This is a genomic window from Sphingomonas aquatilis, assembly GCF_014196115.1.
In the GTDB taxonomy this organism is placed as follows: Bacteria; Pseudomonadota; Alphaproteobacteria; order Sphingomonadales; family Sphingomonadaceae; genus Sphingomonas; species Sphingomonas aquatilis.
In genome coordinates, this window is sequence record NZ_JACIDB010000002.1 from 387935 (window position 1) to 563838 (window position 175904).

Genomic DNA, 175904 nt, shown 5'->3' on the forward strand with positions numbered 1-175904 from the left:
CAACAGTTCCAACCTTTTGTCGGCTTGCGTGGAAACCAACCCTCCGATAGTGAGTTTGCGCTGTCCGTAGTGACACTCAAGAAAGGGGACTTCTATGCGGAAGCTTGCCGTCGTTCTGGCACTGGCCTCCACCGCACTCGCCACTCCCGCCCTCGCCCGCGACAAGTCGTGGTACGTCGGCGTCGAAGGCGGTGCGATGATCGTCGAAGACATCAACTATGACATCGGCGCGTCGCGCAATGCGGCCACCGTCGATCACAACTATGGCTATGACGTCGATGGCGTGATCGGCTACGATTTCGGCGGGTTCCGCGTCGAAACCGAAGTCGGCTATCGCAGCGCGACCGTCGATGGCTACACCTCGACGCTGACCACCCCGGCGTACACGTCGACGGGCGCTCTCGTGAACGCTCCGGCCGGTTCGTACAGCTATGCTGGCGGCCGCACCTCGGCGCTCAGCTTCATGCTGAACGGCCTGCTCGACTTCGGTGACGATGACGGCATCCAGGGCTTCGTCGGCGGCGGTGTCGGTGTCGCTCGCGTCAAGGCGAACTACCAGCTGAACCAGCGCGGTAACTTCGTCGACGATTCGGACACCGTGTTCGCATGGCAGGGCCTGGCGGGCGTTCGCGCTCCGCTGACCGACCACATCGACGCGACGCTGAAGTATCGCTTCTTCAACGCCGACAACGTCAAGCTGGTCGACGTGACCAACCGCACGTTCGACGGTCGCTTCCGTTCGCACAGCATCCTCGGCGGCATCACCTACAACTTCGGTTCGCCGACCCCGCCGCCGCCGCCGCCGCCGCCCGCTCCCGAGCCGGCTCCTGCGCCTGCTCCGGCTCCGGTTCCGGAACAGCCGGTCTGCTCGCCTGGTCCGTTCATCGTGTTCTTCGAATGGAACAAGTCGGACATCACGCCGGAAGCAGCGTCGATCCTCGACAACGCGGTCAGCCAGTACCAGAGCTGCAACAACGCGCAGGTCATGGTTGCGGGTTACACCGACACGTCGGGTACGCCGAAGTACAACCTGGGTCTGTCGCAGCGTCGCGCCGACTCGGTCAAGGCGTACATGACCTCGCACGCCGTCCCGGCGGCGCAGATTTCGACCGAAGCGTTCGGCGAAACCCGTCTGCGCGTTCAGACCGCCGATGGCGTTCGCGAAGTGCAGAACCGTCGCGTCGAGATCACCTACGGCCCGGGCGCTGGTCAGTAAGACCAGTCCCACCGTTGGGATACGATTGGGGAGGTCGGCGCCAGCCGGCCTCCCTTTTCGTTTGGGGTTGGTAGTCAAGCCATGCGAATCGGCCGCGACGTTCGCTTCGCACGGTCCACTCTCGTGTCGTAATGCGCTGACGATGAGGCGTTTCCGGCCCTTCCGGTTGGGAGGGTGGCAATCGCGGTCTGTTTCGCTAGAGAGCGCGTGACCGGGGATCACCCCTCCACGACGAGGTATCGATGCGCATTACGATGATCGGTTCGGGCTATGTCGGCCTGGTGTCGGGCGCCTGCTTTGCCGATTTCGGGCATGAGGTGATCTGCGTCGACAAGGACGAGGGCAAGATCGCCGCGCTGAAGGCGGGGCGGATGCCGATCTACGAGCCTGGTCTCGATACGCTGGTCGCGAGCAACGTGGCGGCAGGCCGACTGACCTTCACCACCGATCTGGCTTCGTCCGTGGCGGGCGCCGATGCGATCTTCATCGCGGTCGGCACGCCCTCGCGCCGCGGCGACGGCCATGCCGACCTCAGCTACGTCTTTGCCGCGACCGAAGAGATCGCCGCGGCGGTGACCGGCCCGACCGTCGTCGTCACCAAGTCGACCGTCCCCGTCGGCACCGGCGACAAGGTAGAGGCGATCCTGCGGGAGGAGCGCCCCGAGGTCGACGTTCAGGTCGTCTCCAACCCCGAATTCCTGCGCGAAGGCGCAGCGATCGGCGACTTCAAACGTCCCGACCGCATCGTCATCGGCACCGATGACGAGGGCGCGCAGCGGGTGATGCGCGGCGTGTACCGCCCGCTCTATCTCAACGAATCGCCGATCCTGTTCGTCAGCCGCCGGACCAGCGAGCTGATCAAATATGCGGCCAACGCCTTCCTCGCGACCAAGATCACCTTCATCAACGAGATCGCCGACCTGTGCGAGGCGGTGGGGGCGGACGTGCAGGACGTCAGCCGCGGCATCGGGCTCGACAACCGCATCGGCAAGAAATTCCTGCATGCCGGCCCGGGCTATGGCGGATCGTGCTTCCCCAAGGACACGCTGGCGCTGCTCAAGACCGCCGAGGATTTCGAAAGCCCGATCCACATCGTCGAGGCGGTGGTGAAGGTGAACGACAGCCGCAAGCGCGCGATGGGCCGCAAGGTGCTGCACGCGCTGGGCGATGCGCCCAAGGGCAAGATGGTCGCGCTGCTGGGGCTTACCTTCAAGCCCAACACTGACGACATGCGCGACGCGCCGTCGATCGCGATCGCGCAGGCGCTGCTCGACGAGGGCGTGACGGTGCGGGCCTATGATCCCGAAGGCGTCGAGCCGGCGCGGCGGATGATGCCCGACCTCACCTATTGCAGCGACGCCTATGATGCGGCCGAGGGTGCCGATGCGGTGGTGATCGTCACCGAATGGGACGCCTTCCGCGCGCTCGACCTGACGCGGCTCAAAACGCTGATGACCGCGCCGGTGCTGGTCGACCTGCGCAACGTCTACCGCCGCGACGAGGTGGAGGGCGCGGGCTTCGCTTATACCGCCGTCGGGCGGTGAGCGTCAGGCGATCGCCGGGGCGAGCCAGTCGGGGATCAGCGCATTGCCGAGCGCCTCGACCCGGCGGTGTTCGATCATGAGGCCGAGGTCGGGATAGGTCGCCCGCGTGCGATCGCCCGGCTCGTTGAGCGGCGCGACGACCAGGCGCCGGTTGACCTTGGCGCGATGGTGCATGCGCGCGGTGTTTTCCTGGCCGATGTAGCAGCCCTTGGTGAAGCTGACGCCATTGAGTTCGCGCGCGTTGCATTCGAGCCAGAGCGTCTCGCCATTGCCGAGTTCGTCGACACCTTCGGCCACGCCGAGCGACAGGCGGTGGGCCTGCCACCCGTCGACGGGTTGCGAGGGGGGCGCGATCCAGCGCTGTCCAAGCGCGGGCAGGCGGGGGTCGGCGACCCCTTCCGTCCCAGCGCGCGACCAATGCACCGCCAGCCCCGTGTCGATCGCAATCCGGATCGGCCGGCGCAGACGATAGAGCGTCAGCCGTCGGACGAGCGCCTCCGCCTGGGTCGCTTCGGCATCAAGGAGCAGATCGTCGCCATCGGCCCAGACGAGAAAATCGAACAGCGCCTTGCCCTGCGGTGTCAGCAGCGCCGCCCAGACCGGCAAGGCGCCGGCGACGTCGTTGGTGACGAGGCCTTGCAGGAAGCCGCGCACATCCTCTCCGGACAGGCGGATGACGGCGCGATCGGTGAGCGTGGTGGCGTTCATGCCACTGCACCTAGGCTGTCGCCGCCATTTTCCAAGGTGGCGACACGGCGCCGACGACGATAGGAGGGTGCATGACCGATCGCCTGACCATCCGCCGCCCCGACGACTGGCACGTTCACCTGCGCGATGGCGCGATGCTGACGCAGGTCGCACGGCATACCGCGCGGCAGTTCGGCCGGGCGATCGTGATGCCGAACCTGACCCCGCCGGTGACGAGCGTCGCGGCGGCGGAGGCGTATCGGCAGCGGATCCTGACGGAGGTCGGTGAGGGCGGGGGCTTCACGCCGCTTATGACTTGTTACCTGACCGACGGTATCGAGGCTGCGGAGATTGCGGCGGGACATGCGGCCGGCGTCTTCACCGCCTGCAAATTGTATCCGGCCCATGCGACGACCAATTCGGCGCATGGCGTCACCGATATCCGGGCGCTGACCGATGTGCTGGAGACGATGCAGCGGATCGGTATGCCGCTGCTGATCCACGGCGAGGTAACGGACAAGTCGGTCGATATCTTCGATCGCGAGGCGGTGTTCATCGAGCGCGTGCTGATGCCGCTGATCCGCGACTATCCAGCGTTGAAGGTCGTGCTGGAGCATATCACGACCGCGGAAGCGGCTGCCTTCGTCGGCGAGGTCGATCATCCGATCGCCGCGACGATCACGCCGCAGCATATCCTGATCAACCGCAACGCGATGTTCGACGGCGGTCTGCGGCCCCATGCCTATTGCCTGCCGGTGCTGAAGCGCGAGGCGCATCGGCTGGCCGTGCGGCGCGCGGCGACGTCGGGCAGTCCGCGATTCTTCCTGGGAACCGACAGCGCGCCGCACGTCGTTGGCGCAAAAGAGTCGAGCTGCGGTTGCGCAGGTATCTTCAATGCGCCCTTTGCGCTCGAGGCGTATCTGCAAGCCTTTGACGAGGATGGGGCAATCGACCGGTTCGAGGGCTTCGCATCCGAACATGGCCCGCGCTTCTACGGCCTGCCGCTGAACGAGGGCACGGTGACGCTGGTGCGCGAGACGGTGACGGTGCCCGAGCGGATCGGCGAGGGCGAGACGTCGGTCGTGCCGTTCCTGGCCGGCGATACGGTGGGATGGCGGTTCGAGGGGTAAGTCCCCGAACCCCACCCATCCGTCAGAAGGCGTCGTTGATCGAACAGGCCGCCGGGCCGAGGATGACGATGAACAGCGTCGGCAGGATGAAGAGGATCAGCGGGATCGTCATGATCGCGGGCAGGCGCGCGGCCTTTTCCTCGGCGCGCATCATGCGTTCGTTGCGAAATTCCGCCGACAGGACGCGCAAGGCCGAGGCGAGCGGCGTGCCGTATTTCTCGGTCTGGATCATCGTCGTGACCACGCCCTTGATCGCATCGAGCTCGACGCGCGTGGCGAGATTTTCGAACGCCTGACGCCGTTCGGTGAGGAAGCCCAGCTCGATCGCGGTCAGCGTGAATTCGTCGCCCAATTCGGGATAGGCGCGGCCCAGTTCCTTCGCGACGCGATGGAAGGCGGCGTCGACCGTCAGGCCGGCTTCGGCGCAGATCACCAGCAGGTCGAGCGCATCGGGCAGTCCCTTGCGGATCGCATCGGTGCGCTTGGTGATGGCGTTCTTGAGATAGATGTCGGGCGCCTTGTACGACAGCACCAGCGTCCCCGCGACCAAAGCATAGCGCTTCAACGCGGACCAATCGTCGAAGGTCGAGGTGCCGTAGACGATGAACGCCATGATCCCGCCGAATACGATCGGCAGCACCATTCGCCCGAAGATGACGCCGACCGCCCAATCCTTTGACCGGATGCCGGCGCGCATCAGCTTGAGCTGCGCTTCCTTGACTTGGCTGTCCTGCAGCACCTTCAGCGACGACAGCATCGTGCGCATCAGGTCGGTGGTGTCGTTGCGCTGGATCAGCTTGGCGCGCCGCTTGGTAGAGGCGGTGATGCCGGCCTTCAGCTGTTCGCGCCGGTCGTTCAGCGACTTGACGCGCTTGCTCATCGGGTCGCTGACCGTCGTCGCCGCGTAGATCGCGATCATCACCGCGAAAGCGGCGACGCCCGACAGGATCGTCGCGACCCACAGCACGTCGATACCCATCAGTGTCGGACCGGAAGCCTGCATGTCTCTACCCGTTCCCGCCGTCAGATTTCGAAGCTGACCATCTTGGCCATGATGAATACGCCGATGCCCATCCACAGCAGGCCGCCGAGGCCGGTGATGATGAGACGCGGGTCGACGAAGAAGTTCTGCATATAGCTCGTGTTGATGAACCAGATCATCGTGAAGACGATGAAGGGTAGCGAACCGACGATATAGGCCGACGCCTTCGATTCCGACGACATTGCGCGGATCTTGAGCTTCATCTGGCCACGCTGGCGCAGCACCGTCGCGAGGTTGGCGAGCGTTTCGGCAAGGTTGCCGCCGGTTTCGCGCTGTATCGCGATGGTGATGACGAAGAACTGGAATTCAGGCGTGCCGAGCCGATCGGCGGTGTCCTGCAACGCCGCGTCCATCGACTTGCCGATCTTCATCTTGTCGGCGACCATGCGGAATTCCTCGCCGACGGGGCCTTCCACTTCGTTGCCGACGACCTGGATCGTCTCGCTGACGGGCAGGCCGGAGCGCAGGCCGCGGACGAGCAATTCGATCGCGTCAGGGAATTTGGCGGTGAATTTGGCGATTCGGCGCTTGATGAACTGGCCGACGAGCCAATGCGGTATCCCTGCGCCGACCGCGAGGCCGAACAGGAGTGCGAGCAGCAATGGCGCGCCCTTCAGCCACAGCAGGCCGGTCATGACGGCGACCAGTCCGGCGCTGACCATGCCATATTGGCCGACCGTCCAGTCATGACCGGTCATCGCCAGTCGCTTGGCGAGCTGTTCGGGGTTGGGCAGCAGGCGGCCGAAGGCGATGTCGGACCGCGTCTGTTCACGCCCCGCCGCGATCCGCCGCATCTGCGCATCGGCGACGACGCCGCTGTCGCCGTGCCGTTCGCGCATCGCGGCGATGCGCCGCGTCTGTGCGCGCTGCGGCGAAGGGCCGGCGAACACGAACAGCACCATGCCCAGCGAGATCGTCGCGCCGAGACCCAGCATCAGAAGGGAGAACAGATCCATCGCGGCGCCCTTGCCCGACGTTATTTCTTGCTGCGCTTCGACAGCATCGCCGACATGCCGCCGAGCAAGGACTTGCTCTTGGGCTTGCCGGTGCCGCCGTCATCGTCGCCCACGACCATGTCGTCGGCGGCGTTGAGCACATGGCGGGTCAGCGCGATGATCGGCGCGATGGTGCGCGAATTCTTGCCGGCCTCGGCCAGCGGCTTGCCGAGCTTGGCCGCCTGCGCCGCGAGTTTCTGGTCGAAGGGGATCAGGAAATCGATCTTGCGTTCAATCGACCCTTCGAAATCCTTGCGGCTGATTTCGAGCTGACCGGCGGCGTGGACGCGATTGGCGACGACGGTCACCTGCGTCTGCGGCGCATTGGCCTTCAGCCAGGACAGCAGCCGGATCGTGTCGCGCGCGGCGGCGAGCGTCAGCTCGGTCACCACGACCATCGACTGCGTGTCGCGGATGAGGTGCGGGTAGAGGATCAGCATGCTGCGCGGCAGATCGACCACGGTCGCTTCGAACGCGGCGCGCATCTCTTCCTGCAATTGGAGGAAGGCGGTGCCGTCGGTCATCAGCGGCGTGTTGATCGGCGCTTCGGCGGAGAGGACGGCGAGCTTTTCGCTGGCCTTCACCATCGCGCGTTCGATGAACAGGCCGTCGATGCGGCTGGGATTTTCGATCGCGTCGGTGAGGCCGCGGCCGGGCTCCAGGTCGAGCGTCAGCGCGCCGGTGCCGAAATGCACGTCGAGGTCGAGCAGCGCGGTCGTGCGCTTTTCCTTGTCGCTGACCAGCCAGGCGAGCGAGGTCGCGATCGTCGATGCGCCGACGCCGCCGCGCGTGCCGATCACGGCAATCGCGCTATGCGGCCGGTCGAGGCTGGCCTCGATCGGCTTGGGCGCGTTGAGCATCGCATGCGCGTGGCCCAGCGATTCGCGCAGCGCGTCGGGCTGCAAGGGCTTGAGCAGATAGTCCTGGATGCCGCTCGCGATGAGGTCGCGATACAGGCGCACGTCATTCACCTGACCGGCGGCGATCACCACCGTGCCCGGCTCGCACACTTCGGCCAGCGCGTTGATATCGTTGAGCGGATCGCCCGATTCGGCGAGATCGACGAACAGGATCTGCGGGCTTGCCGAGACCGACAGCGACTGCACCGCGTTGCGCAGGCCACCCTTGTAGACCTTGTCGATCGACCAGCCCATGTCGCCGGCGATCGGGCGCAGCGCTTCGGCGCTGGCCTCGTCGCAGACATAGGCGGCGAAGGGATCGCGGCTGACGATGCCGGCCGGTTTCCACGGCGCGTTCATATCAACGGCCCCCCTTGGCGCTGACCTGTTCCAGCGCGCCTGCGCCGGTCGCCGGTTTCTTGCGATAGGCGTCGATCGCCTTGGCGGTAAGCACCGGATCGCTGATCGGATCGTGATCGACGCCGCGCACCAGATCGCCCGGACGAGCGACCATGGCGGCCAGATTGGTGTTCACCGCACAGCCGAAGTTCGACGAGGTATTGGCGTCGAATTCGTGCGAGGCGTCGCGGCTCCAGTCGGGGCAGCCGGGAACGCGGGCGTGCATGCGGCTGACCACGACGCGGACCGTGCCCGGCGTCACCGGGGCGGCGGTGACGGGGTGATCGTCCGACAGGAGCAGGCCATAACTGGCGACCACGGCGGCAACCTCGTCGCGCGCCGCGACCGGGATCGGGCCGCCGGCATCGACGCCGACGCGATCGCCGAAGCCCAGATGCATGGTGTTCATCCAGTCCGACAGGCGGCGCGCCTCGCTGGGGGCGAGCCGCCCGCCCGCGGTGGCGACGTCGAGCGCATAGTCCTGACGGGAGACGACGGGCTGATGCACCGAGGTGATCCCCGGATTCTGCGTGCCCATGCAGCCGCCGAGCAACAAGGCCGGCGCAGCGAGCGTCGCACGCAGCGTGGCAGGAAGGATCGAACGCTTGGTCATCGCAGCCATGTCCTTGGAGCAAGCCATCAGTTGGAAAAGCCGGGGACGGGCGCCGCTCCGGCCCGGCGCACGGTCGCGCGCGGATCGGCGCTGGTGCGCGGCGAGGCGGGAACGGGCGCGCGGCCGACCGGCACCGCGGCGGTGGCTCCGATCGTCGGCGAGACCGCCATCGGCGAACCCGGCACCATCACCGGTCCCGGTCGCGGGCCACCCGGCGTGCCGGATATTTGCCCGAGCAGCAGGCGTTCGGCGTCGGTCGGCGCGCGATAGCCATCGGTCGGCATCGCGATCTGCGACAGGCTGTTCACCGGCTTCACCAGATAGGGGGTGATGATGATGACCAGTTCCGTCTCGTTGCGCTGAAAGCCGTTCGAGCGGAACAGCGAGCCGATGATCGGCAGGTCGCCGAGGAACGGCGTTTTCTGGATCGTGTTGTTGTGGCCGTTCTGCAGCAGGCCGCCGATCATCATGCTCTGGCCCGATCCCAGTTCCAGCGTCGTTTCGACGCGGCGGGTGGTGAGGCCGGGCACGCGCGTGCCGTTGAGCTGGACGGCATTGGCGTAATCGAGCTGCGACACTTCCGGGCGGACGCGCAGGGAGATGCGCCCGTCCGACAGCACCGTCGGCGTATAGGCCAGGCTGACGCCATATTGCTTGTATTCGACCGAGGTCGTGCCGAAGCCGCCCGCGATCGGCACCGGCACTTCGCCGCCGGCGAGGAAGGTGGCGGTCTCACCCGACAAAGCGGTGAGATTGGGGTTGGCGAGCGTCGTCACCTGACCCGTCGTCTCGCCCAGGTCGAGCGCGCCGATCACGTCGACGCCGAACAGCTTGCTGGCGAGGCCCAAAGTCGCGCTGTTCGCGGCCTGGGTGATGATGCTGCCGTTGGTGGCGGGGGTGGTGAACCCCGTGCTCAACGGGCCGGGTCCAAAATTGGTGCTGGCGCCGCGGCCCTGCGCAAGGCCGAATTTGAAGCCGCTGGTGGCGTCGTTGGTCTGCCAGTTGACGCCGACGTTCTTGATGAAGTTGCGGCTGACCTCCGCCACGCGAACCTGCAAATTGATCTGCAGCGGCGTCGCGGTGCGCAGGCGCGATAGGACCTTGGTCGTATCGCCGACATAGGCCTGAACCAGGCGCTCGGCTTCCGCCGCATCGCCGGGGCCGGCAACCGTGCCGGTGAGCAGGACCAGGCCATTCATCGGCGTCGCGGTCAGCTGCGCATCGGGCATCGCCAGACGCAGCATCGTGCTGATCGAATCGAGGTTTTGGCCGACGCGGACCGTGGTCGCATAGACGACCGCGCCGCCCTTTGCGGTAGCGGAGATCGTCGTCTCGCCGGTCTTCTTGCCGTAGATATAAAGCTGGGTCGGCGAGCGGACCTGCACATCGGCGATGGTTTCGTCGGCGACGAACACGTCGCTCATCGCGCGCGGCAGCGTCACCAGCCGGCCGCGGCCGGTGTTGACCTGCACGATCGACGATCCCGCCACGCTGGCGCCGCCGGCGGGCAGGCGCGCATCGGCGCTGCCGCCGAGGCTGCCGGCCGCGAGCACGAGGCCCAGCGCCAGTCCGAGCGATGCCGTGCGCGGCGGCGCGGTGCGCCGGCGTGCGTCGGCAGATACGGTGGTGCGCATCTTAATTCTTCCCCCCGACCGGAACGACGGTCACGTTGTTGCCGCGCGCGACGCGCACGACGGGTCCCATGGCGACGGCGGTGCTTCCCGCTGCCGCACCCGGCGTATTCGCACCCGGCAGGGGCACGCCCTGGACCGAGGCGGGGCCATTGCCCTTGCCGGTCGGCACCGTGCTGCGCTGGTAGCGCGACACGTCGGCGCCGGTGGCGAAGCTGGAGCTGCCGCTTTGCGGCTGGGCGGCGACGCGCAGCATCATCGCCTTTTCGCCCTTGGCATCGCCCGGCACCTTCACCGCGCCATTGGCGATCGCCTCTTCGAGTTCGCTGGGATTGTCGGCGAGTGCGCGCAGCGACAGCGACAGTTCGCCGATCGTGCGGGCGACGGCGACCTGTTCCGCCATCTTGGGCGTCGCCTCCAGCGTCACGGTGGAATAGGTGCTGACCTTGGTCTTGCCGTCCTCGCCGACGACATTGTCGGTGCGCTGGTCGGTGGCGAGCACGCGGACGTTGCGCATGATCGTTTCGGACACCTTCAGCGGCGGACCGTCGCCACCGCCGGCAACCGTCTGCGTCAGGACCAAGTCGATCCGGTCGCCCGGAAAGACGAAGCCCGCGACCGCGGCCTGATTCGACACGGCGACGGTGACCGCGCGCATGCCCGGGCCGAGCGCCGCGGCCAGGAAGCCGCGATCCCCCGGCGACACGAGCGCGCCCTTGGTGAGCGGCTGGCCGGCGGTGATCGCGTTGCGCACCACCGTGCCCTGCAGCTTGGTGATGTCCGTCGTCGGTTTCAGATAATACGCGCCGTCGACCAGTTCCTTGGGCCAGGGCTGAAACTTCAGCGCGGTCGCGTCCAGGATGGTGCCGACGGGCAGCGCGCGCGTCGCGACCAGTACTTCGGGGCCGGTGACGGGCGGCGGTGGCGGCGGCGTGCCCATCGCAGCCGCCTGCGGTGCCGCGGACCCGGCGATGAGCGTGCGAGCGAAGAATGCCGTAATGCCGGCCACGAACAGCGCGCCCACCAGCAAAACGATCTTGCGACTATCCATGTCTCATCGGGCCTTTCAGGTCGCCGGTGGTTGATCCGACGGTAATCATTGCAGCGGAGTGGTTAAGATCGGGTTTGCGCCACTTGGGCGGCAGCCGGCACAGGACCGTCGATCGGCAGGATCGCCGGCAGCACCAGCAGCGCGGCGGCCGCGATGGCGACGCCATAGGGCACCTCGATCGTGCCGAAGGCGCGGCGGCGGCGCTGGTCGATCATCATCAGCACGGTGATCGCGCCGCCCAGCACCGCCATCACCATCAGCATGTCGACGAGGCTGCCGAGCGGCAGCCACAGCGAGATCGCGGCGATCATCTTGACGTCGCCGCCGCCCATCCAGCCGGCGGCAAAGGCGCCGACGAACACCCCGAAGACGATGGCGGCGACGAGCAGTTGCACGCCGACGTCGGTCCAACCCAATCCCAGGGCCCACCACCACAGTGGCGCGAGCAGCGCGATCGCCGCATTCTTGGCATTGGCGATCTCGCGGGTGCGCGCATCCTCGATCCCCGCCGCCAGCAGCAGTGCGGCCAGAACCACGGCGAGTCCGACGATCGCGAAAGCGTTCCATCCCATCACGCGATCACTGGTAGACGGCATGGCTTGCCAAACCGTAACCATGATGGCGATGACCCTGATTTGCATGACTCCATCGCCATGACCGCCGCCAGCACGACCGTATCCAGCGATTCCGACGCGCTGCGCCGCGACTGGCCTGCGGGGTCGCGCCTGTCCGAATGGGTGGCGCCCGACGGCTGGCGCCATCGCCGGTTCGACTGGACGCATCCCGCCCCGCGCGGGCGCATCCTGGTGCAGGGCGGGCGCGCCGATATCATCGAGAAATTCGTCGAGACGATGGGGTGGTTGCACGATCGCGGCTGGTCGGTGACCGCGTTCGACTGGCGCGGGCAGGGCGGGTCGGGCCGGCTGTGCGCCGATCCCCACGTCGGCCACGCGGCGAGCTTTACGCCCTGGGTCGAGGACCTCGGCCATTTCTGGCGCGCGTGGCGGGCGGAGGCGGACACGCCGGTGGCGCTGCTCGGCCATTCGATGGGCGGGCATCTGGTGCTGCGGGCGCTGATCGAGGGGCGGGTCGATCCCGATGCTGCGGTGCTGGTCGCGCCGATGATCGGCATCCGCTCGCCGATCGGCAACCGGCTGGGCGCGCTGCTGGCGCGCGCGCTGGCGCGGCTCGATCCGACGCGGGCGGCGTGGAAGGTCCGCGGCGATGCGGCCTCCGCCGGGCATCGCGAGCGGCTGCTGACGCATTCGCACGAACGCTATGCGGACGAAGCCTATTGGTATGCGCGCGATCCGGCGCTGCGGCTGGGACCGCCGAGCTGGGGATGGGTGGCCGAGGCGTTCGCGTCGGGCGCGCGGTTGCAGGCCGATCCACGGCTCGCCACGCTAACGACGCCGATCCTGATGCTGGTCGCCGACGAAGACGGTCTGGTCGATCCCGCCGCCGCGGTGCGGCTCGCCGGGCGGTTGCCCGATGTCGAGCTGGTGCGGTTCGGGCCCGAATCGGCGCATGAGATCCTGCGCGAGGCGGATGGGGTGCGGCTGCGGGCCTATCGGCTGATCGATGCCTTTCTCGCCAAGCGGCTGGCGGCATGATCCATGACATCGCCATCGTCGGCGCAGGAATCGCCGGCGCGAGCCTTGCCGCGGCGATCGGGCGCGATGCCCGCGTGCTGCTGCTCGAGGCGGAGGATCAGCCTGGATACCATGCGACGGGTCGGTCGGCGGCGTTCTGGTCGGAAACCTATGGCGGGCCGGGCATCCAGCCGCTGACCAGCGCGTCGGAGGCGGGCTTGCGCGCGCATGACGTGCTGACGCCGCTGGGGTCGCTGCATATCGGGCGCGCCGAGGATGCGGGCGCGATCGACGCGCTGCTCGCCGCCTTCGCCGACACGCCGGTCGCGCTGGCGCGGGTCGATCCACGCGATTTCGTACCGGGGCTGCGTGCCGACTGGACGCTGGGCGTGATCGAACCGAGCTGCGCCTATATCGACGTCGCCGCTTTGCACCTCGCGTACCTCGGCATCGTCCGGCGGATGGGCGGCGCAATCGTGACGCGGGCAGGCCTGATCGCGGCCCAGCGCGCCGACGGCGTATGGACGATCGAGACGGAGGCCGGCCCCTATCGGGCCCGCGTATTGGTGAATGCCGCGGGGGCGTGGGCGGATGCGGTGGCGGCGCGGGCGGGCGCTCGGCCCCTCGGCATCGCCCCCTATCGGCGGACGATGGTGCAACTGCGCACCGACCCTGCCTCACCGCCGGCGATGCCGCACGTCAAGGATATCGGCGGGCGCTTCTACTTCAAGCCGGAGGCGGGCGGGCGGCTGTGGCTGACCCCGCATGACGAGACGCCGGTCGAACCAGGCGATGCCGCTGCCGACGAAATGGACGTTGCCATCGCGATCGAACGGTTCGAGGGCGTCGTCGACTGGCGCGTCGATGCGGTCGAGCGGCGCTGGGCGGGGCTGCGCAGCTTCGCGCCGGACCGTTTGCCGGTGTACGGCTTCGACCGCGACGTGCCCGGCTTGTTCTGGTGCGCCGGCCAGGGTGGCTTCGGCATCCAGACCGCGCCCGCCGCGGCCGCGCTGGCGGCGAGCCTGTTGCTGGGGCGCAGCCTGCCCGACTGGCTGGCGGGCGTCGACCCGGAGCGGTACGCGCCGACGCGCTTCTAGCGCGCCCGTTTCTTTGCTATGGCGCTGCGCATCGTATCAGCGGGAGTGTCGTCGTGGCGCACAGGTTCGTGATCGAGAAGAACAAGGCGGGCGAGTTCGTCGCCAAGTTCAAGTTCAACAACGAATTGATCTGGTGGACCGAGGGCTATGAGAGCCGTGCCTCGGCGCGCAACGCGATCGCTTCGATCCTGAAGAATGGGCCGACCGCCGAGGTGCAGGAGGACTGACGGTCAGCCTCTTGCCGCCGCCCCGGCTCTGCGGCCGGGGTAGCGGGCGGGATGGCGTCAGCTCGCCGGGCGGCTTGCCGCCAGCGCCGCATCGCTGGCGAGCTTGTCGACGCGTTCGTTGTCGGGGTGGCCGGCGTGGCCCTTCACCCAGACCCACTCGATCTCATGCTTCTGCGTTTCGGCGAATAGCGCCTGCCACAGTTCGGCATTCTTCACCGGCTTCTTGTCGGCGGTGCGCCAGCCGTTCTTGCGCCAGCCGTGGATCCAGCGGGTCAGCCCGTCCATCACATATTTGCTGTCGGTCGACAGGCGGATGCGGCACGGGCGTGTGAGGACGCGGAGCGCCTCGATCGCGGCGGTCAGCTCCATGCGATTGTTGGTGGTGAGCGTCTCGCCGCCCGACAATTCCTTTTCGTGGGTGCCGAAGCGCAGCAGCGCGCCCCAGCCGCCGGGGCCCGGATTGCCCTTGCACGCGCCGTCGGTGGCGATTTCGACGAGTTGCGGTTCGGTCATGCGAAAGCCTCCGGATGCGCGTCATACCAGTCGAGGCGGCGCAGATAGGCGAGTGGGTCCTTGCGCGTCACCAGCGCATCGGCCGGGGTGTTGAGCCAATCCCACGCGCGGGTCAGCAGGAACCGGATGCACGCGCCCTTGGCCAGCACGGGCAGCGCCGCGCGCTCCTCGGCGGACAAGCCGAACGCCGCGTCATAACCGGCAAGTACCGCGGAGCCGACGCCATCGAGCGGCGCGCCGATGGAATCGAAGGCCCAGGAGGTGTGCATCACCGCGACGTCATAGGCGCGGATGTCGTTGCAGGCGAAGTAGAAATCGATGAGTCCCGTCACCTGGTCGCCCAGCATCAGCACATTGTCGGGAAACAGATCGGCATGGATGACGCTGGTGGCGAGATCGCGCGGCCAAGCGGCCTCGACCGCGGCCAGCGCGGCGTCGATACGGCCGTAGAGGCCGGGTGCGATGCCATCGAGGTCGTGACCGCAGCGGTCGAGCAGCGGGCGCCAGTCGGCCACCCCCAGCGTGTTGGGCCGCTGCCCGGCGAAGTCGGCGACCGCGCCGTGCATCCGGCCGAGCGCGGCGCCCGCGGTAACCGCCTGTTGCGGCGTGGGGCGCGAGAGCGAGATGCCGGTCAGGAAGCGGATCAGGCAGGCGGGACGCCCTTCCAGCGTCTGGATCGCGACGCCTTCGCGATCGGCGAGCGCCGGCGGCACCGGCAATCCGCGCGCGGCGAGGTGATCGAGCAGGGCGAGGAAGAAGGGCAGGTCGCCTGCATCCACGCGCTTTTCATACAGCGTCAGGATGAAGCGCGAGGTGGTGGTGTCGACGAGGTAATTGCTGTTCTCCACCCCCTCGGCGATGCCCTTGGCCGAGACGAGATCACCGACATCGTCGTAGCGGCGCAGGAAGGCGTCGAGGGATTCGGCGGACACCTGCGTGTAGACGGCCATGACGGTCTCTCTTTCTCCCTTCCCTCTCAGGGAGGGGCTGGGGGTGGGTGGCGTGCTCGTGGTGCGGCGGCGTCGGGCGTTTGGTGGCCGTATCGCCCGGACGCCACCCACCCCCTACCCCTCCCTGTGAGGGAGGGGAGAAGCGCTTATGCCGCTTCCAGCCCGCGCGGCAGCTTGAAGGCGATCGTCTCGCGCGTCGTCTCTTCCTCGCGCTCGGTGACGTCGTAGCGGGTGGCGAGCAGGTCGACGAGTTCGCGCACCAGCTGTTCGGGCGCCGACGCGCCGGCGGTAATGCCAAGCGTGCCGACGCCGTCGAGGAAAGACCAGTCGAGATCGGCGGCGCGCTGGATCAGGCGCGCGGGGATGCCCTCGCGCTCTGCCACCTCGACGAGGCGGACGGAGTTGGACGAATTGGGCGCGCCGATCACCAGCATCGCATCGCACTGGCCGGCGATGGCCTTGACCGCGGCCTGCCGGTTCGAGGTCGCATAGCAGATGTCCTCGCCGCGCGGCGCCTGCATCAGCGGGAAGCGGCGCTGCAGCGTCGCGACGACCGCGGCGGTATCGTCGACCGACAGCGTTGTCTGCGTCAGGAAGGCGAGATTGGCGGGATCGGGTGGGGTGAAGGCCTCGGCGTCTTCGACCGTCTCGATCAGCGACATCGCGCCTGTCGGCACCTGGCCGAACGTGCCGATGACCTCCGGATGGCCGGCATGGCCGATGAAGACGATATGGCGGCCGGCATCGACCAGCCGTTCGGCCTGGCGATGCACCTTGGACACCAGAGGGCAGGTCGCGTCGAGATAGGACAGCCCGCGATCCTCGGCGGCGGCGGGCACGGACTTGGGCACGCCGTGGGCGGAGAAGACGACGGGCACACCGTCGGGCACCTGGTCCAGTTCCTCGACGAAGATCGCGCCTTTCGCCTTCAGCGTATCGACAACGAACTTGTTGTGGACGATCTCGTGCCGGACATAGACGGGCGCGCCGTGCTTTTCGATCGCGAGTTCGACGATGCGGATCGCGCGGTCGACCCCGGCGCAAAAGCCGCGCGGCGCGGCGATCAGCAGGTCGAGCGGAAGCCGGGCGGTGCCGGCGGCGGCGTCTGCGGGGATGGAGGCCATGTCCTGCCGCTTACGCGATTGCTTGCGCGCGCGAAAGGCGGTTCCTATGGTGCGCGCCGCAACGCCGGCCCCGTGCCGGCGCTGGTCCTGCTCGTTCGACAAAGGTACGCGTCCTCGTGAAAACCCCGGCAATCGGCCTTTGCGCCCTCGCGTTGATCCTGTCCGGTTGCGCGGGCAAGGGCGAGATCGTGGAAGGCGGCATCACCGCCGTGCGTTCTGCCTGCCCGACGGTGGGCGTCGCGGCGGGCACCGGCGACATCACGCTGTTCGACCCGGCGACCAGCCGCGACGAGAATGCGATCGACGTGGTCGCGAACATGACGCACGTCCGCGGCACCTGCGCCGACGTGGGCGACGACATCACGACGTCGATCACCTTCGACGTGCTCGCCCGCCGTGCCCGCGCGGATGCGGCGCGCGACGTGACGCTGCCCTATTATATCGCGATCGTGCGCGGCGGCACGGCGGTGACCGCGAAGCGCAAGGGCACGGTGACGGTGCATTTCGATGCCGGCCAGACCCGCGCGCAGGCGAGCGGTACTGCATCGACCACGATCGGCCGTGCCGCGGCGACGCTGCCGGAGTCGGTGCGCGAGGAATTGACCAAGAAGCGCAAGGCCGGCGACGAGGATGCCGCGGTCGATCCGCTGACCAAGCCCGAGGTGCGCAGCGCCGTGCTGCGCGCGACGTTCGAAGCGCTCGTCGGCTTCCAGCTCACCGACGACCAGCTGAAGTATAACGCGCAGCGGTAAGGGCGGGCGGTCACCGCCTTCCCGTCGTCACCCCGGACGCGTTCCGGGGTCCACTCCGCGGCGAGGGGGGTGTTTCGAGGCTCTTGCCGTTCCCCCGCGGCCCGGTGGCCCCCGGAACACGTCCGGGGTGACGGGGGATATGGGGCGGTCGTCTCGTTTACCCATCTTGGCCCGATCGGCCGCTTTCTCAATTGACTAAACCGGCCTCGCTCGCCAGAGCGGCGCTTGTCGATGGCGGTGCGAACCGTCATGGGCATGCGCGGGAGAGAGCCCCTCATGAAAGGGGCCGCCGAAGGAGCAACCACCCCGGAATCTCTCAGGCAAACGGACCGCGCAGGCCTTATCGATACTCTGGAAAGCGCCCCTTCTAGGGGCCACCGAAGGGGTAAGCCGGCGGTGCCGGCGAAAGCTCTCAGGTTCCCGTGACAGAGGGGGTTCGACGGATCGTGACGGCGGGTACGCCCCCGCGGGAACGGTCGCGTGGCCTTGATCTGGAGACGGTTGATGAGCGAGACGCTGACGGAAACCCTGCCCGACCCGCTCGATGGGATCGACGAGGGCGACGAGCCCGCCATCCTGCACCTGCCGCTCGACGCCTGGCACCGCGCCCGCGGCGGCCGCATGGTGCCGTTTGCCGGCTATGAAATGCCCGTCCAGTATGAAGGCATCATGGCCGAGCATCTGTGGGTGCGCGACTCGGCCGGGCTGTTCGACGTCAGCCACATGGGGCAGGTGACGCTGACCGGGGACGGCCTGGATGCGGCGGCGATCGCCAAGGCGCTGGAAGCGGTGCTGCCGGGCGACATCGCCGGTCTGGCGCCGACCAAGATCCGCTATTCGCTGCTGCTGAACGACGAAGGCGGCATCCTCGACGATCTGATGGTGACGACGCTGCCGGCAGACGGCGCGCATCCGTTCGGCGAGGCGAGCTATTATGTCGTCGTCAACGGTGCGACCAAATATGACGATCTCGCCTATCTGCTCGACGTGCTGCCCGACGATGTGACGCTGAACCTGATGGACGAGCAGGCGCTGCTCGCGGTGCAGGGGCCGAAGGCGGTCGAAGCGGTCGCGCGGCTGGTGCCGGGTGTCGAGAGCCTCGTGTTCATGACGGCGGGTGCGTTCGAATGGAACGGCCATGCGCTGTGGATCAGCCGCTCGGGCTATACCGGGGAAGATGGCGTCGAGATTTCGATCCCGGCCGAGGCAGCCGCAGCCTTCGCCGATGCGCTGTGCGAGCAGCCCGAGGTGAAGCCGATCGGCCTGGGCGCGCGCGATTCGCTGCGGCTCGAGGCTGGGTTGCCGCTGTATGGCCACGACCTCGATCCCGAAACGACGCCGGTCATGGCGGACCTGGGCTTCGCCCTGTCGAAGCGCCGTCGCGAGGCGGCCGACTTCGCCGGTGCCGGCCGCATCCTCGCCGAGCGCGAGAGCGGCGCGGCGGTGAAGCGCGTCGGCCTGTCGGTCGCCGGGCGCCAGCCGGTGCGCGAGGGCGCGAGCGTCGTCGACGCGGACGGCGCGGTGATCGGCCGCGTCACCAGCGGCGGCTTTGCCCCCAGCGTCGGCGCGCCGATCGCGATGGCCTATATCCCCGCCGATCTGGCGAGCGCCGGCACCGCCGTCCGCCTCGTCCAGCGCGGCAAGATCCATGAGGGCATCGTCACTCCGATGCCGTTCGTTCCCCACCGCTACGTCCGCAAGGCGTAGGCTTTCTGGAGCCAGTCAAGATGAGCCGTTACTTCACCGAAGATCACGAATGGGTCGACGTCGATGGTGACATCGGCACGGTCGGCATTTCGGAATATGCGCAGAGCCAGCTGGGCGACATCGTGTTCGTCGACGTTCCCGAAGACGGCAAGGCGCTGTCGAAGGGCGACGAGGCGGCGGTGGTCGAATCGGTGAAGGCGGCGTCGGACGTCTATTCGCCGGTGTCGGGCAACGTGCTGGAGGGCAACAGCCAGCTCGCCGACGATCCCAGCCTCGTCAACTCGGACGCCGAGGGCGAGGGCTGGTTCTTCAAGATCACGCTGAGCGATCCGTCCGAGCTGGAAACGCTCATGGACGAGACCGCCTACGAAGCGTTCGTCGCGAAGCTGTAAGACCTGCTCCCCTCCCTGGAAGGGAGGGGCTGGGGGTGGGTGGAGTGCTTGCGATACGGCCGTCGCGCCGGGCAAGCCTTGCCGTACCACCAGGACGCTACCCACCCCCGACCCCTCCCTTCCAGGGAGGGGAGGAGCTTATGATGCGCTATCTGCCGCTTACCCAAACCGACCGTGAGGCGATGCTGTCCGTCATCGGCGCCGCCAGCATCGACGACCTGTTCGTCGACGTGCCCGAGGCTGCCCGGCTCGACGGCCCCGTCCATGGCCTGCCCAATCACGCCACCGAACTCGCGGTCGAGCGGCATATGGCCAAGCTCGCGCGGGCGAACACGGTTGCGGGCGAAGTGCCCTTCTTCCTCGGTGCGGGCGCGTATCGGCATCATGTGCCCGCGACGGTCGATCATCTGATCCAGCGCGGTGAGTTCCTGACCGCCTATACGCCGTACCAGCCCGAGATCGCGCAGGGCACGCTGCAGATGCTGTTCGAGTTCCAGACGCAGGTCGCGCGCCTGCTCGGCACCGACGTGGCGAACGCGTCGATGTACGACGGTTCGACCGCCTGCTGGGAAGCGATCGGCATGGCGCGGCGCATCACCAAGCGCGGCAAGGCAATCCTGTCGGCAGGCCTGCACCCGCATTACGTCAGCGTCGCCAAGACGATGGCGAAATATACCGGCGATACGCTGGACACGACGACGCCCTGGCTGACCGGCGAGATGGACATCGACCGGCTGATCGAGAAGATCGACGGCGATACGTCGTGCGTCGTCGTCCAGTACCCGGACATCCTCGGCCGCATCGCCGACCTGACGCCGCTGGCCGACGCCTGCCACAAGAACAAGGCACTGCTGATCGCGGTCGTCACCGAGCCGGTGGCGATGGGTGCGATCCGTAGCCCAGGCGAAATGGACGCCGATATCGTCGTCGGCGAAGGCCAGTCGCTGGGCGTCGGCCTGCAGTTCGGTGGCCCGTACGTTGGGCTGATGGGCTGCAAGGAGAAGTATATCCGCCAGATGCCGGGTCGCTTCTGCGGCGAGACGGTGGACGCCGACGGCAAGCGCGGCTTCGTGCTGACGCTGTCGACGCGCGAACAGCATATCCGTCGCGAAAAAGCGACGTCGAACATCTGCACCAATTCGGGCTTGTGCGCGCTCGCCTTCTCGATCCACATGACGCTGCTCGGTGAGGAAGGCCTGCGCCGGCTCGCCGCAATCAACCACGCCGGTGCGTGCCGCGCGGCGGATCGGCTGAGCAAGGTGCCGGGCGTCGAGCTGGTGACGCAGAGCTTCTTCAACGAATTCACGCTGAAGCTGCCCAAGGAAGCGCGTCCCGTCGTCCGCACGCTGGCGGATCGTGACATTCTGGCGGGCGTGTCGCTTGGCCGGCTGTATCCGGGCGAGGATGCCCTCGCCAACGGGCTGATCGTCGCGGTCACCGAAACGACGACCGCGGAGGACGTCGAAACCCTTGCCGCCGCACTCGAGGAGGTTTTGGCATGAGCATCAACCAGAGCGGCTGGCGCCCCGAGATGACCGCGCGTGACGGTGCGGCGGGCCAGACCTTCACCGGCAATCGCGCTCTGATGCTGGAAGAGCCGTTGATCTTCGAGATCGGCTCGACCGAGACGACCGGCGTCGACTTTCCGGACGGCGACGTCGCGGGATCGCGGTTGGGCGACCTGACGCGCAAGCAGCCGATCGGCCTGCCGGGCCTCGCCGAGCCGGAGACGATCCGTCATTATACGCGGCTCAGCCGGCAGAATTACGCGATCGACCTGGGGCTGTTCCCGCTCGGCTCGTGCACGATGAAGCACAATCCGCGCCTCAACGAACGCGTCGCGCGGATGCCGGGCTTTGCCGACGTCCATCCCTTGCAGCCGGTCGATACCGTGCAGGGCGCGCTGGGCGTCATCAACGAGTTGGCGGTATGGCTGATCAAGCTGACCGGCATGTACGGCGTCGCGATGAGCCCCAAGGCGGGCGCGCATGGCGAGCTGTGCGGTATCCTGTGCATCAAGGCGGCGCTGGAGAAGCGTGGCGAGGGCCATCGCAAGGTCGTGCTGGTGCCGGAATCGGCGCACGGCACCAATCCGGCGACCGCCGCCTTCGCGGGCTTCACCGTCGAGGATATCCCCGCCACGCCCGACGGCCGTATCGACACCGCGGCATTGGAAGCGCGGCTGGGGCCGGACGTGGCGGCGGTGATGATCACCAACCCCAACACCTGCGGTCTGTTCGAACGCGATCTGAAGCGCATTTCGGACGCGGTGCATGCGGCGGGCGGCTACGTCTATTGCGACGGCGCGAACTTCAACGCGATCGTCGGGCGGGTGCGTCCGGGCGATCTGGGCGTCGATGCGATGCACATCAACCTGCACAAGACCTTCTCGACACCGCACGGCGGCGGCGGGCCGGGGTCTGGGCCGGTGGTGCTGTCCGAGGCGCTGGCGCCGTTCGGGCCGCTGCCGTTCACCGCACGGATGGCGGACGGTCACATCCAGCTGATCGAGGAAGAGACGGCGGGCGACGACCATCCCGACACGTTCGGCCGGATGACCGCGTTCCACGGCCAGATGGGCATGTTCACCCGGGCGCTGACCTATATCCTCAGCCATGGCGCCGACGGCCTGCGCCAGGTCGCCGAGGATGCGGTGCTCAACGCCAATTACGTGCTGCGCAGCCTGGAAGGCACGCTCGACGCGCCGTTCGCGAAGGCGGGGCCGTGCATGCACGAGGCGATCTTCAGCGACGCCAACCTAGCCGAGGGCTTCTCGACGCTCGACGTCGCCAAGGGGCTGATCGACGAGGGGTTCCACCCGATGACGGTCTACTTCCCGCTCGTCGTCCATGGCGCGATGCTGGTGGAGCCGACCGAGACCGAATCGAAGGCGGCGCTCGACCAGTTTATCGGCGCGCTGCGCAGCGTGGCGGAGCGGGCAAAGGCGGGCGATGTCAGCCTGAAGACCGCGCCGCACTTCGCCCCCCGGGCCCGGCTCGACGAAACGCTGGCGGCGCGCAAGCCGGTGCTGGTGTGGAAGGAGCAGCCGCTGGCCGCGGCGGCGGAGTAACGGCGTCTCCCCTTCCGTCGGGTCCCTGCCCTCGCTACCCTTCGCCCGAACAGGGCAGGGGTAGCGTATGCAAGTACATCAGGCGGGCGGCTGGATCAGCTATGCGATCCCGTTCGTCGTCATCGCGATCGTCGTGGCGATCCGGTGGAAGCGAATGAGCCGCGTGACGCCGCTGAAGCTGGAGCGGCTGTGGATGCTGCCCGCTGCCTATGCCGCACTCGTCGTCTTCGCCTTTGCGATGCACCCGCCCAAGGGGCTGGCGTGGCTTTTCTGCCTGCTGGCGCTGGGGCTTGGCGCGGCGCTGGGCTGGCAGCGGGGGAAGATGATGCGGATCGTGTTCGATCCCGAAACGCATCGGCTGAACCAGACGTCGTCGCCCGCCGCGCTGCTGTTCATCGTCGTCCTCATCGTCGTGCGCAGCGGGGCGCGGGGGGCGATGAGCTATAGCGGCGGCGCGTTCGATCCAATGGCGGCGACCGACGTGCTGATGGCGCTGGCGCTCGGCCTGTTCGCGGCGCAGCGGCTGGAGATGTACCTGCGCGGCAAGCGCATGCTGGAGGCGGCGCGCTAACCCGCGCGCCGTTGTGCCGTGGGCGTGCGGCCGATGCGCTTGCGCTTTTCGGCGTAGAGCATCGCGTCGGCGCGGCGGGCGAAGTCGCGCAGCGAGTGGCAGTCGGTATCGAACATCGCATGGCCGATCGACCCCGCGCTCGTCATCGTGATGCCGTCGGCGGTGACGGGGACGCGCAGCGCGGCTTCCAGGCCGCGGCACAGCCGTTCCGGATCGGCGATCAGCGCGGGTGCGGTGACGATCAGGGCAAATTCGTCGCCGCCGATCCGCGCCGCGAAACAGTCGCGCAACCACGGCTGGGTCAGCGCCGCGCCGGTCAGGCGCAGCACGTCGTCGCCCGCATCATGGCCCAGCGCATCGTTGATCGCCTTGAACCCGTCGAGATCGATCAGCATCAGCATCAGCGGACTGCCGTCGGTGCGGGCACGGGTCATCGCCGCATCGAGCTCACGGTCGAAGGCGGCACGGTTGGCGATGCCGGTCAGCGCGTCGGTGTCGGCCGAGCGGCGCAGCTGTGTTTCGAGGCGATGGCGTTCGGTGATGTCCTGGAACACGCCGACCAGCGCCTGGACGCTGCCGTCCTCGCCGCGCTCCGCCTCGCCCGCTGCGCGGACCTGCAACAGCCGCCCGTCAGCGGTGTGCAGCGCGGATTCGAAGTCGAAGGGTTCGCCGGTCCGCACCGTGCGGCTGATTGTTTCCGAAATCTGGTCGCGCATATACGGCGGGTAAAATTCTAGCGCCTTGCTGAGCGGCGGCTGGTCGCCGGACGGCACGCCGTGGATGCGAAAGACGTTTTCGGACCATTCGAGCTGCGAATCGCCGAGCGACAGGCGCCACGATCCGATCCGCGCGATGCGTTCGGCCTGGCGGAAGATCTTGTCCTGCCGCGCAAGGTCGCGGACCAGCTGTTCGCCCGTCGTCGCGATGCGGATCGCCTCCAGCGCATTCCGCCGTGCGGCGATCAGCACCTCGGCCAGCGTCCCGAGGTGGCGCAGCGCCGCTTCGCCCGCCGCGTTGAGCGAGCGTGGCGCGACATCGAGCACGCACAACGTTCCGATCGGCTGCGTCACGCCCTGGCCATCGACGACATGGATCGGCACGCCGGCGTAGAAGCGGTTGCCCGCGTCCGTCACGACCGGGCTGGTGCGATAGTGCGCATCCAGCGTCATGTCGGTAATGACCATCAGCTCATTCTGTCGCACGGTGCGGTCGCACATCGCGACGTTGCGCCCAAGTTCGTTCGGACCCGGCGCGTTCATCGCCTTGACCCAGATTCGCTCGCGATCGACGAGGCTGATCAGCGCGGTGGGACAGCCGAGCAGCTCTGCGGCCAGTGCGACCACCGCATCGAATTCGCGTTCGGGCTCGCTGTCGAGCAGGTTGAGCGCGTGCAGCGCCGCCAGGCGACCGGCTTCGTCATAGGCCGCCTGTGGGGGAAGGACAGCATCGTTCATGACATTTCCCATGCCATCCAAGGTCTTAAAATGTCCTTCCCCCACGGGGCGGTCCGAGCCACAACCGCGACGGAATGAGCGAGACCGATTCCTCCGAAATCATGCCCCTGACGATGCAATGGGCGGCGCATCTGGCGCGCGACCGGCGTCGGTCGGCCCATACCGTACGCGCCTATCGCGCCAGTGCGGAGCGGCTGGTCGCGTTTCTGCAGGCGCATTGGGGCGAGCGGCCGACGGCGGCGACGCTGGCACGGGTAAGCGCGGCGGACCTGCGCGCCTTTATGGCGGCGCGCCGCGGTAAGGGGCTTGGCAATGCCTCTGCCGCGCGCGAGCTGTCGGCGGTGCGCGGGTTCCTGGCGTTCGTGGCGCCCGATGCAGCGATGCCCCGGCTGCGCGGCCCCCGCGTCAAACCCGGCGTGCCGCGGCCGATCGCGCCGGACGAGGTGATGGCGCTGGCCGGCGAGGTGGCGGACGAGGCGGCGGAACCCTGGGTGGGCGCGCGCGACTGGGCGGTGCTGCTGCTGCTGTATGGCGCAGGGCTGCGCATCGGTGAAGCAATCGCGCTGCCGGCGCGCGTCCTGCCGCTGGGCGAGACGCTAACGGTGACCGGCAAGCGCGACAAGACGCGGATCGTGCCGCTGCTGCCGCAGGTGCGCGTCGCGGTGGAGGCCTATGCGGCGCAGATGCCCTGGGCGCCCGCGCCGGACGAGCCGCTGTTCCGCGGCGTGAAGGGCGGGCCGCTGTCGCCGGGGATGATCCGGCGATCGGTGCGCGCGGCGCGGGCCCGGCTGGGGCTTGGCGAGCGGACGACGCCGCATGCGCTGCGCCACAGCTTCGCGACGCATCTGCTGGGCCGCGGCGCCGACCTGCGCGCGTTGCAGGAGCTGTTGGGGCATGCGAGCCTCAGTTCGACGCAAATCTACACCGCCGTCGATGCGGCGCATCTGCTGGACGTCTATCGGAATGCGCATCCGCGGGCGTGATGGCCGGCGAAGAGGGGTAACAGGAACACCTTGGGCGAAACGATCGGGCTGATCGTTTCCGTAGTTGCACCCATTGAAAGAGCTGTTCCGTCGCGATGACGCGGGAATGTCGGATGACTGGCGTTAGCGGATTGGGTGAATGTAGGACAGCGGTCATGGAATTTCTGAGCGCCTGCAGGTCCTTACCGGCTCGCCGATCCTATCGTGCGCGGGGTTTCCAGGTGACGACGCGATAGAGGTAGGCCAGGACGATCGCGACGCTGAGCGCGACGGCGGCGGGGCCGACATAGCGGTCGATCGCCTCGAAATTCGACCCGAGATAGACACCGGCGGCGGCGAGCATGCTGTTCCAGATCAGGCTGCCGGCAAAGGTCCAGACGAGGAAGCGCCACAGCGGCATGCAGGTCATGCCCGCAGGGAGCGACACGAGCGTGCGGAAGGTGGGCATGAAGCGGAACACGAACACCACGCCGCCGCCGCGCTTGCAGAAGAAGCGGTGCAGCTTTTCGACATCCTCCCACTCCATCGTCAGCCAGCGGCCGTGGCGTTCGATGAAGGGGCGGAAGCGCTGGTAGCCGATGTGGCGGCCGATGAAATACCAGAAGTAATTGCCCGCGGTGGTGCCGGCGGTGCCCCACAGCACGAGCGGCACGATCGCCATGTCGCCGCGCGCCACCGCCATGCCGCCGAGGCCCATGATCACCTCCGACGGGATGGGCGGGACGATATTCTCCAGCGCCATCAGCAGGAAGATGCCGATATAGCCGCCCTGGGCGATGGCGTTGAGGATGAACTCGGTCATGGCCCAGGGTAACGGCGCGGGGGTCAGCCGCGTTCCGCTGCGGCGCCATCCGATGCGCGCTGCGCGACGCGGCGCTCGATAGCATCCCAGATCAGGCCGGCGACGTCGGTGCCGTCGAAGGTCTGGATCGCGACGATGCCGGTCGGGCTGGTGACGTTGATTTCGGTTAGCCATTCGCCGCCGATCACGTCGATGCCGACGAACAGTAGCCCGCGGCGCTTCAATTCCGGCCCAAGCACGGCGCAGATCTCGCGCTCGCGGTCCGTCAGTTCGGTCTTCACCGCCGAGCCCCCGACCGCGAGGTTCGATCGAATTTCGCCTTCGCCGGGCAGGCGGTTGATCGCGCCGGCGACCTCGCCATCGATCAGGACGATCCGCTTGTCGCCCTTCGCCACCGCGGGCAGGAACGCCTGGATCATATGCGGTTCGCGCCAGGTCTGGTTGAACACCTCGATCAGCGCGGACAGGTTCGCACCGTCGCTGCCGACGCGGAAGATCGCCTTGCCGCCGTTGCCGTGCAACGGCTTGACGACGATCTCGCCATGCTGCGCGAGGAAGGCGCGTGCTTCGTCGAGGCTGCGGGTGATGAGCGTCGGCGGCATGAACTGCGCATAGTCGAGCACGAACACCTTTTCGGGCGCGTTGCGGACGCTGTGCGGATCGTTCACCACTAGCGTCCGATCGGCGATGCGTTCGAGCAAATGCGTCGCGGTGATATAGCCGAGATCAAAGGGCGGGTCCTGCCGCATCAGCACGACGTCGGCCTGCCCGCCGAGATCGAGGCTGACGGGGGCATCGAAGCGGAAATGGTCGCCCGCGCCCGGTGCCGCCGGGCGCTGCACCGTCACCGGATGCGCCTTCGCCCAGACGCGGCCGTCGGCATAATTCAGGTCCTCGGCGAGGTAATGGAACAGCCGGTGCCCGCGCGCCTGGCCTGCCAGCATCAGCGCGAAGCTCGAATCGCCGGCGATATTGATCTGATCGAGCGGGTCCATCTGGACGGCGACGGTGAGGGTCATGGGCACACTCGCGAGTGGGTTGGTTCGGGGTGGGACTTAGGGGCCGGGCGGTGGAATGTCACCCGGAGCGCGCGCGGAAGTGGACGAAGTGGACGGTACGTCGTTGTCGGGAGGCGGGGGACGGAACGTCTTTTTTGTGAGGAAGGCCAAGGGGTTTGCGCGCAGAGGCGCGGAGGGCGCGGAGGTGGTTCGTGCGACGCAGCGTTCCGCTTTATAGCCGACGGGGGTGAGGGATCGCACCGATACGGCGGACGCGACCCCTCTGCGGTCTCCGCGCCTCTGCGCGAGCATCGTCCTGCCTTTCGACCTGTGGTCCCGCTGCCGCAAATCGTCACCCCAGCGCAGGCTAGCGTCTCTCGCGGCGCTTGCTGCGCGCGATAACTGGAAGATCCCAGCCAGCGCTGGGATGACGATTGGGGCGGTGGGGATGGATTGGGGCCCGTGCGCGGGACGCGGTGAGGGGCGGGGCGACGGGACGGGCATGGGTGGAGGCTATCGGCGCCGGGGCGCGTAGGACAGCAGGGCCGGTTTTTCGTCGCCCGATCCGTCACTTGCGGTGCCGGCGATCCAACATGTTCAGCCGATCCAGGCATTCTCGATGTGCCGCGGCCGCGTGCCGGGGGCGAGCAGGATGACATCGACGCGGATGTCGTCGCCCGGCCCCGCATAGCGCGGCATCAACACCTCCGCCGCCGCGGCGACGCGGGCGAGGCGACGTTCGTCGATCGCGAAATCGAGCTCGGCGGCGGTGGCGCGGGTCTTCACCTCGACGAAGGCGATCAACGCACCGCGGCGGGCGATGATGTCCACCTCACCGGCCGGCGTACGCACGCGGCGATCAAGGATGCGCCAGCCCTTCAGCCGCAACCACCATGCCGCAAGGCGCTCACCACGCCGACCCGCTGCTTCGGCTTCGCGTCGCTGCCCGATACTTTTGGTGGGTGTTCGTTGCATCGGTCAGTCGAATTGTCGGGCATGTAGATAAAGGGAGAGCTCCCGCGCGTGCCGACCCCAATGGAAGAACATAAGCCTGAAATACCAATTCGCATCGCTGGCTCCGAGATGCGCCTCTCTCCATATCACCTCGCGCAGATCCCTTGTTATGTCGGCAATGTCATCAATGGCATCTGCCATCATTTTCTCATCATCGAGCGGGGCGAGCGGATCGGCTACAGGATACAAGCCAAGGTCAGGGAATCGCACGGCAACCTCTTGGTAGAGGGCAGGGACATCGATCTTAGGAGGATCCCGATCCTCATCGGAGCAATCGGCGAAAGGAATATCGTGAGAACGAGCGAGTAGCCTATCGAGTGATTGGCTAAGCGCCTTGATAGAAGGCGTTTCATTGTCCCACACGGCCAACAAAAACTCTTGGGCGATCTCGGCAGCGGATGGCGTCATGTAAATTGAATCTCATCTTCAACGCCATGCCGCAAGTTGATAACGCCGCGGGGTGTAATTCACGCCTTCACGAAGGCGATCAGCGCACCGCGGCGGGCGATGATGTCCACCTCACCGGCCGGCGTACGCACGCGGCGATCGAGGATGCGCCAGCCCTTCAGCCGCAGCCACCTGCCTGCGATCCGTTCAGCCCGTCGGCCAGCGGCTTCGGCGGACTGGCGCGCCTGGGTGGTGCGGCGACGGGGCGGGCGGAGCATGGGGGGAGGGTGGCGCAGTACGCCGACGGTCGCAAGGTTTTGGATGGTTCGTGTCGCCCAATCCACGCCGTTCGCGAAGGCATTTCGCGATCTTGGAACCGGACGTTGAAAATGCTTTTTGGGTGCATGAATAGGGCATCAAGGATCATTCTCGCTGCGCTCGTGATTGGGGGCACGTTCACGGTAGGCTATGAAACTGGCGAGTGGCGCACGCTGGAGCGCGAGAGACGTTTACCCGATTGGAACGGGTCGATCGCACAGGCACGGGATGCCGCCAAGCGGTGGGCGACGAAGGTGCATGAGACGCCGTCGGCGGCTATGTCGAACCGATACGCCCGTTACATCTCTTTCCCCAACAAAACCTGCATTCAGTTGCGGCTTAAGGACGGCGTCGGAGGGGTGCCAATTTACTGCTATCGAGCAGACACCCTGCATCTTGTGGAGGAATACAGCGACGTAGAGTAGGGTCTCGCGTCCGCTTATCGATCGATTGCTCCAAAAGCCGCCGTTCCGCCTTCCTCCCAATTTACAGGCATTCGCGCTTCGTGGGACAGTGCAATGCGTTGGCGTCGGCCGGCCACGGGGAGGATACGTGGGTCATGTCTTGGATCGCACGGGTAGACTGGAGGTGGGTGCGACGGCTGGCACCGTTGCCCGTGGTGATCGCTGCCGCGCCCTTTTTTCGGCATTCGGATCGGATGCATTGGGTGGCGTGGGGCTTGGGTGTGGCGGGTGGTGCCTTGCTGTTGATCGCTGCAGAGATCGGTGAACGACGCGCTGGTCAGTGACGCATGCGATCGGCTGGCGCGCCTTCGGCCGTTCTGAAGTCTAACCTTCCCCCTTCATCGCCAGCGCGCGGGCGTACAGTTCCTTGCGGTCCAGGCCGAAGGCCTTGGCGACTTCGCCGGCGGCTTTTGCGACCGGTAGGCGGGTGAGGGCGTCGGCCAGAGCGGCGTCGGCGTCTTCGATCGCGGCGGGCGGGGCTTCGCCGGGTGGGGCGATGACGATGGCGATCTCGCCCTTGGGGGCTGCGTCGGCGTAGCGGGTGGCGAGGGTCGATAGCGTGCCGGTTACCGCTTCCTCGAAGCGTTTGGTGATCTCGCGCGTCACCGCGGCCTCGCGGTCGCCGAGGCCGTCTGCCAAGGCGGTGAGGCAGGCGGAGAGGCGCGGGCCGGATTCGTAGAGGACGAGCGTCGCGCGGATCGGGGCGATTTCGGCGATGGCGTCGGCGCGGGCCTTGGCCTTGCTCGGCAGAAAGCCGGCGAACAGGAAACGATCGGTCGGCAGGCCCGCCAGCGTCAGCGCGGCGATCGCGGCGCAAGGGCCGGGGATCGTCACCACCGTATGGCCGGCGGCGCGGGCGTCGCGGACGAGCTTGTAGCCGGGATCCGAGATCAATGGCGTGCCGGCGTCGGAGACGAGTGCGATCGCTTCGGTGCCCATGCGCGCGATCAGGCCGGGGCGGACTCCTTCGGCATTATGGTCGTGATAGGGAACCATCGGGCGCTTTGCACCGATATGGCGGAGCAGGCCGGCGGTGACTCGGCTGTCCTCGACCGCTACGACGTCGGCGCGCGACAGGATGTCGGCGGCGCGGGGCGATAGGTCAGCAAGATTGCCGATCGGGGTCGCAACGATATAAAGACCGGGCTGTAGGGGATTTTCGACGATGGTCACGGGGAACGTCATGACAGAGGCGAGCGCGGTTGGACAGCCTGCGAAGGGCGGCGGCGTCAAGCGCTGGCTGGCGATCCTGGGGGCGGGGCTGCTCGCGGCCTGTTCCACCGTGGTGCCGCGCGGACCGGTGGAGGCGCCGACGCGGCCGGGCCGCCCGCAGGCGCAGCGGCCCGATGCGCCGGTCGAGGCCGGGCTGCCGCGCGACACGCAGCGCAACCGCGTGGCGCTACTGGTGCCGCTGTCGGGCGCCAATTCGGGCGTCGGCCGATCGATCGCCAATGCGACGATGCTGGCGGTGCTCGACACCGGCACCGACAAGGTGCGCATCACCAATTACGATACCGCGACCGGCGCGGGTGCCGCGGCACAGCGTGCGATCGCTGAGGGCGCGCAGCTGATCCTGGGGCCGCTGCTGGCCGACGACGTGCGCGCCGTCGCGCCGATCGCCAAGGCGGCGGGCGTGCCCGTGCTGAGCTTTTCCAACGACGTGTCGGTGGCGGGCAATGGCGTGTATCTGATGGGCTATGTGCCCGGCCAGTCGATCGACCGCGTCGTGCAATATGCGCGCAGCCGCGGGGTTTCGACCTTTGCCGGCCTGATCCCCAACGGCCTGTACGGCGAGCGCGCATCGACCGCGTTCCTGCGATCGGTGGAGGGCGCGGGCGGATCGGTGGTGTCGCTGCAAACCTATGGCCGCACCGCGGGCGGCGTGACGGGCGCGGTGACGCGGCTGAATGCGAAGGCGCCGTATGACGCGGTGCTGGTCGCCGATGCGGGTACGACCGCGGCAGTCGCGGCGCCGCTGATCAAGCGCGGCAGCGGCGCGTCGACGCGCATCCTGGGCACCGAATTGTGGAATTCGGAGAACGGGTTGGCAGCCAAGCCGACGCTCAGCGGGGCGTGGTTCGCGAGCGTGTCCAACACGCTGTACCGGCAATATGCGGCCAAGTATCGCGCGCGCTACAACGCCGGACCGTACCGGCTGTCGAGCCTGGGCTATGACGCGGTGCTGCTGACGGTGCGGATCGCGCGCGACTGGCCGGTGGGGCGCGCGTTCCCCGAGGGCAAGCTGCGCGATGGCGACGGCTTTGCGGGCATCGACGGCGCGTTCCGCTTCGGCCGCGATGGCGTGGCGGAGCGGGCGCTGGAGGTGCAGGAGATCCAGGCGGGCGGGCTGGTGACGGTGTCGCCGGCGCCTTCGGGGTTTGGGAAGTAAGGGGTTTTCGCGCGAAGACGCGAAGACGCTAAGAGTTTGGTTCACGCGGAGACGCGGAGACGCGGAGGTGTCGCGCCCGCGGCGAAGCCGGCTTTCTAAAGCTCGGTCGCGAAAGGCGGCGAGGATGGGAAGGGAGATGGCCTGCGGCAGCAAGCGCTACACCTCCGCGTCTCCGCGTGACGACAGTCCTCCCCCGCCAGGGGGAGGTGGCAGCCGTCAGGCTGACGGAGGGGGCGGATAGGAAACGCCTGCTCCGTGTCCTCCCCCTCCGTCACGGCTTCGCCGCGCCACCTCCCCCTGGCGGGGGAGGATTGGGGTTAGGCGTCCGTTACAATTAGCGGCAGGATCGAATCGAGGAGGAGCGCGCCGGCTTCGGTGACACGGAGGCGGTGGCCTTCGTGGGCGATCATGCCCTGGCGGGACAGGCGCTCGACCGCGGGCCAGTCGATCGGGGCGGTGCCGCCCGCCAAAGCCGCGACATAGTCCAGGTCGACGCCTTCGCGCAGGCGGAGGCCCATCACGAGCGCTTCGCTGGCGCGGTCGTGGGGGGCGAGCGGCTCTTCCACCTCGAGGCCGTGGCCGTTGCGCGCGACGGCGGACAGCCAGTTTTCTGGCTTGCGGCGGCGCTGCGTGGCGAGGCCGTCGCGGCGGCCGTGCGCGCCGGGACCGACACCGGCATAATCGCCGTAGCGCCAATAGGTGAGGTTGTGGCGGCTCTCCGCGCCGAGACGCGCGTGGTTCGAGGTTTCGTAGGCGGGGAGGCCGGCGGCGGCGGTCATCGCGCGGGTCATCTCGAACAGGTCGGCGGCGCTATCACCATCGGGGATGGTGAGGCGTCCCTGCGCGGCTTCGGTAGCGAAGCGGGTGCCGGGTTCGATCGTCAATTGGTAGAGCGAGAGATGTTCGGTGCCGAAGCCGAGCGCGCGGGTGAGTTCGCGCTCCCACGCGACGAGGCTCTGGTCGGGCAAAGCATAGATCAGGTCGACGCTGACGCGAGCGAAATGCGCCTGCGCGGTGTCGAGCGCGCGCAGGCTTTCGGCGACGCTGTGCGCGCGGCCGAGGAAGGCGAGCGCGCTGTCGTCGAGCGATTGCAGGCCGAGCGAGACGCGGTTGATGCCGGCGGCGGCGAGATCGGCGAAGCGCGCGGCCTCGACCGACGAGGGGTTCGCCTCCAGCGTGATCTCGATATCGGGGGCGGGCGTCCAATGCGTCTGCGCGGCGTCGAGGATTGCTGCGACGGTCGAAGGCGGCATCAGCGACGGCGTGCCGCCGCCGAAGAAGATCGAGCCGAGCGTGCGGCCGGGGAGCGCGGCGGCTTCATGCGCGAGGTCGGCGAGCAAAGCGTCGCGCCACGCCTGCTGGTCGACGCTCTCGCGGACGTGGCTGTTGAAGTCGCAATAGGGGCATTTGGAAACGCAGAACGGCCAGTGGACGTAGAGCGCCAGGGGCCGGGCTGCCGGCGTCTTGTCGGGGATCATGATGGTGCCGATATGGCGGCGATGATCGCGAAACGCTACCGCGCGCTTGCGCTGCCGCTCTTGTTATTGGCCTGTGCGCAGGCGCCCGAGGGGCCGGAGCGGGTGGTCGAGCCGCGGGTGAGTGCGTCCGCTGCGCCGCGCGGATCGGTGCTGCTGAAGTCGGTGATGCTTGCCGCGCACAATCGCGCGCGGGGCGAGGTGGGCGTGGCGCCGTTGGTGTGGAGCGATACGCTGGCCAGCTCGGCGCGCGGCTATGCCGAGGAGATGGCGCGGACCGGGCGGTTCGAACATGCCGCGCAGCCGATGGGGCCGGGGCGGCAGGGCGAAAATCTGTGGACGGGCACGCGGGGCGCGTATCAGTTCGACGAGATGGCGGGGCATTGGATCGCGGAGAAGCGCGACTTCGTGAACCTGCCGACGCCCAACTTCAGCCGGACCGGGCGGTGGCAGGACGTGGGGCATTATACGCAGATGGTGTGGCGCGGATCGACCGCGGTCGGCTGCGCGATCGCGAGTAATCGGAGCGACGACTATCTGGTGTGCCGCTATGCGCCGCCGGGGAATGTGTTCGGGCAGGTGGCGTTCTGATATCATCGCGCGAAGACGCGAAGACGCAAAGATGTGATCGCTCGCTGCGACAGCGGCGTCTCATCGAAAGCGACACGCAGGGCGGGAGCGCTGCCGCGCTCGACCCATCTTGGCGGCTTCGCGTCTTCGCGTGAACTCAAACGATCGCGGCGCTCGTGTACGGGCAATATTCGCGCCAGCCGAGGCTTGCGTAGAGCGCCGCGCCCATGTCGGTGGCGGTGAGGATCTGTTGCGCGCGGGGGGAGCGGCGGGTGGTGGCGAGCGTCGTCATCAGCGCGTGGCCGAGACCGCGGCGGCGGTGGGCTTCGGCGGTGACGATGCGGTCGTAGACGAAGACGTCGTCCAGTTCGGCGGCATAGCCGCTCGCGGCGAGGTCGCCCGCCGGGCCGGTGATCGCGACATGGGCGACGCCGGCGGTGTGCGTGGTGGTGGCGATATAGCCGGCGGGGAGCGGGCGGCGGGGCGGCGGCGGGCCGTCGGTCACCATCATGCGGTTGGTGTCGGTGATCGTCCAGCGCGGCGGCAGGATCGCGCGCAAGGTGGCGGCGTCGGCGCAGAGTTTGAGGAAGATGGCGGGTTCGGTGATCGTCGCGGCGAGATGGTCGAGGCCGGGGCCGGCTGTGGCGAAGACGTAGCGCTGGCGTTCGGGCTCGGTGCCGGTGTCAACGCGCCAGCCGCCATGGTCCGCGACGGGTGCGGGGAGGCCGCGGGCGAGGGAGCGGGCGGCGAGCCAGCCGCGGACGAGGGCGGGGTCGGGCGTCATGGGGTGGGGTGGCCTTGCCCGCTCCGCCCCGTCACCCCGGACTTGGTCCGGGGTCCACTCCGCGGCGAGGGGGGAGGCTGGAGGCTCCGGCCACTCCCCTGCGGCCCGGTGGACCCCGGAGCAGGGAACCCATCAAAGTAATACTTTGATGGGAACCCAAGTCCGGGGTGACGGAGGGGGTGGGGCGGGGTCTCGCGTCCCAGCATGCCCCACCCTTGCCTCAGAACACCGCGGCGACGAGTTGGCGGAAGGCGTCGGCGCGGTGGCTGATCGCGTGCTTGGCGGCCGCGTCCATCTCGCCGAACGTCTCGGTGCCGTTGTCGGGCAGGAACATCGCGTCATAGCCGAAGCCGTTGCCCCCGCGCGGCGGCCAGACGAGCGTGCCGTCGACGCGGCCTTCGAACCATTCGACATGGCCGTCGGGCCAGGCGAGCGCGAGCGCGCAGACGAAATGCGCCGAGCGCGCCATGTCGGGCTCTTCGTTCAGGCGGTCCTCGACCAGCCGCATCGCGAGGTTGAAGTCCTTCGATTCGCCCGCCCAGCGTGCCGAGAAGATGCCCGGATCGCCGCCCAGCGCATCGACGCACAGGCCGCTGTCGTCGGCAAGCGCGGGCAGGCCGCTGAGGTCGGCGGCGATGCGCGCCTTCAGCTCGGCATTGGCGACGAAGGTGGTGCCCGTCTCTTCCGGCTCGGGCAGGTCGAGTTCGCCCGCCGAGATCGGCTCGATGCCATAGGGGCCGAGCAGCTCGGCGATCTCACGCACCTTGCCGGGATTGTGGCTGGCGATGACCAGCTGTCCGGGGCGCAGTTTGCGGATCGCCTGGGGGATGTCGCCCTCGCCGCTCACTTCACGGCCCGGTCTTGGGCGGCGAAGATCTCTGCGCAGCCGATGCGGGCGAGGCGGAGCAGGCGGAGCAGCGCCTCTTCGTCATAGGTCGCGTGTTCGGCGGTCGCCTGCGCTTCGGCGATGTTGCCGTTTTCGAGCAGGACGAAATTGCCGTCCGCATCCGCCGCGGAATCCTCGAGATAGTCGAGGTCGAGGACGGGCGTGCCCTGATGGATGCCGCAGCTGACCGCGGCGACCTTTTGCAGAATCGGGTCCGCGGTCAGCTTGCCGCTGGCGAGCAAAGTGTTGACCGCGAGGCGCAGCGCCACCCACGCGCCAGAGATCGCCGCGGTGCGCGTGCCGCCGTCGGCCTGGAGGACGTCGCAATCGAGCGTGATCTGGCGTTCGCCGAGCAGCTTCATGTCGACGACCGAGCGCAAGCTGCGGCCGATCAGGCGCTGGATTTCCTGCGTGCGGCCCGACTGCTTGCCCTTGGCGGCTTCGCGGTTGCCGCGGGTGTGCGTGGCGCGGGGCAGCATGCCATATTCGGCCGTCACCCAGCCTTCGCCCTTGCCGCGGAGGAACGGCGGCACGCGCTCTTCGACGCTGGCGGTGACGAGCACCTTGGTGTCGCCGAACGCGACCAGCACCGATCCTTCGGCATGGCGGGTGAAGTTCGGGGTGATGGTGATGTCGCGCATCTGGTCTGGCGCGCGGCCGCTGGGGCGCATGGAGGTCTCCTTGGGATGTGGCGTGGCGATAGACCGGACGGCGGGGGGATGCCAGCGGTGTTGCTATTGGTGCCTTTTCCTTCGTCACCCCGGACGTGATCCGGGGTCCCGCTTTATCGTGGACGAGGGGAAGAAGCGGGACCCCGGCTCTTCGGCCGGGGTGACGAAGAGGAGACGAAGAAGGGGCAGTTGCCCGCCCCGCAAACTGCCCTAGATTGCACCTATGGCTCCGCCCGTCACCGAATTGACCGACCGCGCGCGCGATATCTTTCGTGCCGTCGTCGATGGTTATGTCGAGAGCGGCATGCCGGTCGGGTCGAAGACGATCGCCGCGGCCTCCGGGCTGAACCTGTCGCCCGCGTCCATTCGCGGCGTGATGCAGGAGTTGGAGGAGCTTGGCCTGCTCGCCAGCCCGCATACCAGCGCGGGGCGCATCCCGACCGAGCGCGGCCTGCGATTGTTCGTCGACGGGATGATGCAGGCGCTCGAACCCTCCGCGGAGGAGCGGGCTGCGATCGAGGCGCGTGCCGGGCACCATGGCCCGGTGGAGGAGGCGCTGGCGGCGACGACGGCGGCCTTGTCCGGCCTGTCGGCCTGTGCCGGCCTGGTGATGGTGCCCAAGCGCGAGGTGCCGTTGCGCTCGATCGGTTTCATCGGCCTGTCGGCGACGCAGGCGATGGCGGTGCTGGTCAGCGAGGACGGCAGCGTCGAGAACCGCGTCATCGCGTTGCCCGCGGGCATGACCCCGTCCGCGCTGATCGAGGCGGGCAATTACATGACCGCGACGCTCGCCGGGCTGACGCTGGGCGAGGCGCGGGCGCGGATCGAGCGGCAGCTGGCCGCCGATCGCCACGCGCTGGACGGCGCGGCGCGCGCGCTGGTCGAGGCGGGGCTGGTTGTGTGGAGCGAGGACGATGCGCGCCGCCCGGTGCTGATCGTGCGCGGGCAGGGGCGGCTGATCGATGCCGCCGCCGCCGCCGACCTGGAACGCCTGCGCGACCTGCTCGACGATCTGGAGGGCAAGCAGGAGATCGCGCAGCTGCTCGACAGTGCGCGCGCGGGCGATGCGACGCGCATCTTCATCGGCGCGGAGAACAAATTGTTCGCGCTGTCGGGCAGCTCCGTCATCGCGCGGCCGTTCCGCGGACCCGGTGGGCGGGTGGTCGGCGTGGTCGGCGTGATCGGCCCCACGCGGTTGAACTATGCGCGCGTCGTGCCCATGGTGGATTTCACGGCGGCAACGCTTGCCCGTTTGATGGGCTGACGACGACAAACAGGGATGTACATGACCGAAGAGACGAAGACCGACGCCGAGGCGCTGCGCCAGGATACGGCGGCGGCGGCGCCCGAAGTGGCGGAGCATGACCGCGTGGCCGAGCTGGAGAACCAGCTGGCCGACGCGAAGCAGCAGGTGCTGTACGCGCAGGCCGAAATCCAGAACGTGCGCCGTCGCGCGGAGAAGGAAATCGCCGATGCCCGCGCCTATTCGACCACGTCGTTCGCGCGCGACATCCTGTCGGTGGCGGACAATCTGGCGCGCGGGCTGTCGGCGATTCCGGCCGAGCTGCGGGCGGACGAGAAGCTGAAGGGCCTCGTCACCGGGCTGGAAGCGACCGGCCGCGAACTCGACAGCGTGTTCGCGCGCAACGGCATCGTGAAGGTCGAGGCGATGGGCGCGACGCTCGATCCCAACAAGCATCAGGCGATGATGGAAGTGCCGAGCGACGCCGCGCCGGGCACGATCGTGCAGGAAATGCAGGCGGGCTATATGATCAAGGACCGCCTGCTGCGCCCGGCGCTGGTCGGCGTGGCGAAGAAGCCGGATTGATCCGATGAGGCCGCGCCATGATCCGCCCAGTGGCCGGCCCGTCGAACTGTCGCTGGCCGAGGCGCTGGATACGTTCGCACGATCATGGGCATCGCGCCGCAGGCGACACACGCCGCGGCGGCGCGGCGAGCCGGGTGGCGAGCCTTGCCCAGTCGAACCGAACCGCCCGCTCGACCTGTCGGGCGGCGCCGCGGCGGCACTGGAGTTTGGCGACTAGGTCGGGCTAAGAGATTGGCATGAACTCCAATCTCACCGCCGATCGCCAGACGTTCGTCACCCACCTGGAATGCTCGCTGACCGGCGAGCGCTATGAGGCGGACCAGCTGCATGGCCTGTCGCGCGCCGGACGGCCGTTGCTGGTGCGCTATGACCTCGACGGCGTGCGGGCTGCGTTGGCGAAGGACGCGCTTACGGCGCGGCCGACCGATCTGTGGCGGTGGCGCGAGCTGTTGCCCGTCCGGCGCACGGAGAACGTCGTCAGCCTGGGCGAGATCGAGACGCCGCTGATCCCGCTGCTGAAGAGCGGTGGCGGCGGCAACGTCCTCGTCAAGGACGAAGGCCGCTTACCAACGGGCAGCTTCAAGGCGCGCGGGCTGGTGATGGCGGTCGCGATGGCGAAGGAGCTGGGCGTCACGCGGATCGCAATGCCGACCAACGGCAATGCCGGCGCGGCGCTGGCGGCCTATGCCAGCCGCGTGGGGATCGAGACGATCGTCTTCTGCCCCGAGGACACGCCCGAGGTGAACGTCCGCGAGATCGCGATGCAGGGCGCGCGCGTCTATCGCGTCAACGGGCTGATCGACGATTGCGGCGCGATCGTGGGGAAAGGCGCGGCCGAGGGGCGCTGGTTCGATTTCTCGACGCTGAAGGAGCCCTATCGCATCGAGGGCAAGAAGACGATGGGCTTGGAACTGGCCGCGCAGATGGGTTGGGAATTGCCGGATGCGATCTTCTACCCCACCGGCGGCGGCACCGGGCTGATCGGCATGTGGAAGGCGTTTGACGAGCTGGAGCGGCTCGGCTGGATCGGGTCCAAGCGGCCGCGCATGTATGCGGTGCAGGCGAGTGGCTGCGCGCCGATCGTGCGCGCGTTCGAGGCGGGCGAGGAGCATGCCGAAAGGTGGGAGGACGCGCATACCGTCGCCGCGGGCATCCGCGTGCCGCGCGCGGTCGGCGACTTCCTGATCCTGCGCGCGGTGCGCGAGAGCGGCGGCAAGGCGGTGGGCGTCGGCGACCCCGCGATCCTGGCGGCGGTGGACGATTGCGCGAAGAAGGACGGGTTGCTGCTGTGTCCCGAGGGCGGCGCGACGCTGGCGGCGTATCGTCAGGCGTTGCGCGATGGCGAGGTCGATGAGGACGAGCGCGTCGTGCTGTTCAACTGCGCGACCGGGCTGAAATATCCGATGCCGGAGGCGCCGGCGTGGCTCGATCGGCATGGGGCGATCGACCTCGGCGAGCTATGATCGTCACCCCGGCTGGGGTGACAGGGGAGTTAGCCGAACGGCAATAGCGTTTCGTATTGGGCGAGCGGCGGTGCGCCGGGGATGCGGGCGCCGTGGCGGAGCAGGAAGGCGTGGCGGACGATCTCGCCCTGCTGTTCGATGCCGTAGCGGTGGAGCGGCTGGCCGGGCTTCAACGCATAATCGTAGCGGCAGAAGGGGTGGCGGGCGAGCGGCAGGCAGATGCCCCGCTGGTGCTGCCAAATATGCACCATCTCATGGATGAAGAGCCCCTGGTCGGTCAGTGCGGCGGCGGCGAAGTCGTCGCGCCAGCCCTGGCCCTTGGGGTGGAAATGGATGCAGCCGCGTGGCGCCATCACCGTGTCGCGTGGCTGGAAGAAGGCCCATTTGCTGCGGGATAACGTCACCCGGTCATAGTCGATCGTGTCGTGGAAGACCGATGCGGCGAGGGCGCGTTCGCCGTCGGTGAGCGGGCGGGTGGGGTGGGCCATCGGGGGCGAGATAGGGGGCGGGGTGGGGGTGTGCCAGTGGTTGGGGGGGTGTGGGTGCCGCCTTCCGTCCGTCACCCCGGACTTGGTCCGGGGTCCACTCTGCGGCGAGGGGGGTGGCTTGAGCCTCTTGCCACCCCCTTGCGGCCCGGTGGACCCCGGACCAAGTCCGGGGTGACGGGGGTGGTGGGCGGTCGTTGTGGCTGTTTCAGCACGAGCCCGTTCGGGCACTAGACTTGCCCATTCGTCATTCCCGCGAAGGCGGGAATCCATAGCCTCTGACCTTGCGGCTGGAGGCGCGACGGTAGCGTGTCTGGATTCCCGCCTTCGCGGGAATGACGGGGTGGGTGTGGGCGGGCCCTCTTCCGCGATCGCGTACCGGCCTGCATACGAAAAGGGCCGCCGGATCGCTCCGGCGGCCCCTCTCATCGATCGGTCAGGATCAGGACTGACCCTGGCTCAGGAAGCCGATCAGTTCGGGCTTGGACACCGACTTGCTCTTGTCCTTGTCGGCCTGGGCGAAGGCGGAGTTCACCCACGACTTGGTCTTGGCGTCGGTGGCGGTCGCCTTGGGGTCGCTCGCCTGCTTCAGCTTGACCATCCAGCTGGCGAATTCGGCCTTTTCGAGCTTGCCGTCCTTGTTCGCGTCATAGGTCGGGAACTCGGTTTCGACGACGCTCGCCACCTGGTCCGCTCCGGTCGCCGGCTGCGTGGTGGCCGGCTGGGCTGCCGCGGTCTGCGTCGCATCGGCGGGCGCTGCTGCTGCCGTTGCCGAATCCATCGGTGTGGCCGCGGGCTGCGCGTCGGTTACCGGCGATCCGGCGGGTGCCTGACTTTGTGGCGCGGTCTGCGTCGTGGCTTGGGTCGGCGCAGTATTGGTCGTTTGCTGCGCCAGTGCCGGCGAAGCAATCGTCATCACTCCGGCGAGAAGAGCATATTTCAGCATTGCTGGTCTCCCATCGTTATTCAAACCGAGCGGCGCACATCACTTTACCGTGCGCCGCGTCGTCTCAAAATGAGGAATTATGATTTGAACGCAAGCCTGACGGGTTTACGGCTTGTGACCCTCGCTGCTAGGAACCCGCGGAAATCCGCGAGTCGCGGCCGATGCGGCCACGACGAACCGTGCAGCCGTCAGGACGAAGGAACACCATGGTCCCCCGCTATTCCCGCCCCGAAATGACCGCGATCTGGACGCCCGAGAACCGGTTCCGCATCTGGTTCGAGATCGAGGCGCACGCCACCGACGCGCTCGCCGAGCTGGGCGTGGTGCCCAAGGATGCCGCCGCGGCGCTGTGGGCGTGGTGGAACACCAACCCCGCGATCGACGTCGCTGCGATCGACGCGATCGAGGCGGTGACCAAGCACGATGTCATCGCCTTCCTGACCTGGGTCGCGGACAATGTCGGCGATCAGGCGCGCTTCATGCATCAGGGCATGACGTCGTCCGACGTGCTCGACACCGCGCTGGCGGTGCAGCTGGCGCAGGCGGCGGACATCCTGATCGCCGATCTCGATAAGCTGCTGGCCGTGCTGAAGACGCGCGCGATCGAGCATAAGATGACGCCGACGATCGGCCGCAGCCACGGCATCCATGCCGAGCCGGTCACGTTCGGGCTGAAGCTGGCGCAGGCCTATGCCGAGTTCGACCGCTGCCGCACGCGGCTGATCGCGGCGCGCGCCGACATCGCGACCTGTGCGATCAGCGGCGCGGTCGGCACCTTCGCCAACATCGATCCGTCGGTGGAAGAGCATGTCGCCGCCAAGCTGGGCCTATCGGTCGAGCCCGTCTCGACGCAAGTCATCCCGCGCGACCGGCATGCGATGTTCTTTGCGACGCTGGGCGTGATCGCGAGCTCGATCGAGCGGCTGGCGACCGAGGTGCGCCACCTGCAGCGCACCGAGGTGCTGGAGGCGGAGGAATATTTCTCGCCCGGCCAGAAGGGCTCGTCGGCGATGCCGCACAAGCGCAACCCGGTGCTGACCGAGAACCTTACCGGCCTCGCCCGCATGGTGCGGGGCTATGTGACGCCGGCGCTGGAGAATGTCGCGCTGTGGCATGAGCGGGACATCAGCCATTCGTCGGTCGAGCGGTATATCGGGCCGGATGCGACGATCACGCTCGATTTCGCGCTGGCGCGGCTGACGGGCGTGATCGAGAAATTGCTCGTCTATCCGGAGCGGATGGACAAGAACCTCAACAAGATGGGCGGACTGGTCCATTCGCAGCGCGTGCTGCTGGCGCTGACGCAGGCGGGGGTGAGCCGCGAGGACGCATACCGGCTGGTGCAGCGCAACGCGATGAAGGTGTGGGAATCGGACGGGCAGCTGTCGCTGCTCGAGCTGCTGAAGGGCGATGCCGAGGTGACGGCGGCGCTGTCACCGGCGGAGATCGAGGACAAGTTCGACCTGGGCTATCACCTGAAGCACGTCGATACGATCTTCGCGCGGGTGTTTGGCTAACGCCAAGTCCTCCCCCGCCAGGGGGAGGGGGGACCATTCGGCGTCAGCCGAATGGTGGAGGGGGCGGTCAGAGATGCGCTTCTACACGGAGGATACCCTGTCCTCCCCCTCCGTCAGCGCTAGTGCGCTGCCACCTCCCCCTGGCGGGGGAGGATTTGGATTACACCCATTGCGCCAGCCAGTCGGCGAGGCCCTGCGGGGAGAGGGAGCGGGCGTCGGCGAGTGCGGTTTCGCGGCCGGCGTTGACGACGCGGTTGGTCTTTGGATCGACGATCAGCAGCGCGGGCACGCCGGCGAGGCGACCCTTGATGCCGTAGCTCGCGGGAATGTCGAGGTTCTTGTCGAAGCGGCCGATGTCCACCGTCACGACCTCATAATGCTTCGCCATGAAGCCACGCATCGCCGGCAGCTCCATGACGCCGGCGAGCAGGCGGCAGTCGAGGCACCAATTGCCGCCCATGTCGATCAGCAGCTTCTTGTGGCCCTTCAGCGCGCGCGCCTTGGCGGCGGCGACCTGCGCCTTGGCGTCGGCGGCGCCGTCATAGGGCAGGGGCAGCGGCTGCGGCAGCTGGTTGAGCGTCGCGATGGCGACGCGCGGCGCGGCGACGCGGGCGTCGGCGACCGCCGGCAGGGTAGCGGCGAGCGCAAGGGCGAGCATGAGCGGGCGGGACATCGACACCTCCGACAAGGAAAAGGCCGATCTCAGCCGCTGGCGTCGGCCTTGGCAAGGTGGCGCGTGCTGCACCGGCGGAAAGCGCGGCTTTCTCGACCCTAGCCGTCATAGCGCCCTAGGATTGTTACAGTTGCGTGAAACGCATCCGCCATTGCAAGCAACAATATTGCGCGATCGTGTAACGATCTACATATCGCGCGGGCCGGCCATTTCGCCGGAACGGAGACCTTCCATGCGCATGTTCGAAACCGCGGCCAGCTCGGTGCTGGCGATCGCGGCCCAGGCGCTGGTGGTCGGGGTGATCATTTCCGCCCTGTGACCCATCGGCCCGTCCGCCCGCTTTTCGCCTGATGGCGTCGAGGGGGCGGCTAGGGCCGGCGGGGTTTCTGTTTGCCGCCGGAACCAGCGCTGCGCCTGCGCGTCGTCGCGCCATGTTCGTCGACTTTCGCGATGTGCCGCCGCCACCGCCGTGGCAGCCGCCCAAGCGGCCCGATCCGCGGCCGCAGCTGACGCCGCGCCAGCAGAACGCGCTGGCGGCGATTATCGGCGTCAACGTGCTGCTGCTCTTGGTCGCGCCGATCGGCGGCGCGACGGTGATCCAGGCGATCGGCGCGCTGTTCCGCTAGCGCTTGCGTTCGTAACGCGCGGCGAATTCGTCGTCGGACATGATCAGATAGCGGATCATGTCGACGAACGCCCAAGGCGCGGTGACGAGCAGGCCGATGACGGTGATGCTGAGGACCAGCATCACGATCCCCGATCCCGTCCGCCCCGTGTAGAAGCGATGGATGCCGAGCGTGCCGAGCAGGAAGGCGAGGATCGCGGCGACATATTTGTTGCGATCGTTCACCGGTGCGCGGGGCGGCGGGGGTGCCAGGACGTGGCGGCTGCCCGCTTCGGCGGGCATCGGGAAGACGCTGAGCGCGCGGTCGCCCTCCGCTTCGAAATCGACCTTCACGCCGATCTTGGGCTCGCCGCGCTGCGCCCAGTCTTCGGGGGTGAAGCGATAGCGCTTGCCGTCATCGCCCGCGACCAGCCCCTCGCCGCTTCGCGTATCCACACCCAACACCTGTCCGCGCATGCCCACTCCCCGGCTCGTTCGCGGTGTATTGTGGCGATCAGGCGCCGCCGCGCAAGAGGCTACTCGGCGGCGAGGCGTTCGGTCAGGCGAGCGAGCGTGGTGAGCGCGGCGACATGGGCGGCAAAGGCCTTGCGTCCGGCGCGTGTGGCTGCGGCCCAGGTGCGCGAGCGGCCATCGCTGCTCGCCTTGCGCAGGCTGACGTAGCCCGCGTCGACCAGCGCCGACAGATGTTTCGACAGCACCGAATCGCTGACCTGCGTCGTCGTGCGCAGCAGGGCGAATTCGGCATCCTGCACCTCCGTCAGCACCGCCATGATCTGCAGGCGGGCGGGCGGGTGGATGACCGGATCGAAGCCGCTCATGCGAGGCTGCCGAGCAGTTCGCGGCGGAAGACGCGGCACCACCACAGGCTGCCGGCATAAGCGATGGCGGCGGCGACGAGCGCGAGGGGGAGCGGGGCCCAGGTCACGCCCCGTTCGGTTGCGAGCCAGACGCCGAGCACGTGGATCGGCAGGATGACGAGCAGCATCACCGCGGTGACCCACCGCGTCTTGCCCGCGCGATAGCCGTTGATGAACATGCCCATCCGCCGCCGGTCCCAGCGGACGATCCAGGCGATGGCCGCGAACAGGCCGGCGATCATCGCGAAGCGGAGCGGGAAGGGCACGGCGGTGCTCGCGACCATCCCGCCCATCAGCGCGGCGAAGGCGGCATGGCGGATCGGCGGCACGTTCGATGCCGCGGCGAGGCGCAGGCGCGACTGTTCGATGAAGGCCAGCGCCTCTGCGGCGTTCGCGCTGTTATGGTTCATGACGTTCCCTTTCCAAGTTGGAAAGAGAGTGGCGGAGACTTTCCGATTCGGCAAGTGGTAATTTTCCGGATTGGAAAGTGGTTTCGCGGTGGCTGGCGGGGGCGCTGCGTGGCGATTGTTCCCTTTGTCCGTCCTCCCGGCCTTGAGTTGGGATCCCGCTTCTTCGTCTACTGCGGGGGAGAAGCGGGACCCCGGCTCAAGGCCGGGGTGACGGGATGGGGGAGCATGCGCCCCGCCGCCCCCCATCCCGGCTTATTCGCCCGCGAAGACGCTCTTCAGTTTGGCGAAGAAGCCCTGGCTTTCGGGGCATTCGTCGCCGGTTTCGGTTTCGCGGAACAGTTCGAGCAGTTCGCGCTGGCGGGTCGAGAGCTTGGTCGGGGTTTCGACCTCGATCTGGATGACGAGATCGCCCTGGCCGCGGCCTTGCAGCACGGGCATGCCGGCGCCGCGCTGGCGCAGCTGCTTGCCCGACTGGATGCCGGCGGGGATCTTGATGTCGTGCCGGGCGCCATCGAGGCCGGGGATCGACAAGGTGCCGCCCAGCGCCGCGGTGGTGAAGCTGATCGGCGCGCGCGCGAACAGCGTCGTGCCTTCGCGTTCGAAGATCGGATGCCGCGCGACGTGGAGGAAGATGTAGAGGTCGCCCGGAGGCGCGCCACGCGGACCGGCCTCGCCTTCGCCGCTGAGGCGGATGCGCGTGCCTTCGTCGACGCCTGGGGGGACGTTGACGCTGAGCGTCTTGGTCTTTTCGATCCGGCCCTCGCCGCGGCAATCGGGGCATGGATCGGCGATGATCTCGCCCGAGCCCTGGCAGACCGGACAGGCGCGTTCGACGACGAAGAAGCCCTGCTGCGCGCGCACCTTGCCATGGCCATTACAATGGCGGCAGGTGGAGGCGTGCGTGCCGGGCTTGGCGCCCGAGCCGTGGCAGGTATCGCATTGCGCCGAGACGTCGACGGTGATCTCGGTCGCCTTGCCATGGTAGGCCTCTTCGAGGGTCACTTCCATGTCGTAGCGCAGGTCGGCACCGCGACGCTGCTGCTGACGCCCGCCGCCGCGGCCGCCATTCATGAATTCGCCGAAGACGGATTCGAAGATGTCGGAGAAGCCGCCGAAGTCCTGCGCCCCGCCGCCACCGCCGCCGCCGTTCTGGAAGGCGGCATGGCCGAAGCGATCATAAGCGGCGCGCTTCTGCGGGTCCTTCAGGACGTCATAAGCCTCGCTGATCGCCTTGAAGCGCGCTTCGCTGTCCTTGCACCCGGCGTTCTTGTCCGGATGGTATTTCATCGCGAGCTTGCGGTACGACGATTTGATCGTCGCGCCGTCGGCATTCCGCTCGCATTCGAGCAGCTCGTAATAGTCGACTGTGGTGCTCATGCCCGTCCTCTAGCGCGAGACGATCGGCCGGCCATACCAGTATTCCGTTCACGCTGAGCCTGTCGAAGCGCGGCTCTTCGCGAGCGCCGCGCCTGGGGCACACGCCCTTCGACAGGCTCAGGGCGAACGGGTTGGGGGTAGGCTGCCGTCATATCACCCCACGTTCCACCCCGTTGTCCCCCTGTCGGAAAGTCACAAAAGTCACGCCGAAGCATGTGTTGTGCGGGCAGGGGGACGGGGTGGCTTTTACGCCTTGTGGTCGTCGACTTCCGAGAATTCGGCGTCGACCACGTCGTCCTTGGGCGCTTCGGCACCGGCGTCGCCCTGCGGAGACGCCTCTGCCGCCTGCGACTTTTCGTAGATCGCCTGGCCGAGCTTCATGGCAACCTGCGCGAGCGCCTGCGCCTTTTCGTTCATCTGGTCGGCATCGCCGCCCTCGACCGCCGCCTTGGCCGCGTCGATCGCCGACTGAATTTCCGACTTCAGCGAATCATCGACCTTGTCGCCATTGTCCGCGAGCTGACGCTCGGTGGTGTGGATCAGCGATTCGGCGTTGTTCTTCGCCTCGGCGCCGGCACGACGCTTCTTGTCCTCTTCGGCGAAGCGCTCGGCATCCTTGACCATCTGGTCGATGTCGGCGTCCGACAGACCGCCCGAGGCCTGGATGCGGATCTGCTGCTCCTTGCCCGTGCCCTTGTCCTTGGCGGACACGTTGACGATGCCGTTGGCGTCGATGTCGAACGTGACCTCGATCTGCGGCACGCCGCGCGGCGCCGGCGGGATGCCGACCAGGTCGAACTGACCCAGCAGCTTGTTGTCCGCCGCCATCTCGCGCTCGCCCTGGAACACGCGGATCGTCACCGCGCCCTGGTTGTCGTCGGCGGTCGAATAGGTCTGCGACTTCTTCGTCGGGATCGTCGTGTTGCGGTCGATCATCCGGGTGAACACGCCACCCAGCGTCTCGATGCCCAGCGACAGCGGCGTCACGTCGAGCAGCAGCACGTCCTTGACGTCGCCCTGCAGCACGCCCGCCTGGATGGCGGCGCCCATCGCGACGACCTCATCCGGGTTGACGCCCGTGTGCGGCTCCTTGCCGAAGAACTGCTTCACCGCCTCGCGCACCTTCGGCATGCGGGTCATGCCGCCGACGAGGACGACTTCGCTGATGTCGCCGGTGCTGACGCCGGCATCGGCGAGCGCCTTCTTCATCGGCTCGATCGTGCGCTTGATCAGGTCGTCGACCAGACGCTCCAGATCGGCGCGGCTGATCGTCTTGACGAGGTGCTTCGGGCCGTTCTGGTCGGCGGTGATGAAGGGCAGGTTGACCTCGGTCGACGCGGCCGAGCTCAATTCGATCTTCGCCTTTTCCGCGGCTTCCTTCAGGCGCTGCAGCGCGAGCTTGTCCTTGGTGAGGTCGATGCCCTCATCCTTCTTGAAGCCCTCGGCCAGATAATCGACCAGCTTGTTGTCGAAGTCTTCGCCGCCCAGGAAGGTGTCGCCGTTGGTCGCCTTCACCTCGAACACGCCGTCGCCGATCTCGAGGATCGAGACGTCGAACGTACCGCCGCCAAGGTCATAGACCGCGATCGTCTTGCCGTCCTGCTTCTCGAGGCCATAGGCCAGCGCCGCCGCGGTCGGCTCATTGATGATGCGCAGCACTTCGAGGCCTGCGATCTGGCCGGCGTCCTTGGTCGCCTGGCGCTGCGCGTCGTTGAAGTAGGCCGGTACGGTGATGACCGCCTGCGTGACCGTCTCGCCGAGATACGATTCGGCGGTTTCCTTCATCTTCTGCAGCGTGAAGGCCGAAATCTGCGACGGGCTGTAATCCTTGCCGCCGGCCGAGACCCACGCGTCGCCGTTCGGGCCGCGTGCGATCTTGTACGGAACCAGCTCAGTGTCCTTCTTGGTGATCGGATCGTCGAAGCGACGGCCGATCAGGCGCTTCACCGCGAAGATGGTGTTGTCGCCATTGGTGACGGCCTGGCGCTTCGCCGGCTGGCCGACCAGACGCTCGCCGTCCTTGGCGAAGGCGACGATCGACGGCGTGGTACGCGCGCCTTCCGCATTCTCGATCACCTTGGGCTTGCCGCCTTCCATCACTGCGACGCAGCTGTTGGTGGTGCCGAGATCGATGCCGATTACTTTAGCCATGTGTGCTTGCTGAGCCCCTCACGAACAAAAAAATACAAACGAGAAGGGAACCTTTTGCCCCGTTGCGGCGACGAAAGGTGCCCGTTGATGGGCGCGATATAGGTGGGGTTGCGCTTGCCGCAAGACGGGGCGGGCCATAGGAACTGCGGGTGAAACGATCCCGTTTCGGGAAGGGATATGGACATGCGACGGCGCGAGGCTTTGCGGGCGATGGTTCTGGCGGGCGTGATGGCCGCGGGTCTGTCGGGCTGTGGCGGACCGGATCGCGTGACCGCGGACGATGCGTGGATCCGCCTGCCCGCCGCGCCGGGGCGGCCGGGGGCGGCCTATTTCACGCTGCATGGCGGGCGCAGCGATGCGACGCTGATCGACGTCAGCGCCGATGTCGCGGTGCGCGCCGAGATTCACGAAAGCATGAGCGGCGCGGGCGGCATGGCGGGGATGAAGCCGCTGGCCAGCGTGGCGGTGCCGGCGGGGGCGAAGGTGGTGTTCGCGCCGGGGGGCAAGCATGTGATGCTGTTCGACATCAACCCGCGCGCGAAGCCGGGCAAGATCTTCAACCTGACGCTGAACTTCGCCAATGGTGGGCGGATGTACGTGCCTGCGACGATCGTGGGGCCGGCCGATCCGGCGCCGGATTTTTGAGGCGGGCGGGCGGCTTTTCCTTTCGTCACCGTAAATACCTCGTCACCCCGGACGTGTTCCGGGGTCCACTCCTCCGCAAGGGGATGGCTTGAGCCTCATAGCGGCCCCTCGCCGCACGGTGGACCCCGGAACACGTCCGGGGTGACGGAGTGGGTGGGGTGAGCGGGGGGCACGAGCAGACCCCCTCAGATCAGTCCCTGCGCCTTCAGGCTGACGTGGCCGCTGACCCCCATGATGATGTGATCGTGGACGACGATTCCCATCGGCGCGCCGGCGTCGGCGATGGCGCGGGTGATAGCCACATCGGCGCGGCTGGGGGAGGGATCGCCAGAGGGGTGATTGTGGACGAGGATGATCGCCGCCGACCCCAGGTCCATCGCGCGGCGGATCACTTCGCGAACGTGGACGGCGGCCTGATCGATCGAGCCTTCGCTCATCACCTCGTCGCGGATCAGCATGTTGCGCGTGTTGAGGTGGAGCACGCGGAAGCGTTCGATGACGTGATGCGCCATGTCGGCGCGCAGATAATCGAGCAGCGCCTGCCAGTTGCCTAGCACGGGGCGCTCGGCGACCTCCGCCTTCAGCAGCCGGATCGCGATGGCGTGCGCGATCTTGATCGCGGCCGCGGCGCTGTCGCCGACGCCGGGCACGCGGGCGAGCGCTTCCGGATCGGCGGTCAGCAGCCCGCCGATGCCGCCAAATTCGCGCAACAAGGCCTTGGCGATCGGCTTAGTATCGATGCGCGGCAGCGCTAGCGTGAGCAGATATTCGATCAGCTCATGGTCGAGAAGCGCGTCGCCGCCCCCCGCCAGCAGCCGCCCGCGCAGGCGCTTGCGGTGACCGGCGGTATCGTCAGGTGGCGGGGCGGGGGCCATGGTCTGCGATCCTATGGCGCGGCCGGAGCGGGTGCAACGATTGCGCCCGCGCTTGGCCCAAGCCTATGAAGGCGGTGATGGACGATGCCGCCCACCCGCCGCGCGAGACGCTGCCCCGCCGGCGAAGGGGCTTCGGTGCGTTCAGCCGGCGCCGCAGCATCGCGCTCGGCGTGGCGCTGGTGGTGCTGGCGGCGCTGATCGCGCTGTGGAGCGTGCGACGGCCGATCGCGGCGCGCGTCATCGACCGCGAACTGGCGAAGCTGGGCGTGCCGGCGCGCTATACGATCGACACCTTCGGGACGGGGCGGCAGCGGCTTAAGAATGTGGTGCTCGGCGATCCGGCCGACCCTGACCTCGTCGCCGACTGGCTGGAGGCGGAGACGCGGATCGGGCTCGACGGCGCCAAGGTGGTCGGCGTGCGGGCGGGGCATGTCCGGCTGCGCACGCGCTGGGTGGGCGGCAAGCTTTCGTTCGGGGCGATCGACCGGCTGCTGCCGACGCCGTCGGGCCAGGCGACGCCCTTCGCGCTGCCGGCGTTGTTCGTCGATGCCGAGGATGCGCGGCTGCGGGTCGAGACGCCGGCGGGCGTGCTGGGGCTGAAGGTCAGCGGGCGCGGGCGGCTGGACGATGGCTTTGCGGGGAATGTCGCGCTGGTCGGTGATACGCTGCGGCTGAACGATTGCGTTGCGCGCGGCGTGCAGGCGGCGCTGAGGGTGACGGTCGCCAAGGGCGCGCCGACGGTGGCCGGGCCGGTGCGGCTGGCGCGCGGTGCGTGCGGGACGAACAGCATCGCTAGCGTGGCGGCCGACATCGACGCGCGATTGTCGCCAGCGTTCGATGCGTGGCGTGGCTCGGCGCGGCTGGCGAGCGGGGCGGTGGCGGGGGCGGGTGCATCCGCCAAGGCGCTGAAGGGATCGGCGACGTTCGACGGCAATGCGACGGCGACCGAGGGGCGGGCGGACCTTGCCGCATCGGCGGTGCGTGCGCCGGGTGGTGCGGCGCGCACATTGGCGGTGCAGGGGCGTTACCGAATCGGGGCGGAACAGCTGTTTGCGGGTACGGTGACGGTGGCCGGCGGGCAGATCGCGCCGCGGATGCTGGCGGTGCTCGACGCCCGGACGGGCGCGGGATCGCCGGTCGCGCCGCTGGTGCGGCAGCTCAGCCTGGCGCTGCGCCAAGCGGGGCAGGCGATCGACGGCAGCGCCGATCTGGCGGTGCGGCAAGCGGGTGGCAGCGGCCAGCTGCGCGTGACGCGCGCGGCGCTGGCGGCGGCGAGCGGCGCGCGACTGCGGCTGGGGGGCGGCAGCGGCATCGCATACGGCTGGCCGCAGGCGCGCGTGCATATCGATACCGCGGTGCAGATCGCCGGCGGTGGCCTGCCGCAGGCGGACGTGCAGCTGGCGCAGGCGCGCGCGGGGGCGCCGATCCGCGGACGGGCGATCGTCGCGCCTTATGCCGCGGGTGGGGCGAGGCTGGCGCTGGCCCCGGTGACGTTCAGCGCGGGCAGTGGCGGCGTGACGCGGATCACGACGCGGATCGACCTTAGCGGGCCGCTGGGCGACGGGCGGATCGACGGGTTGCAGGCGCCGCTCGATCTCGACTGGGACGGGCGCGGGCGGCTGCGCGTCGACCCGGGGTGCGTGGCCGTCGCGATCCAGCGGCTCGCGGTGGCGGGGCTGGTGCTCGATCCTGTGCGGACGCGCGTGTGCCCGCGCCGTGGTGCGGCGGCGGTGGTGACGGTGGAACGCGGGCGGATCGGCGGCGGCGTGCGCCTGCCCGCGACGCGGCTGACCGGGCGGCTGGGCGGCACGCCGCTGACGCTGGCGGCGAGCGGCAGCGAGTTGCGGCTGGAGGATAACGGGTTCGCCCTGAGCGGCGTCGCGGCGCGGCTGGGCAGTCCGGAGCGTGTGACGCGGATCGATCTGGGGCAGCTGACCGGCCGGATCGCGGGTGGCGGTGTCGCCGGTCAGTTCGCCGGCGGATCGGGCCAGATCGGCAACGTGCCGCTGCTGCTGGGCGCGGCGGCGGGCGACTGGAACCTGCGCGGCGGCGTGCTGGCGCTGACCGGCGCGATGACGGTCGACGATGCCGCGCCCGATCCGCGCTTCAAGACGCTCGCGGCGCGCGATGTCACGCTGCGCCTCGCCGATGGCACGATCACCGCGGGGGGCACGTTGTACGAGCCGACGAAGGCGGTGAAGGTCGCCGACGTGCGCATCGTCCATCGTCTGTCGGCGGGGGCGGGCACCGCCGATCTCACGGTGCCGGGCATCGTCTTCACCAAGGATTTTCAGCCCGACCTGCTGACCCGGCTGACCTTCGGCGTCGTCGCCGAAGTGCGTGCGACCGTCACCGGCGATGCGCATATCGGCTGGACGCCCGACGGCGTCACCTCCACCGGCACCTTCGCGACGAAGGATGCGGCGCTGGCCGCGGCGTTCGGCCCGGTGTCGGGGCTGAGCACGACGATCCATTTCAGCGACCTGCTCAGCCTGGCGAGCGCGCCGGCGCAGGTGGCGACGGTGAAGACGATCAACCCCGGCATCGCCGTGACCGACGGCACGATCGTCTACCAATTGCTGCCCGAACAGCGCGTGCAGATCGACAGCGGCGTCTGGCCGTTCGCGGGCGGCACGATGACGCTGTTGCCGACGACGCTCGATTTCGCGCAGGCGGGCCAGCGGCGGCTGACCTTCCGTCTGGACGGGGTGGCGGCGGACCAGTTCCTCCAGCAGTTCGATTTCAAGAACCTCGACGCCACCGGCATCTTCGACGGCGAGCTGCCGATGATCTTCGATGACAACGGCGGGCGGATCGAGGGCGGGCGGCTGACGGTGCGGCCGGGCGGGGGCAGCATCGCCTATGTCGGCGACCTGACGCAGAAGGATCTGGGCATCTGGGGCAATATCGCGTTCCAGGCGCTCAAATCGCTGCGCTATCGCAACCTCACCATATCCATGAACGGCCCCCTGGCGGGCGAGATGGTGACCGCGGTGCGCTTTGCCGGAGTGACGCAGGGCGAAGGCGCGAAGAGCAATTTCATCGTCCGCCGGCTGCAAAAGCTGCCCTTCGTGTTCAACATCACGATCAAGGCGCCGTTCCGCGGGCTGCTGGACAGTGCGCAAAGCTTCTACGACCCGAGTCGCCTGCTGCCCCAGCTGATCGACCGCGAACGGCGCAAGGCGGTCATTCAGCCTCCCGCAAGCGCACCCGTGCCACAACCGAAACAGGATTGAAGATGGTGAAGCGAATCACGACATTGCGGATCGCGATGGGGATGGCCGGGATCGGTATGGCGGCGACGCTGGGCGGCTGCATCAACGTGTCCGCACCCGAAAAGCCGATCCAGATCAACCTCAACATCAGCGTCACGCAGCAGGTGGTGTACCGCCTGGACGGCGAGGCGAAGGCGCTGATCGACAAGCAACCGGGGATTTTCTGATGACCAAGACCATGATGATGATCGGAGCCGCCGCCGTGGCGCTGGCGGGCCTGTCGGGCGCGGCGTTCGCGCAGCGCGACCCCGCCTATGCGGCGGCGCGCGAGGCAAAGGAAGTCGGCGAACAGCCCGACGGCTATCTCGGCGTGGTGAAGGGCGGCCCTGCGATCCAGGCGCTGGTCCGCGACATCAACATCAAGCGCAAGGCGGCCTATACGCAGAGCGCGCAGGCCAATGGTTCGACGGTCGAGCAATTCGCCTTCACCACCGGCTGCAACCTCGTCGCGCGCGTGCCGGTGGGCGAGATGTACAAGACGCCGTCGGGCCAGTGGAAGGAAAATACCGGCACGCCGGAGCTGGACGGGCGGTGTAAGTGACGCGGTAGAGCCGCTGTCGACCCTCACCCTTCCCACCCGGCTGCGCCGGGCGGGCCCCTTCCCTCTCCCGCCGGGAGAGGGAGGGAGCGCCAAAGGCGCGGAAGGGTGAGGGCGGCGCAAGTGATCGCCCGAGGCGCGGACGAATCTGTGTTCCGTTCGCCCTGAGCCTGTCGAAGGGCGGCTCTCCGCAAGCGTGACGCTCGTGGCAACGCGCCCTTCGACAGGTTCAGGGCGAACGGTGGTTTGAGGACGCCCCTCCCCCTGGCGGGGGAGGAATTGCTTGTGGGTTACTCACCGGTTGACACCCTCGGCACCCCCACCTAAACGGACCACGCCTTGGCGGGATCGGTCGCCCTGCGCGCTTTCTCCCCCGGTTGAACGATACAGGCGAGGGGATGCGCGTGGCGGATGACGATACCGGACGAGACTTCACCAGCGCGGAGGATCCGCGGCTTTCCGCGCTCGACGAGCGGTTGAGGGAAGCCCGGCACGCCGAAGCGCTGCGGACGGGGCAGGGGGCGCCGACGGCCGATGCGGGATATTCGCTCGGCAATCGCGTGCTCGCCGCTTTGATCGGAAGCCTCGTCGGCAGTGCCCTGATCGGCTGGTGTATCGACCGTTGGTTCGGCACGACCCCATGGGCGCTGATCGTGATGCTGTTCCTCGGAATTGCGGTCGCGTTCAGGCAGATCTTACGGATTGCAGGCGAGCGCCCGGAGTAAACCGGGCGTTTGTCGTATCAGGGAGCGAAAGGCCACACGTGGCGGCAGAATCGGGCAGCAGAATCGATCCGATGCACCAGTTCCTGATCGAACCCCTGTTCGGTCGGCATTGGGTCGTCGCGGGATACGACATCTCGTTCACCAACTCCGCGTTGTGGATGGTCGTGACGCTGGTCAGCCTGTGGCTGTTCATGCTGGGCGGGATGAAGCGCGAGCTCGTCCCTGGCCGCTGGCAGGCCGCGGTCGAAGGCTTCACCGGCTTCGTGTCGAACATGCTGACGTCGAACGTCGGGCCGGCGGGCAAGCGTTTCGTGCCCTACGTCTTCTCGCTGTTCATGTTCATCCTGTTCGCCAACCTGTGGGGCCTGTCGCCGGTCGGCGTCGTGCCGGGCTGGCATCCGTTCACCGTCACCAGCCACCTGACCGTCACCGGCGTGCTGGCGATCATCAGCTTCTCGATCGTGCTGATCGTGGGCTTCGGCAAGCATGGCTTCCACTTCTTCAGCCTGTTCGTGCCGCACGGCACGCCGCCGCTGATGATCCCGCTGATCTTCATCGTCGAGCTGATGAGCTTCCTGGTGCGCCCCTTCTCGCTGGGTCTGCGACTGTTCGTCGCGATGACCGCGGGGCACATCCTGCTGAAGGTGCTGGCCGCCTTCGTGATCACCGGCATGAACCTGGGCGTCGGCTATGGCCTGCTCGTGTCGCTGCCCAGCTTCGTGCTGATGATCGGCATCACGCTGCTCGAGCTGCTGGTCGCCGCGATCCAGGCCTATGTCTTTGCGCTGCTGACGAGCGTGTATCTGAACGACGCCGTCAACCTGCACTGAGTTTCGTTTTTAGTTTCAACCCAACTGTTTGATACGGGAGTTTTGACATGGACGCAGAAGCCGCCAAGATGATCGGCGCCGGCCTGGCCGCGATCGGCATGGGCCTTGCCTCGCTGGGCGTGGGCAACGTGTTCGCCAAGTTCCTCGAAGGCGCGCTGCGCAATCCGGGTGCGGCGGACAGCCAGCAGGGCCGTCTGTTCATCGGTTTCGCGGGCGCCGAGCTGCTCGGCCTGCTCGCCTTCGTGACGATGATCATCCTGCTGTTCGTCGCCTAACATCGGATGCGTTCGCCGGGCGCATATTCGCGTCCGGCGGATCGTTCGAGGTCGCGCTAAAGGGTTTCGATGCCTCAGATTTCGCAGATCGCCGCCACCTACGCTTCGCAGATCTTCTGGCTGCTCATCACCTTCGGCATCCTGTATTTCGGGATCGGCAAGATGATGGTCCCTAAGGTCATGGCGACCGTGGACGCGCGTGAAGGCCAGATCGCGGGCGACCTTGCCGCGGCCGAACAGGCCCGCCTCGCCGCCGACCAGGTCGAAGCGGCCTGGCGCGCCAAGATGGACGAGGCGCGCGCTGCGGCGCATGCCGAGACCACCGCCGCCAAGGCGCAGGCGGTCAAGGCGACCGAAAGCCAGATCAAATCGATCGACGTCGAACTCGCCGAACGTCTCGCGCATCACGACCTCGCGGTCGGCAATGCCAAGGCGCAGGCGATGCTGAACCTGCAGGCGGTTGCCGCCGAGGTGACGCAGGATCTGGTGGCCAAGGTGTCGGGCCTGACCGTCGGCATCGATGCCGCCGCGGACGCGGTGCGTAGGAGCAACGCGCATGGCTGAGGCCGCCCCCCAGAACACGCCGGCCGGTGATGCGGGCGATGCCGCCGTCGCCGCCAATCTTGCCGATGCCGCGACCGCGCAAGGGTTGCAGACGCAGAACGTGCGGGACGGCAGCCAGCTGACCGCCAACGTCTCCGAACCCGCGGCGCATCACGTCGAGGAGCCGAAAGCGCTTGGCCTGAACACCACCGGCTGGGTCGGGATCGCCGCGCTGGTCGTGCTGATCGGCATGCTGTTCGTGAAGGTGCCGGCAAAGATCGCCGCAAGCCTCGACAAGCAGATCGCCGGCGTGCGCGCCCAGCTCGACGAAGCCAAGGCGCTGCGCGCCGAGGCCGAGCGGCTGCGCGGCGAATATGAGGCGAAGGCCAAGGCCGCCGAAGCCGACGCCGCGACGATGCGCGCGCATGCCCAGGCCGAGGCGAACCAGATCATCGCCAAGGCCAAGCACGATGCGGAGGAGCTGATGGCCCGCCGCACCAAGCGCGCCGAGGACAAGATCGCCGCCGCCGAACGCGCCGCGATTGCCGAAGTCCGCGCGCTGGCGGCGGAGACCGCGTCCAAGGCGGCAGCGCTGGTGATCGCCGAAACGCTCGACGCCGATGCCGATCGCGCGATGATCGATCGCTCGATCGCCGGATTGGGCCGGCCGAACTGACCTCTCGATCCTCCCTCGCGTCAGCGGGGGGAGGGGGACCGCGGCCGACAGGCCGTGGTGGAGGGGGCGTTTCCGCCGGCGCGGCGCCTGGATTGGGCACGGCGGGCCTCACCGTATCCTCCCCCTCCGTCAGCGCTGACGCGCTGCCACCTGCCCCTGGCAGGGGAGGACTGTCTTTTCCGACGTGCGTCTCTTCACGGGTTTCCGGCGCCGTCCCATCTGTCCGAGCCCGCACAGGAGCAATCCGATGTCGTGGCTTATCCTCGCAATCGCCGTCTTTACCGAAATCTGCTGGGCGCTCAGTCTGAAATGGGCGGCGACGCTGGCGACGTGGCAGGCGTCGGCGGTGCCGATCGTGCTGTCGTTCGTGAATATGGGGCTGCTCGCGCTGGCGATGCGCGGCTTGCCCGCCGGCACCGCTTATGCGGTGTGGACCGGTTGCGGCGCGGTGGGTGTGATCATCGGCGGCGTGCTGCTGTTCGGCGACAAGGTGAGCCTGGTGCAGGCGTGCTTCATGGCGGTGACCGTGGTGGGAATCGTGGGGACGAAGCTGTTCGCGCAGGCGTGAGGGGCGATGGCCCCACCCCTGCCGTCACCCCGGACTTGGTCCGGGGTCCACCCCGCGGCGAGGGGATGGCTGGAGCCGCTTGCCGCCCCCTTATGGCCCGGTGGACCCCGGGCCAAGTCCGGGGTGACGCGGGGAGTGTGGCGCGGTACACATCTCGCATGCGCCACGGCGCGAGGTGAGGTGTAGCCATGTCGATCCTGCTGTCGTTGCTGTTGATCGGAACCCAGACGCAGGCGGCGGACCGTGCGGGGAAATTCTCGCTCGACATCCCGGCGGACGAGACGGTCACCGCCCCGGCCGAATCCAAAGCCGCAACCGAAGACGCGCCGAAGCCCGAGGCGCAACCGGTCGAGGCCAAGCCCGATACCGCGAATGAATCGCCGCCGGCGCCGACGGACGCGCTAACCCCGGCGGCAGCCGCACCGGCATCCCGCGCGCATTTCTCGCTCGACACGCCGATCGTCGACCTGCTCGCCGACCCCCGCGCGAAGGCGGTGCTCGATACAGATATGCCGGGCCTGAGCGACGATGAGAATCTGTCGAAGTTCCAGGCGCTGTCGCTGCGCCGGCTCGCGCCATTGAGCGGCGGGCAGATGACGGCGGAGCTGATGGGTAAGCTCGCCTATGATCTCGCCGCGCTGGGCGGTGGCGCGCCGCCACCGGTGTCGCGCAAGGGACTGCCGAGCGGGCGTTAACCTCTAGCCCCGACCCCGGCCGACTCCTACATGGGCCGGCATGTCGTCCTACGGTCCGCCCGATCGATTCAACGAAGAACGCGCCACCTACGCCGTCCGCGGATCGGATATCCCCGATATTGAGGCGGGGGTCGCCGCGATCCGTAACGTGTTGCAAACGCTGCCGACGCGCTCCGGCGTCTATCGCATGCACGATGCCAAGGGCGACGTGCTGTACGTCGGCAAGGCGCGCTCGCTGAAGCAGCGCGTGGCGAATTACACGCAGGTGAAGGGCCTCACCAAGCGGCTGCAGCGGATGATCGCGCAGACGCGGTCGATGACGATCGTCACGACGAACAACGAGGCGGAGGCGCTGCTGCTCGAGGCGCAGCTCATCAAGCGCTATCGCCCTGCCTACAACGTGCTGCTGCGCGACGATAAAAGCTTCCCGTTCATTCTGCTGCGTGGCGACCATGATTTCCCGCGCGTGCAGAAGCATCGCGGGGCGCGGCGGGCGCCGGGCAATTACTATGGGCCGTTCGCCAGTGCGGGCAGCGTCAACAACACGCTGAATGCGCTCCAGAAGCTGTTCCTGCTGCGCAGTTGTACCGATGGCTTCTTCAAGACGCGCGACCGGCCGTGCCTGCTGTACCAGATCAAGCGCTGCTCGGCACCGTGCGTCGGGCGGATCGACAAGGACGGGTACAAGGAGCTGGTCGACGACTGCCGCGACTTCTTGGCCGGCAAGTCGACCAAGGTGCAGGCCAAGCTCGGCGCGCAGATGCAGGCGGCGGCGGAGAATATGGACTTCGAACTGGCCGCGCTGCTGCGCGACCGGTTGAAGGCGCTGACGTTCGTGCAGGGCACGCAGGCGATCAATGCGGAGGGCGTGGGCGATGCCGACGTCTTCGCGCTGGCGTGCAAGGACGGGGTGATCGGCATCCAGGCGTTTTTCATCCGCGGCGGCCAGAATTGGGGGCATCGCAGCTTCTTCCCGCAGCACACCAACGACGTGCCAGAGGATGAGGTGCTGGCGAGCTTCCTCACCCAATTCTACGAAGAGGTGCCGCCGCCCAAGACGATCCTGCTCGACCGCGAGCTGGGCGAGGGCGCGCTGCTGGGCGAGGCGCTGGGCGAGCGCGCAGGCTATAAGGTCGCGCTGTCGGTGCCCCAGCGCGGCGACCGGCGCCGGCTGATGGATCAGGCCAAGCGCAATGCGATCGAGGCGCTGGAGCGGCGGCTGGCGGAGAGCACGACGCAGGCGAAATTGCTGCGCGAGGTGGCGGAGCTGTTCGACCTGGGCGACCCGCCCGACCGCATCGAAATCTACGACAACAGCCACATCCAGGGCAGCAACGCCGTGGGTGCGATGATCGTCGCGGGGCCGGAGGGGTTCCGCAAGGGCCAGTATCGCAAATGGAACATCAAGGGGAATGAGGCGGCGACCGACAGCGACGTCGGCATGATGCGCGAGGTCTTCCGCCGCCGCTTCGCCCGCCAGCTGGAGGAAGCGCCCGACCGTGACGACGGGACATGGCCCGACCTCGTCCTGATTGACGGCGGCAAGCCGCAGCTGGGCGCGGCGAAGGCGGTGCTGGAGGATCTGGGCATCGAGGACGTGTGCCTGGTCGGCATCGCCAAGGGCCCGCACCACGGCCGCGAGGGGCGCGAGGTGTTCCACCTGCTCGACGGGCGCGAATTCCAGCTGCCGGTCAATGCGCCGGTGCTGTTCTACCTCCAGCGGCTGCGCGACGAGGTCCACCGCTTCGTCATCGGCGCGCATCGCGACAAGCGCGCGAAGGCGATCGGCGCAAGCCCGCTGGACGAGGTGCCCGGCATCGGCCCCGCACGCAAGAAGGCGCTGCTGATGCACTTCGGCACCGGCCGCGCGGTGCGCAACGCGAGCCTGGAGGATTTGAAGAAGGCGCCGGGCGTGTCGGCGGGCGTCGCGCAGCAGGTGTACGACTTCTACCACGCGCGGTGATGTAACTCCCCCCGTCACCCCGGACTCGGTCCGGGGTCCACTAGGCCGCTAGGGGGCGGTAGAGCCTCTAGCCATCCCCCTCGCCGCAGAGTGGACCCCGGACCAAGTCCGGGGTGACGAAGAAGAGCGATACGTGCTCTTCCACCGCATCCTCATCTTTTCTGCGTTGCCGCTGCACCGTGGGTCGCTAGACTGATCGATATCGGGGGCGGGGGTCATCCGGGGGTGATCGCTTGCACCGTTCGCCCTGAGCCTGTCGAAGGGCCCGTCGCCGCGAGCGTCATGCTTGGGGAGGGGCGTGCTTCGACAGGCTCAGCACGAACGCGTGTGGTGTGACGTCATCTGCTTTTGGGATGGCAGGGGGGATTATGATGAAGATGCGGCGACTGGCGCTGGTGGCGCTGTTCGGGTCGACCAGTTGGGCGGCGCAGGCGGCCGACAAGGTGCTGTACCAGCCGGTGCCGGCCTGGGTGAAGCCGGCGCCGGCGGTCGATCCCGCCAGCGTCACGCCAGATTCGCCGGTGCTGATGGTGCTCGACAACCAGCAGCGGCTGGAGGGCGGCACGGTGTGGCAATATACCGATACCGCGACGCGGATCGCGACGGCCGAGATGCTGGGGCAGGCGGGGACGGTCAGCCTGCAATGGCAGCCGGCGGCGGGCGACCTGATCGTCCACCGCGCCGAGATCATCCGCGGGCCCGAGCGTATCGACCTGCTGAAGGCGAACGCGGCTGGCGCCAAGGCGGGGTTCGACGTGCTGCGTCGCGAACAGAAGCTGGAACAGCGCCAGCTGGACGGCATGCTGACCGCGACGATGGCGGTGGAGGGCCTGCGCGTCGGCGATATCCTGCACGTCGTCGTCTCGATCACGCGCAAGGACGCGGTCTTGCAGGGCGCGATGCAGGGCTTCCAGCCGCTGCCGTCGGCGCCGCTGAAGATCGGCTATGCGCGGGCCCGCGTGCTGTGGCCGGCGACGGATCAGGTGCGCTGGAAACTCTATGCCGAGGCGCCCAAGCCGGTGGAGAGCGTTGCCGGCGGCTATCGCGAGATCAGCGTGCCGCTGCCGCTCGCCAAGCAGCCCGACCTGCCCAATGACGCGCCGGTGCGGTTCCAGCGGCTGGGGCTGCTGGAGGCGACGAGCTTTGCCGACTGGGCGGCGGTGTCGAAGGTGATGGCGCCGCTCTATACGACCGATGGGCTGATCGCCGCCGATCCGGCGCTGTCCGCGGAGGTCGCGAAGATCAAGGCGGCGAGCAGCGACCCGATGCAGCGCACCGCGGCGGCGCTGCAACTGGTGCAGGAACAGGTCCGCTATCTGTTCAACGGCATGGACCAAGGCAATTACAAGCCGCAGAGCCCGGCGCAGACGTGGCAGCTGCGCTACGGCGACTGCAAGGCGAAGACCCTTCTGCTGCTGTCGATCCTGCGGGCGCTGGATATTGAGGCGGAGCCGGTACTGGCGAGCAGCAAGCTGGGCGATCTGCTACCCGATCGCCTGCCGACGCCCGGCGCGTTCGACCATATCCTGGTGCGCGCGAGCGTGAACGGCGAAACCTTGTGGCTGGATGGCACCGATGCCGGCGCCCGGCTGGCCGACTTGCGCGATACGCCGCCGTTCCGCTGGACGCTGCCGGTGCGTGCGGCGGGGGCGCCGCTGCTCGCGCTGCCGATGCGCACGCCGGCGCGGCCGCATATCGAGGCGACGATCGATCTGGATGAGAGTGCGGGTGTCGATCTGCCGGCGGTGCTGACCGCGACGGTCAACCTGCGCGGTCGCATTGGCCAGATGCTGCAGGCGGCACAAGCGCAGGCGAGCCGCGAGGATATCCGCAAGATGGCGGACAAGATGACGCAGGGGATCATTGGCTCCGCGACCGTGGTCGATCGCACGCTGAAATATGACGCCGCGACGGGCCTGGCCACCGTGACCGTCACCGGCATCGCCTATCCCGACTGGAATCGCGTCGATCAACGCTATCGCAGCGTGATCGACCGGACGGTGGCGGGCATGACCTTCGAACCCGATCGTGCGCGCGCGGCCTGGGCGGCGATGCCGGTCGCGACGGGCGACGGGGCCTATTATCGCAGCCTGACCCGTATCCGCCTGCCCGATAGCGGCAAGGGTTATACGTTGGAGGGCGATCGCAGCTTCGCCAAGCCGATGGCGGGGGTGACGGTGACGCGGACCGTCGCGGAGGCGAATGGCGTGGTGACGATCGACGACCGCTCGGTCCTGTCGGGCGCCGAAGTGCCCGCGAACGAGATCGCCGCCAATCGGGCCGCGATCAGCGCCGCCAAGAACCGGTTGCTGAGCGTCGTCGCGCCCGCCGATCTGCCCAACCTGCCCGCCCGGGTGGAGGCGACGAAACGCGCCGGTGGGTTCGCCAAGCTTGCCGCGCTGTACGATCGCGGCGTTGCCGACCAGCCCGACGAGGCGGAGGTCTATACCAATCGCGCCTGGTTCTATGAGCAGACGTACGACCGGCCCAAGGCGATCGCCGATCTGACGCGCGCGATCGCGATCACGCCCGATGCCAGCACCTATACCCGGCGCGCCGCGCTGTATCGGCAGACCGGCGACCTCAGCAAAGCGTTCGCCGATCTGACCGCCGCGCGCGGCATCGACCCGTCGGACGACGATACCGTCGAGGCGCTGGCGACGCTGCGCGCCGATCGCGGCGAAAAGGACGCGGCGATCGAGCTGGTGCAGGAACGGATCGATGCGGGCGGCAAGAGCAAGCCGGGCATGATCGCGCTGAAGGCCGACGTGCTCGCGCGCACCGGCGACATGGACGGCGCGATTGCGGCGATCGACCAGGCGGTGGCGGCAGGGCCGGGTAATCCACGGCTGCTCAACAGCCGATGCTGGATCAAGGGCACGCTGAACGTCGCGCTCGATACCGCATTAAAGGATTGCACGCGCTCGATCGAGCTGAGCGATTCGACCACCGCGGCGCTCGACAGCCGGGCAATGGTGTTCTTTCGCATGAACCGCTTCGACGATGCGCTCGCCGACCTCAACGCCGCGCTCGACAATGCGCCGGGGCTGGCGGCGAGCCTGTACATGCGCGGGCTGATCCTGGGGCGGCAGGGCAAGGCCGAAGGCAAGGCGGACCTCGCCGCCGCGCGCCTGATCAACCCGCGGATCGACGAGGATTACAAGCGCTACGGCATCCAGCCGTGATGGCCCTTGCCGCCACGCGGGAGGGTGACCGTTCCGAGTCGCCCTCCGCGATCAAGCGGGTCCATGATGGTGGTTTTGCGTGATCGGCGCATGGCAAGCCGATGGTGGGGCGACGCAAGAGCGGCCGAGACATAATTTGTTACGGCCATTTTGGTCTGAAATATGATCCGGCCTAGGCATTTGTTCATCGGCGGCGGATAGGGCGGAGGGGATGACGACCTCCGTCTTCCTGACCGTCGATGTCGAATTCGCGTGGCGCCATTATGCCGCGGGATATGACGTCGATACGATCTATGCCCGTTCGATCGAGCCGGCGGGGGTGGGGCTGTCCTTTCAACTGGCGCAATTGGCCCGCCACGGGCTGAAGGCGTGTTTCTTCGTCGATCCGATGCCGGCGCTGGTCTTCGGCATCGATCCGGTGCGGCGGATGGTGGAGACGATTCTGGCGGCGGGGCAGGAGGTGCAACTGCACATCCACCCCAATTGGCGCGGGGCCGACGAGAGCGATCGCAAGACCCGTTACGGCCGGTTCCAGCTGCACGAATATGGCGCCGACGAACAGCGCGCCCTGCTCGTCACCGCGACCGAGCTGCTGGTCGCGGCCGGCGCACCGCCGCCGATCGCGTTTCGCGCGGGCAGCTATTCCGCGAACGACGACACGCTGCGGGCGCTCGCCGATCTGGGCTTCGTCTATGACAGCAGCCACAATGGCGGCGAGGCGCAGGTGAGCCGCATCCGGCTGGCGCCGACGCAGATCGCGCCGGTGATGCGCGAGCTGGTCGAGGTGCCGGTGACGGTGATCGAGGAATTGCCGGGGCGGCTGCGCACATTCCAGCTGTGCGCGCTGTCGCGGCATGAGGCGGCGGCGGCGCTGGATCATGCGATGGCCGAGGCACATCAGGCGGTGACGATCGTCAGCCATGGCTTCGAACTCGCCAATCGGGCGGGCACGCATGCCAATGCCGTGCATGTCCGGCGCTTCGATGCGCTGTGCCGGCGGCTGGCCGAATGCGCGGCGGCGTTGCCGACGCGGCATTTCGCCGACAGGCCGGTATTGGCCCTGGATGCGGACGACCGGCCGCTGGGCCCCGCCTTGTGGCGGCGCCGGGCGCGGCAGGCGGAGCAGGCCTGGTCGAACTGGGTGTCGGAACGGCGCCGGTGAGCGCAATTCGCTTGCGCTTTCAGGTGGGTGCGCGGACGCTCGCCACGGTGCGGCGCGATCTGGTGCGCGTGCCGCTGGCGCTGGATGACGTGCTGGCCGGAGCGCTGCCGGCGTTGCCGCCGGCGCAGGGCGATGGCTATCTGGTGACCTCGCTGCCCGCGGCCCTCGCCGCTGCGCTTCCCGCGAGCGGACGGATCGTGCGGGAGCGCCAGCGCTACACGCGCTATTATACCGACCTGTCGATCGGGCATGCGGCGTGGCTGGCGAGCCTGTCGGGATCAGCGCGCGCGACGCTGCGGCGTAAGACCAAGAAGGTGGCGGCGACGGGGATGGCGGTGCATACCTATCGCGACGCGGCGGACTTCGATGCCTTTCACCCGATCGCGCGCGGCATTTCGGCGCGAACCTATCAGGAGCGGTTGCTCGATTCGGGCCTGCCCGCCGCGCCCGAGGCGGTCGCGCGGCTGCGCGCCCTGGCGGCGGCGGATGGCCTACGCGCATGGCTGCTGCTCATCGGTGGAGCGCCGGTGGCCTATCTGTGCTGCACGGTCGAGGGGCATGCGCTGCGCTACGATTATGTCGGTCATGATCCGGCCTTTGGCGATCTGTCGCCGGGCACGGTGCTACAGGCGGCGGCGTTCGAGGACCTGTTCCACGATCGGTTCGCGCGATTCGATTTCACCGAAGGGGAGGGGCAGCACAAACGGCTGTTCGCGACCGGCGGGGTGGAATGCGTCGACCTGTTGGTACTGACGCCCACGCTGTCCAATCGCGCGACGCTGGCGGCGCTGGCGGGGTTCGATGGTGCGGTGGCGGTGGCGAAGCGGGCGATGGGCCATCCGCGGCTGCTCGCGCTGGCGAAAGCGGTGCGGCGGTAAAGGAGAATTGCCACGCCCTCACCCTTCGGCGCTGCGCGCCTCTTCCCTCTCCCGGTGGGAGAGGGAGGGAGCGGCGAAGCCGCGGAAGGGTGAGGGTCGGTACGGCCCCCCGGTTGACCCCCGCCGTGCCACGCCCCATCTCGCGGACATGCAACATTCCACTACCGATCTCGATCGCGCGCTCGGCTTCGCGATCCCCAGCCGCTCGGCGCGCGGCCGCGTCGTGCGGCTCGGGCCGGCGCTCGACAGCGTGCTTGCCGCCCACGCCTATCCCCCCGCGATCGAGGCGCTGCTCGCCGAGGCGCTGACGCTCGCCGCGCTGATCGGCTCGACGCTGAAGGACCCGAGCGGCCAGCTGACGATGCAGACGCGCACCGAAAACGGCGTCGTCCGCCTGCTGGTGTGCGACTATCGCGGTGGCGAGGTGCGCGGCTATATCGATTACGACGCGGACAAGTTCGCCGAAATGCCGGAAAAGCCGACGCTGTTCGCGCTGTTCGGCCAGGGCTATCTCGCCATCACCTTCGATCTTGCCACCACCGGCGAGCGCTATCAGGGCATCGTGCCGCTGGACGGTGATACGCTGGCGCAGGCGGCCGAAAGCTATTTCGTTCAGTCCGAGCAGATCCCGAGCCTGGTCAGCGTCGGCATCGCCCGCGACGGCGAGGGGCATACGGTTGCCGGCGGCCTGTTCCTCCAGCACCTGCCCGAGGGCGAGGTGGGGCGCGAGCGGCTGCACACGCGGCTCGATCACCCCGAATGGGAGCATGTCGAGGCGCTGGGCCGCACGATGGGGGTCGACGAACTCGCCGATCCGGCGCTGCCGCTCGAGACATTGGTCTGGCGCCTGTTCAATGAGGAGGAAGAGGTGCGCGCACTCGCCTCGACACCGCTGTCGCGCGGCTGCCGCTGCACCGGCGACTATATCGCCAGCGTGCTCGCGAAATTCACGCCCGAGGAACGGCGCGAGATGGCGGACGAGAATGGGCTGATCCAGGTCGATTGCGCGTTCTGCGCGACCAAATTCCCCATTCCGGCGGATGCGGCCGCGGTGGCGTGAGCCATGGGGCGAATCTGCACCGGATGGTAAGGATTTCCCGCTAATACAGGCGTGTGGATGCTTCAGCGTCGCACGCTTTTCTCCCTAAAAGGGCGCTTGCGCCCTTCCCTTTGAGGCCCGCGCCCCCCGTGCGGGCCTTTTCTTTTGGCCGCGATTCGCCTAGCGGGCGGCGGATCATGATGAACCAGAACCAGGCCGCACCGTTGGCCGTCGTGCTCGTCTCCGGCGGGCTCGACTCGATGATCTCCGCCGCCAGCGCGCGCGAGCAGGGGTATCGCGTGCTCGCGCTGTCGGTGGATTATAACCAGCGCCACCGTGTCGAGCTGGCGGCCGCGCGCCGCGTCGCCAATATGCTCGGCGCCGAACGCCACATCATCCTGCCGCTCGACCTGTCGGCCTTCGGCGGATCGGCGCTGACCGACGATATCGCCGTGCCCAAGGACGGCGTCGGCACCGAAGAGGGCGGCGGCATTCCCGTCACCTATGTCCCTGCGCGCAACACGATCTTCCTCAGCCTCGCGCTCGGCTGGGCGGAGGCGGCGGGCGCGCGCGACCTGTTCATCGGCGTCAACGCGCTGGATTATTCGGGCTATCCCGATTGCCGGCCGGAGTTCATCGCGGCGTTCGAAGGGCTGGCGGAGATCGCCACCAAGGCGGGCGTCGAGGGCCAGCGTTTCACGATTCACGCGCCGCTCCAGCATATGACCAAGGCCGATATCGTCCGCGAAGGCCAGCGGCTGGGAGTCGACATGGGGCTGAGCTGGTCGTGCTACGATCCCGCGCCGGGCGGCGTGCATTGCGGAACCTGCGACAGCTGCCGCCTGCGGTCCAAGGGGTTCGAGGACGCAGGGATTCCCGACCCCACGGTCTACGCCGTCCGGGTGTGATGCGATGAGCTATGCGGTCAAGGAGATGTTCCTCACCCTGCAGGGCGAGGGCGTCAATGCGGGCCGGCGCGCGGTGTTCGTGCGCTTCGCCGGCTGCAATCTGTGGAGCGGCCGCGAGCAGGATCGGGCCACGGCGGTCTGCCGTTTTTGCGATACGGATTTCGTCGGCACCGATGGCCTCGGCGGCGGCAAGTTCGCGGATGCAGGCGCGCTGGCCGCGGCGGTCGCGGGCTTCTGGGGCGCGGGGCAGACGGATCGCTTCGTCGTGCTGACCGGCGGCGAGCCGATGCTGCAGGTCGACGATGCGCTGGTCGATGCGCTGCATGATGCGGGCTTCCGCATCGCGATCGAGAGCAACGGCACGCTGCCCGTCCACCCCGGTATCGACTGGGTGTGCATCAGCCCCAAGGCGGGGAGCGTGGTGGTGCAGCGATCGGGCGACGAATTGAAGCTCGTCTGGCCGCAGCCGGGCACGGACATCGACGCGATCGAAACCTGGGACTTCGCGCACCGCCTGCTCCAGCCGATGGACGATGTCGCCGGCCAGGCGAATGTCGACGCCGCGATCGCGCTGGTGATGGAACGCCCGCACTGGCGGCTGTCGCTCCAGACGCAGAAGCTGCTGGGATTGCGATAGGGGCGGGGGCGCCCTCGCTTTTCACGAACCGTCATTCCCGCGGAGGCGGGAATCCAGACGCGCAGGTCTTCGAAAGAACCGCAAGGTTGGCGGTTCTGGATCCCCGCCTTCGCGGGGATGACGATCGGGATGGGGCGGCGGCGAAGGGCACCGACGGCCAGTTGCATCGGAAATCTATCTCGGACCATGTCCGGGTGACGGAGCGGGCGGGGTGAACCGCGCCCGATCCCCTTAGCGCTGCGCCGTCTCGGTGCCCTTTGTCGTGGCGGCGACCGTGGTCGGGGCGGCGGGCGGCCAGGCGAAGGCGCCGCACTTCTTGGTCACCCATTCGCCCTTCTTGTTCCAGCAGATCGGGTCGAACCGCGGCTTGGAGGCGTAATCGCGGCCCAAATAGCGCTGGAAATGCTGTTCGCCGTAGGGGGTCAGGCTGTTGCGCAATTCGCGAATGCGCGACAGCGCCAGCGGGCCGAAGCTACCACGCGGCGCGAAGACGGCGTCGCGGCCGATCTCGCTGGCGGTCTGGCAGAAGTTGAGCTGGGCGGAGACGGTGGCGAAATTCGAATAGGTGCGCGTGCCGAACTGGTCGAGCGCGTTCTGCCCGTCGCGCGGGGTCTTCGACGTGCGGGTGAAATATTTCGTCAGCGTCTGCCAGACACCGGCGAGTTCGTCCTTATGGTCGAGCAGCACCGCATTGTAGTTTTCGCGCGTCAGCAGCGTCGGTTCGAACTGGCATTGTAGCGCCGCGACATTCAGCGCCGCGCGCAGGTTCCACGCCATCGCCGCGCGCAGCTCCACCGGGGTGGCGCCGGGCAGCACCTGGCCCAGATTGGCCTCCGTCCCCGTCACTTCCTCGCCGTGATAATCGTGCGATCGCAGGAAGAACTGCGCCGACGCGGGCGCCGCCGCCACCAGGCTGGTCGCCGCGCATCCCAGCGCGAGCCCCATCCGCAACTTACTCATCTGAACCCATCCTCGCCGAAGCAATATCGGGCAATTCTAGATGGTTTTGGCGGGCGACCCAATCCCTGATTAAGCATGTTCCGCCAAATTTCGTCGCGAATGCGCCAAAGCGTTGCCCCGTTCGGCCATGGGTCTGTGCCAAAGCTCTTGCCGTGCGCGCCGATACGAAAACGGCCGCCCGGTTGCCCGGACGGCCGTTTCGCAAATGAAATAACCCGAAGCGGGAAATTACATCGCGTTCGTGGTCGTGGTGGTGTTCGACATCATCATGGTGTCGTTCGCCATCATGGTGTCGTTGGCCATCATGCCACCGTTCGACGCGCCGTCGACGGCGGTCATGTTGTCGCTCATGGTGCCCATGTCGTCGGTCGAGTTCATGTCGGTGACCATGGTGTTCTCGGTGGTCGTCTCGGTCTTCGGGCCGCAGGCCGACACGGCGAGAGCGGCGCCGGCGATCAGCGAGCCGGTCAGGATCTTGGAGATGGTTGCACGCATTGGAAGCTCCCTAGAATAGGATTTGGACGGCTTGCTGGCCCTTTAATTCCCAAATCACGGTAGACATTAATCGCATAACGGCCCGCCCTCAAGCCTCGTTTTCTCCCCGGGGGGATGCGGGGCAGGCGAGGGAGGACAGGAAGGCCGGGGCGGTCAACGCGAGGGCGGCGTCAAAGGTTGCGAGATCGGCGTTGCGTTCCAGGGCCTTAAGGCTGGTGACGGGGAATTCCGGCAGGCCGCAGGGCACGATCCCCCCAAAATGGGACAGGTCGGGCGCGACATTCACCGCGAGGCCGTGGAGCGTGATCCAGCGGCGCACGCGCACGCCGATCGCGCCGATCTTCGCCTCGGGGCCGCCGTCCGTCGTCCATATGCCGACGCGCCCCTCGACGCGGAACGCCGAGACGCCCAGTTCCGCGAGCGCCGCGATGACCCAGCCTTCGACGCCATGGACGAAGCAGCGCACGTCCTTCCCGCGCTGGCCGAGATCGAGCACCATATAGACGATGCGCTGACCCGGCCCGTGATAGGTGTATTTGCCGCCGCGGCCCGTCGCGACGACCGGGAAGCGCGCGTCGATCAGGTCGCCGGGCGCGGCGCTGGTGCCGGCGGTGTAGACGGGCGGGTGTTCGAGCAGCCAGATCAGCTCGCGCGCCTCGCCCGCCAGGACAGCGGCGGCGCGCGCCTCCATCTCGGCCAGCGCCACGTCATAGGGGGTGAGGCCGGGCGACACGCGCCATTCGATGCGGCCCCCGTCTATAGCGTTGGAATGCATCGTGCCGACGTCGATCTCGCTCATTGTCGCCATGTGTGGCAGCGGCGGCACGCTGGCAAGTCGTGCGGGACCGGTTGCGAGTGGCCAAGCCGCGGACGTTGGGCTAGTCCGGCGCGCGAACCGCGAAGGGGGCGAGCCGATGGTCAAGATGGGTGACGTGTGGGACCGGACCAGCGAGGTGCTGGGTGGGCGTGGCGGCATGCTGGCCGGCATCGCGATCCTGACCGTGTTCGTGCCGGGCGTGATCAATGCGGCCTATACGTCCTATGCGCCGGCCGGCGCCCTGCGATCGGCGATCGTCGTGTTGCTGCTGATCGCGGTGACGATCGCGTCGATCTGGGGGCAGCTGGCGATCATCGCCGCCGCCACCGATCCGGCGACGACGCGCCCCGCGGCGCAGCGGCAGGCGACCGAACGGCTGCTGCCCGCACTGGGTGTGATGCTGGTGCTCGGCATCGTCGCCACCATCGCCTTCCTGCCGGCGATCGTGCTGCTGGTGATGTCGCACCTGGACTTTGCCGCCATGGCGAACGGTACGCCGCCGGCCAGCCCCGAGGCGTCCGGGCCGCTGCTGCTCGCCGGCCTGTATATGCTGGTCGCCTTTGTCGTGCTGCTGTTCGTCGGCGCGCGGTTGCTGCCGCTGTACGCGGTGGTGCTGCGCGAGCGGCTGGGGCTGGGCGCGATCGGCCGCGCCTGGCGGTTGACGCGGCGGCATACGTGGCGGCTGGTCGGCGCGGTGCTGTTGTTCATGATCGTCGTGATGATCGCGAGCTGGGCGGCGCAGGCGGTCGCAGGCCTCGTCACCGCACTGGTGCTGGGCGGCGATGCCGTGGCGACGGTGCGGTTCGTCGGCACCGTGGCGGCACAGGCGGCATCGACCGCGCTGACGCTGGTGGCGATCGTCTTTTCGGCGCAGGCCTATGTCGCGTTCGTCGCGCGCGACGCGATGCTGCGGGCGCGGGCCGCGGCGTGAGGATCACGCTTGCCGCCTTGCTGAGCGATGCCTGGGTGCTGTTCCGGCGTGAGGCCGACGTGCTGGTGCGCGCCGCCGGCCTGTTCCTGTTCGTGCCGACCTATGCGCTGTTGCTGCTGGTCGGGCCGCTGCCGTTCCCCGATCCGGATATCGCCGACACGCAGGCGCGCGCGCAGGCGTGGATGGACAAATTGGACGTCTGGGTCGGCGATTACGGGCTGGGCTCGGTCGTCGCCTATGCAATCACCTATTTCGGTACGGCGCTGCTCTATTGCCTGCTGCTCGACCGTGCCCGGCCGACGGTGGGCGAGGCGCTGAAGCGGACCGCGGTGATGTTTCCGCGTTACCTGCTGGCGATGGTGGTCGTGTCGATCCCGTCGGGGGCGGGCATGTATCTGCTGCTGCTGCCCGGCCTGTGGCTGATGAGCCGCTTCATGCTGGCCGGCCCGATCCTGTTCGCCCAAGCGCCGGTGGGGGCGATGGCGGCGGTCGGCCGATCGTGGCGGCTGACGCGCAAGGCGCAATTCTCGCTGCTCGGCGCGATCGTCACCGTCTATCTGGGCGCGGTGCTGGCAGGCCAGCCGTTCATGCTGGTGGCGCGCTGGCTGGGCGGTACGGCGGCGGAGGGCGGCGGGGCCAATCCGCTGGCCGTGGCGATCGTCCATGCGTTCGCGGCGGGCGTGGCGACGCTGGCGCAGATCGCGGGCGTGTTGATCGCGGTCGCGGCGTATCGGCGGGTGTCGGTGGCTGACTAACCTGCCCTGAGCGGCCACGCCCTCACCCTTCCCACGACCTTCGGTCGCGGGCCCCTTCCCTCTCCCGGCGGGAGAGGGAGGGAGCGGCGCAGCCGCGGAAGGGTGAGGGCTGGGGCCCTGGGCTTGCGTTTTTATGCCGCGGTGAACACGCCGCACGCGATGCGGCCGCCGCTGTTGCCCGACGGATCGGTCATCAGATCGTCGGGGCCGGCGTGAACGACGATCGCGGCGCCGTCGGCATCCAGCATCTGCGCCATGGTCGCGCCGGGCACGGTCATGCCGATCGTGCCGCGGCCGGCGCTGTCGACGATCAGATTGGGCAGATCGCCCTCGTGGGGCCCTTGCGGGTTCATGCTGCCGTGCTTCATCGCGGTCGGGTTCCAGTGGCCCCCCGCCGTGGTGAAGTCGGGCGCGTCGCAGCGGCCGACCGTATGGATATGCGCGCCATGCGTGCCGGCGGGCAGGCCCTTCACGTCGAGCGTATAGCGGATGCCGCCGGCCACTTCGGTCGCGGTCGCGCGGCCGGCATCGGCGCCGGTCGCGGTCTTCAGCATCGCGACAGCGCGCGCGCCGCCGGCGACGGGGCTTCCCACCGCCACCTCGTCCTTGGGGGCACAGGCGGCCAGCGCCGCCGTGGACAGGCCGAGGATCAGCATCGCGCGCATCGGAATTCTCCCTGAAAGTTGTCCGGTTCTTACCCGGCCGAACCCGGCAGCGACAGTGCCGGTTCCGCCGCCGTCACCAGCGGCCAGCGGGCGACGGGTTCGTAGCTCGCGCCGCCATGGCCCAGGTGGCTCTGGTACAGCACGATATGCGGGCAGGCGAAGTCGGCGCTGGCAAGGCCCGCATGCACCGCCAGCCAGCCCTCGATCTCGGGCGCCATGCCCGCACTGCGCGGCAGCCGGGCGAGCGTGATGTGCGGCAGATAGGCGCGGCGTTCCGGTGCCAGCCCGGCGCGCACGCACGCCTGATCGACCTTGCGCGCCAGATGGCGCAGCGCGTCGTGCGGGGCGAGGCCGGCCCATAAGGTGTCCGTCCGCCCCTTGTGCTCGAACCGCCCGACGCCCGCGATCCGCACCACGGGCGCGGGCGCATGGATGCTGCCGAGCGCCGCCGCGACGTCTTCCGCCTGCGGCCGGTCGACCTCGCCGAGGAAGCGCAGGGTGCAGTGCAACTGCTCGTCATCCTGCCAGCGCGCATGCGGCACGCCGCCCATCGCGGCGATCAGCGATTCACGGATGGCGCGGGGCGGGCGGAGCGCGACGAAGAGACGCAACATGATGAACGAAAAGCCCTTTGTAATGTTCTGTTGCCGTATCGATCGATCCTAGCCGGTTTCGCTTGAAATGGGACGGGTCGGGGCCGATATTTCGGACAGCCGGCAGTGTCGCCGGCAAAGGAGTTTTGGATACCATGGCCAACTGGTCCGACCCCCGGCAGAGCGCCGCGCCGTTCGGGGCTTCACGCGCCGATGCCGCGCGCAGCGGCGCATATGACGCGGGTCTGCGCTCGTACATGCTGTCGGTGTACAACTACATGGCTTCGGGCGTGCTGCTGACCGGCATCGTCGCCCTGCTGTTCGCCACCAGCGGCGCGGTGAACGCGCTGGTCGGCCCAACCGGCCGCACCAACGGTCTGGGCTTCATCGTCGCCTTCTCGCCGCTCGCCATCGTGTTCGCGATGAGCTTCGGCCAGGGCCGCATGAAGACGCAGACGCTGCAACTGCTGTTCTGGGCGTTTGCGGTGCTGATGGGCATGTCGCTCTCGACGATCTTCCTCGTCTACAGCGGCACCTCGATCGCCGGTGCGTTCTTCGCGACCGCGGCGGGCTTCGCAGGGCTGAGCCTCTACGGCTACACCACGAAGCGCGACCTGTCGGCGTTCGGCACGTTCCTGATCGTCGGCCTCGTCGGCCTGATCGTCGCCAGCCTGATCAACCTGTTCCTGCAGTCGGGCGTCATGAGCCTGGTCATCAGCGCGGTCGGCGTGCTGATCTTCGCCGGCCTGACCGCCTACGACACGCAGCGTACCAAGAGCCTGTATTTCCAGGTCGCGGGTACGGACATGGTCGGCAAGGCCGTGATCATGTCGGCGCTGTCGCTGTACCTCGACTTCATCAACATGTTCCTCTTCGTCCTCCGCCTGTTCGGTTCGCAGCGCAACTGATCGACGGTCCGGCGTAACGGATACGAGCCCGGTGGCGCTGCCGCCGGGCTTTTCTTTTGGGTGAAGGACGCCAAGCGATGCGGCTCACTATCGCCGTCGATCTCGATTATGCGATCATCGGCCCGCCGACCGACGTACTGTTGCAGATCGAGGCGGCGGCAACGCCCGACCAGCGCATCGTCGACGAACGGCTGACGATCTGGAGCGACCATCCGATCGCCGCGGTGGCGGGCGAGGATGGCGTCGGCCAGCGCTGCTGGATCCGCGCCGAGCAATGGCTGAAGGCGGAATATCGCGCGACCGTGGATGTCGAGCGGGCGCCGGTCGACCTCGCGCCGCTGCGCGCGACGCCGGTGCGCGAACTCGCCGGAGCGCTCGTCCCCTATCTGCTGCCCAGCCGCTATTGCCAGTCGGACCGGCTGGAAGGCTTCGTCCGTCGCCGCTTCGCCGGGCTGGAGGGCGGAGCGCTCGCCGCCGCGCTCGCCGGCTGGGTGCAGGCGGAACTGGAGTATCGCAGCAACACCAGCAGCGGCGAAACGACGGCGCTCGATACCTTCGCCAGCCGGTCGGGCGTGTGCCGCGATTATGCGCATCTGCTCGTAGCGCTGGCGCGGGCGGGGGAGATTCCGGCGCGCTGCGTCGCCGCCTATGCGCCGGGGGTCGATCCGCCCGATTTCCATGCGGTCGCGGAACTGTGGCTGGACGGCGCGTGGCGGCTGGTCGATGCGACCGGCATGGCAACGGCAGACACGATCGCGCGTGTGTGCGCGGGGCGCGACGCCACCGACATCGCCTTCATGACCGTGTTCGGCACCGCGCAATTCGTTGCGCAGACCGTGCGGGTGACGCAGGGCTGACGGTCTGCCGGCTAGGAACGGAAACGATCGGGCAATCGTTCTTCCCCTGTACTCACAGGAGGATGGGATGACGAACGGGATCGATGAGCGCGCGCTCGACAGCCTGTCGGTGGCGCCGGACGGCGAACAGGCAAGCAACCAGGAACGCAATCCGCGGCAGGACGCGGGGCAGGACGAAGCCATCAACGCGCGTCTGGAAGAGAATCCGGAAGACCAGGACGCACGGCTCGACGCCGGGCTGGACCAGTCGATGGACGCGAGCGATCCGCTGTCGTCGACGCAGCCGGTCCACAGCCAGGACCCAGCGCCCTCGTCGGGCTATGACGAAGACGCGGAGCGCGCGCGGCAGAAGTGACGCGGTTTGCTTTGGTGTAAGGCGCGGCGGTCCCGGAAGGGGCCGCCGTTCTTGTTTGGGCCGAACCCTAGTCCCACCCACCCCGTCACCCCGGACTTGTTCCGGGGTCCACTCTGCGGCGAGGGGGGTGGTTGGAGCCTCTTGCCGTCCCCCTGCGGCCCGGTGGACCCCGGACCAAGTCCGGGGTGACGGAAGGGAGTGTCGCGCACGATAATTACGCCAACACGACACAAACCCGCTTTTGCGACGAGCCGCACTCCACCCATCGCAAAGCATGTTGCGATGCAGCGCGTTTCATGATGCTTTTATGACTGCTTCGACCCTCGCCATTCATCGGGTTGTTAACCAACCTGTGGCAAGGTCGGGCGATTGGTAAGGCATGGGGCGGGGTAGACGGATCATGGGTGCCAAGAGAGCCGAAGGCGCGATGACGCTGGCTGAAATGAAGGAATTCGCGAGCTTTCCGGCCGCGACGCAGCGCTACATCCGGCGCAGTCTCGATATCGGGCTGGATCGCGACGATGCCATGGCGCGCTGGTCGCGCGACGTGGTGGAGGCGGCGAGCATCCGGGCGCAGGCGCGGTTGTACCGCGGGCTGCCAGCGCTGCGCCAGATGGTGCCCGACGATGCCGATCTCGCACTCGTCGAACCGTTCCTTGCGCCGCTGGTGACGCTGGCCGGGTTCGATCTGGGGCAGGGGCGGCTGACCAGCTTCTCGGCGTTCCGCTTCCTCTACGAACGGCTGATTGGCGCCGAAGCGCGGCCGTGGCTGCCCAGCGCCTTCTGCGCAGCGGCGGCGCTGCCTCACCTCCATCCCGAATTGCGGCGCAAGCTGCTCCAGTCGATCAGTGAGGCGGCGGCGACCGCATCGGGCTGGTCGAACCGGCAGCCGGCGTTCTTTCCGCATTGGGTGGAAAAGGTCGACAACGGCTCCGCCGCGCTGCCGCACTGAGGGCCGGTAACGGCCTCAGCGGCAGGCCCGCCAGCCCATCGCGCCGCGATCCGCCTGGTCCAGGTGCAGGTGATCGCGGTGCGCGGCGTTATAGTCGGGGGACAGCGTCGTCGCGAACAGCCGGCACGCCCCGTCGCGTACCTCGCGCAGGAAGGCGGGCTTGTCCCCCGACCCCGTCCAGTCGCCGACAACGGTGATCCGCCGGCCATCGGCGAGCCGGAAGCCGGCGATATCGACCGCATCGGCAGTGGCATGTTCGCTCCACGTACCCGCGTCGCGCCCATAGATGCGGCGGCAGGAATAGCTGCCGAAATGGTCGATGGCGGTGACCCGGCTGCCGAAATGCCGTTGTGCCGCGGGCTGCACCACCTGCCATTCCCACACCGACAGTGCCGCCGCGACCGGGCAGGCGATGCCCAGGCCCGCCGGGCGAAACCCGATCTGCCGCGCGCCGCCCGCGGTAAGGCGCACGCCATCGTCATAACCGCATTGCGCGCCGTCGCGCCGCGGCGACAGGGCGGTGTAGCGCACGCCCGCCGCGTCCAGCTTGGCGCGACACTGAGGGAAATCGCGCCCGAGCGCGGCGAGCTTCGCCCCGGTGAACATCCCGATCGGCGCCCCCAGGTCGAGCGGCGTCCACGGCAGGTCCTGCGGCCGGCCGCGCGCCATGCCCCATAGTAGCAGCGCCACCGTGCCGATCACCGCAATTGCGGCGATCCAGCCGATCGTGCGGCGAAGGGTGCGCTGGGCACTCACCCGCGTCGCACCGCCTCGATCGGTTCGGCGGTGACGGGATAGCCGCTATCCTCGGGCAGGCAGAGGTGCGGCACGCCGTCTCGCACTTCCATATGCGGCGTGATCGTCCGCACCGGATAGGTGCGGGCATTCGCCACGGCGGCATCGAAGCTGTCGAATTGCGCCAAGCGTTCGAGGTTGCGACGCGTCGGGAAGATGATCGCGGCATCGCCTCTGTCCGCCGCCGCCAGCATGTCCGCCGCGGTCGTCCAGAGCAGCCGCACCGTTTCGGTGGCGTCGACCGTCGGCGCGGCATCGTCCGGCGCGCGGGCGAGGAAGAAGAGAGTGTCGAAAATACGGATGCCGGGATGATCGGGCAGCCAGCGCGCGAACGGCACCAGCGCCTCGAGGTCCAGCGTCAGGCCGGCCGCGTGCAATATGTCGGCAAACGCCTCGCCCGCGTGGAGCCCCGCGCGCATTTCCGCGAGCCGTTCGGCCGATGGCGTCGGCGTGACGCCCACCGCGACGCCCGCCTCCTCGATCGTCTCGCGGATCGCGGCGATTCGCGCCGCGGCATCCTCGCCCCCGCCGATCAGCGTCGCGAGCGCGTGGTCGCCGGGATCGATCCGCCCGCCCGGAAACACCATCGCGCCGCCGGCAAAGGCCATCGCCCGCGCGCGTTCGGTCATCAGCACCTCAGGCGGCGCCTCCGCCCGTTCGCGGAACAGGACAAGGGTAGCGGCGGGAATGGGAGTGTCGGCCATCGCGCATCCTAACGCGTCATGCGTGCGATGGGAGCCGGCGATCGTGGGAAAGCAAGAAACGGGGTGGTGGTGGAGCTGAGGGGAATCGAACCCCTGACCTCTGCAGTGCGATTGCAGCGCTCTCCCATCTGAGCTACAGCCCCGCACCCCGGGCCCGGGCCGCGCCCGGGAGCGCTGCCCTTAGCCGCCCCATTCGGGCGATGCAACAACGGCGATACGTATCCCCACAAAAATTCGGTCGATCCCGCCTGCGGCAGCCCGTTCGTCCGACGCGACGCAAAGTCGTTCCGCAGGTTTAATGACAGGAACGAAGCCCTCTCTTGATGCTTGTTAGGTCCGGAGCAGGCGCACGCGATACGATGTGCCCACCCCGCAGGATGTTTGCTTTCAAGGAGACGATCATGGGTTACGACCGCTATCCCGGCGCCAGTTTTTCCGGTGGTGACGACTACACCCGGGACTATGGCTCAGGCCGCGACTACACCTATTCGAGCGCACGCGATTACGAATCCGCAGGCATGATGGGCAACCGCGATCGCCAATCCAGCGATGATCGTCCCTATGGCGGCCGCGACTATGGCAACCAGCGCTACGGCCAGCGCGATCAGCAGTCGCGCTACGAAACCGGCCGCAGCGGTGGCGGCTATGGCATGCAGACCGACCGCTATGGCGAGCGTGGCCGCTATGGCGCGGATGCGAACCGCGGCTATTCCAGCGAATATCACGGCAGCTACGGTTCGGGTGGTCGCCGGTTCGAAGACTTCGGTGCCTCGAAGCATGCCGACGACGACAATTATCGCGACCGCTATAGCCGCGACTATCGTGGCGACCGCGGCGATCGTGGTCAGCAGGCCTATGGCCGCTCGCAGCAGCAGGGCTATGGCCGTCAGCCGCAGGGCTATGACTATGAAGAGCGCGGCTTCTTCGCGCGTGCCGGAGACGAGGTCCGCTCGTGGTTCGGTGACGAGGAGGCGGAGCGTCGCCGCGAATATGATTCGCGCATGGACGAGCGTTCCTATGGCGCGCAGGACGACGATTACCACAGCTGGCGCCGTGGCCAGATCGACGCGCTGGACCGCGACTATCACGAATATCGCCAGGAAAACCGCACCAAGTTCAGCAATGAATTCAGTGCGTGGCGCACCGGCCGTCAGGGTCAGCGCGACCTGCTGAACAAGGTCGACGAGCATATGGACGTCGTCGGCTCCGATGGCGAGCATGTCGGCACGGTCGACAAGGTGCGCGGCGATCGCATCATCTTGACCAAGAACGATCCCGCTGCCGGTGGTCATCACCACTCGATCCCGTCGAGCTGGCTCGACTCGGTCGACGGCAAGGTGACGCTGCGCAAGACCGCCAGCGAGGCGAAGGCCGCGTGGCGCGATGAAGAGCGCAACGGTGCGATGTTCGGTGACGATCGCGATCGCGACCAGAACCGCACGACCAATCAGTATGGCGGCCAGTCGACCGGCTCGACCAGCACCACGACGGCCAGCGAAACGACCACCGGCACGACGGGAACGAGCGGTTCCGCCGATGCCGATGGCAAGACGCTCAACCGGAGCTTCTCGGGCACCTACTGATCCCGAGCGGTAACGACGGAAAAGGCCCGGGAGCGATCCCGGGCCTTTTTGCGTTGCATATTGCAACTTGTTGCGCCAGATCATGCTGAGATTCTTGCAGGAGAGAGATGATGGCCCGTGCCTGGACGCTGACCTCACGCCCCCAGGGGCTGCCGACGATGGACAATTTCGCGCTGGTCGATCTGCCCGCGCGCGACCTGAATGATGGCGAGGTACGCATCGCTAACACGTGGCTGTCGGTCGACCCATACATGCGCGGCCGGATGAACGACGTGAAGAGCTATACGCCGCCGTTCGAACTCGACCAGCCGATGCAGGGCGGCGCGATCGGCACCGTCGTCGAAAGCCGGTCCGACCGGTTCAAGCAGGGCGATACCGTCCAGCATTTCGCCGGCTGGCGGGACGAAGCGATCCTGCCTGCCGATCAGGTGCAGGCGCTGCCCCAGCTCGACGTCGATCCGCAGGCGTTTCTCGGCCAGCTCGGCATGCCCGGCATGACCGCCTATTTCGGCCTGCTGGAGGTCGCGGGCGCGAAGGAAGGCGACACCGTCTTCGTCTCGGCAGCGGCGGGCGCGGTCGGGTCCACCGTGGTGCAGATCGCCAAGGCCAAGGGCTGCCACGTCATCGGTTCGGCCGGTGGCGCGGACAAGTGCGCCTGGGTCCAGTCGCTCGGCGCGGATGCGGTGATCGACTATAAGAGCGGCACGCCGGTGGTGAAGGCACTGGGCGAGGTCGCGCGCAACGGCATCGACGTCTATTTCGACAATGTCGGCGGCGATCACCTCGACGCCGCGCTGGCGCACGGCAACCTGCATGCCCGCTTCGCGATCTGCGGCATGATCGACGTGTACAACAGCGCCAAGCCGACTGAGCTGCGCTATCTTGCGCGCCTCATCGGCATGCGGATGCGCATCCAGGGCTTCATCGTCAGCGATTACATGGACCGCGCGGGCGAATTCTACCGCGACATGGGCGGCTGGCTGAAGGACGGCAAGCTCAAGCGCAACGAGACGGTGTTCGACGGTCTGGAATCAACGCCCGACGCCTTTCTCGGCCTGTTCTCGGGCGGCAACACCGGCAAGATGCTGGTGCGGATTTAATCCACCCGACGATACAGCTGGTCGACCCGTTCCGAGAGCGCAAACTGGTCGACCAGTCGGTAATGGCGGGCGAGTTGCCGCATCACGAAGCCGCGTGCCTCTATATCCGTGGCTTCGGGATCGACGCTGCTGATGACGACATAGGCTGGGCGGGCGGCCATGACGCGGGCGAGCTCGGCATGCGGATCGATGCCCAGCGTGCGGCTGTCGCCCATTTCGCTGAGGAAGGTCGTGAAGTTGTACGCGGTCGGCACGCAGGCGTCGGTCAGCTGATACAGGATCGGATCGCCCTGAAAGACGAACAGGCAGCCATCCGGTGCCCGACCAATCGTCGCAGCGAGGCGATAGGCTCCGCGACCGTCGCCGCGTGTGCCACGCAGCACGATGGTATTGACCAGCACATAGCACAGGCCGACCGCCAGTACGGGCACAGCGACGGGGACGGAACGGCGGAGCGCTCGGATCGGCCGCCCGAGCACCGGCGCGGCGAGCACGGCCAGCGGTACGACCAGCGGCAGGGCGTAATGGTCGAAATAGGTGCCGAACAGCAGCAGTCCGGCGATCGCCGCCCCAGGCCAGCCGATCAGCAGGCGTCCCGCCGGCCTCAGACGCGCGACGCCGGTCACGCCAAGTCCCGCGACGGTCAGCAGCGGCAGCAGGTGGAGCGCGATCATCGCCAGCCGCTCCGCCATCAGCGCGCTCTCCGGCGCCTTGCGCAGGAATACCGACTGGAAATTGGCGAAGACCAGCGCGTCGACCTTGCCCACATGCCAGTAGAGTGCGAACACCGCTGCGGTGGGCAGCAGCGCCAGCACGCACCATAGAAGCGCCCAGCCCATGATCCGCAACACCGGCAGTCTGCGAGCGGCGACCAGCAACGCGACGCCAAAATAGACGCCTTCGAACAACACCGAGTATTTGATCTGCAGCGCTACGCCGAACAGCACCATCGCCAGCGCGGCGAATCCGGCCGCCGTGCGATCGAACACGGACCGTTCGTAGACGCGGACCACAGCCCAGGCCGCCAGCGCGACCGGCAGATTGTAGAAGACAGGGCTCTGCCCGCCATCGCCACCGTTGACCGATAGATAAACGAGATAGGCGATCCCAGCGAACAGCGGGCCCCAGCCGTCCGCGATCCGGCATGCCAGCCGCTGCACGACCCACGCCGTCGCTGTCGCGCACAATGTCGCGGCAAGCTGATAGGCGATCACCGCATCGCCACCGAACATCCGGGTCGCCGCATAGACCAGAAACAGGCCGAACGGCTTGCGATCCCAGAAATCGACGAAGGGCAGACCGCGCCCCTGCCACAGCCGGTCGCCGACCAACAGGTAGAATTGCTCGTCGATATGAACCACCGGATTGCCGAACTGCCACGCCCGGATGACGAGGGCGACGGCAAGCAGGATGGCGGCGGTCGCCAGCGGGGATCGCAGGGAGGAAGGCAGCGTCATGAACCGCCACCCTCGCAAGGGGGCACCGCGGCGTCCAGTCTTCGTCGCACCACCCCCTCGGCAAGCGTCCGTCGCGCCCTATATTGGCGGCGATGACTGTCTGTCCCGTCGCCGCATGACCGCGCTCACCGCTCGCATGGTGGAGGGCGTGCGCGCCATTCCGGCCGCGCAATGGGACGCGTGCGCCGGCATCGCCAATCCCTTCGTGTCCCACGCGTTCCTGGCCGCGCTGGAGGAATCGGGCAGCGTCGGCGGGCGATCCGGCTGGCAGCCTGTGCCGATCGTGGTCGATGGGGCGGACGGCGCTCCGGTCGCGATCGCGCCGGCCTATGCCAAGAGCCACAGCCAGGGCGAATATGTGTTCGACCATGCCTGGGCGGATGCGTGGGAGCGGGCGGGCGGGGCCTATTACCCCAAATTGCAGGTCGCCGCGCCGTTCAGCCCGGTGCCGGGGCCGCGCCTGCTGTTGCGCGATCCCGCCGCCGCGCCCGCGCTGACCGGCGCGCTGGAGGCGGTGACCGAGCAGAACGGTCTGTCCTCCGCGCACGCCACCTTCGTCGCGCCCGATCAGGTGGCGGCGTTCGAGGCGGCGGGCTGGCTGATCCGCGAAGGCACGCAATTCCATTGGGCAAATCAGGGCTATGCCAGCTTCGACGATTTCCTGGGGCAACTCGCCAGCCGCAAGCGCAAGGCGATCCGCAAGGAGCGCGCGGCGGCGGTCGAGGGCCTCACCATCCGCCATCTGACCGGGGCGGAGATCGGCGAGGCGGAATGGGATGCCTTCTGGACCTTCTATCAGGACACCGGCAGCCGCAAATGGGGGCGGCCCTATCTCACCCGAAGCTTCTTCCCTTTGCTGGGCGAGGCGATGGGGGATCGCGTCCTGCTGATCCTCGCGATGCGCGACGGCGAGCCCATCGCGGGCGCGCTCAACCTGATCGGCGCCGACACGCTCTACGGCCGCTACTGGGGCTGCACCGAGGACGTGCCCTTCCTCCATTTCGAACTCTGCTATTATCAGGCGATCGACGCCGCGATCGCGCGCGGGCTGAAGACGGTCGAGGCGGGGGCGCAGGGTGAGCACAAGCTCGCGCGCGGCTATGTGCCGGTGCCGACCTGGTCGGCGCATTATCTGCCCGATGCGGGGTTCCGCCGCGCGGTCGCCGACTTCCTGGTGCGCGAGCGGGCCGCCGTCACCGAAGAGCAGGCGTATCTGGCGGAGCTCGCCCCGTTCAGGAAGGACGGGGCGTAAGCATCACCCGGCGGCGCGGCGGCAGCAGCGCCGGGTCCAGCGTCACGGCCGGCGGCGTGCGGTCGTCGATCCGGTAGAGCACGTCCGTGCCGCTGCGCCAGATCGGCGTCAGGCCGGTCAGGAACTCAGGGCCCACGGGCGGCGGGTTGACCAGCCAGACGTAATCGAACGCCTGTCGCGGCAGGAAGGCAAGCGACACCTTCAGCGGCCGCCACCATTCGCCGCGGCAGCGCCGGTCGGTGACGAGCTGCGAGGGATCGTGCGCGAAGGCGCCGGCCGGCGTGTAGCGCACGGTCAGCAGCTGCCCGCCCGCCATCGACCATTGGTCGTTGGCATAAGCGAGGCGACGCTCCAGCGCGATGCCGGCGATATGCTCTTCGCGCGAATAGAGCCATTCGTCGTGGCAGGTGCGTCCGACCATGGTCAGTAGCCGCGCGCCCTGGGGCACATGGTCCAGCGCGGTCAGCGTGCGGTCGTATTCCTTGCTGAACTGCCAATAGCTGATCGTCGTCGCCGCCAGCCGCACGCCGAAAAAGGCGAGGCCCAGCGCCGCCAGCGTCGCGGCGCCGCGGAACGACAGGCCGCGCTTCGGCCGCAGCGCGATCAGCAGGATCGCGAGGACGAACGGCGCGAGCCGCATGTCGGCATAGGCCGATCCGAACACGATCCGCGGCAGCACGACGTAGATCACCGACAGGAACAGCGCCGACAGCAGCAGGTTGCGCGAATATTCGATCCGCTCGTCGCGCACGCCCTTCAGCAGGATGACGAACAGCACGGTGACGGAGGCGAGGTCGAACGCCATCCAGCGATCGCGCAGGGACATGATCACCCAGCCCACCTTCGCGCGCCAGTTGAACCAGTCCATCGTCTTGCCGGTGACATGGTCGCCCGAGCGCCACAGCACCATCATCAGGAAGGGCAGCGCGAGCGGCAGGCAGCCGATGCCCGCGCGCACCCAGCTTTCCAGCCAATGGCCGCTCTGGCTGTCCTTGCGCCGGTCGTGCTGGCGGATCATCTCCGCCGAGAAGGCGAGGATGCCGAGCACGCCCCAGCCGAAGGTGTGGCAGATCCACAAGGCGCACGACAGCGGCACGAACAGCATTGCGCGCAGCCGCACCTTGCCCAGCCGCCCCATGCGCAGCCACAACGCGAACAGGTTGAGCGCCAGCGCCATCGACAGCGCGAAGTTCACGAAGCCGAACTGGAATGGGTAGCAATAGGCGAGGGGGAGGGCGAACAGCGCGGTCGCCGGGATGCGCCCATGCACCTCGCGCGCGATCCACAGCAGGCCCGACACGGTGAGCGCCGGGATCGCCATCACGATCAGTTTGACCGCCAGTTCGAGGCCGAAGATCGGCGCCAGCGGCTCGATAAGCAGATCGACGCCCAGATTGCCGATCATCGACCACTGGAAATTATACCAGTCGTACAACCAACGATGTGCGCCATCGTCCAGCTGCACGCGATAGCGGCCCATATGGCCGGGCAGATCGACCAGCGGCGGGATCGTCGGCCACACGAGCGGGATCATCGTCGCGATCACCACCGCCACGACGAACGTTCGCGTTTGCCACCAGTGCAGCCTAGGCCCCTGCATCGCGCCGCCTTAGGGGCTACGGGGTGGCCACGACAAGCATTGTCGCAAAAAGTTCCCGCACGCGTGCGATGAAGCGAGGATTTTGTTGATCGAGGTTGGGGAACTGGGCGCATTTCTCCGTCACCCCGGACTTGTTCCGGGGGCCACTCCGCGGCGAGGGGGGTGGCCAGAGGTTCGAGCCGTGCCCGTGTGGCCCGGTGGACCCCGGAACGAGTCCGGGGTGACGAGGCGTGCGCGGCGAAGGCCGAACCCCCAACAGCGGGACCCCGGGTCAAGCCCGGGGTGACGAGAGGGGAGGGCACGCGCCTCGCCCCAGTTATACCGTCACCCCGGACTTGGTCCGGGGTCCACTTCGCGGCGAGGGGGGGGCAGAGGTTCGAGCCGCGCCCTCGCGGCCTGGTGGACCCCGGAACGAGTCCGGGGTGACGAGGCGTGCGTGGCGAACGACCAACCCCAACCGTCATTCCCGCGAAGGCGGGAATCCAGACGCGCTACCGGTGCGGCACAATCGCAACCGTCAGAGGTTCTGGATTCCCGCCTGCGCGGGAATGGCGACGAGCGACGGTTTACGCGTCCCGCCGCCCCAGCAGGCGCAGGCGCAGCGCGTTCAGCTTGATGAATCCGGCCGCATCGCGCTGGTCGTAGGCGCCCTGATCGTCCTCGAACGTCACGACCTTTTCCGAATAGAGCGAATTGGGCGACTTGCGGCCGACGATATAGACGCCGCCCTTGTACAGCTTCAGCCGCACGGTGCCGCTGACCTTCGCCTGGCTGTGATCGATCGCGGCCTGCAGCATCTCGCGCTCCGGCGAGAACCAGAAGCCGTTGTAGATCAGCTCGGCATAGCGCGGCGCCAGTTCGTCCTTCAGATGCGCCGCGCCGCGGTCCAGCGTGATCTGCTCGATGCCGCGGTGGGCGAGGTGATAGATGGTGCCGCCCGGCGTTTCGTACATGCCGCGGCTCTTCATGCCGACGAAGCGGTTTTCGACCAGGTCGAGCCGGCCGATGCCGTGACGACGGCCCAGCTCGTTGAGCTTGGTCAGCAACGTCGCCGGGCTGACGCCCTCGCCGTTCAGCGCCACGCCGTCGCCGCGCTCGAAATCGATCGTGATATACTCGGGCGCGTCGGGCGCGTCCTCCGGGTTCACCGTGCGCGAATAGACGTAATCGGGCACCTCCTGCCACGGATCCTCGAGCACCTTCCCCTCGGACGAGGTGTGCAGCAGGTTCGCGTCGGTCGAGAAGGGCGATTCGCCGCGCTTGTCCTTGGCGACCGGGATCTGATGCTGTTCAGCGAACTCGATCAGCTTGGTGCGGCTGGTCAGGTCCCACTCGCGCCACGGCGCGATCACCTTGATGTCGGGGTTCAGCGCGTAATAGCCCAATTCGAAGCGGACCTGGTCGTTGCCCTTGCCGGTCGCGCCGTGGCTGACCGCGTCGGCGCCGACCATCTTCGCGATCTCGATCTGGCGCTTGGCGATCAGCGGGCGCGCGATCGACGTGCCGAGCAGGTACAGCCCCTCGTACAGCGCGTTCGAGCGCATCATCGGGAACACGTAATCGCGCACGAATTCCTCGCGCAGATCGTCGATGAAGATATGCTCGGGCTTGACGCCCGCCATCTGCGCCTTCTGGCGCGCCGGCTCCAGCTCCTCGCCCTGGCCCAGGTCGGCGGTAAAGGTGACGACTTCGCAGTTATACGTCTGCTGCAGCCATTTCAGGATCACGCTCGTATCCAGACCGCCCGAATAGGCGAGGACGACGCGGTTGATCTGATCGGTCACGGCACGGGTTCCTTGGACCATGGAATGGATGGCCGCGCCCCTACGGCCCACAGCGCTGCGGTGCAACGTCTGCGTTCACCGCGGGTTTAGGCGCTGCGCCCTACAGGCCCGTTTCGAACATGTATTCCGGAGTTCCCATGATCCGTTCCGCGCTCGTCATCCTGCCGCTGCTCATCGCCACCCCGGCGCTCGCCGCTGGCAAGGCCGATCCCAAGGCGGCGGCGAAGATCGATCCGCGCATCAAGGCGGATTTCGACAAGACCGACACCAATCACGACGGCTTCATCAGCCGCGCCGAGGTGGACGCCCGCGTCGCGCGCATGGATGTCGGCAAGACGCAGATGCCCGCCGCCAAGGCGAAGGCGATGGCCGATGCGTGGTTCAACACCGCCGATGCCAACCACGACGGCAAGGTGTCGCCTGCCGAGATGCAGGGCCTCTTCCGCGCGATCGCCTCGCGCTACGACCTCAATCACGACGGCGTCATCAGCCTCGACGAACGCGCCGCCGCGCGCGCCGCGGTGATGGGCGGTCCCGCCAAGGCGCTGCCGCAGGGGCGGTGAGGGCGCGCTCCTGTCGCCCCAATCCCATCCGTCACCCCGGACGTGATCCGGGGTCCCGCTTCTTCTTCGCCGCTGGATCAAGCGGGACCCCGGCTCAAGGCCGGGGTGACGGAAAGGGGTGTATGACCGCCACGCCCACCACGCCCGTCATTCCCGCGCAGGCGGGAATCCATAACCTCTGACGTCTCGGCAAGACGCGCAACGGTAGCGCGTCTGGATTCCCGTCTGCGCGGGAATGACGAATGTGGGGGCGTTACCGCCCGCGGAGCGCCCGCTCGCCCTCGACCATATAGTCCCGCACGATCGGCAGCTCCGTCCGGCTGCGGCTGAACTGGATCTGGAAATTGCACAGTCCGCCATTCTCGAACGCCATCGCGGCGCCGGCGAGGTAGAAGGTCCACATCCGGTAGAAGCGCTCGTCATACAGCGCGACGATCGCATCGCGCGCCTTCAGCGTCCGCGCATACCATTCGTGCAATGTGTAGGCGTAGTGCAGCCGCAGCACCTCGACGTCGGTCAGGAACATCGACAATCCCTCGAACGCCGCGATCGTTTCCGACAGCGCCGGGTTGTAACCGCCGGGGAAGATGTACTTGGTCGTCCAGTCGTCGGTGACGCTCGGCGGCCCGAACCGGCCGATCGTGTGGACCAACGCAACGCCGTCGTCGGTCAGCAGATCGCGGCACTTGCGGAAGTACGTCTTGTACTGTGGCGGCCCGACATGTTCGAACATGCCGACCGACACGATCCGGTCAAACCGGCCCTCGACCCGGCGATAATCGATCAGCTCGAACTTCACCTTGTCCGCAACGCCCGCCGCTTGCGCCCGCTCGCGCGCGATCTTCAGCTGTTCCTCGGACAAGGTGACGCCCAGCACCTCCACGTCGAAGTGCTTGTTGAGGTACAGAGCCATCCCGCCCCAGCCGCAGCCGATGTCGAGCACGCGCATCCCCGGGCGCAGCGCCAGCTTGGCGGCGATATGCGCCAGCTTGTCGCTCTGCGCCTGTTCCAGGCTGTTGTCGGGATCGGTGTAATAGGCGCAGCTATATTGCTTGTCCGCGTCGAGGAACAGGTCGTACAGCCGCGCCGACAGGTCGTAATGGTGCGCGACGTTCTGCTTCGATCGCCGCTCCATGTTGATCCGGTCGAGCCGGTGCTTCACCGCGCCGAGGCCCCGCACGAAGGCGGAGGGCTGCAAGGCGTTCTGCCCGCGCTCCCACGGCGAATTGCCGGTCATCAGCTTGACCAGCCCCATGATATCGTCGCCGTCGACGGTCAGCCGCCCGTCCATGTACATTTCGCCGGCGGCGAGCGCGGGGTTGCGGATGATGCGGCCGGCGACGCCCGAATCGGCGAAGCGGATGGTGATGTGCCCGAACGCCGGGTCGGGCGTTCCGAAGGTTGCGGGGGCCTTTCCGGGCCGGTGGAGGGTGAGTTGGCCACGCTTGACGGCGCGGCTGAGGAACATGTCGATCAGCGCCATGAGGAAGCTACTATGCCCTAGACGCCGGCATACCAATCGTAATCGACATTGTCCTCCCAATAGCCGCCTTTGCCTTTGCCTATGCTCTTGAGATCGCTGACGGTGGTGATTCTGGTCACGTATTTGGCGTGCTTGTAGCCCAGCTGCCGCTCGACGCGCAGCCGCACCGGCGCGCCGTGCGGCACGGTCAGCCGTGCGCCGTTCATCTTCAGCGCCAGGATCGTTTGCGGGTGGAAGGCGTCGATCGTGTCGATCGATTCGTAATAAGGCTCGCCATTGTACAAATCGGCGCAGGTGAACACGACGTAGCGTGCGCTCTGGCGCATCCCCGCCGCCTTCAGCACGGTGCCCAGCATCGGCCCCTGCCACTGGCCGATCGCGCTCCACCCCTCGACGCAATCGTGGCGCGTGATCTGCGAGCGTGACGGCATCGACGCGAGCTGCGCGAGGCTTAAAGACAGCGGCCGGTCGACCAATCCGCCCACCTGCAATCGATAACTCGCGAACCCGTCCGCGACCATCGCCGCATAGGCCGGCGTCCCCGGATCACGCGTGCCGTTGGCGCGGAACACCGGCGACATCTGCTCGCGCGTGAACTCGGGCGCCAGCGCCCCCCGGTTCATCAGCGCGCGCTGCAGACCCTTGTGCATGTCCTCGCCCGCAAACAGGATCTTGCGCGCCTGCGGGTTCGCCACGACCTTGTCGCACCCGGCGAGTAGCAGCCCCGCGGACCCGACGATCAGGTTGCGCCGTGCTAGAATCATTCCGGCACCCGCCACTTTCCGGTCAGCATCGATCGCACCTCGTTCCATGCGCCCGCCAGGATGACGAGCACCAGATGCACGACGATGAACCCGCCGATCAGGCTCGCCGCGATGAAGTGGATCGACCGCGCCGACTGCCGTCCGCCGAACACATCGAGCAGCCACGGCCACGCCGCATCCATCCCCGGCGACAGCGCAAGACCGGTAAAGATCATCACCGGCAACGCGACGAACAGGACGAAGATGTAGCTCCATTTCTGCAAGCTGTTGTAGGCCTTGGGATCGTCGGCATCGTGGAAGCGGAAGTTCCAGTGATCGCGCACGTCCGCCGCCAGATGCGCGGCGCTCACGTCCTTGCGGGTCAGCTTCAACCGCGCGAAATGCCGGTTGAGCAGGCTTACGATCATGAACGCCAGCAACCCGAACGCGAACACCAAGGCGAAGAACAGGTGCCAGCGCCGCGAGATCGCCAGATTGTAATTCGCGGGAATCGTGATCCACGCCGGAAAGCGCGGCAGCTGCGCCCAGGCATGGTCGAAGTTGGCACCGTAGCGTCCCCAATACAGCCGCGGATGGGCGTTGGAGATGCCGAGCCCGCTGCCCAGCAGGATGAAGACGGACACCGCATTCACCCAATGCCATATCCGCGTCGCGAGCGCGTGGCGCAGGATCGTCGTTCCGGGCGTTTGCGCAGCCATATCATCCGTGTAGCAGGGGCAGCACCATGACGACTAGCTGGCATTTCTACGAACCCGCGAACGGCCATGGCTTGGCCCACGACCCCCTCAACGCGATCGTCGCGCCGCGCCCGATCGGCTGGATCGGCAGCGTGTCGGCGGACGGGGTGCCTAACCTTGCGCCCTACAGCTTCTTCAATCTGCTCAATTATCGCCCCCCGCTGATCGGCTTTTCGTCGATGGGGTGGAAGGACAGCGTCGCCAATATCGACGCGACCGGCGAGTTCGTCTGGAACCTCGCGACGCGTGACCTGGCCGAGGCGATGAATGCGACATCGGCCGGCGTCGGGCCGGACGTCGACGAACACGCGCTCGCCGGGCTGGAGACCGCGCCCTCGCGCCTTGTCGCCCCGCCGCGCGTCGTGGCCAGTCCGGTCGCGTTCGAATGCAAGCTGACCCAGATCGTCCGCCTGCAGACCAAGGAGGGGGGCGCGCTCGACCAATATCTGGTGATCGGCGAAGCGGTCGGAATCCATATCGACACCGCGCTGCTCGACGACGGCGTCTACCAGACCGCCCGCGCCCGCCCGATCCTGCGCGGCGGCGGACCGGCGGACTATTTCGAGATCACCGAAGCCAATCGCTTCGCCATGCGCCGGCCGGGGTAGGGGGCGACGCTCTTCCCAAGCGCACCGCCACCGCTTACGCACGCACGACGAGAGGGGAGAGCCGCGAGTTGACCAAGACCGAACGACGCGAGCCGTCCCATACGCTGATCGCCCGCGACCTCGGCATCGCGATCGTCACCGGCCGCTATCCGCCCGGCGGTATCATCCCCGGCGAGGTCGATCTCGCCGCGCAGCGCGGCATCTCGCGCAGCGTCGTGCGCGAGGCGCTGCGCATGCTGTCGGCCAAGGGCCTCGTCGAAAGCCGGCCCAAGGCGGGCACGCGGGTGCGCGAGCGCGCGCAGTGGAACCTGCTCGATCCCGACCTGCTCGCCTGGATGTTCGAAGGCGAACCGCCCGCCAGCTTCGTGCGCAGCCTGTTCCAGCTGCGCATGATCGTCGAACCCGCCGCCGCCGAAATGGCCGCGACCTTCCGCACCGACGAACAGCTCGCGCGGATGGCGGCGGCGCTCGACGGGATGCGGCGTCACGGCCTCGGCACGGCGGAGGGGCAGGCGGCCGACCAGAGCTTCCACAATACGATCCTGGAGGCGACCGACAACGAACTGCTCGTCAGCCTGTCGGGCAGCATCGGCGCCGCGGTGCGCTGGACGACGATCTTCAAGTTCCGCCGCCGCACCAAGCCGCGCGATTCGATGCCGCAGCACCACCGCCTGTACGAAGCGATCCGCGCGCGAGACACCGTATCGGCCCGCGCCGCCACGCTCGTCCTGCTGGAACAGGCGCACGAGGACACGGAACGCTCGCTGCTGGAGTGAGGGGTGGGCTATCCTCGTCCTCGTCCGTCATCCCGACGAACGTCGGGATCCATGGATGCGGTGGGCTATCGTGGGCGCACGACCATGAGCCGCGCGTGTCCATAGATCCCGGCGTCCGCCGGGATGACGAATGAGGAGCGGGGCACCCTTCGTCAACCGTCATTCCCGCGGAGGCGGGAATCCAGACGCGCTGCCGTTTCGGCTCCATCAGCAGCGATAGCGGTTATGGATTCCCGCCTTCGCGGGAATGACGGCGGGGTGGGGGCGCGTGCATCAAAAAGGGGCGCCCCCACCCACATCAATGGTTATCGCGCGGCAGGCCCATCGTCTGCGCGATGCGTTGGTACTTCTCCGCGCCCTCCAGGATCGCGCCGGTGTTCATCTGGCCGACGACGGCGCGCTGGATCTCCTGCCACGGCGTTTGCGACGCAGGATAGGCATAGCCCCCCGCCGCCTCCAGCGCGGCGCGGCGCTCCATCAGTTCCGCGTCCGAAATCAGCACGTTGGCGCTACCGGTATTGAGGTCGATCCGCACCCGGTCGCCCGTCTTGAGCAATGCGAGGCCCCCCATCGCTGCCGCTTCCGGCGAGGCGTTGAGGATCGACGGCGATCCGCTCGTCCCCGATTGGCGGCCATCGCCGATGCACGGCAGCGCATGCACGCCCTCGGTGATCAGATACGCCGGCGGCCGCATGTTCACGACCTCCGCCGCGCCGGGATAGCCGATCGGCCCGGCGCCGCGCATGAACAGCAGTGTCTCGGGCGTGATACCCGTGGCGGGATCGTCGATCCGGTGATGATAATCCTCCGGCCCGTCGAAGACGACCGCCGGTCCTTCGAAGGCATTGGGATCGTCGGGGTTGGAGAGGTAGCGGTCGCGGAACTCCTTCGAGATCACGCTGGTCTTCATCACCGCCGCGTCGAACAGATTGCCCGACAGCACGATGAAGCCAGCGTCCTTGACCAAAGGCTGGTCGAACGGGCGGATGACCTTTTCGTCCTCGATGGCGATGCCGCGGCAATTGTCGCCCATCGTCCTGCCGTTGACGGTCAGCGCGCCCTCGTGGATCAGGCCCTGGCCGATCAGCTGGTTGACCACCGCGGGGACGCCGCCGGCGCGATAATAATCCTCGCCCAGATATTCGCCCGCGGGCTGCAGGTTGACGAGCAGCGGCACCTTGTGCCCCTCCGTCTCCCAATCCTTGATCGGCAGGTCGACGCCGATATGGCGCGCGATCGCCGCCAAATGGATCGGCGCGTTGGTCGATCCGCCGATCGCGGAATTGACACGGATCGCGTTATGAAACGCGTCCTTGGTCAGGATGTCGGAGGGCTTCAGGTCCTCCGCCACCATCTCCACGATGCGCTTGCCGGTGAGGTACGCGACCTCCTGCCGGTCGCGATACGGTGCGGGGATCGCCGCCGATCCGGGCAGGCTCATGCCCAGCGCCTCGCACAGCGAATTCATCGTCGTCGCCGTGCCCATCGTGTTGCAATAGCCGGTCGACGGCGCCGAGCTGGCGACCAGGCGGATGAACTCGGCATCGTCGATCTCGCCCGCCGCCAGCATCTGCCGCGCCTTCCACACGATCGTGCCCGAACCCGTGCGCTCGCCCTTGTGCCAGCCGTTCAGCATCGGCCCCACGGACAAAGCGATCGCCGGGATGTTCACCGTCGCCGCGCCCATCAGCATGGCGGGCGTCGTCTTGTCGCAGCCGATCGTCAGCACCACGCCGTCCAGCGGATAGCCGTACAGCGTTTCGACCAGCCCCAGATAGGCAAGGTTGCGGTCCAGCCCCGCGGTCGGGCGCTTGCCGGTTTCCTGGATCGGATGGACGGGGAATTCCAGCACGATGCCGCCCGCCTCGCGCACGCCCTCGCGCACCCGCTCCGCCAGCACCAGATGGTGGCGGTTGCACGGGGACAGGTCGCTGCCCGTCTGCGCGATGCCGATGATCGGCTTGCCCGAGCGCAGCTCGTCCAGGCTGAGGCCGAAGTTCAGATAGCGCTCCAGATATAGCGCCGTCATGTCGATATTGTCTGGATTGTCGAACCAGGCGCGGGACCGCAGGGCGCTGGGGCGTTTGGGCGTGTCGGTGGTCATAAAAGCTCCGGTCAGCGCGCCACGGAGACGCGATAGATCATCTGATGGTGGTATGGCTTGCCCGGATCGACGCGCGCCGATCCGAACGCGGGCTGGTTGGGCGTGTCCGGGAAGGTCTGCGGCTCCAGCGCGAAACCATCGCCCATGCGATAGACGTGGCCCTGCTTCCCCACGAACGTCCCGTCGAGGAAGTTGCCCGAATAGAATTGCACGCCTGGCTCGGTCGACAGCACTTCGAGCACGCGGCCCGATACCGGATCCTCCACCCGCGCGGCCAGTTTGGGCTGCGCGGTGCGGCCTGCGTCGAGCACGAAATTATGGTCGTAGCCGCGGCCGATCACGATCTGCGGATCGCGGCCGTCGCGGATGCTCTGGCCGATGGCGCGCGGCCTGGTGAAGTCGAACACGCTGCCCGCCACCGGTTTCAGTTCGCCGGTAGGGATCAGCGCCGCGTTGACCGGTGTGTAGCGTGCGGCGGGAATCGTCATCCGCTGGGCGTAGATGCCGCCCGACGATCCCTCGCCCGCCAGATCGAACAGCGCATGGTTGGTCAGGTTGACGATCGTCGGTGCGTCGGTCTTCGCGGTGAAATCGATCGTCAGCGCGCCCGTGTCGTCGAGCGCATAGGTCACCTCGACGTCGAGCTTGCCCGGATAGCCCTGGTCGCCCGCGGGGCTGGTCAGCGCCATCGTCACGCTTGCGCGGGGGCCGCTCGGCGTGACCGACACGATCCGCCACACCGCCTTGTCGAAGCCGGTGGTGCCGCCATGCAGCGAGTTGGTCTTGTCGTTGAGCGGCAGCTGATACGTCTTGCCGTCCAGCGTGAAGCGGCCGCCCGCGATCCGGTTGGCATAGCGGCCGACGGTCTGGCCCCAGAAATTGGGCTGCGTGACATACGCGGCGGCGGTGTCATGGCCCAGCGTGATGTCGGCGAGCGTGCCGTTGCGGTCCGGCGCCTCGAACGCCTGCAACGTCGCGCCCAGCGTCATCACCCGCGCGCGCACGCCATTCGCCCCGGTCAGCGTCACCGCCTCGATCCGGGTGCCGTCGGGCAGTCGGCCGAAATCGGCGCGCGTCGCGGTCGCGGCGCAGGCGGCATCGGCCGCCGCGATCGTCAATATCCCCGCACAGGCCATCTGGAACGCGAAACCCACTTTCATGTTGCGCCTCTCCCCGTTCGTCCCCGGCATTGACCCGGTGGTTCTTCGCTATATAGTCAGACAAATAGCCGGGGCGCAAGGCAGCCTGTGGTAGCGATACAAATAGGGGAGAGTACATGGCTGGACCGATGATGGCACCACCGCCCGCGGCCGCAGGCAGCGGCGTGGCGGGCGGACGCAAGGCGGGCGTCGCGCTCGCGCTCGTCTATGTGACGACGTTGTTCTTCATCTGGGCGTTCGTGACGAACCTGATCGACCCGCTCGTGAAGAGCATGAAGGTCATCTACACGCTCAGCGACTTCGAAACGCAGCTCAACCAGTTCGCCTTCTTCATCGCTTATGGCGTCATGTCGATCCCGTCGGCCTGGTATCTGTCGCGCCGCGGCTACGCCAATTCGATCGTCCTCGGCCTGCTGGGCGTCGTCGCTGGCTGTCTCGTCGCCTGGTCGACCGCCTGGTCGAACAGCTTCGTCACCGTGCTGCTCGGGCTGTTCGTCGCGGCGTCGGGCGTCACCTTGCTGCAGGTCGCGGCCAACCCGCTGATCGCGTCGATGGGCGATCCGAAGGGCTCGCACTTCCGCCTCAACCTCAGCCAGGCGTTCAACTCGCTCGGCGCCTATGTCGGCGGCACGTTCGGCGCGGCCTATCTGCTGCGCGGCGACCTGTTCGCCAAGGATGCGGTGCTGACGCCGGCGCTGAAGGCGGACAGCCTCGGCTTCGTCACCCACGTCTATCTGATGATCGCGGTGATCCTCGCGGTCTTCACCGGTCTCGTCTTCTTCGCCAAGCGCACGATCAACGCGCACGCGCCGGCGCTTGCGACCAACGTCGAATCGCCGCTGTCGGCGTTGCGCTCGCGCTGGGCGAACCTCGGCTCGGTCGCCATCTTCCTGTACGTCGGCGCCGAGGTCTGCGTGATCTCGGGCATGATCTTCTTCCTCGAACAGCGCCACATCCTCGACGTGCCGGCGCAGATCGCCGGCTATATCGCGCCGCTGTTCATGCTGCTCGCGATGATCGGCCGCTTCGGCGGCAGCGTGCTGCTGCGCTATGCCAAGGCGACGACGCTGCTGACGCTGGTCGGTGCGGGCGCATCGATCCTGTGCCTCGTCATCATCGCGACCTATGACATGGCGGCGACGCCGCTCGGCGGCACGATCACCTTGCCCGGCGGCTATGTCGCGCCGCTGACGATGGGCTTCGTCCCCGCGGTCGCGGCGCTGCTGCTCGGGCTGATGAACTCGATCATGTTCCCGACGATCTTCACGCTGACGCTGGAGCGGTCGACCGCGCCCGCTTCCGCGACGTCGGGGCTGATGTGCATGGCGATCTGTGGCGGTGGCTTCGTGTCGATCCTGTACGGCGCGGTGATCGACGCCTTCGCCGGCTTCGCACCCGACGGCGCACGCTCGCTCGCCTTCGTCGTGCCGCTGGTCTGCTACCTCTACGTCCTCTGGTATGCGCGCGCCGCGCTGAAGGCGCCGACGCACGTCATCGAGGAAACTGTCGAGCCGACCGTCTGAGGCGATGACGCAGGGCATGACCAACGGCGCGGTGATCGCGATCGACTGGGGCACGACCAACCGGCGCGCCTATCGGATCGAGCCCGATGGCCGCATCGGGGACCGCGTCGAGGGCGGGGCAGGCGTGCTCGGGCTGGCGCCGCGCGACTACGCCCCGGCGCTCGCCGATCTGCGCGCGCGGCTCGGCGATTTGCCGGTGATCGCCGCCGGCATGGTCGGCTCGACGCGCGGCTGGCACGAGACACCCTATGCGGCCGCGCCCGCCGACCTCGCCGCGCTCGCCGCCGCGGCGCTCCATATTCAGACTGAGCGCGCGACGATCGTCCCCGGCGTCGCGCTGCTGGACGGCCCGCGCGCCGACGTGATGCGCGGCGAAGAGGTGCAGGTGCTGGGCGCGATCGCCGCCGGCCTCGCGCCCGCCGACGCGCTGTTCTGCCAGCCCGGCACGCACAACAAATGGGTCGCGACCGATGGCGGCCGGATCACCGACATCGCCACGGTGATGACCGGCGAACTCTTCGCGCTGCTGAAAAGCCACGGCATCCTCGCCGGCATGCTCGACGGCGCGGTGACGGACGGGCCGGCCTTCCGCGACGGCATCGCACGCGGGGCAGGGGCGTGCGACCTTGGCGCCGCAGTGTTCGAAGTGCGCAGCGGTGTGCTGCTCGGCCGCCGCCCGGCGGAGGAGGCCGCGGCCTATGCCAGCGGCGTGCTGATCGGCAACGACGTCGGCGCCCGTGAGGTGGCCGGCCGCGCGGTCCACCTGCTCGCCGCCGGCGCGCTGGCCGACCTCTACGCCGCCGCGATCGAAACCCGCGGCGGCCGCGTCTCACCGATCGACGCGACGGCGGCGTTCGTTGCCGGCATCCACCACTTGCGGTCCTATCTCGCGTGACGCTCCCCCTCCTCCCGTCGTCATCCCGGCGGACGCCGGGATCCATGGTCCCGGCACGGCCAGCGATAGCGCGCTCCTTCGGTGGCCCGCATCCATGGATCCCGGCTTTCGCCGGGATGACGAAAGAGGGGAAACACCGATCGCCCCACCCACATCGTCACCCCGGCCTTGAGCCGGGGTCCCGCTTCATCCGAGCGGTGGCGAAAAAAGCGGGCCCCCCGCCCAAACCCGCGGTGACGGCGTGGGTCGGCAAGCGTCCCACATTCCACCCGGAGCCCCACGCATGACCGACCCCGCCACCCGCTTCGCCGAGGCCTTCGCCACCTGCCCACTCGTCGCGGTCCTCCGCGGCCTCACGCCGGACGAAGCCGCCCCCATCGGCGACGCTTTGGTCGATGCCGGCTTCACGCTGCTCGAAGTCCCGCTCAACTCGCCCGACCCGCTCGCCAGCATCGCCGCCATGGCGAAGCGCTATGCCGGGCGCGCGATCGTCGGCGCGGGCACTGTCCTCACCCCGCAGGACGTTGCCGCCGTCGCCGACGCGGGCGGCGCCCTCATCGTCTCGCCCAACACCGACCCCGCCGTTATCCGTGCGTCGGTGGAGCGGGGCCTCATCTCGCTCCCCGGCTATTTCACCCCCAGCGAAGCCTTTGCCGCGCTCCAAGCCGGCGCGCACGGCCTGAAGCTCTTCCCGGCCGAAGGCGGCGCGCCCGCCTTCCTGAAGGCCCAGCGCGCCGTCCTGCCCAAGGCGACAAAGGTCCTCGCGGTCGGCGGCATCACCCCCGACACGATGCCGCAATGGCACGCGGCGGGTGCGGACGGCTTCGGCCTCGGCTCCAACCTCTACCGCGCCGGCAAGTCCGCCGCCGACGTCGCGCGCGATGCCGCGGCGTTCGTCCAAGCCGCAAAGGATCTCGCATGACTGCTGCCCGCCTGCTCCAGCAGCGCCTGCCCGACGGCACGCGCCGCGTGATCCTCGCCGAGCAGGCGGCACACGTCCTGACCCGCATCACGACGACGCGCGACCTCGCGCAGGCCGCGATCGCCGAGGGCACCAGCCTGCTCGACGCCGCCCGCGCGCGCCGCTCGCACGAGAGCGTCGACCTGATGGCCGCCCTCGAAGCGGGCGAACTGCTCCCCGCGATCGACCACCCGGATAGCGCGCGGCTGATGCTCGCGGGCACCGGCCTCACCCACTTGGGCTCCGCCGCCGGGCGCGACGCGATGCACAAGGCCGCCGCCGAGGGCAAGCAGACCGACTCGATGCGCCTGTTCCTCGAAGGCATGGAGGGCGGCCGCCCTGCCGCGGGCGCGGTCGGCGCGCAGCCGGAATGGTTCTACAAGGGCGACGGCCAGGGCCTCGTCGCGCCCGAAGCGCCCTTCGCCTCGCCCGCCTTCGCGCAGGACGGGGGCGAGGAACCCGAACTCGCCGGCATCTATCTGATCGGCGACGACGGCACGCCCTTCCGCCTCGGGATCGCACTCGCCAACGAATTCAGCGACCACGTCACCGAACGCCACAATTACCTGTGGCTCGCGCATTCGAAGCTGCGTCAGGCGTCATTGGGGGCGGAGCTGCTGCTTGGGGAGCCGCCGGCCGACATCCGCGGCACCAGTCGCATCGTCCGCGATGGCGACACATTGTGGGAAAAGCCGTTCCTCACCGGCGAAGCGAACATGTCGCACAGCCTCGCCAACCTCGAACACCATCACTTCAAATATGCCGCCTTCCGCCGGCCGGGCGATATTCACGTCCACTTCTTCGGCACCGCCACCCTCTCGTGCGCGGACGGCATCCAGACGCAGGACGGCGACGTCTTCGAAATCGAGGCGGCACCCTTCACCTTGCCCTTGCGCAACGCCCTTGCCACCGCCCCGGCCGACACCGTCACGGTGAAGCCGCTGTGAGTGGCCCGATCCGCCTCGCGCTGATCGGCATGGGCAAGATCGCGCACGACCAGCACGTTCCCGCCATCGCCGGCGAGCCCGCCATCGCGCTCGCCGCGACCGTCAGCCGCAACGGCGAAGGCGTCGAGGGCGTGCCGCACTTCCACGACATCGCCGATCTGATCGCGAGCGGGCAGGGGATCGACGCCGTCGCGCTCTGCACGCCGCCACAGGTGCGCCGCGCCATCGCGATGCAGGCGATCCAGGCCGGCTGGCACGTCTTCCTCGAAAAGCCACCCGGCGCGACGCTGGCAGAGGTCGCCAATCTCGAATCTGCCGCGCAGTCGGCGGGCGTCACTCTCTTCGCCAGCTGGCATTCGCGCTACGCCCCCGGCGTCGAACCCGCCCGTGCGGCGTTGGCCGACGCGCGGATCGACCGGGTGACGGTGACGTGGCGCGAGGACATTCGCGTCTGGCACCCGGGCCAGGCATGGATCCTCGACGCGGGCGGCTTCGGCGTGTTCGATCCCGGCATCAACGCCCTCTCGATCGTCACCCGCATCCTGCCGCGCCCGTTCTTCGTCACCGAGGCGGAGCTGGATTACCCCGAAAACCGCGATTCCCCGATCGCCGCGCGCATCGCCTTCACCGACGATGCCGGCCTCAGCATCGCCGCCGACTTCGACTTCCGCCAGCAAGGCCCGCAAAGCTGGGACATCGTCATCGAGACGGACAGGGGCACGCTGACGCTCCACGACGGCGGCGCGCGCCTAATCCTGCCCGACGGTAGCTCCCCGACGACGGCGGCCGCGCTTCACGGTGAATATGCCGGCCTCTACCGGCGTTTTGCAGAACTGGTGCGGGCAGGGCAGAGCGACGTCGACATCGCGCCCCTGCGCCACGTCGCCGACGCCTTCCTCCGCGGCAAGCGCAACGTGGTGGATGCATTTATCGAATAGGTTTTCACGCGAAGGCGCGAAGAAGGTTGGTTCACGCGGAGACGCGGAGACGCGGAGGGGGGGGGCGCCCGGCGCCGACGGCGCCCTTCCTCGCCAACCGTTCCGCTTGGCCGAGCGTCCGTTGGGAGAAAGCGGCTTCGCCGCAGGAACGACATCTCCGCGTCTCCGCGTCTCCGCGCGAACCAACCTTCTTCTGTTCGCGGCTTTGCGGCTTCGCGCGAACCAAAAAACCGCGGGCAATGTTGGAACAGCTGTGACAGCCCGGTAGTATGCCGCGCGCGTCCTCACCCGCCGCATCCTTCCAGCAACCAGTCCGAACATTCACCCCGCCCCACCAGAGGGTGACGTGCCGTCAATATCGTCAACTTTGGAAACTGCGGTACGTCGCGACTCGGGGCTCACGCCAGCGTCGCTGCCTCCCCGATCGCCGCATAGATCGCGTCCAGATCGGCATCCTCGGTGCAATAGGGCGGCATCACGTACACCGTATTCCCCAGCGGCCGCAGCAACAGGTTGCGCTCCCGGAAAAACGCCAGCAATCGCGGCCCCAGGGTCGACAGATAGGCTGCCGCCTCGGTCCCCACGTCGACCGCGGCGATCGTCCCCAGTGCACGTGGGTTGCGCACGCCCTCCAGCGCCGCCAGCCGCTCGGCCTGCCGTGCCGCCAGATCGGCGACCCGCGCCAGCACCGGCTCGTCCTCCCAGATCGCGATATTCGCCGCCGCCGCCGCGCAGGCAATCGGATTGGCGGTGTAGCTCGACGAATGGAAAAACATCTTCGCGCGGTCGTCGGAATAATGCGCCTGATAGATATCCTCGCGCGCCATCGTCACCGCCAGCGGCACTGCGCCGCCGGTCAGCCCCTTCGACAGGCACAGGATATCGGGCACGACATCGGCCTGTTCGCAGGCGAGCAGCGTGCCCGTCCGACCCCAGCCGGTCATCACCTCGTCGGCGATGAACAGCACGTCGTGCCTCGCGCAGATGCGCCGCATCTCGGCGAGCACCCAGGGCGGATAGATCAGCATGCCACCCGCACCGACGATCAGCGGCTCGACGATCAGCGCCGCCGGCCCGGCGCGGCATGCCGCCTCCAGCGCGTCCAGCGTCGCCTGTTCCACGCCAGGGGCAGGGAAGGGGATCGTCTCCACGTCGAACAGCAGCGGCTCGTACGCGCGGTTGAACGCGCCGCGCGCGCCGACCGACATCGTGCCGATCGTGTCGCCGTGATAGCCATGTTCCAGCACCAGGATGCGGTGCCGGTCCTCGCCGCGGTGAAGCCAGAAGCCCAGCGCCATCTTCAGCGCCACCTCGACCGCGGTCGATCCCGAATCGGAAAAGAACACCCGCGTCAGCTCGGCGGGCATCATCCGCCGGAGGCCCGCCGCCACCGCCTCGGCCGGCTCGTGGCTCCAGCCGGCAAAGATGATCTGGTCGAGCTTCCCCGCCTGCTCGGCGATCGCCGCCATGATCCGGGGCTCGCGATGACCATGCGTCGTCACCCACCAGCTGGAAATGGCATCGACGATCCGCCGCCCGTCGACGGTATAGAGCGCCGCGCCCTCCGACCGCGTCACCACCGGGATCGGTTCGCGCAGACCATGCTGCGTGAAGGGGTGCCAGATCGACGAGCTCACCGGAAATCCTCCACGTCGAACCCGTCGGCAAAGGCGGCGGCGAGGCTGGCGGCGTCGAGCTGCTCCACCCGGTCGAGCCGCCCCAGCCGCTTGACCCGTCCGATGCGCGCGATCGTCGCTTCGCTGTCCGGTTCGGGCGGACCGTTGAACGCGACGCCCAGCACCGGCACGCCGCGGGCGCGCAACGCCTCCAGGCTCAGCAGGCTGTGATTGATCGTGCCGAGCTGCGTGCGCGCGACCAGCACCACCGGCGCCCCCCAGCGGGCGAAGAGGTCGGCGTAGAGCAGGTCGTCGGTCAACGGCACCAGCGCGCCGCCGGCGCCCTCGACGACCAGCGGGCCGGCGACCTGCGGCAGCGCCAGCCGATCGGCGTCGATCGTCACCCCGTCGATCGCGGCCGCGCGATGCGGCGAACAGGGCGTCACCAGCCGATACGCCTCGGGCAGCACGTGGGTCACGCCCAGCCGCCGCACCGTGCCCTCGTCGGTGCCGTCCGCCAGCCCCGCCTGTACCGGCTTCCAATAGGTCGCCCCCAGCGCGGCGGCGAGCGCGGCGGCGAACACCGTCTTGCCGACATCGGTATCCGTCCCCGTCACCACGATCGTATCGGTCATCGCAAAGCCTCCGCCAGTCCCGTAATCGCCGCCGCGTCGACCTGCGTCGTGATCGACAGCCGCAGCCGTGCCGTGCCCACCGGCACCGTCGGCGGCCGGATCGCGCGAACGTCATATCCCGCCGCCTGCACCCGTGCGGCTCGCTCCACCGCCGCGCCGTCGTCGCCGACGATCACCGGTAGGATCTGCGATCCCGTCGCAAAGCCCAGTGCCGCTTCGGCGAGCCGCACCAGCTCCCACAACCGCGCCTGCCGTTCGGGTTCGTCGGCGATCATCCGCAGCCCCTCGCGCACCGCGGCCGCCATCAGCGGCGAGGGCGCGGTCGAAAAGATGAAGCCACGCCCGCGATTAACCAGAAAGTCGCGCAGCACGGCAGGCAGGCACAGCAGCCCGCCCTCCGCGCCCAGCGCCTTGCCGCAGGTGTGCAAGCTGACGACAGTCTCGCGGCCATGAAGGTCGGCCGCCAGTCCGCGCCCGCCTGCGCCGAAGACGCCCGTCGCATGCGCCTCGTCGATCACCAGCATCGCACCGTGCCGGTAGGCCAGCGCGGCGAGTTCGGCCAGTGGCGCGCGATCGCCGTCCATGCCGTACACGCTTTCGACGACGATCCAGGGCAGGCCCGTGCCACCATCGGCACGCCACGCCCGGATCGCATCCTCGAACGCGCCCACGTTATTGTGTGCCACCGACCGGACGGGTGCCCGGCCCAGCCGCATGCCGTCATGCGCGCTGGCGTGGATCAGCGCGTCGTGCAGGACGAGATCGCCGCGCTGCGGCAAGGTCGCCAGCGCCGCCATGTTGGCCCCATAGCCGTTGGCGAAGAACAGCGCCGCCTCGCTGCCGAAATACGCCGCCGCCTCTGCCTCCAGCGCCTCGTGTTCGGGATCGTTGCCGCGCAGCAGCCGCGATCCGCGCGATCCCACCGCCACGCCGCGGTCGAGCGCTGCCGCCACGGCGTCCCGCAGCCGCGCCGACTGGGCGATGCCGAGATAGTCGTTCGAGGTGAAGTCGTGTCCCGTTCGTCCGCGCAACCGGCGCAATCGTCCGGCGCCATCGAGTCGGGACAAATCGTCGCGGTAGAAGTCCAGCATCGCGCCGCCTTAGCAACTCGGTCGCCCCGTTCCAGTCCGCGACGACGGGGCTGGCCTTGTGGGGCCGCGATCCGGTAGGCGGCGGGCGATGTCACGGCAGGGTGGATGATGATGGCGAGGATGCGGCTGCTGGGGATGATGCTGGCCATCGCGTTGGCGGGTCACACGGCGGCGGCCGATGCGAAGGGCGGGGCACAACAGGTCCCCGTCGCCGCGCCGCCGCGGACGATCCTGTTCCTCGGCAACAGCTTCACCCAGGGCGCGCATTCCGCGGTGCGCAACTGGCACGCGAACCGCGTCACCGATCTCAACCGCGAAGGCTATGGCGGCGTGCCGGCGCTGTTCAAGGAATTCGCCGACGAATCCGGCCTCAACTATGCCGTCAGCCTGGAAACGCAGGGCGGGCAGAGCCTGACCTTCCACTACGACCAGCGGCGCCAGCTGTTCGACCGGCCGTGGGATGCGGTGGTCCTGCAGGAATATAGCACGCTCGACCGCGAGCGGCCGGGCGATCCCGCCGCCTATATCCGCGCGGTGGGCCTGCTCGGCACCCTCTTCCGGGCGCGCAACCCGGCGGTGCGCGTGCATCTCACCGCGACGTGGAGCCGCGCTGACTTGACCTACCTGACCGCGGGCCGCTGGTATGGCCGGCCGATCGCGGCAATGGCCGACGACCTGCGCCGCGCCGCCGATCGCGCCCGCCGCGCGCATCCCTGGGTCGCGGGCGTCGTGCCGGTGGGCCAGGCCTGGACCCGCGCCTTCGCGCTCGGCATCGCCGATCCCAACCCCTATGACGGCATCACCTTCGGCCAGGCGAATCTATGGTCGTACGACCAATATCATGCCAGCACTGCCGGTTATTATCTCGAGGCGCTGACCGTCTTCGGTGCAGTGACCGGCGTCGATCCGCGCAGCCTGGGCCGGGGCGAGCGGGCGGCGGACGAATTGGGCCTGTCGCCCGATCTCGCCGCGTCGCTGCAACGCGTGGCGCACGAACAGCTGCGCGATCGGGCGGACAGGCTTACAGCGTCCTGATGATGCCGGAAAAGTCCGTGCCGCCGTGGCCGTCGGCGACGAACGCTTCATAAAGCTGCGCGGCGTGCGCGCCGAGCGGCGTCGAGGCGCCGGCCTCGTCCGCCGCCTGCATCGCGAGGCGCAAGTCCTTCAGCATCAGCGCCGCGGCGAACCCGCCCTGATAGTCGCGATCGGCCGGCGTCTCGGGACCGACGCCGGGGACCGGGCAATAGCTGGTCATCGACCAGCTCTGCCCCGAACTGACCGACGAGATATCGTAGAAGGTCTGCGGATCGAGGCCCAGCCGCTCGGCAAGGCGGAACGCCTCGCACGTCGCGATCATCGTCGCGCCGAGCAGCATGTTGTTCGCCATCTTGGCCGCCTGACCCGATCCGCTGGCACCGGCGTGGATCACCGCCTTGCCCATCTGCGCCAGATAGGGCTGCGCGCGATCGAACCCTTCGGCGCTGCCGCCGACCATGAAGGTGAGCGTGCCGCCATTCGCCGCCGCGATCCCGCCCGATACGGGGGCGTCGACCGTCGTCAGCCCCTTGGCCGCAGCGGCTTCGGCGACGCGGCGCGCGGTGGCGACGTCGATCGTCGAACAGTCGATCAGGATCGCCGACGGCTGGGCGCGGCCGAAGACCGCATCATTATAGACGCCCTCGACGTGGCTGCCGGCGGGCAGCATCGTCACGATCGCCTCGGCACCCTCGACCGCCTCGGCCGCGCTGGCGACGGGCAGGCAGCCGGCCGCCTTCGCCTTATCGAGCGCATCCTGACTGAGGTCGAAAGCGCGGACGTCATGCCCCGCCTCCGCAAGGTTCGCGGCCATGCCGCCGCCCATGTTGCCCAGGCCGATGAAGGCGACGCGTGCCATTGATGCTCTCCTCAAGTGTGCCGTTCGGCCTGAGCTTGTCGAAGGCCCTGAGACTCACCTGTGCTTCGACAGGCTCAGCACGAACGGTCGGATGGTGTTCTGTTGTCTTACCGCCGCAGCAGGTCGCGGCCGACGATCATGCGCATGACCTGGTTGGTCCCCTCCAGGATCGAATGGACGCGCAGGTCGCGCCAGAAGCGCTCGATCGGATAGTCCTTGAGATAGCCGTAGCCGCCGTGGAGCTGGAGCGCCGCGTCGACGATCGCCGAGCCGTTGTCGGTCGCCAGCCGCTTGGCCATCGCCGAGAAGCGCGACTTGTCGGGCGCGTTGGCGGTCACCTTGGCGGCGGCGAGATAGAGCAATGCGCGCGCGGCTTCGAGGTCGGTCGCCATGTCGGCGAGCGTGAACTGCGTGTTCTGGAACTCCGCGACCGGCTGGCCGAACTGCTGGCGCTCTTTGGTATAGCGGATCGCCTCGTCGAGGCAGCGCTGTGCGCCGCCCAGCGAGCAGGCACCGATGTTGAGGCGGCCGCCATCGAGCCCCGCCATGGCGATCTTGAACCCCTCGCCCTCGCCGCCGACCAGATTGGCGGCCGGCACGCGGCAATCTTCGAAGATTACCTGCGCGGTGGGGGAGGCGTTCCAGCCGAGCTTCTTCTCGGGCGCACCGAACGACAGGCCGGGCGTGTCTTTCTCGACCACCAACGCGCTGATCCCGCGGCTCTTTTCCTCGCCGGTGCGGACCATGACGACATAGACGTCGTTATAGCCGGCGCCCGAAATGAACTGCTTCGTGCCGTTCAGCACAAAATCATCGCCGTCGCGGCGGGCGCTCGTCTTCAGCGCGGCGGCGTCGGAGCCCGAACCCGGCTCGGTCAGGCAATAGCTGGCGATCTTTTCCATGCTGACGAGATCGGGCAGGAATCGCGCCTTCAGCTCGGCCGAACCGAAGCGGTCGATCATCCACGCCGCCATATTGTGGATCGAGATGAACGCGCTGGTGGCGGGGCAGCCATAGGCCATCGCCTCCATGATCAGCGCCGCCTCCAGCCGCCCAAGCGCGATGCCGCCCGATTCCTCGCTGACGTAGATCGAGCCGAAGCCGAGGTCGCCCGCCGCCTTCCAGACGTCGACGGGATAATGGTGCGTCTCGTCCCATTCCGCCGCGAACGGCGTGATCCGATCGGCAGTAAAGCGGCGTGCGAGATCCTGAATCTCGCGCTGGTCTGCAGTCAGGTCGAACTGGTCGGTCATGATGGTCCTAGGCCGGGCAGCGGCTGTAGCGGTCGGTGGTGGCACGATCGGCGGGGCTTTTCACCACGCGGACAAGCGTCTTGCCGTTGTCGAGCAGGGTAAGCGTGGTGGGTTCGCTCCACGTCATGCCTTCGCCGCTCATCGGCAGGTCGAAGGCGATCTGGTCGACCTGGGTGCGCGTGATCGCCGTGGCGGTGCCGCGCGATTCGAAGAAGGACAATGTATTGCCGGTAATGGTCAGCTTGCCCTTGTCGGCGCCGGTCGACGGATCGCAATCGCCGGCGTTGACGCCCCAGCGGCCCTGGAACCCTTGCGGGATCGCGGTCAGCGCCACGGGCGAGGCGGTGGGCAGCGGCACCGGTGCGGTCGCCGCCTGATTGCCCGGCGCCTCGAGCGGCACGACCATGTTCTGCGGATCGTCGGTCAGGTTGGACGGCGTCGGATCGACCGCGGCGCTGCCGCCCGACTGATTGTCGAGGCTCTCGCCGCCCGAACAGGCGGCGAGGGTCAGCGCGGTGGCGAGGATCAGTGTCGTGCGCATGTTCGGATCATCCCATGGTGGGAATGACGAACGCATTGCCGCCCTCGACCGCTCCATCGGGCCAGCGCTGCGTCACCGTCTTCACCTTGGTCCAGAATTTGACGCCCTCCATGCCATGCTGGTTGGTGTCGCCGAACGCGCTGCGCTTCCAGCCGCCGAAAGTGTGATAGGCGACGGGCACCGGGATCGGCACGTTGATGCCGACCATGCCGACGTTGACGCGCGCGGCGAATTCGCGCGCGGCATGGCCGTTGCGCGTGAAGATCGCGACGCCGTTGCCATACTGGTGCTCGCTCGGCAGGCGCACCGCATCCTCGAAGCTCGCGGCGCGGACGATCTGGAGGACGGGGCCGAAGATTTCCTCCTTATAGGCCGACATGTCGGGCGTGACGCGGTCGAACAAAGTCGGGCCGACGAAGAAGCCGTTCTCATGCCCCTGGAGCGTAAAGCCGCGGCCGTCGACGACCAGCTCGGCGCCTTCGTCGACGCCGGTCTGGATCCAGTTTTCGACGCGCTGCTTGTGCGCGGCGTTCACCACCGGGCCGTAATGCGCCTCCGCATCGGTCGAGACGCCGACGCGCAGGGCCTCGATCGCCGGAATCAGCTTTTCGCGCAACGCATCCGCCGTCTTGTCGCCGACCGGCACCACCACTGGCAGTGCCATGCACCGCTCGCCCGCCGAGCCGAAGGCGGCGCCGGACAGATCGGCGACGACCTGGTCCAGATCGGCGTCGGGCATGACGATGCCGTGGTTCTTCGCGCCACCCATCGCCTGGACGCGCTTGCCCGCCTCGACACCGCGGCGGTAGACGTAATGCGCGATGTCGGACGAGCCGACGAAGCTGACCGCGCTGATCGCCGGGTGATCGAGGATCGCGTCGACCATCGTCTTGTCGCCATGGACGACCTGCAGGATACCCTCGGGCGCACCCGCTTCCAGCATCAGTTCGGCGAGGCGGACGGGCACCGACGGATCGCGTTCGCTGGGCTTCAGGATGAAGGCGTTGCCGCACGCGATCGCGACCCCGAACATCCACATCGGGATCATCGCCGGGAAGTTGAACGGCGTGATGCCGGCGCCGATGCCGAGCGGCTGGCGCATCGAATAGACGTCGATGCCGGGGCCGGCGCCCTGTGTGTACTCGCCCTTCAGCACGTGGGGGATGCCGCAGCAGAATTCGATGACTTCCAGCCCGCGCTGGATGTCGCCCTTGGCGTCGGCGATCACCTTGCCGTGTTCGGAGCTGAGCAGGTGGGCGAGCGCGTCCATGTTGGCCTCGACCAGTTCCTTGAAGCGGAACATGACGCGGGCGCGGCGCTGTGGGTTGGTCGCTGCCCAGCCGGGCTGCGCCTTCTGCGCGGCGGCGATGGCGCGATCGAGGTCGGCTTGTTCGCCGAGCGCGACGCGGGCCTGCACGCTACCGCTATTGGGGTCGAACACGTCGCCATGGCACGTGGCGGTGCCGCCGGCATGGCCGACGATGAAATGGTCGATGTCGCGCATGATGCCTCTCCGTTTGTGTATAGGATCGGCCTGCGCAGGATTGCAGGCAAGGGCGTAAAGTGCGACCCATAGCTGCAATTATGCAGCCGCGTTGGGATGACCTTCAGGATTTTCTGCGCGTCGCCCGCGCCGGCCAGATCGCGCGCGCGGCGGCCGCGGCGGGGGTCGATGCGACGACGCTGGCGCGGCACCTGCGACGGTTAGAGGGCGCGCTCGGCCAGACGTTGTTCGAGCAATCGCGCGAGGGACAGGTGTTGACCGCGGCGGGGGAGGCGCTGCTGGTTGCGGTGGAGGCGATGGGGCAGGCGGCGGCAGGGATCGTGCCGACCGACGACGATCCCGACCGCCTGTCCGGGGTGCTGCGGGTGAGCGTATCGGAAGGGTTCGGCACGTGGTTCGTGGCGCATCACCTGCCCGATTTCACCGCGCGCCATCCCGACCTGACGATCGACCTCGTCGCGTCGAGCGGCTTCCTCAATCCCTCACGCCGCGAGGCGGACGTCGCGATCCTGCTCGCCCGGCCGCAGACCGGACCGCTCGTCAGCAGCAAGCTGACCGATTACACCTTGGGGCTGTATGCCGGCGAGCTGTATGCCGCCCGCCACGCGCTGCCGACGACCGCGGCGGAGGTGCGCGATCATCCGCTGGTCGGCTACGTTCCCGACCTGCTGTACGCGCCCGAATTGCGCTATCTCGCCGAGATCGAGGAGGGGCTGTCCCCGCGTATCCGCAGCTCCAGCATCAATGGCCAATATCGGCTGATCGCCGCGGGGGCGGGGCTGGGGGTGCTGCCCCGCTTCATCGGCGACGCGGACAAGTCGCTCAGGCGGGTGCTGCCGGAGCGGACGATCCGCCGGTCGTTCTGGCTGGTGACGCATCAGGACACGCGCGGCGCGAAGCGGGTGCGCGCGTTTCGGGAGTGGCTGACCGCGCTGGTGACGGCACAGCGGGGGCGGTTCGTGTAGCCAAATCCTCCCCCGCCAGGGGGAGGTGGCGCGCCGAAGGCGTGACGGAGGGGGCGGATACGGCATGCGCCGCGTTCGCGGAAACGCCCCCTCCACCATTCGCTGCGCAAACGGTCCCCCTCCCCCGCTAAAGCGAGGGAGGAATTGACGGATTACACGTCCAGATTGGCGACGTTCAGCGCATTGTCCTGAATGAACTCACGGCGCGGCTCCACGACTTCGCCCATCAGCTGGGTGAAGATCATGTCGGCGGCCGACACGTCGTCGCTGGTGACGCGCAGCATGGTGCGGTTTGACGGGTCGAGTGTGGTTTCCCACAGCTGTTCCGCGTTCATTTCGCCCAGCCCCTTGTAGCGCTGGATCGCAAGGCCCTTGCGGCCCGCGGCCAGGATTGCCTCAAGCAGCTGCGACGGCCGCGCGACCAGGCTTTCGCCGCGGCCGACGGTGGTGTTGACGCTGCCGATCTGGCCGTCGCCGTCCGCGACGGGCTCGGCCTCCGCTGCCGCCGCGCCCTTGGCGGGGATCAGCTTGCCCGCATGGGCGAAGCTTTCCGCCTGTTCCGCGGCCAGACCGTGAAGCTTGCGCGCCTCGGCGCTGGCGATGAACGTCGCCTCGACGATGTGGTGGTCCGTCACGCCGCGCCACAGCCGTTCGAAGTGGATGCCGCCGTCCTCGGTCAGGCGCGCGGTCCACTTCGCCTCCTCGTCGCCCGCGTCGAGCCGGCGCGTCACTTCGGCAACGGTCGCGGCGCGCTGGTCACGGGTGAAGGTCGGGTCGAGCGCACCGGCGAGCGCCAGCACTTCGATGATCCCGGCGTCGTAGCGGCGCGGCACGTAGCGCATCAGCGTGCGCATGCGGCGGGCATGATCGACGAGATGCTTGAGGTCGGCACCCGAACGGGGACCGCCCGGCGCTTCGAACACCATCGACGATGCGCCCGCTTCGACCAGATAATCGTCGAGGGCGGCATCGTCCTTCAGATACACTTCCGACCGTCCGCGCGTCGCCTTGTACAGCGGCGGCTGGGCGATGAAGAGGTGCCCGCGTTCGATCAACTCGGGCATCTGACGATAGAAGAAAGTCAGCAGCAGCGTGCGGATATGCGCGCCGTCGACGTCTGCGTCGGTCATGATGACGATCTTGTGGTAGCGCAGCTTGTCGGCGTTGAAGTCGTCGCGGCCGATGCCGGTGCCCATCGCCTGGATCAGCGTGCCGATTTCCTTCGACGAGATCATCCGGTCGAAACGCGCCCGTTCGGTGTTGAGGATCTTGCCGCGCAGGGGAAGGATCGCCTGGAAATGGCGGTCGCGGCCCTGCTTTGCCGATCCACCCGCCGAATCGCCCTCGACGAGGAACAGTTCGGACTTGGCGGGATCCTTCTCCTGGCAGTCGGCAAGCTTGCCGGGCAGGCTGGCGATATCCATCACGCCCTTGCGGCGGGTGAGTTCGCGCGCGCGTTTCGCCGCCTCGCGTGCGGCGGCGGCGTCGATGATCTTTCCGACGATCGAACGGCCGTGCGCCGGATTCTCTTCGAGCCATTCGGCGAGCTTGTCCGCCATCAGGCTTTCGAGCGGCTGGCGCACTTCGGAGCTGACCAGCTTGTCCTTGGTCTGGCTGCTGAATTTGGGGTCGGGCAGCTTGACCGAGACGATCGCGGTCAGGCCTTCACGCATGTCGTCGCCGGTCAGCGTCACCTTCTCCTTTTTGAGAAGGCCTGACTTTTCGGCGTAATTGTTGAGCGTGCGGGTCAGCGCTGCGCGGAAGGCGGCGATATGCGTGCCGCCATCGCGCTGCGGGATGTTGTTCGTGAAGGCGAGGACGTTCTCGTAATAGCTGTCGTTCCACTCCAGCGCCACGTCCATGCCGATCGCGTCGCGCTGGCCGTTGATCGCGATTGGTTCGGGGAAGAGCGGCGTCTTGGCGCGGTCGAGCCACTTCACGAATGCGGCGATGCCGCCTTCGTAATAGAGTTCCACCGTCTTTGGCTCGTCATGCCGCGCGTCGGTGAGGAACAGGCGCACGCCCGAATTGAGGAAGGCGAGCTCGCGATAGCGGTGCTCGAGCTTGTCGAAGTCGAATTCGGTGATCTTGAACGTGGCGGGCGAGGGCAGGAAGGTGACCCGCGTGCCCTTCTTGCCCTCCGACGGGCCGACGACCTTGAGCGGTGCGACCGCGTCGCCGTGGGCGAAGCGCATGTAATGCTCCTCGCCATCGCGCCAGATGGTGAGGTCGAGGAACTCGCTCAATGCGTTGACGACCGAGACGCCGACGCCATGCAGGCCGCCCGACACCTTGTACGCATTGTCGTCACTGGTGTTTTCGAACTTACCGCCGGCGTGGAGCTGGGTCATGATGACCTCGGCCGCCGATACGCCCTCTTCGGGGTGGATGCCGGTCGGGATGCCGCGACCGTTATCGGTCACGCTGACCGATCCGTCGGCGTTCAGCTGGATATCGATCCGGTCGCAATGGCCGGCGAGCGCTTCGTCGATCGCATTGTCGCTGACCTCGAACACCATGTGGTGGAGGCCCGATCCATCGTCGGTGTCGCCGATATACATGCCCGGCCGCTTGCGCACCGCGTCGAGGCCCTTCAGCACCTTGATCGACGAGGCGCCGTATTCGTTCGCATTCTGGGGTTCTGCCATCGTGCCGATATAGGGGCGGGACGGCTGTAACGAAAGCGAAATGGGGCCTCCAGGTCCTCCCCCGCCAGGGGGAGGTGGCAGCCGCAGGCTGACGGAGGGGGCGGATACGGCGAACTCTGTGTTGGCGGAAACGCCCCCTCCACCATTCGCTTCGCGAATGGTCCCCCTCCCCCGCTGAAGCGAGGGAGGAGTGATTAGGATCAATACCGCGCAAATTCCGTTGCGCGGCGGCCGAGCAGCGTCACTTCGACGCGGCGGTTCTGGCGCATGCCGGCCGCGGTGGCGTTGGTCGCGACGGGATCGCGCTCGCCATGGCCGACCACGCTGAAGCGGGCGCGCGTCACGCCCATGGCGTCAAAGGCGGCGCGGACGCTGGCGGCGCGGCGTTCCGACAGATCCTGGTTGTGGGCATCGGTGCCGCGCGAATCGGTGTAGCCGTCGATCGCGACGCGGACGCCGCCATTGTCGCGCAGGTAGCGTGCGAGCGGGCGCAGCTTCTCGATCGCGCCGGGGCGCAGACGGTCGCTGTCGGTGGCGAACAGCACGTCTTCGGACAGCGTCAGCGTCGCGCCGCGCGGCGTCTGGCGGAAACCGTAATCGTGCATCGCGCGGCGATCCCAGCCGGGGGCGAGCACCTCGCGCGTCTCGACCACCACGGTGCGATCGCGCGCATCCCAGTCGAAGCGGTCGCGGCGCGGGCCGGCGATCCGCAGGAAGGCGCCATTGGCGTCGGCTGCCTCGGCGGGCGAGATGCGGCCGTCACGATTGCGGTCGAAATTGCGCATCACGAACGCGCGGCCGCGGGGCGTGTCGCGCAATTCGGGGATCAGGCCCTGAACGCCCGCGCCGATCAGGCGATAGGGACGATCGCCCGGCCGGCCACCGCTCCAGTCCCAGCGGTCCTGCGCCAGCGCCGGGGTGGCGATACCGGCGGCCAGCATGGCGGCGATGATGATGGATTTGCTCATGATACTCTCCATTGGCCCCACACCCGATGGCGAGCCGAATGGCCGATGTGGCTTGAACGTTCCGTGAGCCGCTCCGACAGCCGGGGTTCAGCCGCGCATGCGCCTCCGAGGGCCGCTCAGCCGAGCGCGATGCGCGTCGCTTCCGCGTCGATCGCGGCGAACAGCGCGGGCTCCGTGCCGGTCATCCACACCTGCCCATGGCTCGCGAGCCGTTCGAACAGCGCGGCACGACGAAGGGGGTCGAGGTGAGCCGCCACCTCGTCGAGCAGCAGGATCGGCGAATGGCCGGTGCGGCTGGCGACCAGTTCGGCATGGGCAAGGACGATACCGAGCAGCAGCGCCTTCTGCTCGCCAGTAGAGGCGAGCGCCGCGGCCTGCCCCTTGCCGAGGTGTGTCACGGCAAGGTCGGCGCGATGGGGCCCGGCAAGCGCACGGCCGGCCGCCCCGTCGCGCGCGCGGCCGCCTCGCAGATCGGCAAGCAGTGCGTCGGCGGTGCCGCTCCACCCCTCCAGCAGCAGCGCCGCGCGCGCGAACGGCCCGTCGGGCTGCTCCGCCAGCCGCTCGCCGAGCGCCGCCACCGTCTCACGCCGCGCGGCATCGACCGCCGCGCCATGCTGCGCCATCTGCGCTTCGAGCGCGGACAGCCATTGCGGATCGGCCGGTTCGTCCGCCGTCAGCAGCCGGGTGCGGGCGCGCATCGCGGCGTCGTAGCGCGCGGCATGTTGCGCATGCGCCGGCACCAGCGCCAGCGTCAGTCGGTCGAGGAAGCGGCGGCGCTCGCCCGCCGGCTCCACGAACAGCCGGTCCATGGCAGGCGTCAGCCACAGGACGGTCAGCCATTCGGCCAGCGTATTGGCGGTCGCGGCGGCCCCCTGGATACGCAGTTGGCGCCGTTCGGGCGCCGCCGCCAGCGTGCCGGTCGCAATCTCGACATCGCCCTCGGGCAGCGCCAGCGTCGCCGCGATGCCGAACCCGCCCGGCCCATCCTGCCGCTGCATCGCCGACAGCGACGCGCGGCGCAGGCCACGGCCGGGGGACAGTAGCGACACCGCCTCCAGCACGTTGGTCTTGCCCGCGCCATTCTCTCCGGTCAGCACGACGAAGCCGGGGGCGGGCGCCAGCACCAGCTCCGCATGGTTGCGGAAATCGGTGAGGATCAGGCGCGACAGCATCGCGGTCGCGCCTAGCAGGTTCCGAAGCGCTTAGGCGAGCGCGGCTTGCGCCCGCGCCTTTTGCGTGGAGGCGTAGGAGGCGAGCTGCGGACCCAGCGCGACCTGCGCATGCCGGTAGATCACCGGATCGGCGATTCCGAGCCGCGCGCGCGCCGCGTCGAGCGGTTCGTGCATCAACGCCTCATAATCCTCGCCCAGCAGCCACGCGGCGCGTTTGCCGTTGCGATAGCCTTCGCGCACCGCCTTCGCGAACAGGGTGCCGCCGGTCTCGCGGATCGACTTCAGCGCCGCCCCGGTGGCGATGAACGCCCAGCCGAGGCCCCGCGTCTGCGCGTAGGAGAAGGCGACGAGACACGCCTCGCCCATCGTTTCGTCGGCCTTGTAGCCGGTGAGGACGTGCCAGATGTCATGCACGTCGCGGGTGCGCCGCCCCATCCAGGCATAAGGGTGGATGACGTCGGTTTCGGACCGATCGAGCCGGCTGACCTCGACCAGCCCGTCGGCGGAATAGCCGGTGGTATCGAGGAAATCGCGATAGGCGGCGCCCACCGTGCCGGGCGCGAAGCCGTTTACCCAGTCGCGGTCCGCAAAGCGGCGCGCCAGCTCGACCCGCTCATAGGCGATGCGACCGCCCTCGGGAGTCGCGATCAGACGGGCATAGGCCTCTGCCGTGTCACCCACGTTCAGCGAACGCATGATGCGGAACACCTGGCCGGTGTCGTCGCCATTGGCGAGCAGCTTGCGCAACGCGCCGAAGGCGGTGCGCCAGTCGCGGCGGCCGGTGGTGCCGGGGAAGGGAGGAAGCTTGGCCATCGGACCGACTCCTTTACTGACAATGATGTCAGCATGGCGCGGAAGTCGTGGCTTGGCAAGCGGTTGCCGCACCGATGATGCGGCCGATCGTATATCGATCGGAACAACGGGTCGCAGCCTGTGGTTGGTTGGGTTCGGTGTTGCGAGCAACGACGGGACGATATGCCATGGATTACAAGAAGATCGGCTTTGGCCTCGGGGCCTTTGCAGTGGGCGCGGCGGCCTGGACCGCCGGGACGGCGCTGATCGGCCCGAAGGTCGGGGCACGGCGCGCGGCGTCCAACGACGACGATGGCGCGGGCGCCGTGCCGGGTGATAGCACCACCAGCCCGATCGCGCCGCGGCCTGCGACGATGGCGGCGGCCCCGGTCGGCATGGCGGAAACCGACAAGCACTTTACCGAACGTGCCGGCAATCCCGCGGCGGAGCATGTGCCGACCGATCTGATGGGCGACACGCACCCCGGCAACGACAGCCGGGCGGCCGAACCCTTCCGTCCCGACCCCACTGCGGTGCCGACCGAGGATGAGAAAGAGGCGTTGCGCCCCGCCACCGGCCCCGCCCCGACATTGGTCGCCGATCGCGGCAGCGGCTTCAGCGAAGCGACCGGAGCGGCCTGATCGCGTGAAACCTTTCAGGGGACCGGGACATTCTGGCCTCACTGCGGGGAACAGGAGGATGCAATGCGGACAGCGATTTTGGCGGTAATGGCGGCGGCGACGACGCTGGCGGGATGTGCGACCTATGGCGACGATCGCTATCGGAGCTATTCGGCCTATGACTATGACCGGGTCGATCCGAGCTATAACGGCTATTACGCGGATCGCTATTATGTCGACAATGCGCGCTACCGCGAACGCCGCCTGTCGTCGAACGATCGCATCTATCGCGGTCAGGATGGTCGCTATTACTGCCGTCGCAACGACGGCACGACCGGCCTGATCGTCGGCGCGGCCGCGGGCGGTACGCTGGGTGCGGCGATCGCGCCGGGTGGGTCGGGTCTGCTCGGCGCGCTCCTCGGCGGCGCGGCGGGTGCGGCGCTTGGGCAGTCGGTCGACCGCAACAACGTCCGTTGCCGCTGATCGACGGCGGATGATGCGACGAAGGGCGGCCTTGGCGGGCCGCCCTTTTTCGTGTCAGTCGTTCCCGAGCAACGAGGATTTCCGCGGGATCGTCTCGCCCTTGGGCTGTCCCTTGTCTAGCGTTTCGCTGGGCCGGCGTGCGTCGCCGTCGCGCTGATGCTCGGTCGACAGATTGGGCGCGCGCGTTTCGGTGGTGGGCGTTTTGGCGTCGTCGGACGAATGGGGCATGCTGTCTCTCCTCATGCCGGCACGAACGGCCGGCGACGGGACGCCGTTCCGCTTGCCGCGCCGCGCTCTTCGGTTAAGCATGGCGGGGATATCCTGCCTTGCCCGGAGTTCCGATGCGTCAGACCCTGTTCGCCGCCCTGCTCGCCACCGCCGTCGCTGCGCCCGCGGTCGCGCAGGGGCTTCACCAATATTACGGCCTCGCCATCGCCCCCGACGGCAGCCGTACCGCGACGATCGAAAGCAGCGGCGGCCACAACGTTATCACGCTGCGCAATGCGACCGACGGGCGCGTGCTGCGGACGATCGATCCCTGTGCGACCTGCGGCTATTCGGACCTGAGCTTCGCGCCCAACGGCGACCTCGTCTTCCTTGCGCGCGATCCGGCCAGCAAGGGCGTGATGCTCGACTATGCGAGCGGCACGGCGACGCGGACGATCGCGACCATCCCCGGTATCGCGCAAACGCCGCGCGTCTCCCCCGACGGCAAGCGCATCGCGTTGCTGGTGACGCTGGGCGCCGAAAAGGAAGCGGGCGCAACGCAACCGGGGGTGCGCATGATCGGCGAGATCGGCGAGAAGAACGACGAACAGCGGCTCGCCGTGTTCGATGTCGCCAGCCCGTCGTCGACGGTGACGCCGCTGTCGCCGGCTGGCCGCTACGTCTACGAATATGACTGGACGCCCGACGGGCGCGGCTTCGTCGCAACGACGGCGCTGGGCAATGGCGACAACAATTGGTGGGTGGCGACGCTCGACGCGATCGACGCACAGAGCGGCGCGGTGCGCTCGATCGCCAAGCCCGCGACGCAGATCAAGCATCCGCGCGTATCACCCGACGGCCGAACGGTGGCCTATATCGGTGGCCTGATGAGCGATTACGGCTCGATCGGCGGCGACGTCTTCACCGTACCGCTCGCGGGCGGTACGCCGACCAACATCACGGCGGGCGCCAAGTCGACGGTGACGACGCTCGACTGGACCGCGGGCGGCCTGCGTACGGTGACGCTGGCGGGCGACGCGACGCAGTTCGGCACGCTTGTGCCGGGCAAGCCCGTCGCCCCCGGTTTCGCCAAGCCAGCCACGGCCAGCGCCGGCGACGGCCGCGCCGCTTTTTCCGCGGACGGGCGCTCGGTTGCCGCGGTGGTGCAGGATTACGAACATGCGCCGGCGATCTACGCCGGGCCGATCACCGCGGTACGGCAGGTCACGCACGACAATGACGCCGCGCCCGCTCTGACCCGCGCGAAGAGCGTCAGCTGGAAGAACGAGGGCTATGACGTGCAGGGCTGGCTGCTCGCGCCGTTGAATGCGCCCACCGGCAAGGCGCCGATGATCACGATGGTCCACGGCGGCCCGTCGTCGGCGTCAGTGCCCGGCTATGTCACGCCCAATTCGATGAACGGCGCGCTGCTGAAGGCGGGATATTACGTCTTCCTGCCCAATGCCCGCGGCAGCTTCGGCCAGGGTGAGGCGTTCACCGCCGCCAACAAGCGCGACTTCGGCGGCGGCGATCTGCGCGATATCCTCGCCGGGATCGACGCGGTCGAGCGCGTTGCGCCGATCGACGACAACCGGCTGGGGCTCGGCGGGTGCAGCTATGGCGGCTTCATGACGATGTGGGCGAACACCCAGACGAACCGGTTCAAGGGCATCGTCGCGGGCGCCGGCATTTCCAACTGGATCAGCTATTACGGCACCAACGGCATCGACCAGTGGATGCTGCCGTTCTTCGGCAAGTCGATGTACGACGATATGAAGGCCTATGAAGACGTGTCGGCGGTGTACCGCCTGAAGAGCGCGCAGACGCCGACGTTCATCTATGTCGGCGAGCGCGATATCGAGGTGCCGCCAACCCAGTCGGTCGAATGGTGGCACGCGCTGAAGGCCAAGGGCGTGCCGGTCAGCCTGGTGATCTATCCCGATGCCGGCCATTGCGTGACCGCGCCGGCGCAGGCCGCTGACGTCCGCGCACGGGCGATCGCGTGGTTCGACACGTACGTGAAGAACGCGAAGTAAGGCGTCAGAGCAGGGGCTTGCCCGAATCCTTGAACCGGTCGAGCACCTGGGGTGCGGCGGGCAGGTTGTCGGTCGGGCGCGCCTTGTCCGGTGTGGCGGCGGGCGGAGCGATCGAGCTGCCGCTCGCCGCATAGCCGGGCTGGACCTGCTCGGGCCGCGTCATCGGCGGCACCGGCGCGACGCTGGCGATCAGCGTCGGCGACGTCGCGACGGGCGGCGCGATCAGGGGCATGTGCGGGCCGGGGACCGGCTCGCCGCCACGATAGGGCGCGCTGAATGCGGCGCTGGTGCCCCAATAGCCCTTCCACCGATGGAACAGATGCGCGCCGACCACGTCGGTCATCACCAGGCTGCGGTTCCAGGCGGGGGTCACGGCATAGGTGTGGTAATGCGTCGCCAGCCCGACCGGTGCGTATACATAGCCGGCGAGCGCCATGCCGGCATGGCGTGCCGCCCTGATCCAGGCCGCCCGCGACGGCACCCGGGCCATGGCGCCATCGCAGGCGAAGCTAAACTGACAGCCTGACCGTTCGGACCCCTGATAGACGACGCCGCACACCGTGTGCGGGAAGGCGGGATGGCGCACGCGGTTCAGGATCACCTGCGCCACGGCGAGCTGGCCGGCGTCGGGTTCGGATGCCGCCTCGTAATAGATGGCGGCGGTGAGGCATTCGAGCGCGCGGGCGCGATCGACGCTGGAGGCGGCTTTCGTGGGAAAGGGCGCCGCGGTGACCACGCCGCCATCGGCGCGCATCGCTGCGGCTGCGAGCGACGGCGAGACCGGCGTGGCGGGCAGCGCAATCGTACCGGTCACGCCCGGTGCGGGGGCGGCGCCGTCGCTCGCGGTCGACGCTACGGGAAGGGCGACATCGGTGTAGAGCAGGGCCGCGCCGGGGAAATGATCCTCCGCCTCATAGCCGGCGGGGGCGGGCATCGGCGGCGGATCGCCTGCCCCATGCGCCGCGATCGCCCGCCATGCGCCCTGTGCCGCGAGGAGCGCGAGGATGCCGAGCCCGATGGCCACGAGCGCGATCCACGCCCGCGTCAACCTCCGGATCGTCTGCCTGCGGACCTGCATGCCGCCGCCATAGCGTAAGGCACGTGCGGCGTCCGCCATGGATTTCCAGGCGTGCCGGAGTGGTACGACGGGGCAGCACGGTAGGACTTTTGGGGATGGGCTGTCCCCTCGATGCGTCACCCCGGAACATGGCCGGGGTGACCCGCTGGGCGGGGAAGACGTAGGCTGCCCCGCTGCCCAGGCGATTACTTGAGCGTCGGACTGTCCAGCTTCAGCTCGCTCTCGGTCAGCGTTTCCGTGGCGGGACGCGCGGCCTTCAGCGGCGTAAGGAACTGCTTGGCGTCACCCACCACGGCGACACTCGCCGCCTTGGGATCGAGCAGCGCGGCCGATGCCGCCTGCACGGCCGCCGGCGTCACCGCCTCCACCTTTGCAGTGTAGCGCTGCAATTCGGTCAGCGGCACGCCGTCGAGTACATATTCGCCGATGATCCCGGCGATCCCGTCGGTCGTCTCGACACCACGGCCGAAATTGCCGACCAGCACCGCCTTGCGCGTCGACAGCTCCGCCTCGGGCACCGGCGTCGCACCCATCCGCGCCATTTCGGCGGTCATCAGCGAGACAACCTCTGCCGCGGTCTGGTTCTTGGTCTGCGTCCGCGCCGCGATGCTGCCCGTAGTCCGCGCCGCATCGACGCTGCTGCCCGCGCCATAGGCGAGGCCGCGCTTGATCCGCACCTCTTGGTTCAGCCGCGACGAGAAGCCGCCACCCAGCACCGTGTTGGCGACTGCAAAGGGATAATAACGCGGATCGGACCGCGGGATCGCAACGCGTTCGACGACGACGCCCGCCTGGCCCGCGCCCGGCATATCGACGACGACGGTGCGCGGCGCCGGCAGCGTGCCGACCGCCGGGAGTGGCGTCGGCGCGCCCGTCGGCGCACGCCAGCCGCCGAACTGCGCCTTGGCCAGCGCCTCTGCCTGCGCCGGCGTCACGTCGCCGACCAGGATCAGCGTCGCCTGATCGGGCCGCCACGTGCGCGCATAGGCGGCGGTGACGTCGGCGCGGGTGATCGCCTTCAGCGAGGCCGGCGTGCCCGATCCGGGCGCGCCATAGGGCGAGGCGCCGAAGGTCGCGCGATCGGCGACCAGCGCGGCGAGCTGCGCCGGGTTCTTCATCGCGACCTTCACCGCATCGACCTGCTGCGTCCGCGCGCGCTCCAGTTCCTCGGGCGCGAAGACGGGATGCTGTGCGACGTCGGCGAGGATGTTGAGGGCCGGGGCCAGCTGATCGGACTTTACCGTCACCTCGACGCTGCCGCCCTCGCTTGCCGCATTGGCGCCGATCGAGCCGCCCAGGCTTTCGACCTGACGCGCGATCTCGGTCGCCGAGCGCGTCGTCGTGCCCTTGGTCATCAGATTGGCGGCGAGGCTGCTGACGCCCGAACGGTCCGCCGGATCGAGCGCCTGGCCGCCCGTGCCGACCAGATAGGCGGTGGCGATCGGCAGGTCGTGGCGCTCGACCGTGACGACGCGCAGGCCGTTGGCGAGCCGCGTCTCGACCGGTTGCGGCAGGTTGGCGGTGACCGGCGCGCCGGGTGCGGGCGGCAGGACGCGCTGGCCTTCGGGCGCGGGCGTGACGATGGCGATGTCGGCCGGCGGGGTGAGCGCTTCGGTCTGCACGGTCGGCGCGACCGCGATCCTGTCACCGGTCTGCCCGGCGGGCTTGGCGCTCTCGGGCAGATAGCGGATCGTCGCGGACTGGGCGTCGCCCAGATATTGACGCGCGACGCGCTGGACGTCGGCGGCGGTGACCTGCTGGATCGCGGCAAGCTGGCGATCGGCGGCGCGGGGGTCGCCATCGATGATCGCCGACGAGGCGAGCAGGCGCGCCTTGCCCTCCGCGGTTTCGCGGCTCTTGATCGCGGCGGTGACGATCTCGTTCTTCGCCTCGGCGAGTTCGGCGGCGCTGACCGGTGCGTCGCGGAAGCGTGCGATCTCGCGCTTCAGCGCGGCCTCGCCCTGGTCCGCGGTCTTGCCGTCGGCCAGAATCGCATAGGCGACGAGGTTGCCGGTCCCCTGCTTACTGTCGAGGAAGGACGAGGCATCCTGCGCCAGCTGGTCGCGATAGACGAGGCTTTCGTACATCCGGCTGCTCTCGCCCGTCGACAGGATCGTGTTGAGCACGGTCAGCGCGGGAATGTCGGCGCTCCGGTCGGCGGGGACGTGCCAGGTCATGACGACCGCGGGCAGAGGCGTATTAGGTTCGTAGACGGTGTAGCTCACCGGCTTGGCGCGCATCGGTTCCTGCACCGTGACGCGCGGGATCGCCGTCGTCGGCCGCACGATCTTGCTGAAATAGCGATCGACCCAGGCGTCGAGCTGCTTGGGATCGAAATTGCCGGCGACGACCAGGATCGCATTGTCGGGCCGGTAATAGGTGGCGTGGAAGGCGCGGACGTCGTCGATCGAGGCCGCTTCCAGATTCTCGATGCTGCCGATCGTGGAGCGCGCATAGGGGTGCGTCGTGTAGGACGCGGCCGACAGATAGGTGGAGAACAACTTGCCATAGGGCCGCGCGAGCGTGGACTGGCGCAGCTCTTCCTTCACCACGTCGCGCTCGGATGCGAAGCTCTTGGGTTCGACCACCAGGCTCGCCATGCGATCGGCCTCGGCGAACAGCAGCCGCTGCAGATGGTTGGCGGGGACGACCTCGTAATAATTGGTGTAATCGTCGTTGGTCGAGGCGTTGTTATAGCCGCCGACGTCCTCGGTCAGGCGATCCATCTGTTCGGAGACGAGGTTGCGCGTCGCCTTGAACATGAGATGCTCGAACATGTGCGCGAAGCCCGAACGGCCCTTCGGATCGTCCTTCGACCCCACGTCATACCATACCTGTACCGCGACATTGGGCGTCGACGTGTCGCGCAGCGCATAGACGCGCAGGCCGTTCGCCAGCGTGCGTTCGGTATAGGCGATCGGCTTGACGGCGGTCGCCACCGGCGCAGTGGTTTGCGCGGTGGCGGCGAGGGGGAGCAGCGCGGCCCCGAGCAGAAGGGCGGCACGAACGAGGCGCATGGGATGCTCCGGTTAGGACGGGATGATGCCGTCGGTTGAACCGGAGCTTGGGGATCGTGTCAATCTTAACGCTCGTCATCCCGGCGCACGCCGGGATCCATGGTTACGAGCGGTCGCGGATGGTGCACAACCGATGAGGCTCCCCGTGTCCATGGATCCCGGCGTGCGCCGGGATGACGGGGGGAAGGGCGACGGTCGGGCAGCCGTCCCTCAGTCCTTCTTCTTCCCCGAATTGGCGAACAGCACCGCCGCGGCGACCGCGGCTGATCCGATGCCAACGCCGATGATGCGCATCGGCCAATGGCTCTTGCGGCCCTGCACCTTCGCCTGCGCGGCGGCATCCTGCTGCGCCTTGGCGGCGGCGGCGGCTTCGAGGATCTCGTTGGGCTGATCCGACATACTCACTCTCCCTTGCCCCGTTGATACGCTGCGCGAAAACCATTCGCGAACGAGGTCAGTTCACCAGCCGCAATGGCGGCTCTCAGGTCCGCCATCAAGGCTTCGTAGAACCAGATGTTATGTTCGGTCATCAACATCGCACCCAGAATTTCGCCCGCGCGGACGAGGTGGTGGATATAGGCGCGACTCCAGGTCGCACAGACCGGACAGCCGCACGTCGGGTCGAGCGGTGCCTGATCCTCGCCGAACTTCGCATTGCGCAGGTTGATCGGGCCGTTGCGGGTGAATGCCTGGCCGGTCCGCCCCGAGCGCGTCGGCATCACGCAGTCGAACATGTCGATGCCGCGCTCCACCGCGCCGACGATATCGTCGGGTTTGCCGACGCCCATAAGGTAGCGCGGCTTGTCCTGCGGCAATTGCCCGGGTGCGAAATCGAGACAGCCGAACATCGCCTCCTGTCCCTCGCCAACCGCCAGGCCGCCGACCGCATAGCCATCGAAGCCGATGTCGATCAGCGCGTCGGCGCTCGCCTTGCGCAAGGACTCGTCGAGCGCGCCCTGCTGGATGCCGAAGATCGCATTGTTTTCGGCATGCTCGCCGCCGCCATTGAACGCATCGCGGCTGCGCTTCGCCCAGCGCATCGAGCGTTCCATCGCCGCGGCCTGGACCTCGCGCGTCGAGGTGGTCGGCACCAGCTCGTCGAAGGCCATTACGATGTTGGAGCCCAGCAATCGCTGGATCTCGATCGATCGCTCCGGGCTGAGCAGGTGGCGCGTGCCGTCGAGGTGGCTCTTGAACGACACGCCCTCTTCGGATCGCTTGGTCAGGTCGGCGAGGCTCATCACCTGATAGCCGCCCGAATCGGTCAGGATCGGCTTGTCCCAGCCCATGAAGCCATGGAGGCCGCCCAGCCGCGCGACGCGCTCTGCGCCTGGGCGCAGCATCAAATGATAGGTGTTGCCCAGGATGATGTCGGCACCCGCGTTGGCGACGTCGGCGGGCTTCATCGCCTTCACGGTGGCGGCGGTGCCGACCGGCATGAAGGCGGGCGTGCGGATGACGCCACGCTGCATCTGGATCGTGCCGGTGCGGGCGCGGCCGTCGGTGGCGGCGATGGTGAAGGCGAAACGGGAAGACATGTCGTGCGCTTTGGCGAAAGCGGTCAGCGGTGTCGAGCCGCCGCTACCGCTTGCGCTTGGCGCCACGCGGGTCGGGGGCGCGGGTCGCCATGCTGCGGATCGTCAAACATTCTTTCCGCGTGACGACGCCGTCCCTGTCGATGTCGAGCCGCGCGAACACCCGCGCCATCGCCGCCTGCAATTCGGCGAGGGTGATGCGATTGTCGCCATCGCTATCCACTTCGAAGGGGCTGGGCAGCGCATTGGGATCGCCCAGCCAGCGCGTCGACCAGTCGGCGAAGTCGATATAGCCGAGCGAGCCGGTGTGAGCGGTGTCGATCGCGGCAAAGCTGCGCGCCACGCCGGCGGCAAGCTCGGCGCGGGTGGTGCGGCCGTCGCCGTCGCTGTCGAACGCGGCGATCGCCATCGCGACCGGCTCGACGACCAGCGTTGCGGGTGGCTGGGCCGGGGCGGCAACAGTCGTCGCCGCCTGGAGAAGAAGCGTCAGCAGCATCGGCGGCGATCATGCCAGCGGGCCGCCGCGCGCGCCATCGCTATAAGCGCGCCGGCAGCAGCAGCGAGGCGTCGCCGTAGGAATAGAAACGGTATCCCTCGGCAATGGCGTGGGCGTAGGCCGCCTGCATCCGCTCCCGCCCCATCAGCGCCGAGACCAGCATGAACAGCGTCGATTTGGGCAAATGGAAATTGGTGAGCAGGCCGTCGATGCCGCGGAAGGTATAGCCGGGGGTGATGAAGATCGCGGTGTCGCCTTCGAACGGGCGGATCACCTGGTCTTCGCCGCTGGCGCTTTCGATCAGGCGGAGCGAGGTGGTGCCGACCGCGATCACCCGGCCGCCGCGGGCGCGGACCGCGTTCAGGCGGTCGGCGGTGGCGGCGTCGATGCGGCCCCATTCGGCGTGCATCCGGTGGTCGTCGGTGTCGTCCGCCTTGACGGGCAGGAAGGTGCCGGCGCCGACGTGGAGCGTCAGCGTCTCGTGGCCGATGCCGGCGGCATCCAGCGCCGCGATCAGATCGGGCGTGAAGTGCAGCGCCGCCGTGGGCGCGGCGACGGCGCCGGGTTCGGCCGCGAACATCGTCTGATAATCGTCGGCATCGCGCGCGTCGGTCGGGCGCTTGGCGGCGATATAGGGCGGCAGCGGCATGCGGCCGGCGCGTTCGAGCAGCAGCTCGACCGGCTCGTCCCCCGCGAAGTAGAGCGCGAGGCTACCGTCCTCGCCGCGATCGGTGGCGATGGCGGTGACGCCCGAGCCGAAATCGATGCTGTCGCCGTCGCGCAGCCGGCGCGCGTTGCGGACGAAAGCGCGCCAGCGGCGCGGTCCTTCGCGCTTGTGCAGCGTCGCGCCGATCTTCGCCTCGCCGCGTCGCCCTTCGAGCTGCGCGGGGATCACGCGCGTGTCGTTGAAGACCAGGCAGTCGCCAGCGCGCAATTCGGCCGGCAGGTCGCGGACGATACGGTCGCGCGTCGCATCGCCGTCGAGCACCAGCAGCCGTGCCGAATCGCGCGGCGATGCCGGCCGCAGCGCGATCCGCTCGGCTGGCAGCTCGAAATCGAAAAGCTCGACCTTCACTTGCGGGCAGGTGCCTTCTTGGCGGGCGCCGTCTTGCGGGCCGGAGCGACCGCCTTCTTCGGCGCCGCAGTGCCAGCCGATTCGCCGCCGGGCAATGTCACCGGCGCGCCGAGCGTCACCGGCGCCGAAGCAGGCGCGGGGGTGTAGGCCGGAGGATTGTCGGCGGCGATGTACGCGTGGACGATCTTGGTCGGATCCGCGGGCGGCTCGCCACGCTGGATCGCGTCAACGTACTGCATGCCGTCGATCACCCGGCCGAAGACGGTATACTTCTTGTCGAGGCTGAGCTTCGGCTGGAAGACGATGAAGAACTGGCTGTTCGCGCTGTTCGGATCGTCCGCACGCGCCGCCGACACCGCGCCGCGGACGTGGGGCAGGTAATTGAACTCCGACGGTACGTTGGGCAGCGTCGATCCGCCGGTGCCGTCGCCCTTGGGGTCGCCGCCCTGCGCCATGAAGCCGTCGATCACGCGGTGGAAGGCGAGGCCGTCATAGAAATGCTGGCGGGTCAGCGTCTTGATTCGCTCGACCATCTTGGGCGCCACGTCGGGACGCAGCCATATGGTAACGCGGCCACCGTCCGACAGGTCGAGCAGCCACAGGTTTTCCTTGTCGGTGGTCAGCGGCGGCGTCGCGCGCTGGGTGACGTCGTCGGTGCCGGGTACGCTCTGCGCAAAGGCAGGCGCGGCGAACAGGCACAACAGAAACGCAAACAGACGGGCGAACGGGCGCATGAGATTCCCAACCTAGGTGATGCGGTGCGGCTTAGAGCAAATCGCAGGTTGCACCAAACTGAACATCGTGGCGGTAATGGGGCGGGCGGATGCCTCGCTCTTTCGTCACCCCGGACTGGTTCCGGGGTCCACTCTGCGGCGAGGGGGGTGGTTTGAGCCTCTTGCCATTCCCCCGCGCTCCGGTGGACCCCGGAACGAGTCCGGGGTGACGGGAAGGGGAAGGGGCGTCAGCTCCCGCGCCGGCCCAGCTTCTCCACGCGCGCCACCACTTCCTCGCACACGGTCGGTGTGACGAAGCGCTGGATCGGCCCGCCAAACATCGCGATTTCCTTGACCAGACGGCTGGCGATCGGCTGGAGCGCGACATCGGCCATCAGGAAGACGGTTTCGACGCGCGGATTGATCTGCTGGTTCATGCCCGCCATCTGATATTCGTATTCGAAATCGGCGACGGCACGCAGGCCGCGGACGATGACCTTGGCGCCCTCGCGCTCGGCGAAATCCATCAGCAGCGAATCGAAGGCGACGACGTCGATCGATCCGGCGATCCCCTCCACCTCGCGGCGGACGATCGCCATACGCTCGTCGAGGCTGAACATGGGGGACTTGGAGGGGTTGGTGGTCACGCCGATCACCAGCCGGTCGACCAGCTTCGCGCCACGGCGGATGATGTCCATGTGCCCCAAAGTGATGGGGTCGAAGGTGCCCGGATAGACGCCGATCCGCTCGCTCATGTCCGCCCCCTGTGTTCGATCATTATGGTGTTGGATGAATGTCGGTCAGCGATCCCGCTCGACGACGTAGCGCGCAATCGCGCGGAGCACATCGGCCTCAGGCCCGAAACCATGCAGGTGCGCGATCGCCTGGTCGACCAGCATGCGGCATTGGTCGCGCGCGCGGTCGACCCCGAGCAGCGACAGGAACGTTTCCTTGCCGGCCGCGCCGTCCTTGCGGAGCGCCTTGCCGACCACCGCCTCGTCGCCCTCGGCGTCGAGCAGGTCGTCAGCGATCTGGAAGGCGAGGCCCAGGTCGTGCGCATAGCCGCGCAAGCTGCGGCGCCCCTCTGGCGGAACGCGGCCCAGGATTGCGCCCATTTCCACCGACACGCCGATCAGCGCACCGGTCTTCATCTGCTGCAGCCGGGTGACGGTGGCGAGGTCGAATGTCATGCGTTCGGCGACCAGGTCCATCATCTGCCCGCCCGCCATGCCCGACGGGCCGGAGGCGCGTGCCAGTTCCATCACCAGTTCGGCGCGGACGAAGGGGTCGGCATGCGTCGCGGGGTCGGCGAGCACTTCGAAGGCGAGGGCGTGCAGGCAATCGCCCGCCAGGATCGCGGTCGCCTCGTCGAACGCCTTATGGACCGTCGGCTTGCCGCGGCGCATGTCGTCGTCGTCCATCGCAGGCAGGTCGTCGTGGATCAGCGAATAGACGTGGATCGCCTCGACCGCCATCGCGACCTCGCCCGCGCAGTCGCGATCGACGCCGAACAGGTCGGCCGTCGCGCACAGCAGCAGGGGGCGCAGTCGCTTGCCGCCACCGATCGCGGCATGGCGCATCGCCTTGTAGAGGTCGGCGCGCGGATCGTCGGGTACGGCGAGCAGCCGGTCGAAGCGTGCGTCGATATCCGCGGCGACGGCGGCGAGCGCCTGATCGAGCGAGGGCGCGGTCGCGCTGGTCATCGGATCAGCCGGCTGCAAAGGGGCGGGTGCCGGCGGCCTTGCCCTCGGCATCGAGGCGGATCGCCTCGATCCGGGCCTGGGCTGCGTCGAGGCGATCGGCGCAGCGCTGGCGCAGCCGATCGCCGCGTTCGTAAAGCTGGATCGATTCGTCGAGCGTCGCTTCACCGCTTTCGAGGCGGCTAACGATGCGTTCCAGTTCCTTCAAAGCGTCTTCGAACGACAGGGTTTCGATCGGCGTATCCATGCGCGTCGCTATGGGGCAGCGGCGGGACGCACGCAAGGATGCGCGCAGACCCCGCCGCTTAGCCGAATCAGACGCGCATCGGCATGAGCACGTAGAGCGCGGGCGCCTTGTCGTTTTCGCGGATCAGCGTCGGGGCGGCGGCATCGTTGAGATGCACTTCCACCACGTCGCCATCGATCTGGCCGAGGATGTCGAGCAGATAGCGGCTGTTGAAGCCGATTTCGAACGGCATCGCGGCATAATCGCCCGGCACCTCTTCGGCGGCGGTGCCGTTTTCGGGGCTGGTGACCGACAAAGTGATCTTGTCGCGATCCAGCGCCATCTTCACCGCGCGGGTCTTTTCGGTCGCGATCGTCGACACGCGGTCGACGCCCTCCATGAAGCTCTTGGGATCGAGTTTCAGGATCTTGTCATTCGCGGTCGGGATGACGCGGCTGTAATCGGGGAACGTGCCGTCGATCAGCTTGCTGGTCAGGATGGCATTGCCCAGGTCGAAGCGGATCTTGGTGCCCGACAGCGAGACGCCGACCGAGCCATCGATCTCGTCGAGCAGCTTGCGCAATTCACCGACGCATTTCCGCGGCACGATCACGTCGGGCATGCCCGCGGCGCCTTCGGGGCGCGGCAGCGTGACGCGGGCGAGGCGGTGGCCGTCGGTGGCGGCGGCCTTCAGCGTCGGCTCCGACGCTTCGTCCTGGACGTGCAGGAAGATGCCGTTGAGGTAATAGCGCGTCTCTTCGGTCGAGATGGCGAAGCGCGTCTTGTCGATGATCTGCTTCAGCGTGTCCGCCGGAATTTCGAACTGCGTCGGCAGCTCGCCCTCGGCGATCACCGGGAAGTCGTCGCGCGGCAGCGTGCCGAGGCTGAAGCGCGCGCGTCCGGCGACGATCGTCATGCGGCCTTCGGCGGCGGTCAGCTGCACCTGCGCGCCTTCGGGCAATTTGCGGGCGATGTCGAACAGGGTGTGTGCCGACACGGTGGTCGAACCCGGCTGGTCGACCGCGGCCTGCACCGATTCGTTGATCTGCAAATCGAGGTCCGTCGCCATCAGCCGCAGCTGGCCCTCGGCCGTCGCCTCGAGCAGCACGTTCGACAGGATCGGGATGGTGTTGCGCCGCTCCACGACGGACTGGACATGGCTCAGTCCCTTGAGGAGCGTTGCACGTTCGATCGTCGCCTTCATGGATATCCCCCGTCCCCCGAGTCCGGGGCGTGTTCCTCATCAGTCCTACCCACGAAAAAGGGGTCGGAGCAAGCACTCCGACCCCTCGGGTGATTCCGGTTAACAGCCGGTTAGCGGATTGGCCGCGAATCCGGTGTCGTCCTGCCCCTTGCCCGTCACCCCGGCCGAAGAGCCGGGGTCCTGCTTTACCGCCACGCTGGAGGAAGAAGCGGGACCCCGGGGCGAGCCCGGGGTGACGGGAGAGGGCTGGCCGTCAGAAGCGCATGCCGACGCCGGCGACCAGCTGGTGGCGATCGACGTCGATATTGTAGCGGCCGACCGAATTGTCGGCCTTGCCGTAGTTCGAGTAGCGATATTCGCCCTTGATATAGGTGTTCGCGCCAATCTGATGCTCCAGGCCCGCACCGAGGCGGAAGCCGTCGAGATCGGTGTGGTCGCGCGTCTCTGTCGTGCCTTGCGTGTAGCGGGTGTCGACGCGGGCGTTGGTATAGCCGCCCTTGGCATATGCCAGTGTCGTCGGGTTGAGCGGCACGCCGACGCGCGCGCCGAGATAGACGTCGCGGCCCATGCCGACGCGGAAGCGATCGCCCTGGTTGATCAGATTGTCGGTGCGCGTGTCGGTGGTCGATCCGGTCAGCTCGCCCTCGGCGCCGACGACGAGGTTGTTGAGCTGCACGTCATAGCCGACCGCGCCGCCGTAGACGAAGCCGTCGCTGGTATCGTGGCCGTCCTTCAGTGCGTCATAGCCGGCGACGCCTTCGATGCGCAGGCCGGTGAAGGGGGCGCCGGCGGTGGTCTGCGCGAACGCGGGGGCGGCGAGGGCGGTGGTGGCCACCGCGGCAAGAATCAGGTTACGCATAAGCTACTCCGTATGACGGGCGCCCCGAACGCTGGGGCGCGATGGGTCAATGGCCCAGACGGAACGGCGTTGCATGAACCTCAGCTAAACACGGAAAACCGTTGCTTTTGCGCCACAGCGATCCGAGACAGCGGGGATGACGTCCACCATTGTGCCGGGCCGCAAGGGCCGCGACTTTATCGCGCGACATGGCGAAACCGTGTTCAATGCCGCCCGGCGGTTGCAGGGCGATGCACCGCATACGCCGCTGACCCGCGCGGGCTTTGCGCAGGCCGACGAGATGGGGCGGGCGCTGCGCGATACGCTGGGGGCGGCGCCCGCGCTGACCTTGTGGGCCTCGCCGACGGGCCGCGCGTTACAGACGCTGGCGGTGATCGCCGAACATCTGGAACTCGACTGGCATGGCGCGCATCACGACGCGCGGCTGGTGGAGATCGGCATGGGGCGCTGGGGCGGGCGCTATTATGCCGATGTCGTGGGCGAAGTAGGGCCGGTGATCACGCCCGAAGGCCTGCTGCGTCCGGCGCCCGATGGCGAGCATTATGAGGCGATTGCGGCGCGCGTGACCGCATGGCTGGAAGCGACCGCGGACGATCCCGGCGACCGGCTGGTGATCATGCACGGCATTTCCAGCCGGGTGCTCCGTGGTGTCATGACCGGCCTGCCCGATCACCCCGAATGGCGCGCGCCGATCGCCGACGGTCTGCCGCAAGGATCGCTAGTGATGATCGAGCGGGGCGTGGAGACGATCGTCCATCGCGGCACGGGCCACGCCCCCGCGTGAGGCTGGGGGCGGTCCTGCTGCTGGCGATGGCGGTCGCGGGGCCCGCGGCGGCACGCGAGACGCTGGGCGTCTACAAGGGCTGGGGCGCGTTCCGTGATGCGGCGCCGCACCGCTGCTATGCCATCGCTCGTCCGGTGACGGCAGGTGGACGCAACGCGGGCTGGGCGAGCGTCGCGAACTGGCCGGACCGCGGCCTCAGCGCCTCGCTCCACATCCGCCTGTCGCGGGAGCGCGACCGCTCCGCCCCCGTGACGCTGACCATCGGCGAGCGCCGGTTCGAACTCGCCGCGGGCGGCCTCGACGCCTGGGCGACCGATGCACCCAGCGACCGCGCGATCGTCGCCGCCCTGCGCTCCGGCCGCAGCATGAGCGTCGAGGCGGTGGGCGGCGGAGGGCGCCCCTTCGCCGACGTCTATCTGCTCGCCGGTGCCGCCACCGCCATCGATGCGGCGACCCTGGGCTGCGTCGGATAGCCCGTCCCGGCGGCGGGATGGAAATGGACGCGGTTTTCCGCTATATGCCCGCGATGCTCGACAGCGTTGCGCCCCCCATGCCCATTCCGGGCCATATCGATCCTGTGCCCGTGCCGCGCGCGAAGACGCTGCGCGAGGATGGCCGGATCGACCTCATCGGCCTCGGCAAGGACGAACTCCGCCAGACGCTGCTCGACGCCGGCATGGAGCCGCGGCAGGCGAAGCTGCGCGCCAAGCAGATCTGGCACTGGCTGTACAATCGCGGCGCGACCGAGTTTTCGGCGATGACCGATATCGCCAAGGCGCAGCACCCGTGGTTGGAGCAGCGCTTCGTCATCGGCCGGCCGGAGGTGGTCGAGGCGCAGGTGTCGACCGACGGCACGCGCAAATGGCTGCTGCGCTCGCCCGACGGGCAGGATTACGAGGCGGTGTTCATCCCCGATGCCGATCGCGGGACGCTGTGCGTGTCGAGCCAGGTCGGCTGCACGCTCAACTGCCGTTTCTGCCATACCGGCACGATGCGCCTCGTCCGCAACCTGACCGCGGGCGAGATCGTGGGGCAGGTGATGCTGGCGCGCGATGCGCTGGGCGAATGGCCGAGCCAGCCCGAGGGGCGGATGCTCACCAACATCGTGATGATGGGGATGGGCGAGCCGCTGTATAACTTCGACAGCGTCCGCGATGCGTTGAAGCTGGTGATGGACGGCGACGGCCTAGCGCTGTCGAAGCGCCGCATCACGCTCAGCACCAGCGGTGTCGTGCCGATGATGGCGCGCGCGGGCGAAGAGATCGGCGTCAACCTCGCCGTGTCGCTGCATGCCGTCACCAAGGAAGTGCGCGACGAAATCGTGCCGCTCAACAAGAAATACGGCATCGAGGAGCTGCTGCAGGCGTGCGCCGACTATCCCGGCGCCAACAATGCGCGCCGCATCACGTTCGAATATGTGATGCTGAAGGATAAGAACGATTCGGATGCGGAGGCGCACGAGCTCGTCCGCCTTCTGCGCAAATATAAGCTGCCCGCCAAGGTCAATCTGATCCCGTTCAATCCCTGGCCGGGCGCGCCGTACGATACGTCGACGCCGGAGCGGGTGCGCCGGTTCAGCGACATCATCTTCGAAGCGGGCATCTCGGCGCCGGTGCGTACGCCGCGCGGCCGCGATATCGACGCCGCCTGCGGCCAGTTGAAGACCGCCGCGGAGAAGAAGAGCCGCGCGCAAATGGATCGCGAAGCCGAGGAAAAGATGGCGGCGCTCGGCTGAGCCCCGGGCAACCCGTTGGCGTAGCGCGGGTTATGACCCGGGCAACGTCACGATGGGATGTCCTTCATGCTACGCTCTTTCCTGATCGGCCTCGTCGCGGGCCAGCGCGGCATGACGCCGCTGGCGGTGGTCGCGGGTGCGGCACGGCAGGGGACGCTGTCGGCCGGGGCGCCGGGCGCTCGCCTGTTGGCGCATCCGGTCGTCGCCGGCGGCGCGGTTGCAATGGCGGCGGCGGAGATGGCGGGGGACAAGATGGCGACCGCCCCCGATCGCACCATCCCGCCGGGCCTGATCGCCCGCGCGATGAGCGCCGGATTCGCTGGCGCAGCGCTCGCGGAGCGGCGGCGCATGACGGGTGCGCTCGTTGCCGCCACGACCGCGGTGGCCGCGGCCTATGCGGGTCTCGCGCTGCGGCGCTATGGCATGCGGCGCTGGGGGCAGACTGCGACCGGCTTCGTCGAGGATGCCGCCGTGCTGGCCGGCGGGATCGCTATCGCACGTCTGCCGGCGCGCTAAACCCTTTTCATCGACCGAGCGGCCGGCCCATTGCGGCCGTCATCGCCGCGCGCTAGGCGCGGCCTTCGATGCGGTCCTATCAGCCATCGTCGGACCGTCGTCGAGCGCTGTCGCTGGCGCTGACCATTGCCGCGCACCTGCTGCTCGTCTGGCTGCTGATCCATCTGGCGCCCGTGTTCGACGTGCAGAAGGAGCCGGGCCGATCGCTCACCGTCAACATGTTGCCGATTGGGGATAATCAGTCGACCGCGACGAAGAGCGCCAAGGCGCCTGCGCGCGCTGCGCAGGCGAGCCGCCGCACCGCGCCCGAACCGCCCGCCGCACCCCGGACACCCGCCGATGACACGCCGGTCCCACCCCCGGTCGAGACGCCGTTCCCCGGCTATCTGGTGCTCAGCCGGAACGATTTCCGCGCGTCCGACGTCGGCAAGATGCCCTCGACCCGATCGGGCGGCAGCGCGGGCAAACAGCTGGCCGCGGCGGACGGACAGGGTGACGGCGATGCGGGCGAGACGAGCGCGTCGGCGGGCATCGGCCCGGGTGGCCAGCGGCTCTACGCCGCCGAATGGTATGTGCGGCCCAGCGCATCGCAGACCGGCCCGTACATGCCGCGCGAGCTGCCGGCGGGGTCGTGGGGCGAGATCGCGTGCAAGACCGCGCCCAATTACCGTGTCGAGGACTGCGTTCAACTCGGCGATTCGCGCCCCGGCCTGGGGCTGGCCCGCGCGCTGCGGGAGGCGGCGTGGCAGTTCAAGGTGCGCCCGCCGCGGATCAACGGCAAGCCCCAGATCGGCGCGTGGGTGCGCATCCACTATGACATCGTCGACCGCGATCCCGGCTGATCAGCCCCGCGCGCGCGCTCGTCGATACGTGCCGAGCACGCGCACCCATTTGGAATGGAAGCCCAGTTCCTCCAGCGCGCGATCGACCGCGGGGTCGCCCGGCTTGCCTTCGATATCGCAGAAGAATTCGGTCGCCACGAACTGGCCGCCGCGCTGATAGCTTTCCAGCTTGGTCATGTTGACGCCGTTGGTCGCGAAGCCGCCCATCGCCTTGTAGAGCGCGGCGGGGATATTCTTAACCTCGAAGATCAGCGTCGTCATCCACGGGCCCTCGCCGACCGGCGGCTTGCCGCCCCGCGCCAGCACGACGAAGCGCGTCGTATTATGTTCGGCATCGGCGATATCGACGCCCAGCAGGTTGAGGCCATAGATCGCCGCCGCGCCCGGCGGGGCAAGCGCCGCGATCGCCGGATCGCCCAGCTCGGCCACGTAGGCGGCGGCACCAGCGGTGTCGGGATAGGCGGCCTGCGCGATGCCGTGCGCCTTCAGCCAGTGACGGCACTGTCCCAGCGCCTGCGGGTGGCTCATCGCCTCGCGCACCTGCTCGCGCGTGCCCGGTCCCATCAGGGCGTGGCGGATCGACAGGAAATGTTCGCCGGTGATGACCAGCCCCGACTCCGGCAGCAGGAAATGCATGTCGGCGACACGGCCGTGCAGCGAGTTTTCGATCGGGATTACCGCGCAATCGGCACGCCCGTCGCGGACCGCGTCGATCGCATCTTCGAAGCTGAAACAGGGCAACGGCAGGCCGCCGGGAAAGGTTTCGGTGACGGCGACATGGCTGTTCGCGCCCGGCGCGCCCTGAAAGGCGACGGCGCGTTCCGGCTCGGCGGCGGCGGCGGCGGTCATCGCGGCGACGATCGGGCGGGCGGGGGCGGCATAGGTCTCCATGGGGCCGCGGGCCTAGTGGCGTGGGGGCTGACCGGCAAGCGATGCTTGCGGACGGCCCGCGGCTTTCCTATGGGTTCGCTGCGCAAAGTATAAAACAGGGGCAGCGTTAGGCAGATGGATAACCGCACCAATACGATCGCCGGGTGGACGCTGGCAGCCTGCGGGCTCGCGCTCGGTCTGTCGATCGTCGGCGGCATGGCCTTCCACAGCGAGCGCCCCGAAAAGATGGGCTATGCGATCGAGGGCGTCGAGGAAGCCGGTGGCGGCGGCGAGGCCGCTGCGGTGCCGATCGCGACGCTGCTGCCGACCGCCGACGTCGCCAAGGGCGCCGAAGTGTTCAAGAAGTGCGCCGCCTGCCACACCGTCAACCAGGGCGGGGCGAACGGCATCGGCCCGAACCTGTACGGGACGCTCGGCGAACCGATCGGCCAGGGCAAGGGCGGCTTCGCCTTCTCCGACGCGCTGAAGGGCGTCGGCGGCAATTGGGACTTCGACAAGATGAACGCGTGGCTGACCAGCCCGCGCAAGTTCGCGCCAGGCACGAAGATGACCTTCGCCGGCCTCGGCAATGCGCAGGATCGCGCCAACGTCATCGCCTATCTGAACAGCCAGGGTTCGAACCTGCCGCTGCCGGCGGCACCGGCCGCGGGCGCTGCGCCGGCGAAGGAAGGCGCGGAAAAGCCTGCGACCAACGCCGCCAAGGATTCGATCACCAACACCGACGCCGCGAACAACCTCGGCAACACCGGCACGCCCGCGTCGGGCGCTCCGTCGGTCGATCCCAACGCCGCCAAGGAAGGCGCGAAGGCGGGGAAGTAGAATAATCGTCCCTCCGGGGAGGGAAGCGCCGGAGCGGGCGACAGTTGCCCATTACCCGTCACCCCGGCCTTGAGCCGGGGTCCCGCTTCGCCTTCAGCAGCAATGCAGGCTTACGTGACGTCGAAAGCGGGACCCCGGGTCAAGCCCGGGGTGACGGTACGTTTCGAAAGGTCGAGCGAAACGGGTACTCCGTCAGAGGGCGAGCCCGCGCTCAGCCCTCCTGCTTCGCCTGTTCTTCGTAGAACGCCCGCACGACGTCCCAGGCCTCTTCGGCGGTTTCGACATAGGTGAAGATGCCGAGATCGCGCTGGCTGACGACGCCTTCATCGACCAGCGCCTGGAAGTTCACCACCTTTTCCCAGAATTCGCGGCCGAACAGCAGCACGGGGATCGGCTTGATCTTGCCGGTCTGGATCAGCGTCAGCAGTTCGAACAGTTCGTCGAACGTGCCGAACCCGCCGGGGAAGGCGGCCAGCGCGCGGGCGCGGAGCAGGAAGTGCATCTTGCGCAGCGCGAAATAGTGGAACTGGAAGCTCAGCGACGGCGTGACATAGGGGTTGGGCGCCTGTTCGTGCGGCAGGACGATGTTGAGGCCGATCGATTCGGCGCCGACATCGGTCGCGCCGCGGTTGGCCGCTTCCATGATCGACGGGCCGCCCCCGGAGCAGACGACGAACTGGCGCATCCCCTTCTGGTCGCGCGGCACGCGGCTGGCGATCTGCGCGAGTTCGCGTGCGACCTCGTAATAGCGGCTCTTGTCGACCAGCCGCTGCGCGATCGCGCGGCTGGTGTCGTCGGTGGCGAGCTCCAGCATCGCCTGCGCCTTGGCAGGCTCCGGAATGCGCGCCGAGCCGTACATGACGAAGGTGGAGGCAATCTTTGCCTCTTCCAGCAGCAGTTCGGGCTTCAGCAATTCGAGCTGGAAGCGGACGGGGCGCAGATCCTCGCGCAGCAGGAAGTCCATGTCCTGGAAGGCGAGCTTGTAGGCGGGGTGCTCGGTCTGCGGCGTCGAGATCGCCTGTTGGGCGGAGGCGGCATCCTGGCTGGCGCGGGGGAAGACCCGCTCGGGTACGCGTGTATCGGTCATCCGAGGGAAGTAGAGCAAAGCTTCCGCCCGCTCAACGGCCTATCGGCACAGGCCGGCATGATCGTCTTCCAGGTGCAGATGGTTTCGATGCGCGGCATTATACGCCGGCGACAGGACCGTGCCGAACCGCCGGCACGCCGAGGCGTGGATCGTCGTCAGGAAGCGTTGCACCGCCGGGTCCGGTGAGGTCCAGTCGTTCAGGATCGAGACGCGCCGCCCGTCCTTCAGCGTGACGCCGCCGATATCGATCGCGTTGGCGATCGCGTGGCCGGAGCGGCGATTGCCGTGCGCCGCGCCGACGACGTTGCGGCAGGCATAGCTGCCCATGCTCTGCACGCTCGCGAGTTCGCTGCCCAGGATCTGGTAAGCGGCGGGAGCCACCGCATTGCGTACCCAGGCTGAAAAGGCGCGTGCCTCGCCGCAGCGGACCGCGCCAAGGCCGGGGACGGGCACGCCGATCTCGACCAGCTGCACTGCGCCCGACAGGCCGCAGCCGTTGCCGTAATCCTTGTCCGGCAGCACGCGATAGGCGACGTTCATGGCGCGCAGGTCGGCGAGGCATTGTGCGGTCTCGCGAATCGACGGGGTCACGATCGACGCGCGGGGTGCGCGCGCCGGGGCGGGCGCGGGCCGCTCGCGGCTGCCGCACCCGGCCAGCGCGAGCAAGGCGGCCGCCGTCGAAACCCTGTTTACCGCAATACGCACAAGCCCCCCCCGTCCCAGCTGGGGGGGCGTTCGGCGATCGGCACGCTCGGCGATAGGGGCGTTACGACAACCGGTGCCGCTGGAGCGACGACAGCTCGGTCATCAGCTTTACCAACAGGATCGCGAGCGGGACGTCGATGGCGAGGCCGAGCACATACAGCCAATTGGCTTCGATCGCGGTGGCGACGTCCTTCGCCGCCATCGTCGCGCGGAAGGTCACCTGGCCGAACACGTTGGTCGCGAGCCACAGGCCCCACCAGACGCGCATCCAATAGGGCGTAGTTACCGCCTGCGGATCGTCGGGTGACACGGTCGCCGCCCAGCTCTCGCGCACGCCGATGAACGGCTTCCACAGCGTCGCGATCGGCACGAAGAACCAGCCAACGTTCCAGCCGGGCGAAATGGTCATGGTCTCGCTCCACTGATGCGCGTTGCGGTTGACCAGGAAAATCCAGCGCAGGACGGCAACACCGCTGAGGAGAAACATCAGCATGAACAGGCCGCCGGTCACCGCCGCAATATCGTCGGACAGTGCGATGGCGGCATGATCGCGCATCGCGCCACCGAGCCCGCCGAGGACGTTGATCTGCCACAGGCTGGCCAGCGCGATGGCGATATCGCTGGCCAGCCAAAGCCAGACGAGGATGGTGGCGCGGCGCGCGGGGCGTGTAGGGTCGGTCGTCATGACGGCTCCTATCGGCAATGTGTCCGATTCGAACATTCCCCGATCGAGGGTGCCCTGTCGAGGGGCTTTCCTGCCGATGGCCGGGATCAGCGCGCGGTCGTGCCCCGTTGCGTCAGCAGCGCGGCCTGTCGTGCCGAAACCTGCCTGACAATCCGAACCATCAGGATGACGAGCGGTACGTCGATCGCGAGCAGCGCCACGTCCGCCCAGCGTGCGGCCGCGAGGTGCGACGCACGGTGCGCCTCATCCATCAGCGTTCCGCCGATCGGTCCGAACAGATTGGCGAGCAGCCACAACCCCCACCACCAGCGCAGCAGCGCGGGCACCGGCACCGTGTGGGGCGCAACCGGATCGATGCTCGTCCGCCAGATGTCCACCATGCCGCGAAACGGGCGCCACAGGTTGAGCACGGGAAGGAAGAATCGTCCGACCGCCCACCCCGGCGACACCGCGATCCGGTCGCTCAGTGCATGCGCACGGACGGCGGCGCGATACACCCAGCGCAGGACCAATACGATCGTGACGAGATGGACCAGGATCGCGACCGAGCCGATCGCCTCGCCGACCGGTGCCGCTTGGGCAAGATGGTCGGGTGAGGGTGTGCCGCCTAAGGCCGCCACAGTGCTCAGGGCGAAGACGGCATAGGCCGCGACCGCCGCCTGACAGGCCAGCCATATCCACAGCCACGCCACGGTCGCCTTCGCTCCCGTCTTCGGCGCTGCCGCAATGTCCATGGCCTCATCCCCCCTTCGCCCTGTCAGGTTAGTATCGTGCAGCCCGCGCGAATGGTCGATCCGAACTTTTGCACGCCTTTTGAGTTGCCAGCGCCGGCACGTGCCACTAGGGCGGTAGGCGGGCCACGCCGTCCCAACGCGGCGCGCGCTCTCTGTGAGGAGAGATACATTGACGGATACCGCCACCGCACCCGCCGTTACGGGTGCGACCAAGCCGACCACCAAACCGGCACGCCCCTTCTTCAGCTCCGGTCCCTGCGCCAAGCCTCCGGGCTGGGATGCGTCGAAGCTCGCCACCGATTCGCTCGGCCGTTCGCATCGCTCCAAGATCGGCAAGCAGCGCCTGCAATATTGCATCGATCTGATGCGCGAGCTGCTGAACCTGCCCGACACGCACCGCATCGGCATCGTGCCGGGCAGCGACACGGGCGCGTTCGAGATGGCGATGTGGACGATGCTCGGCGCGCGTCCCGTGACGGCGCTCGCGTGGGAAAGCTTCGGCGAAGGCTGGGTGACGGATGCCGTCAAGCAGCTCAAGATCGACCCCACCGTCATCCGCGCGGATTACGGCCAGCTGCCCGACCTCGGCCAGATCGACTGGACGAATGACGTGCTGTTCACCTGGAACGGCACCACCAGCGGCGTGCGGGTGCCGAATGCGGACTTTATCCCGGACACCCGCGAGGGCCTGTCCTTCGCCGACGCGACCAGCGGCGTGTTCGCCTATGATATCGACTGGTCGAAGATCGATGTCGCGACGTTCAGCTGGCAGAAGGTGCTTGGCGGCGAGGGCGGTCATGGCGTCCTGATCCTCGGCCCCCGCGCGGTCGAGCGGCTGGAAAGTTACACGCCGGCCTGGCCGCTGCCCAAGGTGTTCCGCCTGGTGTCGAAGGGCAAGCTGACCGAAGGCATCTTCAAGGGCGAGACGATCAACACGCCGTCGATGCTGGCGGTGGAGGATTGCATCGCCAGCCTCGAATGGGCGAAGTCGTTGGGTGCGGGCGGCTTGATCGCGCGCTCGGACGCCAATGCGGCGGCGCTCGACCGGATCGTCGCGGAGCGCGACTGGCTCGGCCACCTCGCGCAGGACCCGGCATCGCGGTCGAAGACCAGCGTGTGCCTGACCGTGGAGGGCGCCGACGAAGCGTTCATCAAGGCGATGGCCGGCGCGCTGGAAAAGGAAGGCGCCGCCTTCGACGTCGCCGGATATCGCGATGCCCCGGCGGGCCTGCGCATCTGGTGCGGCGCCACGGTCGATACCGCGGATATCGAGGCGCTCGGTCCGTGGCTCGACTGGGCCTACGCGACCGCCAAGGCTGCGGCCTAATCCTCATTGTCACCCCGGGCTTGACCCGGGGTCCCGCTTCTTCCCGCCGCCCGCTGCAATTAAGCGGGACCCCGGCTCAAGGCCGGGGTGACGGCGTATCTCTTCAAGGACACTCTTATGCCCAAAGTCCTCATCAGCGACAAAATGGACCCCAAGGCCGCGCAGATCTTTCGCGAGCGCGGTGTCGAGGTCGACGAGATCACCGGCAAGACGCCGGACGAACTGAAGGCGATCATCGGCCAGTATGACGGCCTCGCCATCCGCAGCTCGACCAAGGTCACCAAGGATATCCTCGAGCACGCGACCAACCTGAAGGTCGTCGGCCGCGCCGGCATCGGCGTCGACAACGTCGACATCCCCGCCGCCAGCGCCAAGGGCGTCGTGGTGATGAACACGCCGTTCGGCAATTCGATCACCACCGCCGAACACGCCATCGCGTTGATGTTCGCGCTCGCCCGCCAACTACCTGAGGCGGATGCCTCGACGCAGGCGGGCAAGTGGGAAAAGAACCGCTTCATGGGCGTCGAGCTGACCGCGAAGACGCTGGGCCTGATCGGTGCCGGCAATATCGGCAGCATCGTTGCCGACCGCGCGCGCGGCCTGAAGATGAAGGTCGTGGCGTTTGATCCGTTCCTGACGCCGGAACGTGCGATCGAGATGGGCGTCGAGAAGGTGACGCTCGACGAATTGCTCGCGCGTGCCGACTTCATCACGCTGCACACGCCGTTGACCGATCAGACGCGCAACATCCTGTCGGCCGAGAATCTCGCCAAGACGAAGAAGGGCGTGCGCATCATCAATTGCGCGCGCGGCGGCCTGCTCGACGAGGCGGCGCTGAAGGAAGGCCTCGATTCGGGCCATATCGCCGGCGCCGCGCTCGACGTGTTCGTCGAGGAGCCGGCCAAGGCGTCGCCGCTGTTCGGCACGCCGAACTTCGTCAGCACGCCGCATCTCGGCGCATCGACCACCGAAGCGCAGGTCAATGTCGCGATCCAGGTCGCCGAGCAGATGGCCGACTTCCTGGTGTCGGGCGGCGTCACCAACGCGCTCAACATGCCGAGCCTGTCCGCTGAGGAAGCGCCGAAGCTGAAGCCCTATATGGCGCTTGCGGAGAAGCTGGGTTCGCTGGTCGGGCAGCTCACCACCGGCGCGATCAGCCGCATCTCCGTCCATACCGAAGGCGCGGCGGCGGACCTCAATGCCAAGCCGATCGTCAGCGCGGTGCTCGCCGGGTTCCTGCGCAACCAGACCGACACGGTGAACATGGTCAACGCGCCGCTGCTCGCCCGCGATCGTGGTGTCGAGGTGCGTGAGGTGCGGACCGAGCGCGAGGGCGATTACCACACGCTGCTGCGCGTGTCGGTGAAGACCGCGGACGGCGAACGCTCGGTCGCGGGGACGCTGTTCGGCGATCAGGCGCCGCGCTTGGTCGAGCTGTTCGGCATCAAGGTGGAGGCCGATCTCGCCGGCCCGATGCTCTATGTCGTCAACGAGGACGCGCCGGGCTTCATCGGCCGTCTCGGCACGACGCTGGGCGAGGCGGGCGTCAACATCGGCACCTTCCACCTCGGCCGCCGTTCGGCGGGCGGCGAGGCGGTGCTGCTGCTCTCGGTTGACGAAGCGGTGAGCGCGGACCTGCTCGCGAAGGTGAAGGCGCTGCCGGGCGTGAAGACCGCAATGGGCCTGGCGTTCTGATGATGGGCCGGGCAGCGCCGCGATACGGCGTTGCCCGGTCCCGCGGCTGGCGATAGGGCGGCGTGATCATGACTCCCCTGCTTCCCGAAGGTTTTCGCGACCGCCTGCCGCCCCATGCCGATGCCGCCGCGGCGATCGAGGCGCGCGCGCTGGAGGCGGCCCGCCTCTATGGCTATGAACGCGCCGATCCGCCGTTGGTGGAATATGCCGATGCGCTGGGATCGCGGTTGAAGGACGGCGCGCTGACCGATGCGGTGCGCTACGTCGATCCTGTGTCGCAGCGGACGCTGGCGATCCGCCCCGATGTGACCGCACAGATCGCGCGGATCGCCGCGACGCGCATGGGGCATCACCCGCGGCCCGTGCGCCTGTCCTATGCGGGACCCGTGCTGAAACTGCGCAGTCCCGAACTCGCACCGGCGCGCGAATGGCGGCAGATCGGCTGCGAGCTGATCGGCCTCGATTCGATCCCCGCAGCGCAGGAAGTGGTGGCGGTCGCGGTGTCGGCGCTGACTGCGGCGGGGGCGAACGGGCTGTCGATCGACTTCACCTTGCCCGATCTGGTCGATACGCTGGCAGCCGGGCCGTTCCCGGTCGCGGCAGACAAGATCGACACGTTGCGCGATCGGCTGGACGCCAAGGATGCCGGCGCGGTGGCGGCACTGGCGCCGGACTATCTGCCGCTGGTCGAGGCGGCGGGGCCGTTCGCATCGGCACTGGAGCGACTGCGCGCGTTCGATCGTGATGGGGTGCTGGCGAGCCGGCTCGACGGGTTGGCCGCGATCGCCGCCGGCATGGGGGACGGCGTCACGCTGACGCTCGATCCGACCGAGCGGCATGGCTTCGAATATCAGACGTGGCTCGGCTTCTCGCTGTTCATCGCCGGCGCGCCGCGCGAGGTGGGCCGCGGCGGCACGTACACCGTGATGCACGAAGGCGGGGCGGAAGAAGCGGCCACCGGCTTCTCGCTCTACGCCGACGCGATTCTGGCGACCGCTGGTCCGGTCGAGCGCCGCCGCCTGTTCCTGCCCTTCGGCACGCCGGCCGAGGCGGGTGCGGCGATGCGCGCGGCGGGCTGGGTCACGGTCGCGGCGCTGGAGGCGGACGATACGCCCGAAGCGCAGCTGGCGACGCACGTTTACGCGGACGGTGCGGCGCGAGCGCTGTAACTTTGCGGTGACATATGGCCGAATCGGCGCTTACGTTGGATGCGGCGGCGATCCTGCCGTCACTCCAATGGGAGACAGCGATGTCGTTTGGTGACGTGTGCCTGTTCCTTGGGGCGTTGTTTGGCTTCGGCACCCTCCTGTTGAAGGTGGTCGAAGTGGCGCGTCACAAGTAAGGTGCAACGGGCGGGGGATACGCGGCAACGTGTCCCCCAAACGATTGAACCCCCGCCACGGCAATGACGGGGGTTCATCCAATGGCAGTGCCATGTCGTTTGGTACATTTCACATAGCGCATCACGGCCGTTTTGGCAATCCGCCGCTCCACCATTGACCCGTCGCCTGCATCCCGGTAGCTGCGCGCTCGTATTTCAGGACCATCCGTTGCGCCGAGTCCTGTCGAAGGGCGCAGGGGATCACGCCGGCAGGCGGAGACCTGTATCCATGGCCAACGTAGCAGTCATCGGCGCGCAATGGGGCGACGAGGGCAAGGGCAAGATCGTCGACTGGCTCGCCGAGCGCGCCGACATGGTCGTGCGCTTCCAGGGCGGGCACAACGCCGGCCACACGCTGGTCGTCGGCGAGAACGTCTACAAATTGTCGCTGCTGCCGTCGGGCATCGTGCGTGGCACGCCCTCCGTCATCGGCAATGGCGTGGTGCTCGACCCCTGGGCGCTGAAGGCCGAGATCGAGCGGCTGGGCGAGCAGGGCGTATCGGCGACGCCGGAAACGCTGCGCATCGCAGACACCTGCGCGCTGATCCTGCCGCTGCACCGCGACCTCGACGGGTTGCGCGAGGATGCCTCGGGTGCGGGCAAGATCGGCACCACGCGCCGCGGTATCGGCCCGGCGTACGAGGACAAAGTCGGTCGCCGCGCGATCCGCGTGTGCGATCTGGGGCACCTCGACGATCTGGGACCGCAGCTCGACCGGCTGCTGGCGCATCACGACGCGCTGCGTGCCGGGTTCGGCGCGGCGCCGATCGACCGGGCGGGGCTGCTGGAGGAATTGCGCGCGATCGCTGGTTTCGTCCTTCCCTTCGCCAAGCCGGTGTGGCGCGACCTCAACGAGGCACGCGGCCGCGGCAAGCGCATCCTGTTCGAAGGCGCGCAGGGCGTCCTGCTCGACGTCGATCACGGCACCTATCCGTTCGTCACCTCGTCCAACACGATCGCAGGCACCGCGGCGGGCGGTTCGGGCCTGGGGCCGGCGGCGGTCGGCTTCGTGCTCGGCATCGCCAAGGCCTATACGACGCGCGTCGGATCGGGGCCGTTCCCGACCGAGCTGAACGACGAGACCGGCGAGCGGTTGGGGCAGCGCGGCCATGAGTTTGGCACCGTTACGGGGCGCAAGCGGCGCTGCGGGTGGATCGATACCGTGCTGCTGCGTCAGTCGGCCGCGGTCGGCGGCATCACCGGTATCGCGCTGACCAAGATCGACGTGCTCGACGGGTTCGAGACGGTGAAGATTTGCACCGGCTATCGCCTGAATGGCGCGGAGCTCGACTATTTTCCGGCGCATGCCGCGGATCAGGCGAATGTCGAGCCGATCTACGAAGAGATGGAAGGCTGGCAGGAGTCGACCGCCGGCGCGCGCAGCTGGGCAGACCTGCCGGCACAGGCGATCAAGTATATCCGCCGCGTCGAGGAGCTGATCCGCTGCCCGGTCGCGCTGGTGTCGACCAGCCCCGAGCGGGAGGATACGATCCTGGTCCGCGATCCCTTCGCCGACTGACGACATGAAAAAAGGGCCGGGTAGCCAAGCCACCCGGCCCTTTTTTAGGCGTTAGCCAAAGATTACGGGGTCGGCGTGGTGGTGCCGGTGGTGCCGCCCATGGTGCCCCCCATCGTACCCGTAGTCGACGTGCCACCCATGGTGCCGGTCGTACCGGTGCCGCCCATCGTACCGGTGGTGCTACCCGTGCCGGTGCCGGTCATGCCGCCCATCGTATCGGTCGTGCCCGGGGCGGGGGTGGTGGTCGTCGTCGAATTCGTCGTGCCGGTCGTACTGCCGTTCATGCCGGCGGTGCCGCTACGGCCACGCTTCATCGACTTGGACGAACGGCTCTGCGTCGTGGTGGTGGTGGTGCTCTGGTCGGTCGGCGACGTGGTCGTCGTCTGGCCACCCATGGAGCCGGTGGTCGAACCGCCCGTCGTGGTCTGGGCGAAAGCGGCGGTCGGGATCAGCATGGCAGCTGCCATGATCGGAAGGACCTTACGCATTGTTCTCTCCTGCAAAAATTGCTTGACCCCAACGGGTTAGCATGGAGAGTGTTCCGCCCTTCGCGGCCTCAACGGCCCGTCTGGCCCCGGTGAAGCAACGCTTGGTCCGCTAAAACCAATGCCGTCATCGCCTCGACGACGGGCACGCCGCGGATGCCGACGCAGGGGTCGTGGCGGCCTTTCGTGGCGATTTGCGTCTCCTCGCCGGTGCGCGTGATCGTGTCGACGGGGGTCAGGATCGAGCTGGTCGGCTTGAACGCGACGCGCAACGTGATCGGCTGGCCGGTGGCGATGCCGCCCGCAATGCCGCCTGCATGGTTGGCGAGGAAGCGGGGGCCGGTATTGCCGGCGCGCATCGGGTCGGCATTCTGTTCGCCGGTCAGCGCGGCGGCGGCGAAGCCGTCCCCGATCTCGAAGCCCTTCACCGCATTGATGCTCATACAGGCCGACGCGAGTTCGCTGTCCAGCTTGGCATAGAGCGGCGCGCCCCAGCCAGCCGGCACGCCCGTCGCCTCGCACGCGACGACCGCGCCGACGGACGACCCGGACTTGCGCGCGGCATCGACGATCGCTTCCCAGCGGGCGGCGGCGGCAGCGTCGGGGCAGAAGAAGGGGTTGGCGTCGATCTGTGCATCGTCGAACGCGGCGTAATCGATCCGGTCGCCGCCGATCGCCTCGACCCAGGCGCGGATTTTGACCTGCGGGATCACCGCCCGCGCCACCGCACCCGCCGCCACCCGGCTCGCCGTCTCGCGCGCTGATGACCGCCCGCCGCCGCGATAGTCGCGAAAGCCATATTTGGCGTCATAGGCATAGTCGGCATGGCCGGGGCGATAGGCGAGCGCGACCTCGGAATAATCCTTCGAACGCTGGTCGACATTCTCGATCATCAGGCTGATCGGCGTGCCGGTCGTCTTGCCCTCGAACACGCCGGACAGGATGCGCACCTGATCGGGCTCGCGCCGCTGCGTGGTGAAGCGGCTGGTGCCCGGGCGGCGCTTGTCGAGCCATGGCTGGATGTCGGTCTCGCTCAAGGCGATCCCCGGCGGGCAGCCGTCGACGACCGCGCCGATCGCGGGCCCGTGGCTTTCGCCCCAGGTGGTGAAGCGAAACAGATGGCCAAAGCTGTTGATGCTCATTGCGATGCCCCCAGTCGCGCAAAGGCGGGTGCATGCGCCGCCTCGCCCCGCACGCCGCACGGGATTAGTCCGCCTTGCAACGGCAGCGCCATGAAATAGTCGCCCGCATAGGGCGAGGCGAACCCGCTTGCGACATCGGTGGCGAAGCCGAAACGGGTGTAGAAGGCCGGTTCGCCGAGCGCGAAGCAGAGCACGATACCCGCTGCCTCCAGCTGCTCGACCCCGGCGGCGACCAACGCCTCCGCCACGCCCTGTCGGCGCCATTCCGGCGCGACGGCGAGCGGCGCCAGCGCGACCGCGGCAACGGACTTGCCGCCGACGTCGACCCGCATCCGGCTGAACGCGACTAAGCCGGCGAGCGCACCGTCGATCTCGGCGACGAGGACGAGCACCATGTCGCCCTCCACGCATAGGTCGCGGACCAGCGTCGCCTCGTCGGGCGCCGGGAAACAGTCGCGCAACAGCGCGTCGATCGCGGCGACGTCGCGGCCAGCGGCAGGGCGGATCGTCGGCATCACGCCAGCGCGATGTCGGGCGCGTCCTCTGCCTTCATGCCGATGACGTTATAGCCGGCATCGACATGGTGGATTTCGCCGGTGACCCCCGCCGACAGGTCGGACAGCATGTAGACGCCCGCGCCGCCGACATCCTCGATCGTCACGGTGCGACGCAGCGGGCTGTTCAGCTCGTTCCACTTCAGGATGTAGTTGAAGTCGCCGATGCCGCGCGCCGCCAGCGTCTGGATCGGGCCGGCCGAGATGGCGTTGACGCGGATGTTTTCCGGGCCGAGGTCGACCGCGAGATACTTCACGCTCGTTTCCAGCGCGGCCTTGGCGACGCCCATGACGTTGTAATGCGGAATGACCTTTTCCGCGCCGTAATACGTAAGCGTCAGGATCGACCCGCCCTGCGGCATCATCGCGCGCGCACGCTGCGCCACGGCGACCAGCGAATAGGCCGAAATGTTCATGGTCATCAGGAAGTTGTCGAGCGTGGTGTCGTAGAACTTGCCACGCAGCTGCGACTTGTCGGAAAAGCCGATGGCATGGACGACGAAGTCGATCGTCGGCCATTCCTGCGCCAGCGCCGCGAAGGTCGCATCCAGTGCCGCCATGTCCGACACGTCGCAATCGAACAGGCGGGCGACGCCGAGCTGTTCGGCGAGCGGACGCACGCGCTTTTCCATCGCGGCGCCCTGATAGGAAAAGGCAAGTTCCGCGCCCTGTTGCGACAATTGCTTGGCAATGCCCCAGGCCAGCGACTTGTCGTTGGCGAGGCCCATGATCAGCCCCCGCTTGCCTGCCATCAAACCCGTCACGCGCTCATTACCTTATTCTGTGGTCGCGGCCTCCTGTAGCGCCGGTTCGGGGGGTTCCGCCAGTGCTGCGTTGAGATGGGCACCGAAGACGAGGCCCAGACCGATCAGATAGAAGAACAGCAGCATGACGACGACGCCCGCGAGGCTGCCGTAGGTGAGGTCGTAGCCGCCGAGCTGGCTGAGCACGAGCGGCAGCAGCGCGGTCATGCTGACCCACCAGCCTGCGGTGAACAGCGCGCCCGGCCATTTCGGGCAGTCGCTGTGGCGATATTTGCCCGGCGTCACCGAGTAAAACAGCAGATAGAGCGCCCCGAACATGATGAGGCCGGGGATCAGTCGCGATAGGCCGACCCAGCCTGCGGCGTCGCGCGCGAAGGGCAGCAGCCGATAGATGAACTGTTCGGCCGCGGTTAGGATACCCTGCACTAGGAAGCTCATCAGCGCGATGATGACGGACAGGATGATGACGCCCGACGACGACAGGCGTGACCGCCAGAAGGGCACGCTGGCCTTCACGCCATAGGCGCGATGAAAGATGTCGCGGATCGTCTCGACGAAGCTGCCGACGGTCCACAGGCCGACAAGGCCGCCCAGCCACAACAGTGATCCCGTCCGGGCGACGAGGACGTCGGCGATCGGCTTGCGCAGGATATCGGCGACGTTGGGCGGCAGGACGTGGAGGAAGGAACTGACCGCACGCTGCGTTTCGGCGCTCTGCCCCAGCAACGACAGCACCGCCGCCGCGGTGATGAAGAACGGGAACACCGTCATCAGCGCAAGATAGGCGAGGTTGCCGGCGTGGATGAAGCCATCGTTGAACACGCCGAGTCCGGCCCGCTTCACGACCTCGATCGCGGCAGGGCCGGGCTTCAGCTTGGCCAGTTGATGACGGGCGCCCTTGCGCAGATGCGCACGGGCTTCGGGGGTCAGGGCTGTCGTATCGGTCACTACCCCCGTCAGACGCCCATCGCGGCGCGCGGGTTCCGTGGGTCCTGCCATCCGTCGGCGAACTGTTGCAACGCTGCATCATCGGACGGAAGGTCGATCATCAGCGTGACCAATTGGTCGCCCCGGCTGCCGTCCTTCTTGTGGAAGCCCTTGCCCTTCAGGCGCAGCGTCTTGCCCGAACTGGTGCCCTTGGGGATCGTCAGCATCACCGCCTTGTCGACGGTGGGCACGCGCACCGCGCCGCCCTTCACCGCCTCGGTCAGCGTAATCGGCAGGTCGAGCCGCACGTCGTCGCCATCGCGCGTGAAGAAGCGGTGGCCCTGCACCTCGATCGCGACGATCGCGTCGCCCGCGCCGCCGGGGCCGGGTTCGCCCTTGCCGGCGAGCTTCATCTGGGTGCCCGTCTCGACCCCGGCGGGCAGCTTCAGGTCGATCGCCTTGCCGTCGCCGAGCGTCACGCGCTGCGGCGCCAGCGTCGCGGCATCGACGAAGGGCACCTGCAACCGGTAGGTGATCGTCGCGCCCTTGGGCTGCGGGCGGCGGCCGAAGCCACTGGCGAAGCCGCCACCACCGCCGCGCTGAGCGCCGCCGAACAATCCTTCGAAAATGTCGCTCATGTCGGCGTCGCCCGCGCCGAATTCGAAGCCGGCGCTGCTGAAGCCGCCGCCCGCATTGGTGCGCCCGCCGCCAGGCCGCGCGCCGCCGCCGAAGCCGAAGGGCGAGGCGGGGTTGCCGTCGCCATCGATCTCGCCCCGATCGAAGCGTGCGCGCTTGTCCTTGTCGGTCAGCAGATCGTAGGCGCCGGTCACCTGGCTGAAGCGTTCGGCCGCCTTCGGATTGTCCTTGTTGCGGTCGGGATGCAACTCTTTGGCGAGCTTGCGATACGCCTTCTTGATGTCGGCCTCGGACGCGCCCCGCGCGACGCCCAAAGTCTGATATGGATCGGCCATTGGTTCCCCGTTGGTGTATTATGAACCTATGTGGGGGAGGCCGCGCCGCAACGCAATCGGTGGCTGCTTCGTTGGTGGGTCATCGAGGAGAGTGACGATGACCGACACACAGCCCACGCAGGCGATGAGCACGGATCGCGGCGGATCGAACGACGGCGTCGAGGCGCCGGGCGGCAAATCCGCGAGTGAAAGCAACGGCGGCGCCTATCCCAATCCGCATACGGGCAAGGACGCGAAAGACCGTGACGGGGTCGGTGGTGGCTTCCTGGGTCATGGTGGGCAGAGCGGAATGGATTATTCCGGCACGGGTGATGGGGATACGGACGAGGATGTCGGGAACACGAATGCGGTGACGAAGTAGTCTCGGCTCCCTAACCTTCGTCATCCCGGCGAACGCCGGGATCCATGGTCGCGATGAGGCCGATGGCGCGCGCAACGTCGGCGGCTTCCTGTCCATGGATCCCGGCGTTCGCCGGGATGACGAACTAGGGGTCAGGCGAGCGGCGCCACGTCCACGCTGACCGACATGCTTTGCGCCTGCGAGCCCAGCACCACACCATCGACCGGCGCGATCTCGGCATAATCGCGGCCGACGGCCATGACGATATGGTCGCCCGCCATCCAGATGCCGTTGGTGGGATCAAGCCCGACCCAACCGCGCACCGGGCCGCACCACAACAGCACCCAGGCATGCGTCGCATCGGCGCCGACCAGCCGCGGCTGCCCCTCCGGTGGGATGGTGCGGATATAGCCGCTGGCATAGGCCGCGGGCAGGCCGGCGGCGCGCAGGCCGGTGATCATGATCTGCGCGAAGTCCTGGCACACACCCTTGCGCTGCCGGAACGCCTCGCGCGGCGGCGTATCGACCAGCGTCGCGTGCGGATCGAAGGCGAAATCACGCTGGATGCGGCGGGCGAGCGCGATCCCTGCCTCCAGGCTACCGCGGTCGGGCGCAAGGTCTTCGGCGCAATAGGCCGCGATGTCGCGGTCGAGCGGAATGAGTGGTGAGGGGAACAGGTAATTCGCCGGTCCCGCCGCCGACAAATCGCGGCTGGCGAGGGCCAGCGCGGCGATCTCGCCCAGCGTCGGGTCGGCGGCGGCGGGCACCGGCACTAGTCGGTCGACCGTCAGGCGCGCGACGCTTTCGATCGTCAGGCTGCGCACCGGCGTATCGACCACCAGTCGCGTGACATGAGCAAGGCCCGCTTCGGCAAGGCCGGTGCTCGTCCGACCGGCGGGCTCGACGGTCAGGTTGTAATCCTCCAGCACCTGCCCCGGCCAGTCGATCGGCTTCAGCCGCAGGTTGCAGCGCGCAAACTTGACGTTGCCGCCATAGTCGAAACGGGTGACGTGGCGGACGTCGTAGCGCATCGGGTGCGTGATCATGCCAGGGTAAGCCCGACGGCGCGCAGCGGCTCGGCACCTTGCAGGAAGTAGCGGCGCGCGATCGCGTCGGACAATTGCGCAAGGCGCCGCTCGATATCGCCCAGCGCATCGGCGTCGATCGCTGCCGCATCGGTCATCGCCAGCGTCGCGGCGAGCGCGGCGGCGTGGCTTTGCTGCGGTTCGGGCATGCCGTCGTCGCTCAGGACCGGCAGATCGGCGAGCCGCTGGGTAATGCGCTCGGCCTGGTAGGCGAGGCTGCGCGGGTTGCCGGGATCGAGCGCGACGAGATCGACGACGGGGACGCGCGCGATCCCGGTCAGATACCGCTGGCGATAGCTGATCTGGCTGTCGGCGAGGTCGAGCAGGGTCGACAGATCGTCCGCGGTCGCGCCGGGCATGCCGAACAGCCGCAGCGCGCGCGTCATCGCGATGGCGCGTTCGATACGCCGGCCGATGTCGTGGAAGCGCCAGGCCGCGGTGCGCCCCATATGCTCCGCCGACAGGCCGAGGATCGCGGCATAGCGGCGCTGTAGCGAGCCCGCCCGGTCGAGCATGCCGCGGTGGGTGGGGAAGGGTGCTTCGAGCAGCCGCATCATATCGGCGGACAGGCGGTCACGCGATCCTTCGCCGATGCCGCGGGCCAGGCGGTTGATCTTCGCGACCGAATGCCAGGCCTCATCCTCCATCGCGGTGCGCGCGAAGGCAGTGAGGTCGCCGCGGCGCATCGAGTCGGGGTGGGGCGCCGCACCATTGCCCGCGATCAATCCGACCAGCTTGGCGACGGTGGCGTCGGACAAGGCCGCCCCGCCGTCCGCCGCGATCGAATGGCCCAGCATCACGCGGATCGCCGCGAGCAGCGCCTCGCCGCGCTCCAAATAACGGCCGAGCCAATAGACATTGTCGGCGACGCGGCTGGGCAGCGTGCCGGGGTTGCGGCGGACGTTGTGCGAATCGGGGGCGGGCAACAGGGAGACGGGCTCCACCGCCTCGGCACCATGGACGCAGACGTCGGCGGACCACAGACCTTCGCCCAGCACGCTGGCGCGTGGGTCGGTCGCCTCGCCGATGCGGGCGAAACCGCCGGGCATGACCGTCCAGCCGCCGCTCGCGTCGCGCGCTGAGAAGACGCGCAGCGTGAAGGGGCGCGGTTCCAGCGTATCGCCGATGACGACGGGCATGGTCGACAGGCGCACGATCTCCTGCCCGACGTAATCCTGCGGGCGCCGGTCCATGTCGGCGAGGAGCATCGCCCTGGCGTCGTCGTCCAGCTCGCCGCCATGCACGGTGCGGCCCTGCGGCAACCCGAGCGGGGCGGGACCGAAGGCAGTGCCGATCAACATGCGATCGAGGTCTTCGGCGACGCGCGCACGCTCGGTCGGCTGGCCGCACCACCAGGTCGCGATGTTGGGCAGATGCAGGCTCTCGCCCAGCAACCGCGTCGCGAGCTGCGGCAGGAAGGCGCCGAACGCCGGCGCCTCCAGCACGCCCGCGCCCGGCGCGTTCGACAGCACGACATTGCCCGCGGCATAGGCGTCGATGAGCCCGGCGACGCCGATCTGCGAGTGCGAATCGAACGCCAGCGGATCGAGCATGCGCGGATCGACCCGTCGCCAGAGCGCGTCGATGCGCTTGAGGCCCGCGATGGTGCGGACGTAGAGCTGGTTTTCGAGCGCGGCGAGGTCCGCGCCCTCGACCAGCAGCAGGCCGAGATAGCGCGCGAGATGCGCCTGTTCGGGATAGCTGGGGTTGTACCGCCCCGGCGTCAGCAGGCCGATGCGTGGGTCGGCCCGGCGGCACATGGCGGCGATACCGGCGCGGAAGGCGGCAAAGAAGGGCGCATGCCGCTGCACGTTGAGCCGCGCCTGCAATCCGCCGAGCGTGCGGCTTACCGCCAGCCGGTTCTCGAGCGCATAGCCGGCACCCGCTGGCGCGCGCAGGTGATCGGCGAGCACGCGCCATTCGCCGGTCGGCCCGCGGCCAAGGTCGATCGCGATGAAGTGCAGGTGCTTGCCGCCGGGCGGATCCAGCCCCACCATCGGCCGCAGGAAATAGGGGCTGCCGGTAACGAGCGCCGCCGGGATCAGCCCGCGCTCGACCAGGCGCTGCGGGCCGTAGAGATCGGCGATCACCGTCTCCATCAACTCGGCGCGCTGCGTGACGCCGCGGGCGATGCCGGCCCATTCGTCTGCCTCGATCAGCAGCGGCACCGGACTGACCGGCCAGGGGCGCTCGTCCGCCTCGCCGATGATGCGAAAGCCGGTGCCGATGTCGGCCGCGTGGCGGCGCACGCGTTCGCGGACATGGTCGAGATCGTCGGAGGCGACGCTGGCGAGTTCGGCGAACATCGCCGCCCAGGCAGGATCGCCGCTGTCGCACAGCACGTCGCCGCCGCGCGTGCGCGCGCAATAGTCGGCGATCCAGCGCCGGGCATGCGTCTCGGCATCGAATATGGGCGCCGCCTGCGTCGCCATCGCTGTCCGTTCGTCCCCCGCCTTTGGTGCGGCGCACCGTCTACACATGCTGGGGCGGATGCAACAGGGATGTGCCGTCACGTCCTCCCTCGGCAACGCCGGGGGAGGGGGACCGTTCGCGAAGCGAATGGTGGAGGGGGCGGTTCCGCACTCGACAGGTAAGCCGTATCCTCCCCCTCCGTCACCGCTTCGCGGTGCCACCTCCCCCTGGCGGGGGAGGAATTGGACGCCTCACACGTCCGGCAGCACCTGATCCGCCACGCCCCAGCCGGCCAGCGCCCGCGACGTCGCGCGCTTCAGCAGTTCGTCCGCGTCGCATACGGTCCAGCGCGCCGCCGTGTCGATGTCGCGCAACTCGGTCCACGACACGGGCGCCGACACCGGTGCGCCGGCCCGGGCCCGCGCCGAATAGGGCATGATCGCGGTGCTGCCACGCTGGTTGCGCAGATAGTCGATGAAGATGCGGCCCTTGCGCTTCGCCTTGGTCGCGACCGCGACGAAGCGGTCCGGCTCCGCCGCGGCCAGCGCGCGCGCGAAGCGGTCGGCGAAATCTTTCACGGCTGGCCATTCCGCCTGGGGCGTGAGCGGCACGACGACATGGACACCCTTACCGCCCGACAGCAACGGGAAGCTGACGAGGCCGATCTCGGCGAGCTGCGCGCGGACGTGATCGGCGGCCGCCTTGGTGTCCGCGAAGCCCAGGCCCTCGTCGGGGTCGAGATCGATTACCAGTCGGTCGGGCATCTCGATCGCGTCGACGTGGCTGCCCCAGCCGTGGAATTCGATGCTGCCCATCTGTACGCAGGCGACCAGACCGTCGGCGCTGTCGACGTAGAGGTAGGGTTCGACGCTGCCGTCCTTTTCGCGCACGTCGACATGGTGGACGTGTTCGCCGAAACTGCCTGCGTCGTGCTTTTGGAAGAAGCACTGCTTGGCGCGGCCCTGCGGGCAGCGGACCAGGCTGAGCGGGCGGCGGGCGACCCAGGGCAGCATGATCGGGCTGAGCGCCGCATAATAATCGGCGAGCTCACCCTTGGTGACGTTGCTTTCGGGGAAGATCACGCGGTCGCGATTGCTGACTTTGACGTGGATTTCCGGCGTGTCGCCCTGGTCGGGGGCGGGTTCAGGCACTTCCGCGACGACCGTGTCGGCGGGTTTGTCGCCGCGCAGGCCCAGGAAGCTCGCGTGGCGCAGCAGGCCATCGGGCGTCGTCTCGGCAAAGGCGATCTCCGCGACCAATTCGGGGCGAACCCAGCGCGCGCCGCGGACGGCGGCCCGGAAGGGCTTCAGTGCGGTCGCGTCGACCGGTGGTGCGTCCGTCTTGAGCGTCGCAAGGCGTTCGGCCAGATCGTCCATCGTCGCGGTATCGAAGCCGGTGCCGACCTTGCCGGTGTAGCGCCAGTCGCCGCCCTCGCGCACGCCGAGCAGCAGTGACTTGAACCCCCGCCGCTTGTCGGACGGCACCCAGCCGAGGATGACGAATTCCTGGCGACGCGTGCATTTCGCCTTCAGCCACGTGCGGTTGCGGCCGCCGGTATAGGGCGCGTCGGCGCGCTTCGACACGACGCCCTCCATCCCCTCGCGGCACATCGCATCGAACAATTGCTCGCCCGAGCCCAGGACATGTTCCGAGAATTGCAAGCGTCCGTCTTCGCCGACGATGACGCGCAGCCGCTCCTTGCGCTCGACCGTCGTCAGGCCGGTCACATCCTCGCCGTCGAGCGACAGCAGATCGAAGGCGAATAGCGTCATCGCGCCGCCGGCACCGATCGCGTCCTTCAGCGTCGAGAAATCGGGCTTGCCGTCCTTGAACGCGACGATCTCGCCGTCGATCAGCGCGGAGGACACGGGGAGGGCGGCGGCGGCCTCTGCTATCCCCCCAAACTTGTCCGTCCAGTCGAGGCCGTTGCGGGTGTAGACCTTGGCCGACCCATCCGCGACGGCGACGAGGGCGCGATAGCCGTCGTACTTCATCTCGTGCAGCCAGCCGGCGCCGGTGGGTACGCTGTCGACCAAGGTACAGAGCTGGGGGTTCTGGAAGGCGGGGAGTTTGGCCTTCTTGCCCTTTTTCGCACGCGTCGCGCGCGGGGCTGCCCCTCCACCACCCGCTGCGCGGGCGGTTCCCCTCCCCTGCGGAGCAGGAGAGGACTTACCGTCGGCGATCTCCGCCATCGTGCGGCCGGTTGCGACGCTGGTGAGGCCTTCCTCGACCAACGTGTCCGTCCCGCCGGCGTAAGGGTCGTCGATCTTGCGCAACAGCCAATTCTCGCGCTTTTCCTTGCCGCGCGGTTTCAGGCGGATCAGCAGCCATTCGCCCTTCATCCGCTCGCCATCGAGGACGAAGTGGAGATGGCCCTTCTCAATGTCCTTGGCGGACTTGCCCGCGACCGGCGCCCAGGTGCCGCGGTCCCACAGCATCACCGTGCCGCCACCATATTCGCCTTCGGGGATCGTTCCTTCGAACGTCGCATACGACAAAGGATGGTCCTCGGTCCGCACCGCGAGCCGCTTTTCGTCGGGATCGAGGCTGGGGCCGCGCGTCACCGCCCAGCTTTTAAGGACGCCGTCTGCTTCGAGGCGGAAGTCCCAATGGAGGCGGGTGGCGTCATGCTTCTGGACGATGAAGCTGTTGCCGTTGCCCGGCGCGAGCGTACCCGCCGGCTCCGCCGTCTTCGCGAAATCGCGCTTGGCATTGTAGCGGGCGAGCGGGTCGGTCTCAGGCACGCTTCTTCGCCGGGGCGCGTTTGGCGGGGGCCTTCTTCGCGGCGGGCTTTTTCGCCGGCGCGGCCTTGGCTGCCGACCCGCCCGATTTCTCCATCGACTTCTTTAGCGCCGCCATCAGATCGACGACGTTGCTGCTCTTGGCGGGTGTGCCGTCGTCGACCTCCTCGATCACCTTGCCCTTGGTCTTGCGCTTGCGCGCGATCAGAACCTTCAGCGCATCGACGTAGCGGTCGTGAAATTCCTGCGGATCGAAGGCAGCGCTCTTCTTGTCGATCAGCGCCTCGGCAAGGTCGAGCAATTCGCTGTCGGGCTTGGCGTCGGGGATCTCGCGGAAATAGCTCTGTGCCTTGTTCACCTCGTCGGCGTAGCGCAGCGTTTCCAGCACCATGCCCCGGCCACATGGCTTCAGGCTGACGACATATTCGCGCCCGCGCATCGCCAGCTGGCCGAGGCCCACCTTCTTCGTCCGCCGCAGCGCCTCGCGCAGCACGATGAACGCCTCTTCGGCCAGATCGTCGGCGGGCACGACGAAATAGGGTTTTTCGTAATAGAGGACGGGAATTTCGTCGGCGTCGACGAACTGGGTCAGCTCCAGCGTCTTCTTCGATTCGAGCTTCACCGCGTCGATCTCGTCCTGCTCCAGCAGCACGAACTCGCCCTTCGACACCTCATAGCCCTTCATGATCTCGTCGGTGTCGACGGGGCCGACGCCGGTGACGACCTTCTCGTAATGGATCGGCTTGCCGCTGGGTTCGTGGATCTGCTTGAAGGCGACGCTCGCGCCGCTTTTCGTCGCCGAATAGATTTCGACCGGTATCGACACCAGCGCGAGCCGGATCTGTCCTTGCCAATAGGCACGTGCGGGCATTGCGAGGGCTTTCCGTTGCGGAAGCGATTCAATTCACGGGAGAAAGAGTCGTTCCCGCCAATTCCTCCCCCGCCAGGGGGAGGTGGCGCGGCGAAGGCGTGACGGAGGGGGAGGCGAACGGCGCACGTCATTTATAGGACACCGCTGCCCTCCCCCTCCGTCAGCTGCGCTGCCACCTCCCCCCTGGCGGGGGAGGATTTTTGTTTGCGGCCATTTTCCGCTAAGGGGCCGGCCATGGCCGACAATCCCTTCGCGCTGTTCGATGCCTGGTATGCCGAGGCGAAAGACAGCGAACCCAATGACCCCAATGCGATGGCGCTCGCCACCGTCGACGCCGCCGGGCAGCCGTCGGTGCGCATGGTGCTGCTGAAAGGGCATGGCCTCGACGGCTTCGTCTTCTACACCAATCGTGAAAGCCGCAAGGCGGGTGATCTGGCGGCGGTGCCCAAGGCGGCGCTGCTGTTCCACTGGAAGTCGCTGCGCCGGCAGATTCGCATCGAGGGCGCGGTGACCCAGGCGACGGACGCCGAGTCGGATGCGTATTTCGCGTCGCGCGGCCGCGATTCGCAGCTTGGCGCCTGGGCATCGGACCAGTCGCGGCCCCTCGATACGCGTGAGACGTTCGAGGCGCGCTTCGCCGAAATGCAGGCCCGGTTTGAGGGTGGGGACGTGCCGCGGCCGCCGCATTGGGGCGGCTATCGCGTGACGCCGCAGGCGATCGAATTCTGGCAGGATCGCGCGCATCGCCTGCACGAACGCCGCCTGTTCACGCGGACCGACACGGGCTGGACCGAAGGATTGCTGTTCCCATGACGCGCGACGAACAACGCCGTTTCCTGCCGCTGGCGACCCGTGCCGCGCTCGCCAGCGTCAGCATGGCCTGCTTCCTGCTGGCGCTGAAAAGCTTCGCGGCCTGGCACACCGGATCGGTCGCGATGCTCGGCAGCCTGGCCGATACCGCGCTCGATCTGCTCGCCAGCCTCGTGACGCTGTACGGCGTGCGGCTCGCGGCGACGCCGGCGGATCACGACCACCGCTTCGGCCATGGCAAGGCGGAGGCGCTGGCGGCCTTGTTCCAGGTCGCGCTGATCACCGCATCGGCGGCGGGCATCGCGTGGCGCGCGATCACCGCGCTGGGCGAAAACGGCCCGACGGCGGACGCGGAATTCGGCATCGGCGTGTCGCTGATCGCGATCATCGCGACGATCGTGCTGCTCTGGTATCAACGCCGTATCATCCGATCGACGGGTTCGGTCGCGATCATGGCGGACAACGTCCATTACCAGTCCGACGTGCTGCTCAACGGATCGGTGATCCTGGCGCTGGTGGTCGACCAGTATCTGGGCTGGCACAAGGCGGACCCGATCTTCGGCATCGCGATCGCGCTGTGGCTCGCCTGGGGGGCGTTCCAGGCGTCGTCCAACGCGATCGACCAGCTGATGGACAAGGAATGGCCCGAGGATCAGCGCGCCGCCTTCCTCGACGTCGCCGCACGCCAGCCGGGCCTCAAGGGCATCCACGATTTCCGCACGCGCCGGTCGGGCAGCCACGACTTCGCGCAATTCCACATGGAGGTCGATCGCAACCTGACGGTCGGCGCCGCGCATGACATCGTCGAGGGCGTCGAGCGCAACCTCAGGCAGATGTTCCCGAAGGTGGAGGTGCTGATCCACCTCGATCCCGAAGGGCATGTCGATACCGACAATCCGCTGGTCGAGGCCGACGTGACGCCGCACTGGTTCGGCAAGCGGGTCGGCTATTGATGCGCATCCCCTTCGCCCAGATCGATGCCTTTGCGGAGAGCGCGTTCGGCGGCAATCCGGCGGCGGTGATGCCGCTCGCCGTGTGGCTGGCCGATGACGTGCTCCAGCAGATCGCGAGCGAGAACAACCTCAGCGAGACGGCCTTCATCGTGCCGCATGATGGCGAGGACGCCGATTTCGATCTGCGCTGGTTCACCCCCGCCGCCGAGGTGGCGCTGTGCGGCCATGCGACGCTGGCGAGCGGGCATTTCGTGCTGTCATCGGATGCGGCGCTGACGCGGGTGCGCTTCGCGACGCGGCAGGCGGGCATTCTGGAAGTGGCGCGCGATGGCGACCGCTATCGCTTGGCGCTGCCGGCATGGGGGCCGAGCGCGAAGCCGCTGGATGGCGTCGTCGCGGCGCTGGGCGTGACCGACCCGGTCGAGACGCTGTGGCACGACAAGGGCTATGCCGTGGTCGTGCTCGCCGACGAGGCAGCGGTGCGCGCCGTCCGCCCGGACGATCGCGCGTTGACCGCAGAGGGCCCGATCGTCGCGATCGTCACCGCGCGGGGACAGACGACCGACATCGTCAGCCGCGCCTTCACGCCCTATTACGACATTTCCGAAGACCCGGTGACCGGCGCGGCGCATGCGGTGGTCGTGCCTTATTGGGCGCAGACGCTGGGGCAGGATCGCTTCACGGCGTATCAGGCGAGCAAGCGCGGCGGGCTGCTGTCCTGCGCGTTGGAGGGCGACCGGGTGGTGCTGGGCGGGGCCTGCGTGACGGTTATCGAGGGGACGTTCCTGCTGCCGTAGGGTGGTTCCCGTTTCATAACCAACGTCATTCCCGCGGAGGCGGGAATCCAGACGCGCGGACCTCCCGAAAGAGCCGCACCGTTAGCGGTTCTGGATTCCCGCCTGCGCGGGAATGACGATGATTGGGGGAGGCGGCCTACCGCTTCCGCCCCTTGGTCATCGGATCGGGCTTCTTCGGCTTCACCCATCCCGCCGGCGGCTCGACCTGCTGGCGACTCGTGCCGAGGCCCATCGCGCCGGGCTGCTGGCGTGTCAGGCCGGCGGGGTCCGCGTCTTCGCCGCCAGCGCGCAGCAGGCTGATGCGGTCGCGCAATTCCGCGGCGCGCGCGAAATCGAGCGCTTCCGCCGCTGCCTCCATCTCCTCTTGCAGCGCCGCGATCGAAACGGTCATGCCGCCGCCGCGAGGGCTGCGGCCTCGGTTGCTGCGATCCAGCCGCCTCCGAGTACCCGGTCGCCGGCGTAAAGCACCGCCGCCTGGCCCGGCGCGACGCCATATTCGGGGGCATCGAACAGCAAGCGGTCACCCGCCAGTCGCGCCGGCACTGGCTTGGCCATCGAGCGCACCTTGGCGGTGAGCGGCCCGTCATGGTCGCCGCCGATCCAGTTCACCCCGCTCAGCCGCGCCGCCGCCACCGCCAACGCCGCGCGGGGGCCGACGACGACCTGCCGGCTCGCGGCATCGACGCGCACGACATAGAGCGGCTCCGGGCTGCCGCCGATCTCGAGACCGCGGCGCTGGCCGACGGTGAAGTGGATGATGCCGCGATGGGTGCCGAGTTTCGCGCCGTTGAGGTCGACGATATCGCCTGCCGTGTCCGCCTCGGGCCGCAGCTTGCGGACAAGCCCGGCATAATCGCCGTCGGGGACGAAGCAGATGTCCTGGCTGTCCGGTTTGCCAGCGACCGAAAGGCCCATCTCCGCCGCGATCTCGCGCACCCGCGCCTTGGGCAGGCCGCCCAGCGGAAAGCGCAGATAATCGAGCTGCTCCTGCGTCGTCGCGAACAGGAAATAGCTCTGGTCGCGCGCGGGATCGGCGCCGCGATGCAACTCGGCGCCCCCGGCCCCCTCGACGCGACGGACATAATGGCCGGTCGCAAGGCAGTCCGCACCGAGATCGCGCGCCAAAGCGAGCAGGTCGGTGAATTTGGGGCCGGTGTTGCACTGGACGCAGGGGATCGGCGTCTGGCCGGCGAGATAGGCGTCGGCGAAGGTATCGACCACCGTCTCGCGGAATCGGCTTTCATGGTCGAAGACGTAATGCGCGATGCCCAGCCGGTCGCACACCGCGCGTGCGTCGCGAATATCGCGGCCCGCGCAGCAGCTGCCCGAGCGCCCCGTCGCCTCGCCATGATCGTAAAGCTGCAAGGTCACGCCGATCGTCTCGGCGCCGGTGCGCGCGGCGAGCGCCGCCACCACCGAACTGTCGACGCCGCCCGACATGGCGACGACGATGCGCCGCGCGGACAGGGGGGCGGGCAGCTGGAAATCCGTGTCGTCCATAACGGTCTTCCCATACGCCGATGGCGGTGGAACCGCAAAGTAAGGATGGTTCACATATTCTTGCGCCGGGCTTTACCCGACCTTCACCCGAACGGGGATAAAGCCGTGTCTCCTTAGTGAGTAACACGAGTGCAGCCGCGTTGGATCTCAGCTTTCCCGGTTTCGACAGACGTAGCGAAGTCAGCCGGCTTCCCCGCGATCTGTCCGCGGCCGTGGCGGATGTGGCGACGCGGCAGGGTGTGCCACCGGCGCTCCGTTCCGACATGCGGAGCGGCCGGACGGGACATCGCTCACGGCTGCTGCACCCGCTCGACTGTGCCTTCAACGGCGCGGTGGCGATGCTGCTGCGGACGTTGACCGGTGCCGGGACCGGCGATGCTTCCGAACATGAAGACGGCGTTTACCTCGGCGTTTCAGCCGATCTTCAAGACCGTGTCGCTAAGGACAGTGCTGCTTTCAGAGAGGGGGCCCCCCGCCCCGATCGAGGTTGAATGATGATTGAAAATCAGAAAATCCGCCCCGCCAAGGTCATCGGCCCGCTCGGCGAATCGCTGACGCTCGATACGCTGCCGCCGCCGTCGACGACGCGCTGGGTGGTACGCCGCAAGGCAGAGGTGGTCGCCGCGGTGAACGGCGGGCTGCTGACGGTGGACGAGGTCTGCACGCGCTACGGCCTGACCGTCGAGGAATTCGCCGGCTGGCAGCGCGCGATCGACCGGTCGGGCATGCCGGGCCTGCGCGTCACGCGCATCCAGCACTATAAGTCGTTGTACGAGCGCCAGCAGAAATATTGAGCGATATCGTACGCTAGACCGAAACGCGTGCGGAACATTTATCCGGCCTCATGAGTCTTTCCGCCAGAGCCCACGCCGGGCGATAAACGGAGGGACTTATGGGTATCATTCTTTGGCTCATCATCGGCGGTGTCATCGGTTGGCTCGCCAGCATCATCATGCGCACCGACGCGCAGCAGGGCATTTTCCTGAACATCGTCGTCGGTATCGTTGGCGCCTTCATCGGCGGCCTGATCATCTCGGGCGGTTCGATCAACAATGCGCCGCTTAACGTTACCTCGTTCCTGGTGTCGCTGCTGGGTGCGGTGATCCTGCTCGGGATCGTGAACCTCGTGCGTCGTGGCAGCGTGCGCTAAGCGCCGCTTCCCCCTCGAAGGTTGAAGAAAGGGCCGTCCGGGCAACCGGGCGGCCTTTTTCTATGTGTGTGAGGCGGGAACGCCCCACCGGATCGCCCCGATACCGTTCGCCCTGAGCTTGTCGAAGGGCACTTTGCCGTGAGCGTGCCGCCTGAAGCGTCCCGCCCTTCGACAAGCTCAGGGCGAACGGGTCAGCGATGGCGTGTGATGCCACTACTCCCTCATCCGATGTGCGCGGAATGATGGGGGGCGGCAGTGCAAGCTGTCGCCCCCCGCTTCACCTCACTGCAACAGGTAGCGCACCGACAGCGTGACGGTGACGTCCTTCTCGCCCGGTGCGATCTCAGTGGCGGCATCCGCCTTCATCGCGCGGACCATCATCGGCACGACCGGCGATCCGCCGTCGTTCTGGCCTGCTTCGGCAATCGAGATGACGCGCACCACGCGCATGCCGGCCGCGGATGCGTATAGATCGGCGCGCGCGCGAGCGCGCTTCACCGCATCGGCGCGGGCTTCGTCCAGCGCGGCATCGGGCTTGTCGATCGAGAGATTGGGGCCCTCGATCTGGTTCGCGCCTTCGGCCACCAAAGTATCGAGCACGGTGCCCGCGCGCGCGACGTCGCGGAAGCGGACGCTGACCGTGTTGGTCGCCTGATAGCCGGTGATCGCCGGCGGCTGGCCGTCGGTATAGCGATATTGCGGATTGAGGCCGACGTTCGACGTGGCGATGTCGCGGGGCGCGATGCCCGCGCGCTTCAGGCCCGCCATCACGCGCGCCATGCGCTGCGCATTGTCGGACAGCGCGGCGGCGGCGGTCGGTGCCTGCGACACGACGCCGGCACGGATGGTCGCAATGTCGGGCACGCGCGTGGTGCGGCCTTCCGCCTGGATGTCGAGGATCGTGCCCTGCGCGGGCACCAGTGGCTCGACCGTGGTCGGCAGGCTCTGCGCGTGTGCGGCGACCGTCATCGTCACCAATCCGGCGGCGGCTCCGGCCAGCGCGGTCCAATATTTCATCGCAAGACTCCCGTTGTTGCGTGTGGGGCGGTCTTTGCCGCCGATAAGGTCAACCGTTGCTGAACGACGTCGATCCGTTGCGTAGATCAATGGCTTGCGGCATGACGCGGCGACCGTGCCGCCCATCGTCGCGACCAGGGCTTGAGTGCGGTGATATATTCCGATAACACAGTGCGACGGGTACAGGCCGGACGTAAGCCGGGACGGGGATGGGACGGGCATGAACGAATATAACGGGTCGATCGGTCACGAAGAGCGGATGGCGCTGCCGGGGGAACCGGCGCCGTCGGGCCGCGGACGGACGGTCGTCATCACCGTGATCGTGATCGCGCTCCTCGGCGTGCTCGCCTATGTCATGTTCGGTCACAAGAAGGCCGATCCCAACGCCGGCAAGAAGACCGAGCAGATGCCCGCCGTCACCTATGTGGTGCCGGGTCGCAAGACGGTGGATCGCACGATCAACGCCACCGGTACGCTGGCCGCGCGGCGCGAAATGCCGGTCGGCGTCGCGGGCGAGGGCGGCATGATCACCCGCGTGCTGGTCGAGCCGGGGCAGTGGGTGAATGCGGGACAGGTGCTCGCCACCGTCGACCGTTCGGTGCAGACGCAGACCGCGCAGAGCCTGGCCGCGCAGGTCGCGGTCGCCCGATCCGACCAGACGATCGCCCAGGCCGAGCTCGACCGCGCCCAGCAGCTGGTCGACCGCGGCTTCATTTCCAAGGCCGATCTCCAGCGCAAGGCCGCCACGCGCGACGCCGCCGCCGCGCGCGTGCAGGTGGCCGCCGCCGGCTTGCGCGAGGCGCAGGCGCGCAACGGCCGCCTCGACATCCGTGCGCCCGCCGCTGGCCTCGTCCTGACGCGCCAGGCCGAACCCGGCCAGATCGTCAGCGCCGGATCGGGCGTGCTGTTCCGCATGGCGCAGGGCGGCCAGATCGAAATGCGCGCGCAGCTGTCCGAAGCCGATCTCGCGACGCTCCACACCGGCGCGCGGGCGCAGGTGACGCCGGTCGGCAGCGATCGCAGCTTCGCCGGCGAAGTGTGGCAGGTGTCGCCGGTCATCGACACGCAGACGCGGCAGGGCATCGCCCGCGTCGCGCTGCCCTATGATCCGGCGCTGCGGCCGGGCGGCTTCGCCTCGGCGACGATCGTCGGCGGCGCGGCGATCGCGCCGCTGCTCCCCGATTCGGCGATCCAGAGCGACGACAAAGGCAGCTTCGTTTATATCGTCGGCAAGGACGACAAGGTCGAACGCCGCAACGTCAAGATCGGCCAGGTGTCGGATGCAGGCGTGACGATCACCTCAGGCTTGGACGGTAGCGAGCGCGTGGTGCGGGCGGCGGGCGGCTTCCTCGTCCCGGGCCAGAAGGTGAAGCCGGTCGTGGGAAAGGCGAGCTGACATGAGCTTTCGCAACATCTCCGCCTGGGCGATCCGGAACCCCGTTCCGCCGATCGTCCTGTTCATCGCGCTGACTCTGGCGGGCATCGTCAGCTTCATGCGGATGGACGTGAACAACGACCCCGACATCGATTTCCCGGTCGTCATCGTCGTTATCAGTCAGCCCGGCGCAGCACCGACGGAGCTCGAAAACCAGGTCACCAACCGCGTCGAATCGGCGGTGCGGTCGCTGCAAGGTATCGACGAAATCACCTCGACCGTGACCGAGGGCCAGTCGACCACCGTCGTCCAGCTCGCGATCGGCACGCCGATCGACCGCGCCGTCAACGACACGCGCGACAAGATCGCGCAGATCCGCAGCAACCTGCCCGAAGGTATCCTGGAACCGCAGATCTTCCGCGCGGACACGACGGACAACGACCTCGCCAGCTATTCGGCGATTGCCAGCGACATGACGGTCGAACAGCTCAGCTGGTACATCGACAACACGGTCGCCAAGGAATTGCTGTCGGTGCCCGGCATGGCCGCGGTCAACCGCAACGGCGGCGTCAGCCGCGAAATCCGCGTCATCCTCGATCCGCTGAAGCTGCAGGCACAGGGCCTCACCGCGGCGCAGGTCAACGCGCAGCTCAGGCAGATCAACCTCAACGCCGCCGGTGGCCGCGCCGAGATCGCCGGGTCCGAACAGTCGGTCCGCGTGCTCGGCAATGCGCGCAACGCCAATGATCTCGCGCAAACGCGGATCAGCGTCGGTGACGGCCGCACCATCCGCCTTGCGGACATCGCGACGGTCCGGGATCTCTATGCCGAACAGCGTAGCCGCGCCGCGGTCGACGGGCGTCAGGCGATCAGCTTCGATTTCCAGCGCGCCAAGGGGGCCTCTGACGTCAGCGTCTTCAACGAGGCGGTGAAGAAGCTGCAAGCGCTCGAAAAGCGCAACCCGAGCGTCCATTTCGTGCTGCGCTCGAACAGCGTGAAATATACCGAGGCGCAGTACAAGTCCGCGATCCATGCGATGATCGAGGGCGCGGTGCTGGCGGTGCTGGTCGTGCTGCTGTTCCTGCGCGACTGGCGCGCGACTTTGATCTCGGCGCTGGCGATTCCGCTGTCGGCGATCCCGACCTTCTGGTTCATGGAGCTGCTGGGCTTCAACCTCAATCAGATGACGCTGCTCGGTCTCAGCCTCGTCGCGGGCGTGCTGGTCGATGACGCGATCGTCGAGATCGAAAATATCGTCCGCCACATGCGCATGGGCAAATCGGCCTATCAGGCGTCGATCGATGCGGCGGACGAGATCGGCCTCGCGGTTCTGGCGACGACGATGTCGATCGTCGCGGTGTTCATGCCGGTCAGCCTGATGCCGGGCATTTCCGGCCAGTATTTCCAGAACTTCGGCCTGACCGTCGTCGTGTCGGTGCTGATGAGCCTCGCCGTCGCGCGCCTCATCACGCCGATGATCGCGGCCTATTTCCTCAAGAGCTTCGGCCACGCGAGCCACGGCGAGGGCAGGCTCATGGACGCCTATATGGCGGTCCTGCGCTGGACGCTGGACAGCACGCGGCAAAAGGCGAGCGCTGCGCGGGGCAGCTATCACCGCGTCACCAGCCGCTGGCGCGACCATCGCATGTGGGTGATGGGCCTGGGCGTCGCCGCATTCGTCGCGACGCTGTTCATGTTCACCGTCATCCCGATGCAATTCTCGCCGCCGCAGGACAATGACGATTCGACTGCGACGATCGAGATGGTGCCGGGCACCACGCTCGCGCAGACCGACGCGGTGGTGACGCGTGTCGCCGACCTGCTCCGTCGCCAGCCGGAGGTGCAGTCAGTCTACGCGCGCACGGGATCGAACGGATCGGTCGCCAATGGCCGCGTGACGGCGACGCTGCGCGACGACCGCAAGGTCACCAGCACGGAATTCGAACGCAAGCTTGCGCCCGAACTGGCCAAGATCCCCGACGCGCGTGTCGGCTTCCGCTCCCAGTTCGGCTGGGGCTCGTCGGGCCGTGACATGACCGTCGTGCTCGGCAGCGACGATCCCGAACTGCTGCAGAAGACCGCGAACACTTTGGTCGACCAGATGGCGAAGCTGGGGACGATCACGCAGCCGCGCATCTCGGGCAACCTCCAGCGGCCCGAGATCATCATCAAGCCCCGCTTCGACCTCGCCGCCAATCTGGGCGTGACGACGCAGGCCCTGTCCAGCGCGATCCGCATCGCGACCCTGGGTGACATCGACCAGAATTCGGCGCGCTTCAGCCTGGCCGATCGCCAGGTGCCGATCCGCGTCGCGCTCGACCAGGGTGCGCGGACCGAGCTGTCGACGATCCAGAACCTGCCGGTCGCGACGCAGACGGGCGGATCGGTGCCGCTCAGCCTGATCGCCGATATCAGCCTGGGGTCGGGACCGACGCAGATCGATCGCGTCAACCAGCAGCGCCGCATCGCGGTGGGCGCGGACCTTGCGCCCGGTATCGTCTCCGGCGTCGCGCAGAAGCAGATCGACAATCTGCCGATCATGAAGAACCTGCCGATCGGCGTGAACAAGCTGACGCTGGGGCAGGCGAAGTGGCAGGCGGAGATGCTGCAGAACTTCGTCGTCGCGGTGATTTCGGGCACGTTCCTCGTGTTCGCAGTGCTGGTGTTGCTGTACCGCCGGGCGCTGCCGCCGTTCGTCAACATGGCGTCGCTGCTGCTGGCACCGCTGGGCGGCCTGATCGCTTTGTGGGCGACCGGCAATCCGCTGTCGCTGCCGGTGTTCATCGGCCTGCTGATGCTGCTCGGCATCGTCGCCAAGAACTCGATCCTTCTGATCGACTTCGCACTCGAGGAGATGAACAAGGGCGTCGACACGCTCACCGCGATCATCGACGCCGGGCACAAGCGTGCGCAGCCGATCGTGATGACGACGGTCGCGATGGTCGCGGGCATGATCCCGACGGCGCTGTCGATCGGCGGCGACGGATCGTGGCGCGCACCGATGGGCATCGTCGTGATCGGCGGCCTGATCCTGTCGACCATCCTGACGCTGGTGATCGTCCCCGCGGCGTTCAGCCTGGCGGTGGGGGTGGAGCGCTATGTCGGCCCGCGGTTGGGTCGGCGCCTGCTCACCTACCGTCCCGGCGACGACGGCAGCACGGTGGTCGGCATCGCGGGGCCGGACACGCCGACGCTGGGGCCGGTGCCCGGGCGGCTGGGCCATGGGGACCAGCCGGCGGAGTAAGGGGGCGGCTGGTCGCGCCGTCCTCCGTCATCCCGGCGCACGCCGGGATCCATGGACCGCGCGCCATCGGCGATCCGCGCCGTCGTCAGGCCAATGCCTCTATGGATCCCGGCGTTCGGCGGGATGACGGAGAGGGCTCCTTTTCTTCCGTCATTCCCGCGAAGGCGGGAATCCATAACCGCTAAGGTGGCGACTCTTTCGCAAGGGTAGCGCGTCTGGATTCCCGCCTTCGCGGGAATGACGAAGTAGGGCGTGACGGAAAGGCGGCGCGAAGTAGGGGCAGCGGCAATGACGTCGGACGGCAGACGACGCCATGACCACCGCATCCCTCATCCATCACGCCTCTTGAACTTCCCCAGCTTTCGGGGATTGTTTCGCCGATGACGTCCGTTCCCCGTATCCGCGCCGGCGAGGCGGCCCCGCCAGCCCTCGTCAGGATGCGGCGGATCGCGGGTGGATTGCTGTTGGCGATGGCTGCGATCTTCCTCGTCAGCCGGCATTATGCGCCCCTCTATCCCTGGGCGGGGTTCGTGCAGGCGTTCAGCGAGGCGGCGATGGTCGGCGGCCTGGCCGACTGGTTTGCGGTGACCGCGCTGTTCCGCCACCCGCTGGGGCTGCCGATCCCGCATACGGCGATCGTGCCGCGCAACAAGGACCGGATCGGCGACACGCTCGCGACCTTCCTGCGCACCAACTTCCTGTTGCCCGCCATTATCGCCCGCCAGATGCGCCGCGTCGATGTCGCGACAGCGATCGCCCGTTGGCTGACCGATCCGCCGGAAGGGGCGGGGGGGCGGTTCCGCCAGGGTGCATCGAAGCTGGTGGCGCAGGTGCTCGACGGCCTCGATCCACAGCGGCTGGGCGGCATGGTGAAGGCGGGGATCGCCGCGCGACTGCGCGAGACCGACGTGTCGCCGATCCTCGGCCGCATCCTCACCGCCACGGTCGCCGACAATCGCCATGCCCCACTGCTCGACGGCGCGATCCGCTGGAGCGCCAAGGCGCTGGCCGCCAACGAACATCTGATCCGCCAGATGGTCCATGACCGTGCGGGATCGATCCTGCGCTGGACGGGGCTCGACGAAACCGTCGCGGACAAGTTGATCGACGGGCTCGACCGGCTGATCGTCGATATGGCCGAAGACCCGCAGCATCCGCTGCGCCTGAAGGTCGAGGAGGGGCTCGATCGGCTCGCCTGGGACCTGCAATTCGATCCCGACACGCAGGCGAAGGTGGAGGCGATGAAGGTCGAGCTGATCGCCAATCCCGCGATGCAGCGCTGGATGGACGGCCTGTGGGAATCGGCGCGTTCCGGCTTGTTGCGCATCGCCCGCGACCCCGAAGGCGCGATGCAGGGCCAAATCGGCGACCTGCTGCGTCAGCTCGGGCAAACGCTGACCAGCGATCCGCGCCTCGCCCGTACGATCAATCGCTTCGTCCGCCGTACCGTCGTGGGCATCGCCGCGGATTATGGCGAGGGCATCGTCGCGCTCGTGTCGCAAACCGTCCGCGGCTGGGATACCCGCACGATCACCAGCCGCCTGGAAAACGCCGTCGGCCGCGACCTGCAATACATCCGCATCAATGGGACGCTGGTGGGCGGGCTCGTCGGCCTCGTCATCCATAGCGTCGATGTTCTGCTCTGACTTGGGCGGCCCGTTGCGCGTGTCGTGACCGATCGAACCTGACCTGAACACGCCAACCGTCCCGCCGTGGGCCGTCGCATCTGCGAAACGCCTTGCCGTTTAGGGCAACTTGCCGCACAAGCCATGGCGATGAGCGGCTCACCGGACTTCCAGCAGGATAGCGGCGGAACGCTGCGCTTTTCCGGCGATCTGCTGCTGCGTACCATCGGTACGCTGCCCGAACGACTCGATGGCGTCGCGGGGCCGGTTTCTCGCATCGACCTCAGCGATGTCGGGCGGATCGATACGGTCGGCGCCTGGGTGATCCACCGCTTTGCCGCCCGTCATGACGCCGAAATCGACGGCTTGGACGAGGGCGGGCGTTACCTGCTCGACCATGTCGTCGCCGCCGACCAGCCGGTCGCGCTGCCGCAGCGCCCGTCCAACGCCTTCGTCCGCCTGCTGGGCGAGATGGGGGATGCGGTCGTCATCACCTTCCGCACGCTGTACGGTCTGCTCGGCTTCCTGGGCGCGACGACGATCGCGTTCGTCAACGTCGTGCGCCACCCCAGCCGCTTCCGCTTCAACGCGACGGTTCACCGATTCGAAGTGGTCGGCGTGCAGGCGCTGGCGATCGTCGGGCTGATGAGTTTCCTGATCGGCATCGTCATCGCGCAACAGGGCGCGGTGCAGCTCCGGCAATTCGGTGCGGAGGTGTTCACGATCAACCTCGTCGGGCGCCTGACCTTGCGCGAACTTGGCGTGCTGATGACTGCGATCATGGTGGCGGGTCGCTCGGGATCGGCCTTCGCGGCGCAGCTCGGCACGATGAAGCTGACCGAAGAGATCGACGCGATGCGCACGATTGGTGTTTCGCCGATGGAGGCCCTGGTGCTGCCGCGCACGATCGCGGCGGTGTTGCTGATGCCGCTGCTCGGCTTCTATTCGTCGCTGATCGCGATCATCGGCGGCTGCCTGCTGGCTTGGGCGTCGCTCGACATTCCGCCGGTGACCTTCATCCAGCGTATCCGCGAAGTCGTGCCGATCACCGATCTGTATATCGGCCTGATCAAGGCGCCCGTCTTCGGCGCGATCATCGCCATCGCCGGTTGTTTCCAGGGCATGCTGGTCGAATCGGACGCGGAACAGGTCGGCCTGCGCACCACGTCGGCGGTGGTGCAGGCGATCTTCCTCGTCATCGTGCTCGACGCCTTCTTCGCGGTGTTTTTCACCTGGGTGGGGTGGAACTGATGGCGCAGCGCAACACCGCCCCCGGTGACGATGGCGAGCACGTCATCCAGGTCCGTGGCCTGAAGAATGCGTTCGGCGATTCGGTGATCCACGACGGGCTCGACCTCGATGTGCGGCGCGGCGAGATTCTGGGCGTGGTCGGCGGATCGGGCACCGGCAAGTCGGTGCTGATGCGCTCCATCATCGGCCTGCAGACGCCCGTCGAAGGCGAGATCACCGTCTTCGGCGAACCGACGATCGGCCGCGAGGAAACCGAGGCCACGAATATCCGCAAGCGCTGGGGCGTGCTGTTCCAGGGCGGCGCGCTCTTCTCCACGCTGACGGTCGCGGAGAATGTCCAGGTGCCGCTGCGCGAATTCTATCGCGACCTGAACCCCGCGCTGATGGCGGAAATCGCCGCGTACAAGGTCGTGATGACCGGCCTGAAGCCCGATGCCGGGCCCAAATATCCGGCCGAGCTGTCGGGTGGCATGAAGAAGCGCGCCGGCCTTGCGCGGGCGCTGGCGCTCGATCCCGAACTGCTGTTCCTCGACGAACCGACGGCGGGCCTCGACCCGATCGGCGCCGCGGCGTTCGACGATCTGACCCAATCGCTTCAGAAGACGCTGGGGCTGACCGTGTTCCTGATCACCCACGATCTCGATACGCTGTACGCGATCTGCGACCGCGTTGCGGTGCTGGCGGACAAGAAGGTGATCGCGGTCGGCACGATCGACGAGCTGCTCGCGCTCGATCACCCCTGGATCCAGGAATATTTCAAGGGTCCGCGCGGCCGCGCCGCGATCGCCACGCAAGAGGCGAATGCGCGCGATCACCCCACCGACGTGAAGACCAACCAACTCGCGGCAAGTCCCGCCGCAGCGACCGAACCGGCCGAACAGGCGAGAAGCGACTGATGGAAACCCGTTCCAACCATGTGATCGTCGGCGCGGTCGTGCTGATCCTGCTCGCCGTGCTGGCGATCTTCACCGTCTGGATCGCCCGTCTTGGCGGCGCGAAGACGCACGAATACGACATCTTCTTCAAGCAATCCGTCGACGGATTGGCGACGGGATCGACCGTCACTTATTCTGGCGTGCCCACGGGGCAGGTGAAGAAGATCGCGCTGTGGAAGCCCGATCCCCAGTTCGTGCGCGTGCGCGTGTCGCTCAACGAGGACACGCCGATCCTGCAGGGCACGACCGCGACGATCCAGGGCAGCTTCACCGGCACCAGCACCGTCGCGCTGGACGGCGCGCGCAAGGGTGCGCCGCCGATCGTCTGCCCCGAACGGCCCGATCCGACGCAATGCCCCTATGGCGTGCCCGTGATCCCGACCAAGCAAGGCGGCATCGGCGCGATCCTGAACAGCGCGCCGCAGTTGCTCGAGCGCCTGTCGACGCTGACCGAGCGGCTGACCGGCCTGCTCACCGATCGCAATCAGGCGTCGATCGCCGGCATCCTCGACAACACCAACCGCCTGACCGACGCGCTTGCGGATCGCGGGCCGGAGATTGCGGCGACACTGGCGCAGACCCGCATCGCGATCCAGCAGGCGGGCGATGCCGCGCAGTCGATCGGCAAGCTCGCCGATACGACGAACGGCGTGCTGGCGGAGGACGTCAAGCCGACGCTTGCCAACCTCAACCAGACGATCGCTGCGGCCAAGCAAAGCGCGGAAACGCTCAACTCGGCGATCCAGGATGCGCGGCCGGGACTGCAGACCTTTTCGAAGCAGACGATTCCGGAAGCCAACCGTCTGGTGCGCGACCTGCGCGTCACCGCGACCGCGCTGTCCTCGATCGCCGACAAGGTCGATCAGGGTGGGGCAGGATCGCTGATCGGCCAGCAGAAGCTCCCCGATTACAAGGGCAAGTGAGATCATGAAGACCAGACTTCTCCTTCTCGCCGCGGCCCTGCCGCTCGCCGGCTGCATCAGCTTCGGTGCCAAGCCGCCGCCCTCTCTGCTGACGCTGGAGGAGGCGGCGATGCCGGCGGTTGGCAAGGTCGAGAATTCGGCGAACGCCCGTTCGATCGTGATCCAGGTGCCGACGACGCCCGCTGCGATTGCGGTGACGCGCGTGCCGGTCGAAGAAACGCCGACCAGCCTCGCCTATGTCAAGAACGCGCAATGGGCCGAGCCGCCCGCGCGCCTGTTTGCCCGGTTGCTGGCGGACACCGTCACGGCGCGCACCAACATGGTCGTGCTGTCGTCGGTCCAGTCGATCGCCGATCCCTCCGCGACGCTGGCGGGCGAACTCCGCCGCTTCGGCCTCGACGCGACCCGGCGCGAGGCGGTGGTGGTCTATGACGCGGCGTTGACGCCGGCGGGCAAGGACAATGTCGTCAAGCGCCGGTTCGAGGCGCACGTGCCGATCGGCGCGATCGATGCGGCCAATGCCGGGCCCGCACTCAGCAACGCCGCCAATCGGGTCGCTGGTGAGGTCGCGACCTGGGTCGCGGCGAACTGATCCTGGGGGGCAATCGCCCTCGGTGTAGTGTGAGGCATTGGCAGGAGCGGGTCGCCCTGCCGAACCACACGAACGGCATCCCAGCGAAGGCAGCGGTTTCCCGGTAGCGGCCCAGCGCGCGTCGCCTCGAGCCTGACGTCCGTGGCCCTTAGGGCCGCCGCCGCACCGCCGGCAGGACGTCGCACACCGCTGCCCCGCCCAGGCTGACCATCGGCGCGTCGGGGTTCTCGCGCCGGGCGACCGCTGCGGCGAAGCGCGGATTGTCCGCCGCACGATATTGGAAGTGCGGCCGTTCGGCGGCCGGCATGTCGCTCGCCAGCCGTACCGACACGATGCCGGTGCGTTCGCCCGGCGTCGCATAGACCCCCATCGGCGCATCGCTGCGCGGCAGGCCGGACAGATAGCCCATCCCCTCAACGATCCGCCCGACGACGGTATAGTTGCGGTCCAGCCGCCGCGCCGACTGGCCGATCGGGGTGAACAGCTCGGCCCCCGACCCGGTGCTGGGCAAGGCGTCGCGTGCGACGCCGACCATGCCATAGCAATGCGTCAGCCACGCCTGCCGCCCGTTGGTCGCGATCGGCCAGCCGTCCGCGGTGATCCCGGAGGCGGTCGAATAGGGATCGGCCCGCGTCATCCGTACCGCGGGGTCGAACGCGGCAATTTCGAACTCTGCCGCCGGCCGATCGGTCACACCGGCGGGCAGCGGCTTCTTCTCGTTCGCATCGCCCCATTGCGCGACCCAATTTTCCTGCACGCGATAGACGCTGGCGTCGTCCCACCAGCGCGCGTGCGCGAGCGTGCGGACATTGCCGACATGCGCGGGAGCGAACCGCGGCGCGAGCCGGATGATGACCTGCTTGCCGCTGGCGAGCGTCATCACCAGCAGCTCGTCATCGGGAATCGTCCGCCAATCGGCCTCGATCGGATCGGCGGGCGTTACGGCCGGGGCGGGGGGCGTTGCCTGAAGCGGCGCGGCGGCGAGAAGCAGGCTCAGCATCATGGCACCAGACTGACGCAACCCACGGCCACGCGCAATCACTTGCAGCGCGCCGACGGACAGGCTAGGCGCCCCCTTCCAGGACATGCGGAGCGGTGGCCGAGTGGTCGAAGGCGCTCGCCTGGAAAGTGAGTATACGCCAAAAGCGTATCGAGGGTTCGAATCCCTCCCGCTCCGCCATTTACCTGTTTCAGAGCAGCCCAAACGATACCAAAACCCGTGGATGCTTGCGGGTTTGCGGGGTATTCTAGTCCCAATCAATCCCGATCATCGGCGTCCAAGCGCTGGGGTATCGGGGGCATAATCCGGGGTATCGATCCCGGAAGGTGGGGTACAATGGCACTGACCGATGCAGCGGTGAAGAAGGCGGCGGCGCGCGAGAAGCCGTACAAAATGGCCGACGCGGGCGGCCTCTACCTGTACGTTGCGCCCAGCGGTCTCAAGTCCTTCCGCATGAAGTTCACGCTCGGCGGCAAGGAGAAGCTGCTGACGTTCGGGCCGTACCCCGACATGAAGCTGTCCGAGGCGCGCGATCGCCGCGACGAGGTTCGGCGCCAGCTGCGCGACGGACTCGACCCGTCGGGCGCTCGCAAGCGCGCCGAGGTCGAACGCGAGGCGGCGCGCGTGGCGGAAGCTCAGCTGCTGACCTTCGAGCAGGGCGCCCGCCAGTGGTGGGACATGCAGCGCGGCCGATGGGCGCCCGTCCACGCCGCCGACGTCATCACCAGCCTGGAGCGCGACGTGTTCCCGTCGCTCGGCCCGCGCCCGCTGGTGAGGATCAAAGCGCCCGACGTGCTGGCCACCCTGCGCGAGGTCGAGGCCCGCGGATCGATTGAGACGGCGCGGCGTCTGCGCCAGCGGATCGGGGCCGTCTACGATCTGTTCATCAGCGAGGGTGTTGTCGAGATCAACCCGGCGGCCGGCATCATGAACGCGCTCAAGCCCTTGCCGAAGAAGGGGCGGCAGCCGGCGATCACCGATCCCGACGAGGCGCGCCAGGTGTTGATCGATGCGGAGGCGTCGGGCGCTTCGCCTATCACGAAGCTGGCGTCGCGCTTCCTCGCGCTCACGCAGAGTCGGCCGGGGATGGTGCGCGGCGTGGTGTGGGATGAGATCGAGGGCGTTGACTTGTGGATCGGCGTGGAAAAAGGACCCCGGTAGCGGGGTGATCGGCGTCGAAAAGGGACCCCTCATCCCGGTGGTCTAGGCTGTTCGCTTGGCGGT

The 175904-nt window shown here is 68.0% G+C and carries 176 protein-coding genes, 2 tRNA genes, 1 pseudogene and 1 riboswitch; of the genes and pseudogenes, 89 read left to right on the forward strand and 90 right to left on the reverse strand.

All coding sequences use genetic code 11. The annotated features are described in order from the left end of the window. The first annotated feature begins 94 nt into the window (after positions 1-94). Positions 95-1216 (forward strand): OmpA family protein, encoded by a 1122-nt coding sequence (locus tag GGR47_RS07895; protein ID WP_147036913.1) that lies wholly within the window; start codon positions 95-97, stop codon positions 1214-1216. 242 nt (positions 1217-1458) lie between these two features. Next, positions 1459-2760, forward strand: a complete 1302-nt coding sequence (locus tag GGR47_RS07900; protein ID WP_147036914.1) for a UDP-glucose dehydrogenase family protein — start codon at positions 1459-1461, stop codon at positions 2758-2760. A gap of 3 nt (positions 2761-2763) precedes the next feature. Here the strand turns inward: GGR47_RS07900 and ygfZ are convergent, their stop codons facing one another. Beyond that, on the reverse strand, positions 2764-3468 hold the full coding sequence (gene ygfZ, locus GGR47_RS07905; RefSeq protein WP_147036915.1) for a CAF17-like 4Fe-4S cluster assembly/insertion protein YgfZ: 705 nt from the start codon (positions 3466-3468) through the stop codon (positions 2764-2766). 71 nt (positions 3469-3539) lie between these two features. Between ygfZ and pyrC the strand changes: the two genes are divergently transcribed. Continuing rightward, complete coding sequence (pyrC, locus tag GGR47_RS07910) at positions 3540-4577, forward strand: dihydroorotase (protein ID WP_147036916.1); 1038 nt, start codon at positions 3540-3542, stop codon at positions 4575-4577. 22 nt (positions 4578-4599) lie between these two features. On the opposite strand, the gene GGR47_RS07915 is transcribed toward pyrC, so the two are convergent. The 7 genes from GGR47_RS07915 to GGR47_RS07945 form a co-directional block, all read right to left on the reverse strand. Further along, on the reverse strand, positions 4600-5580 hold the full coding sequence (locus GGR47_RS07915; protein WP_024310354.1) for a type II secretion system F family protein: 981 nt from the start codon (positions 5578-5580) through the stop codon (positions 4600-4602). A 20-nt stretch (positions 5581-5600) separates the two neighbouring features. Continuing rightward, positions 5601-6575, reverse strand: a complete 975-nt coding sequence (locus tag GGR47_RS07920; protein WP_147036917.1) for a type II secretion system F family protein — start codon at positions 6573-6575, stop codon at positions 5601-5603. Between the two features lie 20 nt (positions 6576-6595). Beyond that, the gene (locus GGR47_RS07925) at positions 6596-7873 is read right to left on the reverse strand and encodes a P-loop NTPase family protein (RefSeq protein ID WP_017980053.1); all 1278 of its coding nucleotides are present in this window, start codon (positions 7871-7873) and stop codon (positions 6596-6598) included. Position 7874: 1 nt separating this feature from the next. Then, the gene (locus tag GGR47_RS07930; protein ID WP_063686443.1) at positions 7875-8534 is read right to left on the reverse strand and encodes a CpaD family pilus assembly protein; all 660 of its coding nucleotides are present in this window, start codon (positions 8532-8534) and stop codon (positions 7875-7877) included. A 17-nt stretch (positions 8535-8551) separates the two neighbouring features. Further along, complete coding sequence (locus GGR47_RS07935; RefSeq protein ID WP_183949491.1) at positions 8552-10159, reverse strand: type II and III secretion system protein family protein; 1608 nt, start codon at positions 10157-10159, stop codon at positions 8552-8554. A gap of 1 nt (position 10160) precedes the next feature. Then, positions 10161-11207 (reverse strand): Flp pilus assembly protein CpaB, encoded by a 1047-nt coding sequence (cpaB, locus tag GGR47_RS07940; protein WP_147037424.1) that lies wholly within the window; start codon positions 11205-11207, stop codon positions 10161-10163. A 62-nt stretch (positions 11208-11269) separates the two neighbouring features. Beyond that, positions 11270-11779: an A24 family peptidase gene (locus GGR47_RS07945; RefSeq protein WP_017980049.1), complete on the reverse strand. Its 510-nt coding sequence runs from the start codon at positions 11777-11779 to the stop codon at positions 11270-11272. An 81-nt stretch (positions 11780-11860) separates the two neighbouring features. Between GGR47_RS07945 and GGR47_RS07950 the strand changes: the two genes are divergently transcribed. Genes GGR47_RS07950 through GGR47_RS07960 form a run of 3 tightly spaced genes read left to right on the forward strand, consistent with a single transcriptional unit; the run spans position 11861 to position 14123 of the window. Beyond that, positions 11861-12820, forward strand: a complete 960-nt coding sequence (locus tag GGR47_RS07950) for an alpha/beta fold hydrolase (RefSeq protein ID WP_183949492.1) — start codon at positions 11861-11863, stop codon at positions 12818-12820. Continuing rightward, a complete protein-coding gene (locus GGR47_RS07955; protein ID WP_147036749.1) occupies positions 12817-13896 on the forward strand; it encodes an NAD(P)/FAD-dependent oxidoreductase in 1080 nt (359 codons plus the stop codon). Before GGR47_RS07950 ends, GGR47_RS07955 begins: the two co-directional genes overlap by 4 nt. A gap of 53 nt (positions 13897-13949) precedes the next feature. Further along, positions 13950-14123 carry a YegP family protein gene (locus GGR47_RS07960; RefSeq protein ID WP_017980046.1) on the forward strand — a complete coding sequence of 58 codons (174 nt, stop codon included), beginning with the start codon at positions 13950-13952 and terminating at the stop codon, positions 14121-14123. A 57-nt stretch (positions 14124-14180) separates the two neighbouring features. On the opposite strand, the gene rnhA is transcribed toward GGR47_RS07960, so the two are convergent. The 3 genes from rnhA to ispH form a co-directional block, all read right to left on the reverse strand. Further along, positions 14181-14636: a ribonuclease HI gene (gene rnhA / locus GGR47_RS07965; protein WP_017980045.1), complete on the reverse strand. Its 456-nt coding sequence runs from the start codon at positions 14634-14636 to the stop codon at positions 14181-14183. Continuing rightward, positions 14633-15586, reverse strand: a complete 954-nt coding sequence (thrB, locus tag GGR47_RS07970; RefSeq protein ID WP_147036748.1) for a homoserine kinase — start codon at positions 15584-15586, stop codon at positions 14633-14635. The genes rnhA and thrB overlap by 4 nt, the downstream gene beginning before the upstream one ends. 146 nt (positions 15587-15732) lie before the next feature. Next, positions 15733-16710: a 4-hydroxy-3-methylbut-2-enyl diphosphate reductase gene (gene ispH, locus GGR47_RS07975; RefSeq protein WP_183949493.1), complete on the reverse strand. Its 978-nt coding sequence runs from the start codon at positions 16708-16710 to the stop codon at positions 15733-15735. Positions 16711-16862: 152 nt separating this feature from the next. On the opposite strand from ispH, the gene GGR47_RS07980 reads away from it, so the two are divergent. The 6 genes from GGR47_RS07980 to GGR47_RS08005 all read left to right on the forward strand — a co-directional run bounded on the left by GGR47_RS07980 (position 16863) and on the right by GGR47_RS08005 (position 23202). Further along, positions 16863-17462, forward strand: a complete 600-nt coding sequence (locus GGR47_RS07980; RefSeq protein WP_147036753.1) for a hypothetical protein — start codon at positions 16863-16865, stop codon at positions 17460-17462. Between the two features lie 250 nt (positions 17463-17712). Continuing rightward, a riboswitch (glycine riboswitch) is annotated at positions 17713-17804 on the forward strand. A gap of 162 nt (positions 17805-17966) precedes the next feature. Beyond that, positions 17967-19169, forward strand: coding sequence for a glycine cleavage system aminomethyltransferase GcvT (gcvT, locus tag GGR47_RS07985; protein WP_147036746.1), 1203 nt, complete (start codon positions 17967-17969; stop codon positions 19167-19169). A gap of 20 nt (positions 19170-19189) precedes the next feature. Further along, entirely contained in the window at positions 19190-19561 is a 372-nt protein-coding gene (gene gcvH, locus GGR47_RS07990) for a glycine cleavage system protein GcvH (RefSeq protein WP_017980040.1), read from the forward strand. A gap of 143 nt (positions 19562-19704) precedes the next feature. Continuing rightward, complete coding sequence (gene gcvPA, locus GGR47_RS07995) at positions 19705-21063, forward strand: aminomethyl-transferring glycine dehydrogenase subunit GcvPA (protein ID WP_147036752.1); 1359 nt, start codon at positions 19705-19707, stop codon at positions 21061-21063. Further along, a complete protein-coding gene (gcvPB, locus tag GGR47_RS08000) occupies positions 21060-22631 on the forward strand; it encodes an aminomethyl-transferring glycine dehydrogenase subunit GcvPB (RefSeq protein ID WP_147036745.1) in 1572 nt (523 codons plus the stop codon). Before gcvPA ends, gcvPB begins: the two co-directional genes overlap by 4 nt. Positions 22632-22698: 67 nt before the next feature. Then, entirely contained in the window at positions 22699-23202 is a 504-nt protein-coding gene (locus GGR47_RS08005; RefSeq protein WP_147036744.1) for a CcdC protein domain-containing protein, read from the forward strand. On the opposite strand, the gene GGR47_RS08010 is transcribed toward GGR47_RS08005, so the two are convergent. Next, positions 23199-24656 carry a sensor domain-containing diguanylate cyclase gene (locus GGR47_RS08010; RefSeq protein WP_147036743.1) on the reverse strand — a complete coding sequence of 486 codons (1458 nt, stop codon included), beginning with the start codon at positions 24654-24656 and terminating at the stop codon, positions 23199-23201. The genes GGR47_RS08005 and GGR47_RS08010 overlap by 4 nt on opposite strands. Before the next feature lie 113 nt (positions 24657-24769). Between GGR47_RS08010 and GGR47_RS08015 the strand changes: the two genes are divergently transcribed. Next, positions 24770-25639 (forward strand): tyrosine recombinase XerC, encoded by an 870-nt coding sequence (locus GGR47_RS08015; protein WP_147036751.1) that lies wholly within the window; start codon positions 24770-24772, stop codon positions 25637-25639. A 199-nt stretch (positions 25640-25838) separates the two neighbouring features. Here GGR47_RS08015 and GGR47_RS08020 read toward each other — a convergent pair whose 3' ends face one another. The 5 genes and pseudogenes from GGR47_RS08020 to GGR47_RS08040 form a co-directional block, all read right to left on the reverse strand. Continuing rightward, positions 25839-26441 carry a DedA family protein gene (locus GGR47_RS08020; protein WP_147036742.1) on the reverse strand — a complete coding sequence of 201 codons (603 nt, stop codon included), beginning with the start codon at positions 26439-26441 and terminating at the stop codon, positions 25839-25841. Between the two features lie 23 nt (positions 26442-26464). After that, a complete protein-coding gene (gene gshB / locus GGR47_RS08025; RefSeq protein ID WP_147036741.1) occupies positions 26465-27460 on the reverse strand; it encodes a glutathione synthase in 996 nt (331 codons plus the stop codon). Positions 27461-28036: 576 nt separating this feature from the next. Next, positions 28037-28414, reverse strand: a complete 378-nt coding sequence (locus tag GGR47_RS08030) for a YraN family protein (RefSeq protein ID WP_167509769.1) — start codon at positions 28412-28414, stop codon at positions 28037-28039. Between the two features lie 3 nt (positions 28415-28417). Beyond that, positions 28418-28861 (reverse strand): hypothetical protein, encoded by a 444-nt coding sequence (locus tag GGR47_RS08035; protein WP_147036740.1) that lies wholly within the window; start codon positions 28859-28861, stop codon positions 28418-28420. A gap of 65 nt (positions 28862-28926) precedes the next feature. After that, positions 28927-29118: pseudogene (locus GGR47_RS08040) on the reverse strand (YraN family protein); the annotation flags it as partial. A gap of 9 nt (positions 29119-29127) precedes the next feature. Here GGR47_RS08040 and GGR47_RS08045 point away from each other — a divergent pair. Continuing rightward, on the forward strand, positions 29128-29583 hold the full coding sequence (locus tag GGR47_RS08045) for a hypothetical protein (protein ID WP_147036738.1): 456 nt from the start codon (positions 29128-29130) through the stop codon (positions 29581-29583). Between the two features lie 363 nt (positions 29584-29946). On the opposite strand, the gene rsmI is transcribed toward GGR47_RS08045, so the two are convergent. Further along, positions 29947-30807, reverse strand: a complete 861-nt coding sequence (gene rsmI / locus GGR47_RS08050) for a 16S rRNA (cytidine(1402)-2'-O)-methyltransferase (protein WP_147036737.1) — start codon at positions 30805-30807, stop codon at positions 29947-29949. Between rsmI and GGR47_RS08055 the strand changes: the two genes are divergently transcribed. Further along, positions 30806-32011: a penicillin-binding protein activator gene (locus GGR47_RS08055; protein ID WP_183949494.1), complete on the forward strand. Its 1206-nt coding sequence runs from the start codon at positions 30806-30808 to the stop codon at positions 32009-32011. The genes rsmI and GGR47_RS08055 overlap by 2 nt on opposite strands. A 317-nt stretch (positions 32012-32328) precedes the next feature. Here the strand turns inward: GGR47_RS08055 and hemW are convergent, their stop codons facing one another. Next, the gene (gene hemW, locus GGR47_RS08060; protein WP_147037384.1) at positions 32329-33489 is read right to left on the reverse strand and encodes a radical SAM family heme chaperone HemW; all 1161 of its coding nucleotides are present in this window, start codon (positions 33487-33489) and stop codon (positions 32329-32331) included. A gap of 12 nt (positions 33490-33501) precedes the next feature. On the opposite strand from hemW, the gene GGR47_RS08065 reads away from it, so the two are divergent. Further along, on the forward strand, positions 33502-34077 hold the full coding sequence (locus tag GGR47_RS08065) for a CAP domain-containing protein (RefSeq protein ID WP_147037385.1): 576 nt from the start codon (positions 33502-33504) through the stop codon (positions 34075-34077). A gap of 136 nt (positions 34078-34213) precedes the next feature. On the opposite strand, the gene GGR47_RS08070 is transcribed toward GGR47_RS08065, so the two are convergent. From GGR47_RS08070 to rph, 3 genes are all read right to left on the reverse strand, one after another. Beyond that, a complete protein-coding gene (locus tag GGR47_RS08070) occupies positions 34214-34840 on the reverse strand; it encodes a GNAT family N-acetyltransferase (protein ID WP_147037386.1) in 627 nt (208 codons plus the stop codon). Positions 34841-35060: 220 nt separating this feature from the next. After that, positions 35061-35687, reverse strand: a complete 627-nt coding sequence (rdgB, locus tag GGR47_RS08075) for an RdgB/HAM1 family non-canonical purine NTP pyrophosphatase (protein ID WP_183949495.1) — start codon at positions 35685-35687, stop codon at positions 35061-35063. Next, positions 35684-36397, reverse strand: coding sequence for a ribonuclease PH (rph, locus tag GGR47_RS08080; RefSeq protein ID WP_043060486.1), 714 nt, complete (start codon positions 36395-36397; stop codon positions 35684-35686). Before rph ends, rdgB begins: the two co-directional genes overlap by 4 nt. 223 nt (positions 36398-36620) lie before the next feature. Between rph and hrcA the strand changes: the two genes are divergently transcribed. From hrcA to GGR47_RS08100, 4 genes are read left to right on the forward strand one after another with little or no spacing between them, the layout of a single operon-like run. Further along, positions 36621-37661 carry a heat-inducible transcriptional repressor HrcA gene (gene hrcA, locus GGR47_RS08085; RefSeq protein WP_147037382.1) on the forward strand — a complete coding sequence of 347 codons (1041 nt, stop codon included), beginning with the start codon at positions 36621-36623 and terminating at the stop codon, positions 37659-37661. 15 nt (positions 37662-37676) lie between these two features. After that, positions 37677-38225: a nucleotide exchange factor GrpE gene (gene grpE, locus GGR47_RS08090; RefSeq protein WP_017980020.1), complete on the forward strand. Its 549-nt coding sequence runs from the start codon at positions 37677-37679 to the stop codon at positions 38223-38225. 4 nt (positions 38226-38229) lie between these two features. After that, positions 38230-38442, forward strand: a complete 213-nt coding sequence (locus GGR47_RS08095) for a hypothetical protein (RefSeq protein WP_043060484.1) — start codon at positions 38230-38232, stop codon at positions 38440-38442. A gap of 19 nt (positions 38443-38461) precedes the next feature. Continuing rightward, positions 38462-39688, forward strand: coding sequence for a threonine synthase (locus GGR47_RS08100; RefSeq protein WP_147037381.1), 1227 nt, complete (start codon positions 38462-38464; stop codon positions 39686-39688). A 29-nt stretch (positions 39689-39717) separates the two neighbouring features. Here the strand turns inward: GGR47_RS08100 and GGR47_RS08105 are convergent, their stop codons facing one another. Both GGR47_RS08105 and GGR47_RS08110 read right to left on the reverse strand, forming a co-directional pair. Then, on the reverse strand, positions 39718-40176 hold the full coding sequence (locus GGR47_RS08105) for a vgr related protein (RefSeq protein WP_147037380.1): 459 nt from the start codon (positions 40174-40176) through the stop codon (positions 39718-39720). Between the two features lie 439 nt (positions 40177-40615). Further along, positions 40616-41119: an EF-hand domain-containing protein gene (locus tag GGR47_RS08110; protein ID WP_147037057.1), complete on the reverse strand. Its 504-nt coding sequence runs from the start codon at positions 41117-41119 to the stop codon at positions 40616-40618. A gap of 206 nt (positions 41120-41325) precedes the next feature. Here GGR47_RS08110 and purB point away from each other — a divergent pair, with 206 nt between their 5' ends. After that, positions 41326-42636: an adenylosuccinate lyase gene (purB, locus tag GGR47_RS08115; protein WP_147037056.1), complete on the forward strand. Its 1311-nt coding sequence runs from the start codon at positions 41326-41328 to the stop codon at positions 42634-42636. Positions 42637-42796: 160 nt separating this feature from the next. Here purB and GGR47_RS08120 read toward each other — a convergent pair whose 3' ends face one another. Then, positions 42797-43309, reverse strand: coding sequence for a thioredoxin family protein (locus GGR47_RS08120; protein ID WP_147037055.1), 513 nt, complete (start codon positions 43307-43309; stop codon positions 42797-42799). Here GGR47_RS08120 and GGR47_RS08125 point away from each other — a divergent pair. Continuing rightward, entirely contained in the window at positions 43293-43628 is a 336-nt protein-coding gene (locus GGR47_RS08125; protein ID WP_147037054.1) for a hypothetical protein, read from the forward strand. The genes GGR47_RS08120 and GGR47_RS08125 overlap by 17 nt on opposite strands. A 112-nt stretch (positions 43629-43740) precedes the next feature. Continuing rightward, positions 43741-43935, forward strand: coding sequence for a hypothetical protein (locus tag GGR47_RS08130; RefSeq protein ID WP_017980013.1), 195 nt, complete (start codon positions 43741-43743; stop codon positions 43933-43935). Here the strand turns inward: GGR47_RS08130 and GGR47_RS08135 are convergent. From GGR47_RS08135 to dnaK, 5 genes are all read right to left on the reverse strand, one after another. After that, on the reverse strand, positions 43932-44369 hold the full coding sequence (locus GGR47_RS08135; protein ID WP_244305245.1) for a TM2 domain-containing protein: 438 nt from the start codon (positions 44367-44369) through the stop codon (positions 43932-43934). The genes GGR47_RS08130 and GGR47_RS08135 overlap by 4 nt on opposite strands. 80 nt (positions 44370-44449) lie before the next feature. Next, positions 44450-44752 carry a transcriptional regulator gene (locus GGR47_RS08140; RefSeq protein ID WP_017980011.1) on the reverse strand — a complete coding sequence of 101 codons (303 nt, stop codon included), beginning with the start codon at positions 44750-44752 and terminating at the stop codon, positions 44450-44452. Beyond that, the gene (locus tag GGR47_RS08145) at positions 44749-45201 is read right to left on the reverse strand and encodes a hypothetical protein (RefSeq protein WP_147037053.1); all 453 of its coding nucleotides are present in this window, start codon (positions 45199-45201) and stop codon (positions 44749-44751) included. Before GGR47_RS08145 ends, GGR47_RS08140 begins: the two co-directional genes overlap by 4 nt. 252 nt (positions 45202-45453) lie before the next feature. Further along, entirely contained in the window at positions 45454-46578 is a 1125-nt protein-coding gene (dnaJ, locus tag GGR47_RS08150) for a molecular chaperone DnaJ (protein WP_017980009.1), read from the reverse strand. 246 nt (positions 46579-46824) lie between these two features. Beyond that, the gene (gene dnaK, locus GGR47_RS08155; protein ID WP_063686388.1) at positions 46825-48729 is read right to left on the reverse strand and encodes a molecular chaperone DnaK; all 1905 of its coding nucleotides are present in this window, start codon (positions 48727-48729) and stop codon (positions 46825-46827) included. A 183-nt stretch (positions 48730-48912) separates the two neighbouring features. Between dnaK and GGR47_RS08160 the strand changes: the two genes are divergently transcribed. After that, positions 48913-49374, forward strand: a complete 462-nt coding sequence (locus GGR47_RS08160; protein ID WP_231292054.1) for a copper chaperone PCu(A)C — start codon at positions 48913-48915, stop codon at positions 49372-49374. Between the two features lie 185 nt (positions 49375-49559). Here the strand turns inward: GGR47_RS08160 and radC are convergent, their stop codons facing one another. Then, the gene (gene radC / locus GGR47_RS08165) at positions 49560-50249 is read right to left on the reverse strand and encodes a RadC family protein (RefSeq protein WP_147037052.1); all 690 of its coding nucleotides are present in this window, start codon (positions 50247-50249) and stop codon (positions 49560-49562) included. Positions 50250-50314: 65 nt separating this feature from the next. On the opposite strand from radC, the gene GGR47_RS08170 reads away from it, so the two are divergent. The 17 genes from GGR47_RS08170 to queE all read left to right on the forward strand — a co-directional run bounded on the left by GGR47_RS08170 (position 50315) and on the right by queE (position 68146). Further along, positions 50315-53485 (forward strand): intermembrane phospholipid transport YdbH family protein, encoded by a 3171-nt coding sequence (locus GGR47_RS08170; protein ID WP_183949496.1) that lies wholly within the window; start codon positions 50315-50317, stop codon positions 53483-53485. A gap of 2 nt (positions 53486-53487) precedes the next feature. Next, on the forward strand, positions 53488-53691 hold the full coding sequence (locus GGR47_RS08175; protein ID WP_017980004.1) for a YnbE family lipoprotein: 204 nt from the start codon (positions 53488-53490) through the stop codon (positions 53689-53691). Continuing rightward, on the forward strand, positions 53691-54065 hold the full coding sequence (locus GGR47_RS08180; protein WP_147037444.1) for a YdbL family probable chaperone protein: 375 nt from the start codon (positions 53691-53693) through the stop codon (positions 54063-54065). Before GGR47_RS08175 ends, GGR47_RS08180 begins: the two co-directional genes overlap by 1 nt. 395 nt (positions 54066-54460) lie before the next feature. Beyond that, positions 54461-54787: an AtpZ/AtpI family protein gene (locus GGR47_RS08185; protein ID WP_017980002.1), complete on the forward strand. Its 327-nt coding sequence runs from the start codon at positions 54461-54463 to the stop codon at positions 54785-54787. A 38-nt stretch (positions 54788-54825) separates the two neighbouring features. Continuing rightward, positions 54826-55617, forward strand: a complete 792-nt coding sequence (locus GGR47_RS08190) for a F0F1 ATP synthase subunit A (RefSeq protein WP_017980001.1) — start codon at positions 54826-54828, stop codon at positions 55615-55617. Between the two features lie 47 nt (positions 55618-55664). Next, positions 55665-55892 carry a F0F1 ATP synthase subunit C gene (locus GGR47_RS08195; RefSeq protein ID WP_038662560.1) on the forward strand — a complete coding sequence of 76 codons (228 nt, stop codon included), beginning with the start codon at positions 55665-55667 and terminating at the stop codon, positions 55890-55892. A 69-nt stretch (positions 55893-55961) separates the two neighbouring features. After that, positions 55962-56456 (forward strand): F0F1 ATP synthase subunit B family protein, encoded by a 495-nt coding sequence (locus tag GGR47_RS08200; RefSeq protein ID WP_017979999.1) that lies wholly within the window; start codon positions 55962-55964, stop codon positions 56454-56456. After that, a complete protein-coding gene (locus GGR47_RS08205; protein ID WP_147037279.1) occupies positions 56449-57111 on the forward strand; it encodes a F0F1 ATP synthase subunit B family protein in 663 nt (220 codons plus the stop codon). Before GGR47_RS08200 ends, GGR47_RS08205 begins: the two co-directional genes overlap by 8 nt. Before the next feature lie 247 nt (positions 57112-57358). Beyond that, the gene (locus GGR47_RS08210) at positions 57359-57679 is read left to right on the forward strand and encodes a DMT family transporter (RefSeq protein WP_017979997.1); all 321 of its coding nucleotides are present in this window, start codon (positions 57359-57361) and stop codon (positions 57677-57679) included. 188 nt (positions 57680-57867) lie between these two features. Continuing rightward, a complete protein-coding gene (locus GGR47_RS08215) occupies positions 57868-58374 on the forward strand; it encodes a hypothetical protein (protein WP_147037278.1) in 507 nt (168 codons plus the stop codon). A gap of 40 nt (positions 58375-58414) precedes the next feature. Further along, positions 58415-60337 carry an excinuclease ABC subunit UvrC gene (gene uvrC, locus GGR47_RS08220; RefSeq protein WP_147037277.1) on the forward strand — a complete coding sequence of 641 codons (1923 nt, stop codon included), beginning with the start codon at positions 58415-58417 and terminating at the stop codon, positions 60335-60337. Between the two features lie 368 nt (positions 60338-60705). Then, positions 60706-63522 (forward strand): DUF3857 domain-containing protein, encoded by a 2817-nt coding sequence (locus GGR47_RS08225; RefSeq protein WP_147036926.1) that lies wholly within the window; start codon positions 60706-60708, stop codon positions 63520-63522. Between the two features lie 211 nt (positions 63523-63733). Beyond that, entirely contained in the window at positions 63734-64684 is a 951-nt protein-coding gene (locus GGR47_RS08230) for a polysaccharide deacetylase family protein (protein ID WP_147036927.1), read from the forward strand. Continuing rightward, complete coding sequence (locus tag GGR47_RS08235; RefSeq protein ID WP_244305206.1) at positions 64681-65562, forward strand: GNAT family N-acetyltransferase; 882 nt, start codon at positions 64681-64683, stop codon at positions 65560-65562. The genes GGR47_RS08230 and GGR47_RS08235 overlap by 4 nt, the downstream gene beginning before the upstream one ends. 148 nt (positions 65563-65710) lie before the next feature. Then, on the forward strand, positions 65711-66622 hold the full coding sequence (hslO, locus tag GGR47_RS08240; RefSeq protein WP_147036929.1) for an Hsp33 family molecular chaperone HslO: 912 nt from the start codon (positions 65711-65713) through the stop codon (positions 66620-66622). 176 nt (positions 66623-66798) lie between these two features. Next, entirely contained in the window at positions 66799-67509 is a 711-nt protein-coding gene (gene queC / locus GGR47_RS08245) for a 7-cyano-7-deazaguanine synthase QueC (protein WP_147036930.1), read from the forward strand. 4 nt (positions 67510-67513) lie between these two features. Further along, a complete protein-coding gene (queE, locus tag GGR47_RS08250; protein WP_147036931.1) occupies positions 67514-68146 on the forward strand; it encodes a 7-carboxy-7-deazaguanine synthase in 633 nt (210 codons plus the stop codon). Between the two features lie 231 nt (positions 68147-68377). Here queE and GGR47_RS08255 read toward each other — a convergent pair whose 3' ends face one another. From GGR47_RS08255 to lipB, 3 genes are all read right to left on the reverse strand, one after another. Next, positions 68378-69106 (reverse strand): hypothetical protein, encoded by a 729-nt coding sequence (locus GGR47_RS08255; RefSeq protein WP_244305208.1) that lies wholly within the window; start codon positions 69104-69106, stop codon positions 68378-68380. Positions 69107-69334: 228 nt separating this feature from the next. Next, on the reverse strand, positions 69335-69601 hold the full coding sequence (locus GGR47_RS08260; RefSeq protein ID WP_147036932.1) for a hypothetical protein: 267 nt from the start codon (positions 69599-69601) through the stop codon (positions 69335-69337). 88 nt (positions 69602-69689) lie between these two features. Next, complete coding sequence (gene lipB, locus GGR47_RS08265) at positions 69690-70400, reverse strand: lipoyl(octanoyl) transferase LipB (RefSeq protein ID WP_183949497.1); 711 nt, start codon at positions 70398-70400, stop codon at positions 69690-69692. Positions 70401-70515: 115 nt separating this feature from the next. Between lipB and GGR47_RS08270 the strand changes: the two genes are divergently transcribed. Together GGR47_RS08270 and GGR47_RS08275 are read left to right on the forward strand one after the other, a co-directional pair. Then, entirely contained in the window at positions 70516-71349 is an 834-nt protein-coding gene (locus GGR47_RS08270) for a DUF7847 domain-containing protein (protein WP_147036933.1), read from the forward strand. Beyond that, positions 71346-72104, forward strand: coding sequence for a hypothetical protein (locus GGR47_RS08275; RefSeq protein WP_147036934.1), 759 nt, complete (start codon positions 71346-71348; stop codon positions 72102-72104). Before GGR47_RS08270 ends, GGR47_RS08275 begins: the two co-directional genes overlap by 4 nt. 131 nt (positions 72105-72235) lie before the next feature. Here the strand turns inward: GGR47_RS08275 and GGR47_RS08280 are convergent, their stop codons facing one another. Together GGR47_RS08280 and thpR are read right to left on the reverse strand one after the other, a co-directional pair. Further along, positions 72236-72769 carry a superoxide dismutase family protein gene (locus GGR47_RS08280; protein ID WP_043060171.1) on the reverse strand — a complete coding sequence of 178 codons (534 nt, stop codon included), beginning with the start codon at positions 72767-72769 and terminating at the stop codon, positions 72236-72238. Positions 72770-72798: 29 nt separating this feature from the next. Continuing rightward, a complete protein-coding gene (thpR, locus tag GGR47_RS08285; protein ID WP_147036935.1) occupies positions 72799-73383 on the reverse strand; it encodes an RNA 2',3'-cyclic phosphodiesterase in 585 nt (194 codons plus the stop codon). Positions 73384-73517: 134 nt separating this feature from the next. Between thpR and GGR47_RS08290 the strand changes: the two genes are divergently transcribed. The 4 genes from GGR47_RS08290 to GGR47_RS08305 all read left to right on the forward strand — a co-directional run bounded on the left by GGR47_RS08290 (position 73518) and on the right by GGR47_RS08305 (position 76434). Continuing rightward, positions 73518-74270 carry a Bax inhibitor-1/YccA family protein gene (locus GGR47_RS08290; RefSeq protein WP_043060200.1) on the forward strand — a complete coding sequence of 251 codons (753 nt, stop codon included), beginning with the start codon at positions 73518-73520 and terminating at the stop codon, positions 74268-74270. A gap of 77 nt (positions 74271-74347) precedes the next feature. Continuing rightward, positions 74348-75127, forward strand: a complete 780-nt coding sequence (locus GGR47_RS08295; protein ID WP_147036936.1) for a transglutaminase-like domain-containing protein — start codon at positions 74348-74350, stop codon at positions 75125-75127. A 67-nt stretch (positions 75128-75194) separates the two neighbouring features. Then, positions 75195-75482 (forward strand): hypothetical protein, encoded by a 288-nt coding sequence (locus GGR47_RS08300; RefSeq protein WP_043060174.1) that lies wholly within the window; start codon positions 75195-75197, stop codon positions 75480-75482. 400 nt (positions 75483-75882) lie between these two features. After that, positions 75883-76434, forward strand: coding sequence for a hypothetical protein (locus tag GGR47_RS08305; protein WP_017979977.1), 552 nt, complete (start codon positions 75883-75885; stop codon positions 76432-76434). A 15-nt stretch (positions 76435-76449) separates the two neighbouring features. Here GGR47_RS08305 and GGR47_RS08310 read toward each other — a convergent pair whose 3' ends face one another. From GGR47_RS08310 to GGR47_RS08320, 3 genes are all read right to left on the reverse strand, one after another. Then, positions 76450-77190 carry an extensin-like domain-containing protein gene (locus GGR47_RS08310; protein WP_147035775.1) on the reverse strand — a complete coding sequence of 247 codons (741 nt, stop codon included), beginning with the start codon at positions 77188-77190 and terminating at the stop codon, positions 76450-76452. Beyond that, positions 77187-77933 (reverse strand): NUDIX hydrolase, encoded by a 747-nt coding sequence (locus tag GGR47_RS08315; protein ID WP_147035774.1) that lies wholly within the window; start codon positions 77931-77933, stop codon positions 77187-77189. The genes GGR47_RS08310 and GGR47_RS08315 overlap by 4 nt, the downstream gene beginning before the upstream one ends. 67 nt (positions 77934-78000) lie before the next feature. Further along, positions 78001-78076, reverse strand: a tRNA-Ala gene (locus tag GGR47_RS08320). Positions 78077-78334: 258 nt separating this feature from the next. Here GGR47_RS08320 and GGR47_RS08325 point away from each other — a divergent pair. After that, on the forward strand, positions 78335-79516 hold the full coding sequence (locus GGR47_RS08325) for a DUF2171 domain-containing protein (RefSeq protein ID WP_244305005.1): 1182 nt from the start codon (positions 78335-78337) through the stop codon (positions 79514-79516). Between the two features lie 107 nt (positions 79517-79623). Beyond that, positions 79624-80616: an NADP-dependent oxidoreductase gene (locus GGR47_RS08330; protein ID WP_147035772.1), complete on the forward strand. Its 993-nt coding sequence runs from the start codon at positions 79624-79626 to the stop codon at positions 80614-80616. Here the strand turns inward: GGR47_RS08330 and GGR47_RS08335 are convergent. After that, entirely contained in the window at positions 80613-82073 is a 1461-nt protein-coding gene (locus GGR47_RS08335; protein ID WP_147035771.1) for a hypothetical protein, read from the reverse strand. The two genes, GGR47_RS08330 and GGR47_RS08335, sit on opposite strands and share 4 nt — an antisense overlap. Before the next feature lie 115 nt (positions 82074-82188). Here GGR47_RS08335 and GGR47_RS08340 point away from each other — a divergent pair, with 115 nt between their 5' ends. Beyond that, positions 82189-83325, forward strand: a complete 1137-nt coding sequence (locus GGR47_RS08340; protein WP_147035770.1) for a GNAT family N-acetyltransferase — start codon at positions 82189-82191, stop codon at positions 83323-83325. Here GGR47_RS08340 and GGR47_RS08345 read toward each other — a convergent pair. Together GGR47_RS08345 and GGR47_RS08350 are read right to left on the reverse strand one after the other, a co-directional pair. Then, positions 83306-84925 (reverse strand): hypothetical protein, encoded by a 1620-nt coding sequence (locus GGR47_RS08345; RefSeq protein WP_221204684.1) that lies wholly within the window; start codon positions 84923-84925, stop codon positions 83306-83308. The two genes, GGR47_RS08340 and GGR47_RS08345, sit on opposite strands and share 20 nt — an antisense overlap. A 566-nt stretch (positions 84926-85491) precedes the next feature. Continuing rightward, entirely contained in the window at positions 85492-86709 is a 1218-nt protein-coding gene (locus tag GGR47_RS08350) for an argininosuccinate synthase (RefSeq protein ID WP_017979969.1), read from the reverse strand. 137 nt (positions 86710-86846) lie between these two features. On the opposite strand from GGR47_RS08350, the gene GGR47_RS08355 reads away from it, so the two are divergent. Beyond that, positions 86847-87272, forward strand: a complete 426-nt coding sequence (locus tag GGR47_RS08355) for an EF-hand domain-containing protein (protein ID WP_147035768.1) — start codon at positions 86847-86849, stop codon at positions 87270-87272. A 253-nt stretch (positions 87273-87525) separates the two neighbouring features. Here the strand turns inward: GGR47_RS08355 and GGR47_RS08360 are convergent, their stop codons facing one another. From GGR47_RS08360 to GGR47_RS08370, 3 genes are read right to left on the reverse strand one after another with little or no spacing between them, the layout of a single operon-like run. Further along, a complete protein-coding gene (locus GGR47_RS08360; protein ID WP_147035767.1) occupies positions 87526-88755 on the reverse strand; it encodes an SAM-dependent methyltransferase in 1230 nt (409 codons plus the stop codon). A gap of 17 nt (positions 88756-88772) precedes the next feature. Further along, the gene (locus GGR47_RS08365; protein WP_147035766.1) at positions 88773-89519 is read right to left on the reverse strand and encodes a molybdopterin-dependent oxidoreductase; all 747 of its coding nucleotides are present in this window, start codon (positions 89517-89519) and stop codon (positions 88773-88775) included. After that, on the reverse strand, positions 89516-90217 hold the full coding sequence (locus tag GGR47_RS08370) for a cytochrome b/b6 domain-containing protein (protein WP_147035765.1): 702 nt from the start codon (positions 90215-90217) through the stop codon (positions 89516-89518). Before GGR47_RS08370 ends, GGR47_RS08365 begins: the two co-directional genes overlap by 4 nt. Positions 90218-90243: 26 nt before the next feature. On the opposite strand from GGR47_RS08370, the gene GGR47_RS08375 reads away from it, so the two are divergent. Both GGR47_RS08375 and GGR47_RS08380 read left to right on the forward strand, forming a co-directional pair. After that, positions 90244-90864 (forward strand): flavin reductase family protein, encoded by a 621-nt coding sequence (locus GGR47_RS08375; RefSeq protein WP_147035764.1) that lies wholly within the window; start codon positions 90244-90246, stop codon positions 90862-90864. Positions 90865-90932: 68 nt separating this feature from the next. Then, positions 90933-91640 (forward strand): FadR/GntR family transcriptional regulator, encoded by a 708-nt coding sequence (locus GGR47_RS08380; RefSeq protein WP_017979963.1) that lies wholly within the window; start codon positions 90933-90935, stop codon positions 91638-91640. A 298-nt stretch (positions 91641-91938) separates the two neighbouring features. Here the strand turns inward: GGR47_RS08380 and GGR47_RS08385 are convergent, their stop codons facing one another. Both GGR47_RS08385 and GGR47_RS08390 read right to left on the reverse strand, forming a co-directional pair. After that, positions 91939-93744 carry an IlvD/Edd family dehydratase gene (locus tag GGR47_RS08385; RefSeq protein WP_147035763.1) on the reverse strand — a complete coding sequence of 602 codons (1806 nt, stop codon included), beginning with the start codon at positions 93742-93744 and terminating at the stop codon, positions 91939-91941. Between the two features lie 11 nt (positions 93745-93755). Next, entirely contained in the window at positions 93756-94904 is a 1149-nt protein-coding gene (locus tag GGR47_RS08390; RefSeq protein WP_147035762.1) for an aldose epimerase family protein, read from the reverse strand. Positions 94905-95020: 116 nt separating this feature from the next. On the opposite strand from GGR47_RS08390, the gene GGR47_RS08395 reads away from it, so the two are divergent. The 5 genes from GGR47_RS08395 to GGR47_RS08415 all read left to right on the forward strand — a co-directional run bounded on the left by GGR47_RS08395 (position 95021) and on the right by GGR47_RS08415 (position 100168). Next, a complete protein-coding gene (locus GGR47_RS08395) occupies positions 95021-96427 on the forward strand; it encodes an MFS transporter (RefSeq protein ID WP_231292051.1) in 1407 nt (468 codons plus the stop codon). A gap of 4 nt (positions 96428-96431) precedes the next feature. Then, positions 96432-97322, forward strand: coding sequence for a 2-dehydro-3-deoxygalactonokinase (locus GGR47_RS08400; RefSeq protein WP_147035761.1), 891 nt, complete (start codon positions 96432-96434; stop codon positions 97320-97322). A 283-nt stretch (positions 97323-97605) separates the two neighbouring features. Then, on the forward strand, positions 97606-98244 hold the full coding sequence (locus tag GGR47_RS08405; protein WP_147035760.1) for a 2-dehydro-3-deoxy-6-phosphogalactonate aldolase: 639 nt from the start codon (positions 97606-97608) through the stop codon (positions 98242-98244). Next, a complete protein-coding gene (gene araD1, locus GGR47_RS08410) occupies positions 98241-99230 on the forward strand; it encodes an AraD1 family protein (RefSeq protein ID WP_147035759.1) in 990 nt (329 codons plus the stop codon). The genes GGR47_RS08405 and araD1 overlap by 4 nt, the downstream gene beginning before the upstream one ends. Beyond that, entirely contained in the window at positions 99227-100168 is a 942-nt protein-coding gene (locus GGR47_RS08415) for a Gfo/Idh/MocA family protein (RefSeq protein WP_147035758.1), read from the forward strand. The genes araD1 and GGR47_RS08415 overlap by 4 nt, the downstream gene beginning before the upstream one ends. Positions 100169-100566: 398 nt before the next feature. On the opposite strand, the gene GGR47_RS08420 is transcribed toward GGR47_RS08415, so the two are convergent. The 3 genes from GGR47_RS08420 to GGR47_RS08430 are packed head-to-tail and all read right to left on the reverse strand — an operon-like array spanning position 100567 to position 103510. Further along, positions 100567-101805, reverse strand: coding sequence for an adenosylmethionine--8-amino-7-oxononanoate transaminase (locus GGR47_RS08420; RefSeq protein ID WP_147035757.1), 1239 nt, complete (start codon positions 101803-101805; stop codon positions 100567-100569). Beyond that, positions 101802-102419 carry a dethiobiotin synthase gene (gene bioD / locus GGR47_RS08425; RefSeq protein ID WP_147035756.1) on the reverse strand — a complete coding sequence of 206 codons (618 nt, stop codon included), beginning with the start codon at positions 102417-102419 and terminating at the stop codon, positions 101802-101804. Before bioD ends, GGR47_RS08420 begins: the two co-directional genes overlap by 4 nt. Then, complete coding sequence (locus GGR47_RS08430; RefSeq protein ID WP_147035755.1) at positions 102416-103510, reverse strand: 8-amino-7-oxononanoate synthase; 1095 nt, start codon at positions 103508-103510, stop codon at positions 102416-102418. The genes bioD and GGR47_RS08430 overlap by 4 nt, the downstream gene beginning before the upstream one ends. Before the next feature lie 105 nt (positions 103511-103615). Between GGR47_RS08430 and GGR47_RS08435 the strand changes: the two genes are divergently transcribed. Beyond that, complete coding sequence (locus GGR47_RS08435; RefSeq protein WP_147035754.1) at positions 103616-104545, forward strand: PEP-CTERM sorting domain-containing protein; 930 nt, start codon at positions 103616-103618, stop codon at positions 104543-104545. Here the strand turns inward: GGR47_RS08435 and mmsB are convergent. The 4 genes from mmsB to GGR47_RS08455 all read right to left on the reverse strand — a co-directional run bounded on the left by mmsB (position 104532) and on the right by GGR47_RS08455 (position 108702). Next, the gene (gene mmsB, locus GGR47_RS08440; RefSeq protein WP_276509312.1) at positions 104532-105419 is read right to left on the reverse strand and encodes a 3-hydroxyisobutyrate dehydrogenase; all 888 of its coding nucleotides are present in this window, start codon (positions 105417-105419) and stop codon (positions 104532-104534) included. The two genes, GGR47_RS08435 and mmsB, sit on opposite strands and share 14 nt — an antisense overlap. Before the next feature lie 92 nt (positions 105420-105511). Then, a complete protein-coding gene (locus tag GGR47_RS08445) occupies positions 105512-106657 on the reverse strand; it encodes an acyl-CoA dehydrogenase family protein (RefSeq protein WP_147035752.1) in 1146 nt (381 codons plus the stop codon). Positions 106658-106664: 7 nt separating this feature from the next. Further along, positions 106665-107198, reverse strand: a complete 534-nt coding sequence (locus tag GGR47_RS08450; RefSeq protein ID WP_147035751.1) for a hypothetical protein — start codon at positions 107196-107198, stop codon at positions 106665-106667. A gap of 7 nt (positions 107199-107205) precedes the next feature. After that, positions 107206-108702: a CoA-acylating methylmalonate-semialdehyde dehydrogenase gene (locus GGR47_RS08455; protein ID WP_147035750.1), complete on the reverse strand. Its 1497-nt coding sequence runs from the start codon at positions 108700-108702 to the stop codon at positions 107206-107208. 80 nt (positions 108703-108782) lie between these two features. Here GGR47_RS08455 and GGR47_RS08460 point away from each other — a divergent pair, with 80 nt between their 5' ends. Continuing rightward, the gene (locus tag GGR47_RS08460; RefSeq protein ID WP_017979947.1) at positions 108783-109667 is read left to right on the forward strand and encodes a LysR family transcriptional regulator; all 885 of its coding nucleotides are present in this window, start codon (positions 108783-108785) and stop codon (positions 109665-109667) included. 152 nt (positions 109668-109819) lie between these two features. On the opposite strand, the gene gyrB is transcribed toward GGR47_RS08460, so the two are convergent. The 4 genes from gyrB to GGR47_RS08480 all read right to left on the reverse strand — a co-directional run bounded on the left by gyrB (position 109820) and on the right by GGR47_RS08480 (position 115268). Continuing rightward, positions 109820-112315 carry a DNA topoisomerase (ATP-hydrolyzing) subunit B gene (gyrB, locus tag GGR47_RS08465; RefSeq protein WP_147035749.1) on the reverse strand — a complete coding sequence of 832 codons (2496 nt, stop codon included), beginning with the start codon at positions 112313-112315 and terminating at the stop codon, positions 109820-109822. Between the two features lie 200 nt (positions 112316-112515). Beyond that, a complete protein-coding gene (locus GGR47_RS08470) occupies positions 112516-113283 on the reverse strand; it encodes an OmpA family protein (RefSeq protein WP_147035748.1) in 768 nt (255 codons plus the stop codon). Between the two features lie 116 nt (positions 113284-113399). Continuing rightward, positions 113400-114455, reverse strand: a complete 1056-nt coding sequence (gene recF / locus GGR47_RS08475) for a DNA replication/repair protein RecF (RefSeq protein ID WP_183949498.1) — start codon at positions 114453-114455, stop codon at positions 113400-113402. Between the two features lie 30 nt (positions 114456-114485). After that, on the reverse strand, positions 114486-115268 hold the full coding sequence (locus GGR47_RS08480) for a Coq4 family protein (protein ID WP_147037004.1): 783 nt from the start codon (positions 115266-115268) through the stop codon (positions 114486-114488). A 167-nt stretch (positions 115269-115435) separates the two neighbouring features. On the opposite strand from GGR47_RS08480, the gene GGR47_RS08485 reads away from it, so the two are divergent. Together GGR47_RS08485 and GGR47_RS08490 are read left to right on the forward strand one after the other, a co-directional pair. Continuing rightward, entirely contained in the window at positions 115436-115888 is a 453-nt protein-coding gene (locus GGR47_RS08485) for a hypothetical protein (RefSeq protein WP_147037003.1), read from the forward strand. A gap of 63 nt (positions 115889-115951) precedes the next feature. Further along, positions 115952-116350: a glycine zipper 2TM domain-containing protein gene (locus tag GGR47_RS08490; protein WP_024310365.1), complete on the forward strand. Its 399-nt coding sequence runs from the start codon at positions 115952-115954 to the stop codon at positions 116348-116350. Between the two features lie 54 nt (positions 116351-116404). Here the strand turns inward: GGR47_RS08490 and GGR47_RS08495 are convergent, their stop codons facing one another. Then, positions 116405-116578, reverse strand: coding sequence for a hypothetical protein (locus tag GGR47_RS08495; RefSeq protein ID WP_167509778.1), 174 nt, complete (start codon positions 116576-116578; stop codon positions 116405-116407). Positions 116579-116691: 113 nt separating this feature from the next. On the opposite strand from GGR47_RS08495, the gene GGR47_RS08500 reads away from it, so the two are divergent. Further along, positions 116692-118593, forward strand: a complete 1902-nt coding sequence (locus GGR47_RS08500; protein ID WP_147037002.1) for a S9 family peptidase — start codon at positions 116692-116694, stop codon at positions 118591-118593. A gap of 4 nt (positions 118594-118597) precedes the next feature. Here GGR47_RS08500 and GGR47_RS08505 read toward each other — a convergent pair whose 3' ends face one another. The 12 genes from GGR47_RS08505 to GGR47_RS08560 form a co-directional block, all read right to left on the reverse strand. Continuing rightward, on the reverse strand, positions 118598-119641 hold the full coding sequence (locus GGR47_RS08505; RefSeq protein ID WP_147037006.1) for a cell wall hydrolase: 1044 nt from the start codon (positions 119639-119641) through the stop codon (positions 118598-118600). A 215-nt stretch (positions 119642-119856) separates the two neighbouring features. After that, complete coding sequence (locus GGR47_RS08510) at positions 119857-122688, reverse strand: M16 family metallopeptidase (protein WP_147037001.1); 2832 nt, start codon at positions 122686-122688, stop codon at positions 119857-119859. A 210-nt stretch (positions 122689-122898) separates the two neighbouring features. Next, positions 122899-123087, reverse strand: a complete 189-nt coding sequence (locus GGR47_RS08515) for a hypothetical protein (RefSeq protein ID WP_017979936.1) — start codon at positions 123085-123087, stop codon at positions 122899-122901. A 2-nt stretch (positions 123088-123089) separates the two neighbouring features. Further along, positions 123090-124226 carry a tRNA guanosine(34) transglycosylase Tgt gene (gene tgt / locus GGR47_RS08520; protein WP_147037000.1) on the reverse strand — a complete coding sequence of 379 codons (1137 nt, stop codon included), beginning with the start codon at positions 124224-124226 and terminating at the stop codon, positions 123090-123092. 43 nt (positions 124227-124269) lie between these two features. Then, positions 124270-124719, reverse strand: coding sequence for an EF-hand domain-containing protein (locus GGR47_RS08525; RefSeq protein WP_147036999.1), 450 nt, complete (start codon positions 124717-124719; stop codon positions 124270-124272). Positions 124720-124759: 40 nt separating this feature from the next. Next, on the reverse strand, positions 124760-125794 hold the full coding sequence (gene queA, locus GGR47_RS08530) for a tRNA preQ1(34) S-adenosylmethionine ribosyltransferase-isomerase QueA (RefSeq protein ID WP_147036998.1): 1035 nt from the start codon (positions 125792-125794) through the stop codon (positions 124760-124762). Next, positions 125791-126528, reverse strand: a complete 738-nt coding sequence (locus tag GGR47_RS08535; protein WP_147036997.1) for a peptidylprolyl isomerase — start codon at positions 126526-126528, stop codon at positions 125791-125793. The genes queA and GGR47_RS08535 overlap by 4 nt, the downstream gene beginning before the upstream one ends. A gap of 227 nt (positions 126529-126755) precedes the next feature. Next, positions 126756-127262, reverse strand: a complete 507-nt coding sequence (gene coaD / locus GGR47_RS08540; RefSeq protein ID WP_017979931.1) for a pantetheine-phosphate adenylyltransferase — start codon at positions 127260-127262, stop codon at positions 126756-126758. 45 nt (positions 127263-127307) lie between these two features. Next, on the reverse strand, positions 127308-128210 hold the full coding sequence (locus GGR47_RS08545) for a polyprenyl synthetase family protein (protein ID WP_147037065.1): 903 nt from the start codon (positions 128208-128210) through the stop codon (positions 127308-127310). Positions 128211-128214: 4 nt separating this feature from the next. After that, complete coding sequence (locus GGR47_RS08550) at positions 128215-128454, reverse strand: exodeoxyribonuclease VII small subunit (RefSeq protein ID WP_017979929.1); 240 nt, start codon at positions 128452-128454, stop codon at positions 128215-128217. Between the two features lie 67 nt (positions 128455-128521). Beyond that, on the reverse strand, positions 128522-129637 hold the full coding sequence (gene dnaN / locus GGR47_RS08555; RefSeq protein WP_017979928.1) for a DNA polymerase III subunit beta: 1116 nt from the start codon (positions 129635-129637) through the stop codon (positions 128522-128524). Positions 129638-129890: 253 nt separating this feature from the next. After that, entirely contained in the window at positions 129891-130496 is a 606-nt protein-coding gene (locus GGR47_RS08560; RefSeq protein WP_063686258.1) for an outer membrane protein, read from the reverse strand. Positions 130497-130632: 136 nt separating this feature from the next. Between GGR47_RS08560 and GGR47_RS08565 the strand changes: the two genes are divergently transcribed. From GGR47_RS08565 to GGR47_RS08585, 5 genes are all read left to right on the forward strand, one after another. Next, positions 130633-131280: a histidine phosphatase family protein gene (locus GGR47_RS08565; RefSeq protein WP_147037064.1), complete on the forward strand. Its 648-nt coding sequence runs from the start codon at positions 130633-130635 to the stop codon at positions 131278-131280. Continuing rightward, entirely contained in the window at positions 131277-131753 is a 477-nt protein-coding gene (locus tag GGR47_RS08570) for a hypothetical protein (RefSeq protein WP_147037063.1), read from the forward strand. The genes GGR47_RS08565 and GGR47_RS08570 overlap by 4 nt, the downstream gene beginning before the upstream one ends. A 77-nt stretch (positions 131754-131830) precedes the next feature. Beyond that, positions 131831-133015, forward strand: coding sequence for a dual-specificity RNA methyltransferase RlmN (gene rlmN, locus GGR47_RS08575; protein WP_145957912.1), 1185 nt, complete (start codon positions 131831-131833; stop codon positions 133013-133015). A 66-nt stretch (positions 133016-133081) separates the two neighbouring features. Further along, complete coding sequence (locus GGR47_RS08580) at positions 133082-133531, forward strand: DUF4126 domain-containing protein (RefSeq protein WP_244305249.1); 450 nt, start codon at positions 133082-133084, stop codon at positions 133529-133531. 68 nt (positions 133532-133599) lie between these two features. Then, positions 133600-134373 (forward strand): hypothetical protein, encoded by a 774-nt coding sequence (locus GGR47_RS08585; RefSeq protein WP_147037061.1) that lies wholly within the window; start codon positions 133600-133602, stop codon positions 134371-134373. Here the strand turns inward: GGR47_RS08585 and GGR47_RS08590 are convergent, their stop codons facing one another. Beyond that, complete coding sequence (locus GGR47_RS08590; protein ID WP_147037060.1) at positions 134374-135264, reverse strand: prephenate dehydratase; 891 nt, start codon at positions 135262-135264, stop codon at positions 134374-134376. A 114-nt stretch (positions 135265-135378) separates the two neighbouring features. Between GGR47_RS08590 and GGR47_RS08595 the strand changes: the two genes are divergently transcribed. Next, positions 135379-136083, forward strand: a complete 705-nt coding sequence (locus GGR47_RS08595; protein WP_147037059.1) for a c-type cytochrome — start codon at positions 135379-135381, stop codon at positions 136081-136083. A gap of 211 nt (positions 136084-136294) precedes the next feature. Here GGR47_RS08595 and GGR47_RS08600 read toward each other — a convergent pair whose 3' ends face one another. The 4 genes from GGR47_RS08600 to GGR47_RS08615 form a co-directional block, all read right to left on the reverse strand. After that, positions 136295-137170: an LOG family protein gene (locus GGR47_RS08600; RefSeq protein WP_017979919.1), complete on the reverse strand. Its 876-nt coding sequence runs from the start codon at positions 137168-137170 to the stop codon at positions 136295-136297. Between the two features lie 39 nt (positions 137171-137209). Continuing rightward, positions 137210-137836, reverse strand: coding sequence for an extensin family protein (locus GGR47_RS08605; protein WP_183949507.1), 627 nt, complete (start codon positions 137834-137836; stop codon positions 137210-137212). Positions 137837-137936: 100 nt separating this feature from the next. Further along, positions 137937-138560 (reverse strand): DUF4328 domain-containing protein, encoded by a 624-nt coding sequence (locus GGR47_RS08610; RefSeq protein ID WP_147036649.1) that lies wholly within the window; start codon positions 138558-138560, stop codon positions 137937-137939. Between the two features lie 86 nt (positions 138561-138646). After that, positions 138647-139294, reverse strand: coding sequence for a DUF4328 domain-containing protein (locus GGR47_RS08615; RefSeq protein ID WP_147036650.1), 648 nt, complete (start codon positions 139292-139294; stop codon positions 138647-138649). Positions 139295-139463: 169 nt separating this feature from the next. On the opposite strand from GGR47_RS08615, the gene GGR47_RS08620 reads away from it, so the two are divergent. The 5 genes from GGR47_RS08620 to GGR47_RS08640 all read left to right on the forward strand — a co-directional run bounded on the left by GGR47_RS08620 (position 139464) and on the right by GGR47_RS08640 (position 145216). Then, entirely contained in the window at positions 139464-140621 is a 1158-nt protein-coding gene (locus tag GGR47_RS08620; protein WP_147036651.1) for a phosphoserine transaminase, read from the forward strand. 117 nt (positions 140622-140738) lie between these two features. Beyond that, positions 140739-142316: a phosphoglycerate dehydrogenase gene (gene serA, locus GGR47_RS08625; RefSeq protein ID WP_147036652.1), complete on the forward strand. Its 1578-nt coding sequence runs from the start codon at positions 140739-140741 to the stop codon at positions 142314-142316. A 68-nt stretch (positions 142317-142384) separates the two neighbouring features. After that, positions 142385-143485 carry an ATP phosphoribosyltransferase regulatory subunit gene (locus tag GGR47_RS08630; RefSeq protein WP_183949499.1) on the forward strand — a complete coding sequence of 367 codons (1101 nt, stop codon included), beginning with the start codon at positions 142385-142387 and terminating at the stop codon, positions 143483-143485. A 14-nt stretch (positions 143486-143499) separates the two neighbouring features. Next, positions 143500-143658: a hypothetical protein gene (locus tag GGR47_RS08635; RefSeq protein ID WP_167509760.1), complete on the forward strand. Its 159-nt coding sequence runs from the start codon at positions 143500-143502 to the stop codon at positions 143656-143658. 268 nt (positions 143659-143926) lie between these two features. Continuing rightward, positions 143927-145216, forward strand: coding sequence for an adenylosuccinate synthase (locus GGR47_RS08640; protein WP_147036654.1), 1290 nt, complete (start codon positions 143927-143929; stop codon positions 145214-145216). A gap of 62 nt (positions 145217-145278) precedes the next feature. Here the strand turns inward: GGR47_RS08640 and GGR47_RS08645 are convergent, their stop codons facing one another. The 6 genes from GGR47_RS08645 to GGR47_RS08670 all read right to left on the reverse strand — a co-directional run bounded on the left by GGR47_RS08645 (position 145279) and on the right by GGR47_RS08670 (position 150059). Then, positions 145279-145704: a hypothetical protein gene (locus GGR47_RS08645; RefSeq protein WP_147036655.1), complete on the reverse strand. Its 426-nt coding sequence runs from the start codon at positions 145702-145704 to the stop codon at positions 145279-145281. Between the two features lie 68 nt (positions 145705-145772). After that, positions 145773-146843, reverse strand: coding sequence for a chorismate synthase (gene aroC, locus GGR47_RS08650; RefSeq protein ID WP_147036656.1), 1071 nt, complete (start codon positions 146841-146843; stop codon positions 145773-145775). Beyond that, positions 146840-147358, reverse strand: a complete 519-nt coding sequence (locus GGR47_RS08655; RefSeq protein WP_043061213.1) for a GNAT family N-acetyltransferase — start codon at positions 147356-147358, stop codon at positions 146840-146842. Before GGR47_RS08655 ends, aroC begins: the two co-directional genes overlap by 4 nt. Continuing rightward, entirely contained in the window at positions 147358-148149 is a 792-nt protein-coding gene (gene fabI, locus GGR47_RS08660) for an enoyl-ACP reductase FabI (RefSeq protein WP_017979907.1), read from the reverse strand. Before fabI ends, GGR47_RS08655 begins: the two co-directional genes overlap by 1 nt. 24 nt (positions 148150-148173) lie before the next feature. Beyond that, the gene (locus tag GGR47_RS08665; protein WP_147036657.1) at positions 148174-149160 is read right to left on the reverse strand and encodes a YihY/virulence factor BrkB family protein; all 987 of its coding nucleotides are present in this window, start codon (positions 149158-149160) and stop codon (positions 148174-148176) included. Next, positions 149118-150059 (reverse strand): DnaJ C-terminal domain-containing protein, encoded by a 942-nt coding sequence (locus tag GGR47_RS08670; RefSeq protein WP_043061215.1) that lies wholly within the window; start codon positions 150057-150059, stop codon positions 149118-149120. Before GGR47_RS08670 ends, GGR47_RS08665 begins: the two co-directional genes overlap by 43 nt. A 97-nt stretch (positions 150060-150156) precedes the next feature. On the opposite strand from GGR47_RS08670, the gene GGR47_RS08675 reads away from it, so the two are divergent. Then, positions 150157-150420, forward strand: a complete 264-nt coding sequence (locus GGR47_RS08675) for a hypothetical protein (RefSeq protein ID WP_147036658.1) — start codon at positions 150157-150159, stop codon at positions 150418-150420. Between the two features lie 131 nt (positions 150421-150551). On the opposite strand, the gene GGR47_RS08680 is transcribed toward GGR47_RS08675, so the two are convergent. The 4 genes from GGR47_RS08680 to ku all read right to left on the reverse strand — a co-directional run bounded on the left by GGR47_RS08680 (position 150552) and on the right by ku (position 157508). Then, complete coding sequence (locus GGR47_RS08680) at positions 150552-151430, reverse strand: transglutaminase family protein (RefSeq protein WP_167509761.1); 879 nt, start codon at positions 151428-151430, stop codon at positions 150552-150554. A gap of 11 nt (positions 151431-151441) precedes the next feature. After that, the gene (locus GGR47_RS08685; protein WP_147036660.1) at positions 151442-153916 is read right to left on the reverse strand and encodes a circularly permuted type 2 ATP-grasp protein; all 2475 of its coding nucleotides are present in this window, start codon (positions 153914-153916) and stop codon (positions 151442-151444) included. Between the two features lie 231 nt (positions 153917-154147). Next, on the reverse strand, positions 154148-156640 hold the full coding sequence (ligD, locus tag GGR47_RS08690) for a DNA ligase D (protein WP_147036661.1): 2493 nt from the start codon (positions 156638-156640) through the stop codon (positions 154148-154150). Further along, the gene (ku, locus tag GGR47_RS08695; protein ID WP_147036662.1) at positions 156633-157508 is read right to left on the reverse strand and encodes a non-homologous end joining protein Ku; all 876 of its coding nucleotides are present in this window, start codon (positions 157506-157508) and stop codon (positions 156633-156635) included. The genes ligD and ku overlap by 8 nt, the downstream gene beginning before the upstream one ends. Before the next feature lie 234 nt (positions 157509-157742). Here ku and pdxH point away from each other — a divergent pair, with 234 nt between their 5' ends. From pdxH to GGR47_RS08710, 3 genes are read left to right on the forward strand one after another with little or no spacing between them, the layout of a single operon-like run. Continuing rightward, a complete protein-coding gene (gene pdxH / locus GGR47_RS08700; RefSeq protein WP_147036778.1) occupies positions 157743-158321 on the forward strand; it encodes a pyridoxamine 5'-phosphate oxidase in 579 nt (192 codons plus the stop codon). Continuing rightward, the gene (locus GGR47_RS08705) at positions 158318-159271 is read left to right on the forward strand and encodes a cation diffusion facilitator family transporter (RefSeq protein ID WP_147036777.1); all 954 of its coding nucleotides are present in this window, start codon (positions 158318-158320) and stop codon (positions 159269-159271) included. Before pdxH ends, GGR47_RS08705 begins: the two co-directional genes overlap by 4 nt. Next, on the forward strand, positions 159271-160068 hold the full coding sequence (locus GGR47_RS08710; protein WP_147036780.1) for a PhzF family phenazine biosynthesis protein: 798 nt from the start codon (positions 159271-159273) through the stop codon (positions 160066-160068). The genes GGR47_RS08705 and GGR47_RS08710 overlap by 1 nt, the downstream gene beginning before the upstream one ends. A 136-nt stretch (positions 160069-160204) precedes the next feature. Here GGR47_RS08710 and GGR47_RS08715 read toward each other — a convergent pair whose 3' ends face one another. Further along, positions 160205-160459, reverse strand: a complete 255-nt coding sequence (locus tag GGR47_RS08715) for a UvrB/UvrC motif-containing protein (protein ID WP_147036776.1) — start codon at positions 160457-160459, stop codon at positions 160205-160207. After that, positions 160456-161568, reverse strand: coding sequence for a tRNA 2-thiouridine(34) synthase MnmA (gene mnmA, locus GGR47_RS08720; RefSeq protein WP_147036775.1), 1113 nt, complete (start codon positions 161566-161568; stop codon positions 160456-160458). The genes GGR47_RS08715 and mnmA overlap by 4 nt, the downstream gene beginning before the upstream one ends. Before the next feature lie 494 nt (positions 161569-162062). Between mnmA and sciP the strand changes: the two genes are divergently transcribed. Further along, positions 162063-162362 (forward strand): CtrA inhibitor SciP, encoded by a 300-nt coding sequence (gene sciP / locus GGR47_RS08725; protein ID WP_024310369.1) that lies wholly within the window; start codon positions 162063-162065, stop codon positions 162360-162362. A gap of 98 nt (positions 162363-162460) precedes the next feature. Next, positions 162461-162718, forward strand: a complete 258-nt coding sequence (locus tag GGR47_RS08730; protein ID WP_017979892.1) for a GlsB/YeaQ/YmgE family stress response membrane protein — start codon at positions 162461-162463, stop codon at positions 162716-162718. A gap of 282 nt (positions 162719-163000) precedes the next feature. Here GGR47_RS08730 and GGR47_RS08735 read toward each other — a convergent pair whose 3' ends face one another. Further along, entirely contained in the window at positions 163001-163735 is a 735-nt protein-coding gene (locus tag GGR47_RS08735; protein ID WP_147036774.1) for an SIMPL domain-containing protein, read from the reverse strand. Between the two features lie 220 nt (positions 163736-163955). Here GGR47_RS08735 and GGR47_RS08740 point away from each other — a divergent pair, with 220 nt between their 5' ends. The 7 genes from GGR47_RS08740 (at position 163956) to GGR47_RS08770 (ending at position 173680) form a co-directional block, all read left to right on the forward strand. After that, positions 163956-165131: an efflux RND transporter periplasmic adaptor subunit gene (locus GGR47_RS08740; RefSeq protein ID WP_147036773.1), complete on the forward strand. Its 1176-nt coding sequence runs from the start codon at positions 163956-163958 to the stop codon at positions 165129-165131. A gap of 1 nt (position 165132) precedes the next feature. Beyond that, positions 165133-168354 carry an efflux RND transporter permease subunit gene (locus tag GGR47_RS08745; protein WP_017979889.1) on the forward strand — a complete coding sequence of 1074 codons (3222 nt, stop codon included), beginning with the start codon at positions 165133-165135 and terminating at the stop codon, positions 168352-168354. Between the two features lie 380 nt (positions 168355-168734). Next, positions 168735-170000: a DUF445 domain-containing protein gene (locus GGR47_RS08750; RefSeq protein ID WP_167509771.1), complete on the forward strand. Its 1266-nt coding sequence runs from the start codon at positions 168735-168737 to the stop codon at positions 169998-170000. Positions 170001-170123: 123 nt separating this feature from the next. Next, positions 170124-171230 carry an ABC transporter permease gene (locus GGR47_RS08755; protein ID WP_017979887.1) on the forward strand — a complete coding sequence of 369 codons (1107 nt, stop codon included), beginning with the start codon at positions 170124-170126 and terminating at the stop codon, positions 171228-171230. Next, positions 171230-172126 (forward strand): ABC transporter ATP-binding protein, encoded by an 897-nt coding sequence (locus GGR47_RS08760; RefSeq protein ID WP_147036772.1) that lies wholly within the window; start codon positions 171230-171232, stop codon positions 172124-172126. Before GGR47_RS08755 ends, GGR47_RS08760 begins: the two co-directional genes overlap by 1 nt. Next, positions 172126-173088 carry an MlaD family protein gene (locus GGR47_RS08765; RefSeq protein ID WP_017979885.1) on the forward strand — a complete coding sequence of 321 codons (963 nt, stop codon included), beginning with the start codon at positions 172126-172128 and terminating at the stop codon, positions 173086-173088. The genes GGR47_RS08760 and GGR47_RS08765 overlap by 1 nt, the downstream gene beginning before the upstream one ends. Positions 173089-173092: 4 nt before the next feature. Continuing rightward, a complete protein-coding gene (locus GGR47_RS08770; protein ID WP_043061226.1) occupies positions 173093-173680 on the forward strand; it encodes an ABC-type transport auxiliary lipoprotein family protein in 588 nt (195 codons plus the stop codon). A 148-nt stretch (positions 173681-173828) separates the two neighbouring features. On the opposite strand, the gene GGR47_RS08775 is transcribed toward GGR47_RS08770, so the two are convergent. Beyond that, positions 173829-174683 carry a peptidylprolyl isomerase gene (locus tag GGR47_RS08775; protein WP_147036771.1) on the reverse strand — a complete coding sequence of 285 codons (855 nt, stop codon included), beginning with the start codon at positions 174681-174683 and terminating at the stop codon, positions 173829-173831. 86 nt (positions 174684-174769) lie between these two features. On the opposite strand from GGR47_RS08775, the gene GGR47_RS08780 reads away from it, so the two are divergent. Both GGR47_RS08780 and GGR47_RS08785 read left to right on the forward strand, forming a co-directional pair. Continuing rightward, positions 174770-174860, forward strand: a tRNA-Ser gene (locus GGR47_RS08780). Positions 174861-175016: 156 nt separating this feature from the next. Next, positions 175017-175841 carry a tyrosine-type recombinase/integrase gene (locus GGR47_RS08785; RefSeq protein ID WP_183949500.1) on the forward strand — a complete coding sequence of 275 codons (825 nt, stop codon included), beginning with the start codon at positions 175017-175019 and terminating at the stop codon, positions 175839-175841. Positions 175842-175904: the final 63 nt, after the last annotated feature.

Coding starts and splice junctions, on each gene's coding strand:
- GGR47_RS07895 (WP_147036913.1), top strand. CDS start 95: ATGCGGAAGCTTGCCGTCGTTCTGGCACTGGCCTCCACCGCACTCGCC.
- GGR47_RS07900 (WP_147036914.1), top strand. CDS start 1,459: ATGCGCATTACGATGATCGGTTCGGGCTATGTCGGCCTGGTGTCGGGC.
- ygfZ (WP_147036915.1), bottom strand. CDS start 3,468: ATGAACGCCACCACGCTCACCGATCGCGCCGTCATCCGCCTGTCCGGA.
- pyrC (WP_147036916.1), top strand. CDS start 3,540: ATGACCGATCGCCTGACCATCCGCCGCCCCGACGACTGGCACGTTCAC.
- GGR47_RS07915 (WP_024310354.1), bottom strand. CDS start 5,580: ATGCAGGCTTCCGGTCCGACACTGATGGGTATCGACGTGCTGTGGGTC.
- GGR47_RS07920 (WP_147036917.1), bottom strand. CDS start 6,575: ATGGATCTGTTCTCCCTTCTGATGCTGGGTCTCGGCGCGACGATCTCG.
- GGR47_RS07925 (WP_017980053.1), bottom strand. CDS start 7,873: ATGAACGCGCCGTGGAAACCGGCCGGCATCGTCAGCCGCGATCCCTTC.
- GGR47_RS07930 (WP_063686443.1), bottom strand. CDS start 8,534: ATGGCTGCGATGACCAAGCGTTCGATCCTTCCTGCCACGCTGCGTGCG.
- GGR47_RS07935 (WP_183949491.1), bottom strand. CDS start 10,159: ATGCGCACCACCGTATCTGCCGACGCACGCCGGCGCACCGCGCCGCCG.
- cpaB (WP_147037424.1), bottom strand. CDS start 11,207: ATGGATAGTCGCAAGATCGTTTTGCTGGTGGGCGCGCTGTTCGTGGCC.
- GGR47_RS07945 (WP_017980049.1), bottom strand. CDS start 11,779: ATGGGATGGAACGCTTTCGCGATCGTCGGACTCGCCGTGGTTCTGGCC.
- GGR47_RS07950 (WP_183949492.1), top strand. CDS start 11,861: ATGACCGCCGCCAGCACGACCGTATCCAGCGATTCCGACGCGCTGCGC.
- GGR47_RS07955 (WP_147036749.1), top strand. CDS start 12,817: ATGATCCATGACATCGCCATCGTCGGCGCAGGAATCGCCGGCGCGAGC.
- rnhA (WP_017980045.1), bottom strand. CDS start 14,636: ATGACCGAACCGCAACTCGTCGAAATCGCCACCGACGGCGCGTGCAAG.
- thrB (WP_147036748.1), bottom strand. CDS start 15,586: ATGGCCGTCTACACGCAGGTGTCCGCCGAATCCCTCGACGCCTTCCTG.
- ispH (WP_183949493.1), bottom strand. CDS start 16,710: ATGGCCTCCATCCCCGCAGACGCCGCCGCCGGCACCGCCCGGCTTCCG.
- gcvT (WP_147036746.1), top strand. CDS start 17,967: ATGAGCGAGACGCTGACGGAAACCCTGCCCGACCCGCTCGATGGGATC.
- gcvH (WP_017980040.1), top strand. CDS start 19,190: ATGAGCCGTTACTTCACCGAAGATCACGAATGGGTCGACGTCGATGGT.
- gcvPA (WP_147036752.1), top strand. CDS start 19,705: ATGCGCTATCTGCCGCTTACCCAAACCGACCGTGAGGCGATGCTGTCC.
- gcvPB (WP_147036745.1), top strand. CDS start 21,060: ATGAGCATCAACCAGAGCGGCTGGCGCCCCGAGATGACCGCGCGTGAC.
- GGR47_RS08005 (WP_147036744.1), top strand. CDS start 22,699: ATGCAAGTACATCAGGCGGGCGGCTGGATCAGCTATGCGATCCCGTTC.
- GGR47_RS08010 (WP_147036743.1), bottom strand. CDS start 24,656: ATGAACGATGCTGTCCTTCCCCCACAGGCGGCCTATGACGAAGCCGGT.
- GGR47_RS08015 (WP_147036751.1), top strand. CDS start 24,770: ATGCAATGGGCGGCGCATCTGGCGCGCGACCGGCGTCGGTCGGCCCAT.
- GGR47_RS08020 (WP_147036742.1), bottom strand. CDS start 26,441: ATGACCGAGTTCATCCTCAACGCCATCGCCCAGGGCGGCTATATCGGC.
- gshB (WP_147036741.1), bottom strand. CDS start 27,460: ATGACCCTCACCGTCGCCGTCCAGATGGACCCGCTCGATCAGATCAAT.
- GGR47_RS08030 (WP_167509769.1), bottom strand. CDS start 28,414: ATGCAACGAACACCCACCAAAAGTATCGGGCAGCGACGCGAAGCCGAA.
- GGR47_RS08035 (WP_147036740.1), bottom strand. CDS start 28,861: ATGACGCCATCCGCTGCCGAGATCGCCCAAGAGTTTTTGTTGGCCGTG.
- GGR47_RS08055 (WP_183949494.1), top strand. CDS start 30,806: ATGACAGAGGCGAGCGCGGTTGGACAGCCTGCGAAGGGCGGCGGCGTC.
- rsmI (WP_147036737.1), bottom strand. CDS start 30,807: ATGACGTTCCCCGTGACCATCGTCGAAAATCCCCTACAGCCCGGTCTT.
- hemW (WP_147037384.1), bottom strand. CDS start 33,489: ATGATCCCCGACAAGACGCCGGCAGCCCGGCCCCTGGCGCTCTACGTC.
- GGR47_RS08065 (WP_147037385.1), top strand. CDS start 33,502: ATGGCGGCGATGATCGCGAAACGCTACCGCGCGCTTGCGCTGCCGCTC.
- GGR47_RS08070 (WP_147037386.1), bottom strand. CDS start 34,840: ATGACGCCCGACCCCGCCCTCGTCCGCGGCTGGCTCGCCGCCCGCTCC.
- rph (WP_043060486.1), bottom strand. CDS start 36,397: ATGCGCCCCAGCGGCCGCGCGCCAGACCAGATGCGCGACATCACCATC.
- hrcA (WP_147037382.1), top strand. CDS start 36,621: ATGGCTCCGCCCGTCACCGAATTGACCGACCGCGCGCGCGATATCTTT.
- grpE (WP_017980020.1), top strand. CDS start 37,677: ATGTACATGACCGAAGAGACGAAGACCGACGCCGAGGCGCTGCGCCAG.
- GGR47_RS08095 (WP_043060484.1), top strand. CDS start 38,230: ATGAGGCCGCGCCATGATCCGCCCAGTGGCCGGCCCGTCGAACTGTCG.
- GGR47_RS08100 (WP_147037381.1), top strand. CDS start 38,462: ATGAACTCCAATCTCACCGCCGATCGCCAGACGTTCGTCACCCACCTG.
- GGR47_RS08105 (WP_147037380.1), bottom strand. CDS start 40,176: ATGGCCCACCCCACCCGCCCGCTCACCGACGGCGAACGCGCCCTCGCC.
- GGR47_RS08110 (WP_147037057.1), bottom strand. CDS start 41,119: ATGCTGAAATATGCTCTTCTCGCCGGAGTGATGACGATTGCTTCGCCG.
- purB (WP_147037056.1), top strand. CDS start 41,326: ATGGTCCCCCGCTATTCCCGCCCCGAAATGACCGCGATCTGGACGCCC.
- GGR47_RS08125 (WP_147037054.1), top strand. CDS start 43,293: ATGAGCGGGCGGGACATCGACACCTCCGACAAGGAAAAGGCCGATCTC.
- GGR47_RS08120 (WP_147037055.1), bottom strand. CDS start 43,309: ATGTCCCGCCCGCTCATGCTCGCCCTTGCGCTCGCCGCTACCCTGCCG.
- GGR47_RS08130 (WP_017980013.1), top strand. CDS start 43,741: ATGTTCGTCGACTTTCGCGATGTGCCGCCGCCACCGCCGTGGCAGCCG.
- GGR47_RS08140 (WP_017980011.1), bottom strand. CDS start 44,752: ATGAGCGGCTTCGATCCGGTCATCCACCCGCCCGCCCGCCTGCAGATC.
- GGR47_RS08145 (WP_147037053.1), bottom strand. CDS start 45,201: ATGAACCATAACAGCGCGAACGCCGCAGAGGCGCTGGCCTTCATCGAA.
- dnaJ (WP_017980009.1), bottom strand. CDS start 46,578: ATGAGCACCACAGTCGACTATTACGAGCTGCTCGAATGCGAGCGGAAT.
- dnaK (WP_063686388.1), bottom strand. CDS start 48,729: ATGGCTAAAGTAATCGGCATCGATCTCGGCACCACCAACAGCTGCGTC.
- GGR47_RS08160 (WP_231292054.1), top strand. CDS start 48,913: ATGCGACGGCGCGAGGCTTTGCGGGCGATGGTTCTGGCGGGCGTGATG.
- radC (WP_147037052.1), bottom strand. CDS start 50,249: ATGGCCCCCGCCCCGCCACCTGACGATACCGCCGGTCACCGCAAGCGC.
- GGR47_RS08170 (WP_183949496.1), top strand. CDS start 50,315: ATGAAGGCGGTGATGGACGATGCCGCCCACCCGCCGCGCGAGACGCTG.
- GGR47_RS08175 (WP_017980004.1), top strand. CDS start 53,488: ATGGTGAAGCGAATCACGACATTGCGGATCGCGATGGGGATGGCCGGG.
- GGR47_RS08180 (WP_147037444.1), top strand. CDS start 53,691: ATGACCAAGACCATGATGATGATCGGAGCCGCCGCCGTGGCGCTGGCG.
- GGR47_RS08185 (WP_017980002.1), top strand. CDS start 54,461: ATGCGCGTGGCGGATGACGATACCGGACGAGACTTCACCAGCGCGGAG.
- GGR47_RS08195 (WP_038662560.1), top strand. CDS start 55,665: ATGGACGCAGAAGCCGCCAAGATGATCGGCGCCGGCCTGGCCGCGATC.
- GGR47_RS08200 (WP_017979999.1), top strand. CDS start 55,962: ATGCCTCAGATTTCGCAGATCGCCGCCACCTACGCTTCGCAGATCTTC.
- GGR47_RS08205 (WP_147037279.1), top strand. CDS start 56,449: ATGGCTGAGGCCGCCCCCCAGAACACGCCGGCCGGTGATGCGGGCGAT.
- GGR47_RS08210 (WP_017979997.1), top strand. CDS start 57,359: ATGTCGTGGCTTATCCTCGCAATCGCCGTCTTTACCGAAATCTGCTGG.
- GGR47_RS08215 (WP_147037278.1), top strand. CDS start 57,868: ATGTCGATCCTGCTGTCGTTGCTGTTGATCGGAACCCAGACGCAGGCG.
- uvrC (WP_147037277.1), top strand. CDS start 58,415: ATGTCGTCCTACGGTCCGCCCGATCGATTCAACGAAGAACGCGCCACC.
- GGR47_RS08225 (WP_147036926.1), top strand. CDS start 60,706: ATGATGAAGATGCGGCGACTGGCGCTGGTGGCGCTGTTCGGGTCGACC.
- GGR47_RS08230 (WP_147036927.1), top strand. CDS start 63,734: ATGACGACCTCCGTCTTCCTGACCGTCGATGTCGAATTCGCGTGGCGC.
- hslO (WP_147036929.1), top strand. CDS start 65,711: ATGCAACATTCCACTACCGATCTCGATCGCGCGCTCGGCTTCGCGATC.
- queC (WP_147036930.1), top strand. CDS start 66,799: ATGATGAACCAGAACCAGGCCGCACCGTTGGCCGTCGTGCTCGTCTCC.
- queE (WP_147036931.1), top strand. CDS start 67,514: ATGAGCTATGCGGTCAAGGAGATGTTCCTCACCCTGCAGGGCGAGGGC.
- GGR47_RS08255 (WP_244305208.1), bottom strand. CDS start 69,106: ATGAGTAAGTTGCGGATGGGGCTCGCGCTGGGATGCGCGGCGACCAGC.
- GGR47_RS08260 (WP_147036932.1), bottom strand. CDS start 69,601: ATGCGTGCAACCATCTCCAAGATCCTGACCGGCTCGCTGATCGCCGGC.
- lipB (WP_183949497.1), bottom strand. CDS start 70,400: ATGAGCGAGATCGACGTCGGCACGATGCATTCCAACGCTATAGACGGG.
- GGR47_RS08270 (WP_147036933.1), top strand. CDS start 70,516: ATGGTCAAGATGGGTGACGTGTGGGACCGGACCAGCGAGGTGCTGGGT.
- GGR47_RS08280 (WP_043060171.1), bottom strand. CDS start 72,769: ATGCGCGCGATGCTGATCCTCGGCCTGTCCACGGCGGCGCTGGCCGCC.
- thpR (WP_147036935.1), bottom strand. CDS start 73,383: ATGTTGCGTCTCTTCGTCGCGCTCCGCCCGCCCCGCGCCATCCGTGAA.
- GGR47_RS08290 (WP_043060200.1), top strand. CDS start 73,518: ATGGCCAACTGGTCCGACCCCCGGCAGAGCGCCGCGCCGTTCGGGGCT.
- GGR47_RS08295 (WP_147036936.1), top strand. CDS start 74,348: ATGCGGCTCACTATCGCCGTCGATCTCGATTATGCGATCATCGGCCCG.
- GGR47_RS08300 (WP_043060174.1), top strand. CDS start 75,195: ATGACGAACGGGATCGATGAGCGCGCGCTCGACAGCCTGTCGGTGGCG.
- GGR47_RS08305 (WP_017979977.1), top strand. CDS start 75,883: ATGGGTGCCAAGAGAGCCGAAGGCGCGATGACGCTGGCTGAAATGAAG.
- GGR47_RS08315 (WP_147035774.1), bottom strand. CDS start 77,933: ATGGCCGACACTCCCATTCCCGCCGCTACCCTTGTCCTGTTCCGCGAA.
- GGR47_RS08325 (WP_244305005.1), top strand. CDS start 78,335: ATGGGTTACGACCGCTATCCCGGCGCCAGTTTTTCCGGTGGTGACGAC.
- GGR47_RS08330 (WP_147035772.1), top strand. CDS start 79,624: ATGATGGCCCGTGCCTGGACGCTGACCTCACGCCCCCAGGGGCTGCCG.
- GGR47_RS08335 (WP_147035771.1), bottom strand. CDS start 82,073: ATGACGCTGCCTTCCTCCCTGCGATCCCCGCTGGCGACCGCCGCCATC.
- GGR47_RS08340 (WP_147035770.1), top strand. CDS start 82,189: ATGACCGCGCTCACCGCTCGCATGGTGGAGGGCGTGCGCGCCATTCCG.
- GGR47_RS08345 (WP_221204684.1), bottom strand. CDS start 84,925: ATGCAGGGGCCTAGGCTGCACTGGTGGCAAACGCGAACGTTCGTCGTG.
- GGR47_RS08355 (WP_147035768.1), top strand. CDS start 86,847: ATGATCCGTTCCGCGCTCGTCATCCTGCCGCTGCTCATCGCCACCCCG.
- GGR47_RS08360 (WP_147035767.1), bottom strand. CDS start 88,755: ATGGCGCTGATCGACATGTTCCTCAGCCGCGCCGTCAAGCGTGGCCAA.
- GGR47_RS08365 (WP_147035766.1), bottom strand. CDS start 89,519: ATGATTCTAGCACGGCGCAACCTGATCGTCGGGTCCGCGGGGCTGCTA.
- GGR47_RS08370 (WP_147035765.1), bottom strand. CDS start 90,217: ATGGCTGCGCAAACGCCCGGAACGACGATCCTGCGCCACGCGCTCGCG.
- GGR47_RS08375 (WP_147035764.1), top strand. CDS start 90,244: ATGACGACTAGCTGGCATTTCTACGAACCCGCGAACGGCCATGGCTTG.
- GGR47_RS08385 (WP_147035763.1), bottom strand. CDS start 93,744: ATGACCACCGACACGCCCAAACGCCCCAGCGCCCTGCGGTCCCGCGCC.
- GGR47_RS08390 (WP_147035762.1), bottom strand. CDS start 94,904: ATGAAAGTGGGTTTCGCGTTCCAGATGGCCTGTGCGGGGATATTGACG.
- GGR47_RS08395 (WP_231292051.1), top strand. CDS start 95,021: ATGGCTGGACCGATGATGGCACCACCGCCCGCGGCCGCAGGCAGCGGC.
- GGR47_RS08400 (WP_147035761.1), top strand. CDS start 96,432: ATGACGCAGGGCATGACCAACGGCGCGGTGATCGCGATCGACTGGGGC.
- GGR47_RS08405 (WP_147035760.1), top strand. CDS start 97,606: ATGACCGACCCCGCCACCCGCTTCGCCGAGGCCTTCGCCACCTGCCCA.
- araD1 (WP_147035759.1), top strand. CDS start 98,241: ATGACTGCTGCCCGCCTGCTCCAGCAGCGCCTGCCCGACGGCACGCGC.
- bioD (WP_147035756.1), bottom strand. CDS start 102,419: ATGACCGATACGATCGTGGTGACGGGGACGGATACCGATGTCGGCAAG.
- GGR47_RS08430 (WP_147035755.1), bottom strand. CDS start 103,510: ATGCTGGACTTCTACCGCGACGATTTGTCCCGACTCGATGGCGCCGGA.
- GGR47_RS08435 (WP_147035754.1), top strand. CDS start 103,616: ATGATGATGGCGAGGATGCGGCTGCTGGGGATGATGCTGGCCATCGCG.
- GGR47_RS08445 (WP_147035752.1), bottom strand. CDS start 106,657: ATGACCGACCAGTTCGACCTGACTGCAGACCAGCGCGAGATTCAGGAT.
- GGR47_RS08450 (WP_147035751.1), bottom strand. CDS start 107,198: ATGCGCACGACACTGATCCTCGCCACCGCGCTGACCCTCGCCGCCTGT.
- GGR47_RS08455 (WP_147035750.1), bottom strand. CDS start 108,702: ATGCGCGACATCGACCATTTCATCGTCGGCCATGCCGGCGGCACCGCC.
- GGR47_RS08460 (WP_017979947.1), top strand. CDS start 108,783: ATGCAGCCGCGTTGGGATGACCTTCAGGATTTTCTGCGCGTCGCCCGC.
- gyrB (WP_147035749.1), bottom strand. CDS start 112,315: ATGGCAGAACCCCAGAATGCGAACGAATACGGCGCCTCGTCGATCAAG.
- GGR47_RS08470 (WP_147035748.1), bottom strand. CDS start 113,283: ATGAGCAAATCCATCATCATCGCCGCCATGCTGGCCGCCGGTATCGCC.
- recF (WP_183949498.1), bottom strand. CDS start 114,455: ATGCTGTCGCGCCTGATCCTCACCGATTTCCGCAACCATGCGGAGCTG.
- GGR47_RS08480 (WP_147037004.1), bottom strand. CDS start 115,268: ATGGCCAAGCTTCCTCCCTTCCCCGGCACCACCGGCCGCCGCGACTGG.
- GGR47_RS08485 (WP_147037003.1), top strand. CDS start 115,436: ATGGATTACAAGAAGATCGGCTTTGGCCTCGGGGCCTTTGCAGTGGGC.
- GGR47_RS08490 (WP_024310365.1), top strand. CDS start 115,952: ATGCGGACAGCGATTTTGGCGGTAATGGCGGCGGCGACGACGCTGGCG.
- GGR47_RS08495 (WP_167509778.1), bottom strand. CDS start 116,578: ATGCCCCATTCGTCCGACGACGCCAAAACGCCCACCACCGAAACGCGC.
- GGR47_RS08500 (WP_147037002.1), top strand. CDS start 116,692: ATGCGTCAGACCCTGTTCGCCGCCCTGCTCGCCACCGCCGTCGCTGCG.
- GGR47_RS08510 (WP_147037001.1), bottom strand. CDS start 122,688: ATGCGCCTCGTTCGTGCCGCCCTTCTGCTCGGGGCCGCGCTGCTCCCC.
- GGR47_RS08515 (WP_017979936.1), bottom strand. CDS start 123,087: ATGTCGGATCAGCCCAACGAGATCCTCGAAGCCGCCGCCGCCGCCAAG.
- tgt (WP_147037000.1), bottom strand. CDS start 124,226: ATGTCTTCCCGTTTCGCCTTCACCATCGCCGCCACCGACGGCCGCGCC.
- GGR47_RS08525 (WP_147036999.1), bottom strand. CDS start 124,719: ATGCTGCTGACGCTTCTTCTCCAGGCGGCGACGACTGTTGCCGCCCCG.
- GGR47_RS08535 (WP_147036997.1), bottom strand. CDS start 126,528: ATGCGCCCGTTCGCCCGTCTGTTTGCGTTTCTGTTGTGCCTGTTCGCC.
- coaD (WP_017979931.1), bottom strand. CDS start 127,262: ATGAGCGAGCGGATCGGCGTCTATCCGGGCACCTTCGACCCCATCACT.
- GGR47_RS08545 (WP_147037065.1), bottom strand. CDS start 128,210: ATGACCAGCGCGACCGCGCCCTCGCTCGATCAGGCGCTCGCCGCCGTC.
- GGR47_RS08550 (WP_017979929.1), bottom strand. CDS start 128,454: ATGGATACGCCGATCGAAACCCTGTCGTTCGAAGACGCTTTGAAGGAA.
- dnaN (WP_017979928.1), bottom strand. CDS start 129,637: ATGAAGGCGACGATCGAACGTGCAACGCTCCTCAAGGGACTGAGCCAT.
- GGR47_RS08560 (WP_063686258.1), bottom strand. CDS start 130,496: ATGCGTAACCTGATTCTTGCCGCGGTGGCCACCACCGCCCTCGCCGCC.
- GGR47_RS08565 (WP_147037064.1), top strand. CDS start 130,633: ATGACGTCCACCATTGTGCCGGGCCGCAAGGGCCGCGACTTTATCGCG.
- rlmN (WP_145957912.1), top strand. CDS start 131,831: ATGCCCATTCCGGGCCATATCGATCCTGTGCCCGTGCCGCGCGCGAAG.
- GGR47_RS08580 (WP_244305249.1), top strand. CDS start 133,082: ATGCTACGCTCTTTCCTGATCGGCCTCGTCGCGGGCCAGCGCGGCATG.
- GGR47_RS08585 (WP_147037061.1), top strand. CDS start 133,600: ATGCGGTCCTATCAGCCATCGTCGGACCGTCGTCGAGCGCTGTCGCTG.
- GGR47_RS08590 (WP_147037060.1), bottom strand. CDS start 135,264: ATGGAGACCTATGCCGCCCCCGCCCGCCCGATCGTCGCCGCGATGACC.
- GGR47_RS08595 (WP_147037059.1), top strand. CDS start 135,379: ATGGATAACCGCACCAATACGATCGCCGGGTGGACGCTGGCAGCCTGC.
- GGR47_RS08600 (WP_017979919.1), bottom strand. CDS start 137,170: ATGACCGATACACGCGTACCCGAGCGGGTCTTCCCCCGCGCCAGCCAG.
- GGR47_RS08610 (WP_147036649.1), bottom strand. CDS start 138,560: ATGACGACCGACCCTACACGCCCCGCGCGCCGCGCCACCATCCTCGTC.
- GGR47_RS08615 (WP_147036650.1), bottom strand. CDS start 139,294: ATGGACATTGCGGCAGCGCCGAAGACGGGAGCGAAGGCGACCGTGGCG.
- serA (WP_147036652.1), top strand. CDS start 140,739: ATGCCCAAAGTCCTCATCAGCGACAAAATGGACCCCAAGGCCGCGCAG.
- GGR47_RS08630 (WP_183949499.1), top strand. CDS start 142,385: ATGACTCCCCTGCTTCCCGAAGGTTTTCGCGACCGCCTGCCGCCCCAT.
- GGR47_RS08635 (WP_167509760.1), top strand. CDS start 143,500: ATGGCCGAATCGGCGCTTACGTTGGATGCGGCGGCGATCCTGCCGTCA.
- GGR47_RS08640 (WP_147036654.1), top strand. CDS start 143,927: ATGGCCAACGTAGCAGTCATCGGCGCGCAATGGGGCGACGAGGGCAAG.
- GGR47_RS08645 (WP_147036655.1), bottom strand. CDS start 145,704: ATGCGTAAGGTCCTTCCGATCATGGCAGCTGCCATGCTGATCCCGACC.
- aroC (WP_147036656.1), bottom strand. CDS start 146,843: ATGAGCATCAACAGCTTTGGCCATCTGTTTCGCTTCACCACCTGGGGC.
- GGR47_RS08655 (WP_043061213.1), bottom strand. CDS start 147,358: ATGCCGACGATCCGCCCTGCCGCTGGCCGCGACGTCGCCGCGATCGAC.
- fabI (WP_017979907.1), bottom strand. CDS start 148,149: ATGGCAGGCAAGCGGGGGCTGATCATGGGCCTCGCCAACGACAAGTCG.
- GGR47_RS08665 (WP_147036657.1), bottom strand. CDS start 149,160: ATGGCAGGACCCACGGAACCCGCGCGCCGCGATGGGCGTCTGACGGGG.
- GGR47_RS08670 (WP_043061215.1), bottom strand. CDS start 150,059: ATGGCCGATCCATATCAGACTTTGGGCGTCGCGCGGGGCGCGTCCGAG.
- GGR47_RS08675 (WP_147036658.1), top strand. CDS start 150,157: ATGACCGACACACAGCCCACGCAGGCGATGAGCACGGATCGCGGCGGA.
- GGR47_RS08680 (WP_167509761.1), bottom strand. CDS start 151,430: ATGCGCTACGACGTCCGCCACGTCACCCGTTTCGACTATGGCGGCAAC.
- GGR47_RS08685 (WP_147036660.1), bottom strand. CDS start 153,916: ATGGCGACGCAGGCGGCGCCCATATTCGATGCCGAGACGCATGCCCGG.
- ku (WP_147036662.1), bottom strand. CDS start 157,508: ATGCCCGCACGTGCCTATTGGCAAGGACAGATCCGGCTCGCGCTGGTG.
- pdxH (WP_147036778.1), top strand. CDS start 157,743: ATGGCCGACAATCCCTTCGCGCTGTTCGATGCCTGGTATGCCGAGGCG.
- GGR47_RS08705 (WP_147036777.1), top strand. CDS start 158,318: ATGACGCGCGACGAACAACGCCGTTTCCTGCCGCTGGCGACCCGTGCC.
- GGR47_RS08710 (WP_147036780.1), top strand. CDS start 159,271: ATGCGCATCCCCTTCGCCCAGATCGATGCCTTTGCGGAGAGCGCGTTC.
- GGR47_RS08715 (WP_147036776.1), bottom strand. CDS start 160,459: ATGACCGTTTCGATCGCGGCGCTGCAAGAGGAGATGGAGGCAGCGGCG.
- mnmA (WP_147036775.1), bottom strand. CDS start 161,568: ATGGACGACACGGATTTCCAGCTGCCCGCCCCCCTGTCCGCGCGGCGC.
- sciP (WP_024310369.1), top strand. CDS start 162,063: ATGATTGAAAATCAGAAAATCCGCCCCGCCAAGGTCATCGGCCCGCTC.
- GGR47_RS08730 (WP_017979892.1), top strand. CDS start 162,461: ATGGGTATCATTCTTTGGCTCATCATCGGCGGTGTCATCGGTTGGCTC.
- GGR47_RS08735 (WP_147036774.1), bottom strand. CDS start 163,735: ATGAAATATTGGACCGCGCTGGCCGGAGCCGCCGCCGGATTGGTGACG.
- GGR47_RS08740 (WP_147036773.1), top strand. CDS start 163,956: ATGAACGAATATAACGGGTCGATCGGTCACGAAGAGCGGATGGCGCTG.
- GGR47_RS08745 (WP_017979889.1), top strand. CDS start 165,133: ATGAGCTTTCGCAACATCTCCGCCTGGGCGATCCGGAACCCCGTTCCG.
- GGR47_RS08750 (WP_167509771.1), top strand. CDS start 168,735: ATGACGTCCGTTCCCCGTATCCGCGCCGGCGAGGCGGCCCCGCCAGCC.
- GGR47_RS08755 (WP_017979887.1), top strand. CDS start 170,124: ATGGCGATGAGCGGCTCACCGGACTTCCAGCAGGATAGCGGCGGAACG.
- GGR47_RS08760 (WP_147036772.1), top strand. CDS start 171,230: ATGGCGCAGCGCAACACCGCCCCCGGTGACGATGGCGAGCACGTCATC.
- GGR47_RS08765 (WP_017979885.1), top strand. CDS start 172,126: ATGGAAACCCGTTCCAACCATGTGATCGTCGGCGCGGTCGTGCTGATC.
- GGR47_RS08770 (WP_043061226.1), top strand. CDS start 173,093: ATGAAGACCAGACTTCTCCTTCTCGCCGCGGCCCTGCCGCTCGCCGGC.
- GGR47_RS08775 (WP_147036771.1), bottom strand. CDS start 174,683: ATGATGCTGAGCCTGCTTCTCGCCGCCGCGCCGCTTCAGGCAACGCCC.
- GGR47_RS08785 (WP_183949500.1), top strand. CDS start 175,017: ATGGCACTGACCGATGCAGCGGTGAAGAAGGCGGCGGCGCGCGAGAAG.